Genomic DNA, 230,686 nt, shown 5'->3' with positions numbered 1-230,686 from the left:
GGCTCCTTCATCGGCTACAGCTTCGCGTTCGGCTTGGTACTGCAGAACCAGTTCGGCCGAACGCCGTTGCAGGCGGTCGCGGTGACCTTCCTCGGCCCGCTGCTCGGTTCGCTGTCCCGGCCGCTGGGCGGCTGGCTGTCCGACCGCACCGGTGGTGGCCGGGTCACCTTCGTGACGTTCGGCGCGATGGCGCTGGCCACTGTGGTGCTGGTACTGGCTTCCTCGGCAAACTCGCTGGCATTGTTCACCATTGCCTTCATCGTGTTGTTCGTGTTGACGGGGATCGGCAACGGCTCGACGTACAAGATGATCCCGGCGATTTTCCAGGCGAAGGCGCGGGTGGCCATCGTCGCCGGTGGCGACGAGGCCGCGGAGCTGCGCAACGCACGCAGGCTGTCCGGGGCGCTGATCGGATTCGCGGGTGCGCTCGGTGCGCTGGGCGGACTGTTCATCAACCTCGCCTTCCGGGAGTCGTTCGCCAGCGCGCACAGCGGAGTGCCCGCGTTCATCGGGTTCCTGGTCTTCTACGCGGTATGCGTGGGCGTGACCTGGGTCGTCTACCTGCGTAAACCCGCGGGGAGCAGCCGGGTGGCGCTGGCCGGGGCGGAGCTCTGACATGCCCACTCTCGCGGTTGTCGGGCACGGTATGGTCGCGCACCGGCTGGTGGAAGCAGTCCGTGAGGCGGACCCGCGCAGCGCGTGGCAGATCGTGGTACTGGCCGAGGAAACCCGGCCCGCCTACGACCGGGTGGCGCTCACGTCCTATGTGGAGCATCGAGATCCGGCGGCACTCGCGTTGCCCGGCTCCGGCTACGACGGGGACGAGGCCGTGGAGTTGCGGCTCGGCGACACGGCCGTCGCGGTGGACCGGGACGCGAAGACCGTGACCACCGCGTCCGGGCATGTGCAGCCTTACGACAAGCTGGTACTGGCGACCGGATCACGTCCGTTCGTGCCGCCGGTTCCCGGGCACGACCTTCCGGGCGTGTTCGTCTACCGGACGATCGAAGACCTCGACGCCATCCGGGCGGCAGCTGAGCGACCGGGCCGCGGACGCCGGGCGGCGTTGGTGATCGGTGGTGGCCTCCTCGGGCTCGAAGCAGCCAAGGCATTGCGAGACATGGGGCTGTCACCGCACGTCGTGGAAATGGCGCCGCGGCTGATGCCGTTGCAGATCGACGAAGGCGGCGGTGGCCTGTTACGGCGGCTCGTCACGAGCCTCGACGTCACCGTCCACACCGGAACATCCACCGACGCGATCGTCTCCGATGAGACCCGGCTGCTCGCCCGCCTCGGCAACGGCACCGAGCTGGACGTGGACCTGGTCGTCTTCTCCGCCGGAGTACGTCCGCGCGACGATCTCGCCCGTTCCTCCGGAATGGCAGTCGGCGAGCGGGGCGGGGTGCTGGTGGACGCCGCCTGCCGTACCGCGGATCCGTCGGTCTACGCGATCGGCGAGTGCGCGGCCGTCGAGGGCCGGGTCTACGGCATCGTCGCGCCGGGCTACGCGATGGCCGAGGTCGTGGCCGCACAGCTGACCGGTGGCGCGGCCACGTTCGCCGAGCCGGACACGGCTACGAAGCTGAAGTTGATGGGCGTCGATGTGGCCAGCTTCGGTGACGCGCACGCGGCGACCGAGGGTGCGTTGGAGGTCGCGGTGAACGACGCCGTGGCCGGTACCTACAAGAAGCTCGTGGTCACCGACGACGGGAAGACGCTCCTCGGCGGTGTTCTCGTCGGCGACGCGACGGAGTACAACACGTTGCGCGCCTTGGTCGGCCGCCGGCTGCCTGCGGACGCGGGCGCATTGCTCGCTCCGGCCGGCGGAGGTGCGGCGGTCGGTGTCGATTCGTTGCCGAACGAAGCGCAGGTCTGTTCCTGCAACGGGGTTGCCAAGGGCACGCTCGTACACGCCATCACCGAGGAAGGGTGCGATTCGGTCGGCAAGCTGAAAGCTTGCACGCGCGCCGGTACGTCCTGCGGCTCGTGCGTGCCGATGCTGACCAAGCTCCTCGACTCCTGTGGAGTCGAACAGTCGAAGGCGTTGTGTGAGCACTTCGGACAGTCGCGCGCCGAGCTGTTCGAGATCATCCGCGCCACGCAGATGACCACCTTCAGCGAGGTGATCAGCCGGTACGGCACCGGAACCGGCTGCGCGGTGTGCAAGCCGGCGGTGGCCTCCATCCTGGCGACCCTCGGCAACGGCCACATCCTCGCCGGTGAACAACTGACCCTGCAGGACACGAACGACCGGTTCCTCGCGAACATCCAGCGCAACGGCAGCTATTCGGTGGTGCCGCGGATCCCCGGCGGCGAGATCACCCCGGAGAAGCTGATGGTGATCGCCCAGGTCGCTCAGGACTTCCGGCTGTACACGAAAATCACCGGCGGACAGCGAATCGACCTGCTCGGCGCCACTGTGGACCAGCTGCCGGAGATCTGGCGGCGGCTGGTGGACGCCGGGTTCGAGTCCGGGCACGCGTACGGGAAGGCCCTGCGCACGGTCAAATCGTGTGTTGGTTCCACCTGGTGCCGATACGGCGTGCAGGACAGCGTCGCGCTCGCGATCGATCTGGAGTTGCGTTATCGCGGGCTGCGGTCACCACACAAGATCAAGTCGGGAGTCTCCGGGTGCGCCCGTGAATGCGCGGAAGCCAGGGGCAAGGACTTCGGGGTGATCGCCACCGAGCACGGCTGGAACCTCTACGTCGGCGGAAACGGCGGTGCCAGCCCGAGACACGCCGAACTCCTGCTGTCCGATGTGGATACCGAGACGTTGGTTCGTACCATCGACCGCTTCCTCATGTTCTACGTGCGTACCGCCGACCGGCTGCAGCGCACCGCCGCGTGGATCGAGGAGCTGGACGGCGGGCTGGACCACGTGCGCGCGGTGATCGTGGACGACAGCCTGGGCATTTGCGAGAACCTGGACGCGGCGATGGCGAAACACCTCGACGGCTACACCGACGAATGGCGCGGAGTACTGGAGGATCCGGACAAGCTGGCGCGGTTCAGTTCGTTCGTGAACGCACCGGGGACTCCGGACCCGTCGATCTCGTTCCGTGCGGAGCGGGAACAGAATGTCCCGGTACTGCTGGGCGTTCCGGAGGTGCGACGATGACGCCGCCGACCTGGACCGTGGTGTGCCCGGAGACGCACGTGCCGAATTTCTCCGGAGTCGCGGCGCTGGTCGACGGGCAGCAGGTCGCGGTGTTCCATGCAGGAGGCTGGTACGCGCTGTCCAATGGGGACCCCCGCAGTGGTGCGGCCGTGTTGTCGCGCGGGATCGTCGGCGACGCCGGGGGCGAGCCAGTCGTCGCATCGCCGGTCTACAAGGAACGGTTCTCCCTGAACACGGGGGAGTGCCTGGACGCGGAGGGGGTCTCGGTTCCGGTGTATCCGGTGCGCGTGCGCGACGGGATGGTCGAGGTGGGCCGGCCGTGACCGACGTCCGGCCGCTGGCCGGGTTCACGGTGGGGATCACCGCGGCGCGCCGAGCCGAAGAGCTGGGCGCGCTTCTCGTGCGCCAGGGTGCGACCGTCCGGTATGGACCGGCGATCCGGATCGTGCCACTGGCCGACGACACCGAACTGCACGCGGCCACGATGCGGATGCTGGAGTACCCAGTGGACGCCGTGGTGGCGACCACGGGGATCGGGTTCCGGGGCTGGATCGAGGCCGCGGAGGGATGGGGCCTCGGCGAAAAGGTTCTCGAACACCTTGGCGCGGCGTCGTTGCTGACCCGCGGTCCGAAGGCTGCCGGAGCGGTGCGGGCGGCGGGGCTGGCGGAGGAGTACGCGCCGGCTTCCGAGAGCAGCGCGGAACTGCTGGAACACCTGCTGGCGTCCGGAGTGCACCGAAAGCGCATCGCGGTGCAGCTGCACGGCGAGCCGCTGCCGTACTTCGTGGAGGGCCTCCGTCATTCGGGTGCGGAGGTGATCGAGGTTCCGGTGTACCGCTGGGTCGCTCCGGCAGATCCGGGACCGCTGGACCGGCTGCTGGACGCGGTGCTGGAAGGCACGATCGACGCTTTGCCGTTCACCAGCGCGCCCGCCGCCGCCTCGACGGTCGCCTTCGCCCGCCGGACGGGCCGGCTCGCCGCGCTGGTCGAGGCACTGTCGAGCCGGGTGACCGTGGCTTGTGTGGGCCCGGTCGCCGCAGCCCCGCTTGCCGCGCTGGGCATTCCGACTGTCCAACCACCGCGGTCGCGGATCGGCGCACTGGCCCGGACGGTCGCCGACTCGTTGACCGCGCGGTCGCCCACGATGTACCCCGCCGGTTGCCCACTCGAGGTACGCGGCACCGGTGCATTGGTGGCCGGAGCCTGGCGGGAAATCGCTCCGGCGCCGATGGCGTTGTTGCGTGCGCTCGCCCGGCAGCCTGGGCGTGTCGTGCCACGCCGGGAGTTGTCGGCGGAGTTGCCCTCAGGCGGTGAAGCGCACGCGGTCGAGACCGCGATCGGCCGATTGCGGACCGCGCTGGGCAGGGCGGGGCTGGTGCAGACGGTGGTGAAACGCGGTTACCGGCTGGCGGTGGATCCGGCGGACGGCTCGGAGCCGGTCGGCTAATGTGGACGCCTGTGCGGATGCTCCCCATTCCGCCGGGAGCCGTGACTCTCACCGACCGGCGGACAGAAAGCAGCTGGACTGTCGACGTCCCGGCGTTCGAGCTGGGCGCGACACCGGTCACGCGATCGTTGTATGACGGAGGCGGGGAGCTGCCGGCGGTCGAGGTGTCCTGGTGGGATGCCGTGCGGTTCTGCAACGCGCAGTCCGTGCGGGACGGATTGCCCTCGGCCTACCGCATCGAGCGCGACGATGTGGAGTGGGACCGGTCCGCCACCGGCTATCGCCTGCCGACGGAGGCGGAATGGGAGCATGCCTGCCGGGCAGGTACCGCGGGCCCGCGCTACGGCGACCTGGACGACATCGCCTGGTACCGGGGAAACTCCGATGGCCGGCTGCATCAGCCCGGCGAGAAGCTGCCGAACGCCTGGGGCGTCTTCGACGCGCTTGGCAACACCTGGGATTGGTGCTGGGATCGCTACGATCCCGCGACCTACGGTGAGTACCGGGTGCTGAAAGGGGGCGGCTGGGCGGACGAACACTGGAGCGTGCGGGTGTCCGTGCGGCGCCGCAGCCACCCCGCTTTCCGCGTGGACGACGTCGGTTTCCGCCTGGCCAGGACGGTGCCGGCCGCCTCGGGTCAGCCGACGACGACGCCGTAGACGGAGTAGGGCGGCAACTCCATGGTGGTCGAGACCGTGCCGTCGGTCGCGGTCGCCGTTTCGGTCTTCACCGGTGCGGTGGCGTCGTTGTCGGGTGCGGCGAGGTAATGGGTGAGCTGGACGTCGCCGTTCGCGCCGGTGTTCTCCAGCGTGAGGTCGGCCGTCACCGGGTTTTCGCTGTCGTTGATCGCCCAGGCGACACGCTGACCGGCTGCGTTGACTGCCGAGCAGGAGCTGGTGAGGCCGTCGTCGCCGGTGTTCGTGATCTTGTTCTCTCCGCGGCCGAGGCCGAGGTCCTTCGAGAGCAGCCGGAACGTGGCGGCCTTCGGGGAGAGGGTGCCGTCGCTGTCGACGAAGGCGAACGGGTGGCGCCGGTACGCGTCGAACGAGTCGGGTTCGTCGTTGCTGCCGAAGATCATCGCCCCGGTGACCCCGGCGTCCATCATGCCCGAAAGGCGCCATCCGGCGAAGGAGACCGCCTGCGGGCTGTCCGAGTTGATCGATCCTTCCTGCTCGAAGTCGGGTGAGAAGTTCCATTCGGTGACGAACAGCGGCAGGTCCGAACGGCCGGCCTCGTCGTTGATGTCGTGCCATCGCCCGGCGTTCGCGTTCGCCTTGTCGTCGCCGTAGGAGTGCCAGTCCCCGAACCGGACGTCCGGCCCGATCTCCGGATCGGAGAGCAGCTTCTCGTACCAGTCGCCGTCGTCGCTCGCGATCTGCGGGCCGACCGGTTTGTCCGCGCTCACCTCGTTCATGCCGGCCAGCGCTTCGCGGTAGATGTGCGCGTAGTCGTCGTAGTCCATTTCGAGGTCGGGCTCGTTCGCCACCTCGAAGTAGTCCACGTCGTCCTGGTAGTGCGCGAAGACCTGCTTGAAGGACTCCTTGAGCGCGTCGAAATCGGTGATCGGGAGCGAATCGTCGTCGCCGTCCCATGAGGTCTCGGCACCTTCGGTGCCCATCCACTCGGGGAAGCCGTGAATGATCAGCATGTGCTTGAGGCCGGCATCGTGGTAGGCGGCGAGATCGCTCTCGTTCGTGGTTTCGTTCTCGCCGTCCGGATTCCAGTTCCAGTCCGCTGGCGGACGCTCGAACGTCTCGCGGTCCGGGATGAGGTCGTAGAGGTAGACGTCCGAGCGGAGGATGGTGACGCCGGCGTCGGCCACCGTCGAGGCGTACTCCGGTTTGAGTTTCGGCCAGGAGGACAGCCCGAACATCAGATTGCTCGAGGTCGCGATCTGGTGGTCGAAATCGACGCTGACGCTGCCGGATGCGGCCGGTGCGGCGGAAGCCGCCGGGGTGAGCGCGGCGGCGAGGACCGCGGCGGCGAGAACGGACCAGCGTTTTCTCATCGGAGCACCTGCTTTCTCGAGTGGGAAAGGACTTCCGTCACCGGGTTCCGATGCCGTTGAGCATCCCGGAGATGAACCGTTTCTGCAGGAACACGTAAGCCGCCACGATCGGGAGCGCGACGATGACGCCACCCGCGGACAGCAGTGAGTAGTCGGTCAGGTGGGCGCCCTTGAAGAAGGCCAGCCCGAGCGGTGCGGTGCGATGGTCCTCACTGCTCACGAGCACGAGGGGCAGCAGGAATTCGTTCCACGTCCACATCGCCACGAGCAGGCACATGGTCATGATCGAGGCGAGCGACGGCGGCACGACCACTCGCCAGAGCACGCGCAGATCGCGGGCGCCGTCGATCTTCGCCGCCTCGATGATCTCGGTGGGAAACGCGCGGAACTGGTTGCGCATCCAGAAGATCGCGAATCCCAGCGATTGCGCGGCCTGCGGCAGGATGAGCGCGGCGTAGGTGTCGGTCAGCCCGACGGTGCGAAGGTTGAAGTAGAGCGGGATCACGAACGCCTCGGCCGGAAGCATCAGCCCGGCCAGCACCACGAAGAACAGTACGCCGGAGCCGAAGAACCGGAGCCGCGCGAAGGCGAATCCGGCCAGGATCGCCAGTACCGTGGTGAGGACGACGACGCCCGCGGTGACGAGCAGGCTGGAGAGCAGGTACTGCCCGAACCGGCCCTCGGCCCACGCCGCGCCGAAGTTGCCGAGGTCGATCCGCGAAGGCAGGGCGAATCCACCGTGGTTTTCCACGGGCGGAGTCACCGCCGAGAGGACCACTCCGACGAGCGGGACGAGCGCGGTCAGGCCGAAGATCGTGAGGATGAGGTAGTCGACGACCTTTTCCCGAGTGGACAGTCTCATCCGGACTCCTTCGGCTGGATTCGTTTGATGAGCGCTGTCACGATCATGATGACGGCGGTCAGCACGACCGCGACCGCTGCTCCCGAACCGACCTGCCCGGTGGTGAAGGCCCGGTTGTACGCCTCGAACGCGGGGACGGTGGTCGAAGTACCCGGCCCGCCCGAAGTCGTCACGTAGACCAGGTCGAACGTCTTGAGCGCCGAGACCACCGTGAGCGTCAGTGCGACGGCGATCTGTCCTCGCAGCGAGGGCAGGGTGATCGCGAAGAACTGGCGTCCGGCCCTCGCGCCGTCGAGCTGCGCCGCTTCGAACAGAGACGGCTCGATGGTGCCGACTCCGGACAGGAACAGGACGAGGCACAGCCCGACGTTGACCCAGGTTCCCACGAACCCGATCGCGGGCAGGGCGAGCGAATAGTCGGAAAGCCACACCCGGGTCACCGAGCCGAGCCCGACCATCCGCAGGAACCCGTTGAGCAGCCCGTCCGGCGAGTAGATCGACACCCAGATCGTCGCCACGACCACGGACGAGATCACCTGGGGCAGGAACAGCACCGTGCGAAAGAAACCCATGCCGCGCAAGCGGTTCGCTCGGGAAATGAGAGCGGTCAGGAACAACGCGAGGACAATCGGCACCACCGCGTAGAACAGCATGAGCACCAGCGCGTGGCCGAAGGCGTCGCGCAGCGCGGCGTCGGTGAAGACCGAGAAGTAGTTGCTGAAGCCGGCCCAGGTCGAGGCGGAAAGCCCGTCCCAGTCGTAGAACGAGTACTGCAGCGTTTGCAGCAGCGGGTATCCGAGGAAGAGCCCGAAGACCACGAGCGCGGGCAGGACGTAGAAGAACCCCGCCCGGCTCTTGCGGCGGCTCCTGCGGACCTGCGGCGCTGGGATGCGTTCGGGGCTCTTCTCGCGCAGCATGGTCATCCGCGGGTCTTCTTGAACTCGGTGTAGTCCTGTTCCAGTGCCTGGGTGAACTGCTCCGGCGTCTTCTGCCCCGCGACGAGGTCTTGCAGCGCGGCGGACAGCGTGGTGTAGAAGGTCGGCGTGGTGTAGTCGAGGTAGGGCGCGATCCCGTCCGCTTTCGAGATCGTGGTGTAGGTGTGCCCGATGTCCTCGGCCAGCCCGCCGGTCGCGTGGGTGCGCGGCTCCACAATGGGCAGGTTGCCGGCTTTCGAGAGTTGCTCGGCGGTGGATTTGCCCGCGATGAAGTCGACGTAGGCCGCGGCGGCGTCGGCATGACGGCTTTTCGTGGTGACGGCCCAGGAAACGCCCTCGCCGCCCATGGTGACCGGGTTCGGCGAACCGGGCGGGGTGAGCGCGGTGAACCGGGCGTCCGGGGACTGCGCGTCGGCCTCGAACCAGGTGCCGGCGACCAGGAACGCGGACTTCCCGTTGTGGAAAGAGGAAACGGCGTCGTCGATGCTGATGCCGTTCGCGCCGGTGGTCAGGTACCCGGCGCGCTGCCAGCCCTGCAGGGTGTGCGCGGCCTTGGTCGCCTCCGGACCGGTCCACGAGCCGTCGGCCGATTTGACCAGGTCGTTGACCTTGTCGCGGCCGGCGAGCGCGGACAGCAGGAAACCGTAGAGGTGGATGCCCGGATATTTCTCGAGATCCCCGTAGCTGAGCGGCACCGTGCCGGTCGTCTTGACCTTCGCGAGGTCCGCGGTCAGCTCGTCCACAGTGGCCGGTGGATGGTCGATCCCCGCCTTCGCCAGCACCGAAGGGTTGTAGTACAGCCCGATCAGCTCGCCGGTCTGCGAGATGCCGTAGAGCTGGTCGCCCTGCCAGTTTTTGCCGTCACGGGAGAAGGAATTGAGTTTCAGCAGGCTCGCCGGGTAGTACCGGTCCCACCCGTACAGTTTGGCGTAATCGTCGAGCGAACGCAGGAGCCCGGCCTTCACGAAGGCACCCATGTCCGGGTAACCCTGGTTCGCTTGCACGACGTCAGGCGGCTGCTCGCCGGAGAGCGCGAGTTTCAGCGTGGCCTTGTAATCGTTGAAGGCACGGGAAACGCGATCGATGGTGACGTTCGGGTACTTCTGCTCGAAGGCCTTGTTGAGCTCCCGTTGCGCACGGTCGATGCCCTGGTCGGTGTTCTGGTCCCAGACCGTGAGGGTGATCTTCTCGGTGCCGACGTTCTTGGACACCGGACCCAGGTCGGCGGCGGCGGGCGCGGAGCCGCCGGGCGCGCACGACGTCAGCGAGACGACGAGCGCGGCGGCGGCCAGCAGGGGAACCGTGGTGCGGCGGTTCATCATCGATCCTCTCCTCGGGTGGTCGCGAGACCGGCGAAGGACCAGTCGCCGTCCGGGCGGTGTTCGTGCAGGAAGGCGGCGAGCTCGCCGGGACGCGGCGCGCTGACGGCTCCGCCGTGCCCGGTGACGGAGATCGCGGCGTTGAGAGCCGCGAAGCGCAACCGCTCGGTCAGCGTCCAGTCGTAACGGGCGGCGGCCATGAACGTCGCCACGAACACGTCTCCCGCCCCGGTCGAGTCGACCACGTCGACCGGGATCGAGGGAACCTCGGTCATCGCGCCGGTCGCGGAGTCGACGGCGACCGCGCCGTCCCGTCCGCGGGTGACGATGGCGAGCGGAACCCGTTCGGCGAGCACCTTCGCGGCCGACACCGCGTCGTCGGTGCGGGTGTACCGCATCGCCTCCACGTCGTTCGGCACGAAGACGTCCACCTCGGCGAGCCGGTCCAGCACTTCGGCCGCCCACTGTCCAGTGTGGTCCCAGCCGACGCCGCCGACGATCGTGGTTCCCGCGTCACGCAGGCGCGCGACCCAGGCCGGGAGCTTCTGCTCGACCCCGACATGCACCGCGCCGATCGGGCCGTGGTCGTCCGGGAGTTCGCGCGAGCCGAGCGGCTCCCGATAGGTGACGAAGCTGCGGTCGCGGCTGCCGGTGAGCGAGACGCTGACCGGGGTCTGCCCCGCGACCTGGTCGATCAGGTCGGTGCCGAGGTCGGGTTCGGCGGCGAGGACGGCGAGCACGTGCGCGCCGAGCGGATCGTCGCCGAGCCGGCCGAGGATTTTCGTCGTGGCACCGGCCCGCGCCGCCGCGAACGCGCGGGTCGCCACGCCGCCCGGCGTGATCGCGAAACCCTGCGCGTAGACCTCGGCGCCGATCTCGGGCACCTCGACGCCGGCGAACACCAGGTCACAGAACACGTCGCCGGTGAAGAGCAGGTCAGTACCCGCGGTGGGGCCTGCTGCGGCCACGAAACCCTCCTCGTCGTTGCGGAGTTTCCGGGCGATACTGGGCGGGTTTGCGCGAACTTCAGCATCCGATGCCCGGCATGACGCTCGACTGTGCGCAGGACGGTACCCGTTTGACCGAGTTTTGTTAAGTCTGCGCGACTCGGTCGGTCGGGCCTGCTCGAAGTTGCTCAAACTCGCGCAGAACGCGCTAGAGTGGCGGCATGATCCTGCGGGAACGGCAAGACCACATCATGCGCGCGCTGCGCAGCTCTGGCGCGGCCTCCGTGCGGGAGCTGGCGGAAGTGCTGTCGGTCAGCGAATCGACCGTCCGGCGCGACCTGGAAATCCTCGACCGCAACGGTGAGCTGACCCGCACCTACGGCGGCGCGGTGCTCAAACCGCGCGCCACCGTGCAGGACAGCGGGCCGGGGGAGGTCGAGGAACCGTTCGACGAGACCACCGACGTCGATCTCAAGACCCGGCTGGCCGACGCGGCGGCCGCGATGGTGCCGGACGGAAGTGTGGTGCTGCTCGACATCGGCACCACCACGCCGATCCTTGCCCGCCGCTTACGCGGCCGGGACATCACGGTGATCACCTCGAACCTGGCCGTGTTCGACGAACTGCGCGATGACGGGACGGTCCGCGTGGTGCTGCTCGGCGGCGTGGTCCGCCGCAACTACCGCACGCTGGTCGGCTCGCTGACCGAGTTCGCGCTGCGCCAGGTGACCGCCGACCTCGTGTTCCTTTCCTGCACCGGCGTGCGGCCCGGCGGCGCGGTGGTCGACAACATGGCGGTGGAGGCTCCGATCAAGCAGTCCATGATCGCCGCCGCGGACAAGGTCGTGCTGCTCGCCTCGGAAACCAAGTTCCCCGGCACCGGCGCGCTGCGGTTGTGCTCACTCGAGGACATCGACGTGCTCGTCACCACCACGAGCGCCCCGGCGGCCACGCTCGACCTGTGCCGCACCGCGGGCGGAGAGGTCGTCGTCGCATGAAACTGTGCGTGCTCGGCGGTGGCGGATTCCGCACGCCGAACGTCTACCAGGCGTTGCTGCGCGATCAGGGTTCCCCGCGGGTCGACGAGGTCGCGCTGTACGACGTCGACGAGCAGCGACTCGCCACGATGGTCGCGATCCTCACCGAAATGGCCACGGGCTTCCCGGATCCGCCGGTGCTGAAGCCGACCACGAATCTGCGGGCCGCGGTGGACGGCAGCGACTTCGTCTTCGCCGCGTTGCGCGTCGGCGGCCTCGAGGGCAGGCGCTGCGACGAACACGTCGCGCTGGAGCTGGAGGTGCTGGGCCAGGAGACGACGGGTGCCGGCGGCCTGGCGTACGCGCTGCGCACGGTGCCGGTGATGGTCGAAGCGGCCGAAGTGATCAAGGAACTCGCGCCGCACGCCTACGTCATGAACTTCACCAACCCCGCCGGCATCATCACCGAGGCGATGCAGGCGGTGCTCGGCGACCGCGTGCTCGGCATCTGCGACACACCGTCCGGGCTCGGCCGCCGGGTCGCGGACCTGCTGCGGCTCGACCCCGCGCGGATCCAGCTGGACTACGTCGGGCTGAACCACCTCGGCTGGATGCGCCGGATCCTCTGCGACGGCCGCGACGTGCTGCCCGCTCTGCTGGCCGACGACGACCTGCTCGGCTCGCTGGAGGAGGGGAAGGTCTTCGGCCGCGAGTGGATCCGTTCGCTCGGCGTGCTGCCGAACGAGTACCTGTTCTACTACTACTTCACCCGCGACGCGGTGCGCAACATCCTCGAATCCGGCACCACCCGCGGCGATTTTCTCCAAGCGTCCCAAGAGGATTTCTACCGTGCTGCCCGCGGGCACGGTGTCGGGGTCGCCGATCTGTGGCGATCGACCGTGGCGCGGCGCTCCGCCACGTACATGCCCGAGGCGCGTCGCGGCGACGGCCGCGAGGACGTCGGCGACGAGGGAGACCAGGGCTACGCGGGAGTCGCGCTCGGCGTCATGGCCGCGATCAGCCGCAACGAACGGCAGACGATGATCCTCAACGTCCGCAACAACGGCACGATCGGAGGCCTGCCCTCCGATGCGGTGGTCGAGGTGCCGGCGATGGTCGACGCGAACGGTGTCCACCCGTTGACCACCGCCCGGCCCGACCTCCACCAGCTGGGCTTGATGTCGCAGGTGAAGGACGTCGAGCGGCACATCATCGGCGCCGCGCTCAGCGGTTCGAAAGTCGCTGCGCGCAAAGCGTTCGCGCTGCACCCGCTGGTGGACAGCGTGGCCGTGGCCGACGCGCTGGTGACCGGCTACATGAACCGGATTCCGGAGGTCGGAGCGGTGCTGACCCGGTAGCCGGCCTTGCATCTGGTACGCGGGGAGTCGCCACCGCTCACGAGACCCGGGTCTGCTCCCACCAGTCGAGGACCCGGCTTCCGTGCAGGGTCAGCCACTTCGACGGTTCGCCCGCCGGTGCGTCGGTCTCGAACCACACGTCGCCGGGTAACGGTCCATTTTGGAGCCATCGGCCGTCGGGTTGCCGGGCCGCGCGGATGCGTTCGATCGCTTCCGTCATCCGCGGATCCGGTGGCGCGCCCGTGAGGAGGCTCGCTTCGCGGAGGTACGAAGCGGCGTTGAGCAGGCTGTAGAGCCAGCGGAACGGGTACCCGAAGCGCTCCACCCACGGGCCCACCTGCTCGCCGGTGGACCGCCGCCGGATGAGCGCGCGCTCCAGCAGGTACTCCTCCCCGGCGCGTTGCGCGGCCAGGGTGGCGCCCGTTCCGCCGGTCGCTTGGTGACAGGCGAGGAGGCCTTTCAGCGAATTGAGGGTGGAATGGAAGGAGGAGCGGGTGGAGCCCTCGACCCATTCGCAGTTCCAGCCGCCGTCGGGCAGCTGGTGCTCGACGAACCACTCGACGAGCCCGCTGACGTCGACGCCGAGCCAGAGGCCGTTCGCCAGCGTCCAGGCGTTGACGCAGCAGTCGACCTCGCCACCCCAGTACGGCAGGTCCTCGTATTCCCAGCGGCTGTTCTCGGCCAGCAGCTCGGCCGTGCCGCGCAGCGCCGAGGCGTCCACGCCCCATTCCCGCAGGGAGCACAGTGACCACGTGGTCGCCGTCCACGGCTGGCCGGTTTTCTGTGCGCGGGAAGCGAAATCGGCGGGGAAGTACGCACCGCCTGCCCATTGACCGTCGGACCCCTGAAGCGCCAGCAGCCGCGCGCCGAACCCCTCTGTCGCCACGCGTGCCCGGGTCGCTTCCCACACCTCCGGTGCGGCGCCGGCCAGGTCCCGTTCGACCTGCCAGCGCAATGCCGGATCGGAATCGAGCAGCCAGGTGAGTACCGTCATGCGCCGACTCTAAGTCCAGGCCACGACAAAATCCGGAAAACCACGAGCAGTAGCCACCCGTGCGGCCTCCGCTTCCGCTTCCGCGCGAACGGCACCGTGCAGCGGATCGAACGCGGTGATGGTGAACGTCAGCCGCTTGCCGCTCGCCTTCGTCCGCCAGACGCCCGGGATCTCGCCGTTCACCAGCAGCGCACCGGGGCTGCCGAGGATCTTCCAGACCTCCTTGGCGCGGCCCTTGTTCGGTACGAGCAGCGCCTTGTCGCGCCCCTGCGTGAACGGGTCGAGAGGCGGCAGCAGGCGCACCCCTTCGGGGGTCGGCGGGTTTTCCAGCGCGGACAGCCGATCCGTGGGCACGAAGGCGCGCCGCCCGGCCATGTGGACCTCGGTGAGCCGGTCCGCGGGCCAGATCCCGGTCACGCTCGCGCGCGCGGAGCCGGTGAACCCGGCCGCGTCCCCGGGCGTCGCCGGTCCGTTGAATCGCAGGTACCGCTCCAGAACCCGGGCAGTGGCCGCCGGGGACGGGCGGGTCGCCGGCCGGCCGCGGTCCTCCAGCGGGGCGAGCGTCGCCGGGCGCCGGTCCGCTTCCAGCCGCACTCCAGCGTGGATGGTCGCCAGCCGCATGAGCTGCTCGTGCACATGGGTGGCGCCGCAGACACGGCACCACCGGGCGAACGACGGTGGCAGCAGTTTCGTGATCGCCGTACTCACCGCGCCTTTGGTAATCGGCCCCTTCACCACCGTGCGGATCGCCCGCGCGGTGGTGAAGAGAACGTCCACTGCGGACAGTTCGGTCTGCTGGAGTTCCTTGCGTTGCCACAACATCCTGGACAGCGCATCAGCATCGTCGAGCGGAACCAGCGACGCCGCCAGCTCCGGAAGGTCGGTCCGGCGGTGGAAATGCGGCGCGCCGCGGTGCGACCACACGAGGGCGAGCCGCGGGTCGGTGGTGAGCGCTCCCGGCGTGACCGGCCCGGGAACCCGTGCGGCGAGCGAAAGCAGCGCGGTGTCCCGCAGGCTGTCCTGCAGGCCGAGGTCCAGCAACGGCAGCGCGTTCACGTCCTCGACGGGCCGGTGCAGGCCGTGCTCGGCGATCCGGTAGGCCAGCGCCTGTTCCCGCGACACTTCCACCATGGTGGGTTTCTCCTCCGATCGAGCTAGGCCAGGCGCGGGAACACCCGCACCGGTCCGTGGGCGATGGTGCCCTGTGCCACCTGAATCCGCAGCCGCTCGGCTCCATCCGGGAGGAACGGCGCGAGTTCGACGGCAAGCGCCCGGCAGGTGCCGGCCACGGTGCCGAGGACCCGATCCGTCCGGGAAGTTCGGTGACGCTCGCCAGTGGCGGAGCCCCGGCGATCCGGCCGTCCCGGCGCCGATGGGCGCGAGTCAGCACGCGGTGCACCAGATTGCCCAGGCCGTTGGCCAGCTCCTGATCGGCCCGGGCGATCAGCCGCGCCTCGGTGAAGTCCGTGTCCCCGAGTGCGTGCGCGCACTCCTGGCGCCACGCACGGTGAGACAGTCTTGCACGAAATGGTGTCTGGCAACCGATCGGCGTAGCGGGACAGGCGGAAGAACCAGTTCCGCTCGGTCACCGGTTCCGGTGGGACACCGTGCTCGGGACAACGCCCGGCGACCAGTTCGGCCTCGGCGTAGAACTGCTCGCAGCCCGCGCAGTACCGGCCCTCGTAGTCGCGCAGGGCGGCGCCCCGGTCCACGAACTCCCGTACCGGCACACCGGCCGCCTTGGCCGCGGTCACGTTCTTCAGCGCGTTGTCGTCGGTGCCGGTCTGGAAGCGGACGGGACGCCCCCGCGAACGTCGGTGCCGGGCGAGCACGTCGGCCTGGACCAGCTCCAGTGCGTGCCCCAGGTGCGGTTCGGCATTGACGTACGGAACAGCGGTGGTGACGAAGGAAGTCATCGCGGTCCTCTCCGCCCGGCCGTCGGCGGAGAAGGCGACCCCGGCGACCGCCGGGGCTGGCTCTGGTGTCAGCGCACGCCGACGGGCCCCGGGTCGGGGCTCGCCATGACGATCGTGCGCATACCCGCATGGTGACAGGACCATGGCCGGCCGCTCACCTGGTTTTCCGCGCACCACCCGCACCACCACCGCCGGCCGCTCAGCCGATCCGGTGGTCGAAGGTGTAGGTGGTGGTGCCGTCGGCGAGCGTTCCGTGGACGGTGCCGGTTCCGGTGAGGCCGGTCAGATCGCCGGTTCCGGAGCCGGGCACCACGGTGAACGCCGAGCGGACCGTTTTCGGGTCGAAGCTCCAGTCGTGCCGGACCACGAAGGTGCCGCGGCGGCCGTCGAGGGTGCCGTCGAAGCGTTCGAAACCGGGGGACGTGGTGGTGCCGCCGTCGTAGCCCTCGCCCGGGTAGTACAGCAGGTAGTCGCCGATCGACTCGCCCTCGAACTCGCCGTCGTAGGCCATCGCCGCGTGCACGGCGGCCACCCGGGGACCGCCTTCCACGCCGCTGGCCAGGTGCTCGTCCCACTTCGTCACGGTGAAGGTGTTCATGCCGGTCACTCCACCAGTCATTCCTGCCACCTTGTGTCAGGTATTTCAGCCATACTTGCCACCATGCGTGCCGGCCGTCTTCTCACCGCGCTTCTGCTGTTGCAGAACCGCGGCCGGATGACGGCCGAGGAGCTGGCCGCTGAGCTGGAGGTCTCGGTGCGCACGGTGTACCGCGACATCGAAGCGTTGTCGGCGTCCGGCGTGCCGGTGTACGCCGACCGCGGGCGGAACGGCGGCTACCAGCTCGTGGCCGGATACCGGACCCGGCTGACCGGCCTGACCGAGGAGGAGGCGCAGTCGCTGTCGCTGGCCGGGTTGCCGTCCGCGGCCGCCGAGCTGGGGCTGGGCACGGTTCTGGCGGCTGCCCAGCTGAAGCTGTCCGCGGCGTTGCCGCCGGAGCTGCGCGGCCGGGCCGGGCGGATCGCCGAGCGGTTCCACCTCGACGTGCCGGGCTGGCACCGCGGTATCGAAAGCCTGCCGGTGCTGTCCGCGGTCGCCGACGCGGTGTGGTCCGCGCGCCGGATCCGGGTCCGTTACGAGCGGTGGGGGCCGAGTGAAGTCGAACGCACTCTCGAACCGCTCGGCCTGGTCCTCAAGGCGGGCAACTGGTACCTCGCGGCACGCTGCGCCGGCGCCGACCGCACGTACCGGATCTCCCGCATCCGCGAGCTGACCGAGCTGGGCGGGCACTTCGAGCGACCGGCGGATTTCGACCTCGCTCGTTACTGGCAGGAGTGGTCCGAGCGGTTCGAACGCCGGATGTACCCGCGGACGGCGACGGTGCGGCTGTCCCCGCGCGCGCAGGCTCTCGTACCGTTCTACGCGGGCAGCGTGGGTGCCCGGGCACTGCGCGAGGCGCTTGACGCCGGTGCCGAGCCGGACGCCGAGGGCTGGCTCACCATCGGGCTGCCGGTGGAGCCGGGCGAGCCGGCGATCGGCGAGCTGCTGCGTTTCGGCCCGCACCTGGAGGTGCTCGCCCCCGCGCAGCTGCGGGCGGAAGTGGCCGGCGCGATCGAGGAGATGGGCAGGATCCATGGGTGAACTGGACGGCGTGCGGATCGGCGTCACGGCCGAGCGTCGCGCGGACGACCTGATCGGCGCCCTGGTCCGCTACGGCGCGCAGGTGCGGCACGCGCCGACCATCACCATCGTGGCGCTCGACGGCGATCCGCAGCTGCGTCGCGGCACCGAGGACGTCCTGGCGGAACGGGTCGGCTTCACGGCGGTCACCACTGGCGCGGGGTTCCGCGGCTGGCTGGACGCCGCGGAAGGCTGGGGCCGCAAGGACGAGTTGCTGCACGCGCTGTCCGCGTCGCGCATCTTCGCGCGTGGCCCGAAGGCCGTGGGCGCGTTGCGCGGTGCCGGACTGCGCGAAGAGTACTCGGCGCCCGGGGAAAGCAACGAGGAGTTGTTCGGCGCCCTCACGACGGCAGGCGTGGCCGGCGCCCGCGTCGCAGTGCAGCTGCACGGCACGACGCTGCCGGAATTCCTCGACCCGCTGGCCGCGGCGGGTGCGTCGGTGGTCTCGGTGCAGCCCTACCGCTGGCACTCGCCGCCGAACACCGCGCCAGTGTTTTCCCTGATCGACGACGTGCTTTCGGGTGAGCTGGAGGCGCTGGTCTTCACGAGCGCCCCGGCAGCGACCAACTTCCTGACGCTCGCGGCCGAGTCCGGCCGTGGCGCCGAGCTGCGCGCGGCGCTGCGTGATGGGGCAACCGTTTGCGCCTGCGTCGGCCCGGTGACGGCGGCGCCGCTGGAGGCTGCGGGGATTCGGACGGTTCAGCCTGAGCGGCAGCGGCTTGGTGCGTTGGTGAAGTTGCTGGTGTCCGACTTGGGTGGTGGGTGAAGGACGTCTTGAAGGAACTTCATGCTGTCAAGGAGGCCTTCACGGGCTAGACGGCTGATTCCGTGAAGTTAGTGTTAGTGGTCGTAGGCGATGAGTGATCGTTTGCTGGTCAGGCCGGTGTTCCAGTTGTGCCAGATGCCGGCGGCCATGGCCAGCAGGCGTTGGGCGACGCGGGTGAACACTCCGGCGGGGGTGCGTCCGCCGTGGGCTTCGAGGTCGAGCTGGCCCTTGAGGGTCTGGTTGACCGACTCGATCCGTTGACGGACACCGCCGAGGTTGCCGTTGCGGTAGGTCTCGTCCTTGCGGTCCGGGCGCAGCAACTCCAGCCCCATCGCCGCGGTCAGCTTCTTGAATTCCTTGCCGGCGAAACCCTTGTCCGCCAACAGGGTCTGGCCGTCACGAACGAGGTGGTGGTTGTGCTCGAGCAGGGCGGCCAAGACCTCGCGTTCGCCGAGTTTCGGGTTGGCCAGGCACCACATGATCGGCATGCCGTCGCCGGCGCAGACGAGGTAAAGCTTGAGCCCCCAATACCACCGAGAGTGTGACGCACAGTAGCCGTAACTGGCGTGGCCGGCCAGGTCGGAGCGCTTCACGGTTTCCCGGGACATCCCGCACGGCACCGGGGTGGCATCGGTGATCCACATGTCGTCAAACCAGGACGGACAGCACAGGGAAAGGGCCAGGATGGTCTTGCGCAGCAACGGTTCTGATGCCTTTAACCGCTTGTGGTAGCCGGACTGCCCAGGAAGATGAGCAAACCATTCACGCCACCGGGAGTCGGCATGAAGATGGCGAATCCATCGGCGCTCGGAGTCATACCGCAGCAACACTTGGGCAGTGGCCAGCGTGATCAACTCACTGTCCGTGAGTAGTGGGCGCCGTCCCCGGCCGGTCCGGGGCAGCACCACATGGTCATCGACGAGCACGTACAGTGCCGTCAGGAGGGTGTTCAGGTCGTTCTTCACAAAATGATCATGAGCACCCTCCACTCATGCCCACACTCGGGGCCACTTCACACGACCTTCACGGAATCACTCATCTAGCGGTGCGGCCGGAACTAGCGATGCGACCGGGCCAGTGATCCGACCGCACCGGCGATGCGGCCGGACCGGCGATGCGGCCGGACCGGCGATGCGACCGGGCCGTCAGGTTCACGAAGCGGTGGAGGCGACCCGCTCCCGGCCGACGGCGTCTTCGCTCATGCCCTGGCGCCAGTAGCCGGTGAAGCAGATCGAGGTTTTGTCGAAGCCCCTTTCGCGCACCAGGTGTCGGCGCACCAGCTTGACGACGCCTGCTTCGCCGGACACCCATGCGTACGGGGCGCCGCCGGGTAGGTCGGCAGCGTGGAGTGCGTCCAGTAGGGCTTCGCCGTGCCGGTGTGCTCCGCGGACCACCCAGTGCAGCTCCACCGCAGCCTTCGTCTCGAAGGTCTGTCGTTCGGCACCGTCCGGAACTTCCACGTACACAGTGGCGCGCGCCGAGCTGGGCAGGGCTTCGAGGATCGCGCCGATCGCGGGCAGCGCCGTCTCGTCGCCGACCAGCAGTTGCCAGCCGGTGCCGTCCGGAACCTCGTACAGACCGTGCGGGCCGACGAAGGCGACCTGCGAACCCACCTCCGCCTGCTCGGCCCACGTCGACGCCGGGCCTCCGCTCTCCGAGTGCAGCACGAAGTCCACGTCTACCTCACCGCTTCCCGGGCGCGCGGCGCGGACGGTGTAGGTACGCATGTGCGGCCGGATCTCGTCCGGCATCGCCAGATAAGTGCGGTACCACGACTGCACCCCGGCTCCGTCCGCCGCCGGCGGGGGCAGCTGCGGGCGCACCTGACCGGCGAGCGGGAAGAAGATCTTCATGTACGCGTCCGGCGCGGCCGGGCCTGCGGCCGCGAGGCTCGGGCAGTCGAAGGTGATGCGAGCCATGTTCGGCGTCACCCGGCGCACCGCGGTGACCCGGCCGTGGTGGTAGTTCAGCGTACCCATTAGGTCAGGCTAACCTAAAACAGTGCCGCGGGGCCATCCCGGACATCGCCCGGCGTCGTCTGCCAACGATACTTCCGCAGATTCACCCGTTGCCCGTCGGCCAGCACGCCTTCCGCCCGCAGTCGTTCGAGCTGCTCGTGCGCCAGGTGCGGCGCGGGGGTCCCGTTCGCCCGGAGGATCCGGTGCCACGGCAGATCGTGCCCGTCCTCGGAAAGCACGCGTCCCACCAGTCGCGGGGACGGGGCGCCGCTGAGTGCCGCGATGTCGCCGTACGTCGCGACAGTCCCCACGGGTACGCCCGTAATCACCGTGCGTATCCGCTCGTGCAGTTCGTCGTCCATGCCAGCAGCGTAGGGCGCGTGAGTGTCGAGGCCGTTCTCGCCGGCGTTGCCACTCACGAGGGGTGTGCCGGTGCGCCACCTGGGGGAGTGGACGTGGTTCCATCGCTGATGTGCACGCGCGGAGGGCAGGGAACGGGCAGGCGCGGCTGGTGCGCCCGCCGGTGGCCGCTGCGCCCACATTCACCTGGGACGACGGCGCGCGCCGGGTGCTCTCCGGCGCCGCCGGCTTCTGCCGGGTCCTCGGCGGACCGGGAACCGGCAAGACGGCGCTGCTCGCCTCCGCCGCAGCCCGCCGGATCGCCGAGGGCGCGGACCCGGAGAGCGTGCTGGTGCTCACCACGTCGCGCAAGGCCGCCGACGCGCTCCGTGCCGACATCACCCGGCGCCTCACCTCGGACGCCGGATCGCGGTCGACCCTGCCGCGCACGGTGAGCGAACCACTCGTGCGCACAGTGCATTCGTACGCCTTTTCGTTGCTACGGCTCGAAGCTCGGGCCGAGGAGCTGCCCCCGCCGCGGCTGCTCGCCGGCGCCGAACAGGACGTCGTCGTGCGTGAGCTGCTCGAGGGCGATCTGGAGGTCGGCGCACCCGGCTGGCCCGAGCAGCTTCGCCCGGCGCTCACCGTGCCCGGGTTCGCCGAGGAGCTGCGTGACCTGCTGATGCGTGCGGCCGAGCGTGGGCTCGGACCCGAGGACCTGGCCGAGCTGGGACGTCGGCACGACCGTGAGGAGTGGATCGCGGCCGGGCAGTTCTGGGCGCAGTACGAGGAGGTCACCCAGCTGCAGGGCGCGGCGCTGGGACAGCGGGGCGCGCCGGCGCTCGACGCCGCCGAGCTGGTGACCTCGGCGTTGCTCGCGCTGGAGGACGACGAGGAGCTGCGGGACCGTGAACGCGGCCGGGTGCGGCACCTTTTCGTGGACGACGCGCACCACCTCGATCCGTTGCAGATCCAGCTGATCCGCACGATCGGGCACACCGCGGCCGAGTTCGTCGTGGCGGGCGACCCGGACCAGTCGGTGTTTTCGTTTCGCGGGGCCGATCCCCGGCTGTTCGCCGATGCGGACAGCGACGGCGACCGCACCGTGGTGCTGACCACCTCGCATCGGCTCGCACCGGCCCTGCGGACGGCGGTGACGAGGCTCGGCGCCACCCTGCCCGGCGCCTCCGCGCATCGCAAACTCGTGACTCCGCAAGAAAAACGCGGAGGGAAGGTGCGGGTCCGGTTGATGCCGACCCCGGCCGCGGAGGCGAGCTGGATCGCCGACCAGCTGCGTCGCGCGCACCTGGTCGACGGGGTCGCGTGGTCGGAGATGGCGGTGCTGGTCCGTTCTCCGGCACGGACTTTCCTGGTCCTGCAGCGGGCGTTGCGGGCCGCCGGGGTGCCGATCGGCTCGGCGACGGAAGAGCTCCCGCTGGCCAAGCACTCCGCGGTACGGCCGTTGCTCGCGGTGCTGCGGGTGGCCGCCGAACCGGAGCTGCTCGACGTCGACCTCGCGGAAATGCTGCTCTCCTCGGCGCTCGGCGGGGCCGATCCGCTCGCGCTGCGCCGGTTGCGCCGCGGTCTGCGCCGGCTGGAGCTGGCCGGTGGCGGCCAGCGATCCAGCGACGAGCTGGTGATCGAAGCCTTGCGTGGCGGCGACATCCTGGCCGGGCTCGCGGACGTCGAAGCCACCCCGGTCCGCCGCGTCGGCAAGCTGCTGAGTGTTACGAACCAGGCGGTGCGCCGCGGCGAAGGCGTCGAGCAAGTGCTGTGGGAGCTGTGGCAGGCCAGCGGACTGCAGGACCGGCTGCTGCGGCTCATCGAACGTGGCGGCTCACTCGGAACGCAGGCGGACCGCGATCTCGACGCTGTGGTGGCCTTGTTCGACGCGGCCGGTCGTTATGCGGACCGGCTGCCCAAGGCGAGCGTCGCGGCGTTCGCGGATTACCTGTCGTCGCAGAACATCGCTGGCGACACACTCGCGCCCGCAGCTGCCCCCGGTGTGGGCGTTTCGCTGCTCACCGCACATGCAGCCGCGGGTCGCGAATGGACAGTGGTGGCCGTTGCCGGAGTCCAGGAAGGAGCGTGGCCGGATCTGCGGCTGCGTGGTTCGCTGCTGGGCGTGGAGCGGCTGGTCGACCTGCTGTCCGGAGTGGACGAACACGACAAGGTGTCGGCCATCGCGCCGATCCTCGCCGAGGAACGGCGGCTGTTCTACCTCGCCGCGAGCAGGGCGAGCCGCACGCTGCTGGTCACCGCGGTGGCCGGGGAGGATGAGCAGCCGTCGCGGTTCCTGGACGATCTCGAGGAGAACGGCGCCGACGACGGTGCGCTCGATTCGCGGATGAAACCGCCCGGTCGTTCCCTGGTGCTGGCCGAACTGGTCGGTGAACTGCGCGAGGTCGTGTGCGACGACCGGACCGAACCGCAGCGGCGCGCCCGTGCGGCCCGCCAGCTCGCCCGGCTGGCCGCCGCCGGCGTACCCGGGGCTCATCCCGACACCTGGTACGGACTGCTCGGTCCGTCCACTGAGGACCCTGTGCACGGTCCGGGTGACCTCATGCGGATCTCACCGTCCACTGTGGAAATCCTGGTCAAGTGCCCGCTGCGCTGGCTGATCGAGCGGCACGGCGGCAGTGATCCGGCGCAGCTCGCCGCGATCACCGGCACGCTGGTGCACGGGCTGGCCCAAGCGGTGGCCGGAGGCAGCACCGAGGAGCAGATCCAGGCGGCGCTCGACGAAGCCTGGGCGCGGGTGGACGCTGGTGCGCCGTGGTTTTCGCGGCGCGAGCGGTCCCGTGTGGAGCAGATGCTGCGCAACTTCGTGACCTGGCTGGAGACTTCCCGGCGTGAACTGATCGAAGCCGGCGTCGAGCAGGACATCGAGGTCGAGCTGCCGATGGGCGATGGACAGGTGCGGGTGCTGCTGCGTGGCCGGGTCGACCGGGTCGAACTGGACAAGGACGGCCGCCCGGTGATCGTGGACATCAAAACCGGCAAAGTCCCGGTGTCCGGGGCGGATGCGGAAAAACATCCGCAGCTGGCGGCGTACCAGCTGGCGGTGCTGCTGGGCGCGGTCGAGGGCAAACAGACCCCTGGTGGCGCGCGGCTGGTGTACGTCGCGAAGCAGAACAACAAAACCGGTGCAACTCAACGGGATCAGCCGCCCCTGGACGAGGACGGCGGCCGGGAGTGGCTGGAGCTGGTGCGCTCGGCCGCGGCGGCCGCGGTCGGGCCGGACTACCAGGCACACGAAAACGCCGACTGTGACCGGTGCCCGGCGCGCGGTTGCTGCCCGTTGCGCCCGGAGGGCAGGCAGGTGACCGGTCCGTGAGCGGGCTGCTCGTGACCAGCCCGGTCGAACCCGCGGAAATCGCCGACGCACTGGGGTTGCACCGGCCGACCCCGGAACAGGCGACGGTGATCGCATCGCCGGTCGAACCGTCGCTGGTGGTTGCCGGCGCGGGGGCGGGCAAGACCGAGACCATGGCCGCCCGGGTGGTGTGGTTGGTCGCCAACGGCGTGGTCAGCCCGGAACGCGTGCTGGGCCTGACCTTCACCCGCAAGGCCGCGCGGCAGCTCGGTGAGCGCGTGCGTGCCCGGCTGCGGCGGCTGGCCGGTTCGGGCCTGCTCGACCGGATCGACCCGACCGGTGGCCTGCGGGCGATCGTGGTGGCGGGCGAGCCGACAGTGCTGACCTATCACGCGTACGCCGGGCGTCTGCTTTCCGAACACGGGTTGCGCCTGCCGGTGCAACCCGGGGTCCGCCTGCTGTCCGAGACGTCGTCGTGGCAGCTGGCCCACCGCGTGGTGTCCACTTGGGACAACGACCTGGACACCGACCGAGTTCCCCCCACGGTGACCGCGCAGCTGCTCGCGCTGGCCGGAGAGCTGGGGGAGCACCTGGTGTCCACGGACAAGCTCGCGGAGTACACCGAGTGGCTGTGTGAAGTGATCGAGAACGCGCCCCGATCCAAGGGCCAGCGCGCACCGTTGCCGATCAAGCTGCAGGAAGTGCTTTCCGCCCAACGGTTCCGGCTCGCGCTGTTGCCGCTGGTCGAGGACTACCACCGGCGTAAGCGGGCGGAGGGCGCGCTGGACTTCGCCGACCAGATGTCGCTGGCCGCGCAGCTGGCCGACGGCTACCCCGCGGTCGTGACGGGGGAGCGTGAACGCTACGGCGCGGTGCTGCTCGACGAATACCAGGACACCGGTCACGCGCAACGGGTGTTGCTGCGGTCGTTGTTCGGCGGCGTCGAGCGTCCGGCGATGCCGGTGACCGCGGTGGGCGACCCGGCGCAGGCCATCTACGGCTGGCGTGGCGCGAGCGCGGCGAACCTGCCGCGGTTCACCACGGACTTCCCGCGCCGTGGCGGAGAAGGGCTCGCTCCCGCGCACGAGTTCGGTCTGCTCACCAGCTTCCGCAATCCGCCGGAGATCCTGGAGCTGGCCAACGCGATCTCCGAACCGTTGCGCGCTCGCGGACTCGGCGTGGAACGCCTGCGGGCCCGCGAGGGCGCGGGGCCGGCGGATATCGAGGTGGCGCTGCTGCCGGACGTCCGGGTGGAGCGGGAATGGGTGGCCGACGCACTGGCCCGGCGCTGGCACGCGGAGAACGAGGAGACCGGCACACCGCCCTCGGCCGCGGTGCTCGTGCGCCGCCGCGCCGACATGGCCCCGATCGCCGCCGAACTGCGGATGCGCGGCCTGCCGGTGGAAGTCGTCGGCCTCGGCGGCCTGCTCGACGAACCGGAGGTCGCCGACCTGGTCGCCACGTTGCGCGTGCTGGCCGATCCGCTGGCAGGCAGCGCCGCCGCACGGCTGCTCACCGGCTCCCGCTGGCGGATCGCGGCCGCGGACGTGGCGGCGTTGTGGCGGCGGGCCAACGAACTCTCGTCCCCGGTACCGCAGACCGAAGGCGGGGACGAACCGGTGCTCGTGACCGAACGTGCCGAACAGGCCGGGCTGATCGACGCCGTGGACGAACCCGGTGCCCCGGAACGGTACTCCGCCGACGGCTACCGGCGGATCAGGCGCGTCGGCGCTGAGCTGACCGCGCTGCGCCGCAGGCTGGACCAGTCGCTGCCCGAGCTGGTGGCCGACGTGGAACGCACCATGCTGCTCGACGTCGAGTCACTGGCCCGCCCCGGTTCGGCCGGACGAGTACACCTGGACGCCTTCGCCGAGGTCGTCACCGACTACGCGGAAACCGCGCCCACCGCGACCCTGCTGTCGTTTGTGGACTACCTGAACACCGCGGCACACGCGGAAGACGGCCTCACGCCGGGCGAGGTGCAGGTCGTGCCCGACCGGGTGCAGGTGCTGACCGTGCACTCGGCGAAGGGACTGGAGTGGGAGGTGGTGGCGGTACCGCACCTGGTCGCCGAGGTGTTCCCGGGCAAACGGCGGTCCTCGTCCTGGCTGCGCACCTCCACCTCGCTGCCGGCACACCTGCGCGGCGACGCCGCGGACCTGCCGAAGCTCCAGGTGTCCGAAGGCTTCGACCGCAAGGAAGTGCAGGAAGCGCTGGAGCTGCACGAGGAGGGCTTCGCCGCGCGTGAGGCCGACGAGGAACGCCGGCTGTGTTACGTCGCGCTGACGCGTTCGGAGCGCGCGCTGATCGTTTCCGGACATTGGTGGAACGAAAGCAGCGCCCGTGCGAAGGGGCCGTCGGTGTTCCTCACCGAGATCGCGGACGTGCTGCGCGAAGCCGACCCACCGCTGGGTGTGCTGGCCGAATGGGTGGACGAACCGGCGGAGGACGAGGAAAACCCGCTCGTGGCCGACTCGCGCACGGCGAGCTGGCCCGTCGACCCGCTTGGCGACCGGCGATCCGGCGTGACCACCGGAGTTTCACTGGTACTCGCGGATTTGGCGGCGCTGGCGGAGGAACCCGAGGAGCCGGAAGCGGCCGGGGCCGGGGTACCCCCGGGCGTCGTCGCGGTCCCGGAAGCAGAGCCTGGCCCGGGCGGCGAAAACCGAGTCGAGTCCGGACCGGGTGGCGAAACCGGAGTCGAGCAGGGTGGCGAAACCAGCGCCGAGCCGATTCCGGCGGCGGACGGCGACGACATCCCGTTGCCTCCCGAGCCGGAGCCGGACGACTTCGCCGACGACGGGTACTTCGAAGAGGACGAGGATCCCGTCGACCCGGAGGACCCCGACGGCTGGGTCGCGGACACCGACGTGCTGCTCGCCGAACGCGCGCGTGCGCAGTCCACTGTGGACCGGGTGGAGTTGCCGGCTCAGCTGAGCGTGAGCCAGCTGGTCGACCTCGCCGCCGACCCGGCCACCCTCGCACGCCGGATCCGGCGGCCGCTTCCGTTGCCGCCCAATACCTTCGCCCGCCGTGGCACGGCGTTTCACAGCTGGCTGGAACAGCGGTTCACCGGGGACGGGCTGCTGGAGATCGACGACCTGCCCGGTGCCGCCGACGACGGCGCGGCCCCGGACAGCGAGTTTGAGGACCTGCAGGAAGCTTTCGAACGCAGCGCTTGGGCCGACCGCGTGCCAGTGGCCGTGGAAGTGCCGTTTTCCGCCGAGGTGGAAGGCATCACCGTGCGCGGGCGGATGGACGCGGTGTACCTCGATCCGGACGGCGGCTGGACGGTGGTGGACTGGAAGACCGGCGCGGTGCCGTCGGCCGAACGGCTGCCCGCGCTGGCCGTGCAGCTCGGCGCGTACCGGCTGGCGTGGGCGGCGTTGCGGAAAGTCCCGGTGGACCGGGTGCGCGCGGCCTTCCACTACGTCCGCCACGACCACACCCTCCGTCCGGCCGACCTGCTGGACGCCGAAGGCCTGCGCGCACTGCTGCGGGACGTGCCGCGAGAGTGAGTTACCGGGTCACTGGGCCCGGTCGCGGATCCGCAGCGCCCATTCGACCAGCGGCCACTGCATGGGCAGCCGCAGCCAGGCCACCCAGCGTTCGCGAGCCGGACGGCCGCGGCGCTGGGAGTCGAGCGCCATTTTCACGTTGCCCGGGAACACGCCGACGAACAGCAGCGCGGCGGCCAGCCCGCCGAGCCTGCGGGTGCGGGGCAGCGCGATGCTCGTGGCGACGCCCAGCTCGGCCGCGCCCGAAGCGTAGGTCCACGTGCGACGGCTGCCCGGCAGCTCGCGCGGGATCAGGGAATCGAACGGCTTCGGGCGCACGAAGTGCAGCACGCCCGCGGTGGCGAGCACCCCGGCGAGCAGGTACGCGGGACGCTGCGACGAGCTGGAATCGGCCATGCGGACACCCTGCCACAGCGCGATCACCGCGACGGGTGTGCGGGTGCTGACCGTGGGATATCCTCCCGCTGTGCGTGACGCCGAACACCCTCGGGGCGACGGAGCAGAAGAAGCGGTGACATGAAGGCACTCGGGCGGCTGCCCCTCAACGTCCGGCTGAACGACCGGCCCGATCACGAGCTCGTCGGCGTGATCAAGATGCCGGAGATCACCGTCAGCCCGATGCGCTCGATCGTCAAGCGGATCATCGGCGCGCTGCTCGCGCTGCTGGCCACCGTGCTGATCGTGTACGCCGACCGCGGTGGCTACCGGGACACCAACGGCGACGGGGTCACCTTCCTCGACGCGATCTACTACTCCACCGTCTCGCTCTCCACCACCGGCTACGGCGACATCGCCCCGGCCAGTGCGTCCGCGCGGCTGGTGAACATCGTCATCATCACCCCGCTGCGGGTGCTCTTCCTGATCGTCCTCGTCGGCACCACGCTGGAGGTGCTCACCGAGCGCTCCCGGCAGGCATTCAAGATCCAGAAGTGGAGGACGAAGGTGCGGGACCACACCGTCGTCGTCGGATTCGGCACGAAGGGCCGTTCGGCGGTCAACGCCCTGCTCGGCGACGAGGAGATCCAGCCGAACCGGATCGTCGTGGTCGACACCGACCAGGGGGCGCTGGAGGCGGCGACCGCACTCGGCCTGGTGACCGTGCACGGTTCGGCCACCCGCGCCGACGTGCTCCGGGTGGCCGGTGCCCAGCACGCGCGGGCCGTGGTGGTCGCGCCGAGCCGGGACGACACCGCGGTGCTGGTCACGCTGACCGCACGCGAGTTGGCGCCCAAGGCGCACATCGTCGCCTCGGTGCGCGAGGCGGAGAACGTCCACCTGCTCAAGCAGTCCGGCGCGAACCAGGTGGTGGTCTCGAGCGAGACGGCGGGCAGGCTGCTCGGCATGGCGACCGCCAGCCCGCTCGTGGTCGACATGGTCGAGGACCTGCTGACGCCGGAATCCGGGCTGGCCATCGCCGAACGCGCGGTGGAGGCGGCCGAGGAGGGCGGTTCCCCGCGGCATCTGCCGGACATCGTGCTCGGGGTGGTCCGCGGTGGCGTGCTCTACCGCGTGGACGCGCCGCAGGCCGACGCCATCGAACCGGGCGACCGGCTGCTGTACGTCCGGAAGGTCACCCAGGTGGACCAGGTCGAACGGTGAGCGTGGTGTGACATAGCCGACGCTGCCCGTCCGCCGCGAGCTTTCCGCCGTGGTGCGGCCGGGTCCAGGCCGTCCCCCGGCGGGTGGCCGCCGCTGGGTTTTGCCGGGGCGATCTGGAAGCATGGTGGCGTGCAGGTTCCCGACCCCGCGAGCAAGAGCGCCCTCCAGCGGTGGCTTCAGGTGGGCATCCCGGCCGCGGTCGGGGTGCTCGTCGTGGTGCTGGCGTGGCTGGCCGGCCCGGGCCTGTTCGGGATCGGCCCGGACGTCGTGGGCGCCCCGGTCCAGGCGCAGGTCACCAAGCCTGCCGACTGCTCGTCCGGCGCCGCGGCGGAGACCGTGCGGTTCCAGCTCGGCGGCAAGGAGCGCGAGGGCACCCTGAACGGCTGCGGCCACGGCAAGGACGAGCACCTCCAGGTGATCGTGCCGGACGACGCCGCGGCCGAGGGCACGGTGGCGGTCACCGCGTCCGAGTCCACCACTGGTTCGCACGACGCCCGGGCCCCGATCGCGCTGGCGTTGCTGGTGTTCGCCTGCTTCTGCGGCGGGATGTACGCGTACCTGGTGGTCCGCGGTCCCGGCCGGCTGGCCCTGCTGAGCTGATCAGCTCACGTCGGACGACGACGCCGCGAAGGTGTTGCAGTCGGCGATCCGGTTGTCCTTCGCTCCCGCGCGCCACCACTGCGCGTAGTGCGCGTTCGTGCCGTGATCGTGGCTGTGCGACGTGTTGTCGCCGCGGGTTTCCTGGTCGCTCCAGGCCTTGTTGTACATTTCCCGGCTGACCGTGCCGCCCTGGTCGACGTGCGCGCCGAGGAACATCCCGGAGAAGCACTGCGCCTGCAGCTCCTTGCGACGCGACATCTCCAGGCCCGCGGCGCTGTCCTGGCCCGCCGCGTAGATCTTCTGCCAGGCCGCGTCCATGATGCCCGCGACCTCCTGCACGTGATGGCCGTACTCGTGCGCGAACAACGCCAGGTAGACACCCGGGTTGTTGCCGTACTGGTCGGTCTGCAGCCCCTTGAACGGCACGTACAGGTTGTTCTCGCAGTAGTAGGCCGCGGTCGCGATGCCGACCTGGATGGTGCCGCATTCGGTGTCGAAGCTGGGACCGGTCGGAAAGTGCAGCGCGGGCGGGGTGAACGGCAGGTCGTAGGACTCCAGGAACGGTCCCCACGCGGCGTCGAGGCATTTGCTCGCCGCGGTGAAGAACGCTTCCGCGCCGGCCTGGGTGCTCTGCCACGCCGGCAGGTCGCACACCTGGTTCTGCAGCCCGGCGTCCGGGTCCTGCAGGATCGGGTGGTCGGCCAGCTCGAGGACCTTGTGCGGCTCGGATCCGGTGGAGGACGTCGGGCTCTGCTCGGTACTGGTGGGCTGGTCCGAGGAGCTGGTCGACGAGCCGTTGTTCGGCGGCAGCTCGTAGGCCGAGGTCGGCGCGGGCGCCGGAGCGTTCCGGTAGCCGGCGTTCGAGGTCTCCTGGCCGGAGCTGTTCAACGAGACGATCGCGACCACGCCGAGCACGAGCACGACGACCGCGCCCAGGCTGAGCCCGATGATCAGGCCGGCCGGCTTGCGCCGCGGTGGCACCGGGCCCGGCTGCTGCGGCCACCCTGGCGGCGGGCCCATCGGCGGCGAACCCTGGTGACTCTGCTGACCCTGCGGTGCGCCCATCCGCGCGGTCGGCGGGCCGCCCATGGGCTGCGGCCCCGGCTGTCCCATCGGACGGCCGGGCGGCGGGCCACCCATCGGCTGGGCGGCGGGCGGTCCCATCGGCCGGGCCGGTGGTGGACCCGCCGGGCCTCCCGGCGGAACGGCCCCGTGCGGCGGCACTGGGCCGTAGGGCGGTTGCGTCATCTGGGCAGTCCCGGTGGGTCTCGGCGCGCGCCGGGCGGCCCCCGGCTCGGCGTTCAGCATATCGGGGGATGGCCACGCTTTCGCAGCACTTCGGCCGACATCGCGGCCGTCCGGACGTCACCCCAGGTCTGGCCCGGTCCGGTGGCCTCTGGAAGAGTGACGGCAGCAAGTGCAGGGCCGTGCAGACGAGGGGTTTCGATGACAGACGCACCCGATTCGCCCGGTTCCGGCGACGACACGCCGACACCGAGCCAGGGCATCCCGGTGCCCGGGTCGTCCGAGAACCAGTCACCGGAGAACCCGTCGCCCGGAAACCAGGCCGAGAACCAGTCCGGAAACCAGTCGCCCGGAAACCTGGGTACCCAGGGGACACCGCCGGCAGCTTCCGGCACGGATCCAGCGGCCGGCGACTCGACTCCTCCGCGCGGCACGGCACAGCCGGGTGCGACTTCGAGCCAGCCGGAGGCCACTTCGCAACCCGGTCAGCCTGGAGCCGCGTCCCAGCAACCCCGGCAACCTGCGGTCGCGCCCGAGCCGGGCGCGACTCCGCAGCAGCCGGGCACCCTCGGACAGCCTGGCGTCCCACCGGCCGGACAGCCAGCCCCGCAGGGCTGGACGCCGCCCCCGGGCGCTCAGCCACCCACCCAGCCACCCGGTCACCAACCCGGTCACCCGGGCGGACAGTGGCAGGCCCCGGGGCACCAGCCCCCGCCGCCGTATCCGGGTGGGTACGGCCCGCCGCGTGGCTGGAATCCGCACGGGCTCGGCAAACCGGGCGTGATCGCGTTGCGGCCGCTCAACGTCAGCGACCTGCTCGACGGTTCGATCACCGCGATCCGCCGGTATCCGCTGCTGATCCTGGGCGTGTCGGCGATCGTCGCGGTGATCACGGCGGGGCTGAACCTCGTCGCGTCGCTGCTGCTCGTGCCGGACTTCGACCGGGTCAGCAGGCTCGGGCCGGCCGCCACCCAGGCCGAACAGCTCGACGCGCTCTACAGCCTGCTGGACTCGACGCTGCTCAGCCTGATCCCGTCGCTGGTGATCGGCCTGCTCGGCCAGACCTTCCTGACCGGGTTCCTCACCGTGGTGATGGGCAAGGCGGTGCTCGGCCGTCCGGTGGACTTCCGTTCCGCGATGAGCGAGGCGGCACCCCGGTTGCTGCGGCTGCTCGCGCTGACCGTGCTGTACGGGCTCGCGGTGCTCGTCGCCTGCGCGGTGGGGGCCGGGGTGGCCGTGCTGGTCGGGCTCGCGCTCGGCCCGGTGGCGGTCCTGTTCGGCGTGCTCGCGGTGGTCCTGCCGGTCATTCCGTACGTGTACTGGTCGCTCGCGGGCTCGTCGCTGGTGCTGGAGCGCGGCACGATCGGACAGGCCTTCTCCCGTTCGCGCGCGCTGGTGGCCGGGGCGTTCTGGCGGGTGTTCGGCATTCTGCTGCTCGCCGCGATCATCGGCTGGCTGATCAGCGCGATCATCGGCATCCCGTTCAACCTCGGCTCGGGCGCCTTCAGCGGCCTGTTCGACCCGCAGAGCGGCGGCGTACCGCAGGTGAGCACCGCGAGCCTGGTGTTGCAGTCGGTGGGCTCGGTGATCGCGTCGACGATTGTCACGCCGTTCACCGCGCTGGTCACCGTGCTGCTCTACATCGACCAGCGGATGCGGCGTGAGGGGATGGACATCGAGCTGGCCAGGGCGGCGGGGCTGAACCCGCCGCGGCAGGCGTGGTGACCTTCCTGCTCACCGACGTCCCGGTCGACATCGACCGGGACCCCGCCCGCCTGCGGGCAATCGAGGAGCTGCGCGATCCGGCGTACGCGGACGCGAAGCCGGGTTTCGTGCAGCAGGTCCTGCAGTGGCTGGGACAGCGGCTGGCCGACCTGCTCGACGCGCTGAACGGAGTGCCCGGCGGTCCGCTGGGGCTCGTGCTGGTGCTGGCGTTGCTGATCGTGCTGGCCGTGGTGGTGCGGCTGCGGGTCGGCAGGGTCGGGCGGAGCGCGCAGTCGGCAGGGGAGGTGTTCGCCGGCCGCCGCCGGAGCGCCGAAGACTACCGCCGGGCCGCCGAGGAAGCCGCTGCCGGCGGCCGTTTCGCCGACGCGGTGCGGGAACGCTTCCGCGCGCTCGTGCGTGGGATGGAGGAACGCACCGTGCTCGACACCCGTTCCGGCCGTACCGCGGACGAGGCTGCCGCGGAAGCCGGTGCGCTGCTGCCGGACCTGGCCGGTGACCTCACCGCGGCGGCTCGGCTGTTCGACGACGTGCATTACGGCGGCCGTCCGGGGACCGAGGCCGGCTACCGGGCGCTGACCGAGCTCGACGAACGGGTCCGCAGGGCCCGGCCCGTACTGGTGGGCGTGTGACTACCTCCGTTTCCCCCGATCTGCGGCGGATCTGGCGTGGCGTACGGGTTCCGCTCGCGGTGCTGCTGCTGATCGTGCTGACCGGACTGGTCCTCGTACTCAGCCGCGGCGAGCAGGTCAGCGGCGACCTCGAACCCGGCTCCTACGAACCGGGCGGCAGTCACGCGCTGGCGCGGCTGCTGGAGCAGGAGGGCGTCGACGTGCACCCGGTCCACACGATCGCCGAAGCACGTGCCGCCGCCGACGGTGGCACGCTGCTCGTCACCTCCCCGGATACCGTTCCGGGCAACGGATTGACCGAGCTGCGCCGGCGCGTCGCGCACCTCGTGCTCGTCGCCCCCGGCCCGGGTGCGCTCGCGCAGACCGTTCCCGCGGTGAAGGCGAACGGCAGCGGCGACGTCCGTGAGCTGGAGCCGGATTGCACGGTCGGCTCGGCGGTGGGCGCGGGCACCGCCACGCTCGGCGGTCGGCACTACCGGACCGGCGACCAGACCGCGCGTTCGTGTTATCCGGATCAGGGCAAGCCGAGTTTCGTGCAGGTGGCCGATCGTTCCGGCACGGTCACCGTGGTGGGCACCGGAACCCCGCTGACCAACGACCGGATCGCCGATCAGGGCAACGCAGCGTTCGGCATGCGGCTGCTCGGTGATCACCAGCGGCTGGTCTGGTACCTGCCGTCGCCGTCGGATCCCGCGTTGGAAGGCCAGAAGAAGCCGTTCTTCGAGCTGATCCCGCCGGGCTGGCGTTACGGCGCGTTGACCGCGGGGATCGCCGTGGTGCTGTTCGCGTTGTGGCGGGCGCGGCGGCTGGGGCCGGTGGTGACCGAACCGCTGCCGATCGTGGTGCGGGCCGCGGAGACGGCCGAGGGCCGCGCGCGGCTGTACCGCCGGGGCGCCGCGGCCGGACACGCCGGGGAAACGCTGCGGGAGGCCTCCCGCGGGCGGCTTCGGACGAGACTGGGGTTGCCGCGCGAGGCCGAGCCGGCTGCCGTCGTGGAGACCGTGAGTGCGCGGACCGGCCGTACGACGGCGGAGATCGGCGAGGTGCTCTACGGCCCGCCGCCCGCGGGCGAGCCCGCACTCGTACGGCTGGCGGACGAACTGGACAGGGTGGAACGAGAGGTGGAGCGTTCGTGAGTACCGAACAGACGCAGGCGCCGGGCGACGCGCGGGCGGCGCTGATCGCGTTGCGCGCCGAGGTCGGCAAGGCCGTGGTGGGCAACGACGCGGCCGTCACCGGGCTCATCCTCGCGCTGCTCTGCCGGGGGCATGTGCTGCTGGAAGGTGTGCCCGGCGTGGCGAAGACGCTGCTGGTGCGGGCGCTCGCCGCTTCGCTGGAGCTGAAGACCACGCGGGTGCAGTTCACCCCGGACCTGATGCCCGGCGACGTGACCGGGTCCATTGTGTACGACGCGCACAGCGGCGAGTTCTCCTTCCGCGAGGGGCCGGTCTTCACCAACCTGATGCTGGCCGACGAGATCAACCGCACGCCCCCGAAGACGCAGTCGTCGCTGCTGGAGGCGATGGAGGAGCGGCAGGTCTCGATCGAGGGCAGGCCGCGGCCGTTGCCCGATCCGTTCGTGGTCGTCGCCACGCAGAACCCGGTGGAGTACGAGGGCACCTACCCGTTGCCGGAAGCCCAGCTGGACCGGTTCCTGCTCAAGCTGACCATGCCGGCGCCGTCGAGGGAGGACGAAGTCGGCATTCTGTGGCGGCACGCGCAGGGTTTCAATCCGCGCGACCTGGCCGCGGCCGGGGTGCGCCCGGTGGCCGGCGCCGCGGAACTGGTCGCTGCCCGCCAGGCGGTCGCGCGGGTGACGGTGGGGCCCGAAGTGATCGGTTACGTCGTGGACCTGTGCCGCGCCACGCGTGAGCTGCCCGCTGTCCGGCTGGGCGTTTCCCCGCGTGGCGCAACGGCTTTGCTCGCGGTGACGCGGGCGTGGGCGTGGCTTGCCGGCCGTGACTACGCGACGCCCGACGACGTCAAGGCGCTGGCCCGCCCGGCCCTGCGGCACCGGCTGGACGTGCGGCCCGAGGCGGAGCTGGAGGGCGTGACCTCCGACGGTGTCCTCGACCGGGTGCTGGCCTCCGTGCCGGTGCCGCGCTGACGCGATGGCGCTGACCGGGCGGCTCGGACTGCTGGCGTTGCTGGGGGCGCTGGTGGTGGGGCTGCTGTTCCCGTCCGGTACCGGCGTGCTCGCCGTGGTGGTGGTGCTGCTGGTGCTGGTGGCGGTGGATCTCGCGTTGGCCGGAAGCGTGCGGACGCTACGGTTTTCGCGCACCGGAACGAGTTCCGTACGGCTCGGCGAATCCGCCTCGGTCACGTTGCTGGTGGCCAATCCGGGGCGTCGCCCGGTCCGCGGGGTGCTGCGGGACGCGTGGCCGCCGAGTGCCCGTGCGGACGACCGGCACCGCGTGTCCGTGCCGCCGGGGGAGCGGCGGGCGTTCACCACGCAGCTGAGCCCGACCCGGCGTGGGGACCGGATCGCGGTACGCGTGACCGTACGTGCGCTGGGGCCGCTGGGATTGGCCGCCCGGCAGGGTTCGCACGCGGTGCCGTGGACGGTGCGGGTGCTGCCGCCGTTCCACAGCCGCAAGCATCTGCCGTCGCGGCTGGCTCGGCTGCAGCAGCTGGACGGCCGCAACGCCGTGCTCATCCGCGGCCAGGGCACCGAATTCGATTCGTTGCGGGAGTACGTCATCGGCGATGACGTGCGCTCGATCGACTGGCGGGCGACCGCGCGCGCCGCGGACGTGATGGTGCGGACCTGGCGCCCGGAGCGCGACCGGCAGGTGGTCCTGGTGCTCGACACCGGCCGCGTTTCGGCCGGGCGGGTGGGCGACGCGCCCCGGCTGGACGCGGCGATGGACGCCGCGTTGCTGCTGGCCGCGCTGGCCTCACGTGCCGGTGATCGAGTCGACCTGGTGGCCTACGACCGGCAGGTGCGCGCGTCGGTGCCGAACTCGAAGACTTTGCTGCCGTCCCTGGTGAACGCACTGGCCACGGTCGAACCGTCGCTGGTGGAAACCGATGCCAGGGGGATGGTCGCCGAGGTGCTGCGCCGCACCCGCCGTCGCGCGCTGGTGGTGCTGCTGACCGGTGTGGAACCGGCCGCGCTCGAGGAGGGCCTGTTCCCGGTACTGGGCTCACTGACCGCCCGGCACGAGGTCCTGCTCGCGTCGGTGGCCGATCCCCGGGTAGCCGAGATGGCTCGTGCCAGGGGCGACGCCGAAGCGGTGTACGACGCGGCCGCGGCGGAACGCACTCTGGCCGACCGTGAATCCGCAGTCGCCCGCCTGACCCGCCGGGGAGTCGGCGTGGTGGACGCGGTACCGGAGGATCTGCCACCCGCGCTGGCGGACCGGTACCTGGCGCTCAAGGCGGCCGGACGGCTGTAGCTGTCACTCCATTGTGGACGGGCGGGTTCAGTGTGGTGCTCGGGCGCCACCCAGGAAGAAGCCTGCGGCGGCGGCGCTGGCTTCCTCCAGCCCGAGGTCGTGCCGCTGGTTGAGCTTGATGGCCCGGAGAACGGCGCCGGTCAGGAACTCGTAGAGCACCGGGACGGTCAGATCCGCCCGCAGCACACCGGTTTCGACCCCGCGTGACAGCACGTCCTGGATCGGTTTGCTGAACCTTTCGTCGACCGTCTTGAGTACGGTGTGGTCGCCGGCGAGCACGGCGTAGCGGTCGCCGACCGCCACGAATGCGCGCACTGTTCGCTCGATCGCGTCTTCGACGGTGGCGCGTTCGAGCGCCGCGTCCGCGATGCGCTGGGCCGCGACGTCCAGCGCGGCGACGGCGAGGGCGTTGAGCAGGGCTTCGCGGTTGGCGTAGTAGCGGTACAGCGTGGCCCGGCTGATGCCGGCCACTGCCGCGACGGACGCGAGATTCGCGCCGGTGCCCTCTTCGGCGAAGACGTGGGCCGCAGCGTCGAGGATTGCGGTCGAGGTGCCGTCGAAGCGTGGCGAATTCCTTGCATTGCGCGGTTGCTCGAGGCGGGTTACCGCGTGCGCACGACGGTGCGTACGCCAGCGCGTGCAGAGCACGTCCGCCAGTCGCTGCGCGTGGCTGGCGCGGAGCCGGATGACGCACTCGGCTTTGCTGTCGCGGACCTTACTTCCGACGAAGGATGGGCGGACGCGGTGCGGGGCTGCGACTACGTGCTGCACGTCGCGTCGCCGTTTCCTTCGGCCGTACCGCGGCATGAGGACGAGCTGATCGTCCCCGCGCGGGACGGTTCGCTGCGGGTTCTGCGCGCCGCGCGCGACGCGGGCGTACGGCGGGTTGTGCTCACCTCGTCGTTCGCCGCGGTGAGCTACGGCCATCCCGGTTCGGAGCGGACGTTCACCGAACAGGACTGGACCGACCTCGACGGTCCCGGGATGAGTGCCTACGCCGCCTCCAAGACGCTCGCCGAACGTGCGGCATGGGATTTCGTGGACCGTGCGGCCGATGCTCCCGAACTCGCGGTGGTCAACCCGGTCGGGGTGATCGGGCCGGTGCTCGGCCGCGCGTTGTCGACTTCCAGCACGCTCGTTCAGCGACTGCTGAACCGTGACCTGCCGGTACTGCCGCGGCTGTCCTTCGCTCTGGTCGACGTGCGGGACGTCGCCGACCTCCACCTGCGTGCGATGACCGACCCGGCGGCGCGGGGCGAGCGCTTTCTCGCGGCCGCCGGTCCGGCGTTGTGGGTCTCCGGCATCGCGCAGGTGCTCCGCGAACGGCTCGGCGTGCGCGTCCCCCGTCGCGAGGCTCCCGATGTGCTGGTACGCCTGGCTTCCCGCGTGGACCCGTCGCTGCGCGTGGTGGTGCACCGGTCCGTCGAGGAGTCGATCGTGGACAGTGCGCGGAGCATGATCGAACTCGGATTGGTGAAGATCTCTGGTCAGCCGGGAGCCGGCGTGGATAGCCTCGCCTGATGAAGATCTACGCGCTGGAAGAGCACTTCGCCACTGCCGAGGTGATGGAGGCCTGGAAGCGGCGGGATCCGCAGCTCGCCGAGCCGATGATGAAACTGGCGTTCGCGTCCGAGGTCGCTGAGGCGCTGGTCGAGCTCGGGGACGAGCGCGTCGCCGCGATGGACGACGCGGGGATCGACACCTCGGTGCTTTCGCTGACGACACCGGGCCTGCAGAACATGGACGCCGCTGAGGCCGCCGCGCTGCAGGGCCCGGTGAACGATCTGGTCGCGGACGCCGTGCGCCGGCATCCCGGGCGGCTGCAGGGTTTCGCCGCGCTCGCCACCCCCGCGCCGCGGGCCGCCGCCGACGAGCTGCGGCGCGCGGTCACCGAGCTCGGGTTCAACGGCGCGCTGGTGAACTCGAACTCCGGCGGCCGCTCCCTGGACCAGCCGGAGTTCTGGGACATCTACGAGGCCGCCGCGGACCTGCGCGCCCCGGTCTACCTGCACCCGCGTGGCCCGGTCCCGGCCGTCCGGGAGGCCTACTACGGCGGTTTCGGCGATCCGGTGGACAACCTCCTGGCGAGCGGGGCGCTCGGCTGGCACTACGACGCGGGGCTGACCGCCCTGCGGATGATCGTCGCCGGGGTTTTCGACCGGTTCCCCGACCTGCAGATCGTGCTGGGGCACTGGGGCGAGGTCGTGCTGTTCTACCTCGACCGGATCGGGATTGTGGACGGGTTCGCCGGCCTGCGGCGCCCGGTCGAGGAGTACTTCCGCACGAACGTCTTCATCACTCCGGGCGGAATCTCCAGCCACAAGTACCTGCGGTGGAGCCTGGAGACGGTGGGTGCCGAGCGGATCATGTACGCCTCGGACTTCCCGTTCAACCGGGAGCGGGACGGGGCCGCGCGGCGGTTCCTGGAGACCGCGCCGATCAGCGACGAGGACCGCGAGCACATCGCCTTCCGGAACTGGGAGAAACTCGTGGCCGGGATCCGCCGATGACCCGTCAACCGGCTTCCGGCAGGGCATCGCCGGCCAGGCGCCGGTCCACGTCGCCCACCTCGCCCTCGCGGGCGGCCCTGCGGCCGAGGGTGAACACGTAGGTGAGGAACAGCAGCTCCACCACCGCGCCGATGCCGATGCGCAGCCAGATCGGCCAGCCGGACGGCGTCACGAACGCCTCGATCACCCCGGACACCAGCAGCACGCACGCCAGCCCCAGCGCCATCACGACCACCGAACGACCCTGCTCGGCCAGCGCGGCACTGCGGGACCGGCGGCCGGGGTCGATCACCGTCCAGCCGAGTTTCAGCCCGGTCCCCGCGGCGACGAACACCGCGGTCAGCTCCAGCAGGCCGTGCGGGAGGAGCAGCCCCAACAGCACGTCGCCGCGGCCGGCCGAGGACATCAGCCCGATCGCGACCCCCGCGTTGAGTGCGTTCATCCACAGCGCGGAGATCACCGGCAGGCCGAGCGCGACGCCGAGGAACAGGCAGGTCGCGGCGACCCAGGCGTTGTTCGTCCACACCTTCGCGGCGAACGAGGCGGCGGGGCCGGTCGAGTAGTACGTCTCGTACTGGCCGCCGGGAGCCGTCATCGCCTTCAGCTCGTCCGCGGAGATCAGGGACCCGCGCACCTGCGGATCGTTCGCGATCCACACGCCGAGCACCGCCATCACGGCCACCGACACCAGCGCGGCCGGAATCCACCAGCGGCGGCTGAGGTACACCGCGGCCGGGAACCGTCGCGTGAAGAACAACGCCACCTCGCGCCAGGCCGGGCTGTGCGAGCCGGCGACCGCCGAACGGCCGCGCGCCACCAGCGCGGACAGCCTCGCCAGCAGCGCCGGATCGGGCGCCGTCGAACGGACCATCGACAGGTGCGTGGCGGCACGCTGGTAGAGCGTGACCAGCTCGTCGGTCTCGGCGCCACTGAGCCGGGAACGCCGTACCAGCTCACCCAGCCGGGCCCATTCGCCGCCGTGGGTCGCGACGAACACGTCCAAATCCACCACGTCACCTCCGCGGTCCCACCATAGAGCTCGTGAGTGGTGAAGCCGGTTCTCGCCGGCTTTGTCACTCGCGAGCTCTAGGCTGGGGCTGTGCAGGAAGAGTCCGATCTCGTCACCGGTGAGGCCGTCGTCCTCGATCTGCGGGTGGCGAAGCTCGCCAGCCGCGGCGTCGCGATGCTGATCGACGTCCTCGTGCAGGGGGCTTTGCTGCTGGTCGCGCTCGTGGTGCTGCTGCTGACCGCGGGGTCGTTCGACTCCTCGCTCACGGTGGCCCTGTTGCTCGCCGTGTTCGTCCTCGTCGTGATCGGTTACCCGGTGTTGTTCGAAACGCTCAGCCGCGGCCGTTCGCTCGGCAAGCTCGCGCTGGGGTTGCGGGTGGTCCGCCTCGACGGCGGCCCGATCCGCTTCCGGCACGCCCTCACCCGCGGTCTCGCCGGATTCTTCGTGGACTTCTGGGCACTCGGCTTCCTCGGCGCGGTGGCCCTGATCGTGTCGTTGACCTCGTCGAACGGCCGCCGCGTCGGCGACTACCTCGCGGGCACGCTGGTGATCCGCGAACGAGTGCCGGACGCGACGCAGACCGTGCCCGCGATGCCGCCGGGCCTGGCGCCGTGGGCCGCGCAGTTCGACCTCAGCCAGGTGACGGACGATCTCGCCCTCGCCGCCCGGCAGTACCTCGGCCGCTACCACCAGCTCCGCCCGGAGGCCGCCCACTCGCTCGGCTACGGACTCGCCCAGCAGATGGCCGCCGCACTGGGCATCCCGATGCCGGAGGGGATGCCGCCCTGGATCCTCCTCACCACGGTGCTCGCCGAACGCCGCAACCGCGCACAGGCCCGCTTCACGCCGAACTACCCCGGGCCGGGGTATCCGGTGCCGGGGCAGCCGGTGTCGGGCTATCCGGTGCCCGACTATCCGCAGGCGAGTTACCAGCCCGGTCAGCCGACGTCAGGGCAGCCGCCGCCCGGCTATCCGCTGCCGAACCAGCCGGTGCCGGGGCAGCCGCCGCCCAGTTATCCGCAGGCGAATCAGCCGCCGGGGCCGTCCGGGTCGCCGCCGGGCTCGGGTGGGCAGGCGCCGGCCGACAATCCGTTCACTCCGCCGAGCTGAGGCGCGGTGTTCGCTGAGCTGGCGGTCGCCGCCGTTCTGGCGCAGGCCGGCGGGGGCACCGACGACATCACCGTCAGCGCCGCGCCCGACGGACGGTTCGTCGTGACCGAGCGTGTCTCCACGCGCGCGACCCACCGGCTTCCGTCACGAGTGCCGGTCACCGACGAACGGGACCGGCTCTATTCGGTCTCTGACGTCCGGGTCAGCGGCGCCGCGCACGCCGACGACGACACGGTCACCTTCACCGGCCCGGCCATCCTCACCTACACAGTGGACGGTGCGGTCGCCGAAGACGGTCAAGTGCGCCTGCAGCTCACCGGCGGATGGGACCAGGATCTCGACCGCGTCACGGTGAACTTCACCGCGTCCGGAGTGTCCACAGCGGACTGTTTCGCCGGTGCCGTGGGTTCGGCCCGGCAGTGCACCTTCTCCGAGATCGGTGACCGTGGGGTGGTGCACGCCGAACAGGACGGGCTGACTCACGGCGATCGCATGGACCTCGCCGTGCAGCTTCCGGCCGGCGCGCTGCCTGCGAACGCCCGCTTCGTCTCGTCTTCCCCGCTGATCGAGGCCTTTGCCTTCGGACCCGCGGCTGCGGTCGCGTTCGGCACGGTGCTGCTGCTCGTGCTGGCCGGCGCGGCGGTTACCGCGTGGCTTCGTCGTCGTGACCGGAGTGCCGGGCCACCCGCAGCCGCACCCGCTTACGTCGCTTATGTCGCGCGCGGTGAACTGGACCTCGCTGGCACCGTGCTCGACCTCGTCGACCGCGGCCACCTCCGGTTCACCGAGGAGTGGCAGATCACGCACGGTGACGGCGAAGCGCTGGATCCGTTCGAACAAGCCGTCAAAGCGACGTTCCGGCCTGGCCCGTTGGCCGTGGTCGACCCCGACCTGCCGCGCCTGCGAGCCCTTCTCGACGGGGAAGCCCACCGCCGGGGCTGGCTCTCCCGCAGGCCGGAGCGACTGCGCCGTGCCGGGTTCGGGCTGGCGGGTCTCGGCGTCCTGGCCACGGTGGTGCTCGCGCTCACGATCGGCAACGCGCTGGTCGGCTTTGCCGTTCTCGTCGCCGGCCTGGCCCTTACGCTCGTGCGGATTCCCGCTCGCACAGCGCGTGGCCGAGCGCTGGGCACTCCGCGTGAACCCGCAGAGACCGCGCTGGCAGTCGTGCTGGACGGGGTTCTCGCCACGTCCCGACGCCGGCACGCGGTCGCGTCCGTCTAGCATCCGCCCGTGAAGCTCGCGGCCCTGCTGGCGATCCCGGTCCTGCTCTGGGCCACGGCGACCCCTGCCGGTGCGCAGGATCTGCCGGCGTTGCCGCGGAGCGCCGAGGTGGCGCTCAAAGTCCAGCGCGACGGCAGCCTTTCGGTGACCGAGGCGGTTTCCGTGCCGCCCGGTACCACGATGACCCGCACGATCCCGCTGCGCGCCGAGGCCGGGAACGACCGCGACCGCGTGCTGTCGGTGCGGGACGTGCGGATCGAGGGCCAGGCCACCGCGGAGACCGCCGACGACCAGGTGACGTTCTATTTCCGTGGCGGAACGTCGGTGATCCGGTACACGGTGGACGGTGCGGTCGGCCGCAGCCTGGGCGTCGAAAACGTGACTTGGGACGTCGCGGGTGGCTGGGACACCCGGCTCGAACTGGTGCGCGCGACGTTCGCCGCCCCGGCGGTGCCCGACGCGCTCACCTGTCTCTCTGGTGCGCCCGGCTCCGCTTCGCGCTGCAGTGCAGCGCAGATCGACCACAGTGGCGTCACGCGGGTGTCCGTCGCCAAGCTGCCGGCCGGCTCGCGTGTACAGCTCACTGCGGAACTACCTGGCGGCACAGTGCCTGCGACTGAACGACTGTTGCCTTCAGACACCGTTGCGGGCGCCTTCGCGGCGACGCCTCCGGTCTGGTGGGCGTGGCTCGTGCTTGGCGAGCTGGTTTGCCTCGGTGCGGCGACAGTGCTGGTGCTGCGCCGCCGGGACGCGCGGCCCGGTCGGCCCGTTGCGGTGGCATTGATGGCCGACGGTCAGTTCTCGTCGCCCGACGGCGTGCTACCCGGCCACATCGGCACGCTGTTGACCGGCCGTACCGACTCTGTCGACGTCGCAGCCACGGTGCTGGACCTATGCGTGCGTAACTACGTGTGGGTCGCCGAAGACGGTCCGCGGGAGTGGGCGTTGATGCGCCGTAACCCGCCGGACGCGCAGCTGGGTACGTTCGAGCGCGCGGTGTACGAAGCGGTGTTGCCGGGCGAGTCCGTGACGCTGTCCGCGCTTCGCGAAGCAGGCGTGAGAATGCCCAGCGCACTGCGGGCGGACATCGTGCGCCGGAGGTGGTTCTCGCGGCGTACAGAGCGACTGCCTCGCATCGGTGCCCGCCTGTGTGCGTACGGGGTGCTTTTGACCGTACTGCTCACTTTCACCGTTGGTTACGCACAGCTTGGCTTGGTGCTGACTGCTGCCGGAGTAGCGCTGACAGTCGGCGCAAGGTGGTTTCCCGCGCGCACGTCGACCGGTCTCGCGCTGCGAGACAGGCTGCTCGGCCTCCGTACCGAGCTGTTGGCCACGAGACCGGCGAAGGTGCCAACGCAGGACAGCGAGGTGCTTTTCTCCCGCGCGCTGCCGTACGCGTTCGCTCTTGGCGAGGCTGACGCATGGGTGGAGAAGTTCGCCCGAAGTGGTCGTTCGCTCACGGCTTACTGGTACGGGACATCCGCCGAAGGAGCCGAAGCACTGGCCCGGACCAGCGCTTTCGCCGCGACTCTCGTAGCCGCGTTCGCGAGTGCTCACCGTGGCGCGGTCCGGGTCCGCCCGGACGAGCCGAAGGCCGCCGCGCCTGCGTAGGGTGGGGGCATGGCCGATCCCGAGCTCGTCCGCTTCACTCTCGACAACGGTCTGCGCGTGGTGCTCGCACCGGACCCGACCGCGCCGGTGGTCGGCGTCAGCGTGCACTACGACGTGGGCTTCCGCTCCGAACCGGAGGGGCTCACGGGGTTCGCGCACCTCTTCGAGCACCTGATGTTCCAGGGCAGCGAGAGCCTCGAGAAGCTCGCGCACTTCCGGCACGTGCAGTCCAGCGGCGGCACCTTCAACGGATCCACGCACCCGGACTACACCGACTACTTCGAGGTGCTGCCGAGCGCCGCGCTCGAGCGGGCCCTGTTCCTCGAGGCCGACCGGATGCGCGCGCCGAAGCTGACCGCGGAGAACCTGGCGAACCAGATCGAGGTCGTCAAGGAGGAGATCCGGCTCAACGTGCGCAACCGGCCCTACGGCGGGTTCCCGTGGATCCTGCTGCCGCCGGTGCTCTACTCCAGCTTCGCCAACGCGCACGACGGCTACGGCGCGTTCGAGGACCTGGAGGGCGCGACGCTGGACGACTGCGCCGCGTTCTTCGACACCTTCTACTCGCCGGCCAACGCCGTGCTCACCGTCGCCGGTGACCTCGAGGTGGCCGGCGCGAAGGAGCTCATCCAGAAGCACTTCGGCGACGTGCCGCACCGTCCGGCGCCGCCGCGCCGTTCGTTCGCCGAACCGCCGCCGGAGCGCGAGCTGGTCGGCGAGCACGACGATCCGCACGCGCCACTGCCGGCGCTGGCCGTGGGCTACCGGATGCCGGACCCGATCAACGACGTCGACGGCTACCTCGCGCACCTGGTCCTCGCCGGCGTGCTCACCGACGGTGACGGCTCGCGGCTGCAGCAGCGCCTGGTGCACGTCGAACCGCTGGTGGTCGACATCGGCGCGGGCGCCGGGCTGTTCGGCCCGTTCGAGGCCCGCGACCCGGACACCTTCACGATCACCGCGATCCACCCGCCGGACGTGCCGCGCGAACGCGTGCTGGCGGCGCTCGACGAGGAGCTGGAGAAGCTCGCGGCCACCCCGCCGGACGCGCAGGAGCTGAAGAAGGTCACCGCCCGCTGGGCGGCCGGCCTGCACTCCGAGCACGACCGCCTGGTCTCGCGCACGCTCGCGCTCGGCGCTTTCGAACTGCTCTACGGCGACGCGTCGCTGGTGTACCAGCTCGCCGACCGGATGGCCGCGGTCACCGGCGAAGCCGTGTCGGCCGCGGCGAAGGCGCTGCGGCCGGACGCGCGCGCGGTCCTCGTCGTGAACCCCGCCACCACCGAAGGGACGGACGAACAGTGAGTTCCCCCACGCAGGCCCACCGCAGCGCGGAGGAAATCGGCCGCACCGCCACCGGGCCCCGTCCGCTGCCCGCCCTCGGCGCCGCGCGCGGCGCCGCCGAGCTGTCGCATGTGGACACCACGCTGGCCAACGGGCTGCGCGTGCTGGCCGTGCGCAAGGCCACCGTGCCGCTGGTCGAGCTGCGGCTGTGGATTCCGTTCGCCGGCGAGGACCGGCTGCACCCGGCCACCGCCGAGGTGCTCGCCGAGACGCTGCTCACCGGCACCGCGCGCCGCGACCGCGTGGAGATCGACGCCGAGCTGGCGCTGATCGGCGGGGACCTCGGCGCCGGCGTCGACCCGGAACGGCTCTACCTCAACGCTTCCGCGCTCGCCGACGGGCTGCCCACGCTGCTCGACGTACTCGGCGACGTGCTCACCGGCGCCACCTACGCCGACGGCGAGGTCGAGCGGGAGCGTGACCGGCTGATCGAGCGCATCGCCGTCTCGCGGACGCAGCCGCGCACGATCGCCCGTGAGGCGCTGCAGAAGCACCGCTACGGCGACCACCCGGCCACGCGCGAGGTGCCCGAGGCCGACGATGTCGCGGCCGTGACGCCGGAGCAGGTGCGGGCGCTGCACGCGGCTTCGGTGCTGCCGCGCGGATCCGTACTGGTGCTGGTCGGCGACATCGACCCGCAGGCGGTCCCGGCGGAGCTGGAGCGTGCGCTCGGAGGATGGGCGTCGGAGCGTTCCGCGGTGCAGTTGCCCCCGCTGCCGGAGCTGGCCGGCGGCGACGTGCTGCTGGTGCCGCGCGCCGGTGCGGTGCAGTCGCAGATCCGGCTGTCCGCGCAGACCGTGCCGCGCACCGATCCGCGTTATCCGGCCCTGCAGCTGGCGAACCTGGCCTACGGTGGTTACTTCTCGTCCCGGCTGGTGGAGAACATCCGGGAGGACAAGGGCTACACCTACGGCGCGCACTCGGGATTCGAGTTCACCGGCGACCAGGCGGTGGTGAACGTCGACGCCGACACCGCCAACGAGGTGACCGCCGCCGCGCTGCTGGAGACCCGCTACGAACTGGCCAGGCTCGGGCTCGTGCCGCCGACCGACGAGGAGGTCGAGTCGGTGCGGCAGTACGCGATCGGCTCGCTGGTCACCGCCACGTCGTCGCAGGCGGGGCTGGCCGCGCAGCTGATGGCGCTGGCCACGACCGGGCTGGGCGTGGAGTGGCTGCAGGAGCACCCGAAGCGGGTCGCCGCGGTCACCGGTGCGCAGGTGGCCGAGGCGGCGCTGGAGTTCTTCGCCCCCGGCCGGTTCACCGGTGTGGTGGTCGGCGACGCGGACATGCTGGCACCCAAGCTGAGTGCGCTCGGCGGCGTCACGGTGCGGGACTGATGACCGCACCGTTCGCCCTCGGCGCACTGCCGACGCTGTCTCGCTCCACCGTGGACCGGCAGGAAACCTTGCGCACCAACCCGGAGCGGCTGGCAGTGAAGTGGCCGGAGGCACGCGTGGTGCTGCTCGACGACACCGGCCGCACACCGGTGACCGAGGGCGGTTCCGCGCTGGCCACCCGCAAGGCGGTCGACTTCGGCGCGGAACCACCACTCGACGCGGTGTTCCTCGGCGAATGGGAGGACGTCGACTACTGGTCGATGCCCGGCCGCATCGAGGGCGACGCGGACACCGTGCGGATGGCGGGCAGCTGGGGCGTGGTCGAGGAGGTGCCCCGCGTCGACGGCGAGATCTGGGTCGACCTGAGGGGCTACGGCGACCAGCTGGACGACACGTCGGCCGGGCTGTTCACCACCGCGCAGGCGCTGCGGCACTGGCGGAGGCAGTCCCGGTTCTGCACCCGTGACGGTTCACCGACGCAGCTGGCCCACTTCGGCTGGGCGAGCCGCTGCACCGCCAAGGGCCACGAGGAGTACCCGCGCACCGACCCCGCGGTGATCTGCCTGGTGCACGACACCGACGGCGTCAACGGTTCGCACGTGCTGCTGGCCCGCCAGCCGGTGTGGCCGGAAGGCCGCTACTCGGTGCTGGCCGGGTTCGTCGAAGCCGGTGAATCGCTGGAGGGCTGCGTCTCGCGGGAAATCCGCGAGGAGGTCGGCGCCGAGGTCTCCGACGTGCGCTACCTCGGCAGCCAGCCGTGGCCGTTCCCGCGTTCGATCATGCTGGGCTTCACCGCACGGGCCGACCGTTCGGCCCCGCTGGTGCCGGCCGACGGCGAGATCGAGGAGGCGCTGTGGGTGTCGCGGGCCGACCTGCGCGCGGCCTTCCGCAACAGTGGAACCCCGACCACGGAGCCGATCCCGACCCCGATCGCGAACGGCTCAGCCACTCTGCTGCTGCCCGGCAACTCCTCCATCGCCCGCGTGATGCTGCAAGCATGGGCGGACGCGGAGGAGTGAGACTTCCGGCTGGATGACCGGAAGGACGGCGGTGATCCGGCCTGTGGTCGTCCGCGGCGGACAGTCGCCCGCCGCGGACGACCGCGACCTGATGCAGGGGACCCGCTCCGCGCTGCCGGACATCGAAGTCGTCAAGGTGACGGGAAACGAAGGCGTCCGGTAGCACGAAACGGGCACCTGCCGCCGCTACAACAGTGCTCCCAGCGGCAGGATCAGCGCGATCGCGATCACCGAGATCACCGTCTCCATCACCGACCAGCTCTTGAGCGTCTGGCCCACCGACATCCCGAAGTACTCCTTCACCAGCCAGAATCCGGCGTCGTTCAGGTGGGAGAAGAACAGCGAGCCGGCGCCGATGGCCAGGACCAGCAGGGCGTTGTGCGTCGGGTCGAGAGTGGCTGCCAGCGGTGCCACGATGCCCGCGGCGGACACGGTCGCCACCGTGGCCGAGCCGGTCGCCAGGCGGATCGCGACGGCGACCAGCCAGCCGAGCAGCAGCGGCGAAAGGTGCGCGCCGGTGGAGAGGTTCGTGATCACGTCGCCGACCCCGGCGTCCACCAGGGTCTGCTTGAACCCGCCGCCCGCGGCCACGATCAGCACGATGCCGGCGATCGGGGCCAGTGAATCGCCGACGATCGAGGACAGCCGCTCGCGGTTCAGCAGCGCCGGGCGGCCCAGCACGACCATGCCGACCAGCACCGCCAGCAGCAGCGCGACCAGCGGGTCGCCGACGAAGTCGAGCACCTTGCGGACGGTGTTCTCCTTGCCCGCCAAGATGTCGGCCAGCGCCTTCGCGAGCATCAGCACCACCGGCAGGAGCACAGTGGACAGCGTCGCGGCGAAGCTCGGCCGGTGTTTCGGGTCGCTGCTTTCGGATTCCGGCACGAGCCGCTGTGGCGGCTCGACGTTCGGCACCAGCTTCGCGGCGACGCGGCCGAACAGCGGCCCGGCGATGACCACCGTCGGCAGTCCGACGAGCAGGCCGAGGGCCAGGGTGATGCCGACGTTCGCGTTCAGTGCCCCCGCGGCGGCCAGCGGTCCCGGGTGCGGCGGCACCAGCCCGTGCAGCACGGAAAGCCCGGCCAGCGCCGGAACGCCCACCAGCAGCACGGGTTTTCCGCTGCGCTTGGCGACCAGCAGCACGACCGGGATCAGCATCACGAGCCCGATCTCGAAGAACATCGGCAGCCCGATCAACGCGGCCACCAGCGCCATCGCCCACGGCAGCCCACGGCCGCGGACCCTGCCGAGCACGGTGTCCACGATCCGGTCCGCGCCACCGGAATCGGCGAGCAGCTTGCCGAGTATCGCGCCGAACGCGATCAGCACGCCGACCGACGCGACGGTGTCGCCGACCCCCTTCGTGAAGCTCTTCAACAGCTTGTCCACCGGCATCCCGGCGATCAGCCCGAGCGCGATCGAGCCGAGCGTCAGCGCGAGCAGCGGATGCAGTTTGACCTTGCTGATCAGGACGACGATCACCGCGATGGCGAGCAGCGTCGCGATGATCAGGCGGGTGTCGTGGCCGGTCCAGCCGGCGGCGAGGATCGTCATGCGTGCTCCCGGAAAGCGCTCAGCGCCGCGTCGACCAGTTCGGCGGGGGATTGCGCGAGATCGAAGGTACGGCCCGGTTCGTCCGGCTGCAGGGGTTCGAGGTCGGCGAGCTGTGAGTCGAGCAGCGAGACCGGCATGAAGTGGCCGCTTCGCGTCTTCATCCGCTCGGCGAGCAGCTCACGGGCGCCGTGCAGATGCAGGAACCACACCGCGCCACCGCCGCGCAGCACGTCCCGGTAGGACCGCTTGAGTGCCGAAGAGCTGACCACACCGCCACTGTCCTGGTGCGCGGCGATCCACTTCGCGATCTCGGCGAGCCAGGGCGCGCGGTCGGCGTCGGTGAGCGGATGCCCGGCGGTCATCTTCGCGATGTTGGCCGGCGGGTGGAAGGTGTCGGCCTCGGCGTAGTCGACGCCGAGCCGCTGCGCCACGGCGGTGCCGACCGTCGTCTTGCCCGAGCCCGACACGCCCATCACCACGATGACTGTCATCCGCACCTCCCACGCCTTCGTGTCCCGGAGAGTCAAACTCAAAAGTACTACTTAATCAAGAAGAAGTAGTACTTAATCGAATCAGACGGTTAGATTGGCCCGGTGGGCAGTGATCGGCACGAGCAGATGCTCGACGAACTCGGCGCGGCCATCGCGAACGGCGAGCTGGTGCCGGGGGCCGTGCTGCGTTCGGACGAGCTGCAGGAACACTACGGTGCCTCGCGCACAGTGGCGCGCGAGGTCGTTCGCGTACTGGAGACGATGGGGCTGACCAGCAGCCGCCGGCGGGTCGGCGTCACGGTGCGGGAACCGGCCGAGTGGAACCACTACGACCCGCGGCTGATCCGCTGGCAGCTCGACGGCGCGAACCGCACGCCGGCGCTGCGCACCCTGACGGAGCTGCGCTCGGCGGCCGAGCCCTGCGCGGCCCGGTTCGCCGCGCTGCGGGCGACGCCGGAGGAACGCGGCCGGATCCGCGCGCTGGCCACCCACCTCGCGGACACGGCGCAGGAGCGGGATCTGGACGCCTTCCTCGGGCACGACGTCGCGTTCCACAGTCTGCTGCTGTCCGCGTCCCGGAATCCGATGTTCGCGCAGCTGTCCTCTGTGGTCGCCGAAGTGCTGGCCGGGCGCACCGAACACGGCCTGATGCCCGAGCAGCCACAGCCGGAAGCGGTGGCTTGGCACGTCGAGGTGGCCGAGGCAGTCGGCCTGGCCGACGCCGCTCGTGCCGAGCGGGCGATGCGCGACATCGTGGAGCAGGCACGCGACGAAATCGCCGTCGCGGTGTCGAGTAACCTCAGCGCCTGAACTCTTCCACGTTTCCGGGGGGCGACTGGTGAGCGCGGCGCGCGCGATCGGCTTGATGCTCGGACTGGCTGCCGACGGGGCACTCGGTGACCCGCGAAAGCGGCCGCCGGTCACCGCGTTCCGCCGGGTCGCCCCGGGGCGGACCGGCCTCGTGCTGGCCGGTGCGGCGGTCGCCGCGGGTGCGCTGGCGGAACGGAGCGGCCGCGGACGTCCGGTGGTGCAGGCGGCCGCGACGGCGGTCACGACCTGGGCGGTGGTCGGCGCGACCGGTCTCGTCGCACAGGGCACCGAGCTGGCCCGCGATCTCGAAGAGGGCAGGCTGGCGCCCGCCCGCACCACACTGTCCGAACTGGACCCACGTGTGTCCGACGGGCTCGCCACGGTGGGACTTTCCCGTGCCTCGGTGGAAACCCTCGCGGAGAACACGTCCGAAGTGGTCGTCGCGCCGCTGTTGTGGGGTGCGGTCGCCGGCGTGCCGGGGCTGCTCGCGTCGCGCACGCTCGGCGTGCTGCGCCGCGCGGCGCCGGGCAACTGGGTCATCGCACGGCTCGACGAACTGGTCCATCTCCTGCCGACCCGTGCCGCGGCCGCGCTGACCGTCGTGGCGGCGCCGGTGGTCGGTGGCTCGGCCGGCGGGGCGTGGCGGGCCTGGCGGCGGGACACGATCGCCCACCCGAGCCCGAACGCGGGCCGGGTGGAGGCGGCGTTCGCCGGGGCGCTGGAGATCCGCGTCGGTGGCCGGACGGTGTACCCGGAGGGTGTCGTGGAGCTGCCGGTGCTGGGGGTCGGGCGCAATCCGGACGCCGGGCACGTCACGCGTGCGGTGGAGCTGTCGCGCGTGGTCGGCTGGCTGGCCGCCGGGACTTCGGTGCTCCTGGCCGCCGCGGCCGGCCTGCGGCGCCGCACACCGCACTGACGCTGGGGCTTACGAGGCGCTCGGGGTGTACTCGTCCTCGTCTTCGGCGAGCATTTCCGCCACGGACTTGCGCCGGCCGCGCTCCGGGCGCTCGGTGGCCAGCGCACCACCCGGACGCAGCTCGCGGATGGTGAAGTACAGCCAGCCCAGCAACGCCATGGTGCCGAACGCCAGCCACTGCAGTGCGTAGGAGAAGAACGGCCCGGACTCCAGCTGCGGCAACGGCAGCGCGCCGAGCACGCCCGGCTGCTGCTGGTCGAGCTGGAAGTAGCCGGACCGGATGGTCAGGCCGGAGGACTGCGCCACCACCTGTGAGTCGACGGTGTAGCTCTGCAGCTTGCCGTTCGTCGACGCGTCCGAGAACGCCTCTCGGTGCTTCGGGTCCTTCTCGTCGCTGCGTACGCGGGCCACGACGGTGACCTGCCCACCTGGCGCGGCCGCGTACGGCAGGACGCCGGACTTGTCGTTGAGGCGTACGTAACCGCGGTCGATGAGGTAGACGGTGCCGTCTGTCGCGCGAAGCGGCGTGAGGACTTCGTACGCACCTTCGCCCTGCACGGTGCGCAATCGCGCGACCACCTCGGCCGAAGGAAGGTACGTGCCGGTGATCGACACGAGGTGCCATTCCGTGCGCTGGCCCGGCGCCGCGTTCTCCGGCAGCAGCTGCGCGACCGGCTTCGGCTTCGCCGTGAACGACGCGGTCAGGGCACTGTTCTGCGCTTCCTGCTCGGCGTCGCGCCGGAACTGCCACGGTGCCAGCAGGGTGTAACAGCAGACGGCGAAGGTGAACACCACCACCGTCAACGCCAGCCACCCGGGCCGGAGCAGAAACCGCAACCGCACCCCACTACGGTAGGCCGTCTCCTTCCGGGGCCGCTCGCCGACCTCGTCCGCAGCGCTGCCGGTCCGGACACCACGGGATCAACCGTGCGCGCGGACCCAGTCGAGCAGTCCCGGCATCGCGCGCTCGACCATGGCGAGCACGTCCTCGAAGCCGTCCTCGCCGCCGTAATACGGGTCCGGCACCTCCGCGCCTTCGGGAGCCGACGGGTCGAACTCACGCAGCAGCCGCACCCGCGAAGGATCGTCGACGCGGCCACGCAGGAAGTCGACGTGCCCCTCGTCGGCGGCGAGCAGCAGGTCGGCCCGCAGATCGTCGTCGTCCACCTCGGCCGCGACGTGGTCGGCCGGGTACCCGTGCGCCCGCAGCGTGGCGCGCGCTCGCCGATCAGCCGGCTCGCCGGCGTGCCACGGCCCGATCCCGGCGCTGCCGACGGTCACCGAGCCGGAAAGCCCCGCCTCGGCCAGCTTCGCCCGGAACACGAGCGCGGCCATCGGAGAGCGGCAGATGTTCCCGGAGCACACGAAGACGACATGGGTCACGGCAACGAGTGTTGCAAAGCCTCGTGCGAAGATCCCGTGGTGGCCGCCTTAGCCGAGATCATCGCTGTACTCGAACGCAGTTACCCGACCGGGCTCGCGGAGAGCTGGGACGCCGTCGGGCTCGTCTGCGGGGATCCCGTCGACGACGTCCGGCGGGTGCTGTTCTGTGTGGATCCGGTGGAGGAGACGCTCGCCGAAGCCGAAGAGCGCGGCGCGCAGCTGATCGTGGCGCACCACCCGCTGCTGCTGCGTGGGGTGCACGGCGTGCCTGCGGACACCGCCAAAGGGTCGCTCGTGCACCGCATGATCCGCGGTGGAGTCGCGCTCTACTGCGCGCACACCAACGCCGACTCGGCCGCGCCCGGCGTCTCCGATGCGCTCGCCTCGGCCCTCGGGCTGGCCGTGGACCGGCCGCTGGACCCGCACGAGCCCGGTGGGCGCACGGGCCTCGGCCGGATCGGGCACCTGCCGGTGGCCGAGCCGTTCGAGACGTTCGTACGCCGCGTCGCCGCCGCGTTGCCGGCCACCGTTCCCGGAGTGCTCGGCGCGGGCGATCCGCAGCGGCCGATCCGCACGGTCGCGGTGTCCGGCGGGGCCGGCGACTCGTACCTGGCGAAGGCGACCGCCGAGGGCGTCGACGCCTACGTGACCGCGGACCTGCGCCACCATCCGGCCGGTGAGCACCTCGCGGGTACCGGGACGGTCCCCGCGCTGGTCGGGCTCACCCACTGGGCCAGCGAATGGCCCTGGTGCGGACAGGCCTCGGCCCTTGTCGACGCGGCCTTTGCGGGTACCGTCGACACCCACGTCTCCACGCGGTGCACCGATCCGTGGACCGTGCGCGCAACCCGCCCAGCTGCAGTGAACCAGGGAGCACAGTGAAGGCCGACCCCGCCGTCCAGCGTCAGCTGCTCGAACTCGCGAAGGTGGACGCCGAGCTTTCGCGCGTCGCGCACCGCCGCCGTACCCTGCCCGAGCTCGCCGAGATCGAGGCGGGGGAGAAGACCGTCCGCGAGAAGCGCGACGCGCTCGTGTCCGTGGAGACCGCGGCCTCCGACCTCGACCGGGAGATCGCCCGGCAGGAACGGGAGATCGAGTCGGTGCGGGCCCGGGTGGACCGTGACCGCAAGCTGATGGAGTCCGGTTCGGTCAACGCCAAGCAGATGACCGACATCGAACACGAGCTGCAGACCCTCGCGCGCCGGCAGAGCGCACTCGAGGACGACCTGCTCGAGCTGATGGAACAGCGCGAGGCGCTGGGGCTCGACGCGCAGCGCACCGGCGCCGAGGTGGACAAGGCCACCCAGGACGTGGCAGCCGCCACCGGCCGTCGCGACGAGGCGTTCAAGGACCTCGACACCACGCAGGCCCGCCGCGAGGAGGACCGCGCGAAGCTGCTGCCGCGGTTCCCCGAACCGCTGCTCAAGCTCTACACCCGCACGTTCGAGCACAAGGGCATCGGCGCCGCCCTGCTGCGTGCCCGCCGCTGCGGGGCCTGCCAGCTGGAGCTGGACCGCAACACGATCGCCGAGATCAAGGCGCAGCCCGAGGACGAGGTCGTGCAGTGCGAGAACTGCGGGGCGGTCCTCGTCCGCACGCTGGAGTCGGGCCTGTGACCGACCGGGTGGTCGTGGAGGCCGACGGCGGTTCGCGGGGCAACCCGGGCCCGGCCGGCTACGGCGCCGTGGTGAAGGACGCGGAAACCGGTGAGGTGCTCGCCGAACGGCACGAGTACCTGGGTGTGGTGACCAACAACGTCGCGGAGTACTCCGGTCTGGTCGCCGGGCTGGCCGCCGCGGCCGATCTTGGTGCGTCCACTGTGGACGTCCGGATGGACTCGAAGCTCGTGGTCGAGCAGATGTCCGGACGGTGGAAGATCAAGCACGCGGCCCTGCAGTCGCTGGCCGCCGACGCCGGGGAGATCGCCGCGCGCTTCGAGCGGGTCCGCTACACGTGGATCCCGCGCGCCCAGAACTCCCACGCCGACCGGCTCGCCAACGTGGCCATGGACGGCGGCACCGGACGGGCGGCCACCGGCTCGGCCGCGGCTGCCAAGACCGGCGAAACCACCGTAACCACGGCTGCTTCGGGGACTGCTGCCGCCGGGACCACCGCTGTCGCCGGGACCGCGGCTGGCTCCGGTGGAGCCACCGTGGCCGGGGCCGCCGCCGCGTCACCGGTCACCGCGGTCGACCGGGTGTCCCCGGCGCGCTGGACCGGGGCCCGTGGGACGCCGACCAAGCTGTTCCTGCTGCGGCACGGGCAGACCGAGATGTCGGTGGACCGGCGGTACTCCGGCCGTGGCGACGTGCCGCTCACCGAACACGGGCAGGCGCAGGCGGCCGCCGCGGCGAAGCGGCTCGCGGGCCTGCCGGGGCTGGTCGGCGAGGACGGTGCGGCGCCGCCGATCGTCGCGTCGCCGCTGACCCGCACGATGCAGACCGCACACGCGGTCGCCGACGCGGTCGGCGGGCGCGTCGAGACGCACCCCGGCCTGATCGAGACGGACTTCGGCGAATGGGAGGGCCTGACGTTCGCCGAGGCCGCCGAACGCGATCCCGCGGCACACGGCGGCTGGCTGAGCGATTCGTCGTCCGCGCCGCCCGGCGGGGAGAGCTTCGACGCGGTGTACGAGCGGGTCGCCACGGTGCTGCACGATCTGGTCGAGCAGTACGCCGGCCGCACCGTGGTCGTGGTCAGCCACGTGACGCCGATCAAGACGCTGCTGCGGATGGGGCTGGACGCCGGCCCGGCCCTGCTGTTCCGACTGCACCTGGATCTGGCCTCGCTGTCGATCGTCGAGTTCTACCCGGACGGCAACGCTTCGGTGCGGCTGGTGAACGACATTTCGCATCTGTCCTGACCGGCGTGGGTGTGGGGCGGATCACGCTCGGGGATGACGCCCGGACGGGGTCCGGTGAGGTATTGGCTAGAGTGCGGTGTCGACCGCGGTGCCGCGGCGCGGGTCCCGGCGGGACCTTCTTCAGGGGGGCGCAGGCTCGTGCGTTTCCCGGCAAGCTCCGCGAGTGAAAACAGTGACGAGGACATGACGGCTAGCGCACCCACCGCAGTAACCGAACCGGACCTGCCCGGCGAGGCGTCCCCCGAGACGCCCCGTCCGCTGCGGTACGGCTGGCTCGCCGCGACGCTGGCGGTGCTCGCCGGAGTCGCCGCGGTCGCCTGGCACGCCACCCGCTACGGCCACTGGATCGTGGACGACGCGGCCATCACGTTCTCCTACGCGCGCAGTGTCGCCGAAGGGCTCGGCCCGGTGCTGCAGCCCGGCGCGCCGCCGGTCGAGGGTTTCTCCGACCCGACCTGGATGATCCTGCTCGCACTGGGCAAGGTGCTCGGCCTGTTCGACCAAGGCATGCTCTTCGGCATCCCGGACTACGTGCTCTTCCCCAAGGTGCTGGGCCTGCTGTTCACCGCGGGCATCCTGGTACTGGTGCACGTGGTGGCGCGCCAGGTGTTCCGCAGGCACGCCTGGGCGATCACCCTCGTCACCGGGCTCACGCTGGCGGCGATCCCGTCGTTCGTGCTCTGGGTGGTCTCCGGCCTGGAGAACTCGCTGCTGGCGTTCCTCGTGGCCGGACTGGCGACGCTGCTGTTCACCGCGGTGCACCGGGAGCGCACGCTCACGGCCAAGGTGGCGATCGGCGCGGGCGTGCTCGTCGCGCTCGCCGCGCTGACCCGGCCCGAGGGCCTGATCTACGTGGGCGCCTATCCGATCGTGCTGCTCTTCGGGGTGCGCAGGGAGGGTTTCTGGCGCAGTTTCCGGTTCGCGCTGCTGTCCGTCGTGTCCTTCGGGGTGCTGTTCGGCGGCTACGTCCTCTGGCGCTACAGCGAATTCCACCGGCTGCTGGCCAATCCGTCGGTGGCGAAGAAGCAGGGCCTGCCGGACCTGCTCTCGGTCATCCGGCCGGGCGAGCTGGTGCTCTACTTCGGCGTCGCGGCCATCGTGGTTTTTGCCGCGGTGGTGATCTGGGCGCTGGTCAAGGCACCGTGGCGGCGTGCGCTGGTCGCGCTGGTCACGCCGTTCGCGCTGGGCGTGATCGCCTACGGCGTGCTGATCCCGGACTGGATGGCCCAGCACCGCTTCGCGACGCCGGTGTGGGTGCTCGGCGCGCTGGCCGGCACGCTGGCCTTCGCGGAGCTGCTGCGCACGGTCCGGATGCGCTGGCGTGCGGTGGCGACGGTCGTGGTGGTGGCCGCGGCGATCCCGTCGCTGGTCGGGTTCACCCAGCACGACGAGGAGTTCGTGCAGAGCCCGACCGTGCCTGCCTGCCTGATCGCCGATCGCTTCGGCCGCGGTTTCAACACCTACGCGGACATGCTGGGGCTGCAGCAGGCTTCGCTGCTGCTGCCCGATCTCGGCGGTTCGTCGATGACCAGCCGGCTGGAGCTGGTCGACATGGCCGGGCTGGTCAACGCCCCGATCGCGGACCTGACCCACGACGAAAACATCGCCGGCCTGCGCGACTACGTGTTCGACACGGCGAAGCCGACGTTCATCCACTCCTGGGGCCCGTGGGCCGGCGGCAACGGCATCTCGCTCGACCCGCGGATCGACCGCGACTACTACCCGATCCTGATCTACCCGGACGGCCCGCGCCAAGGTGACTTCGTGCGCAAGGACGCGGTGTCCGATCCGGCGAAGCTCAAGGCGGTCCAGCAGTACGCGCAGACCACGATGATGGACGTCGAGGCCCAGCGCTTCGGCGACGGCCTGGCCGACTGCGGTGCGACGCTGTCCCGCGGCAGCACCATCCCGCCGCGCGGCTAGAGCACCAGCCACAGGGCGCAGGTCGCCGCCGCGAGAGACAGTGGTGTGGTCAGCGCGCCGAGCCGGAGGAACTCGCCGGCCGACGGCCGCTGGTCGTGGCGAGCGAGCACCCGCCGCCACAGCAGCGTGGCCAGGGAGCCGAGGTAGGTCGCGTTCGGGCCGATGTTCACGCCCAGCAGCACCGCCAGCAGCACGCCCGGCTCGGGATGCGTGCCCAGCGCGGACAGCAGGATTAACGTCGCGGGCAGGTTGTTCACCAGGTTCGCCAGCACGGCCGCGACCGCCGCGGTGAGCAGCAGCTGCGGCAGCCCCGCGGAGTCCGGCAGCACAGTACGCAGGAGCCCGCCCAGCACGTGCTCGTCCACCGCTTCCACCACTACCGCCAGCGCCAGCACGAAGAGGATCAGCAGCGGGGACGCCTCGGTGAGCACCTGCCACGGCCGGATCTTGCGTTCGGCGAGCGCCCGCGTGGCCAGGACGAGCGCGGCCAGCGCCGCCACCCACACCGGTTCGACGTGCACGAGCTGCCCGGCGGCGAACCCTGCCAGCATCACCGTGAGCACCACCAGCGTGAACTTCGGCGCCGGCTGGTGCTCGGCGGCCGTCCGGGTGGCCGGCTGCCGCAGGTCCGCGCGGAAGAACCAGGCGAACGCGCCGAGTTCGATCGCGATCGTGACCAGCCACGGCAACGCCATCAAGGCGGTGAACCCGGCGAACGTCAACCCGGACGCGGCGAAGGCGAGCAGGTTGGTCAGATTGGACACCGGCAGCAGGGTCGACGCCGAATTCGCGAGGTGCGCGCACGCGTAGACGTGCGGACGGGCGGCCAGCCGCAGCCGCTCGGACGTGGCCAGGACGACCGGGGTCAGCAGGACCACCGTGGCGTCGAGGCTGAGCACGGCGGTGACCGCGGCCGCCGCTCCGAAGGTGAACACGAGCAGCCGGCGTGGGCGGCCGCGGCAGATCTCGGCCAGCTCGCCGCCGAGCCAGCGGAACACGCCGTCCACGGCCGCGAGGTGGCCGACCAGCAGAATCGCCGCGAGAAACCCCATCGTCGGCAGAATCTCGGCCACCCGCCGCCCGGCCTCGACGGGCGAAGCCAGCCCGAACGCGAGCACCAACCCAGCGGCCGGCACCGCGACCACGGCCTCCGGCAACCCACGCGGACGCACCATGGCGAACCACAGCGTCACACCGAGCAGAAGCACGCCGCACACCGCCGCGAAGGGACCGTTCACCCCCGAACGCTAGCCGACCGACCGGGCGCACTCCGTACGCCTCGGCCCGGCTCGGTCCGCGCGCCTGCCTGGCTGCCTGGCCATCCGGCTGTCGGTGAAGGCCACCTTGACGGACCTAGATTCCCTGAAGGAGGCCTTCACGGACGGACTCCCGGACAGGCGCACCTCAGGCGAAAGTGGGCTCCGGGACTCCGGCGCCGCGGGCCAGGTCGGCCTCCTTTGCCCGGATCACCGGCAGGATGTGCTCGCCGAAGTGGGCCACGTCCTCCAGGTAGTGGAGGAAACCAAGCAGGAGCAGGTTCGCGCCGCGCTTCTTGTACTCGATCACCCGGTCCGCGATCTGCTCCGGGGTGCCGATCAGGCCGGTGCGGAAGCCGTCGTTGTACTGCACCAAATCGGCGAACTCGGAGTCCGCCCACATGCCCTTGCCGTCCGATGTGGACTTTCCGGCCTGTTTCACCGCGGAGCGGAAACCCTCGACCGCGTCCACGTTCGCCTTCTCGACGATCTCCCGCAGCACCGCGCGGGCTTCCGACTCGGTTTCGCGCGCGATGACGAAACCGTTGAGGCCGAAGCGGACCGCGTGCCCGTTCTCCGCGGCGTACCCGCGCACGTCGGAGACCTGCTCGCTGAACCCGTCGAAATCCTTGCCGTTGCTGAAGTACCAGTCGGAGACGCGGCCGGCGAGCTTGCGGGCCGCGGTGGAGTTGCCACCCTGGAAGACCTCCGGATGCGGCCGTCCCGGTCCGGGCACCGGCTTGGGCTTGATGTCGAAATCGTGGATCCGGTAGAAGTCGCCGCCGAACTCGGCGTGGTCGTCGGTCCAGAGTTCCCGCAGTACCCGGATGAACTCCTCGGCCCGGCGGTAGCGCTCGTCGTGTTCCAGCCACGGTTCGCCGAGGCCGGTGAACTCGCCGGCGAACCAGCCGCTGACCACGTTCACCGCGGCCCGTCCACCGGAGATCACGTCGGCGCTGGCGATGAACTTCGCCAGCACACCCGGATGCCACAGCCCCGGATGCACGGCCGCGATGACCTTCAGCCGCTGCGTCGCCAGCAGCAGCGCGAGGCTGAAACCGGTCGACTCGTGCTGGTAGGCGGCGCCGTAGCTGGAGGTGTAGCGGACCTGGGTGAGGGCGTACTCGAACCCGTTGTTCTCGGCGAGCACGGCGAGGTCGCGGTTGTACTCGTAGCTCCAGTCGGTGCGCTGCTCGATGTCGCTGGTGACCAGGCCACCGCTCACATTCGGCACCCAGTAGGCGAATTTCAGGGGCTCGGAGAGGTCTGCTGCGGACATGCGGCGAGTGAAACAGCGGTCCGTGAACAGGGTCAACGCGTGTCCACGCGATGGGAACACTCCACTGAGGACGGTGCAGGGCGGGTGGCCGGGCCGGGCCCGTGCGCCGCTGGCGTACCATCCTCGGAGCGGACGAGCTGGCAGGACGGTCGCGGCCCGGGTCTCCCGGTCCGAGGAAAGTCCGGACTCCACGGGGCAGGGTGGTTGCTAACGGCAACCCGGGGCGACCCGCGGGACAGTGCCACAGAAAACAGACCGCCCCCGTCTCCGGACGGGGGTAAGGGTGAAACGGTGGTGTAAGAGACCACCAGCATCCCGGGCGACCGGGGTGGCTCGGTAAACCCCACCCGGAGCAAGGCCAAGAGGGAGCGTTCCGGCGCTCCTGCGCAGGCGATCGAGGGCGGCCCGCCCGAGCCTGCGGGTAGGCCGCTGGAGCCTGCCGGCAACGGCAGGCCGAGATGGATGACCGTCGCCCGGTCGGCCGCGAGGCCACCCGGGAACAGGATCCGGCTTACATGCCAGCTCGTCCGCTTCACCCCGATTTCACTTTCGGCCCCGTTTTCACGCTCCGTCACTGTTTTCGGAGGGCAACCGGTCCGAAGGTGAGGTTTTTCGCACTGTCGCGTGATCGATTCCGCGCGACCCGTACAGCCGTGCGCTCACTCACCGGACTCGCGGGTGGCGGCCGAACGGGGCATGCCACACTTGTTCCGGCCCGACACGTCGGCAGGCGGAGCACCGAGAGTGAACACCGCGCGCCCGATGCGGTGACTTCGCGCGAACACTGCGAAATCCGGGTGGCCGGGGTTAATCCTCAGCACCCTTGCCACGATGATGGAGGGTGCGGAATTCTCACCAGACGAGCCGGATCCAGAAGTGCCGAACCTCCCTGTCCACAAGTCGACTTCCTACCGAGCGCGCTTTGACCATTACCCCTTGTGACGCCATGATGGTGTTCGAAGCTTCGCCGAAGCCAGAATCGCGCGGCCCCGGCCGCGTACCAGGAGTATCGCGATGACGAGCATGACCGCCCTCGAGACGCTGGCCGCCGGCGAGCTCGGCACCGGCAACGTCCGCAACTGGTTGATCGACAACATCATCCCCCTGGTGTTGCTCGCCGTCGCGCTGCTGCTGCTCTGGCTGGGCGGCGGCAAGGGCGACAACGCCGGGGTCATGCGCAGGCTCGCCGGTGTGGTCATCGCGCTCGCGATCATCGGGCTCGCCGTGAGCGGCGCCGGGGTGAACGTGGGTCAGTGGATCGCCGGCCTGTTCACCGGCTGAGGCGGGGCAGGCGTGCGTATCAGGACGGATGACGAGGTCTATCGGGTCGACGCCGTCTGGCTCGGTCCGCCGAAGGCGACTTTTCCCTGGAGAGCCCGCTACGTCGCGTGGCTCGTCGGTATCCCGGTCTTCCTGGTCGTGCTCACCGTCGAACGGTGGGCAGGCTGGAGTTTCGGGTTCTTCTCCACGGCGTGGGCGTTCGTGATCACGATCGTGCTCACCCGGCTGATCACCGCCAAGATCAGCCACGAACGCCCGCTGGGCGCGGTGCTGGCGATGGCGGGGCGTGAGCTGCGCGCGCCCCGCGAGCGCACCACCGGCGCCGGCGGCGCGGTGAGCGCCAGCCGGATCCGGGTACGGACGCAGCGCCCGTTGCCCAAGCACAAGAGAAGGCGGCAGTACCAGCACCGCGGTCCCGGACAGAGCGCCGGGACCGGAAGGCAGGGAACACCACGAGCGAGCCGGAGCCGCCCCGCGGCTCGGGCCGGGAGGTAGTCGTTGTTCGGTCGCGGCGGAAGCCGGGGAAAGCGGGAGCAGGACGTGCCTGCGGGTGCCTGGCAGGCATCCGGCCAGGTCCGGTCCCCGTCGGCCAGTGGCAGGAACGGTGCCGCGGGCGGCAAGGGCCGCCGGCTGCCCGGTGAGCAGGCGATCCCGGCGTACACGCCGTCGATCGCGGCCCGCAGCATCGACGGGCACCTGCTGCGCACCGGCTACGAGGTGTACGCCTGGTACCGGCTCGCCCCGCAACGCTGGTCGTTCCGCTCCGACTCGCAGCGCCGGGACCTGATCGCGGCGATCGCCGGGCAGTACGCCGAGCTGCAGGGCCGCTGGCTGCACCTGCGGGTGACCAACCGGCCGTACCCGATCCGGATGTGGGCCGAGGCGCACGTGCACAACGCGGTCGGCAGGCCGAACGACGTGCCGGGCGCGCTGTCCTTCGACGACTACCTGATCGGCGAGCAGCAGCAGCTGATGGGCCGTTCGATGGCCGAGAAGGAGGTCTACCTCGGCGTCCAGGTGCAGACCCGGCGGATGGTGGACCGCGCCGTGGAGCGGGCCGCGCCGATGCTGCGCCGGATCCTGCCGGAGGCGGTGGACGCCGAGCTGGCCGCGCTGGATTCCGAGGTCGAGCACCTCGACCAGGTGATCGGCAGTGCCGGTCTGGAAGGCCGTCCGGTGCACGCCGAGGAGATGTCCTGGCTGATGCACCGCTCGTGCTCGCTCGGGCTGCCCGCGCCGCGGAACATGCCGGCCGTACCGGGTGCGGCCTGGGAGCCGGAGGACCTGGCCAGCTTCACCGACGCCGCGGACTTCCACGCCGACCCGTACGCACCCACGGTCACTGTCCGCGGCCGCACCGGCTCCAACGCCGGCGTGTCGCGGCATCTCGCGGTGCTCACCGTCGGTCAGATGCACGGGCTGCAGATCCCCGAGGTCGACGATCCGTGGGTGCAGCACGCGGACCGGCTGCCCGCCGCGGTGGAGGTGTCCGCGCGGATCTACGTGCGCCGCCCGGAGGAGGTTTCCGGCGAGCTGCAGAGGCAGATGAACAAGGTTCGCTCGCAGGTCAAGCACTACACCGACGAGCACGAGCTGGAGCCGCCGCAGTCGCTGTCCCGGCAGGCAGGCCGCGTGCTGGAGATCGACGACGAGATGACGTCGGGGTTCACCGCGCTGGCCACCCGGGTCCGCTCGTGGTGGCGGCTGGCGGTGTCCGGCCCGACCGAGCGTGACGCGCTGCGCCTGGCCCAGCAGCTGCTCGACCTGTACAAGCCGAAGATCGCCATCGAGCATCCGGAAGCGCAGTACGCGATGGCGCGCGAGTTCATCCCGGGGGAGCCGCTGGCCTCGGCGGCCTACATGCGCCGCGGTTCGGTGGTGTGGACGGCGTCCTCGGTGCCGACCGCGACCGCGGAGGTCGGCGACCGGCGCGGCATCCTGCTCGGCGAGACGGTCACCGCGACGCGGCGGCCGGTGGCCTGGGACCCGTGGATGGCACAGGAGATCCGCGACGGCTCCGGACTCACCGCGATGGTGGCCGGCCTGGGCGGCGGAAAGTCGTTCCTCGGCGGCGGCATCGTCTACAAGACGCTGCGGGCCGGCGCGCACTGGACGATCCTCGACCCGTCCGGCCCGCTGTCGCGGCTGTGCGACCTGCCCGAGATCCGCCCGTACGCGCGGCCGATCAACCTGCTCAACGCGCAGCCGGGCATCCTCAATCCGTACCGGGTGGTCGGCGAGCCGCAGCTCGAGCACTTCATGGACGAGGACGATCCGGAGCGCGCGTGGCGGCGGGAGAAGGCGCTGGCCGGCGCGACCCGGCGGCGGCTGGTACTCGACGTGCTCACCGGCGTGCTGCCGTACGAGGTGTCGCGGATGGCGCAGACCCGGATCGTGCTGCTGCGTGCGGTGCGAGCGGTCGGCGGCCGGTTCGACGCCGACCCTGGCCAGGTGATCGACGCGCTGCGGCGGGACTCGAGCGAGCACCACGAGCACGCGGTCGTGGTCGCCGACTTCCTCGACGAGATGCGTGAGCGGATGGCGCTGCTGATCCCGGAGGACGACGCCGACCCGTACGCCGAGACCCGGGACGACCGGATGACCGTGCTGACCATGGCCGGGCTGACGCTGCCGAAGGACGGCGTGCCGCGCGAGTACTGGACGGACGCGGAATCACTCGGCGTCGAGATGCTGAACCTGGCGGCCTGGCTGACCCAGCGGTCGGTCTACGAGAAGCCGAAGGAGCTGCGCAAGGGCGTCTGGATCGACGAGGCGTTCTTCCTGTCCGAGGTGCCGACCGGGCGGGTGCTGATGAACCGGTTCGCCCGTGACTCGCGGAAGTGGAACGTCCGGGTGCTGCTGTCCTCGCAGATCCCGGCCGACTTCCTGAAGATCCAGGGTTTCGTGGCACTGCTCGACTCGGTGTTCGTCGGCCGGCTCGACGACGACGATGCCCAGGCCGACGCGCTGCGTCTGCTGAAGGTGCCGGTCGGCGTCGGCTACGAGCAGGTCGTCGCGGCCCTCGGTCGCCGCCCGGGTGCGCAGCGCGGGCTGGAACGCGACATGGAGCCGCGGCAGTTCATCTTCGGCGACGGCGCCGGCGGGGTGGAGCGCATCCGCGTCGACTTCTCCGGCCCGCACCTCGACCAGCTGCGCGCGGTCATGGACACCACGCCGGGCTCGCCCGACGCGCGCAGGAAACCGGGCAGCGACCTCGTGGTCTCCCACGAGGACGAAACCACGCCGTACGTCCCGACCCCACCGGAGGACGACGAGTTGCAGCACGACCTGGAGCTCCAGGCGGAGCTCGAGGTCGGTCTCGCCGACGAGCAGCTGCTGGGCTCGCCGGATCCGCTCGCGTCCGAAACCGGCGAGGTGGAGGGTGCGGTGCACGGCGGCAACGGCAGTGCCAACGGGACGGCGAACGGGACGGCCAACGGGAACGGGACGGCGAACGGCGGACCCGCGCAGGACCGGCACGCCCGGGCCGGCGGCAAGGGCGGTACCGGCAGGGATGCCGCGTGAACACCCTGGTGACGTTGGCGTTCGTCCTCGCGTTCGCCGCCGGCTGGCACGCGCTGCGCAAGCGGCTCAAGGAGGGCGGCCGATCCGGCCGCCGGCCGAGCCGCCGCGGGGCGATGTTCGCCGTGGTCGCGGTCATCGGGATGCAGACGGTGCTGTTCGCGCCGTCGGCGAACGCCGCGGCCTGCGGGGAGGCGCCGAACCCGGAGCGGCCGGGTGCGGGCATGGTCGGGGCGCTCGACCCCGCCGAGGGACACGGTGAAGCCGGCAGCGCCTACATCGACTACAGCTACGCCGGGTTCGTGTGGAACACGTTCCAGACCGACTGCTCACCGCTGTCCGCGATCGCCTCGCCCAGCTCGACCATCGACACCTGGGCGGGCAACCAGCTGTTCAACATCGGCAAGAACATCGTGGGCGCCACCAACTCGCTGCACTACACCGTGCTCGAGGGCGGGCTGCTGAACCCGATCTACAACGCGGTGAAGTCGGGCGCGGAGAAGGTCTACAACAACATCTACGCGCAGCTGTTCGGGCTGGTCGCGCTGATCCTGTCGATCATGCTGTTCCGCAACATCTGGCGCGGTGACCTGGCCGGGGTCAGCAAACGGGCGCTGTACGCGCTGGCCGGGGTGTGGCTCGCGGCCTCGTCACTGGCGATGCTGCGGTACTTCGACCCGATCGACAGAGCGATCGTGCAGACGACCACGAATATCCAAGCGGGATTCGTCGACGAGTCGGAGAACCGGGTCGTCCGGCACATCCTGCCGACCGAACTGCACAACGAGATCGTCTACAAGAACTGGCTCCGCGGCGAGTTCGGCGCCCCGGACGCACCGCAGGCCGACCAGTACGGCCGCCCCCTGCTGGACGCACAGGCCTTCACCTGGGACCAGCTGCGCAACGGGGACGACGGCAAGCAGAACGTCGTCGACGGCAAGAAGGCCGCCTTCAAGGACATCTCCACGAAGCTCGGCCCCGCCACCGGGTACTTCACCGGGGAGTCCGGCGGCCGCACCGGCTCGGGCTTCCTCGCCTTCGGCCAGAGCCTGGTTTACTCGCTGTTCCAGCTGCTCGCGAAGGCCTCGGTGCTGCTCGCGCAGGTGCTGATCCGGCTGTTCGCGCTGACCGCGCCGCTGGTCGGGCTCGTCGCGCTGCTGCATCCGGACATCCTGCGGCGGGTGCTCAAGGTGGCCGGCGGCATCGCGTTCAACCTTGTCGTGCTGTCCGTGCTCGCCGGCGTGCACGCGTTGCTGCTGCAGGCGATCTTCGGTGCGGGCAGTTCCCTCAACCTGCTCACCCAGATGGTGCTGGCCGGGCTCATCACGGTGCTGCTGTTCCTGGTCGGACGGCCGGTGCGGCGGTTGTGGCAGATGGTGGAGATGTCGGTCGGCATGGTCGGGTCCGGAGTGCCCTCGCCGCGAGGACTGTTCTCCCGCTTCCGCAAGAAGAGCGGCCCGACCCCGCAGGACGAGTTCTGGCAGAACGTCCGCGACACCGACGACGTCGTGGACGGCGAGCAGCGCGGTCCGATCGGCGCGACCGTCGGCGGGGGGCGTCACCGGCCCGAGGCGGCCGTGTTCGCGAGCGCGCAGCGGCTGGACAACGGTTCCCGGGCAGCCCGGCCCGCCGCGGCGTGGTCGGGTGCGCCCTGGCCCGGCGCGGTCGGTCCGGCCGCGTCCGCGGCCGCGCTGCCCTCCGGTCGCGGCGGTGCCCCGGTGTTCGGCCAGTACCACCCGGTGACCGGCGAACCCGGCGATTACGTCGTGACCGGTGCGCACGCGCCGGTGCGCGAGAGCCGTCGCGTGGACACCTCGCCGGTGGCCGACCGGCGCTGGAGCGAGGAGCCCGAACCGGTCGTGGTGCCCTCGCAGCTCAGCGCGACCGACCGCGGTTACTCGACGCCGGCGCCGGACCAGCCCGGTTTTGTCCCGCCCGGCGTGCGCGCCCAGCCTCGGCGGGTGGATCCCGAAGTGGTGGCGGGCAAGCCGGTGTTCGTGCTGTACCGGCCGTCGCGCGGCATCGAGGTACGCGACACCGACCAAGTCTTGGGGCGGTGAGCCGTGCCGATCCGTACCAACCGCGGCCGGGCCGCGGTCTACCGCCGGCTGTGGGGTTTCCCGCTGCGCTCGCCCCGGCACCTCGTCGGAACCCTGGTGTTCCTGGCGATCGTGGTCATCGTGCTCGGCATCGTGCTGCCGCGCGTCACGGGCAAGGAGAGCAACGCTGCGGCGCCGCCCCCGGAGCCGGCCACCTCGTCCCGGCCGGGTGTCGCCGCCCCGGTGCCGTCCACCGCCACGCTGCCCACCCGGCTGTCCAGTCCGCTGGCCACACCCACCTCCGCGGCACCCAGCCCGGAGGCGTTGAACGTCGCCAAGCAGTGGGCGGAGGCCTGGGTACGCCATCCGGCGGGCGTCACCAACGCCGACTGGCTGAACGGCATGCGGGCACTCACCACGGAGGAGTACCTCCCCGTGATGTCCACTGTGGACCCCGCGAACATCCCGGCGACCCGCGTCACCGGTGACCCCGCGGTCACCTCGTCCTACGGCAGTTCCGTGCAGGTCGTCATCCCCACCGACGGTCCGAAGCTCAGCATCACCGTGGTCAGGACCGACGCGGGGTGGCGGGTCGCGGACTACGACCAGGCGAGCTGACCGTGCGGCTCGCGATCCTCGTCGGGGTGCTCGTCGCCGCGGTGTTCGCCGCGGTGCTGACCACCACGGCGGTGACCAAGGTGGTCACCGACCAGCAGCAGGCCGCGGCAGGCGGAATCGCCAACACCTCGTGCGACGCGGCCATCGGCCCGAGCCAGCCGGGACAGCCGGAGCAAGGCGGCGCCCAGGCCTCGCAGCTGGACGAGGAGCAGCGCGGCACGGTCGCGCTGATCATCTCGGTGGGCAAGCAGCGCAGTCTCGCGCCGCGGGCCTGGCAGGTGGCGATCCAGGCCGGGATGACCGAATCGGGCCTGCACAACCTGACCTACGGCGACCGTGACTCGCTGGGCATCTTCCAGATGCGCCCGTCGATGAACTGGGGCAGCGTCGCACAGGTCACCGACCCGAACTACGCGGTCAACAAGTTCTTCGACGTGCTGCTCGGGGTGCCGGACTGGCAGAACCTGCGTCCGGGTGACGCGGCGCAGGCCGTGGAGCGCTCCGGTTTCCCGGACCGCTACCACCGGTGGGAGGCGATGGCCGCCACGCTGGTGGAGAACCTGGGCCAGGTCACCGACGTGGTCGGCTGCGGGCAGGGCACGGGCGCCGCGCTGCCGCCGAGCCAGGCCGCGGCGCAGGCCATCGAGTTCGCGCTGGGCGAGCAGGGCAAGCCGTACGTGTGGGGCGCGACCGGTCCGGACACCTACGACTGTTCGGGCCTGATGCTGCGTGCCTACGAGTCGGCCGGGGTGATCCTGCCGCGGGTCTCGCGGGACCAGTACAAGGCTGGCGCGATGCTGCCGGTGAACGAGGCGCAGCCCGGTGACCTGGTGTTCCTCGCGACCGACCCGGCCGATCCGGCGACCATCCACCACGTCGCGATGTACCTCGGCGACGGCAAGATCGTCGAGGCCCAGCAGACCGGCGTACCGGTGCACGTGCGGCCGTTCGCCTTCGACGAGGCGGAAGTGGTCCCGCAGGCAGTGCGTCCCGGCGTCTAGCATGGAACGCGGGAGGCACCGGCTCCCGGCCTCGCGGCAACCGGACGGCGAGGGCGGATTCACCCGAAGTCGCGGCCTGTCCACGAGCAGGTGGCCGCGCGCTGGCAGAGGATGACACACGTGGCACGGAAATTCGGCAAACGAGGCAAGCCCGGCCAGGGCGAGTCCCAGGACCCGGCGGCGTTGTTCGGCGCACCGCAGCCGCCGCGCCAGTCCGCGCACCCGGCGTCCAGCACCCCGTTGGGCGACCTGCTCGACCACGGCTGGCCCGGCGTGGACGCCGGATACGTGGTGCTGCCGCGGTCGCTGGCCGAGGGCATGTCGTTGCCATGGCAGCAGCAGATGGCCGCGCTGCTGGCCCAGTTCCACGCGGAGAACGCGAGCCTGGCGTGGCCGGTCTACCGGGTCGTCCCGTCCCGCTACGAGCGGCTGGACGATCTGGACGAGGAGCAGCTGGCCGAGGCCGGCTACCTGGTCGAAATGGACGCCGACGGCGACATGGTCTACCGCGAACGCAGCGGCCGCAAAGTCCAGGACCCGCACCACACGTCGGTCCTGGTGTCCTGCCTCGACCCGATCCCGCGCCCGGACGCCCACCCACCCGCCCCGAACCCACCCCCGGGCCCGCTGGCCGCCCCGGCCCCGATGAACATCGGCCCGGCCCCGGTATGGCGCTCGAACGCCCACGGCTTTCACGAGCCGTCCGGTGGTGGGGCTGTGTCAGGTGGGCCTGTGTCGGGTGGTGGACCTGGGACCGGTGGGCCTGGGGCCGGTGGGGGGCCTGGGGCAGGTGACCGTCCGGGATTCGCGGGTGGAGCCGGGTCCGGCGGCTCGCCGGAGCAGGGAGCGGAGCCTGTTCGCGGAGCCGATCCCGGCCCCGGACGCGTCTCGGGCAGCGGCCAAGGCCGTCCGGCTGGTCCCGGCAGTGGCCAGACGGCGAACCCTGGCGGCGGCCGTGCGACGAATCCCGATCCCGGAGCGGCCCCTGCATCCGGTCTCGGTGCGGACTCCGGTGTCGCGGCAACGCCCGACCAGCAAACCGGACCGGAACCACGCACTGGCTCGACACTCGAACCTCGTAACGCTCCTGAACCCGGTATGCCGAACGGCGCCAGGGCTGAATCCACCCCCGGCCCTACCGGAGCACCCGAGAGTACTGCCGCCTCTGGCGAGATGCCCGCGACTGCCGCGGGGACAGCTGCGGCTTCTGCTGGTGCCGCCGGGACGGCTGCGCCTGCTGCTGGTTCTGTGGAGGGGCCGCCGGGTGCTGTCAGCGGGCCTGCTGCTGGTTCTGTGGAGGGGCCGTCGAGTGTTGCCAGCGGGCCCGTCGCTGGTTCTGCGGCCGGGGCACCGAGTGCTGCCGGATCGCAGGTTGCTGGTCCCGGTGAAACGGTCTCGCGGGCGGCGGAACCCGGCGGCGTACCGTCGACGCACGGCGTGGTCACCCCAGGTAGCGGCCTCGCCGACCCGGCCGGCGGCGATCCTGGTGCGGACAGCGCTCGTCCGCCGGTGGGACCCGCGGCCGGCGGTGCGCCCGAGTTGCCGGCGCCTGGGCACAACGACCCGCTCGCCGGCGAGGTTCCGGCCAGCCCACACGCCGACGCGCCGAGCCATCCCACGGTCGGTGCCGCCTCGGAAAACGTGGTGTCGGAGCCTGCCTTTCCCGCGGCATCTTCGCAGCCGCCCCCCGCCGTGCCGGTTTCGCCGGAGGCGAACGAGCAGCTTCGTGCGCGGCAGTCGTGGCAGCCGAAGCCGTACGTACATGAGCCCCGCCAGACGCAGAGTCCCGGTTACGCAGGACTGCCGTCGTGGGGCTCCGGAGGTAACGCAGCGCAGGACCAACAGGCGGCCTCACTCCCGGCAGAGCCTGCCCAGCCGAAGACCGACTTCCCGCGCCCCCCCGAGCCGACGGTCGAGGCCCCCGGCACCACTCGGCCGCGAACGGATGCAGCCCCGCCGCAGCCATCTCCGACCGAACCGCCAACCCCAGTCAACGAGCCGTCCCAGGCGAATGTCCCACAACCGCCGGCAGCGTCGACACAGCCGCACGGCCAGCCGTCGTCGTCGCCGCAGTCGTCGGCACAACCGCCTTCGCCGCCACAGCCACAACCGCAGTCGCCGTCATCGCCGCAGCCACTGACACGGCCGCAATCGCCGTCATCGCCGCAGTCGCAGCCACTGGTACAACCGTCGCAGTCGGCGCCGCAGCAGCCGTCGGCTTCATCGCAGCCTTCGCAGCCGCAGTCGGTGCCGCAGGTGTCGCCGCAGGCGCGACCGTCGCCGCCGCAGCCTTCGACGCAACCGTCGCAGTCGCCGTCGCAACCACCGTCGAATGAGGTGCCGCCAGCGCCGCCGTCGCAACCGCCTTCGCAGCAGCCATCGGCGCCGCCGCAGCCGCAGCCTTCGATGCAGCCTCCGTCGTCGCAGTCGCCGTCGCATGAGGTGCCACTAGCGCCGCAGTCGCAACCGCAGGAGCAGTCGCAACCGCCGGGCCCAGTGCAGCCGTACTCTCCTGGTCAATCCGGGGAGCCTCCGCAGTCGCCGGTGGTTGCGGCGGGGGAAGTGGGCAGCGGGGTCTCGGAGCCGGGTGTTGTGCCACCTTCGGGAGCACCTTCACCCACACAGGCGTATCCGGACAGTTCGTCGGGATTCTCGTTGCCGCAACCCGGGGGTGGGCGGCGAGTGGATCAGGGGGCGTCTGCGTCGGGCGGGCGGCCGTTGCCGGTGTTCCCCGGGCAGGAGACGGGGCCGGTCGCGCCGCCTCCGCCGGCGCGGGGTCACCGGGTCGAGCCGCCGGTGTTTCCCGGGCGGGAGCCGATCGTGCCGCCGGTGCCGGGAGCGGGTACCGGCGTCCCGCCGGTGCAGGGTGGGCAGCACGCCGCGCCGGGGACGGGGTCCGCTGTCCCGCCGGTGTCCGGACAGCAGCCTCCGGTGCCGGCAGCGGGGACTGCTGTGCCGCCGGTGCCGGGGGCGGGAACTGCGGTGCCGGGGGCGGGGCCCGCCGGGTCGCCGGAGACGGGAACTCCTGTGCCGGCGGTGCCCGGATCTGCTGGCCCGCCGGTGCCTGGGTCAGCTGCGTCGCCGGGAGCGGAGCCGCAGCGCCCGTCGCCGGAGGGGGATGACACCGACACGCCGCCGCGGGGGACGCCGCTGCCGTCGCGGGGGTGGTTCGACGAGCATCCCGATCACCAGGACAGCGAGGGATTCGGGCCGACCGGCGATCCGACCGAAATCCCGTTCCGCTGGCGCAGATGACCCGCCGGATGCGACGCTGAAGCCATGTCGGACGATCCGAACCCGGACGAGGGCTGGTACTACAACACCCGCACCCACGAGGTCGAGCACCGCGACCGCGGCCGCGGCATCGACCTGCTCGGGCCCTACCCGGACGAGGCCACGGCCCGTCGCGCCCTCGACATCGCCCGGGAACGCAACCGGCAGGCCGACGCCGCCGACCGCGCCTGGGACGGCGACTGACCCCAGGCCACGGACCGCGGCCAACCGGCCGACGGCACAAAACTCCGTGAGCGACAGCCGACCAGCCGGTGAGAACGCCAGCCGGTACCGAGCGCCCTGAACGGCGCCCGGGTCGGCTCGTGCGTCCCCGAAGTCCACCAGCGGGTGTCGGGAGCAGGGAAACACCCGATCGGTCGCCGGGGCGCAGCCAAGGCCATCGACCAGCCAGCGAGCGCTGAGTCTCTGCTGCCGGGAGCTGCAATCAGTAGCGCGAAACTGCTGCGCCGACAGCCCTGGCCTCTCGCCGTCGGAAGCCCCGAGCGCAACAGCCCGGCCCTGATGCCGGAAAGCCCCGAGGTCCATGAACTCAACCTCCGAGCCCGGACCCCGACTCCGCAACCCACCCGAACCCCCCCGAAGCTGCCCAGCCCAGCCGTGTGTCAGGAGGTGGTGACCACCGAGGGATCCAGCACGAAGTCCGGGTCCACCTGGTCCTCCAGGTCCGAGCCGGTGCGGCCGTTGCCCCAGGCGCGGGCGTTGCGTAGGTGGAATTCCACGCCCTGACGCTGGTAGCGAGTCCAGTCGCGGGTTTCGGCGTCCACTGTGGACAGCATGGTCGCCAGGGTGTGCAGGTTCGGCTGCTCGAGCTCGCCGATCGGGCGGGTGCTGCCGCGTTCGGCGGCGCGGACGTGGCCGGACGCGGTCATCCAGCCGAGCAGTGCGTCGCCGAGCTGGCCGGTCAGGAACTCGACGTCGTCCGCGTCGGTCACCTTGTTCCCGACCGCCACCAGCCGCACGCCGAAGTCCCGGGCGTGGTCGGCGTACTGCCGGTACACGCCGACACTGCGCAGGGTCGGCTCGCACACCAGGAACGTCACGTCGAAGCGGGTGAACAGGCCGGACGCGAACGCGTCGGCACCCGCGGTCATGTCCATCACCACGTACTCGCCCGGCTCGTCGACCAGGTGGTTGAGCAGCAGCTCCGCGGCGCCGACCTTCGAGTGGTAGCAGGCCACGCCCAGATCGTCCTCGTCGAACCGGCCGGTAACGCCGAGCCGAACTCCGCCGAGCGCGCGGAAGCAGGCGTCGAACACCGGGTTGTCCTCGAACGGGCGCACCAGCCGGGACCCGGACCCTGGCGGGGTCGTCTTGATCATCGCCGCGGCGGACGGGATGCGCGGATTGTCCCCGCGCAGGTAGTCCTTGATCAACGTCATGTTCTCGCCCAGCGTCGGCCAGGCCAACGCCTGCTCCTCGGTGGCCCCGAGCGCCACCGCGAGGTGCTGGTTGATGTCGGCGTCGATGGCCAGCACCGGTTTGCCGGCGTCGGCCAGGTAGGACACGAACAGCGACGAGAGCGTGGTCTTCCCGCTGCCGCCCTTGCCGACGAACGCGATCTTCACGGCGCACCCTTTCCGAAAATGAAGACGGTTTTCATTGCGGCACGCTACACCCGTCCGGCCGCGCCCGAACGGGCGATCACGGCCGCCTCGGCGGGATACTGTGGGGTGGTGCCCCCACTCGTGATCCGGACCCACGCGTCGGGAGGGGACTTCGGTCGTCTCCGGGCGGAGTTCGCGCTGCCGGAGTCCTTCGGCCCGGACGTGCTGGCCGAGGCCGAGGCGGCGGTGCTCGACCCGCTCGCCTCCGCGGGCGGGCGTGAGGACGCCACCGCGCTGCCGTTCGTCACGATCGACCCGCCCGGTTCGAAGGACCTGGACCAGGCGATGCTGCTCGAACGCACCGCCGGCGGCTTCCGGGTGCACTACGCGATCGCCGACCTGGCCGCGTTCGTACCGCCTGGCGGGGCACTGGATCACGAGGCGCGCCGCCGCGGGCAGACGCTCTACCTGCCGGACGGCAACGTCCCGCTCCATCCGCCGGTGCTTTCCGAGGGCGCCGCGAGCCTGTTGCCCGGCGAGGTCCGCCCGGCCGTGCTGTGGACGATCGACGTCGGCGAGGACGGTGAGCTCGCCGCCACGCGGGTCCGCCGTGCGCTGGTCCGGTCCGTCGAACAGCTCGACTACGAGGGGGTGCAGGCCGCGCTCGACGCGGGGCGCCCGCATCCCTCGGTGGCCGTGCTGCCGGAGCTGGGCAGGCTGCGCCGCGAGCTGGCGGTGCGCCGGGGCGCGCTCGAGCTGCAGTTGCCGGAGCAGGAGATCACCGGTGACGCGGACGGCGGCTGGGTGCTCGACCGCAGGCCGCGCACGGTGGTCGACGCGTGGAACGCCGAAATCTCCCTGCTCACCGGCATGGCCGCGGCGCAGATCATGCTGGAGGCCGGGGTGGGCGTGCTGCGCACGCTGCCGCCGGCCGACGCGGGTTCGGTGGAGTGGCTGCGCCGCTCCGCGGCCGCGGCGGGACTGGGCTGGCCGGCCGAACAGAGCGTCTCCGAGTTCCTGTCCGCTTTGGACCCCGGACAGCCGGTCTCGATGGCCATGTACGCGGACACCACGCGGCTCCTGCGGGGCGCGGGGTACACCGCCTTCGACGGTGCGTTGCCGGAAGTCGCCACGCACGCCGGGATCGGCGGTCCGTACGCGCACGTCACCGCGCCGATCCGGCGGCTCGTCGACCGCTTCGCCGCGGAGGTGTGCCTGGCGGTGACGGCAGGACGCGAGGTGCCGCAATGGGTTCGCGAAGCGCTCGCCGAGGTGCCCGGGCACATGTCCGTTTCGGACGGTCTGGCCGCCCGCGTGGAGCGGGCCTGTATCGACCAGGTCGAGGCCTGGGTGCTGGCCGAGCACGTCGGGCAGGAGTTCACCGCGGTGGTCCTGCGTGCCGAGGAGACGAGGGCGGAGATCCTGCTGGAGAACCCGCCGGTGATGGCCAAGTGCGCGGGGGAGCGGTTTCCGGAAGGGGAGCGCATCGCGGTGCGGCTCACCGAAGTGGACGTCGAGCATCGGAAGGTGTCGTTCGAACGGGTATGAGGAACGCGGAACTGATCGACGACCTGGGCGAGCCGGTACCGGTCGCCGAGGAACCCCGGCGGGTGGTGTCCCTGGTGCCGTCGCTGACCGAGGCGGTGGAGGTGAGTGCGCCCGGCCGGATCGTGGCCGCCACCGACTACTGCACTCATCCCTCCACTCTGGACGTGCCGAGGGTGGGCGGGTCGAAGTACCCGAAGCTGGACCGGATACTGGCCGCGGAGCCCGACCTCGTGCTCGCGAACTCCGAGGAGAACCGGCCCGAGGACGTGGAGGCGTTGCGGGCCAACGGGATCCCGGTGTTCGTGATGGCGGCCGCGGAATCCGTCCCGGCCGCGCTCGGCTCGTTGCGACGCATCCTCACCCAGGTCTTCGCGGTCGCGGAACCGGAATGGCTGGTGACGGCGGAAGACCTGTGGCGCGAGGTCGAACCGGTCCGCCACCGCGCCGTGATCCCGGTGTGGCGCAAGCCCTGGGTGGTGCTCGGCCGGGACACCTTCGCCGGGGACGTGCTGCGCCGGGTCGGGATCGAGAACGTCTACTCGCGGCATTCCGAGCGATATCCCCGCCCGCCGCTGGCGGAGCTGACCGAAACCGGGGCCGACCTGGTCGTACTGCCCGATGAGCCGTACGAGTTCACCCAGGACGACGGCCCCGGATTCTTCCCGCGGATGCGTCCGGTGCTGGTGTCCGGCCGGTACCTCAGCTGGTACGGACCGTCCCTTGTGGACGCCTATGTCGCGCTCAGAGAGTCAGTCCGGTGAGGACGGTCACGCGGTCCTCGGTGAAGTCCGCCATCGCCGCGGCCGGGCCCTCCCGGCCGCGGCCGGAGTCCTTGACCCCGCCGTAGGGCATCTGGTCGGCGCGGAAGCTCGGCACGTCGCCCACCAGTACGCCGCCCACCTTGAGCCGCGCGGAGACGTCGAACGCTGTGGGCAGGTCCCGGGTGAAAACACCAGCCTGAAGGCCGAAACGTGAAGCGTTGATTCGTGCCACGCCGTCGTCCACTGAGGACACGCGTACGAGCGAGACGACGGGTCCGAAGACCTCGTCCGCCATCACGGAAGCGTCTTCCGGTACGTCGGCGAGCACAGTCGGCTCCACCGTTGCCCCGGACCGCCTGCCGCCGGCGAGTACTGTCGCACCGGCGGCAGTCGCTTCGGAGACCCAAGATTCCACTCGTGTGGCAGCTGTCTCGTTGATCAGCGGCCCGACGTCCACGCCGTCCTCACGCGGATTTCCGGTGCGCAGCGCGGCGACCTCGGCCAGCACCTTCTCCTGCAGCGTGTCGTAGATGTCGGTGTGCGCGTAGACCCGTTGCACCGAAATGCACGACTGTCCGGCCTGGTACATTGCGAACGTCGCGATCCGTCGCGCGGCGAAGTCGAGATCGGTCCAATCCGGACAGACGAGTACCGCGCCGTTGCCGCCGAGTTCCAGTGCCACGTGCTTGCGTGGTACGGAATCGCGGATCGCCCAGCCCACCGGGACCGATCCGGTGAACGACACCACCGGCAGCCGCGGGTCCCTGACCAGTTCGGCGGTCTCGTCGTTGCCCAGCGGCAGGATCGACCAGCTGCCGGCGGGCAGCGCGGTCTCGGCGAGGATTTCCCCCAGCAGCAGCGCGGTCAGCGGAGTGGCCGGCGCCGGCTTGAGCACGATCGGCGCTCCGACGGCGATCGCCGGTGCCACCTTGTGCGCCACCAGGTTCAGCGGGAAGTTGAACGGCGTGATGCCCAGCACCGGACCCTTGGGTACGCGCCGGACGAGGGCCAGCCGTCCGGTGCCGCCGGGATCGGTGTCGAGTCGTTGCAGTTCCCCGGAAAACCGGCGGGCCTCCTCGGCCGCCCAGTGGAAGGTGGACACCGCCCGGCCCACCTCGCCGCGGGACCACTTCAGCGGTTTCCCCGATTCCGCCGTGATCAGGTCGGCAATCTCCTCCGCCCGCTCCGAAAGCCTGCGGGAAATGTGGTCGAGCGCCCCCGCGCGGACGTGGGCAGGCAGGGTCGCGAAGTCGTCGGCGACGTCGGCAGCCGACTGGACCGCAGCCTCCACATCGGACGGACCAGGCAGGTGGTGCGAGCCGGCCGTCGAACCGTCGAACGGATGCCGGACGGCGGTGGTACCAGTGCCGGTAGCCGGTTTTCCGGCAACCCAGAACGGAACAGTCATGCGCGGGACTCCGTACGGACAGCGTGCTCGAGAACGGCGAGACCTTCGTCGAGCAGTGCATCGGACAGGGAAAGCGGTGGCAGCAGTCGGATCACGTTGCCGTAGGTGCCACAGGTCAGCACGACGACGCCCTGCGAATGGCACGAGGCGGCGATGCGCTTGGTCAGGTCGGCATCCGGCTCCTGTGTGCCCGGCTTGACGAACTCGGCGGCCAGCATCGCGCCGCGCCCGCGGACGTCGCCGATCACGCCGGTTTCCGTGGCCAGCGCACGCAAGCGCGGCAGCACCAGTGATTCGATCCGTTTCGCGGAGCCGGCCAGATCGTCGGTGCGCATGGTCTCGATCGCGCCGAGTGCCGCGGCGCACGCGACCGGGTTGCCACCGTAGGTTCCGCCGAGTCCACCCGGGCCGACGGCGTCGATCAGTTCGGCGCGCCCGGTCACCGCGGACAGCGGCAGCCCGGCCGCGATGCCCTTGGCGGTCGCGACCAGGTCGGCGACCACCTTCTCGTGCGTGGAGGCGAACCACGACCCGGTGCGGCAAAAGCCGGTCTGCACCTCGTCGGCGACGAACACCACCCCGTTGTCCCTGCACCACGCCGAAAGCGCGGGCAGGAAGCCGGGTGCGGGCTCGATGAAGCCGCCCTCGCCCTGGATCGGCTCGAGCACCACGGCCGCCACCTGGTCGCCGCCGATCTGTTTCTCGATCCGGTCGATCGCGATCCGCGCGGCATCGGGCCCGGACAGGCCGTCGCGGTAGGGGTAGGAGCCCGGCACCCGGTACACCTCGGGCGCGAACGGACCGAAGCCGTGCTTGTACGGCACGGACTTCGCGGTCAGCGCCATGGTCAGGTTCGTCCGGCCGTGGTAGGCGTGGTCGAACACCACGACGGCTTGGCGTCCGGTGGCCGTACGGGCGATCTTCACGGCGTTCTCCACGGCTTCGGCACCGGAGTTGAACAGCACCGACTTCTTCGCGTGGTCGCCCGGCGTGAGCTCGGCGAGTGCCTCGCACACCGCCACGTAACCCTCGTACGGCGTGATCATGAAGCAGGTGTGGGTGAACCGGCCGGCCTGGTCGCGCACGCGGTCCACGACCGCCGGCGCCGAGTGCCCCACGTTCGTCACCGCGATGCCGGAACCCAGGTCGATCAGCACGTTGCCGTCGGCGTCGGTGAGCAGGCCCCCGGTGGCCGAGGTGACGTAGACGGGCAGCGTGGACGAGACACCGGCGGCGACCGCGTTGCTCCTGCGTTCCTGCAGCTCACGGGAGACAGGCCCGGGAATCTCGGTCCGCAGCCTACGTTGCCGCGCCACTGGCGCCGCGTCCTCGATGCTCGTGGTCATGTCACTCCTCGTGGGTCTGGTGCCCTCAGAATGCGTGGGTGGGGGTGGATTGTCAGGTGGACGAGATGGATAGATCGGCGCGTAGAATTGGCCGTTATGGCATTGACGCTCGGCGAGCTGGCAGGGGAGCGCGCGCTCGGTCTGCGTGTGGTGGCCGGGAAACTCGCGCTGGACCGGCCGATCGGCTGGGTGCACCCGACGGAGCTGACCGATCCGCAGGCCTTCCTCGAAGGTGGCGAACTGCTGCTCACCACGGGGCTGGCCCTCGACGACGCGAACGCGGCCGGATACGTCCGGCGTCTGGTCCGCGCGGACGTCGCCGGCCTCGGTTTCGGCGTCGGCTTGAGTCACCGCCGGGTGCCCTCGGCGTTGATCGAGGCCGCGGACGAGGTCGGCTTGCCGGTGCTGGAGGTGCCGCGGCGCACGCCGTTCATCGCGATCACGCGGGCGGTGTCCCGTTCGGTCGCGGCTGACGAGTACGCCGCCACAGTGCGCCTCGGTCGTGCGCAGCAGGATCTGACCCGCACCGCGGTCGGCCGGTCCGGCGTGGCCGGCGTGGTACGCCGGCTCGCGCGGCTGATCGACGGCTGGGTCGTGCTCTACGACGCCGGCCGCGTCAGCGAAGCCGCGCCTGCAGCTGCCCGGGCGATCGGCGCGCGGCTGGACGTCACCGGCCTCCGTGCCGGGGCCCGCGTCGTCACCGACGGCGATGACGAGGTCATGCTTCAGACCCTGCACACGAGGGGAGCCCTCGCCGTCGGTACCGCGAAACCGCTCGATGTCACGGGAAGGCACATCGTGAACACCGCGGTGTCCCTGCTTTCCCTTGCCCTGGAACAGGACCGGGCCCAGCGTGCGGCGCATTCCCAGCTGCGGAGCGGAGTGCTCGAGCTGCTGGCCGGCGGACAGGAGGAGCTGGCCCGGCGGTCAGTGCCGGATCTGCCGCCGAAGCCGTGGACCGTGCTGGCGGTCGCCGGGAGCCGGGCCGCGCGCGACACCCTGTACGAGCGGCTGGAAACAGCTGCCGGACAAGTCTTCTTCGCGCACCGCGGGCAGCGGCTGATCATCGTGACCGACGATCCGGCCCAGGTGCGCGGGGACGAAGGCTGCCATGTCGGCGTCTCCGATGCCGCCGACTTCCCCGCCGCGCTGCGGCAGGCCGAGGAAGCCGCCGACGTGGCAGGCGAACGGCGCGTGCCCAGGCTGGACTACGCCGACCACGCCGGCGCCGGACTGCTCACCCTCCTGGACACCCAAGCGGCACAAGCGTTTTCCGAACACCTGCTGGCCCCGTTGCGTTCCTTCGACCGGACCGGCCGCGGTGACCTGGTCACGTCCCTGCGCTGCTGGCTGGAACACCACGGCCACTGGGATCTCGCCGCCACGAAACTCGGCGTGCACCGGCACACCCTGCGCAACCGGGTGACCAAAGCCGCCGACCTGCTCGGCCGCGACCTCGACGCGCCGGGAGTGCGAGCCGAACTCTGGCTCGCACTGCGCGTCACTTCGTGACGAGCAACGCGATCGGCGAATCCCCGCAGCGGCGCAGCGTCGCGCCCGCCGACGAGGTGTAGGGCTCGGCGCCGGAAGTCCACCACGCCGGCACGTCGACGTCCCGCACCAGCGAACCGGTCGCCTGCCGCACGCTGTTGGACACGATCACCCGCCCCTGCGCGTTGAGCAGCGCGGCATGCCGGCCCAGCGAACGCAGCCGCCGGCTCACCGTGCGCTCGAACTCGCGCACGTACACGTCCGCACCCACGACTCCGCCGAACCCGCCTTCGCAGGCCACGGGCACGGTGAAGGTCAGCGTGTACTCGTCGGTGCAGAGGTAGTCCACGTACGGGCCGTTGATGTGCCGGCGCCGGCTGTCGCGCGGGACCGTGAACCAGGATTGCCGTGTGTAGTCGAGGAAGTTGGGACTTTCCGGGTCCAGGCTGATGAACAGCTGCTCGGGCTCGGCGTCCACAGAATCGGCAGTACCCCCGGAGCCCGCCGAGTTTCCCGAGATACCCGGGCAGGTCCACCACTCGAACCCGAACTCCTGGTCGGTGAGCACGTGCGGCGCGCTCACGAAGCCGGCGCCGATCACCAGCCCGCCGAGCGCCTCGATGACCTGGGGACGGATGCCGTGCAACGCTTCCGCGGTGCGTCCGCCCGGCTCGGCGAGCACGGTCTCGGCGGCGGCCAGCACCGGCTTCAGCCGGGCGAAGATCTCCTCGACGAGGGCGGACACCTGGGTCACGACCTCGTCGCCGGGTGGCGTGCGGGTGTCGGTCACGATGCTCACCTCGTGCGGCAGGGTCATCGAAGCTTACGGCGTTTCGAGGGACAGGTGCAGATCCGCGAGCCGATCGAGCGCGCCCAGGACGTGGTCCTCGGTCAGCTTGCGCGCCAGATCGCCGTCGGCCGAGGCGATCGCCGCGACGATGGCCTGGTGCTCAGCGTAAGCCTCCCGGCCCAGCTCGCCCCCGCCCAGGGGTACCCAGAGCAACCCGCCGTGTTCGCCTTGCAGCTGAACCTCCTGGTTGGTCAGGCGCGGGGACTGCGCGGCCGCGGCCACCTCCAGGTGGAAGTGCCGCTCGGCCCGGATCGCCTCCGGCCCGGTCGCCTCGAGCAGGTCCTCGGCGTTGAGCCGCAGCCGCTCGACGTCCTCGGTCGTACTGCGTTCGGCGGCGAGTTTGGCAGCCGAACCGGCCACTGCCAGGTAGTGGTCGCCGAAGTCGCGCAAATCCGCCATCGACAGCAGCCGCAGCCGCTTCGCCCAGGAACTGGGCGGCGGCCACGCCGGGGTGCGCACGAAGCTGCCGCCGCCGCGGCCACGGCGGGTTTCCACCAGCCCTTGTTGGCGGAGGACGGCGAGCGCTTCACGCACGGTGACAGTGGAGACCTTGAACTGCGCGGCCAGCTCCACCTCGCTCGGTAGCTGCTCGGCGTCGTCGAGCAGACCGAGGGTGATGGCGTCGAGCAGCCGCGCCGCGACCGCCTCGGCGCGGCCGAGCTGGTCCAGCGGAGCGAACATCGCCAGCCGCGCGCTGTTCGACATCTCCTTGCGCATCGTGGTCCACCCGTCTCGGCGTGCAATGGGGTCAATCCTGCCCCAGGACCTTGTCATGTGAAATATGGAGTTATATGTTTCAGCCTGCCACGGAGAGTCAGGAGGCGCACGCGTGCAGGAACTGAGGCATTTTGTCGGCGGCAAGTACGTCGACTCGCGGTCCGGGAAGGTCGCCGAAATCGTCGACCCGGTCACCGGACGCGCGTACTGCACCGCACCGGTGGCCGGTGCCGAGGACGTCGACCGCGCGCTGAAGATCGCCGCTGAAGCGTTCGAGACGTGGCGCGAGACCACGCCGGCCCAGCGTCAGCTCGCGCTGCTGAAGCTCGCCGACGCCGTGGAGGCGCGCGCCGAGGAGATCATCGGCGTGGAGTCGCGCGACACCGGCAAGCCGATCTCCCTGACGATGTCGGAAGAGGTGCCGATGGTCCTCGACCAGCTGCGTTTCTTCGCCGGCGCGGCCCGCGTGCTGGAAGGCCGTTCGGCCGGGGAGTACATGGAGGGCCACACGTCGTTCGTCCGACGGGAGCCGGTCGGCGTCTGTGCCCAGGTGACGCCGTGGAACTACCCGCTGATGATGGCGATCTGGAAGATCGCGCCCGCGCTCGCGGCCGGAAACACCATCGTGCTCAAGCCCTCGGACACCACGCCCGCCTCGACCCTGCTGCTCGCGGAGATCGCTTCGGAGTTCCTGCCCGCAGGCGTGTTCAACGTGGTGTGCGGCGACCGCGACACCGGACGTGCGCTGGTGGAGCACGAGATCCCGGCGATGGTCTCGATCACCGGCTCGGTGCGCGCCGGGATCGAGGTGGCCGAGGCCGCGGCCCGAGACGTCAAGCGGGTGCACCTGGAACTGGGTGGCAAGGCGCCGGTGATCGTGTTCGCGGACGCGGATGTCGAGGCCGCGGCCGAGACCATCGCGATGGCCGGCTACTTCAACGCGGGCCAGGACTGCACCGCAGCCACCCGGGTGCTGGTCGCCGACGACGTGCACGACACCTTCGTCGCCGCGCTCACGCGGCAGGCGGTGGCCGCGAAGACCGGCCTGCCGGACGACGAGACGGTCGCCTACGGCCCGCTCAACAACGCCGACCAGCTGGCCAAGGTCGCCGGGTTCGTCGACCGGCTGCCCGGGCACGCGACCGTCCACTGTGGAGGGCAGCGGGCCGGCGACGAGGGCTACTTCTACGAGGCCACCGTGGTGTCCGGAGTCCGCCAGGACGACGAGATCACCCAGGGCGAGGTGTTCGGCCCGGTGATCACCGTGCAGCGGTTCACCGACGAGGCGGACGCGGTGCGGGCGGCCAACGGCGTGCCCTACGGTCTGGCTTCCTCGGTCTGGACGAAGGACCACCAGCGGGCCATGCGGGTCTCGGCGAAGCTCGACTTCGGCTGCGTCTGGATCAACACGCACATCCCGCTCGTCGCCGAAATGCCGCACGGCGGGTTCAAGAAGTCCGGCTACGGCAAGGATCTCTCGCTGTACGGCCTCGAGGACTACACCCGCGTCAAGCACGTGATGAGCGCACTGTAGCCGCATCGGTGACCAGATCCACGGGAAGGCCCGTCATGCCCCACCAAGCCCCCGCCGAGACCCGGAGCCCCGATCGCCGCCCGCCGGGCGGCCGTCCGGCCATCCGGCTCACCGGCCTGCAGAAGCACTTCGACAAGGTGCGCGCGGTCGACGGCGTCGACCTCGACATCCCACCCGGCGAGTTCTTCTCCATGCTCGGCCCGTCCGGTTCCGGCAAGACCACCGTGCTGCGGATGATCGCCGGCTTCGAGATGCCCACCGCGGGCACGATCGAACTGGCCGGTCAGGACGTCAGCAGGCTGGCGCCGTTCGAACGCGACGTGAACACCGTCTTCCAGGATTACGCGCTCTTCCCGCACATGTCCGTGCGGCAGAACGTCGAGTACGGGCTGAAGGTGCGCCGCGTCGGGAAGGCCGAACGGCGCAAACGTGCCCAGGAAGCACTGAGCACCGTGCGGCTCGACGAGTACGGCGACCGCAAGCCGGGACAGCTCTCCGGTGGCCAGCGTCAGCGCGTGGCGCTGGCCCGCGCACTGGTGAACCGGCCCAAGGTGCTGCTGCTGGACGAACCCCTCGGCGCGCTGGACCTCAAGCTGCGGCAGGCGATGCAGATCGAGCTCAAGCAGATCCAGCGCGAGGTCGGCATCACCTTCGTCTTCGTCACGCACGACCAGGACGAGGCGCTGACCATGAGCGACCGGATCGCGGTCTTCAACGCCGGCCGGATCGAGCAGGTCGGCACCCCGGTCGAGGTGTACGAGCGCCCCGGCAGCGCGTTCGTCGCCGGGTTCGTCGGCACCTCGAACCTGCTCAGCGGGCGGGGTGCGGAGGCGGTGATCGGCCGGCCGGGCGTGTTCAGCATCCGGCCGGAGAAGATCCGCATCGACGGTGATCTCGCCTCCCCGGCCGGGCCGGGCGAGACCTCGGCGACCGGTTCGGTCACCAATGTCGTCTACGCGGGGTCCACGGTGCGCTACGCTGTCGCGCTCGATGCCGGGGGCCAGTTGTCCGTGATCCGCCAGAACACCAGCGAACCGGCCAGATTCGCCGATGGCCGGGTCCGCCTGAGATGGCGGCGTGAACACAGTTTCCAGGTACCCGAAGCCGGCTAGTTCTCACGGGAAGGTTCACTAGGAGATGAAGAACAGGAAGACGCTGCTCGCGGGTCTGTGCGGCGTGAGCCTCCTGCTCGCGGCCTGCGGCACGTCGGGTTCCGACTCCGCGGGGTCGGCGCCGGGCGCTCAGGGCTTCACCCCGCCCAAGCTCGCCGCGATGACCCAGCTGGGTCAGCCGGAGGGCCAGCTGAACGTGCTCGCGTGGCCGGGCTACGCCGAGAACGGCTCGAACGACCCGAAGGTCAACTGGGTCACGCCGTTCGAGCAGCAGACCGGGTGCAAGGTCAACGTCAAGCCGTTCGGCACGTCCGACGAGGCCGTGACACTCATGAAGACCGGCCAGTACGACGTGGTCTCCGCCTCCGGGGACGCCTCGCTGCGGCTGGTCGCCTCCGGCGACGTGGAGCCGGTGAACACCGCGCTCGTGCCGAACTACAACGACGTCTACCCGTTCCTCAAGAACAAGTCGTGGAACAGCGTCAACAACGTCTCCTACGGCATCCCGCACGGCTGGGGCGCCAACGTGCTGACCTGGCGCACCGACAAGGTGAGCCCGGAGCCGACTTCGTGGTCGCCGATGTTCGACCAGAACTCGCCCTACAAGGGCAAGATCATCGCCTACGACTCCCCGATCTACATCGCCGACGCCGCGGTGTACCTGATGGCCCACCAGCCGGACCTGGGCATCAAGAACCCGTACGCGCTGGACGACAAGCAGTTCAACGCCGCGGTCGACCTGCTGAAGAAGCAGCGCCCGCAGGTCGAGGAGTACTGGTCGGACTACCTCAAGGAAACCCAGTCGCTCAAGAGTGGCGACGGCACGATCGGCACCGCCTGGCAGGTGACGGTCAACCTGGCCAAGAGCGAGGGCGCGCCGCTGCAGTCCACGGTGCCGAGCGAAGGCGCGACGGGCTGGTCGGACACCTGGATGGTGTCGGCGAAGTCGCAGCACAAGACCTGTGCCTACAAGTGGATGGACTACATCGTCAGCCCGAAGGTGAACGCGCAGGTCGCCGAATACTTCGGTGAGGCGCCGGCGAACTCCAAGGCGTGCGCGGAGTTCGAGGACAAGTCGCTGTGCGACACCTACCACGCCAACGACGCCGCGTACGCGGCCAAGATCCAGTACTGGACCACGCCGATCCCGCAGTGCCTCGACGGCCGCACGGACGTCAAGTGCAAGGACTACGGCGACTGGACCCGGGCCTGGACCGAGATCAAGGGCTGACGCCCCCGGGGTGACCGGTGCCGCGCACCGGTCACCCCCGCACAGACCCGGGGGTGGCGGGCGTACTCCCCCCTCCGTCCGCTGCCCCCGGCCCCCGCTCCCCGTTTCCGAAAGCGCAGGCACATGACCGCCGTGAGCCCGCCGAGCCGCCGCGTTTCGGCCTTCTTCCACCGCAAGCCCCGGCTGCGCCTCGGGATGCTGCTCAGCGCACCGATGCTCTGGCTCGGGCTGGCCTACCTCGGCGCGCTCGCCGCACTGTTCATCACCGCCTTCTGGTCCACCGACGTGTTCACCGGCAAGGTGGTCACCGACTGGTCGCTGGACAACTTCGTCACGCTGTTCAGCGATTCGGTGTACCGCACCATCACGCTGCGCACGGTCGGGATCGCCCTGCTGGTCACGGTGATCGACGCGGTGATCGCGTTCCCGATGGCCTTCGCCATGGCCAAGCTCGCTTCCCCGCGTGCGCAACGGCTGCTGGTGATCGCGGTGATGACACCGCTGTGGGCGAGCTACCTGGTGAAGGCCTACGCGTGGCGAACCCTGTTGTCCGGCAACGGAGTGCTGAACTGGCTGCTGAAGCCGTTCGGCGGCACCGGGCCGGGTTACGGCGTGACCGCCACGGTGATCACGTTGTGCTACCTCTGGCTGCCCTACATGATCCTGCCGATCTACGCCGGCCTCGAGCGGCTGCCGGACTCACTGGTGGACGCCTCCGGCGACCTGGGCGCACGCACGTTCCGCACGTTTCGGTCGGTGATCCTCCCGCTGACCTTCCCGGCCATCGTGGCCGGCTCGATCTTCACGTTCTCCCTGTCGCTGGGCGACTACATCGCGGTGAAGATCGTCGGCGGCACGTCGCAGATGCTCGGCAACGTCGTCTACGACAACATCGGCGCGGCCAACAACCTGCCGTTCGCGGCGACGGTGGCGCTGGTCCCGGTCGTGATCATGCTCGTCTACCTGGCCGCGGTGCGCCGCACCGGCGCGCTGGACAACCTCTAGGAGACCGCCGTGCGGATGTCGAAGACCGCCCGGGTGCTGCTGTGGACCGCACTCGGGATCGGGTTCGCGGTGATCTACTTCCCGCTGCTGGTGGTCCTGCTGAACTCGGTCAACGCGGACACCACGTTCGGCTGGCCGCCGAAGCACTTCACCCTCGAATGGTGGGGCCGCGCGGTCGGGAACGAGGGCGCGCTGCACGCGTTGTGGACCAGCGTGCTGGTCGGCCTCGTGGCCACCGCGATCGCGCTCACGCTGGGCACGATGGCCGCGTTCGCCCTGCAGAAGTACCGGTTCTTCGGGCGGAACTCGCTGTCGTTGCTGGTGGTGCTGCCGATCGCGCTGCCCGGCATCGTCACCGGGATCGCGCTGAACAACGCGTTCCGCACCATCCTCGGCATCGACCTCGGCCTGATCACGGTGATCGTCGCGCACGCCACGTTCTGCATCGTGGTGGTGTTCAACAACGTCGTGGCCCGGTTGCGCCGGATGGGCGGGAACCTGGAAGAGGCGTCGATGGACCTCGGCGCGGACGGCATCACGACGTTCCGGCTGGTCACTTTCCCGATGCTGCGCTCGGCCCTGCTGGCCGGCGGGCTGCTCGCGTTCGCGCTGTCCTTCGACGAGATCATCGTGACGACGTTCACCCTCGGCACCGGCATGGAAACGCTGCCGATCTGGATCTACAACAACCTGTTCCGGCCCAACCAGGCCCCGGTGGTGAACGTGGTGGCGGCGGTGCTGATCATCGTCTCGACGGTGCCGGTGTACCTGGCACAGCGCCTTTCCGGCGGCGACAGCTCCAGCGGCGGCCGGATCTGACCGCCCCGAAAGCGCCCGGGGTCAGCGGAATCCGTCGGTCGCCTCGCGTAACGCGGCCAGGATGCCCGGGTCGCTGACCGCGTGGCCGGCGCCCTCGGTCAGGCGCAGGGTCGAGCCGGGCCACGCGCGGTGCAGCTGGTAGGCGGTGATCGGCGGGCAGACCGCGTCGTAGCGGCCCTGCACCAGTACCCCCGGAATGCCGGCCAGCCGGCCCGCGTCGCGGATCAGCTGGCCTTCCTCCAGCCACGCGCCGTTGCGGAAGTAGTGCACCGCCAGCCGGGCGAAGGTCAGCGCGAACGACGGATTCGCGTACTGGTCGACGAAAGCGGGCTGCGGTAGCAACGCCACCGTCGCGCCTTCCCAGGTACTCCAGGCGATCGCGGCACGTTCGGCGGTTTCGCGGTCAGCGGAGCCGAGCAGTTCCGCGTAGCCCTCGATCGGGTCTTCGCGCTGCCGCTCGTCCAGTGGAGCCAGGAAGGCGTCCCATTCGGCCGGGAACAGGGTGGCCGCACCACCGCGGTAGAGCCAGTCCAGTTCACGCCGGCGCACAGTGAACACGCCACGCAGCACGAGTTCCGAAACTCGGGCCGGGTAGGCCTGCGCGTACGCGAGCGCGAGCGTGGAACCCCATGAGCCGCCGAAACACTGCCAGCGCTCGATGTGCAGCCGTTCGCGGAGCAACTCGAGATCGGATACCAAGTGCCACAACGTGTTCGCGGCCAGATCCACGTCCGGGTCGCCGGCGCTCGGGGTGCTGCGCCCGGCGCCACGCTGATCGAACAGGATGATCCGGTAGGCGTCCGGGTCGAAATGCCGCCGGGCCATCGGCGCGAGCCCGCTGCCCGGTCCGCCGTGCAGCACCACGACCGGCTTGCCGTCCGGGTTTCCCGCCTCCTGGCAGTAGATCGCGTGCCCGTCGCCGACCTCCAGCATCCCGGCGGCGCGCACCGGCGTCGCGGGGTAGAGCTCCTCCATGGCGGATATCTTCACCGGCTCCGCCGCGTCCGGCGAACGCGGGGTGGGGACCCGCCCCCGCCGCCAAGCCGAGCGGGTCCCCGTCCGTGATCGCGCCGGCGGCCCTGGTCGCGGGTCACGGTCGCGAAACCTCGAAGGTCTCGGCGGCGCGGCGTGCACCTTCACGCTAGGGCAGCCGGAGAATGCCCGTCAAGAACATGAGCGCCGTTCATACATGTGAACGACTGCGAAAGCAATCGCCCGATGCCGCTTGCCTCGTGTTTACCTGTCACTGGGTAGCTTTTCGGCAATTCCCGAATCGGAAGCGAGAAAGGCCGCCGCATGTCCACGGTCAGTTACGTCGAGTCCATTGTCGTCGGCGCCCTGCAGGGTGTGTCGGAATTGTTTCCGGTGTCCAGTCTCGGGCACAGTGTGCTCCTGCCCGCGCTCGTCGGCGGAAACTGGGCGCGGGACCTGAGCATCGGTAAGGATTCGCCCTACCTCGCGGTGCTCGTGGCCATGCACGTGGCCACTGCACTCGCTCTCGTACTGTTCTTCCGCCGTGACTGGGTACGCATCATCGGTGGCCTGTGGACGTCGGTGCGCAATCGCGAGGTGCGTACCGCGGACCAGCGGCTGGCCTGGCTGCTCGTCCTGGCCACGATTCCGGTCGGGATCGCCGGCCTGCTGCTGGAAGGCCTGCTGCGCGACGTGCTCGGCAAACCGGTCCCCGCGGCGATCTTCCTCGCGCTCAACGGCGGGGTCCTCTATGCCGCGGAACGGTTCTCCCGTCCGGGAAAGCCCGCGCGTGCCGAGGACACAGTGGACTTCAGCGCCGAGGACACGCTGGTGCTGCGCGCGGTCACGGTGGAGGAGGCCACCGACGCGCGGTTGTCGAAGCTGAGTGTGAAAGACGCGGTGCTCATCGGATCGGCGCAGGTGGTGGCTCTGCTGCCCGGAATCAGCCGCTCGGGCGTCACCATGGTGGCCGGGCTGCGGCGAGGCCTGGCGCACGAGGACGCGGCCCGGTTCGCGTGGCTGCTGGCGACGCCGGTGATCCTCGCGGCCGGTGTGCTGAAAATGCCTTCGCTGTTCAGCCCGGAAAACAGTCCGTCACTCGGCTCGGCCCTCGTCGGCAGCGTGGTCGCCTTCATTGCGTCCTACGTTTCTGTCCGCTTTCTGACGAAATACTTCGAAACGCGCACCTTGACGCCCTTCGCCGTCTACTGCCTGGTCGCCGGAATCGGCAGCCTGCTCGTCTTCACTGTGTGAGGCCGGATGCGTTGCGTGCGTGTGGCAGGTGCACACTGACCACAGAGAAATCGTGCCGACGCCCCCGTGGTTCCGGCGACCGGCCGGTGGCGAGCGAACGACCCGGAGCCGGCCGCGCGGCTCCGCCGGTGGGCTCCGGGCCGTCCGGGGGAGTGCTCAGTGGAACGCGTGCTCGGGCGCGGGGAATTCGCCCCGCCGGACGTCCTCGGCGAACGCCGTCGCGGCGCCCTGCAGCGCGCCGGCGAGATCGGCGTAGCGCTTGACGAACCGCGGCGCCTTGCCGCGCCGCAGGCCGGCCATGTCCTGCCAGACCAGCACCTGTGCGTCGCAGTCCGGGCCGGCGCCGATGCCGACGGTGGGAATCTTCAGCTCGTGCGTCACGCGTTTCGCGGCTTCGGCGGGCACCATCTCCAGCACCACCGCGAACGCACCGGCCTCCTGCAGCGCCAGCGCGTCGGCGAGCAGCACGTCGGCCGCGTCACCTCGGCCCTGGACCCGGTAGCCGCCGAGGTTGTGTTCACTCTGCGGAGTGAATCCGATGTGCCCCATCACCGGGACCCCCGCGGAAGTGAGGGCTTCGACGTGGGCCGCGAACCGGCGGCCGCCCTCCAGCTTCACCGCGTGTGCGCGGCCTTCCTTCATGAACCGCACCGAGGTGGCCAGCGCCTGCTCCGGAGAGAGCTGGTAGGAGCCGAACGGCAGGTCGGCCACGACGAGCGCGCGGGTGACCGAGCGGGTGACCGCGCGGACCAGCGGCAGCAGCTCGTCCACGGTGACCGGCAGCGAGGTGTCGTAGCCGAAGACGTTGTTGGCCGCGGAATCCCCGACCAGCAGCACCGGGATGCCCGCCTCGTCGAAAAGCGCGGCGGTGTACATGTCGTAGGCGGTGAGCATGGGCCACGGCTCGCCGCGTTCCTTGAGCTCGGCCAGGTGGTGGATGCGAACCTTCCGGCCGGACGCGGCGGGCACGGCGGGCGCCGTGGCCGGGCCGGTGCCGTACGGGGCGGCGACTTCGCCGGAAGCTCCGGCAGCATGGGCAGCAGACATCGTCGTCGACCGTCCTTCCCTCGAGGCCTCCGCGAGGTCCCCGGGTCGTGGAATCAGTACGCGTCCAAGCCTGACACGCGCCCGCGAGGCGCCCAAGGTCGTGCGACCAGCTTCACACGCCCGGGACACGGCGACCCGGCCCGTGCCCGGCGGCGAGAAAGGTACCCATGAGAACCACTGTGCGCCCGCGTTCGCGCGTTCCGGCCTGGAAAGCCAAGGCCGGTGGCATCACGGCCACCGTCGTGCAGCTGGCGGCGGTCTTCTCGGTGGTGCTGCTGCTCGCCGGCGGCAGCCACGGGCACCTGCTCGCCGCGATCGACGCGGTGTTCTCCGTGCTGAGCGTGCCGACCAGCGCGAGCCTGGTGATCGTGTTGCTGCTGGTGGTCCTCGGTGCCGCGCTGCGCCGGCGCAAACGGGCCGCGCTGCACACCCTGCTGCTGTTCCAGGTCGCCGGTCTGCTGCTGACGCTGGGCGTTCAGGCACTGCTGCTCTGGGCACCGGACCTGCTCACTCTCACCGCCGGGCAGATGCGGCACATCCCGCTCCGGCTCGGCGTGCTGGCGGTCGCCGACGTGGTGTCGCTGCTGCTGATGTGGTTCCTGGTCGCGCTGCGTCCGGCGTTCCCCGCGCGGCTGGCGCCCGGAGCGTGGCGTGACGGGCTTTCGGTGCTCTTCGGCGGACTGCTCGCGGTGGCGCTGCTGGGCTGGGGGCTCGTCGAGGTGTTCCCGCACACGCTCGGCGACAGCTGGGCGCGGCTGGCCTGGGCGGTCAACCACGCCACCGGAGAAAACCTGCCGCTGCGCCGGATCGGTGTCGGCGAAGGTCCCGGCTGGGTGGACGCGGTCGTGGACCTCTGCTCGGCTTTTGTCGCCACCGCCGCGTTGTACACGCTGTTCCGCGGGGTGCGCAGCCGTCGTCTCCGTACGGACGACGAGGAGTTGCGTCTGCGCCGGTTGCTGGCGGAGTACGGCGAGGACGACTCGCTGGGCTACTTCGCGACGCGCCGGGACAAGAGCGTGGTCTTCGCACCGAACGGCCGTGCCGCGGTGACCTATCGCGTGCTCGGCGGTACGAGCGTGGCCAGCGCGGACCCGGTCGGCGATCCCGGCGCGTGGGCGGACGCCGTGCAGGCGTGGCTCGCCGAGGCGTACCTGTACGGCTGGACGCCGGGAGTGCTCGGGGCGAGCGAGCGGGGTGCGAAGGTCTACACCGCGGCCGGTCTGCGCGCCCTGGAGATCGGCGACGAGGCGGTGCTCGACGTCCGCGAGTTCTCTCTCGCCGGCCCCGGGCGGAAGTCCGTGCGTCAAGCGGTGAAACGGATCGAGCGGTCCGGCTACACCGCGCAGGTCCGCCGGCACAGCGAAATCCCCGAAGACGAGATGCTGCAGTTGCTCGCCCGCGCACAGCAGTGGCGTGGTGAAGAGGCCGAACGCGGCTTCTCGATGGCGCTCGGCCGGCTCGGCGACCCCAGCGACGGCCGCGGCGTGATGGTCGAGGCCTACGACGCGGGAGGCCGCCTCCGCGGGCTGCTTTCCTTCGTGCCGTGGGGAAGGCGCGGGCTTTCGCTGGACCTGATGCGACGCGACCGAGACGCCGGGAACGGCCTCAACGAGTATCTGGTCGCGCAGGTCGTCGCGGCCGCGCCACGGCTCGGAGCGCAGCGGATCTCGCTGAACTTCGCGATGTTCCGCGCGGTGTTCTCGGATGGGGAGCGGATCGGCGCGGGACCGGTGCTGCGTACGTGGCGCGGGATTCTCGGGCTGTTCTCCCGGTTTTTCCAGCTGGAGTCGCTGTACCGGTCCAACGCCAAGTACGGCCCGGACTGGCAACCGCGGTTCCTCTGCTACTCCTCGGCCCGGCGGCTGCCGCGGGTCGGCCTCGTCGCGGGCGCGCTGGAGGGCTTCGTGCCCACCGGGCGGAGCCGCGCGTTGCGGCTGGAAAACGTGGGAGCGGAGTTCGTCGCCGAGGTCCGGGACATCGAGGACGAAGCGCTGCGCGTCGTCCCGCCGACGAGGCGGCGTCCGGAACAGGTGCGGGTGCGCGTCGCGAAACTCGCCACCCTGCGGGAACTCGGGATCGATCCGTACCCGGCCGGGTTCCGGCGGGAGGACTCACTCGGCGACCTGGTGTCGGAGTTCTCCGCCCTGGCACCGGATTCCCGTACCGGACGACGGGCCCGGGTGGCCGGCCGGGTGCTCGCCCTGCGCACCCTCGGCGGGTTGTGTTTCGCCCGGATCAAGGACTTCTCCGGTGAACTGCAGCTGATGCTGGACGCGGAGGTGCTCGATCTTTCGAGCTGGCGCAAGGGCGTGGACCTCGGCGACCACGTGGGGGTCAGCGGGGTGGTGGTCACGTCGCGCCGTGGTGAGCTGTCCGTGCTCGTGGACGAGTGGACGGTCACCGCGAAGTGCCTGCACCCGTTGCCGGACAAGCGAAAAGGGCTGACCGACCCGGAGACGCGGGTGCGGCAGCGTTACCTCGACCTGGCAGTGAATCCGGAGTCCGAGCAGATGCTGCGGCTGCGGTCCACGGTGGTCCGCGCGGTGCGGGAGTACCTGCACCAGGACGGGTATCTCGAAGTCGAGACGCCGATGCTGCAGACCGTGCACGGCGGGGCGAACGCGCGGCCGTTCGTCACCCACATCAACGCCTACGACATGCGGATGTACTTGCGCATCGCGCCGGAGCTGTACCTGAAGCGGCTGTGCGTCGCCGGCGTGGAGCGGGTCTTCGAACTGAACCGGAACTTCCGCAACGAGGGCGTGGACGCGACGCACAACCCCGAGTTCACGATGCTCGAGGCGTATCAGGCGTACGCGGACTACCACGCCATGCGCGAGCTCACCCGGGAGCTGGTGCAGCACGCCGCCGAGGCGGCGTTCGGCGCGCAGATCGTGCGGCACCGCGACGCGGACGGGCGGCTGACCGAGCACGACATCTCCGGCGACTGGCCGGTGATCCCGGTGCACGAGGCCGTCTCACTGGCGCTGGGGGAGGAGGTCGGCTCCGCGACCCCGGTGCGGGTGCTGCGGAAGCTGTGCGCCGCCGCGGGTGTCCCGGTACCGGAGCAGGCCGGGCACGGTGACCTCGTGCTCAAGGCGCACGAGCACCTCGTGGAGGGCTCGACCGTGCAGCCGACGTTCTACACCGACTACCCGACCGACGTTTCTCCGCTGACCCGGCAGCACCGGGCCGACCCGCGGCTGGCCGAGCGCTGGGACCTGATCGCGTTCGGCGCGGAGGTCGGCACCGCCTACACCGAGCTGACCGACCCGATCGAACAGCGGCGCCGCCTGGCGGCCCAGTCGCTGCTCGCGGCGAGCGGCGACGTCGAGGCGATGGAACTGGACGAGGACTTCCTGCTGGCACTCGAACACGGCATGCCGCCGACCGGTGGGCTCGGGCTCGGCGTCGACCGCCTGCTGATGCTGCTGAGCGGTGCGTCGATCCGGCAGACGGTGCTGTTCCCGTTCGTCCGCCCGCACTTTCGGTGAGCAGGCGATCGCGGTGCGTACGAGAACGAGGGGCTAAGTCACGGGTGTGACACCATCATGCGCAACGTCGCAGTCCTTCCCTTAGGGTAGCCGGGTGCGTGCTGCGCGACTGGCTGCGATCGTCCTCATCGGACTGGGAATGCTGGCGTATTCCGCGTGGTTGCTGGAATTCGTGATGCCGACCGGGGTGTCTCCGGTGACCGAGCCGGTCGAGGACCTGCTGCTGGGTGATGCGCTGTTCCGGGTCACGACCGGCGTCGCCGGCCTCGCCTTCCTGGCGGCCGGACCACCGCTGATGCGGCTCGTCCCGGTGCACTGGACCGGACGGCTGACCGCCGTCACCGTGGCCGCGTACGGAATTCTGCTGCTCGTGGACGCCGGCGCACCCGGTTCGACGCTCCTGCGGCTGCTGCTGAACGTCGCGTTCCTGGTGGGCACGGTGAGCCTGGTGCTGTGGTGGCCCCCGGTCTGGCGGACCTGGGCGATCGGCGGGCTGGCGCTGATCCTGGCCACCTGGGCGCTGGTACTGCTGGGCCCGCAGCCCTGGCACGGGGTGTTCACCCGGGTGCAGCTCGCGGCCCGAGCGGCGGAAATCCTCGTCGGGGGCGCCTACGTCGTGCGCATGCCCCTGTCGAAGGCCCGGAAACCACCCGCCCCGGACGGAATCCTGCAGTGCGGCGGGCCACCACACCCGAACTGAACCCCACCGCGCCGGCGAACGTCGGTCCTGCTTCGAATGGCCCGTACGGTCCCAGCGATCTGGTGGTCTGGCGACCTCGTGATCTGGCGTCCTGGGCGGTCCGGCCATCCGGGCGATCCGGGTGGTTCGGCCATCAGCGCGCCCCGAGCGATCCGAGGCCATGCCCTGCCTTGCACCCGACATCCGGTCGCGCGGGCTCTATCCCGAATCCACCTCCCGGCCGGAACTGCCGCCGTCCGGCTGCCCGTCCGGGATAGCGTGGCCCGCGGCCGGTGCGGACGGAGACTTCCGCTGTCGCACGAGGGCCACCACGTTCAGGGCCGCGATCACTGCCAATCCCGCCGTCGTCGCCCACAGGCCGGAGCGGAGGTGCACCGCGTCGCCGACGTGGGCGAGTACGTCGGCGAAGTCGGTGCCCGGTCGCGGCGGCACCAGTGCGCCCACCAGGTTCCGCACCGCCGTCTCCAGCGCGGACTTCGCCAGCACTTCCGTGACCACCACCAGTACGATCCCGGTAGCGGCGAGGACGGCTGAAGTCACCACGCGTCCCCGGGTCGAGCGGAGAAGGGCGGTGGCCATCCCCGCGGCCAGCACCACCAGCGTGCCCACCGCGAGGCCCCGCACGAGCGGGTCCATCACCTTCGACCGCGAGCTGTACGCGTCCTCCCACTGCTGCGTCCTCGCCCAGGCTCCGGATGTCTCCACCTGCGGCCGGTCGCCGATGACGGCGGCCCCGGAGTAGGTGACGTGCACACCGGCCGGTGCGTGGGTGCCGGCCGCGATGGGGACGTCACAGGACACCGCGACCGAGGGCAGGAACAGCAGCAGCATTCCTGCCAGCAGGAACAACGCGGGACTCAGTATCCGCGCAGCACGCGTAGCCATGGTGCGGGACATTAGCGGCACACTGTGGGACCCCTCCCTCGCAACCGTCAGAACAGTGTCGGTTCCTCCGGCAACGCCCCCTCGATCACGAGCATCCGCCGCTTCGTCTCGACGCCGCCGGGGGCGGAGAACCCGCCGGGTTTGTTGCCCGCCGCCAGAACCCGGTGGCACGGCACGACGATCGGGACCGGGTTGTGGCCCATCGCCTGCCCGACCGCCTGCGCGGACCCCGGCATTCCCAGCTCGTGCGCGATGTCCCCGTAGGTCAGCGTCCTGCCCGGCGGGATGGCACGCGCCACGTCGTACGCCCGGCGATGGAAATCCGGCACGTCCCGCAGGTCCAGCGGGACCGCGCGCAGATCGACCCGGGCACCGGACAGCAGCGCGACGATCCCGTCCACCGTCTCCCGCAGCTCGTCCGGAACCGGAGCCTCGGCCGCACCGGGAAAGCGCGCGACGAGGTTCGCTCGCGTGCGTGCGGGCGAACTCGCCGGCAGGGCGGTGCCGACCACGGCGCCGTCCCGCCACGCGAGCCCGCACGCCCCGATCGGTGTGTCGAACACCGTGTACTCGACCGTCATACCGAAAGCCTACGATCCACCACCGACAGAAACCGGCGGAAAACCGACGTCACCCCGCGACGTCCGGGCGCGGCTCACCGGCGCACGTCAGCCCGGCCGTCGGCAGCACCCCGTCGAGCGCGTCGTCCAGTCCGAACGCAGCGTGGCACCGCTCGCGAACCGAAGACCGGGTCAGGCTTTCCGTTCCCGCCATCCGTTGGTCATCGGCAGCCGGCGGTCGCGTCCGAAGGCCTTGAACGTGATCTTCGTGCCCGGCGGGTACTGCCGCCGCTTGAACTCGGCCCGGTCGACCATCCGCACCACCCGGTCGATGGTCTCCGGATCGAATCCAGCGCCCAGCAGGTCGTGGTAGCCGCGGTCGCCCTCGACGTAGTCGTCCAGGATGTCGTCGAGCAGCGCGTAGTCCGGCAGGGAATCGCTGTCCTTCTGGTCCGGCCGCAGCTCCGCGGACGGCGGTTTGCTGATCGAGTTCTCCGGGATCGGCGGCGTCTCCCCGCGTTTGGCCGCCTCCGCGTTGCGCCAGCTCGCCAGCTGCCAGACGTGCGTCTTGAACAGGTCCTTGATCGGCGCGAACGCACCGACCGCGTCGCCGTAGATGGTGGAGTAGCCCACCGCCAGCTCGGTCTTGTTGCCGGTCGCCAGCACGAGGTGACCGTCCAGGTTGGACAGTGCCATGAGGAGCATCCCGCGCACCCGCGCCTGGATGTTCTCCTCCGCCAACCCGCTCAGCTGCAGTTGGTCCACGTAGACCCGGACCATGTCCGCGATCGGCTCGACGCGGTAGTGCGCGCCGGTCCGCCGGGCGAGGTCCGAGGCGTCGTCCTTCGAATGTCCCGAGGAGTACTGCGACGGCATCGAAACGCCGTACACGTTCTCGCCGCCCAGCGCGTCGGCCGCCAGCGCCGCACACACCGCGGAGTCGATACCGCCGGAGAAGCCGAACGTGACTGAGGAGAAGCCGTTCTTGTGCACGTAGTCGCGTAGCCCGACCACGAGCGCCGACCACACCTCGGCCTCGTCCGAGAGCGGCTCACTGATCACCGGGTCGTTCAGCGCCTCGTACGCGGGCAACGGCGCGTCACTCAGCGTCCGGCGGTGCACGCGAAGGCCGTCGAACTCTCCTTCGGACCCCGAAGCGCCCGAGAGGTCCATGTCCAGCACCAGCAGGTGCTCCACGAACTGCGGTGCCCGCGCGAGCAGCTCTCCGTCCGCGCCGACCACGAGGGAGTCACCGTCGAACACGAGGTCGTCCTGGCCACCGACCTGGTTCGTGTACACCAGCGACGCGCCCGCTTCGCCAGCACGGCGTGCGACGAGCGGCAGCCGTTGCTCGTCCTTCGACCGCTCGTACGGCGAAGCGTTCGGCGAGACGACCAGACCCACGCCGGCCTTGCCGAGCGCCGAGATCGGACCGCCGTCCTGCCAGATGTCCTCGCAGATGACCATGCCGATGTCGACGCCGTGCAGCCGCAGCACTTCCAGCTCGGTGCCCGGCTTGAAGTAGCGGTGCTCGTCGAACACGCCGTAGTTGGGCAGGTGGTGCTTGAACTGCCGCGCCACGACCTCGCCGCGGTACAGCGCGGCCGCCGCGTCCCGCGGGCCGGTCTCGTCGTGATCGAGGTAGCCGACGTAGGCCAGCACCTCACCGCAGCCGGCCTCGTCGAGCCGGCGGGCCAGCTCGGTCACCGACCGCACCGACGCCTCGGAGAAGGTCCGGCGCAGCGTGAGGTCCTCCACGGGGTACCCCGTCTGGGACATTTCGGGAAAGACGACGACGTGGGCACCGGCTTCGGCGGCCTTGCGCGTCCACTCGACAGCGAGCGCGGTGTTCCCGTCGAGGTCGCCGACGGTGGTGTTGACCTGGGCCAGTGCGATGCGCAGTTGCGGCATGCCCGCCATTCTGTCCCACCACGCCGGTCACGGCTAAGCGGATGTGAGCCAGCAGCCGGGAAGGCCCCTCCGGACTCCCCGGAGAGGGCCTTCCGGCCGCGGTGGAGCCGGCGGGGTCAGGACTTCTTCATCTTCATCATGCTGCGCACCCGCTTGACGGTCTGCTCGAAGTCGGAGTCGAACGGGTTGTCGTGCACCAGGTAGGTCCACGTCGTGTTCGCGCGCCGCACCCCGGCATCGGCAAGGTCGAGGCCGTCGTCGGTGATCTCCGCTTCCTCGAACGTCTTCGCCGCGCGCGACGCCGCCTCCGCGATGATCTTGTGGAACTCCGGGATCGCCGCACGGTGGAACTCGTCGAGCGGGGTCTCCCTGGCCAGCGCCCGCAGGTGGATGCTCTCGCGCACGTCGGTGAGGTAGGCGAGGTGATCCGACCACAGCTGGTCGAGATGGAACAACAGCACCTCGCGGCACACCTGCTCGAGCCGCCCGGAGTCGTCCAGCTTCTCCTTCAGCTCACCGAACTTCTCCTCATGCGCCTTCTCCAGCCCTTCGGCCGCCAGCCCGGTGTGCAGCACCTTGTCGCGGTGCTCCAGCAGCTCGGCGCGCTGCCGTTCGATCAGCCGGGTGTAGCGCCAGGTGTTGCGGTGGATCTCCAGGTCGACGCCCTCGGCCACGCGCTGGGCGTGGTTGAGCTGCCGGTGCGCGGCCGGATCGGTGATCTCCCCGCTCTCGCTGTCGGAGGCGATGCCCTCGGGGATGTCCGGTGCGTTGGACAGCACCAGGTCGTCGTTGAGGCTGGCGAAGAAGATCGCGCTGCCCGGGTCGCCCTGCCGTCCGGAACGGCCGCGCAGCTGCCCGTCGAGCCGGCTCGACGGATAGCGCGCGGTGCCGATCACGTGCAGGCCGCCCAGCTCGGCGACCTCCTCGCGGCTCGCGCCCTCGGTGCCGCCGAGACGGATGTCGGTACCGCGGCCGGCCATCTGCGTGGAGACGGTGACCGCCCCCTTCTTGCCCGCCTCGGCGATGATCGACGCTTCCTCCGCGTCGTTGCGCGCGTTGAGAACCACGCACGGCAGGTCGACCTTCGCGAGCTTGTCGGCCAGCTCCTCGGACTCGGCCACGTCCTGGGTGCCGACCAGGATCGGCTGCCCGGTCTCGTGCACCTTCGCGATCTCCTCCTGGATCGCCCGCAGCTTCTGCGACGGCGAGGCGAAGATCCGGTCCGGCCGCTCCTCCCGCACGTTCGGGGTGTTCGGCGGGATCACCGCCACCTCGAGCCGGTAGAACTCACGCAACTGCTCGGCCACCGCGACCGCGGTCCCGGTCATGCCCGCCACCTCGGGGTAGCGCGCGAGCAGCGCCTGCACCGTGATCGAGTCCAGGATCTCGCCGCGGTCGGTCGCGGTGACCTGCTCCTTCGCCTCGACGGCCGCCTGCAGGCCGTCCGGCCAGCGCTGCAGCTCGGCGACGCGGCCGCGCGCGGCGTTGATGAGCTGGACTTTGCCGTCGCGGACCAGGTAGTCGACGTCGCGGGTGAGCAGCGCGTGCGCGTGCAGCGCGACGTTCACCGCGGCCAGCCGGTCCGAACCGGACTCGCCGTAGAGGTCGATGCCGCCGAGCGACTTCTCCACGACCGAAGCACCCGCGCTGGTCAGCCAGGCGTTGCGGCCGTCGGTGTCGGTCTCGTAGTGCAGGCCGAGCCGCAGCCGCCGCACGACCGTGGCGACCTCCTCGTCGGCGTCGTTGTGGTCGATCGAACCGGCCATCACCAGCGGCACGCGGGCCTCGTCGACCAGCACCGAGTCGGCCTCGTCGACGATCGCCACCTCCGGGGCAGGCTGGACGAGGTCGTCGACCGTGGTGACCAGGCGGTCGCGCAGCACGTCGAAGCCGATCTCGGCGACCGCGCCGTAGGTGACCTGCCGGTGGTAGGCGTCTTTGCGCTCCTCTTTCGCCAGCGCCGGGTCGATCGAGCCCACGGTGACGCCGAGCAGCGCGTACACCGGGCTCATCCACTCCGCGTCACGGCGGGCGAGGTAGTCGTTGACCGTGACCACGTGCACGCGGCGGCCGCGCATCGCGTGCCCCGCGGCCGCGAGCGCACCGGCGAGCGTCTTGCCCTCACCGGTGTCCATCTGCACGACGTGCCCGGTGAGCAGGCCCATGGTGCCGAGCAGCTGTACGTCGAACGCGCGCTCGCCGAGCGCCCGCCGAGCCGCCTCGCGGCCGAGCGCGCACACCTCGACCAGCTGGTCGTCGGTGTAGGCCGAGGCGCCATCGAGGGTGCCGGCCAGCTTCTCCGCGCGTTCGGTCAGCTCGGCGTCGGCCAGCTTCTCCAGCTCGGGTTCGAGCTTCTCGACCGCGGGCAGCAGGCTCTCGTAGCGGGTCAGCTCGACGCTGCCCGGCCGCTGGATGATCCGGCGTAGCCGCTTGCCCACCCGGCTGATCAATGCCACCCCTGGTCTCCTCATCTCCGTGTTGCGCGGCTGTGTCCGCTCACCGTCCGCTCGCTCCGCCCTGCCCAACGCGCCGGTGGTGTGCCGGAGTTCCGCGGACGGATGGCACGATCCAACCGTGCTCCGTCATCCTCGCGCCAGCTCTCGCACCCACCGGATCGTCGCGCTCGCGGTGTCCGGCCTGCTCGCCGGCACGCTCGCGGCGTGCTCGTCGAACTCCGGCCAGGCCACGCCCTCGCCGTCCGTCGAATCGCACGCGCCCGCCGGGCCGGTGCCCACCGGGCTGGAGCGCTTCTACGGCCAGGGCCTGACCTGGGCTGCCTGTGCACCCTACGCGACCTCGGACGACGCGCAGTCCGCCTTTCGGGCGGGCGGCATCGAATGTGCCCGCCTCACCGTGCCACTGGATTACGGCAAACCGGACGGACCGACCATCACGATCGGCGTGCTGCGGCACAAGGCGAGCGATCCGGACGACAAGATCGGCTCGCTGGTGCTGAACCCGGGCGGCCCGGGTGCCTCCGGCATGGTCGCCGCGGCCGGGATGGTCGAGCAGGTCTCGAAGAACGACCTCGGCGCACGCTTCGACCTGGTCGGGTTCGATCCGCGGGGGATCGGCGCGAGCGAGCCGCAGATCCGCTGCCTCACCGACCCGGAGCGCGACTCCGACCGTGCCGACGACAGCGAGACCGACGGTTCGCCCGCGGGAGTCGCGAAGCAGGAGAAGCAGGAGAAGGACTTCGCCACGAAGTGCGCGCAGCGGACGAAGTACGGCGACGACATGCTCGCGCACGTCGGCACGCGTGACGTCGTGAAGGACATGGACGTGCTTCGCAGCGTCCTCGGCGACGAGAAGCTGACGTACCTCGGCTACTCCTATGGCACGCGTCTCGGGTCCACGTACGCGGAGACGTTCCCGAAGAACGTGCGCGCGCTCGTCCTCGACGGCGCGGTCGACCCGGACCAGGACCCGGAGGAATCCCTCGTCGCGCAGGGGCAGGGCTTCGGCACTGCGTTCGGCGAGTTCGCGAAGTGGTGCGCGGCCCGGCAGGACTGCGCGCTCGGCCGTGACCCGGCCGCGGCGACGAAGGCGTTCCAGGACCTCACCCGGCGGCTGATCGACTTCCCGGTGCCGGTGGGCGACGGCCGCAAGCTGTCCTACGAGGACGCGACCACGGGCGCGATCCAGGCGCTGTACCAGCAGAGCCTGTGGGAGTACCTGAACACCGGGTTGAACGAGCTGAAGCAGCAGCAGGGCAGCACGCTGGAGAAGCTGGCGGACATCTACAACGAGCGTGGCGCCGACGGCCGCTACGGCACCACGCAGGACGCCTTCACCGCGATCCGCTGTGTCGACGACCCGCGCGTGACCGATCCGAAGCAGATCCTCGAAGCGCAGGAGAAGTACGTGCAGGTCGCGCCGTTCCTCGACGACGGAAGGCAGGCCAGCTCGGCGCGTGACTCGTGCGCTTTCTGGCCCGTGCCGAACACCTCGCAGCCACACGAGCCGAACGTGCCCGGCCTGCCGAAGACGCTCACCGTCTCGACCACGAACGACCCGGCCACGCCCTACCAGGCGGGCGTCAACCTGGCGAAGGCGCTGGGCGGTTCACTGCTGACCTTCGAAGGCACCCAGCACACAGTGTTCCTGCAGGGCAACGACTGTGTGGACAAGGTGGGGGTGGCGTACCTGATCGACGGCACCACGCCGGCTGACGGCACTCGCTGCCAAGGCAGCTGACTCCGGCTGGTCACTCCCCGAACGGCCGGAAGAAGCCTTGCACGTACGGGTCGGCGTGCGCGCGCATGTCGGCTCGGCTTCCCGAAGCGACGACGCGGCCCTCGCGCAGGAACACCAGGTCCTCGGCAACGCGGGTCTCGACCAGCAGCGGAGCGTCGTGGGTGATGACGAGGACGGCGGCACCGGCGTCGGCGTAGGCGCGCAACGTGACCCACACGTCGTAGCCGGTGTCCATGTCGAGGGACGCCGTGGGCTCGTCGGCGATCAGTACCTCGGGGGCGGGCAGCAGTGCGGCAGCCAGCGCGGCACGCTGGATCTGACCGGCAGAGTGCTGCTTCGGGTACAGCTCGAAGTTCTCGATGGGGTAGCGGGCCGCCGCGCAGGCGTCTTCGACGCTCCAGGCCTTATAGGTCCGCTGTAGGTCGGCCAGCTGCGCGCCGACGCTCGCGTCCGCGGCGAACGCCGTCACACCGTCCTGCGGCAGCAGACCCACTGTGCCGCCGCGCAGCTGTCGCCACTGCCGACGGTCCTGAACAGCGGTGCCATTGATACGGACTTGCCCGGTGCTCGTCGCGGAAGCGGGCAGCGAGCCGGTCAACGCGGCGGCGACCATCGACTTGCCGCACCCGGACTCGCCGAGAAGCGCCGTGATCCGCCCTCCGGGCACCGCCAGGCTCACGCCCTCGGCCACGGTTTCACTCCACCGGCCCGTGTCGACGTGGATGGTCAGGTCGTCCAGTTCCGCGCTGGGCACAGGATGAACTCCTCGCCGTATCAGGGGACTTGCTGCGTGAGCAGCACTTCGAACACCACGGGGCTGTCGCGGACCGTCTCGGGCGGTACCTGCAGCCACAGTCGCGCGAAACGGCGTGGCTGGGCGACCGTGACCCAGATCTTTGCGTTTACGTCGGCATGGATCTGCGGCGCCAGCCGCGCTGCGGCAGCCTGCGGCACTGTCCCGCTCACGCGGTAGCCGTCGACACCTTGGATCGTCTCGCGGATCTCCGTCGTCGGATTCCGAAGCGCGGTGAGCAGGTTGACGAAGCCGCCGTCGGGACCGAGGAACTGCTGCACGGTGAACGCCGCACGGTCGGTCTGTACGTGGCCCTTCGAGTCCTTCGTCGACGCTGTGCTGCCCTCGACCGTGAAGGAGAACCCGCGCTTGCCTGTGCTGTCGGCCAGCTCCGCTGTACCCGCTGCGTGTCCACTGCGGTCGAGGTTCGCCTCGCCGTCGAGCTTGCTCAGCGGCAACCCGGGTAGCACCCCAGTCACTGCCACGGAGAAGTGCAGGCTCCGGACCGAGGAGAAGCTCGTCTTCGCGGCATCCAGCAACTCGCGGCCGGCGGGTAACGGGGATGACGCTGTGCAACCGCCGACGAGCCCGGCAAGCAGCAGCGCCGGCAGGGCGCGTCGGCTGAGCATGTGCGCGAGCGTATCGGCTGGCCCGATCCTTTCGCATAGTGTCCGTCAGGCCACTTCCAACGCTGTCGGCCACCCAGCAGACTCACCAGCCGTGACCATCGAGACCCGCCCAGCACCTCGGATCCACCGCGCGTGGTTCGTCGCCGCCGCCGCGTTCGTCGCGCTGCTCGCCGCCGCCGGGTTCCGGGCCGCGCCCAGCGTCCTGATCGACCCCCTGCACGAGGAGTTCGGTTGGTCCCGCGCGACCATCGGAGCCGCCGTTTCGGTCAACCTCGTGCTGTACGGCGTCTTCGCGCCCTTCGCGGCCGCGCTCATGGAACGGTTCGGCATTCGGCGGGTGTCCGCCACCGCGCTCTTCGTCGTCGCTCTCGGCGCCGGCGGCACGGTCTTCATGAGCACGAGCTGGCAGTTGATCCTTTGCTGGGGCGTGCTCGTCGGTGTCGGCACCGGCTCGATGGCAATGAGCTTCGCGGCCACAGTGACCACGAGGTGGTTCGTACGCCACCGCGGTGCGGTGACCGGGGTCCTCACTGCCGCAGGCTCCACCGGCCAGCTGATTTTCCTTCCCGCAGTGGCCGCGCTCTCCGTACACGACGGCTGGCGTACGGCGTCGCTCGTCATCGCCATCGCCGCGCTCGCTGTGGTACCGGTCGTGCTCTTGGCGGTGCGTGACCACCCGGCTGACGTCGGCACGGTCGCGTACGGCGCCCCTGAGGACACCGAGGTCGCACGCCCGGCTCCGAAAGTGGGCTCCGCCCGGCGCGCCCTGACGGTGCTCTTCGAAGCCGCGCGTACCCGGTCCTTCTGGCTGCTGGCCGTCGGCTTCGCGATCTGTGGCGCGACCACGAACGGTCTCGTCAGCACCCACTTCGTCCCAGCCGCGCACGACCACGGCATGCCGCAGACCACGGCCGCGAACCTGCTCGCACTCGTCGGGATCTTCGACGTGGTGGGGACCGTCGCGTCGGGTTGGCTCACCGACCGTGTCGACCCCCGCGTTCTGCTCGGCGTCTACTACGCGTTGCGCGGACTCTCGCTCGCCCTGTTGCCGCAGCTGTTCACGAACTCCGTCCAGCCGAGCATGTGGGCGTTCATCCTGTTCTACGGTCTCGACTGGGTGGCCACCGTCCCGCCGACCGTCGCACTGTGCATCCGCAGCTTCGGCGAAGCCGGTCCGATCGTGTTCGGCTGGGTCTTCGCCTGTCACCAAGTGGGCGCGGCGTTCGCCGCGTCGGCTGCCGGGGTGGTGCGCGATCAACTGGGCGACTACTCACTGGCTTGGTACGTCGCGGCGGGCCTCGCGGTGGTCGCCGCGATCGCCTCGATCTCGATCACCCGATCCGGGAAAAGTGTGTCGCTCGCGGTGCCGTGACGCGGTCGGAAACGCCTCGGCGACCCGCGAAACATCCCGTTAACACGTGCTCGTTAGGGTGCGGCCATGGATCGCCAGCAGGAATTCGTGCTCCGCACACTGGAAGAGCGCGACATCCGTTTCGTCCGCCTGTGGTTCACCGATGTGCTGGGGTTCCTCAAGTCGGTGGCGGTCGCGCCCGCGGAGCTCGAGGGCGCCTTCAGCGAGGGCATCGGCTTCGACGGTTCGGCCATCGAGGGCTTCGCGCGGGTCTACGAGTCGGACATGGTCGCGAAGCCGGACCCGTCCACGTTCCAGGTGCTCCCGTGGGAGACGCCGGACGGCGGTCCGTACTCCGCGCGCATGTTCTGCGACATCGCGATGCCGGACGGTTCGCCGTCGTGGGCCGACCCGCGCCACGTGCTGCGCCGCCAGCTGTCGAAGGCCGGCGAAGCGGGCTTCACCTGCTATGTGCACCCCGAGATCGAGTTCTTCCTGCTCGCCACGCTGCCCGACGACGGCACCGAGCCCGAACCCGCCGACAACGGCGGCTACTTCGACCAGGCCAGCCACGCCACCGCGACGCACTTCCGTCGGCACGCCATCGAAACCCTCGAGGCAATGGGCATCTCGGTCGAGTTCAGCCACCACGAAGGCGCGCCGGGGCAGCAGGAGATCGACCTCCGCTACGCGGACGCCCTCACCATGGCCGACAACGTGATGACGTTCCGCTACGTCGTCAAGGAGGTCGCGCTGACCCAGGGCGTGCGCGCGACGTTCATGCCGAAGCCGTTCACCGGTCAGCCCGGTTCGGGCATGCACACCCACGTGAGCCTCTTCGAAGGCGACCGCAACGCCTTCTACGACGCGGCGGACCCGCACGAGCTGTCCGAAACGGGCAAGGCGTTCGTCGCCGGGGTCCTGCACCACGCGAAGGAGATCTCCGCGGTCACCAACCAGTGGGTGAACTCGTACAAGCGCCTGATCAGCGGCAGCGAGGCGCCGACCACGGTGTCCTGGGGCCGGGCGAACCGCTCGGCGCTGGTCCGCGTGCCGATGTACTCACCCGGTAAGGCGTCCTCCCGGCGAGTGGAGATCCGCACGCTCGATTCGGCCTGCAACCCGTACCTCGCGTACTCGGTCATCCTCGCGGCCGGGCTGAAGGGCATCGAAAAGGGCTACGAACTGCCGCCGCCCGCCGAGGACAACATCTGGCAGCTGTCGGACTCCGAACGCCGCGCCGCGGGCTACTCGCAGCTCCCGCAGAACCTCGGCGAGGCGCTGTCGGAAATGGAGCGGTCGGAACTGCTTCCGGAAGCCCTCGGCGAACACGTCTACGACTTCTTCTTGCGCAACAAGCGCGTCGAGTGGGACAACTACCGGAGCGCGGTCACGCCGTACGAACTCCGCACGCTGCTGCCCGTGCTGTGATCCCCACCGGGAAGGCGCGTCGATGCCCAGTCTCCGCACGGTCCTGACCACTGCGTTCGCCGCAACTCTGGCCGTGGGGATGCTGCCCGCGGTAGCCATCGCCGCCCCCGGCGCGGGCTCGGGTTCCGGCGCCGCGCCGTCCGACGCGCTCGACCTCGACGCCGCCGACATCCCGGCACTGCAGGCGCGGATGGCTTCCGGCCGGCTCACGGCCGTCGGCCTCACCACGGCGTACCTGTCCCGGATCCACACGCTCGACTCCCGGATCAACGCCGTCCTCGCGCTCAACCCGAGCGCGCTGGCCCAGGCCGCGGCCAGCGACGTGCGGCGCCGCGCCGGCAGTGCACGTGGTCCGCTCGACGGCATACCGGTGCTCGTGAAGGACAACGTCGACACGCGCGACCAGCAGACCACCGCCGGTTCGCGTGCTTTCCGCAGCCGCCCCGCACGGGACGCCACGCTGATCACCCGGTTGCGGGACGCCGGTGCGGTGATCCTCGGCAAGGCGAACTTGTCGGAGTGGGCGAACTTCCGCGCGGCGAAGCCGACGTCCGGCTGGTCCGGCGTCGGCGGCCAGACCCACAACCCGTACGTGCTGGACCACAACCCGTGCGGGTCGTCGGCCGGTTCCGCGGCCGGCGTCGCCGCGTCCCTCGCGCAGGTCGCGATCGGCAGCGAAACCGACGGGTCCATCGTGTGCCCGGCCGGGATGACCGGGACTGTCGGGCACAAGCCGAGCCTCGGGCTGGTCAGCCGCACCGGGGTGGTGCCGATCTCTGCGGAACAGGACACCGCGGGTCCTATCGCGCGCAACGTCGTCGACGTCGCGCTCACTCTGTCGGTCCTGCAGGGCCGCGACCCGTCGGACCCGGCGACCGCGCGGTACCCCGCCGGCCAGCCCACCGACTACGCCGCGCTCCTGCACCCCGGCGCGCTCCGCGGCGCCCGCATCGGACTGTGGCGGCTGCCCGTACTGGGCCCGGACACCGACGCCGTGGTCACCCACACGAAAGAAGCGCTGGAACGCGCCGGGGCGACCGTCGTCGAGGTCACGCCGCCGTACCAGGACCGCCTGGCCGAGCTGGAGTTCCCGGCCCTGCTGACGGAGTTCCACCGCGACATCGATGCCTACCTGGCCACCCGTCCGGACGGCCCGCGGAACCTGGCGGACCTGATCGCCTACAACCGCGCCGACCCGCTGGAACGCACCTGCTTCTCCGGCCAGGAGCTGTTCGAACAGGCACTCGCCGCACCCGGCCCCGACGATCCCGGCTACCGCGCCAGGCGAGCGGAACTGTCCGACCTCGCGCGCCGTTCCCTGGACGAAACCCTCGCGGAGCACGACCTGGACGCCATCGCCTCCCCGACGAACCCACCCGCCTGGAAAACCGACTGCACTACCGGCGACGACGACGTGATCCCGTCCTCCACCCCGGCCGCGGTGGCGGGCTACCCGGACGTGACAGTGCCCGCCGGCGCCGTCGGCCCCCTCCCGGTGGGCATCGCGTTCATGGGAAGCCAGTGGTCCGACGCCCGCATGCTCGCCCTGGCCGCCGACTACACGCGTAACGCCCCGGCCCGCGTTGCGCCGCGGTTCCTGCCGACCCTGGCTGCCTCGCCGGTCTCGCCGGTCTCGCCGGTCTCGCCGGTCGGATAGTTCAGCAGCGCCAGCGTCGCCAGCACCGCCAGCGTCGCCAGCCCCGCCGGCCCGCCAGCCCGCCAGCCCGGCTAGCCCCGCCAACCCTGCCAACCCCGCCAGCCCCGCCAGTCTTGCCAGCATCGTCGGGCCCACCAGCCCCGCCGGCCGGCTAGTCAGACTCGCGGGCGCCCTCAGCCCGCCGCCGAGAGCCTCCTGACCAGCGCCGATCCCGTTAAGTGACCCCCCGGTTTTCGGGCAGTTCCAGGCCATGTAATCTTCTCTTCGTCGCCAGGAACACCGGGCCGGCGGGGCCGCAAGCCTCCCGGACCAGGGCGCCAGGGCCGAGCGGTTGACACCGCGAAACGGACCAGGTAACGTTCAGCGTCGGCCCACGAGCGGCCGCCGACTCCCTACGACTAACCTCGCAGGTAGCGGCATGCTCGACCAATAGCTTGAAACAGCGCCGATGGTTGGCTCGTGTGATGCGGGTTGGTTGCGGGTGTGTTGCTTGAGAACTCAACAGTGTGCTAGTGAACTAAGCCAGTAGAGCTTTTTGTATGGACCCCTCCTCGTGGGGTTTTCTTTGAGATTACATTTGTAGTCTGGATGGAACTGTTCATTGTTGGAGAGTTTGATCCTGGCTCAGGACGAACGCTGGCGGCGTGCTTAACACATGCAAGTCGAACGCTGAAGCCATTTCGGTGGTGGATGAGTGGCGAACGGGTGAGTAACACGTGGGTAATCTGCCTTGTACTCTGGGATAAGCCTGGGAAACTGGGTCTAATACCGGATATGACCTGTCACCGCATGGTGGTGGGTGGAAAGTTTCGGCGGTATGGGATGAACCCGCGGCCTATCAGCTTGTTGGTGGGGTGATGGCCTACCAAGGCGACGACGGGTAGCCGGCCTGAGAGGGTGACCGGCCACACTGGGACTGAGACACGGCCCAGACTCCTACGGGAGGCAGCAGTGGGGAATATTGCACAATGGGCGGAAGCCTGATGCAGCGACGCCGCGTGAGGGATGACGGCCTTCGGGTTGTAAACCTCTTTCGCCAGGGACGAAGGGTGACTGACGGTACCTGGATAAGAAGCACCGGCTAACTACGTGCCAGCAGCCGCGGTAATACGTAGGGTGCGAGCGTTGTCCGGAATTATTGGGCGTAAAGAGCTCGTAGGCGGTTTGTCGCGTCGGCCGTGAAATCTGGAGGCTTAACCTTCAGCGTGCGGTCGATACGGGCAGACTTGAGTTCGGTAGGGGAGACTGGAATTCCTGGTGTAGCGGTGAAATGCGCAGATATCAGGAGGAACACCGGTGGCGAAGGCGGGTCTCTGGGCCGATACTGACGCTGAGGAGCGAAAGCGTGGGGAGCGAACAGGATTAGATACCCTGGTAGTCCACGCTGTAAACGTTGGGCGCTAGGTGTGGGCGACATCCACGTTGTCCGTGCCGTAGCTAACGCATTAAGCGCCCCGCCTGGGGAGTACGGCCGCAAGGCTAAAACTCAAAGGAATTGACGGGGGCCCGCACAAGCGGCGGAGCATGTGGATTAATTCGATGCAACGCGAAGAACCTTACCTGGGCTTGACATGCGCCAGACAGCTGCAGAGATGTGGTTTCCCTTGTGGTTGGTGTACAGGTGGTGCATGGCTGTCGTCAGCTCGTGTCGTGAGATGTTGGGTTAAGTCCCGCAACGAGCGCAACCCTTATCCTATGTTGCCAGCGCGTGATGGCGGGGACTCGTGGGAGACTGCCGGGGTCAACTCGGAGGAAGGTGGGGATGACGTCAAGTCATCATGCCCCTTATGTCCAGGGCTTCACACATGCTACAATGGCTGGTACAGAGGGTTGCGATATCGTGAGGTGGAGCGAATCCCTTAAAGCCGGTCTCAGTTCGGATCGCAGTCTGCAACTCGACTGCGTGAAGTCGGAGTCGCTAGTAATCGCAGATCAGCAACGCTGCGGTGAATACGTTCCCGGGCCTTGTACACACCGCCCGTCACGTCATGAAAGTCGGTAACACCCGAAGCCCATGGCCCAACCCGTCAGGGGGGGAGTGGTCGAAGGTGGGACTGGCGATTGGGACGAAGTCGTAACAAGGTAGCCGTACCGGAAGGTGCGGCTGGATCACCTCCTTTCTAAGGAGCACAACACATCCACGTTCCCCGGGATACCCGGATCACGGGCGTGGGGTGGCTCAGGCTGAGGGACCGATTGTGTTTCTGTCTGGGTTGCTCAAGGAATTGTGGAGCTACTGGTTTATGTGGACTCGTGGTGGCGTTGCCGCCGGTTAGTACTGATCTTTCGGGGTCGTGGAACGCCGGGTGTGCGGGGTCGGGCGAGAGTCATGTTCCTGGCATGCTGTTGGGTTCTGAGGCAACACATTGTTGTTTCTGGTGTGGTGTTTGAGAACTGTAGAGTGGATGCGAGCATCTTTGTGGTCAAGTTGTTAAGGGCACATGGTGGATGTCTTGGCTTCAGGAGCCGATGAAGGACGTGGGAGGCTGCGATATGCCTCGGGGAGCTGTCAACCGAGCTGTGATCCGAGGATTTCCGAATGGGGAAACCCGGCACCAGTGATGTGGTGTCACCCGCATCTGAATATATAGGGTGTGTGGAGGGAACGCGGGGAAGTGAAACATCTCAGTACCCGTAGGAAGAGAAAACAAGAGTGATTCCGTGAGTAGTGGCGAGCGAAAGCGGATGAGGCTAAACCGTTTGCATGTGATACCTGTCAGGGGTTGTGTGGGCGGTGTTGTGGGATCCACCTTGGAGAGACTGACATTTCTCCGGATGTACGCGATGGTTAGTGGAACGCTTTGGGATGGGCGGCCGGAGTGGGTGAGAGCCCCGTACGCGAAAGCTGTCGTTGTAGGTCTTGGTGGTGTTCCCGAGTAGCAGCGAGCTCGTGGAATTTGCTGTGAATCTGCCGGGACCACCCGGTAAGCCTAAATACTTCCTGGAGACCGATAGCGGACGAGTACCGTGAGGGAAAGATGAAAAGTACCCCGGGAGGGGAGTGAAAGAGTACCTGAAACCGTGTGCCTACAAGCCGTCAGAGCCTGAGTTCCCCTTTGGGGATGGGGTGATGGCGTGCCTTTTGAAGAATGAGCCTGCGAGTTAGTGCTGCGTGGCGAGGTTAACCCGGGTGGGGTAGCCGTAGCGAAAGCGAGTCCGAAGAGGGCGTGTGAGTCGCGTGGTCTAGACCCGAAGCGGAGTGATCTACCCATGGCCAGGCTGAAGCGCGGGTAAGACCGTGTGGAGGGCCGAACCCACTTAGGTTGAAAACTGAGGGGATGAGCTGTGGGTAGGGGTGAAAGGCCAATCAAACTCCGTGATAGCTGGTTCTCCCCGAAATGCATTTAGGTGCAGCGTCGCATGTTTCACTACGGGGGTAGAGCTACTGGATGGTCTAGGGGCCTTACCGGGTTACCGAAATCAACCAAACTCCGAATACCGTGGTGTGAGAGTGTGGCAGTGAGACGGCGGGGGATAAGCTTCGTCGTCGAGAGGGAAACAGCCCAGAACACCAGCTAAGGCCCCTAAGTGTGTGCTCAGTGGGAAAGGATGTGGGATTGCCCAGACAACCAGGAGGTTGGCTTAGAAGCAGCCATCCTTGAAAGAGTGCGTAATAGCTCACTGGTCAAGTGGTCCTGCGCCGACAATGTAGCGGGGCTTAAGCACACCGCCGAAGCTGTGTCACTCACACAATACATCGGCTCAGCCTTTCGGGGTTGTGTCTAGTGGTGTGGGTGGGTAGGGGAGCGTCCTGCATCCGGTGAAGCTGCCGCGGAAGCGAGTGGTGGAGGGTGTGGGAGTGAGAATGCAGGCATGAGTAGCGAATGCAGAGTGAGAAACTCTGCCGCCGGATGACCAAGGGTTCCTGGGCCAGGCTAATCCGCCCAGGGTAAGTCGGGACCTAAGGCGAGGCCGACAGGCGTAGTCGATGGACAACGGGTTGATATTCCCGTACCCGAGCATGTGCGCCCATGGCGAGGCGGTTGATACTAACCACCCGAAGCGCATCTTCGTCGTCTTCGGACGGGGTGGGTGTTGTGGAGCGTGGGATCTGATTCCGTAGTAGTCAAGCGATGGGGTGACGCAGGAAGGTAGCTCCGCCAGTGAGTGGTTGTACTGGTGTAAGCGTGTAGGCCGAGTGGTAGGCAAATCCGCCGCTGAACAGGCTGAGACGTGATGCGTAGCCGTTTGAGGTGAAGTGGGTGATCCTATGCTGTCGAGAAAAGCCTCTAGTGAGTGCATGCACGGCCCGTACCCCAAACCAACACAGGTGGTCAGGTAGAGAATACTGAGGCGATCGGGTGAACTGTGGTTAAGGAACTCGGCAAAATGCCCCCGTAACTTCGGGAGAAGGGGGGCCACACGCCTTGATACCCCTTGCGGGTTCAGGGGTGGGTGGCCGCAGAGACCAGCGGAAAGCGACTGTTTACTAAAAACACAGGTCCATGCGAAGTCGCAAGACGATGTATATGGACTGACGCCTGCCCGGTGCTGGAACGTTAAGAGGACCGGTTAACCTCCTTCGGGGGGTGAAGCTGAGAATTTAAGCGCCAGTAAACGGCGGTGGTAACTATAACCATCCTAAGGTAGCGAAATTCCTTGTCGGGTAAGTTCCGACCTGCACGAATGGCGTAACGACTTTCCGGCTGTCTCGACCACAGGCCCGGCGAAATTGCATTACGAGTAAAGATGCTCGTTACGCGCGGCAGGACGGAAAGACCCCGGGACCTTTACTATAGTTTGGTATTGGTTTTCGGTTCGGCTTGTGTAGGATAGGTGGGAGACTGTGAAGCCGTCACGCTAGTGGTGGTGGAGTCGTTGTTGAAATACCACTCTGGTCGGATTGGGAATCTGAACCTACGCCCATGATCTGGGTGAGGGACAGTGCCTGATGGGTAGTTTAACTGGGGCGGTTGCCTCCTAAAGGGTAACGGAGGCGCCCAAAGGTTCCCTCAGCCTGGTTGGCAATCAGGTGTTGAGTGCAAGTGCACAAGGGGGCTTGACTGTGAGACTGACAGGTCGAGCAGGGACGAAAGTCGGGACTAGTGATCCGGCACCTCCTGGTGGAAGGGGTGTCGCTCAACGGATAAAAGGTACCCCGGGGATAACAGGCTGATCTTGCCCAAGAGTCCATATCGACGGCATGGTTTGGCACCTCGATGTCGGCTCGTCGCATCCTGGGGCCGGAGTAGGTCCCAAGGGTTGGGCTGTTCGCCCATTAAAGCGGCACGCGAGCTGGGTTTAGAACGTCGTGAGACAGTTCGGTCCCTATCCGCCGCGCGCGTAGGATACTTGAGGAAGGCTGTCCCTAGTACGAGAGGACCGGGACGGACGGACCTCTGGTGTGCCAGTTGTCACGCCAGTGGCATGGCTGGTTGGCTATGTTCGGAAGGGATAACCGCTGAAGGCATCTAAGCGGGAAGCCTGTTCCAAGATGAGGTATCCCACCCTTTGTGGGTTAAGGCCCCCAAGAGACGATTGGGTTGATAGGCCAGATATGGAAGCACAGTAATGTGTTGTCGAGTTGACTGGTACTAATAGGCCGAGGACTTGCCCACGAAGAGGCTACGCATCCACTCTACGGTTCTGAAACACCACACCACCACCCACGCTCCCCGGGGCGTGGTGGGTGTGTGTTGTTTCGGAGTGTTTCGGTGGTTACAGCGTCAGGGAAACGCCCGGTCCCATTCCGAACCCGGAAGCTAAGCCTGACAGCGCCGATGGTACTGCAACCGAAGGGTTGTGGGAGAGTAGGACACCGCCGAACCCAACATGAAGTAGCAGGGGCCCCGGTCCGAGAACCCAACACAACGGGTTCTCCCGGGGCCCCTCCTGCTATCCACCCCCAAGTGGCCCCCTTCCACGAGACGCGCTCCTTCCACGACACGCTCCTCCTGCGGGACGGCCCGCTCCCACGGCGCGTCCCTCCCTCGAGACGCGCTCCTTCCGCAGCGCGCGCCCCCTTCGCACACAGCAAACCTGCCCCCCGAGACGGACCCTCCGCCGAGACGCTTCTCCCGCGAGAGGCCCCTCCGCCGGCGGCCCCGCTCCCTCGGGCGGCCTTCCCGCAAAACGACCGTCGACGCTGGGACCGTCCAGGAGTCGTCGCGGTCGTCTGGCGGTGGCGCACCGCTGCCGGAGTGGGAGGCCACGGGACACCAAAGATCGGCCGTGAGCCACCCAAGAACGGCCACGAGCCGATCAAGAGCCGAGGTAGCGCAACACTGCGAGTACTCGGCGGCTGTATCCGGCTGCCTGGGGTAGGTCGAGTTTGTCGAAAATGGCGTTCACGTGCTTCTCGACCGCGCTTTGCGAGATGTACAACAGCTCCGCGATGCCGGCGTTCGTGTGTCCCTGTGCCATTTTCTCGAGTACGCCGCGTTCACGCGGGCTGAGTTTGCCCAGCGCATCCTCGTGGGACGTGCGGGCGACCAGGCGCCGCACGACCTCGGGGTCGAAGGCGGCGCCACCTTCGGCGACCCGTTCCAGCGCGTCGAGGAATTCGCCGACCTGCGCCACGCGGTCCTTGAGCAGGTAGCCGACGCGGCCGCCGTCTCCGCCGATGAGCTTGGCGGCGTACCGCTTCTCCACGTACTGCGAGAGGACGAGCACCCCGATTTCCGGCCAGTTCTCCCGAATACGGACAGCGGCGCGCACACCTTCGTCGGTGTGGGTCGGCGGCATCCGGACGTCGGTGACGACGACATCGGGCCGGTGGACCTCGGCCGCTGCCAGGAGCGCTTCGCCGTCACCGACGGCTGCGACGACGTCGTGGCCTTCCTCGGCCAGCAGCCGCAACAGGCCTTCGCGCAGCAGCGTCGAGTCCTCCGCAAGAATCAGTCGCACGGCAGCACCGCACGCACGACCGTCGGACCGCCGTCCGGACTGTTCACCGTGAACTCCCCATCCGCTGCCGCCACCCGGCGGACCAGGCCGGCGAACCCGCCTGTGCCGCCGATCCGCGCCCCGCCGTGACCGTCGTCGGCGATCTCCACCACGACGTTCCGGCCATTGTCGGCCCGACGAACCTCGATGGTGACCCTCGTCGCGCCAGCGTGCTTGGTGGCATTGGTGACCGATTCGGACGCCACGAAGTAGACCACGGTCGCCAGCGCGGGTGGGAGCGGCTCGGCCGGCTCGTACCGTAGCTCAACCGGCAGCGCGGCACGTTCGGCGAGCGACTCGAGCGCAGCGTCGAGTCCGCTCTCGTCGAGTGCGATCGGATACACGCGCCAGGCGACGTCACGCAGTTCGCGCAGCGCCTCCTGCGACTGCTCGTGCGCCTGCCGGACCAGGTCGGGGTCGTCCGTGCGCCGGGCTCGGCCGAGCAGCAAGCCCAACGCGACGAGTCGCTGCTGGACACCGTCGTGCAGATCGCGTTCGATGCGGCGCCGCTCCTCGTTCACCGCTTCGACGACTTGCGCGCGGCTGGTGGCGAGGTGGGACACGCGGCGCACCAGCAGGTCCCGATGACTCGGGCCGAGGAACCGCCGGGCCAGCCGCCGATCCAGCGTGGCGACGCCGGCGATCCCTTGTGCGCACAGGTAAGCCGCGATTGCCGCCAGCAAGGTGATCAACAGCCACCCGGCGACGGTGCCGGCGCCCTGCCCGCCGGGCGCGCGCCCGGTGACCAGCTGCCGGGCGTAGAACACGGCGACGAGCACTCCCGCGCCGACGCACGCCCACACGCCCAGCGCGAGCAGGCCGACGAGAGCACGCAGGGCGAGGTACTGCAACGCCCGGCGACCGTCGTAGTCGTCCCCGTTGGGAGCGTCCAGGAACCGCTGCAGCCGGGCCCGTTCGACCTCCGCGAGTACCCGGGCGCCGCGCAAGACAGCTCGGCGCGGCGTGGGGACGGCGAGCAGCGGGGTACCGAGGAGGACATACGGCAGCTCAGCGAGCGTGGTCAACGCACCGAGCCCGACCCCCGCGGCCGTACGCGCAGCGTAGGTGATCACCGATCGAGATTAGCCAAACCGGACAACTCCGCCTATTGCGGTTTTCCGCATTTTTCCCGGTGGCGTTCAGCAATGTTTCGCCGGCCGCGGATTCCTACGTTCGACGGCATGACCTTCCTGCTGACCAGCACACCCGCAGAACCGATGTCCGGACTGGCAGGCTGGGCCGTCGGGCTCATCGACCAGCTCGGCGGCCTCGGCGCCGCGATCATCGTCGGGCTCGACAACCTGTTTCCGCCGATCCCCAGCGAACTCGTGCTGCCACTCGCCGGATTCTCCGCAAGCCGCGGCGCGTTCACCCTGCTCGGAGCCTTGCTCTGGACGACGCTCGGCTCACTGGCCGGCGCGGTGATCGTCTACTGGCTCGGTGCGCTGCTCGGCCGCCATCGCACTCGGGCGCTGGTGAGCCGCATCCCGCTGATGGCCTCAGCGGACTTCGACCGGACGGAAGCGTGGTTCACCCGCCACGGTGGCAAGGCGGTGTTCCTCGGGCGGATGGTGCCGATCTTCCGCAGCCTGATCTCTCTGCCCGCCGGGGTCGAGCGCATGCCCTTCGGCCGGTTCCTGCTGCTGACGACGGCGGGCAGCCTGCTGTGGAACACGGCGTTCGTCCTCGCCGGGTATCTGCTCGGCGAGAGCTGGTCGGTGGTCGACCGGTACGCGTCGGTGTTCCAGTACCTCGTGCTGGCAGCGGTCGCGGTGGCGCTCGGGCTGTTCGTCGTGGTCCGGCTGCGCGCCCGGGCACGCGCCGGATCGTGACCTCGCCCACCGGCCCCACCGGCCCCACCGGCCCCACCGGCCCGAACCGGTCCCGACCCGCACTCGACCGGCACTCAACCGAACCGCACGGCCGGCACTCAACCGGCTCTGAACCGGACCGCACGGCCGACCGGCCCGGTGGAGCACACCCGGCACCCGGACCGCCCCGGCCGGCGTCCGTACCCTGGACGGCGTGACCCGCCTGCTGATCATCCAACCCGATGCCACCGACCCGATCGGTCCGCTCGGTGACTGGCTCGCCGAGGCCGGTGCCGAGCTGGACGTCCGGCTTCCGCCGGAGCAGGACGTTCCGGCGAGCCTCGACGGGTACGCGGGTGTCGTCTGCCTCGGCGGCGGGATGAACGCGCTCGACGACGGCAGGCATCCCTGGCTCGCCGACGTCCGGAAGGTGCTCGCGTCGGCGGCGGGCAAGCGGGCGCCCACGCTCGGGGTCTGCCTCGGGGCCCAGCTGCTCGCCGCCGCCACCGGCGGGCAGGTCGCGGTCGGCGAGGACGGGCCCGAGGTCGGGCCGTCGCTCGTGTCGAAGAAGGACGCGGCCTGGACCGATCCGCTGTTCGCCGAGCTGCCGCTGGTGCCCGACGTCCTCCAGTTCCACAGCGACGTCGTCAGGCGGCTTCCGCCCGGGGCCGAGCTACTCGCCTCGTCGCCGCGCTACCACAACCAGGCCTTCCGGCTGAACGGCTGCGCCTACGGCATCCAGTTCCACATCGAGACCACGCCGGACGTGGTCCGTGCCTGGGCGGAATCCGCACCACAGATGGCGGAACTCACCCGTCCGGGTGGGTTGGCGGCGGAGTCGCTGAGCACGCTGCACGCGGATCTGGCCGAAACCTGGCGTCCGTTCGCCCACCGGTTCGTCCGGTTGGCGGCCGGGGAGCTGACGATGGCGCCGGACGGTCAACACCGGTTGCCGCTGGTCTGACGCGAGATGGCCATCTCACGTACGGCTCCTTAACGATTCACCCGATTGGTCAGGTACCTTGCGAGTGGTGTATCCGTAGGGTTCGGAGGTCGGGGTGGACCCCTCGCTGCTCGTCGCGGTCGTGATCATCACGGCCCTCGTTTTCGATTTCACCAACGGCTTCCACGACACGGCGAACGCGATGGCCACGTCCATCGCGACGGGTGCGCTGAAACCCAAGATCGCGGTCGCGATCTCGGCGGTGCTCAACCTGGCCGGCGCCTTCCTGTCCGTCGAGGTCGCCAAGACGATCTCCAGCGGTCTGGTCGACGAGACGAGAATCGGCCCTTCCATCGTGTTCGGTGGTCTGATCGGCGCGATCGTGTGGAACCTCTTCACCTGGTACGTCGGGCTGCCCTCCAGCTCCTCGCACGCCCTGTTCGGCGGGCTCATCGGCGCCACCTGGGTGTCGGCGGGGGCGGATTCGGTGCATTTCACCAAAATCGTGGACAAAGTCCTGCTGCCGGCCGCGGCCTCGCCGGTGATCGCCGGTGTCGTGGCCGCCGCGGTGACCTACCTCGTGTACCGGTTCCTCGTCCGCCGCCGCGGTGGACGAGGGTTCCGGGTCGGCCAGATCGTCTCCGCCTCCCTGGTCTCCCTCGCCCACGGCACGAACGACGCGCAGAAGACCATGGGTGTCATCACATTGACGCTGGTCGCCGCGGGCAGTCTTCCCGCCGGTTCCGCGCCCCCGGTGTGGGTGATCGTCAGCGCTGCCGCCGCGCTGGCGCTCGGCACCTACCTCGGTGGCTGGCGGATCACGCACACGCTGGGCCGTGGGCTCACCGACATCGAAGGGCCGCAGGGCTTTTCCGCGCAGACCAGCAGCGCCGTCGTCATCCTGCTGAGTTCGCACCTGGGTTTCCCGCTCTCGACCACGCACGTCTGCTCCGGCGGCATCATCGGCTCCGGCGTCGGACGGCGCGAGGCGCCGGTGCGCTGGCGGATGGCCGGCCGGATGGTGATCGCCTGGCTGTTCACGCTTCCGGCCGCGGCACTGGTCGGAGCCGCCGCGGGCAAGCTCACCTCGCTCGGCACGGCAGGCACCGTGACCGTCGGCGTGCTGGGGATCGTCTTCGCCGCCGGCATCTACCTGCTGTCCCGGCGCAAGCCGATCACCGCGCACAGCTTCCACGTTCCCGAGCCGTCCGCGGCCGACACCGAACCGGATCGGCTCGCGGCCTGAACCGGGATGCAGTCTGCTGAAGCAGCTCGTCTCCGGCTACGGTGAGAGCGATGGCAGAGCGCGCACGTACGGCCTCTTCGGCGGCCAGGTACGGCTTCACCGACACTCGGGCGGACAGTCTGTTGCGCGCGGCGGGTTGGTGGGACGCCGCGGGCCCGGTCGACGACGCCTTCGACGTACTCACGGCCTTGTCGCGCGCCGCCGACCCGGACCTCGCGCTGCTCAGCTTCGACCGGATGCGCGAAGCCGACGAAGACGGCTGGGCCGAGCTGGAACGCACGCTTCGGCAGAACCGCACCTTCCGCGGCCGCCTCGTGAGTGTGCTCGGCATGTCGACCGCGCTGGCCGACTTCCTCGTGGCCAACCCCGGCGAGTGGCGCTGTCTGGTGGACAACCGCTGTACGGTGCCGGAAAACTTCACCGAACGGCTGCTCGAGCGGCTTCGGCAGGACGACGGGGCGTACGCGACCGGTCTCGCCGCCGAACAGGCGTTGCGCGCTGCTTATCGCGGGCTGCTCCTCGGTATCGCCGCGGGGGATCTCGGTCACCTCGTGGAGCCCGGGCTGGAGCAGCCGCCGTTCCGGGAAATCGCGAGTCAGCTCACGGTTCTGGCCGAAGCGGCGCTGACCGCCGGGCTCGCCGTGGCGGAGCAGGAGGTCGGCGCCCAGGCCGCCGGATCGCTCGCGGTGATCGCGATGGGCAAGACCGGTGGCCGCGAGCTGAACTACGTGAGCGACGTCGACGTCATCTTCGTGGGCGCCGGCGACCTCAGCGTGTCGACCCGGCTGGCCAGCACGATGATGCGGGTGGTCGGCAAGGCGTGTTTCGAGGTCGACGCGGCGCTGCGGCCCGAAGGCAAGAGCGGTGCCCTCGTGCGCACCCTCGAAGGACACACCGCCTACTACCAGAAGTGGGCGAACACCTGGGAATTCCAGGCGTTGCTGAAGGCCCGCCCGGTGGCAGGCGACGCGGAACTCGGGCGGCAGTACGCGGAAATGGTCGCGCCGATGGTGTGGTCGGCGGCCGACCGGGACAACTTCGTCACCGAGGTGCAGCAGATGCGCCGCCGGGTGGAGAACCACGTGGCCGCCGAACTCCTCGAGCGGGAACTGAAGCTCGGTCGGGGCGGGCTCCGCGACGTCGAGTTCGCCGTGCAGCTGCTGCAGCTCGTGCACGGGCGGGTCGACCCGGACCTGCACTCACCGTCCACTTTGGATGCGTTGGAGGCGCTGGGTTCCGGCGGCTACGTCGGCCGGGCCGACGCCGCCGAGATGAGCGCGTCGTACGAATTCCTGCGCACGGTGGAACATCGGCTGCAGTTGCGCCGGATGCGGCGGACGCACCTGTTCCCCGAGGCGACGGATACGGCGGAACTGCGGGTGCTGGCGCGCGGGTGTGGCATCAGCCGGTCCCGTGGCCGCACCCAGGGGGAGGCGCTGCTGGCCGAATTCCGCCGGCACGCGCAGGGCATCCGCCGTCTGCATGAGAAGGTGTTCTACCGGCCGCTCCTGCAATCGGTGGCGAACGTGCCGACGGAAGCGTTGCGGCTCACCACGAAACAGGCGGCCAGCCGGCTCGCCGCGCTGGGATACGCCGCGCCCGAAGGCGCGCTCCAGCACATCAAGGCGCTCACCTCGGGGGTGTCGCGGCGGGCGGCCATCCAGCAGGCGCTGCTTCCGGTCCTGCTCGACTGTCTCGCCGATACGCCCGATCCCGACGGCGGCCTGCTTTCCTACCGCAAGGTTTCCGAAGCGCTCCAGGAAACGCCGTGGTACCTGCGGGTGCTGCGGGACGAGGGTACCGTCGTCGAACGACTGGCGTTCCTGCTCGGCACGTCGAACCTGGTGCCCGACCTGCTCGTCCGCGCGCCGGAAGTACTGCAGCTGCTGGGAGATCCGGCCCGGTTGACCGGGCGTGCCCCGGCGGAGGTGGCGACGTCGTTGCGCGCCGCCGTGCGCCGTCAGCCGGGTCCGAGCGCCGCGGTGGCCGCGGCACGATCCTTGCGGCGGCACGAAATGCTGCGGATAGCGTGCGCGGACCTGTTGGGGTTGATGGAAGTTCCCGAGGTGTGCGCTGCGCTGTCGAGCGTGTGGGTGGCGGTGCTGCAGGGCGCGCTGTCGGCCGCGTACCGGCAGCGGCAGGCCGAGCTGGGCCGTACGCCGGCGACGGTGGCGGTGATCGGCATGGGCCGGCTCGGCGGCCTCGAACTGGGTTACGGATCCGATGCCGACGTCATGTTCGTCTGCGCTCCCGCGGAAGGCGTTTCCGACGCCGATGCGGTGCGGTTCGCGTCGTCGGTCGCGGAGACCGTGCGGAAGATGCTCGGTACCCCGAGCGCGGATCCGTCGCTGGTCGTGGACGCGGATCTGCGTCCGGAGGGACGCAGCGGGCCCCTGGTGCGCACGCTCGACTCGTACCGCGCGTATTACCAGCGCTGGGGTGAGGCCTGGGAGGCGCAGGCGCTGCTGCGTGCCCGTTTCGTCGCCGGCGACGAGGAGCTGGGCCGGCGTTTCCTCGAGACGATCGACCCGATTCGCTACCCGGACGGCGGACTGGACCCCGCGGGGGCCCGGGAGATCCGGCGCATCAAGGCGCGGGTGGAGACCGAGCGGATGCCGCGCGGCGCCGACCCGACCCGGAACCCGAAACTCGGCCGCGGCGGGCTGGCGGACGTCGAGTGGACCGTCCAGCTGCTGCAGCTGCAGCACGCGCACGAGGTGCCGGCCCTGCGCACCACGTCGACCCTGGACGCGCTCACCGCGCTCGCCGAGGCGGGGCTCGTGCCGGCCGAATCGGCGGAGTCGCTGCGCGAGGCCTGGCTGCTCGCCACGCGCGTGCGGGGCGCCGGGATGCTCGTACGGGGCAAGGCGGTCGACGAGGTACCCAGTTCGGGCCGCGACCTCGCCGCGGTGGCGCGGGTGTTCGGGTACTCGGTCGACGAGGATCCGGGCGAATTCCTCGACACCTATCGCCGGGTGACGCGCCGCGCCCACGCCGTGGTCGAAGAGCTCTTCTACGACAACTAGCCTGTGCCGGTGACCGATCGCGAACCGTTCAGCATCCGGATCAAGGTGCGCCAGTACGAACTCGACTCGCTGGGGCACCTCAACCACGCCGTGTACCACTCCTACGGCGAGGTCGCCCGCCTGGAGGTCTTCGCCGCCGCGGGCGACGAACGGCTGCGGGAATCGGGCCTCGCCGCGGTACTGCTGGAATCGCACATCGTCTACCGCCGGGAACTGCGTTCCGGCGACGAGGTCGACGTGACCTGCGATGCCTCCTTCGGCGAGGGCAAGGTCTTCTGGATGACCTCCCGCATCGTCAAGCTCGACGGCACCCTCTCCGCCGAGATCACGTGCACGGTCGGGCTGATGGATCTGGAACGTCGCAAGCTCGTCGCGGACCCGCGCGGGCATTTCGAACGGGCAGGCGTGGACCTGAAGGTGCTTTCGACTCAGGAGTGACCGGGCGGCCCGCTCACTCCCCGCAGCGCGGGCACCGCACCCGCATTCCCCGCCACACCAGGTCCACCGTGGCTTCCGCCTCGGCTTTCCAGTTCTCCTCGGTCAGGTACAGCAGGCCACCGAGGCCGCGCATCAGAGTTTCGGCCGTCAGGTCCGCGCGGATGGTGCCCGCGTCCACGTTGGCCTGGCGCAGGGATTCGAGAGCGTCGAGCATCGACACGTACTTCGGCAGAGCGCCGGGGATGGCCTGCAGCGCGGTGGACAGGCCGCGTTTGGTCATCATGTAGTGCGCGAGGTGATCGACCACCCAGGCCCGGAACGCGTCCTCCGGAGAATGCCGCTCCAGCAGCGCGGGCACGACCTCGACCAGGTGACGTACTTCGCGGTCGTACACGGCCAGGATCAGGTCTTCCGGGGTGGGGAAGTGCCGGTAGACCGTTCCGACGCCGATTTCGGCGCGCTTCGCGATGGCGTTGTAGGACAGCGCCCCGGTTCGCTTCAGCGATTCGGCCGCGGCGACCAGGATGCGTTCGTGGTTGCGCCGGGTGTCCGCCCGCCGCGGGCTGACCGGCATGCTTCCCTCCTGGGTATCGTGGGGTTCCCGGGCGCACCGTAGTACACCTGGAGTGCACCTGGAGCAGCTCCAGTTCGTTGCGGAGCGGATTGTAATCCGCTAGCCTCGGTCAGGCGAGCCGAAGCGGATTATTATCCGGATCGGCGTATACCCGAAACGGCCGCCACCACCACGACTATGCCGCCGGACGTCCGTGGACGCTCCGCGGGAAAGAGATCCCAGTGGACATCTCCCTTGAAATCAACGGCAGCACCGAGGAGCTGAGCGTCGAACCCGGCGTCACGCTGCTCGACGCGCTGCGGGAACGGCTCGGCATCACCGGGCCGAAGAAGGGCTGCGACCGCGGCCAGTGCGGTGCCTGCACCGTGCACGTCGACGGCAAGCCGGTGCTGTCCTGCCTGACCCTCGCCGCCACCGTGCGCGAACCCGTGACCACCGTGGAAGGACTGTCCACCGAGGACGAGCTGCATCCGGTGCAGCAGGCGTTCGTGGAGCAGGACGCGCTGCAGTGCGGGTTCTGCACCTCCGGGCAGGTCATGTCCGCGGTCGCCGCGGTGCGCCAGGACGTGCCCGACGTGCGCGAGTTCATGTCCGGCAACATCTGCCGCTGCTCGGCGTACCCGAACATCGTCAAGGCGATCGAACAGGCGAGGCAGGCCGATGCGACCGTTTGAGCTGACCGCACCCACCACGGTCGAGGACGCGCTCGGCTCCGCCGGCACCTTCCTGGCCGGTGGCACCACCCTCGTGGACCTGATGAAGCTCGACGTCCTCACCCCGCAGCAGGTGCTGGACATCAACGAACTCCCGCTCCGCGGCATCGACACCGCCGACGGCCTGCGGTTCGGCACGCTGGAGCGGATGGCCGACGTCGCCGCGCATCCCGGCGTGTACCCGGCGATCTCGAAGGCGCTGCTGCTGAGCGCTTCGCAGCAGCTGCGGAACATGGCGAGCATCGGCGGCAACCTGATGCAGCGCACACGGTGCTCGTACTTCCGCGACGTGACCATGCCGTGCAACCGGCGGGATCCCGGCAGCGGATGTCCGGCGATCAACGGTGCGAACCGGATGCACGCGGTACTGGGCACCAGCGACGCGTGTGTGGCCACGCACGCCAGCGACGTCGCGGTCGCGCTGGTCGCGCTCGACGCGGAGGTCGAGCTGACCAGCGCCGACGGCGTCCGCACGGTGGCGCTGGACGACTTCTACCGCGTCCCGGGCGCCACTCCGGAGGTGGAGAACGACCTGCGCCCCGGCGAACTGATCACCGAGGTCCGGGTGCCCCGGCTCGACTGGGCCGCGAATTCCACCTACGTGAAGGTGCGGGACCGGCAGTCGTACGAGTTCGCGTTGTGCTCGGCGGCGGTCGCGCTCGACGTGCGGGACGGGCGGATCGCCGACGCACGCGTCGCGGCCGGGGGAGTGGCGACGGTGCCGTGGCGGCTGAAGGCCGTCGAGGCGGCGCTGCGCGGTCAGCCCGCCACCGAAGAGTCCTTCACCCACGCCGCGTCGGTCGCGGCGGAGGGGGCGCGTCCGTTGTCCGCCAACGGGTTCAAGCCCTCCCTGCTGAAGCGGACCATCATCCGCGCGCTGCTGGAACTGACCGAAGGGAACGGCCGATGACCGCCAGGCTGGACGCCACGCCGAAAGTCACCGGGCGGGCCAAGTACGCGGTGGACCACAACCTCCCCGGCATGGCGTACGGCTACGTCGTGCTCAGCACGATCGCGAGCGGCCGGATCGAGGCCATGGACGTGACCGCGGCGAAGGGCGCCCCCGGGGTGCTCGCCGTGTTCACGCCGTTCGACGTGCTGAACCTGTCCACCGCGTCGTCGCCGATGATGGGTGAGACGTGGGTTCCGCTGCGCAGCACCGACGTCGCCTACCGTGGCCAGCCGATCGGCATCGTCGTGGCGGAGACGTTCGAGCAGGCGCGGGACGCCGCCGCGCTCGTCGAGGTGTCGTACCAGGAAACGCCGGCGCGGACGTCGTTCGAGGACGGTCTCGCCACCGCCGAGGACGCTCCCGGCGGCGTCCAGGGCAACGAAGCGGCGATCTCGGTGCTGGCCTCCGGCATCGAGTCCATTGAGGACGCTCTCGCGGCCAGCCCGGTCGTCGTCGAGGGAACCTACCGCACGGCAGCGCAGAACCACGCGGCGATGGAGCCGCATTCCGCCGTCGCGGCCTGGGAGAACGGCGAACTGACCGTCTACAGTGGAAACCAGGGCGCCAACCTGCAGGCGACGGAGCTGGCCGGGGCGCTGAACGTGCCGGAATCCGCGGTGCACGCGGTGAACCCGTACGTCGGCGGCGCGTTCGGCGGCAAGGGCCGCACGTCGGTGCCGGCGTTCCTGGCGGCGGCCGCGGCCAGGGAGTTGGGGCGTCCGGTGAAGTGCTCGTTCACCCGGGAGCAGGTTTTCACCGGGACCGCGAACCGGCCGGAGACCCTGCAGAAGGTCGCGCTCGGCGCGGACGAGAACGGCACGCTGCTGGCGGTGCGGCACGACTCCTGGTCGAGCACGCCGATGGACCGTTCGTTCGTGGAGCCGACCTCGCACGGCACGTCGCGCGAGTGGTACGCCACGCAGAACATGGCCATCAGCCAGAAGGCAGTGCCGCTGAACATCCCGCTGACCACGTTCATGCGGGCGCCCGGCGAGGCGCCCGGCTCGTTCGCGCTGGAGAGCGCGATGGACGAGCTGGCCATCGCGCTCGGGATGGACCCGATCGAACTGCGGCGGCGCAACAGCTCGATCGCCCCGCCGGGCAACGATCTGCAGTGGTCGAGCAAGCACCTCGACGAGTGCTACTCGATCGGCGCGCAGCGGTTCGGCTGGGCGGAGCGGACCCCGAACGGGCGTGTGGACGGCGATTGGCTGGTCGGCATGGGCACCGCGACCGCGATGTTCCCCGCGCTGCTGTTCCCGGCCACGGTCGGGATCACCCTCAACGCGGACGAGACCGCGGTGGTCTCGACCAGTGGTGCGGACCCGGGCACCGGCCTGCTGACGATGCTGTCCGCGATCGGCGCGGAGTCGCTGGATCTCCCGCCGGAGCGGATCACGCCGCAGCTGGGCGACTCCCGGTACCCACCGGGCGGGATGTCCGGCGGCTCGACCGCGACGGCGAGCACCGGCACGGCCATCGTGGTCGCCGCGGCGGAGGCCATCGACGCGCTGGTCGCCTTGGCCGCAGCCCCGGGGTCGCCGTTCGAGGGCCAGGAGGTCACCTACGCCGACGGCCGGGTGCACGGCTCCAGCGGCACCCTGAGCTTCGGCGAACTGCTCCGGGCGCTGCGGCGTGAATCCCTGTCGGTCAAGGGCTCGGCCGGTCCGGGTGAGGAACGCACGAAGCATTCGTTCGGCTCGTTCGGTGCGCAGTTCTGCGAGGTCCGGGTGCACCGGCTGACCGGAGAGGCACGCGTGTCGCGGATGCTCGGCGTGTTCGACGCCGGCCGGATCATCAGCGACAAGCTGGCCCGCAGCCAGCTGTCCGGCGGCATGATCTGGGGTGTTTCCGCGGCTCTGCACGAGGGTCTGGAACTCGAGCCCGACGGCAGGCTGGCGAATGCCGACCTGGCGAGCTACCTGGTTCCGGTGAACGCGGACATCCCGGAGATCGACGTCGAGTTCGTGTCGTACCCGGACACGTTCTACAGCCCGGTGGGCGCCCGCGGGGTCGGCGAAGTCGGCATCGTCGGCGTGGCCGCCGCGATCGCGAACGCGATCTGCAACGCGACCGGCATCCGCGTCCGGCACATCCCGATCACGATCGAGGACCTGCTGGTCGACTGACCGGAGTGGTCCCGGGACGAGCGGATCGTCCCGGGACCACCACGGTTCACGACCGCTGGTCGGGGCTGGCCTGCGGGAGCGCCGCGCTGTCGCTGCCGTAGGTCCGGGAGTCGGCCTTCACGGTGTAGACCTCCCACGGTTCCCGGCCGGGGCCGTGCACCCACACTTTGTCCTGAACGGCGTAGCAGCAGGTCGCGTTGTCCTCGGTCAGGGTTTCGAGACCTTCGCCGGTGAGGCGCTTGCTCGCCTCGTCGACCTGCTCGGTCGATGCGACCTCCACGCCGAGATGGTCCAGCGCCGTGTCCTGGCCTGGTTCTCCTTCCAGGAGCACGAGTTTGAGTGCGGGTTCGGTGATGGCGAAGTTGGCGTAGCCGGGCCGGAGTTTGGCGGGCTCGGTGTCGAACAGCTTCGAGTAGAAGTCGATCGAGCCTGGCAGGTCACCGACGCGCAGTGCGAGCTGAACCCGGGACATGGACGCTCCTTGGATAGACGTTCATCGAATTAAGCTGCGGTCCAGATTGCCGCTTGGTTAGAAGTCTGTCAATATAGGCAGATGTCGAAGCAACTGCCGATCGACGCGATGGACGCGTGCTGCTCCCCGCTGGCGCGCGAGCCGCTGACCGACAATCAGGCGGTGGAGCTGTCGAAGCTGTTCAAGGCGATGGCCGACCCGGTGCGGCTGCGGTTGCTGTCGTTGGTCGCCTCGCACGTCGGTGGCGAGGCGTGCGTGTGCGACTTGACCGATGCGTTCGACCTGACCGGCCCGACGATCTCGCACCACCTCAAGGTGTTGCGCGAATGCGGTCTGATCACCGGGGAGCGGCGCGGCACCTGGGTGTACTACCGCGTCCACCCCGAGGTGCTGGCCCGGCTGTCGGCCGTGCTGGTGCCCGGTGACGCGCCGGCGTTGGCATGACCGTGAAGCAGGACGTTTCCGTGGCCGGAAAGCTGTCCACACTGGACCGTCTGCTGCCGGTGTGGATCGCCGCCGCGATGGTGACCGGACTGCTGGCCGGCCGGTGGATTCCCGGGCTGGGCGGCGTGCTGAACGCGGTGTCGGTGGACGGGATCTCGCTGCCGATCGCGGTCGGGCTGCTGGTGATGATGTACCCGGTGCTGGCGAAGGTCCGCTACGACCGGCTGTCCACGGTGACTGCCGACCGCCGGCTGTTGTGGCCGTCGCTGGTGCTGAACTGGCTGGTCGGTCCGGCGCTGATGTTCGCGCTGGCGTGGCTGCTGCTGCCCGAGCTGCCCGAGTACCGGACCGGGCTGATCATCGTCGGGCTCGCCCGCTGCATCGCCATGGTGATCATCTGGAACGACCTGGCCTGCGGTGACCGCGAGGCCGCGGCCGTGCTCGTCGCGCTGAACTCGGTGTTCCAGGTCGTCATGTTCGGCGTGCTCGGCTGGTTCTATCTGTCGGTGCTGCCCGGCTGGCTCGGCCTCGCGCGGACCGGGCTGAGCGTGTCCGGCTGGCAGATCGCCAAGAGTGTGCTCATCTTCCTGGGCATTCCGCTGGTCGCCGGATACCTGACGCGACGCTTCGGCGAGCGGGTGAAGGGGCGCCGCTGGTACGAGTCCCGGTTCCTGTCGAAGATCGGGCCGGTCGCGCTGTACGGGCTGCTGTTCACCATCGTGGTCCTGTTCGCGTTGCAGGGCGCGCAGATCACCAGCCGTCCACTCGACGTGGCCCGGATCGCACTGCCCCTGCTCGTCTACTTCGGACTCATGTGGGCCGGGTCGTACGCGCTGGGCAGGGCCGTCGGCCTGTCGTACGAACGAACCACGACGCTCGCGTTCACCGCCGCGGGCAACAACTTCGAGCTCGCCATCGCCGTCGCGATCGCCACGTTCGGCGCGACCAGCGGACAAGCGCTGGCCGGAGTCGTCGGCCCGCTCATCGAGGTCCCCGTCCTCGTCGCCCTGGTCTACGTGTCACTCGCGTTCCGGCGCCGGTTCGCCGCCGCCACACCCGCGTGATTCCCCCGGCCCGCACAGAAACGGGACGGCGACCGGGGTGTTCCCCGCGGCCGCCGCCCCGTGTCCGAGGAGCCGTCCCTTCAGGACGGCCGGAGTGGATCACACGTCGTAGTACAGCGAGAACTCGTACGGGTGCGGACGCAGCCGCAGCGGGTCGATCTCGTTCTCGCGCTTGTAGGAGATCCACGTGTCGATCACGTCGGGCGTGAAGACGCCACCCTCGAGCAGGAAGTCGTGGTCGGCTTCCAGGGTGTCGAGGACCGTGCCGAGGTCGCCGGGGACCAGCTTGACGTTCTTTGCCTCCTCGGGCGGCAGCTCGTAGAGGTCCTTGTCGATCGGCTCCGCGGGCTCGATCTTGTTCTTGATGCCGTCGAGGCCGGCCATCATCATGGCGGAGAAGGCCAGGTACGGGTTGCCGGAGGAGTCCGGGCAGCGGAACTCGGCGCGCTTGGCCTTCGGGTTGTTGCCGGTGATCGGAATGCGCACGCACGCCGAGCGGTTGCGCTGCGAGTACACCAGGCTGACCGGCGCCTCGAAGCCCGGCACCAGGCGGTGGTAGGAGTTCACCGTCGGGTTGGTGAAGGCCAGCAGGCTCGGTGCGTGCTTGAGCAGACCGCCGATGTAGTGCCGCGCGGTGTCGGACAGGCCCGCGTAACCGGACTCGTCGTGGAACAGCGGCTGGCCGTCCTTCCACAGCGACTGGTGGCAGTGCATGCCCGAGCCGTTGTCGCCGGCCAGCGGCTTCGGCATGAACGTCGCGGTCTTGCCCGCGGCGAACACGGTGTTCTTCACGATGTACTTGAACAGCTGCAGGTCGTCCGCGGCGTGCAGCAGCGTGTTGAACTTGTAGTTGATCTCGGTCTGACCGGCGGTGCCCACCTCGTGGTGCGCGCGCTCGATCTCGAAGCCCTGGCTCTGCAGCTGGCGGACGATGTCGTCACGCAGGTCGGCGAAGTGGTCGACCGGCGGCACCGGGAAGTAGCCGCCCTTGAACTTCGTCTTGTAGCCCTGGTTGCCGCCTTCGGTGTCGGCGCCAGTGTTCCACCAGCCCTCGACCGAGTCGATCTCGTGGAACGACAGGTGTTCGGCGTCCTCGAAGCGGACCGAGTCGAAGATGTAGAACTCGGCCTCGGGACCGAAGAACACGTTGTCCGCGACCCCGTACTCGGCGATGTACTGCTCGGCCTTGCGCGCGATGTTGCGCGGGTCGCGGCTGTAGGCCTCGCGCGTGAACGGGTCGTGCACGAAGAAGTTGAGCGACAGCGTCTTCATCTTGCGGAACGGGTCGATCCGGGCCGTCTCGGGGTCCGGCAGCAGCAGCATGTCGGACTCGTGGATCGACTGGAAGCCGCGCACCGAGGATCCGTCGAAGGCCAGGCCCTCTTCGTAGGCCTCCAGGTCGAACGCCTTGGCGGGCACCGTGAAGTGCTGCATGACGCCCGGCAGGTCGCAGAACCTGACGTCGATGGACTCCACCTTCTCGTCGGCGATGAGGCGCTGGATGTCGTCTGGAGTAGTGGGCACCCTCGGTGACTCCTTCTCGTTCGTTACCGGCGGCTTTACTCTCTTCGGCTCACGCTATGAGCGCGGTGTTGCCCGACCGTCACCCGTATGTTTCGCCGGTGTTAACGGGTGGCCGGATACAGGCAGTCGACCAGGCAGAATGTGGTGCGCGCCACCGGCATACCCTGGACGGGTGGCGAGATGGACGGGTGAATGGCTGCCGGGCACCGGCGATCCCACGACGCGGGAGGATCCGCCGAAGTGGCCGGGGGCCAGGTTCGGGTTGCCCGAATCCGGCGTCGGCGCGGTCGCCGGCGGCGGGCAGCGGCTGCTCGCCCTGATCGTGGACCTGGTGTTCGCCTCGCTCGTGACCGCGCTGTTCCAGCCCTACGACCTGCAGAACGTGGCGGCGATGCAGACGTTCAACCTCTGGGCGGGGGCGGTGTGGGCGGTGCTCACCGTGATCGCGGTGACCTTCTTCGGCTTCACGCCGGGCATGGGGGTGCTCGGCATCCGCGTTGCGCGACTCGACGGCGTCGCCATGGTCGGCCCGTGGCGGGCGCTGGTGCGGATGGTGCTGACCGTGCTGATCGTGCCGCTGCTGGTGCGGAACGCGGACAGCCGCACCTGGCTTGACCGCGCCACCGGCACCGTGGTCATCCGGATGCGCTGACCTTTCCCGCGTCGCGGGGAAGGTCTCCTTCAGAGCGGCCTTCTCCGCGACCAGAGTGACCTTTTCCGCGACGCCGGGCAGACCTCCCCCAGAGCGGCCTTCCCGGCGCCGCGGGCCGGTGGTTGCCGGGCAGGTCAGCGGCGGCGGATGGTGCGCTGCACGTTGCGCATCTTCGCGCCGGCCGGCATCGGCCCCTTCGGCATGGCCGCGCCGCGCGAACCGAGCGCGGCGAGCTTCGCCTCCAGCGCGTCGACCTGGGCGGGCTTGAGGTTGCGCGGCAGCTTCGTGAGGTGGCTCTGCAGCTTCTTGAGCGGCACCTGCTTCTCTTCGTGCCCGATGGTGAAGTCGTAGATCGGGGTCTCGCCGATCAGCCGCGAGACGCGCTTCTTCTCCTGCGCGAGCAAGTTCTTCACCCGGTGCGGCGCGCCCTCGGCGACGAGCACCACGCCGGGGTGCCCGAGCACGCGGTGCACGGCGTCGAGCTGCGTGGTGGCGGCCACCGTCGGCGTCACCTTCCACTTGCCGCGCAGGTTCTCCAGCGCCCACGCGGCCGCGCCCGGCTGGCCGTCCGCCTTCGCGAAGACCGTGCGCTGCACCCGGCGGCCGAAGATGATCACGGCGAGCAGGACACCGAGCACGACGCCCAGCGGCAGCAGCGTCCACTGGATGTCGAAGAGGAACCCGATGCCGAAAAGCACCCCGGCCACGACCACGATCGAACCGACCATCCAGGGGATGAGCATCGGATCTTCGCGGCGTTGCATCTTGAACGCCTCGAACAGCTGCCCGCGCCGCGCCTTGCCGGCCGCGCGCTTCTCCCGCTTGGCCTCCTTGGCCGCTTCCTTGTCCTGCTTACCCGCCATCTGACCAGGATACGGCCGCGTGCCCGGCCACGAATCCGTCGGCCCCCTCTGCGAGGATCGCGGGGTGGCCACCGCATCGTCTTCGCAGAGCAGTCCACGCCGTCTCAGCTTGCTCGACGGGCTCGATCCCGAGCAGCGCGCCGCCGCGGCCGCGCCCCGCGGCCCGGTGTGCGTCCTGGCGGGGGCAGGCACGGGGAAGACGCGCACGATCACGCACCGTATCGCGCACCTGGTCCGTTCCGGGCACGTCGCACCTGGTCAGGTGCTTGCGGTCACCTTCACCACGCGTGCGGCAGGCGAGATGCGCACCCGGCTGCGCGGGCTCGGCGTCGAGGCGGCACAGGCGCTCACCTTCCACGCGGCTGCCCGCCGTCAGCTCCGCTACTTCTGGCCGCGGGTCGTGGGGGACCGGCCGTGGGACCTGGTCGACAACAAGTTCCGGCTGGTCGTGCAGGCCGCTCAGCGGCTGCGGCTGAGCACCGAAGCCGAGGTGGTGCGCGACCTCGCGAGCGAGATCGAGTGGAGCAAGGCTTCGCTGGTGTCGCCGGAGGAGTACGCGGCTGTCGCGGCACGTACGCAGCGGGCCACGCCGGCGCCGGTCGCGCAGGTCGCGGAGGTGTACCGGCAGTACGAAGAGCTGAAGACGGCCGCGCAGGTGCTCGACTTCGACGATCTCCTGTTGCACACCACCGCGGTGCTCGAGAAGCACGAAGCGGTCGCTGTCGAGTTCCGTGACCGCTACCGCTGCTTCGTCGTTGACGAGTACCAGGACGTCACGCCGTTGCAGCAGCGTCTGCTCGACGCGTGGCTCGGCGGCCGCGACGACCTCACTGTGGTCGGTGACGCCAACCAGACCATCTACTCGTTCGGCGGTGCCTCACCGCGGTCGTTGCTGGAGTTCACGAGGCGGTTCCCCGAGGCGACGGTGGTGCGGCTCGAGCGCGACTACCGGTCGACGCCGCAGGTGGTGTCGCTCGCGAACCGCGTGATCGGGGCGGCCCGCGGTCGTCCGGCCGGTTCGCGGCTGAAGCTCGTGGGCCAGCGCCCGGAGGGACCCGAACCGCGGTTCGCCGAGCACGAGGACGAAGCCGTCGAGGCCGCCGCCGTCGCGCGGCGGGTCCGCGAGCTGCTCGACGGCGGCGTCGCGGCGAGCGAGATCGCCGTGCTGTTCCGCGTGAACGCGCAGTCGGAGGCATACGAGCAGGCGCTCACCGAGGCCGGGATCCCGTATCTGATCCGCGGCGGCGAACGGTTCTTCCAGCGCGCCGAGGTGCGGCAGGCGATGTCGGCACTGCGCGCGGCGTCCGTCGAACCGTCTTCGGCGGAGCTCGTGACCGCAGTGCGTTCCGTTCTCGCGCGCGTCGGTCTCACCGAGCAGCCGCCGGCGGGTGGCGCCGCGAAGGAGCGGTGGGACGCGCTGCTCGCGCTCGTCGAGCTGGCCGAGGAGCTGGCGGCAGCAGTCGACGACGTGGACCTACCGCGGTTTGTGGCGGACCTTGAGCAGCGCGCGGCAGCCCAGCACCCGCCGACGGTCGAGGGCGTCACGCTGGCGTCGCTTCACGCCGCGAAGGGGCTCGAGTGGGACGCGGTGTTCCTCGTCGGGCTGTCGGAGGGCACGATGCCGATCCTTCACGCGGACGGTGACGACGCCGCCATCGAGGAGGAACGCCGGCTGTTCTACGTCGGCGTCACGCGGGCGCGTGAGCACCTGTCGTTGTCCTGGTCGCTCGCGCGCGGCCCGGGCAGCCGGCGCAACCGTCGGCGCAGCCGCTTCCTGTACGGGCTGATTCCGGAGGACCATCCGGCGGCGCGCATCGCGCGTGCCCAGCAGGCACCGAAGGCCGCCACGAAGGTGAACCGCTGCCGCATGTGCGGCGGTCCGCTGGTGCAGACCATGGAGGTCAAACTCGGCCGGTGCGCTCGGTGCCCGTCCACAGTGGATGAAGAACTGCTGGAGAAGCTGAAAGCCTGGCGGGGAGAGCGGTCCCGGGAGCTGAAGGTGCCCGCGTTCGTGGTGTTCACCGACGCCACGCTGATGGCGATAGCCGAACAACGACCGACCGACGACGGCGCACTCGTGTCGATCTCCGGCATCGGAGCCACGAAGCTGGCCCGCTTCGGCGCCGAGGTACTCGACGTGGTGCGCGACTCGGTACGGGGTTGATGCGGCACTGCGGTCGTGACCGCGGCGCTGCTAGGTGCCTGCGGTGGTGCCGGGTGACTGCGGCGGTGCGATGCGACGGTGCAGGGTGGCTGCGGTGGTGCGGTGTGGCTGCGGCGGTGCAGGGCTGGCCGCCGCGGGCAGGGTGGACCGCGGCGGGCGAATGACTGCAGCGGTGCGGGGTGACCGCGTCGATGCGTGATTGACCGCGTCGACGCGGTGATCGGTGCGGCGAACCCACTGCTCACGGACGATCTTCGTCGCTTCGGCAGAGATTTGGGAAAATCGGTTGCCCCCGTCTCGTGGGGGCAATAACCTGCTGGTACACCCGGGTGGAAGAGCCCGGTCTGGGGAAGCATGTGACGAGAGCCGCCCGGTGCGGTGAGCGTCCGGACAGCGAAAGGTGGTGTCAGTGAAGTGAACGGCAATTACACGTTGCTCATGAGCCCTGGCACCGGTCTGTCCGTTGGTGTCGACCCAGCCCAGCGCCAGGGAACCGGTGTGTCCGCTGCCTGCTTCGGAGCAGCACTCCGTCGTATCGAGCGCACGTGGACCCCGGCCGGCACCACTCGTGTGTCCGCGGTCGTCGCCGTGGACCCGCAGGTCGATGTCGATCTGCCGACCATCAAGCAGTTCCGTGTTCCGTTGTCGTTACGGGAGCGAAGTCCCTGACCTAGTCAGGACATCAGGCTCACGAAGGCCGCGGAACCGGTAACCGGATCCGCGGCCTTCGTGTTTTTTTGGCTGCCCAACCCCTGAGGAACAAGGTGTCCAGTCCGAACACCGTCCCGACCACCACCACACTGAAAAGGAGCACGGACATGTCATCCGCCATCGCACTCGCCGAGAGTGCCGTGACCGACGGGTTCGACGTCGGCATCGGTGACCTGCTCGACGGCGTGACCGACCCCGAGGTGCCCTGCCGCTCGCGCGACGCCGACCTGTGGTTCGCCGAATCACCGGCCGAGCTGGAGCGGGCGAAGGCGTTCTGCGCCGGCTGCCCGGTGCGCGACGCCTGCCTTGCCGGCGCCCTCGCCCGGCGCGAGCCGTGGGGAGTCTGGGGCGGCGAGATCTTCGAACGCGGCGTGGTGATCGCACGCAAGCGGCCCCGCGGCCGCCCGCGCAAGAACGCCACCCTCGAGACCGCCGTCACCACCACCGCCCGGAGCGCCGCCGCATGACCGTCGAACTGCTGACCACCCGCGATTACGAGGCCCGCACCGGAGAAACCGCCCGCGTGCAGCCGAAACCGAAGCAGAACAAGACTCAGGAGACCACGAAGATGTTGCTGCACGAAGAACTGTCCCGTGCCCGAATACGGGAAATCCACACCGCGGCCGAGACATGGCGCCCCTGGCGTCACGCCCGAGCCGCCCGCCGCTGGTCCCGCCTGGCCCGCTGGGCCGAAACCCACGCGGAACGCCACCGCATCCAGCACTGACCACGACCCGATTCCGGGCAGCCGCCTCTGTCACGGGGCGGCTGCCCGGAAGCGGGGTGGTTGCCTGGTGTCGGGTGGTCGCGCGGTGTCGGGTGGTTGCCTGGGCTCGGGTGGTCGGCTGGTGTCCGGTGGTTGCCTCGACTGGGGGGGGTAGCTGTCATCTCGGTCGCGCGGGTGGCCGCCCGAAATCGGGTGGTTGCGGCCGTGCTCCGGGTAGCTGCTGCTCCGGTTCCGAGAGCTGTTGCCGTGCTTCGTCACCGAAATCCGCACCTGGACCAGAAACCGGGTGGTGTGGAACCAGACCGCCTGTCGCTCTCCCGTTTGCCTGGTCGGCAGGTTCCGGCGGGGCAGGGAGTAAGCGCGGGGCAGGTGGGTGCCGTCGGGGGATCCGCCTGCCCGCGGTCGTTCGCGGGTGTTCAATGAGGCAATGTCCGCGCATAGTCACGATCACATCGACTGGGCTGATCGGCTCGCGTTGCTCCGTGCCGCCGACAGTCTCGACTCCGACGCGCAGGCGGCTGCTGCCGCCCGGCTTGTCGCGCGGCTTCCCGGCACGCCGACGGTGGTCGACCTCGGCTGTGGCGCGGGCGGGATGAGCACCCACTTCGCCCGGGAACTCGCTGCTCGCGACGGCGGCACGATCATCCTGGCGGACGCGACGCCCGAGCTTCTGGACGAGGCCGAGCGCGCTGTCCGCGCTGTGGCCGGCTCGGTCGTGGACGTGCGCGCCGTGCATGCCGACGCCGCCGACACCGACCTGCCGGAGACGTTGCCGGCCGCCGACCTGGTGTGGGCATCCCGGGTCGTGCACCACCTGCCGGACCAGCAGGCCGCGGTCGGCACGCTCGCCGCGGTGGTACGGCCGGGCGGGATCGTCGCGTTGTCCGAAGGTGGGTTGAGCTTTTCCTGCCTCCCTTGGGATCTCGGAATGGGCCGGCCCGGGCTCGAGGAGCGACTGCACGCCGCGCAGGCCGAGTGGTTCGTCGGGATGCGTGAAGGCATCGACGGCTCCGTGCCGATGCCCTACGGCTGGCCGATCGCACTCGAACGCGCCGGGCTCGCCGAGGTCGGTTCGTTCAGCATGCTGGTCGACCACCCCGCACCGGGGCCGGACGCGCTGCCTGGCTACGTGCACCACCACCTCTCCCGGATCGCCGAGCACGCTGCCGAACTCCTGACCGCGGAAGACCGCGCCGACCTCGCCGCCTTACTCGACCCGGAGAGTCCGCACCACCTCGCCAACCGACGCGACCTGTACCTCCTGGGCGCCCGGAGCGTGCACCACGGACGTGTGTCATGACCGCACCGGACGTGTCCTGCGCACGCTGCGGCCGCTCCCGCGCGGCGGAGACTGACACGCTCGCCGCCCTCGCCTGGGCCTGCACCAAGGAAAATGGCACCGAACGCTGGCTCTGCCCGGGCTGCGCCCGCAACCACGCACGTGACATCGAGGGAAAGCTGCCCGACGAATACTGGTGAGCTGCCCGGCCCGGCTCGGCACCAGCGAGACGTTCCACCACCCCGGCAAACACTCCGCGTGTTCCCACTGCGTCACGACCTCCCAGAGCTGCGCAGCGAATCGGCAGCCGAATCAACCGGTCTCAGCGTCTCGGGGCCCCATCCGCACCTTGCCAAGGCGTGCGTCGCTACAGCATTCATTGCCGCGGGAGGTGATGGGTGCTTGGTTCGCTACCGAAGAACGGCCGTGCGTCCGGCCCCGGTGACCGTCCAAGGCATTGGTGCGAGTGAAAGACCGTGGATCAGGCAGCGTTCCCTGTTCGGCAGATCGCCCGGACCTTGGGCCGTGGTGTGCGCGCTGCCTGCGTGTAGGCCCGGATCAGCTCGCGACTCATTTCCTCGGGGGAGTCCATGAGCTGCTGCGGCGTGCAGCGGAACAGCACGGTGCCGGTTGCCGCGAGGGCGAGATGGCTGAAGTCGGTAGGGCCTGCTGCCGTGCGGTAACGCCAGGCCAGCCCGATCTCGTCCCACCAGGCGTCTGCGGTGCCGATCCGCCGGCCGCGGCGATCGCACACCGCCACGTTCCACTGCGGTGTGGGCAGCGCCGTCTGCCGGAGCACGTCGAGGGCTCGGCCGTGGGCGAACGTCTCCCGATCGTTCATCCCGCGAAGAACGGAGCGCACCGCCGCCGAACCGCGCTGGTTGCCCGCGTCGAGCTCGGCGAACAGTTCGGCGCGATCGCAGAGCCCCCAGTACAGCGGCAGCGACACCAGCTGGGCGACCGTATCGGGTTCGTTCTCCCGACGGGCCAGGTCGAGTGCGGCACGCGCGGGCGTGGCGTAGGGCAGGCCGTCGATCATCACCGGCTCCGGCATCCGCGCGGTGCGGTTGGCGAGGATCCCCGGCTCGGCGGCGAGCCGCCGGTAATGCGGCACGAGCAGGTGGATCTGCTCGGTAAGCGGGTGGTTCACGCCGTGGGCGCGCAGCGCGTCCGTGCCGGTGATCACGGCGTCCGGCCGGCAGCGGGCGATCGCCGCGTGCAGAAGCTGTTCCCGGCTCGGCGGTTTGTCGTGCACGAGGAAGACCCCGGAGTAGACCCTTTGCCACGGCCCGCCCGGTCCGGAGAGCTTCGCGATTCTTCGTTCCGAAAGTCCGGCTTCACGGAGGTGTCGCCGAACCAGCACACCGTGAGCCACCAAATCACCGAAAGCAGTCGGGTCGGTACTTGCTGTAATCGTCATGTATCGAGAATGGCGGCTCGGCCATCCGAGTGGAACCGCCTTCGGCAATCTGTGGACAACTTCGTCCGATCCAGCCGGAATCGCCTCTTCCTGTGGATAACTCAGGTGGCAAAACCGGGTTGCCATCGCTCCACGATGCCGCGTGCCGGGATCTCCGCGTCGAGCTGGCAGAGGATGCCGGTGGAACCGGCCGTGACCCGGTGGATCATCAGATATTCGGGCGGCAGGTTCAGTGACCGTCCGACGTGGAAATCGGTGCCGCGGGTGTCTCCGACCCGGCCGGCCTGACGCTGCATCCAGCGACGCGTGAAGTGGAACGTCGGCGTGGCCAACGGCTCGGTGAACGGTGCGAGGTACCGCAGCACCTCGTCCGACGACAGCTCGGAACCCTCGCGCACGAAGCCGTTTCCCCGCAGCAGTTGCATCAGCTCGCCGGAGTGGCCGTCGAGTGCCAGCCGGGTCATTTCGCCCAGATGCCGTGGGATGCCGTGTGGAAGCTTGGCGACTCCACCGAAGTCGATCACGCACAGGCGTCCGTCTTCGGTGAGCATGAAGTTTCCGGGATGCGGATCGGAGTGCAACAGGTGCACCCGGGCCGGCGAGGAGTAATGGAACTCGGCCAGCAATCGGCCCGCGAGATTGCGGGTCTCCTGATCGCCGTCGGAGATGATGCGGGCCAACGGGGTGCCGGTGACCCACTCCGTGACCACGACCTTCGGCGCGCTGGCCACGACGCGCGGGATCAGGAACGCGGGGTCGCCCTCGAAGGCCTTGGCGAACGCGCGCTGGTTGTCGGCCTCGGAGAGGTAGTCGAGTTCCTCGTCCATCCGCTCGGCCAGCTCGGAAAGCAGGGGCTTCACGTCGGTGCCGGGCACGAACGCCTGGAACAGCCTGCTGAACCGCTGCAGTTGGCGCAGGTCGCTGCGCAACGCCGCGTCGGCACCAGGGTACTGGACTTTGACCGCGACTTCGCGGCCGTCGTGCCACGTCGCGCGGTGGACCTGGCCGATGCTCGCCGACGCCGCCGGCTCGTCGTCGAAGTGCGCGAACCGGCCTGACCAGGACCGGCCCAGCTGCTCGGCGAGTACCCGATGGGTCTGCCGGGCCGGCATCGGCGGGGCCGCCGACTGCAGCTTCGTGAGCGCTTCGCGGTACGGCTTGGCCATGTCGTCGGGTACGGCGGCCTCGAACACACTCAACGCCTGGCCGAACTTCATCGCGCCGCCCTTGAGTGTGCCGAGGACCTCGAAGAGCTGCTCCGCGGCTTTGGCCGACAGCGTCGCACTCACCTGGTCAGCGCTCTGCCCGGTGAGCCGCTTACCCCAGCCGCCGACGGCCCGGCCCGCGATGCCGAGCGGAAGACTGGCCAGCTTCGCGGTACGTGCTGCGCCCCGCCGGGGCAGGGCGGGTTCGCGGTCTCCGGTGCGGTCGCGAAAGTCGGTCACCTGTGCGATTCTGCCTTGGCAGGCGTGGCCCCCGCAGCCCACCGAGGCCCGCGATGTGGGCTACATCTCCTGCAGTACCTCCTCTGGCTCATCCTCGTCCACCGCAACCGGTGCCCCGCAGCCGCAGTCCGGGTGCGGCTCCCAGTCCTCGTGGTGGACCCGGCCCTCGAAGTTGTCGATCTCCAGCGTGGTGTTCCACGTGGGCGGCGGCTCGTCACTGGGGGACAGCAGGCGCATGGCCTGCGCGACGGCGAGCGCCGCGCACGCCTGCACCGCGCCGAGGTCGGGCCGTTGCGACTTCCCGACGAGCTGGCTCGCCACCCGTGGCCAGGAGGAATCCATGTCGGTCCGATGCAGGTCGCAGCACCGCAGACAGGCACTGCGACCGGGCACGACGAGCGGGCCGACGATGCCGGTCCCCTCGCGGACCCGGACGGGAAGGTGCGGAATGCCCTCCTCGACCAGCTCCGCGACTTCCTCCGGCGGCGGGACGAGGGTGTCGGTGAGCAAGACGAGGTCGGGGCTGCGGCGGTGGTTTCGGGCGGTGGACACCTCGGGTGCCATGCGGGCCAGCACGGTCAGGATCGCGCGCCGGCGGAGCTGACCCAGCTCGAGGGTGGTCAGCCCGGAACCGAGATCGGCCTCGGTGACTGTGCCGGCCGCGCGGATGTCGAGGTGCCCGACACCGGCGTTCGCCAGCAGCACGGCCACGGCGACGGCCAGCCGTCCGCTGCCGTGCACGGCGACCAGGCTTTGCCTCCGGCGATCGGTGAGAGCGGTCTGATGGTGGCGGGCACGTAGCGACCACAGACCGGTCTCGATGCGCTTGGCCGCCTGCCGCGGGGCTTCGGTGACCAGCCCCAGTGCGGTGAGCTGCTTGAGCAGCAGGTGCAGCTGATCGCGGTGTTCGCCCACCGCGATCATGAGGTCGTCGAGCCCGCGCCTGCCGTCGAGCCGGCGGACGATCTCGACCACCTGGGGGACGAGCCCGCCTGCCACGACGCCATGTCGCGGATCGAGGCCGAACTGGACCTCGTCATCGTCGCGTTCGAGCACGTGGATGCCCGGGAGCAAGGTCGGGTGGTCCGGAAGCAGTACGTCCGGCGGCGGGACGGTGGACAACGTCATGCCAGTCAGCTTGGCACGGAGGAGGTGCCACGAAAGGGCGAAATGGTCAGTTGTCCACAGGCGTAGCCGATTGTGGACAACTCGGGCCTGTGACCTTTCGGCACTCCAAGTTGTCGGTGCCGGGCCTTACCGTTGTGTGGTGGTCGAAGCACGGATGCCCGCGTTGCGGGGCAGGGGCGAGAGCGCCCCGTCGGACACTCCTCAACACAAGGTCGAGGTGCGGCGCAGCGCGCGCCGGCACCGGACGGTCACCGCGTACTGGAACGACGACACCCTGGTGGTGCTCATTCCGGCCCGGATGACCCGCGCGGAAGAGAAACACTGGGTCGCGGAGATGGAGCGGAAGCTGCAACGCTCCGGACCCCGCAAGGCGAATCCGCCGAGGGCGTCGGACGAGGCGCTGCTCGCCCGCTGCGCAGTCCTCGCCGGAAAGTACTTCGGCGGGAAGGCGCTGCCGGCGAGCGTGCGGTGGGTGCCACCCATGCGCACCCGGTGGGCGTCGTGCACGCCGGTCGACGCCACGATCCGGGTGAGCGAACGGCTCCAACGGGTCCCGTCGTGGGTCTTGGACTACGTGCTGGTGCACGAGCTGGCACACCTGCGCGAACCAGGCCACGACGCGGCGTTCTGGGCGTTGGTGAACCGCTATCCGAAGACGGAACGGGCCATCGGATATCTCGAAGGTCTCTCGGCCGCGGCGGGGTGGGGCATATCGGCAGAGGATTGAGGATCGGGTGGTCGGCGTGGGGGTGTGGTGAGGCCGGTGTCGTAGGGCCTTTGTGGTGAGTGAGGGCCGGTGCGGTGGGGCCGCAGGGCAGAGCAGTCGCGGACCCGATCTTGACCGCGCAGGGCCACAGGCGAGGAAGGGGCAGAAACAGAGCAACCGTGAATAGCCGGACCAGGAGAAGGCAGGCCGGTACTACTTCTGGTCAGGTAAAGGCTGACCGGTGTCAGTGGGGTCAGTTGGGTCAGGTCGAGACACGCCAGGACTATTCGGAATGAGCCCGGCCGAGCTTGGACTAGCCGGCCCCGCCAGGCAACGGCTCATCGGCCCCGCCGTCGGCCAGGTAACGACGAGTCGGGCCGGGTCCGGGACGAGCCGGGACCTCAACCACACCCCGCCCGGTGCGGGTGGAGTGGTCGGGTCGGGTCGGGGTTCGAGGTGAGCCCGGCCCAAGCTGGACCTCACACCGGCCCGGCGCGGGTGGATCGGTCAGGTCGGGTTGGGATTCGAGGTGAGCTCGACCCATGCCGGACCTCACACCCCGCCCGGCGCGGGTGGATCGGTCAGGACGGGTCGGTGTCTCCCGTGTCCGTGTTCTTGTTCTCCGGGGCGGATCCGGGGTTTTCCTGCTTGGCCTCGCGTTCGGCGCGTTCCGTGCGTTCCAGTTCGGCGATCGGGTCCAGGTCGTCCGGGAGGGTGGACGGCTCGGACAGGCGGTCGGAGAAGTCCAACGGTTCGTCCAGGTCCTCGGCGGTCGGCATGAGGTCCGGGTGGGACCACAGGCCGTCGCGCTTGTCCAGGCCGTGGCGGTCTCCGACGAGTTTCCACAGGGACGAGGCGGCACGCATCCGACGGGGGCGCAGCTCCAGGCCCACCAGGGTGGCGAAGGTCTGCTCCGCGGGCCCGCCGGTCGCGCGGCGGCGGCGCAGCGTTTCGCGCAGGGCGTCGGCACCGGGAAGACGGTCGCCGATCGCCTCCGCGACCACCACGTCCACCCAGCCCTCGACCAGCGCCAGCAGCGTTTCCAGCCGCTTCAGCGCGGCCTGCTGCTCCGGCGTCGTCTGCGGCTCCAGCAGGCCCGAGGACATGGCCTCCTCGATGCTCGCCGGGTTGGCCGGGTCGATCTGGCCGGCCAGCGACTCCAGCGCCGAGGTGTCCACGGTGATCCCGCGGGCGAACTCCTCGACCGTGGCCAGCAGCCGCTGCCGCAGCCACGGAACGTGCGTGAACAGCCGCTGGTGCGCTGCCTCGCGCGCGGCGAGGAACACCAGCACCTCACTGCTCGGCAGCTCCAGGCCCTCGGTGAACTTCTCGATGTTCGCGGGCAGCAGCGCGGACGTCGCGGACGGGCCCAGCGGCAGGCCGACCTCGGTGGAGGTGAGCACCTCCTGGGCCAGCTGCGCCATCGCGTTGCCCAGCTGCGAGCCGAACGCCATCCCGCCCATCTGGCCCATCATCGACAGCAGCGGGCCCGCGGCCTGCTTGGCCTCCTCGGGCAGCGCCTGCATCCACGCGCCGGACATCTGCTGCGCCACCGGATCGCACAGCCGCTGCCAGGTCGGCAGCGTCTTCTCCACCCAGGCGCGCGCCGACCACGACACGGTGCTGGTCGCGCCCGCGGGCAGGATCGTCGCCGCGTCCAGCCACAGCTCCGCCAGCCGGGCGGCGTCGCGCACAGCGGTGGACGAGTCGCCGGACTCTGACGACGAGAAACCGAGCTTCGCGTCATCACGCCCGCTCAGGTTCTGCAGGGCGATCTGCTTCGCGAGGTCGTAGTTCACCGGCCCGCTCGACGTGCCGGCCTGGCTGAGCATCTGGCCCAGCTGGCTCAGCATCTGCCCGAGCTGGTTGAACGTCTCGGCGCCGGACTGCTCCGAGGGGTCACCGTCGCCACGCTTGTCGGGATCGGACGGTCCGAAACCGAACGGGGGTTTGCTCATGGGTTCCACCGTACGCGGGTACGAGCCCACTCAGCGCGTCAACCATGGCCTTCACCGGGAAGCGAACACCGTCACCGTACGCTGTCGCACGTGACCAAACCCGACGAGGAGACCGCTACCCCGCGTCAACGGCCAGCCACCCCCCGCGAACCGGCCCGCACGGACCGGCGGATGACGCGACGTGGCTGGACGCTGGTGGTCAGCGGCGCGCTGTTCCTGGTGTTCGTCGTGGCCGGCTTCCTGGTCCAGGTGCCCTACGTCGCGATCAGCCCCGGGCCGACCTACGACACGCTCGGTCGCGACGCCGCGGGTACTCCGGTGATCAAGGTCAACGGGCAGGAGACCTACCGCACCACCGGCGAGCTGCGGATGACCACCGTGTCGCTCAACGACGGGATCAACCTCTTCACCGCGCTCGGCCTGTGGGCCAGCGGCCGGTACGCGCTCGCCCCGCGCGAGGAGTACTACCGGCCCGGCGAGACCAACGAGCAGGTCAAGCAGGAGAACATCCAGCAGCTGCAGGATTCGCAGACCGCCGCGCAGGTCGCCGCGCTGCGCCACCTCGGCTATCCGGTGCGCGTGGTCGCCAAGGAGATCGTCTCGGGCAGTCCGGCCGACCACGTGCTGGCCCCCGGCGACCGGCTGGTCACGGTGAACGGCAAGCAGGTCAAGGAGGCCACCGACGTCGCCGGCGCGCTCACCGGCACGAAACCCGGCCAGAGCGTGCAGGTCACCTTCGAGTCCTCCGGCGGCGCCCAGCGGACCGTGCCGATCACGCTCGCGCAGCGCGACGACCGCCCGCAGGGCTTCCTCGGGCTCACCGCGGCGGACCGGGTGAACGCGCCGTTCAACGTCGCCATCTCGCTGCAGGACGTCGGCGGCCCGTCCGCCGGCCTGATGTTCACCCTGGCGATCATCGACCGGCTCACCCCGCCCGGAAAGACGGAGGCGGACCTCGCCGCGGGGCGGCACATCGCGGGCACCGGCGAGATCAGCGAAACCGGGCAGGTCGGACCGATCGGCGGCATCTCGTTCAAGGTCGTCGGCGCCCGCGAGGCCGGGGCCACCGACTTCCTCGTGCCCGCGCACAACTGTGCGGAGGCCGCCTCTGCCGCACCGGACGGGCTCAACCTGATCAAGGTGTCCACTCTGGACGACGCGCTGACCCAGCTGGAGAACCTGAAGGCGGGCCGCCCGACCGCGCACTGCTGACGGGCGGCCCGGCCGCTCAGGGCTGGAAGGTCGCGGTCAGCGCCTCGAGCAGGTTCGGCGCCAGATCGGGGCTTTCCACGATTTCGTCCACGGGCTCCTCGGCGCCGCTGCTGTCACCGTCGCCGGACGGAATCCCGCGCAGCCGCATCACGCAGGCCCGCTCGCCGTCCCGCAGCACGGCCGCGACCAGCCGTGCCTCGGTGCGTCGCGGATGGTCCGCGGCGGCCCGGCGCAGCCGTTCGCCGTCCGCCTCGGCGACACCCTCGAGCTCCTCCTCGACGTCCGGCGGCAGCACGATGATCTCCTGCGCCAGCGCGCAGCCCACCACGATCTCCGGCCACGCGATCCGGCCGAGCGACTCGGCGAGGTCGCCCTCGGGCAGCGCGTCCTGCGCCACCGGGGTCAGCGGGTTCGCCCGGTCCAGCTGGCCTGCCAGCTCGGGCTGCTCGTCCAGCAGCGCCGCGGTCGGCACCAGCGCGAACAGCTGCGGCGGCTGGTCCCAGCCCGCGGCGGCGACGAACTCTTCGACTTCCCGCGCCAGACCGGCGACGGGATGGGCTGCGGAGGGCTCACTCGGTGACATGGCGACATCGTCGCAGGCCGCTGTCGCCGGCGCCGTCAGACGTGGTCGATCGGGTCGTCCCGGGAACTCCGGAGCCCATCCGTAGAGTTAGAGCACCAGGGGACTCCTCGGCCAGCCCGTGCGGGACCCCGCGCACATGTTCACGAAGACAGGAGCGTTGCCGTGGCGACTCGGCCCCCGGTGAGCCTGAAGCTGTCCCGTCGCAGCCGGATCCTCCTCATCATCGCCGCGGTGGTCGTGCTGGCGCTGCTGCTGGGCGTCCGGCTGCTCGACACCTATGTGGACTGGCTCTGGTTCGGCGAGGTCCAGGCCCGCTCGGTGTTCACGACCGAACTGCTCACCCGGATCGTGCTCTTCGTGGCCGTCGGGCTGCTGGTCGGCGGAGCGCTGGCGGTCAGCCTGATCATCGCCTACCGCACCCGCCCGGTGTTCGTGCCGGTGTCCGGCCGGGACGATCCGCTGTCGCGTTACCGCTCGGTGGTCGTCGCGCGGATCCGGCTCTTCGGCATCGGCATCCCGGTGCTCACCGGCCTCATCGCGGGCGCGTCGGCGATGGGTGACTGGCAGACCATCCAGCTCTTCCTCAACGGTACGTCCTTCGGTCAGAAGGACCCCGAGTTCGGCATCGACCTCGGCTTCTACGCCTTCTCGCTGCCGTTCGTGAACTGGCTGCTCGGCTGGCTGTTCATCACCGTGGTGATCTCGTTCTTCGGCGCGCTGATCGCGCACTACCTCTTCGGTGGCATCCGGCTGGCCGGCCGTGGCGGGCAGCTCGCCGGCCCGACCCGCGCGCAGCTGGCCATCACCGTCGGCATCTTCGTGCTGCTGAAGGCGGTCGAGTACTTCTTCGACCGGTACAACCTCCTGCTGTCCGACCGGGGCATGCCGTTGTTCAACGGCGCCACCTACACCGACCTCAACGCGGTCCTGCCGGCCAAGCTGATCCTGCTGTGCATCTCGGTGATCTGCGCGGTCGCCTTCTTCGCCGGTGCGTTCCTGCGCAACCTGCAGCTGCCGGCGATCGCGCTGGTACTGCTGATCCTGTCCGGCGTACTGGTCGGCGTCGCGTGGCCCGCCATCCTCGACCAGTTCTCCGTCAAGCCCAACGCGAACGAGAAGGAAGCCACGTCGATCCAGCGCAACATGGACGCGACCCGGTCGGCGTTCGGGCTCACCAAGATCGAGTACGAGCAGTACAAGGGCAAGACCGAGGCCACGCCGGAGGAGGTGAAGGCCGACACCGGCACGGTGTCGAACATCCGGCTGCTCGACCCGAACGTCCTCAGTGACACCTTCACCCAGCGCGTCGGCCGGGAGAACTTCTACGGCTTCCCGGCGAAGCTGGACATCGACCGTTACGCCGTCGGCGGAACCACGCAGGACTACATCGTGGCCGCCAAGGAGATCAAGACCGACGGACTCACCGGCAACCAGACCAACTGGATCAACAAGCACCTGGTCTACACACACGGCAACGGGTTCGTCGCCGCGCCGGCCAACACCATCGACCGCGCGGTCAAGGACTCCAACTCCGACGGCGGCTACCCGATCGCCACCACGAGCGACACGACCAACCCGACCGGCGCCGGGTCCGTCAACGGACAGCCCGGGATCATGGTCAAACAACCGCGCATCTACTACGGCGAGCTGACCAACGAGAACGACTACGCCATCGTCGGCGGCACCCCCGGGCAGGCGCCCGGCGAATACGACACCGACACCCAGCGCGGCTACCTCTACCAGGGCAAGGGCGGCGTTCCGCTGGACAACTGGTTCAACCGGCTCGTGTTCGCCGCCGAACACGGCGAACGCAACATCCTCTTCTCCGACGCCATCGGCGACGGCTCGAAGATCATGTACAACCGGGATCCGCGGGAACGCGTCAGCAAGGTCGCCCCGTGGCTCACCCTCGACGGCGACCCGTACCCGGCAGTCGTCGACGGCAAGATCCAGTGGATCGTCGACGGCTACACGACGCTCAACAACTACCCGTACGCCCAGCAGACCCAGCTCGGCGAGGCCACCAACGACTCGCTCAACGGAGTCGCCAAACAGGCCAACAGCTCGATCAACTACATCCGCAACTCGGTGAAGGCCACCGTCGACGCCTACGACGGCACGGTCAACCTCTACTCGATCGACGACAAAGAACCCGTGCTGAAGGCGTGGGAGAACGTGTTCCCGGGACTGGTCAAACCCAGCTCCGAGATCTCCCCTGACCTGCGCTCGCACTTCCGCTACCCGGAGGACCTGTTCAAGATCCAGCGTGAGCTGATCGCCCGGTACCACGTGAACAGTCCGCAGGAGTTCTACGCGCAGCAGGCGTTCTGGAGCGTGCCGCAGGACCCGACCGAAGACGGCACCTCCACCACCACCGCCGCCAACGTGACCAACCAGCCCGGCTACTACGTGCTCGCGGACGCGGCAGGCGAAGGACGGCCCACGTTCCAGCTGACCAGCGCGCTCACCGGTCTGCAACGGCAGTACATGTCCGCCTGGATGTCGGTCTCCTCCGATCCACAGGACTACGGCACCATCCGCGTACTGCGATTACCGGCGGCCAGCGGGGCCAACCAGACCGACGGGCCGGTACAGGCGCAGAACCGGTTCCAGAGCGACAGCCGGGTCGCCCAGGACCGCACCCTGCTCAACAACCCCAACGTCATCCCCATCTACGGCAACCTCATCACGTTGCCGGTGGCCGACGGGTTCCTCTACGTCGAACCGGTCTACATCCGCCAGCGCAACCAGCTGAGCTATCCCCAGCTGGCGCGGGTCCTCGTGTCCTACGGCGCCAAAGTCGGCTTCGCACCGACCCTCAACGAGGCGCTGGACCAGGTGTTCGGCAACGGCACCGGAGCCGCGGCGACCACCCCACCCGCCGACGAAACCCCCGGCACCCCGCCGTCCAAGCCGGAGACATCGACCAACCCGCCGCCGAACTCCGGCGGCAGCAACCCGGCACTCGACAAGGCCGTCACCGACATCCAGTCGGCGCTGACCAAACTCAAAGCCGCCCAACAGTCCGGGAACTTCACCGACCAGGGAGCGGCACTCGCCGCGCTCGACGCCGCCGCCAAGGAATACGACGCGGCCAAGTCCAGTACGTCACCCAGCAACGGCGCACCCACCAGCGGGGCGCCCCAGCAGCCCGGCGGGTGACGTCCGTTACGGAAAAGGCACCTGCTTTGCGCCCGCCCGAAACCCGGGCGTAAAGTAGGTGCCACGACGCGGGGTGGAGCAGTTCGGTAGCTCGCTGGGCTCATAACCCAGAGGTCGCAGGTTCAAATCCTGTCCCCGCTACAGAAGCGGTATGCCCGTCCTTGCTGAATGCGCAAGGGCGGGCTTCTTTCGTTGTGTCTTCTGGGGGTCGGACCCCCAGACCCCCGCCAGGCGGGGCTTCGCCCCCCTGGACCCCCCAACGGTGGTTCAGTTGGGAGTTGAGTGCGGTTTCGGAGGTGAGGGGGAACGAGAGGGAAGTGTGGAGTCCTGGGGCGGCGGTGAGGTGAAGCGCGGAGTCCGGGGGAGCGGTGAGAGGAAGTGTGGAGTCCCGCGGCAGCGGTGAGGGGAAGCGCGGAGCCCAGGGGAGTGGTGAGTGAGAGTGCGGGTGCGGAGCGGCGGTGAGCGGAGTGCGGGGGTGCGTGAGGGGCGGGGGAGTGAGCGTGAGGAGTTGAGGGGGGCGGTGTGAGAGGCGTGTGGGGGTGTGTGTAGGGTTGTGTTCACAACGACGCGGGGTGGAGCAGTTCGGTAGCTCGCTGGGCTCATAACCCAGAGGTCGCAGGTTCAAATCCTGTCCCCGCTACAGAAGGTGGTAGGCGTCCGGTTTGCGAGGATTCGCGAGCCGGGCGTCTTTTTGCGTCCTTGCGCATGGATCGCTGTGCCCGGATCGCTCGGGTGGTGGTTGCGCGGGGGCGGGCGATCGCGGAGAGTGGCCGGGTCTACAAAGGACATGCGTTCGGGTTGGGCTGAACGAGCGGTTCGGACTAGCCATTGTGGACGGATCGGTGGCCACTGTGGACATAAGGGCGCGGAAGTGGGACCGTGGAGGGCGTGTCCGAATTGAATGCTACGGCTGCCGCACTGCTCGGTCTGCTCCACGACGGTCCTGCCACTGGCGGGCAGTTGGTCGCGGGCGCGGACGAACGGTTCGGAGCCTTTTTCAGTGTCACCCGTAGTCAGGTGTACCGCGAGCTGCCGGCACTGTCCAAGGAAGGACTCGTCCGGCTGGGCAAGCAGGGACCACGCTCCAGCCAGCAGTACGTGCTGACAGCGGCCGGGAAAAAGGCGTTCAAGACGTGGCTCGCGTCCGAGGCCGGTCCCGACCACCTGCGCAGCCCGCTCATCCTGCGGCTCGTGCACGCCGGATCGCTGACGGCGAAACAGCGCACCTCCCTGCTGGAGGCAGCGCGCACCAGCTACCAGGGCCGGCTCGACGAGGCCAAGACGGCCACCAAGTCGGCGGACGGGCCCTACGCCAAGGCCGTCGCCGAGTTCGCTCAGGCACAGGCCAAGGCCGCCCTGAAGCTGCTCGACGCGATCCCGCAGTCCTGACGATTCGCCCGGCCCCACGACCGGTTCGCGACCGGTCGTGGGTTTTGCCGTAGCCTTGACAGCCGTGAGTGATGAGTTCGATGCCTCGTTGCGGGACCTGACCGGCAAGCTGACGCAGATCGAGTCGGTGATGGACCTCGAGGCGCTGCGGGCCCAGGTCGCCGAGCTCGAGGAACAGGCCTCCAGCCCCACCCTCTGGGACAACCCCGAGGAAGCGCAGAAGGTCACCAGCCAGCTGTCCCACCGCCAAGGCGAGCTGCGCCGCGTCTCCGACCTGCGCCAGCGCCTCGACGACCTCGGTGTGCTGTATGAGCTGGCCGCCGCCGAAGGCGACTCCGCCAGCATGAACGAGGCGGAAACCGACCTCACCGACCTGGTCACCGACATCGACGGCCTCGAAGTCCGCACCCTGCTCTCCGGCGAATACGACGACCGCAACGCCGTGGTCAACATCCGCTCCGAAGCCGGCGGCGTCGACGCGGCCGACTGGGCCGAGATGCTGCTGCGGATGTACCTGCGCTGGGCCGAACGCCACGGCTACCCCACGGACGTCTACGACATCTCCTACGCCGAGGAAGCGGGCATCAAGTCCGCCACCTTCAAGGTGTCCGCGCCCTACGTGTACGGCACGCTCTCGGTCGAACAGGGCACCCACCGGCTGGTGCGCATTTCGCCGTTCGACAACCAGAGCCGCCGCCAGACGTCGTTCGCGCACGTCGAGGTCCTGCCGGAAGTCGCGGAGGTCGACCACGTCGACATCCCGGAAAAGGACATCCGCGTCGACGTGTACCGCTCGTCCGGCCCCGGTGGACAGAGCGTCAACACCACCGACTCCGCGGTCCGCATCACTCACCTGCCGACCGGCATCGTCGTCTCCTGCCAGAACGAGAAGTCGCAGCTGCAGAACCGGGCGGCCGCGATGAAGGTCCTCCAGGCGCGGCTGCTGCAGCGCAAGAAGGAAGAAGAACGGGCCGAAATGGAGGCGCTCAAGGACAGCGGCTCCAGCTGGGGAAACCAGATGCGCTCGTACGTGCTGCACCCGTACCAGATGGTGAAGGACCTGCGCACCGAACACGAGGTCGGCAACCCCAGCTCGGTGCTCGACGGCGACATCGACGGTTTCCTGGAAGCGGGCATCCGCTGGCGCCGCCAGGCCGGCGTCGCCTGATCCGTTCCAGAGCACCGGGGACCTCCTCGAGGAGGTCCCCGGCTCGCTGTGCGGGCACCGGCAACCCGGCCTTTACAACACCCATGGGTAGGATGCCGAACCGTGATCCGGCTCGAAGAGGTTTCCAAGGTCTACAAGACCTCGACCCGGCCTGCCCTGGAACGGGTGTCGGTCGAGGTCGACAAAGGTGAGTTCGTCTTCCTCATCGGCCCGTCCGGCTCCGGGAAGTCGACGTTCCTGCGGTTGCTGCTGCGCGAAGAGGTACCCACCAAGGGGCGGGTCATGGTGTCGAACTTCGACGTCGCCAAGCTCGCCCGGCGCAGGGTCCCCCGCCTGCGCCAGACCATCGGCTGCGTGTTCCAGGACTTCCGCCTGCTGGCCAACAAGACGGTGGCGGAGAACGTGGCCTTCGCACTCGAGGTGATCGGCAAGCCCCGGCCGACCATCCGCAAGGTCGTGCCCGAGGTGCTCGAACTCGTCGGCCTCGACGGCAAGGCAGACCGGCTGCCCAACGAGCTCTCCGGCGGTGAGCAACAGCGGGTGGCCATCGCGCGAGCGTTCGTGAACCGGCCGCTCGTGCTGCTGGCCGACGAGCCCACCGGGAACCTGGACCCGGACACCAGCCAGGACATCATGCTGCTGCTGGAGCGCATCAACCGCACGGGCACCACCGTGCTGATGGCCACGCACGACCATTCGATCGTGGACTCGATGCGGCGCCGGGTCGTCGAGCTGCAGCTCGGTCGCGTGATCCGCGACGACTCCCGCGGCGTCTACGGCATCGGCCGCTGACGCCACCCCCGCCCGACTCCAGCCCCGAACCAAGGACAGACACCAGCGATGCGTGCCAGTTTCGTCTTCAGCGAGGTCGTCACCGGGTTACGCCGGAACGTCACGATGACCATCGCGATGATCCTCACCACGGCGGTTTCGCTCGCCATGCTCGGCGGCGGCCTGCTCGCCGTGCGCACGATCGACAAGATGAAGGCGAACTTCCTCGCCGAGGTCGAGATCTCGATCAGCCTGGTCGACCAGGTGAGCGCGAACGACAAGAACTGCAGCCAGCAACTGTGCGGCTCACTGCGCCAGTCGCTGCAGAACAACCCCGGCGTGGAATCCGTGGTGTACGAGAACCGCGACCAGGCCTACGAGCGGTTCAAGAAGATCTTCGCGAGCCAGCCGGAGCTACTGGAGCTCACCGGACCGGAGGCGCTGCCCTCGTCCCTGCAGGTGAAGCTCAAGGACCCGGACCGCTCGGACGCGATCATCAAGCAGTACACCGGCCAGCCCGGCGTGCGGAAGGTCGACGACCAGAAGAAGTTCCTCGACCGGGTGTTCAACGTCTTCAACGGCGTCCGCAACATCGCGTTCGTGATGGCGCTGATCATGGCCGTCGCCGCGCTGCTGCTGATCGCGAACACGATTCAGGTCTCGGCCTTCACCCGGCGTACGGAGGTCGGCATCATGCGCCTGGTCGGCGCCACCCGGTGGTATACCCAGCTGCCCTTCCTGCTGGAGGCGGTGGTCGCCGGCGTGGTCGGTGCCGTGCTCGGCACGGTCTTCCTGCTGCTGACGAAGCTGTCCTTCCTCGACTCGGTGTTCACCGGTGAGGTCTTCCCGCAGATCACCACGCTGGAAGTGCTGTTCCCGGTCGCGCCGATCCTGCTCGCGGTGTCCGTCGTGATCTCCGCGATCACCGGCTACGTGACGCTGCGGCTCTACGTGCGCCACTAGGCTCCACTGTGGACAGTGAAGATCTCTGACCAGGCCCGTCCGGCCGGAAACCGGAGTGCCGGACGGGCCGTGGGCCACGTAGAATGGCCGGTATGCCCAAGGAACGTGGACAGCACGTCATCGCGTCGAACCGCAGGGCGCGGCACGACTACTCCATCCTGGACACCTACGAGGCAGGCATGGTGCTCCAGGGCACGGAGGTGAAGAGCCTGCGGGCAGGCAAGGCCTCGCTCGCCGACGCGTTCGCGACCGTCGACGACGGTGAGGTCTGGCTGCGCAACGTGCACATCCCGGAGTACACCCAGGGCACCTGGACCAACCACATGCCGCGGCGCACCCGCAAACTGCTGCTGCACCGGCGGGAGATCGAGCGGCTGATCGGCAAGACCAAGGAGAGCGGGCTGTCGCTGGTCCCGCTGTCGATGTACTTCAAGGACGGCAAGGTCAAGGTCGAGATCGCGCTGGCGAAGGGCAAGAAGGCCTACGACAAGCGGCAGACGCTGGCCAAGCGCGACGCCGACCGGGACATCAGCCGCGCGCTGGGCCGGGCGCTGAAGGGCCGGTTCACCGAGTGAACGCCGGACCCGCCTCGGACGCCGACGTCGCCCGGTGGACCGCCTCGCTCGGGCTCGACGGGCTCGTCGACCTGCACGTCCACTTCCTGCCGAAGTCCGTCATGGACAAGGTGTGGGCCTACTTCGACCGTGCCGAGGAGCACTACGGCACGGCGTGGCCGGTGCACTACCGCACGCCGGAGCCGGAGCGGGTGGAGACGCTGCGCGCGCTCGGCGTGCGGCACTTCGCGCCGCTGGTGTACCCGCACAAACCCGGGATGGCGGAATGGCTCACGTCCTGGGCGCTGGAGTTCGCCGAGCAGGTTCCGGAGGCGGTCCCGACCGGCACGTTCTACCCGGAGCCGGTCGCGGCTTCCTCGGTGGAAGCGGCGTTGCGGGCGGGCGCGCGGTGCTTCAAGGCGCACGTCCAGGTGGGCGCTTACGACCCGCGTGACGAGCTGTTGGCCCCGGTGTGGGGCGCGCTCGCCGAAGCGGGGGTGCCGGTGGTCGTCCACTGTGGACACGGACCGCTGCGGGGCGAGTACACCGGCCTGTCGGTGTTCGCCGAGGTGCTGCAACGGCATCCGCGGCTCACCGCGGTGCTGGCGCACGCCGCGATGCCCGAGTTCGATATGGCGTTCGAGCTGATGGCGCGCTATCCGCGGGTGCACCTGGACACCACCATGGTGGGCGTGCCGTTCTCGGAGAAGATCGCGCCGCTGCCCGCGGACTGGACGGCGCGCATCGCCGAGGTGGCCGACCGCGTGGTGTTCGGCACGGACTTCCCGAACATCCCGTACTCCTACGCCACGCAGCTGCAGGCGATCGCCGGCTGGGCGGCCGACGATCGCCTGGGCGAGCCGTTCCTGCGTGCGGTCCTGCACGACACCCCGGCGAAGCTGCTCAGCGTGTGAGCGCAACCGCGGCGGGCAGCCGGACCTGACGTCCGGCCAGCGCGAAGCCGGCCGCGGTGAGCACGACCCACGGCAGCGGCCCGTGCGTAAGTCCTTCGCTCAGCGGCCGGAAGCCGTTCGCCGCGAGGCCGAGCAGTCCGCCGGACGCGAGCAGCCCGGCGACCACGAGCTGGGCCGTGCCCGCAGTGACCACCATGCTGTCGCGCTGGGTTTCGAAGCGTTCGAACAGCCGGAGCAGACCCAGCAGCACCGCGCCGCACAGGGCCACCCAGCCGGGCAGCATCAGCCACCACATCGTCGAGCCGGGGTGCGGCGTGGCGTAACCCAAGCCGTACACGGTGATTCCGGAGACCACGATCAGGGCCGGCATGTGCCACAGGTACACCGACATGAAGCGGGCGCCGAGCCAGCCGAGCGCGGTGCCTGCCGGCAGCCGCGCCAGCCGCTGCCGAAACGCCAGCAGCAGGCCGATCTGCCCGATCGCGAGGAAGAACAGCAGTACGGTCGGCGGGCTCATGTTCGACACCGGTGCGCCGGGCATGCCGATCATGCTGGCCGGATACGGCCCGCACGCGACCATGAGCGCGGTGGTCGCGAACCCGGCGGCGGACAGGCCGAGCGCGGCGCGGCGGCCCAGTGTGCCGAGCCGGCCTTCGACGTAGTGGAATCCGAGCTGGTGCACGGCCAGCCAGACGACCACGGCGTTCGCGTATCCGAGGAGGCCGACGTCGGAGAACCGGGCGACGTCGATGACCACACCGGCGACCGCCAGCACGACCGGGACAGCGAGCCCCCAACGCCGGTGCGCCGCGACCATCAACGGGGTGAGCAGCACAGTGAGCAGGTAGACCGAAAGGAACCACAGCAACTGCGCGGCGATGGAACCGGCCACCCGCACCGGCTGCTGGGGAATTCCCATGCCCCTTAACAGATCGGGTACGACCAGCCACACCGCCATCAGCGGCAGTACCGGAACGAGCAGCCGGCGCACCCGCCCGGCGAACCAGGCACGGCTGGACTCGGCACGGCGCAGCGAAATCAGGTTCGCCGCACCGCCGGCGAAGAACACCAGCGGCATCACCTGCGAAAGCCACGTGAGCGACCACCAGCCGGGAGTGCTCAGCGCGTTGCCGGTGGCGAGCGTGCCGCCGGAGTAGGAGAGCACCGGCATGATCCAGTGCTGAGCCACCACGGCGAGGATCGCCCCGGCCCGCACCACGTCGAGGAAAGCGTCCCGGCGCCTCGGTTCCGCCGTACTGGTGCCGACCCGCGGCAGGCTCATCGTCATACCGAACAGCCTGTCGGCCGCGGGGGCTCCGCACAGCGGGGCAGACCGCCGGATCCGGCCTCCGGCCAGCCGTGCCGGCGCACCGGGGGCTGGCCCTACCCCGGCCCGGAATCAGCGTCCGTGAAGGGCGCCGTGAAGGGCCATCGCGGCTTACCGCAGCCCGTCCCGCTCCGGTTCGGTCTCGTGCGCGCGCAACCGGTACTCCCAGCCATGCTCGGTGAGGCCGAGTTCGTACAGAGTCTCGATTTTCGGTCCGCCGTGCAGGTGGATGTGGCGGACCACGGTGCCGGGTACCGGCTCCGCCTCGGTGAGCTCCTGGACCCGGCCGTCGAGTGGTCCGCCGAAGAAGCGGACGCTGCGGTCGGGCGTCGGGGACTGCTCACTCGGCATCGGTCCATGGTAGGTGAGGCCACGACCGCCGTGCTGCCCTCGAATCGGGTGAGACCGGTCAGCGGCCCAGGTAGGTGAGCACCGCCCGCACCCGCCGGTGTTCCTCCGCGCTGGCTTCGAGCCCGAGCTTCGCGAAGATGTTGCCGATGTGTTTTTCCACCGCACCGTGCGAGACCACCAGCGAGTTCGCGACCGCGGTGTTCGAGAGGCCCTGCGCCATCAGACCCAGCACCTCCGACTCACGCGCGGTGAGGGAATCGAGCGGATTGCGCCTGCCGCGGGCCATCAGCTGCGCGATCACGTCCGGATCGATGGCCGTGCCACCGCCCGCCACCCGCCGGACCGCGTCGAGGAACTCCGCCACATCGGCCACGCGCTCCTTGAGCAGGTAGCCGACCCCGCCGGCACCCGCGGACAGCAGCTCGACCGCGTAACTCTCCTCGACGTACTGCGACAGCACCAGGACCGGCAGGCCAGGGATCTTCTTCCGGGCGGCGAGGGCGGCACGCAGGCCCTCGTCGGTGAACGTCGGCGGCATCCGCACATCGACGATCGCCAGGTCAGGACGGTGCTCGGACACCGCACCGAGCAGATCGTCCCCGTTGTCGACGGCGGCGACCGTCTCGATGCCCTCGTCGGCGAGCAGCCGGGTGACCCCGGCTCGCAGCAGTACGGCGTCCTCGGCGATCACAACCCGCATCAGGCTCCCAGCTCGTGAGTGGACAAGCTCCGGAGCTATTCACTCACGAACGGCTTACCACTGGCACGGCAGGTCCGCCCGGATCACCGTCGGCCCGCCGACCGGGCTCACCACGGTGATCACGCCGTCGATCGTCGCGGCCCGGTCCGCCAGACCGGCGAGCCCGCCGCCAGGGCGGACTTCGGCACCGCCACGGCCGTTGTCGGTGATCTCCGCGATGACGTGCGTGTCGGTGCGCCACAACTTCACCGTCGCCTCGGTCGCGCCGGAGTGCTTGGCGACGTTGGTGAGGGTTTCGCCGACGATGAAGTACGCCGTGGTCTCCACCGCGGCCGGTGGACGGGGCTCCACGTCCACCTCCACGTCCACCGGGATCGGCGTCCGCGCCGCCTGCGCGGACAGCGCCGCGTCGAGCCCGCGATCGCCCAGCACGGCCGGGTAGATCCCGCGGGCCAGGTCCCGCAGCTCCGACACGGCGAGCTTGGCATCCGAGTGCGCCTCGTCGAGCAGGCCGCGCACGGCGTCCGGATCCTGGTCGAACTTCGACTTCGCCCGGCCGAGGCTCATCGCCACGGCCACGAGCCGCTGCTGCGCCCCGTCGTGCAGGTCGCGCTCGATCCGGCGGCGTTCCGCCTCCGCGGCGTCCACCCCGCGGGCCCGCGAGGCCTGCAGGTGCTCGGCCTTCCGCTCCAGCTTCTTCGTGCGGTTCGGACCCAACATCGACAGCGCGAGGTTGCCGTGCAGCCAGCCCAGCCACGGCGTCACCCAGATCGCCATCGGCAGCAGCACGATCGACGCGATCGCGATCGGCAGCTCCACGATCGACAGCGGGAACGCCACCATCAGATAGCTCAGATCGCGCCAGGTCGTCGGATCGGTGAGCCGGGTCAGCCAGCGGCGGGTCATCGACTGGCCGGTCAGCGGCAGCCGCTCCACCGGGCCGAGCGGCGTGTTGAGCATCCGCCGCGCCCACCGCCGTTCGACATCGCCCGACCAGCGGACGAACCCGGTCGTCGCGAGCAGGATCGGGAAGCCGACCCAGACCACGACCGTGCCGACGCCGACGACCGCCCCCACCACGATCAGGATGAACTGGACCAGCCGGAACACGAAGCTGAGCAGCATGTACGCGACCGTCCGGGCCGGATGCGGCCGGGGATGCTCCGGGGGAGGTTGCTGCGCAGTCATCCGGTCACCGTGCTCATTTCCTCGATCGCTTGCCACGAGCGCTCCATACGCCTGCGCTGGGTCACCGTCGGCCGGAGCATCCGCACCGCGAACCCGCAGTGCAGCGAGGCCAACGACCTGGTCAACGCCGCGGCCAGCGCGATCAGCAGCACCCCCAGCGCCGCCCACGGCAGCGCGGCCACCGTCGAGTCGACGGTGATCCATCGCACATCGTAGCCCGGGAAGAACCACGCGCCGTCGGGAAGGAACCGGTAGTAGACCGGCAGCGCGGCCAGCCCCAGCCCGGCCGCCCAGAACGTCACGACCAGCACGAACTCCACCAGACCGAGCGGGAACAGCAGGAAGAAGTACGCCAGGTCCCGCCAGGTGGCGCCGTCCCGGACCCGGGTCGTCCACCGCCGGCGCAGCCCCTCCGGCGGCAACGGCAGATAAGGCCGGTCGATGTAGGTGTCGAGCAGGGCGAACACCCGCGCCCGCTCCATCCGGGCGGCACCGCGGACCAGCAGCACCAACGCCCCCAGCAACGGGATGCCGAGCCACACGATCGCCGTGCCGAGCCCGGCCGCGGTCAGCGCGGTGATCAGGCTGAACGAAAGAATCCCCAGCGGCAGGTTGAGCAACAGGAACGCCACCGACCCACCCAGCGGCGGGGTGCGGTGGCCGGACTTTCCGGCGGAGACGTCAGTGCGCATCGGCGGGGCTCCTCACAGCGGGACGGACCAGCTCAGCATCGCCGCACGAAGGGGCCCGTCACCAGGGGGCCGGCGGGCATCTGCGAGGTGGGGGCAGCCCTACCCCGCAGGCCCGGTCCGGAACAACCGGGTTGCCGGGGGCGTTATGATGAACAGGTTGGAAACACCGACAAGGGGGTGAACGGTTTCGACTCTGGACGTTGAGTCAGGGGAAGCGTGCCGGTGCAGGCGAGAGACCACCGTAAGCGTCATCGCACACCAATAAGCGCCAAGGCCAATAGCCAGCGCGACTTCGCTCTTGCTGCCTGAGTAGCGAGCGAGTCTGTCGGCCCGGGTTCGCCTCCGACCCGGTCGCCGGCATCAGCCAGGAGGCTTACCGCCAGTCCCGGCCACGGGGCCTGGTAGGGAAGCACACAGTGGCTGGGCCCGTCACTTCAGCTTGTTCACGTGACTGAAGGGGCCAAGCAGAGACACAGTGGACTGCGCACGGAGAAGTCCTGGTGAGGCGCTAGAGGACCCGGGTTCAATTCCCGGCACCTCCACCCGCCGAAGGCGCATCCTGCTCGTCGCAGGGTGCGCCTTCGGCGTGTTTCGGCATCGTCATTGCTTCTGGGGGTGCGACCCCCAGACCCCGTCCGGGGAGGGCCCCGGACCCCCATCGTGGTGGTTGCGTGAGGTGGGAAGGGTTGCGTCAGGTCGGACGGGGTGGCTGGGTTGCGTGGGGTCGGACGGGGCGTGGGGTGCCGGCTTGTGGGTTCCGGAGGGTTGGTTGGGGTGGTAGACCGTTCGGGACTGGGTCGGGCCGGATGGGAGTGCCATGCGTCGGCGTCGGGGTTTTGTGGTGGTCGTGGCGGTGGGGGTGGTCGCGGGGTTTGCGACGCCCGCGTCGGCTGAGCCGGCTGGGGTCGGCAAACAGCCCGTCGCCGAGGGGTACGGCGGGGCGGTGGTGTCCGACACCGTCCAATCCAGTCAGGCCGGAATCGACGTCCTGCGGCGTGGCGGGACCGCGGCGGACGCTGCGGTCGCGGTCGCGGCGACGCTGGGAGTGACCGATCCGTACGTCGCCGGACCCGGCGGTGGCGGGTACTTCGTGTACTACGACGCGCGGACCAAACGCGTTTCCACGATCGACGGGCGGGAGACCACGCCTGCCGCCGACAAGTCCGACATGTTCGTCGACCCGGCAACGGGACAGGCCTACGACTTCGAGACCGCGGTCGAGAGCGGGCGGTCGGTCGGCGTACCCGGCATGCTCGCCACCTGGCAGCGTGCGCTGCAGCGATGGGGCCGGTTCAGCCTCGCGGACGACCTGCGGCCCGCGGTGCGCGTGGCGGACCGCGGATTCGTGGTGAACCAAGAGTTCGCCGACCAGACCGAGTCGGTCAAGGACAAGCTGTCGCACTTCTCGCCGACCGCGGAGCTGTTCCTGCCGGGCGGTGAAGCACCGAAGGTCGGCTCGGTGTTCCGCAACCCGGACCTCGCCGACACCTACCGGCAGATCAGCAGGCAGGGCACCAAGGCCTTCTACGGTGGTTCCATCGGACGCGACGTGGTGAATACCGTGCAGAACCCGCCGCTCGCTTCGGATGCGCCGATCAAGTCGCTCTCCGGTCCGATGGAACTGTCGGACCTGCGTGCCTACCGTGCGCTGGACGGATCGCCGACGCACGTGGGCTACCGCGGCTACGACGTGTACGGGATGGCGCCGTCGTCCAGTGGCGGCATCACCGTCGGGGAATCGCTCAACATCCTGGGCAACTTCGATCTGTCCAAGATGGACCGGGTGCAGGCACTGCACCACTATCTGGAAGCGAGCAGGCTCGCCTTCGCCGACCGGAACCGCTACGTCGGCGACTCCCGGTTCGTGAAGGTGCCCCAGCGGCAGCTGCTGTCCCGGCAGTTCGCGGCCACGCGGGCCTGCCGGATCGACCCGGAGAAGGCCGGCCAGAGCCCGGTCGCGCCCGGCGACCCGTACTCCACGGGTGGCGGGTGCGCGACCACCACGGCCGCGTCGTCGGGCAACAACGAGCAGCACACCAACCACTTCGTCGTGAGCGACCGGCACGGCAACGTCGTGTCCTACACCAACACGATCGAGCAGCTCGCCGGCAGCGGCATCACCGTGCCCGGCCGGGGATTCCTCCTCAACAACGAGCTGACGGACTTCAACTTCACGCCCACCCAGGGCGACGCGCCGGACCCCAACCTGCCCGAGGGCGGCAAGCGGCCGCGCTCGAGCATGTCCCCGACGATCGTGCTGAAGGACGGGAAACCGGCGCTCGCGGTCGGCTCGCCGGGCGGCGCCACGATCATCACGACCGTGCTGCAGGTACTGGTCAACCGGCTCGACCTGGGGATGAGCCTGCCGGACGCGATCGCCGCGCCGCGTGCTTCGCAGCGCAACGCCAAGACCTCCGACGCGGAGGCCGCTTTCCTCGCCCAGCCCACCACGGCAGGGCTGGAGGCACTGGGACAGAGCTTCACCGAGGGTCCGTCGATCGGCGTGGCGGCCGGACTGGAGTTCAAGCCGGGCGGCAAGATCCTCGCGGCCGGTGAGCCCGTACGCCGGGGCGGAACGTCGGCGATGGTGCTCTCTTCGCGCCACTGAGCGATTGTGGGCTTCTCCTGCTAGGGCCCGGCGCCGCCGATCCGGCCGGTGAGTTCAGCGGCGGTCTCGGCGACCGCGGCGGCGAACTCCGGGAACCTCTCGTCGCAAGGGCCGTCGTCCGGGCACACATGGCGCAGTGTCACGGAGATCGACGCCATCGGGCGCGTACCGTGGTCGAAGACCGCGGCCGCGACCGAGGCGAACCCGTCGGTGACGTGGCCGTCCTCGACCGACCAGCCGAGCCGCTGCTCCGCGGCCAGCGTCCGGCGCAGGGCCGCGAGCGAGTCCGGGCCGCGGCCGGTGCGCCGTACGAACGACCCCGCGGCGGGAAACAACGCACGGACGTGCGCGGCCGGCAGGTGGCGAAGGATCGCCCGGCCGGAGGCGGTGAGCTGGCCGGGCAGGCGGACCCCGACGTCGGTCACCAGGGTTTCCGGGCGGGCCGGACGTTCCTTGATCAGGTACAGGGACTCGTTGCCGTGCAGGACACCCAGGTGCGCGGTGTGGCCCACGCGGTCCACGAGCTTGCGCAGGAGCGGCCCGGCCAGGCGTTCGAGCGGATCGTGACGCAGGTAGGCCGAACCCAGTTCGAACGCGGCGATGCCGAGCCCGTACCGGCGTTCGGTGGGCAGGTGCACGACGAAACCGGCCGCGGTGAGCTCGTTGAGCAGGTGATACGTCGTCGAACGCGGCAGCTGCAGATCGCGGGCGACGGTGGCCGCGGAGACCGGGCCGGCGTGTGCCGCGAGCAGCTGGAGGACGGCCAGGCCACTGCGGAGCGCCGGGACGTCCGAACTGCTCATGATCACTCCTTCGGGGGTGCCGCGAGCGGTGCCAACGGCCCGTTCGCGACGGTGCCTGACGCTCCCGCCACGTTCTGTCTTGGGTACCAGACACTACCCCCAAGTCCGCACTGTTGCCGCCGGGCCTGTGCGGGGTGCAATGGCTGACATGCCGGAACCAGTGCTCCTGGGCTCGAGAGCGATGACCCAGGCGGAGGTCGTCGAGGTCGTGCGTGGTCACACGCACGTCGAGCTCACCGAGGCGGTCGAGAAGAATCTCGCCGCCACCCGCCAGCACATCGAAAAGCTCGCCGACGCCACGTCACCCACGTACGGCGTTTCCACGGGCTTCGGTGCGCTCGCCACCCGTCACATCCCGGTGGAGAGCCGCACCGCGCTGCAACGCAGCTTGATCCGCTCGCATGCGGCGGGCGCCGGGCCCGCGGTCGAGCCGGAGGTGGTGCGCGCGTTGATGCTGCTGCGCCTGCGGACGTTGGCCAGCGGCTACACCGGCGTGCGTCCGGAAACCGCGCAAACGCTTGCCGCCCTGCTCAACGCGGGGATCACGCCGATCGTGCACGAGTACGGATCGCTCGGCTGCTCGGGGGATCTGGCCCCGCTGGCGGCGGTCGCGCTCGCGTTGATGGGTGAGGGCGAGGTCGTGCACGATGGCGAGCGCAAGCCCGCCGCCGACGCGCTGGGTGCTGCCGGCATCACGCCGGTCGTGCTGGCCGAGAAGGAAGGACTCGCGCTCACCAACGGCACGGACGGAATGCTCGGCATGCTCCTGCTGGCGGCCGCCGATCTGCACCGGCTCCTGGACGTCGCGGACCTCACCGCGGCGATGAGCGTCGAGGCGCTGCTGGGTACCGACCGGGCGTTCGCCGCCGATCTGCAGGCGTTGCGCCCGCATCCCGGCCAGGCGACCAGCGCGGCGCGGATGTTCGCGGCACTGCAGGACTCGAAGATCGTGGAGAGCCACCGTGGCCCGGACTGCAACCGGGTTCAGGACGCGTACTCGCTGCGCTGCGCCCCGCAGGTGCACGGTGCGGCGCGGGACACGCTGGCGCACGCCGAGCTGGTCGCCGGCCGCGAGCTGCAGTCCGCTGTGGACAATCCGGTGGTGCTGGCCGACGGCCGGGTCGAGTCCAACGGGAACTTCCACGGGGCACCGATCGCCTACGTGCTGGACTTCCTCGCGGTGCCGGTGGCCGATGTCGCGAGCATCGCCGAGCGGCGTACCGACCGGATGCTCGACCAGGCACGTTCGCACGGGTTGCCGCCGTTCCTCGCGCACGATCCGGGCGTGGACTCCGGGCACATGATCGCGCAGTACACCCAGGCCGCCGTGGTCAGCGAACTCAAGCGGCTCGCCGTGCCGGCGTCGGTCGACTCGATCCCGAGCAGCGCGATGCAGGAGGACCACGTGTCGATGGGCTGGTCGGCCGCACGCAAGCTGCGCAAGGCGGTCGACGGCCTGACCACGGTGCTCGCTGTCGAGCTGCTCACCGCCGCTCGGGCGCTCGACCTGCGGGCCCCGCTCACCCCGTCGCCGGTCACCGGGCGGGTCCGGGACCTGCTGCGGACCCGCGTCGAGGCCCCGGGGCCCGACCGTCATCTGGCGCCGGAGATCGCGGCTGCCGAAGAACTCGTGCGGTCGGGCGCTGTCCTGACCGCGGCTGGACTGGAGGTCCGACAATGACATCGAGCACCCCACGCACCGTCCGCGCCGCTCGCGGCACCACGCTCACCGCGAAGAGCTGGCAGACCGAGGCCGCCCTGCGGATGTTCCACAACAACCTGGACCCCGAGGTCGCCGAGCGGCCCGAGGACCTGGTCGTCTACGGCGGCACCGGCCGGGCCGCGCGCAACTGGGCGAGCTTCGACGCGATCACCCGCGAACTGACCACTTTGGACTCCGACGAGACCCTGCTGGTGCAGTCCGGCAAACCGGTCGGGGTGTTCCGCACGCACGAATGGGCACCGCGGGTGCTGATCGCGAACTCGAACCTGGTGGGTGACTGGGCCACCTGGCCGGAGTTCCGCAGGCTGGAGCAGCAGGGCCTGACCATGTACGGCCAGATGACCGCAGGCTCGTGGATCTACATCGGTACGCAGGGCATCCTGCAGGGCACCTACGAGACGTTCGCCGCGGTCGCGAAGAAGCGGTTCGGAGGCACGCTGCGCGGCACGCTCACGGTCACCGCCGGGCTCGGCGGCATGGGGGGCGCGCAGCCGCTGGCCGTCACGATGAACGACGGTGTGGCGCTGGTGATCGAGTGCGATCCGCACCGTGCGCACCGCCGGGTGGAGACGCGCTACCTCGACGAGGTGGCCGACGACCTCGACGACGCGATCAAGCGGGTCACCGCGGCGAAGAAGGAGCGGCGCGCGTTGTCCGTCGCGGTGGTGGGCAACGCCGCCGAGGTGCTGCCGGAGCTGCTGCGCCGCGGGGTCGAGGTGGACATCGTGACCGACCAGACCTCGGCGCACGATCCGCTGTCCTACCTGCCCAAGGGCGTCAGCGTGGAAGACTGGGCGGACTACGCCGCCAAGAAGCCCGACGAGTTCACCGACCGGTCGCGGGAATCGATGGCCGACCACGTCAACGCGATGCTCGGGTTCCTCGATGCCGGCGCCGAGGTGTTCGACTACGGCAACTCCCTGCGTGGCGAGGCGAAGCTCGGCGGGTGCGAGCGCGCGTTCGACTTCCCCGGTTTCGTGCCCGCCTACATCCGGCCGCTGTTCTGCGAGGGCAACGGGCCGTTTCGATGGGCCGCGCTGTCGGGCGATCCGGAGGACATCGCCGCCACTGACCGCGCGATGCTGGAGCTGTTCCCGGAGAACGAATCGCTCGCGCGCTGGATCCGGATGGCCGAAGAGCGGGTGGCGTTCCAGGGGCTGCCCGCGCGGATCTGCTGGCTCGGCTACGGCGAACGGCAGCTGGCCGGTCTGCGCTTCAACGAGATGGTGGCGAGCGGCGAACTGAAGGCGCCGGTCGTCATCGGCCGGGACCACCTCGACTCGGGCAGTGTCGCCTCGCCCTACCGGGAGACCGAGGGCATGGCCGACGGATCCGACGCGATCGCCGACTGGCCGCTGCTCAACGCGCTGGTCAACACCTCGTCCGGCGCGAGCTGGGTGTCCATCCACCACGGTGGCGGTGTCGGGATGGGCCGGTCGATCCACGCGGGCCAGGTGTCGGTGGCCGACGGCACGCCGCTGGCCGCGCAGAAGCTGGAGCGGGTGCTCACCAACGACCCGGGCATGGGCGTGATCCGGCACGTGGACGCCGGGTACGAGCGGGCCGAGGAGGTCGCCGGCGAGCGGGGTGTCCGGGTGCCGATGGGGGAGCAGGCGTGAGCGCAGGCGAGCTGCTCGGACAAATCGCCGACGTCGGGCGCGATACCCGGCGTGGCGGCTACTCGCGGCACGCGTTCGACGCGCCGGAGCGAGAGCTGCGCACGTGGTTCGTGGAGCGTGCGCAGCGGCTGGGCCTCGACGTGGAAACCGACCGCAACGGAAACCTGTGGGCCTGGTGGGGTGCGCCCGGCCCGGATGCGGTGGTCACCGGCAGCCATCTGGATTCGGTTCCCGGTGGCGGTGCCTTCGACGGCCCGCTGGGGGTGTCCAGTGCGCTGGACGCGGTGGAATCCTTGCAAGACAAGGGTTTTCGACCGGCCAAGCCGGTCGCGGTCGTGGTGTTCGCGGAGGAGGAGGGCGGCCGGTTCGGCGTGCCGTGCCTCGGGTCCCGGCTGCTGACCGGGTCCATCGACGCGGACCGGGCGCTGGCGCTGCGCGATCCGGACGGGGTGACGTTCGCCGAGGCTGCGGCCGCTACCGGGCTGGACGCCGGCCGGGTCGGCGCCGACCCGGAGCGGCTGGGGCTGATCGGCCGGTTCGTGGAACTGCACGTCGAGCAGGGCCGTGGGTTGATCGACCTCGGCTCGCCGGTGGCGGTGGGCAGCAGTGTGATCGCCCATGGCCGATGGCGGTTTTCCTTCACCGGGCAGGGAAACCACGCGGGTGCGACGCGGATCGCCGACCGGGCTGACCCGATGCTCCCGGCGGCCGGGACGGTGCTGGCCGTGCGAAGGCTGGCGCGTGGTAGGGAAGACGCTCGTGCGACAGTCGGCCGTCTGGTGCCCACCCCGGGTGGCACGAACGTCATCGCGTCCACTGTGGACCTGTGGCTGGACGCGCGGGTTCCCGGTGCCGAGACTCCTGAACTCGTCGAGGAGATCACCGTGGCCGCGCGGGAAGCGGCGGGTTCGGAGGGGTGCGAGCTGGCTGTGACGCGGGAGTCGTACTCCGGTGACGTGGTGTTCGACGAGCCGTTGCGGCGGGCGTTGGGGGAGTGGCTCGGTGGCCCGCCGGAGTTGCCCACCGGCGCCGGGCACGACGCGGCGATCCTGGCCGGGTTCGTGCCGTCCGGAATGCTGTACGTGCGCAATCCGACCGGGATCAGTCACGCGCCGGACGAGTTCGCCGAGGACGCCGACGTCGCGGCCGGGGCCCGTGCGCTCACCGAAGTACTGGAGCGGCTCGCGAAATGACCACGTACTGGTGTGAGCGAGCCTGGCTGCCCGAGGGCATCGCCGACGCGGTGCGGATCGAGGTGGCCGGCGACCGGATCGTGTCGGTGACCACGGACGCGCCGCGGTCCGGGACTGTCCGGAATGGACTCACGCTGCCCGGGTTCGCGAACGGGCATTCGCACGCGTTCCACCGTGCGTTGCGTGGCCGGACGCACCACGAGCGCGGCACGTTCTGGTCCTGGCGGGAACGGATGTACTCGCTCGCCGTCCGGCTCGACCCCGACGCCTACCACCGCCTCGCCCGAGGGGTGTACGCGGAAATGGTGCTGGCCGGCTACACGAGTGTGGCCGAATTCCACTACCTGCACCACGCTCCGGGCGGCAAGCCGTACGCGTCACCGAACGCGATGGGGGATGCGCTGCGGCAAGCCGCCCGGGACGCGGGCATCCGGCTCACTCTGCTCGACACCTGCTATCTGGCCGGTGGGATCGGCGTGCCGCCGGACGAGGTGCAGCGGCGGTTTTCCGACGGTACGGCCGAGCGGTGGGCGGAGCGGGTCGCGGCGCTGCGGGAAGATGACCTGTTCCGGGTCGGCGGAGCGATCCATTCGGTGCGTGCGGTTCCCGAGCACGACCTGCCGGCCGTCGACCGGGCAGTGCCGAAAAGTCGTCCGCTGCACATCCACCTGTCCGAACAGCGGGCGGAAAACGACCAGTGCGAGGCCGCCTACGGCTGGACGCCGGCCGGTCTGCTGTGGGACTACGGCGTGCTCGACGAGCGGCTGACCGCGGTGCACGCGACCCACCTCACCGAACAGGACGTGAAGTGGCTCGGCGAGGCCCGAGCCGGGGCCAGCTTCTGCCCGACCACCGAACGGGACCTCGGCGACGGCATCGGGCCGGCCCGTGCGCTGCTCGACGCGGGAGTGCGGCTCGGCGTCGGGAGTGACAGCAATGCCGTGGTCGACGCGTTCGAGGAGACCCGGGCGCTCGAGCTCGACGAGCGGCTGGCGAGCGAACAGCGCGGCCGGTTCACCGCAGGCGAGTTGCTGGCCGCGGGCACCGACCACGTGGCGACCGGCTGGCCGGAAGCGGGCGCGATTGCCGTGGGTGCCGGGGCGGATCTGGTCACGGTCGCGCTGGACACCGTGCGGACCGCCGGGATCGAGGCGTCCGGGGTGGTCTTCGCGGCGTCGGCGGCGGACGTCCGGGCGGTCGTGGTGGCCGGCCGGGAAGTGGTGCGCGACGGGGCGCACCTGCTCATCGAACGACCGGAAACCGTGTTGGCCGGGGAAATCGAGGCGCTGTGGCAGTTCTGATCACCGGGATCGGCGAGCTCACCACCAACGATCCGGAAGCGGGCAAGCTCCACGACGGCGCGCTGGTGCTCGACGGCGGCACCGTCGCGTGGGTCGGCCCGGCCGGGCAGGCGCCGGACGCCGACGAGCGCGTGGACGTCGGCGGGCGGGCGGTGCTGCCCGGCTGGGTGGACAGCCACACGCACCTCGTGTTCGCCGGCGACCGCACGGCGGAGTTCGAGGCGCGGATGGCCGGCGGGTCCTACGCGGCGGGCGGGATCGCGGTCACCGTCGAGGCCACCCGTGCCGCTCCGGACGAACGGCTGGCCGCGAACCTGCGCCGACACGTCGAGGAGGCCGCCCGGCAGGGCACCACGTGCCTGGAGACGAAGACCGGATACGGGCTCACCGTGGCCGACGAGGAGCGGTCGGCGCGGATTGCCGGTGCGGTGGCCGACGAGGTCACCTACCTGGGCGCGCATCTCGTGCCGCCGGGCGCCGACGCGGAGTCCTATGTGGACCTCGTATGCGGGGAGATGCTCGATGCGGTCGCGCCGCACGTGCGGTGGGCGGACGTGTTCTGCGAAACCGGCGCGTTCGACGAGGCGCAGTCGGCACGCGTGCTCACTGCCGCCGCGAAACGCGGGCTGGGGCTCCGGGTGCACGGCAACCAGTTGGGGGAGGGGCCAGGAGTGCGGCTCGCCGCGGAGCACGGGGCCGCGAGCGTCGACCACTGCACGTACCTGAGTGACGGGGATGTGGCCGCGCTGGCGTCGTCGGGCACGGTCGCGACGCTGTTGCCCGCGTGCGATTTGTCGACACGGCAGCCGCTGGCCCCCGCGCGGCGGCTGCTCGACGCGGGCGCGACGGTCGCGTTGGCGAGCAACGCCAATCCCGGCAGCTCGTACACCACGTCGATGGCCTTCTGCGTAGCCACAGCCGTACTGCAGATGCGGATGACAGTGGAGGAAGCAGTGTGGGCCGCCACCGCCGGCGGCGCCCGTGCACTGCGCCGCGACGACGTCGGCTTCCTCCGCCCCGGTGCCCGAGCGGATGTCCACGTGCTCGACGCCCCCTCCACGACGCACCTCGCGTACCGGCCCGGAGTCCCGCTGACCTACGCCGTGTGGCGGAAGGGAGACCGAATGCGCTGACGAGCGTGCTCCGAGCGCACCTGGCTTCTCCCGGTGGTCGACGCGGCGGTGGGTGCTCGCGCTGAGTCGCCGAAACCCGGCGAGGCCACTTCGCCACTGCGGGCGGGCCAGGTCACCGCGGCGGGTCGTGTGCTGGGTGCCCGCTGAGACGAGGTTGTCGTGGGTCGCCGTGGTGGGTCGTGTCCTGGGTGCCCGCTGAGACGAGGTTGTCGTCGGTCGCCGCGGCGGGACGTGCCCAGGTGCCCGCCGAGACGGGATCGCCTTCGGTCGCCGCGGCGGGGTTGCCGTTGGTCGCCGGAACGGCATTGCCGCCGGTCGCCGCGACGAGCCGCGGCGTAACCCTGATCGCGTTCCTCCAGTGAGGATGGGCTGTCGGCGCCCGGTGATGCCCAGCAGGCCGACCTCGGACTCGCGCTGACCGAGTGTTCACGATCGTGGTCACGGCCAGCCGATCCCGGAACAGGAGGGACGGTCGGCGCAGCCCCACTGGGGGACGGGCTTGGTGACGCCCGAGCGGAGCCGTTCGGCCGTGTCTCGTGAGGTCGGTGCCTCTCGCCACCGCCCCGTGTGTGCGTGCCGGCGCCCGTGTTGGCTGGGCCGACCGTCGCTGTCCCCTTGGGGCTGCGTGCCGGTGCCGGTGCCGGTGTGTGGGCCTCGTTTGTGCTGTGGCGTGGGCGACATGTGTTCACCGAGAGTTCAAGAACTGGACACCATTACGGGGATCTGGTGTCGCCCGATCGGTGGGTAGCGTCAGCGGCGCACGACCACCGAGCTGGAGAGCACGCGCATGGACTTCTCTTTGATCGTCCTGGTGGTGATCGTCGCGGCGCTGGCGTTCGACTTCACCAACGGGTTTCACGATACGGCGAACGCGATGGCCACCTCCATCGCCACCGGTGCGTTGAAGCCCAGAGTCGCGGTCGCCATCTCCGCCGTGCTGAACCTGGTCGGCGCGTTCCTGTCCATCGAGGTCGCGAAGACGATCTCCGGGGGCATCGTGGACGACGCGAAGGTCACCCCGGTGGTGATCTTCGCGGGGTTGATCGGCGCGATCGTCTGGAACCTCGTCACGTGGCTGGTGGGGCTGCCGTCCAGCTCGTCGCACGCGTTGTTCGGCGGCCTGATCGGCGCCACCTGGATCGCGTCCGGCGGCGACGCCGTGCACTTCGGCAAGGTCGTCGAGAAGGTGCTGATCCCCGCGGTCGCGTCGCCGGTCGTGGCGGGGATCGTGGCGCTCGTCGGCACCTACCTCACCTACCGGATCATCGCGAAGGCGCGCCAGGACGTGGTGGGCAAGGGCTTCAAGACCGGTCAGGTCCTCTCGGCCAGCCTGGTCTCGCTCGCGCACGGCACCAATGACGCGCAGAAGACCATGGGCGTCATCACGCTGGCACTGATCGCCGGTGGCTCGCTCGCCCCCGGGTCGAACCCGCCGGTGTGGGTCATCCTGTGCTCCGGCCTCGCGATCGCGCTCGGCACCTACCTCGGTGGCTGGCGGATCATCCAGACCATGGGCAAGAAGCTCACCGAAATCCAGACGCCACAGGGTTTCGCGGCCGAGACCAGCTCCGCCGCAGTCATCCTCGCCTCGTCCCACCTTGGCTTCGCGCTGTCCACCACGCACGTCACGTCCGGCGGGATCATCGGCTCCGGCCTCGGCCGCAAGCTCGCGGAGGTGCGCTGGGGCGTCGCGGGCAAGATGGTCGTCGCGTGGGTGCTCACGCTGCCCGCGGCGGCGATCGTCGGCGCCATCGCCGCCGCGGTGTCCACGCGCGGGAGCTGGGGCACGGTCGCGGTCGGTGCGGTCGGCGTGCTGCTCGCGGCCGGTATCTGGCTGGCTTCGCGGCGGAACCCGGTGAACGCCGGCAACATCACCGAGCCGGAGGCCGTCGAGGCCGCCCCGGCCGTGGCCTGAGGGAGCGGACGTGGACATCAACTGGGGTGCCCTCGGCACCGTGTTCGTCGTCGCGCTGGCCGCCGCGGTGGTCCTCACCGTGCTGTTCGCCTACGGCATCCGCGGGCTGTCCGAACGCGAGACCGCGCGCGCCCAAGGCGGCAGCGGCGTCGCGCAGTTCACCGGTTCGATCGTGTGCTTCGCGGTCTGCGCGGCCGTCGTGCTCTACGGGATCTACCTGATCGTGGCCTGAACACGGGCACGCAGCTCTTCCGGAAGCTCGCCGAGCAGCGGACGTACCGCGGCCCGGCGAGCTTCGTCCAGGTGGCCCAACAGGTCCAGCGCCGGTTCCCACAGCGACTCGTCGGCCGCCGCCGCCCGGACCAACTGGGCCAGCCTGCCCTCGGGCAACAGGCTGAGCACGTGGTCGACACGGGCCTTGTCGTCCAGCACGTACGCGGTGCGCAGCAGGCCCGCGTCGTCGAGCAGGCCGACGCTGCGCCGCACGGTCTCGTCCGGCAGATGCCCGACGAAGCGGCCCAGCGTGATCCAGTCCTCGCGGCCGGCCAGCTCCCGCGCCACCGCGAGCACGGTCGGCAGCGGGATCCGGACGATGATCGCGGTGGCACGCCGTGGGTCCAGCTCCGCCGCCACCGAGGCGAGGAACTGCGGCGACAGCCGTTTCGCCACGTCGATGCCGCGCGATACGTCGACCAGCCCGGCGATCCGCGCGCACAGCAGCGGTCCGAACACCTTCTCCGCGATCTTCGCGACCACTGGCGCCGGCAGGAGGCGGCTCGCCAGCGCCATGCGTTCCAGCACCACGACGTTGGCGTCGAACAACGTGGTGGTCACCTGTTCGCGTAACCGGCGTACGTCGGCTTCGTCCACCTCGGCGAGGTAGCCGAGCCGCGCGGCGTCGACGTCGAGCGCGCGGGCGAGCTTGAGGATTTCCGGGTTCACAGGCCGACCGCCTTGCGCACTGCACCGCGAAGCAGCGCCGGCACGTACTTCAGGGCTTCCTCACCCGCGTGCGCGAGGGCCTTCGCCTGTCGGTGCCGCGCGTCGCGCAGCGCCGCGGCCAGGTCCTGCCGATGCTCCTCGGACAGGGCTTCGATGCCTTCGGGCAGGGGGCCGCCGAGCTGATCGGCGAGGGTGCGCTCAGCCATGGTGACCCATCATGCCGTACCGGGCGGACCTTGACTTTCGGCAGTGGTGGACGGGTGTGCGGCACTTGTAGCGTCGGCAGGATGAAGGAGGCGGCCCGGCGCAGGTGGCGCGTGACGTTCGCGGTCGCGCTGTGGGTGGTGCTCTGCCTGCTCGTGGTCGTCGACACGACCAGCGGCCCGGACCATCGGACGCTGGAGCTGGTCTACGGGCTCGCCTCGGTGACCGTGGCGGTGGCGACCGCGCGCCGGTGGCCGGCGGTGTCCTTCGCGGTGACCGTGGCGACGTCGCCGGTCGTCTCGCTGGGCTGGACCGCGAAGGTGGCCGTCTGGGAGTTCTTCCTGATGGTCGTCCTCGGCTATTTGGCCGGGTTGCGGATGCCCCGGGTGCGTGCGGCGGCGGTGATCTGTTCCGTGACCGCGCTGGCCGGGATACCGCCGGCGGTGTTCCTGCCCGAGGGGTTCGACGCCTGGGGCACGATGCTCGGCGTGCTCGCGTTCGCCGGCGTGGCGCCGTTCCTGCTCGGACGGTACGTCCGGCTGCGGAAGGAGCTGGCCCAGGCGGGCTGGCGGCGGGCCGAGGAGATGGAGAGCCGCTACCGCCTCGTGGCCCGCGAGACGCGGTTGCGGGAACGGGCCCGGATCGCCAGCGACATGCACGATTCGCTGGGCCACGAGTTGAGCCTGATCGCGGTGCGAGCCGCCGCGCTGGAGGTGGCGGCCGGGCTCGGCGACGAGCAGCGCGGCGCCGCCGGGCAGCTGCGGTCCGGTGCGGCACAGGCGACCGAGCGGCTGCGCGAGATCATCGGGGTGCTGCGCGAGGACGCGGCACCGGTCGAGCCCGTGCAGGGCGACGTGGCCGAGCTGGTCGACCGGGCGCGTGCCTCGGGAATCGGGATCGAGGCGCGGCTGGAGACCCTCGCCGATGCCCCGCCGATGGTCGCTCGCGCGGTCTACCGCGTGGCGCAGGAGGGACTGACGAACGCGGCGAAGCACGCACCGGGCGCGGCGGTCACGGTGACTGTGACGAGTTCCGCGGAGACCACCGAAGTGCTCGTGTGCAACGCCGCGCCGCCGGCCGGGCCGTTGCCCGGCCGGTCGGGTCGCCAGGGACTCATCGGCCTGCGGGAGCGAGTGCGGCTGGTCGGTGGCACGCTGCGGGCCGCGCCGGCGGACGGCGGCTTCGAGGTCGTGGCGCGGCTGCCGCACGCCGCGGCGCCGGCTCCGGAACCGGGCGACGACGAGGTGGTCGGTCAGGCCGCGCGGGAACGCGCGCTCGCCCGCCGGGACGTGCGACGGAGCCTGGTGCAGGCGATCGTGGTTCCGCTGGTGCTGTTCGGCGTGATCCTGGGCGCGACCGGCGTGGGTTTCCTCGTGCAGTGGTCCGAGTCCGAGCTGCCTGATTCGGCGTACGCGCGGATCGAGCCCGGCCAGCCGCGCGAGGCGTTCGCTGCGTTGCTGCCGTCGCGGCAACGCAGTTCGCTCCCGCTGATCAACGAGCCGCCGCGCCCGCGCGGGACCACCTGCGAGTACTACGGCACCGAGCGGAGCTGGCTCAACCTGAACAAGGCGGCCCACCGGCTGTGTTTCGCCGGCGACCGCCTGGTGACCAAGGATTCCTACAGTGAGGACGAACCGTGATCCGGGTACTGCTGGCCGACGACGAGGCGATGATCCGGGCCGGAGTCGCGGCCATCCTCGCCGCCGACCAGGAGATCGAGGTGGTCGCCGAAGCCGGTGACGGCCGTGCGGCGGTGGAACTGACCCGGGCGAACCGGCCGGATGTCGTGCTGCTGGACATCCGCATGCCCGACCTGGACGGGCTCGCCGCGGCCGAGGAGATCCGGCGGATCCTGCCGGACACCGGTGTGCTCATGCTGACCACCTTCGGTGAGGACGCCTACATCGAACGCGCCCTCGGGCTGGGCGCGAGCGGATTCCTGCTCAAGGCGGGCGATCCGCGCGAACTGCTCGCCGGAGTGCACGCGGTGGCCGACGGCGCGGCGTTCTTGTCGCCGAAGGTGGCGCACCGCGTCATCACGCAGTTGTCCGGCGACCGACTGGGACGTGCGGCGGCCGCCAGGGACCGGGTCGCGGTGCTGACGCCCCGGGAACGCGAAGTCCTCACCCTGCTCGCCGACGGACTGTCCAATGCGGACATAGCCGGTCGCATCCACGTGGTGGAAGGCACGGTGAAAGCCCACGTGAGCACGATTCTGACCCGGCTGGCCGTCCGCAACCGCGTCCAGGCGGCGATCACCGCGTACGAGGCCGGCCTGGTGTGACGAGCCGGACGCCACGCCGCACGGAACGGATGGGCGTGCCTGGCGTGGCGGGGTCGGTGGCTTGGCCCTGGCGCACGTGACTTGGCCCGGCTCTGGCCCTGTCCTCGCGCCAGGGTAGTGATCTCCCGGCCGTGGTACTCTGATTGAAGTACTCGACTCGGAGGTCGCCATGGCAGCCCGGAACCGCGGCAATCCGCTGGCGCTCGCGGCGCTGATCTGTCTCTACGAGCGGCCCATGCATCCCTACGAGGTGGCCACCACGTTGCGGCAGCGCAACAAGCACGAGAGCGTCCGGCTCAACTACGGGTCGCTCTACGCGGTGTTCGGTTCGCTGGAGAAGCGGGGGCTGATCTCCGAAGCGGAGGTCACCAGGGAAGGGCGGCTGCCGGAGCGCACCGTCTACGAGCTGACCGGGGCCGGGCTGGCCGAGATCCACGACTGGATGGCCGAGCTGGTCGGCGTCCCGCGGAAGGAGTATCCGGATTTCGAGGCCGCGCTGGCATTGCTGGTCGCGTTGCCGCCGGATCAGGTGCTTGCCCTGCTTCGCGAACGCGCGGACCGGCTGGAGGTCGGCATCAGCCAGTCGCACGCTGCCGGCGAGGTGCTCCGGAAGCAGCAGGTGCCGAGGCTGCTCCGGGTCGAGACCGAGTTCCACACCGCGCTGCTCGACGCCGAGCTGGCGTTCGTGCGCCGCCTCGCCGACGAGCTCGAGTCCGGCTCCCTGGAGGGGCTCGACTGGTGGCGGACGGTGCACGGCGACGGCCCGGTCGCCCCGCCGGTGCCGCGATCATCCACGGAGGAACGAACATGACCACGCAGATTCAGCAGGACACCGTCGAGGCCTTCCTTTCCCGGATCGCGGACGCCTGGAACGCGGCCGACGCGACCGCGTACGCGCGGGAGTTCACCGAGGACGCCACCTACGTGATCTTCCTGGGCGACGCGCTCCGCGGGCGCGCCGAGATCGAAAGCACCCACGTCGACGTGCTGAGCAAATGGCAGCGCGGCACAAAGATGCTCGTGAAGCCGGTCTCGGTCAGCATGGTCGACGAAAACACCGCCTCGGTGCTCACGATCGGCGGCATCGGCGCCGGCGAACCCGTCGAGTACGACAAGTTCCAGACGTTCACCCTCGTGCGGCGGGACGGACGGTGGCAGTGTGCCGCCTTCCAGAACACCGAGATGAGCGACCGGTCCCGGCGTCAGCTCTGATCGGTGGCCAACGCGGGCGCCCGCCAGGTGTTGATCGAGGAGCCCGTCCTCGCGGTGAGTGTGGCCGGCGCGAGCCGGAGGGCAGCCGAGCGCGCCGCGCAGGCGATCGGGTTGCGCAGCAACGGACCGGCGGCTCCCGCGCGGAGTGAGGCGCGGGCGACGCGCTGGCTGCGTGGGCGCCGTTCGGTGTCGTAGCGTCGCAGTGCCTCGTCCACTGCGGACGAACCAGCGCAGGCGGCCGCGAGGACGACGGCGTCTTCCAGCGCCTGGCAGCCACCCTGGCCGAGAAACGGCGGCATGGCGTGCGCGGCGTCGCCGAGCAACGCGATCCGGCCGTGCACGTAGCTCGGCAGCGGGGTCGCCAGATGGTGGGTGTCGTGGAGCAGGATTTCCGGCGTGGCGGCGATGAGTTCCGGAACCGGGGCGTGCCAGCCGGCGAACTTCGCGGCCAGGTAGGCCCGGTTGTCCTCGTGCCGGACCCCGGACGGACGCGCTTCGGAAATCCACCAGTAGGTCTGGCTGTGCGACAGGGGAAGCACTCCGATTTCCGTGCCCGGCGCCCAGGTGGTGCTCAGCCGGGCGGGCAGTTCCGCGACCCCGCGGAACGCCGCGCCGCCGCTGTATTCGACCCGGGCGTGCGGATGAAGTGCCTGCCGGATGCGGCTGGTGATGCCGTCCGCGGCCACGACCAGGTCGGCTCGCGTGGCATCCGCGCCGTGGTGGACAACACCGTCCGGGGCCACGGCGGTGACCTCGACGCCGGTCTGCAGGCTTTCCGGGGGCAACGCCGAGCGCAACGTCTCGATGAGGTCCGCACGGTGGATCGCGCCGAGCGGTAAACCCTGGTGACGCACGAACGCTTCGGCGTCCCAGTGCGCGAGGCGTCGGCCTCGCCGGTCGAGGAACCGGCCGCCCGCCTGCCGGGCGAGCGCCGGGGTGACGCCCAGCTCGGCGAGCGCGCGCTGCGCGTTCGGCCACAAGGAGATCCCCGCACCGATGGCGGTGAACGCTGCGGCCCGTTCGAACACCGTGACCCGCCAGCCGATGCGGTGCAGCCCGACTGCCGCGGCAAGTCCGCCGATACCCCCGCCGACCACGACGGCGTGCTGTGCTTTCATGACTCCTCCTCTACAGATGTAGAGCACTCTACACCTGTAGAGTGGTCGGGTGGACCGGAAAGCGAGCATCGGCGACGCGGCCATCGAGGTGATCGCGGCCGAGGGCATGCGGGGACTCACGCACCGCGCGGTGGACCGGGCGGCCGGGCTGCCCGCGGGCTCCACGTCGTACTACGCCCGGACCCGCACCGCGCTGCTCGAGCTGGCGGTGCGGCGCATGGTGGAGCTGGACGAGGTCGAGGCCGAGCCGCCACCTCATGGCGGCCTCGCGGACTTCCTCGGTTCGGTCGTGTACTCCGCGATCACCGAGGGACGCACGAGAATGCTGGCGCGGTACCAGTTCGCGCTGGAAGCCACCCGCAGCCCCGAACTGCGCGCGAGTTACGACTCCGGCGGCCACCTGGTGCGCCGCCGCTGTGCGGAAGTGCTGGCGGCCGCCGGTTCGCCCGCGCCGGAAGCACACACCCGGGTGCTCATCGGCTGGCTCGACGGATCGATCTTCGACGCGCTGGCCGGCACGGGTTCCCGTCGTCCGCCGTCGCGGGACGAGCTGGTCGAGGGGGCCCGTGCCGTGCTCGCCGGGCTCGGCCTTTCCGGAGCCTGAGGGCCGCGTCAGGCGTCCCGCCGATTCAACAGCGCCGTGCCACCCAGCAGGCCGGCGCCGGCCCAGAGGAGGCAGATCAGCGCTCCGATCCACGGTCCGTACGGAGGTGTTCCGCCGAGCACCAGATCGGCGCTCCCGGGCGGCACCATCGCGTTGCTGCCCGCGAACAACGGGAAGTAGTCCAGCGCGCCGGACGCGACGTACGACGAAACCAGCAACGGCAACGGCAGGAGCAGCACGATCAGCACCACCAGCGTGCCCGCCGCACTGCGCAGAATGAACGCGATTCCCGTGGACAGCACGCCGAGGAACGCGAAGTAGGCGCCCATGCCCAGCGCGGTCACCGCGGCGTCGCCGAATGTCGTCGGGAGGCCGTTGCCGAGCATCGCGAGTTTCGCGACTCCCATCCCGAACGCGGCGACCAGCACCCCGAAGACGAACAACACCGGCAGCACCACCGCGGCTTTCGCGGTCGTCAGCCGCGGCCGCACCGGTACCCATTGCAGTGTCGTGCGGATGGCCCCACTGGTGTACTCACTCGTCACGAACAACGTCGCCACCGCGAGCACGCAGAATTCGACGAGATACACCGCGCCGGTGGCGGCGATGCCGTGTGCCGCCTGTGGCTGGTCACCACCGAATCGTTGTGACAGGCCGGAAACGACCGCGTAGAACGCCATCAGCAGCGTTCCCCCTGCCAGGCACCACCTCGTGGCACGCACCGACCAGAACTTCGTCCACTCCGCGGCGACAGCCGGCTTCATCATGCCCGTACCCCGTATTCCACCGACGACGCGGTCAGTTCCAGATAGGCCTGTTCCAGTGACGCGGTCCGCGCGCCGAGACCGTGCAGCCGTACGCCGAGTTCGTGCGCGAGATCCCCGACCTTGTCCACCGCGACGCCTTCCGCCAGCACCTCGTCGTCCTCGCCCCGGCGCACGGGCACCCCCAGCGCCCGCAGCCGTTCGGTCAGGGCGGCAAGTTCCGCGGGCACCGGTACCCGCACGGAGACGCAGCTGCGTGAGTTCCCGGCGATGAACTCGTCCATCGGTGCGTCGGCGAGCAGCCGTCCCTTGCCGATCACCACGAGGTGGTCCGCGGTCAGCTGCATTTCGCTCATCAGGTGACTGGACACGAGCACCGTGCGTCCTTCTCCGGCGAGGAGACGCATCAGCTGGCGTACCCAGCGCACCCCGTCCGGATCGAGCCCGTTCACCGGTTCGTCGAACATCAGCACTGCGGGGTCGCCGAGCAGCGCGCCCGCGATGCCGAGCCGCTGGCTCATCCCGAGCGAGAACGTGCCGGTGCGCTTCCCCGCGACGTCGCTCAGGCCTACCGTCGCCAGCACTTCCTCGACGCGGCGCGGCGGAATGCCGCTGCCGCGCGCCATCGCGAGCAGGTGCTTGCCCGCGCTTCGGCCGGGGTGCACGGCTTTCGCTTCCAGCAGCGCGCCGACTTCTCGCAACGGATACCGCAACTGGCGGTAGGGCTTGCCCTGGATCAGCACATCGCCGGAATCCGGGTGATCCAACGCGACCGTCATCCGCATGGTGGTCGACTTTCCGGCGCCGTTGGGGCCCAGGAACCCGGTCACCAGACCGGGAGCGACCACCGACGTGAGACCGTCCACCACCGTCTTGTCCCCATAGCGCTTCGTCAATCCGCGAAACGTGATCATGCACCGAGTCTGCGCGGTCGGTCACGCTCCGGACATCGGCTGACCGACTGGTGCCGACCCTGACTTTCGACAGGGGTTCAGCGAGACCTGCGGCTGGTGTGCCGGGTGGGGGTGGCGGTAGCCGGGTCCTCCGGCCACGGGTGCTTCGGGTAGCGGCCGCGGAGGTCGGCGCGGACCGCGGCGTAACCGTTGCGCCAGAAGGACTCGAGATCGGCAGTCACCGCGGCGGGCCGGCCGGCGGGGGAGAGCAGGTGCAGCAGCACCGGCACCCGGCCGTCGGCCAGCGCCGGGGTGCGGGTCCAGCCGAAGGTCTCCTGCAGCTTCACCGCGAGCACCGGCTGTTCTCCCCGGTAGTCCACGCGGTGGCGCGAGCCCGAGGGCACCGCGAGCCGATCCGGGGCGAGGTCGTCCAGCCGGGCCGCCTCCGGCCAGGGCAGCAGGCCGCGCAACGAGGCGCCGGCGTCGAGATTCGCCAGATCACTGCGCCGGCGTACCCGGGACAGATCCAGCCAGGAGTCCACTTCGGACAGCAGGGTGTCGTCGTCCACCGCTGGCCACGGCGGACCGAGTACCCGGTGCAGGAACGCCATTCGCTCCCGGAGCCGGGTCGTGTCCTGACTCCAGCGCACCAGCCCCAGCCCCTCGGCGCGCAACCCGGCGACCACGGCGTCATGCACCAGCGCCGGGTCCGGATTCCGCAGCGGACGCTCGGAAAGCACGATCGCGCCCAGCCGGCGGACGTGACGTGCCACCACGTCGCCGTCCCATCGCACTTCGTCCACTTCGGACAGCAAGGCAGGCGCGGCACGGACGGCGAGGGCTTCGTCCGCCGACGCGGCAAGGCGGATCGTGCCCTGCGCCCGGCCGGGATCACGCGTCGCCTCGGCTATGGCCAGCCACTCGGCGTCGTCCAACCCGCTTCCGTCGGGCAGCTCAGCTGCGGTGCCACCGGCCATCAGGTACACCGGTGCCGAGCCGGAACGCTTGTGCGCCAGCCGTTCCGGGTAGGCGAGAGCGACCACCAACGCGGCATCGACGGCTTCGGCCCCGCCCGGCGTCTTGACCAGCCCGGCCAGCCGCCGGGCGTCTCGTTGCCAGCGGTGGGCAGCATCGTCATGGGCGGAGCGCAGCCGGCGCAGCTCGGCTTCGACATCGGTGAGCTTCGCTCCGGCGTCGAGAAGAGCGACGACTTCGGCGGCCGCTCGCGCGCCGACCGCTGCCGCGCCGTCCAGCAACGCGCGGGCCAGCCGGGGATGCAGCCCGAGGTCGGCCATTCGTCGCCCGCGTGGCGTGACAGCGCCGTCGGACATGGTCGCGCCCAAGGTGACGAGCAGGCTGCGCGCCGCGGCCAGAGCTCCTTCGCCGGGCGGATCCCACCAGGCCAGCCCGCTGCCGTCCGGAGTGGACCAGCACGCCAGCTCCAACGCGAAGCGGGCGAGTTCCGCGGTGCGGATCTCCGGCTCGGGATAGGCCGGCAAGGTCGCCTGCTCGTGTTCCGGCCAGCACCGGTACGCCCGCCCCGGCGCCTCGCGTCCGGCCCGGCCTGCCCGCTGCTCGGCGACCGCCGCCGAGACGCGCACGGTGGCCAGCCCGGCGAGACCCCGGCGATGATCGACGCGCGGCACGCGGGCCAGTCCACAATCGACGACCGCACGCACGCCGGGCACGGTGAGGCTCGACTCCGCCACCGCCGTGGCCAGTACCACCCGCCGGCGTGAGCGCGGACGAAGAGCTTCGTCCTGCCGGGCGGTGGAAAGCCGGCCGTGCAGTGGCAGTACGTCGGCGTCGAGCGAATCCAGCAACGCCGCCGTACGGGAAATCTCCCCGGCGCCCGGCAGGAAGGCGAGAACGTCACCGTCTCCTTCGGACAGTGCGAGCCGGACGGTGGCAGCCACTGCGGCCTCGATCCGCTGTCCCCGGGCCGGGGCTCGGTAGCTGAGCGAGACGGGATACGTGCGGGCCTGCGCAGTGACCACCGGCGCGTCGCCGAGCAACTCGGCGAGGCGCCCGGCCGCGACGGTCGCCGACGTGGCGAGCAGCCGGAGGTCCTCCCGCAACCCGGCGCGGACGTCGAGGAGCAGAGCGAGCAGCAGATCCGCGTCGAGATGGCGTTCGTGGCATTCGTCGAGGAGCACAGCGGACACCCCGGGTAACTCCGGATCGTGCTGCACACGGCGGACGAGCAGACCGGAGGTGACGACCTCGATCCGCGTCCGCGCCGACACCTTCCGGTCCCCGCGGACCGCGTACCCCACCGTTTCGCCCACCGGTTCCCCCAGCAGCGCGGCCATCCGCGAGGCCGCGGCACGAGCCGCGAGCCGGCGTGGCTCGGCGACGACCACCCGGCCCTCGCCGCGGTCCAGCGCGAGCGGCACGAGCGTGGTCTTGCCGGTCCCCGGCGGTGCCACGAGCACCGCGGTGCCGTGGCCCTCCAGCGCGGCCAGCACGTCCGGCAGCACGGCGCGGACGGGCAGGTCCGGAAGCCGGTCGAGGTCGGTCACTTCTCGGTGATCTCCGGTGGCGGCGGCAGCGGGTAGTTCGACGGGCCGAGGTTGGCCTGCAGGGAACGCAGCCAGCCGCCGGTCGAGATCATCTTCGCGATGGCGTCGTCCACCGCGTGCTGCCCGTCGAGGTCGCCCTTGCGCAGGCCGATCCCGTAGCGCTCGGTGGAGAACGTGCGCCCGACCACCCGCAGCAGCTCGGGGTTCTGCGCGGCGTAGCCGGCCAGAATCGCCGCGTCCGTGGTCACCGCGTCGATCTGGCCGGCGAGCAGCGCGGTGACACAGTCCGGGTAGCGCGGGTACTCGACCAGCTTCACCGCCTGGGCGAACTTGTCGCGGACCGCCTCCGCCGGGGTCGACCCGGTGACCGAGCACAGCTTGCGGGTGTTCAGGCTCTCCGGCCCGGTGATGTCCGAGGAGGTGAGCCGCACCAGCAGGTCCTGCCCGGTGACGAAGTACGGGCCCGCGAAGGTCACCTGCTGCTTGCGCTTGCCGGTGATCGAGTAGGTGGCCACGACCAGGTCCACCGCCCCCGAGGCGAGGTCCGATTCGCGGCTGGCCGGGGTCGTCTCACGCCAGGTGATGTGGTCCGGCGCGACCCCCAGCTCGCCGGCGACGAACGTGGCCACGTCCACGTCGAAACCGACGAACCTGCCGTCGATCGTGCGCTGCGAAAGCCCGGGGGCGTCGAACCGGATGCCGATCGTGAGGTGGTCGCCGTCACGCGCCCGGGTGGGCAGCGGATCGCCGGGCGTGGCCTCGCCCGCCCCGCAGGAGACGCAGCCGACCAGCAGGAACAGAACGGCGAGCAGGGCACGAGCCCGCATATCCGCCTCCCCTCGGCCGGTCGAGTGCTCACAGAGTTCTCAGGTCCGGCGGCTAGCCTATGCTCGTGCGACGACTGCCCCAACCCGTACTCGACACCATCGGCACGCTCGCCCGGCTCGGGCTGGCGGCCGTGTGGTTCGTCTCCGGCGGTGTCAAGATCGCCGATCCGGGGCAGACCTACCTCGCCGTGCAGGCCTACGACGTGCTGCCGCACGCGCTGGTGCGCCCGGTCGCGACCGCTCTGCCGCTGCTCGAGCTGGTGCTCGGGCTGCTGCTGCTGGTCGGGCTGGCCACGCGCTGGGTCGCGGGGGTGGCGCTGGTGCTGCTGGCGGTGCTCGTCGCGGGCATCGCGCAGTCGTGGGCCCGCGGACTGAGTATCGACTGCGGCTGCTTCGGCGGCGGCGGACAGGTGGCCGAGGGGCAGACCGCGTACCCGCAGGAAATCCTGCGGGACGCCGGATTCGCCCTGCTCGCGGTGTGGCTGCTGGTGCGGCCGCGCACCTGGATCTCACTCGACGGCTGGCTCGGCTGGGGCCGCGGCAACCACGGCGAGGACGGCGGGAACTCCGCCGGCACCCCGGACGACTACTCCACGAACATCGCGGAAGGGAACTAGGAACAGTGGGTGGAGCGGCGCGCAACGCGCGGAAGAGCCGGCAGCGAACGGCGGCGGCGAGGTCGGTCGCCCAGGCCCGCGGCACGTCGGGCGGCGACCGGAACAAGGTCATCGCCGTCGTGGTCGCGGTCGTGGTGGTCGCCGCGCTCGTGATCGGCGGCGTGCTGTGGATCAACTCGAGCAAGAACGCGACCGAGGACACCGCGATCCCGGCGGGTACGAGCGCCACGCTCGGCGCCGGCGTGGTCGAGAAGCGCGACGGGGTGGTGGTGTCGGTCGGCAAACCGGGCGCACCGAAGTCTGTCGACCTGTACGCGGACTTCCTCTGCCCGGTCTGCGGCCAGTTCCAGCAGACCTACGGCCAGCAGATGGAGCAGGCGATCAACAGTGGCAAGCTGACCGTGCGCTACCACATGGTCACGCTGCTGAACACCCGCTCGGATCCGCCGGGCTACTCGCTGGAATCGGCGAACGCCGCGCTGGCCGCGGCCGACTCGCAGAAGTTCACCGCCTTCCACGACGCGCTGTTCAAGAACCAACCGCAGGAAGGCGGGCGCGGCTACGACAAGGCGCAGCTGACCAAACTCGGCCAGGACCTCGGCATCACCGATCCGAAGTTCGCCAAGACGATCGACACCGGCACCTACGACCAGCAGATCCAGGCGGCCTACCAGCAGATCCAGAACGATCCGAACCTCGCGCAGGACTACCAGGGCCAGCGCGGCTTCGGCACGCCGACCCTCGCGGTGAACGGCAAGGCGTTCCCGACCACTCCGGACTGGCTCGACAAGGTCCTGAACGGGACCGCGGGCTGACGCTCGATCCGGTCATTTCGCCTGTCCCGGCACATCCGGTCCGCTAACCTGGTCTTACGGCTCAGGGGAGGGGCAGGGTGTGTCGGGTTTTCACGTCGATGAGGGTGCGTACGAGAGATATGCGCGCCAGGTCGATCCACTCGGTGACGAGGTGCGCCAGGCCGCGGAAAGCCACCTCGGCCCGCATCTGACGCTGGCAGGCGACGGGTTCTCCGCGATGGGGGACGAATCCGGGTTCGCCGGTGCGTACGGGGCGCGAATGCGGTCGCTGCACCAGCGGTTGCACGCGCTCGGCGGCGGCTGGCACGGGATCGGCGAGGCCGCGCGGGCGACGCAGGGCAACTTCGCCGCCGTCGAGGACGAGCACGACGAAGTCCTGCGCAGGCTCCCGTGAGCACGCCGGTCGACCACCTCGTTCGCGGTGGTCTGGACACGACCAACCAGCTCGCGGCCAAGGTGCGGCACGATCCTTCGGCCATCACCGGCGCGCGGGACGGGCACGTCGCGTTGCGAACCTCCGTGGGCCAGGCCAACGACCAGGCCGCCGGACAACGGGTGAACCTGGCGAACGCCAGTTCCGGCGGCACTTCCGAGCGCGCGGTGGCCACGTCGCAGGACATGGAGAACCACGTCCGGGACCTGCTCGACGAGAGCGCCGAGATCGAAGGCGCGGTCGCCGAGGCGGCGGAGGTGCTGCACGTCGGGCAGATCCGCAACGACCAGGTCCGGGACCAGATCGTGCGGGAGATCGCCGCGTCGATGAAGGCCTTGCAGGCGACCGGCGGCATCCAGCCGCCGGAGAGCCGCGCGGCCGCGGCCCGGCAGGTCCTGCTGCGGCTGCAGACGAAGATCGGGCAGCTCACCGGGCAGGCCGCCACGTTCAGCGAGGAAACGCTCGGCAGGCTGACCGACCTCGGTGGCAGGCTCGGCGGATCGGACGCGACCACCACCAGCAGCGCTACTGCCGCGCCGTCCGCACCGCAGGCGTTCAACAGCAACGGTGCGCACGCCAGTGGCGGCGGCGGGGGAGACGGCGGCGGCGGATTCGCCGGGAAACCCCGGCTGCCGGTGGCGATCCCACCGCAGCCGGGCAGCGGCGTGGCGATCAACCTGCCGGGCGGCAAGACCGTGATGGCGCCCAACGAAACCGCGGCCAAGGCGGTGCGGGCCGCGTTGTCACAGCTCGGGGTGCCCTACGTCTGGGGTGGTACGGCGCGGGGGCAGGGCCTGGACTGCAGCGGGCTGACGATGACGTCGTACCAGGACGCCGGGCTCCAGCTGCCGCGCACGGCCCGGCAGCAGACGGTGGGTGCGGAGGTGCCCTCGATCGACCAGCTGCTGCCCGGCGACCTCGTGGTGTGGTCGGGGCACGTGGCGATGGTGATCGGCGACGGGCAGATGGTCGAGGCCGGGGACCCGGTGCAGGTCAGTGCCATCCGGACCACGAACTCGGGGCAGCAGTTCATCGGGTTCTACCGGCCGACGGGATGAGGAATGGCTGAGTTCGACGTGGACCTCGCCGCGGCGCGGGTCGCGGAGCAGGCCGAGCGCACCGGGCAGGAGGCCGCCGCCCGGTTCGCGCGTTCCGGTCCGGTGGTGGGCAAGGCCGAAGCGGCGGGGGTGACCGTGGAGGTCGCGCCCGGCGGGCTGCTGACCGGGCTCACCCTGACCCGGGCGGCGCTGCGGTCCGGATCCGAGGCGCTGGCGGGAAACATCGTGGAGCTGTCCCGCCGGGCCACCCGGCGGGCCGGTGACCGGATGCACCAGGTGCTGGCGCCGGTTCTGGAGCCGGAACAGCTCGCCGAGCTCGGGTACGAGCCACTGCGCCCGGACGATCCGGACTACGACGACCCGGACGACTACTACGGCCACGGGGAGCTGCCGTGATCAGCACTCGCGCGCTCATCGACCAGGCCCGTGCCCGGGAAGAAGCGCTCGCCCAGGTGGCCGGGTTGATGGCCGAAGCCCGTGGTTCGGCACACGCGCTGGACGGCACGGTGGAGGTGACCGTCGACGCCTTCGGAGCGCTGCACCGCCTCTGGCTGGCCCCGTCGGTGACCACCGCCGACCCGGCCCGGCTGGCCGCGCTGATCCTGGAGGTCACGCGGATCGCGATGGCCGAGGCCACCCAGGACAGCTACAACAAGGTGGCGCTACACCTGGGCGAGGACCTGACCATGCTGGTGGAGCAGCTGTCCGGCTCCCCGGCCCCGGCCCGCGCCCCGGACGACGATCCGGGAATGACGGTGGAGGAGTTCCAACGCCACCGCGCCGAACGACTCGGCGAGCGGCGCTCCCAGCCCCGCCGCTGAAGCCGGTGGCCGGGCCGTCGCCGAGGGTGGTCGCTGCGGTGGCGGTCGAGGTCTTGGGGCTGTGATTGCTGGGGGTACCGGTCTTGGCGCGGCTTTCAGTCCCGGAGTGCCGCCGTCAGCGCCTCGAAGTCTCGTGCCAGTGCCCGGCGGCTGACCGCACGCAGAATCGGTTTCAGGAGGGGATTACGCAGCCGTAGGTCGATGGTGTGGGTGATGCGCGTACCCGGCGTCATCGGCTCGAGCTGGAAGCGGAGCTCGGCATACCGGAACATCGACGATTCGAGCAACACGAAGGCGAACCCGGTCGGCGGCCGATAGTGGCTGATGCGGAATCGTTGACGTTTGCCGTCGGGCGAGACCGTGGTGGCCTCCCAGCCGACCCCCGGTGCGCCGGTCGAGTGCGGGATCACCTCCGCGATGCTTCGATCCCACCGGGGCGCGGTGGCGGGATCCGAGAGAAAACTCCAGACCTGGTCGATACCTTGGTCGACGACGCCGGACACCTCGAGCCGCACGCTGATCCCCTCCCTGGCGAAGTTCGCAGCACAATGCCGGGCGCAGCCTGTGCCCACCGCCTCACTCGTCGCGACGTGCGAAGAGAAACGCTTGCAGGGCTTGGCCATCCAGGTCGAACAGCAGCCGGCCTTCGACGGTGAACCCGGCTTCGCGCAGCCAGATGGTCACCTCGCCCGCCTGCCGGTGATGTACGCGGACCCGCATCGGATGGTTTCCGTAGCCCTCGGTCTTCAGCCGCGAACCGGTGCCGAGGTGGAAGAACAACTGCACCGGACCACCCGGTCGCACGACGCGACGGAACTGTTCGAACACGGCAGGCACCGCCTCGTCCGGGACGTGGATCAGGGATTGCCACGCGAGCAGGCCGTTCACCGATGCGTCCGGTAGTGGCAGGTCCGTCATCGAGCCCACCTCGAATCGTAGGCCTGGGTACCGGCGACGAGCCACCTCGATCATTCCGGGAGAAAGGTCGATGCCGAACGCGTCGACCTCGAGCGAACGCAGGTGCGCGGTGACCTCACCGGGCCCGCAGCCGACATCCACCACCGGACCGCCGCCGGCGGAGCGCACGTGCTCGGCGAACAGCGTCAGGGCCGTGCGGAGGTAGGGCTGCCCGGTGATAGCGCCGCGCACCTGCTCGGCGTAGCTCGTCGCGACCGTGTCGTAGGACGTTCGCGTTTCGGTCAGCCAGTCGGTGTCCACCCGCGAGATGCTAGGGCCCAGACGGCGAGAGAGGCGGCAGCGTCACGGGTTGTTGCGATTGGTCCTGCCGGGTGAGGCTGGTCGCTGGTTCCGGTCAGTGGTACCCGAGATTCCGCGGAGGTCTGGACCACCGTGGCGTGGTGTGCATTAATTCACGCACTGAAAAAAAGGCCGTTCCGTGTCGGAGAGGTTGTGCGATGTCCGGAAAACGACGTCTGCTCGGGAAAGCGTTTGCCTTCTTCGCTGCGTGTCTCGGACTTGCGCTCGGTGCACCGGCGGTCGGTTCGCCTGCGGAGGCCGCGTCGCCGTTCAGTGTGCTGGCGTTCTACAGCGGTACCTACGACGCGGCGCACATCAGCTTCGAGAAGGAAGCGAACGTCTGGTTCCCACAGCAGGCCGAGGCGAACGGGTACGACTACACCGCCACGAACGACTGGAACCGGCTCGTTTCGCTCACTCCGGACCAGGCGGACGTGGTGCTCTTCCTCGACGACCAGCCGCAGTCGCAAGCGCAGTTCGACGGCTTCCGGCGCTACCTGGACGACGGTGGCGCGTTCTTCGGGTTCCACGTGACCGCCTACAACGACGACAGCACACCCTCGTACGCGAACTGGTTCCACGACGACTTCCTCGGCACCGCCAGGTTCGCGACCAACTCGTGGGGCCCGACCGCGGAGACGCTGAAGATCGATGACCACGGCAATCCGGCGACCGCGAACCTGGCGGACACCGTCCCGTCGTCGGTCAGCGAGTGGTATTCGTGGGAGCGGGATCTGCGGCAGAACCCGGACATCGACGTGCTGGCCTCGCTGGACCCGTCGACGTTTCCGGTCGGCACTGACCCGGACCAGACCTGGCACAGCGGCGACTACCCGATCGTCTGGACGAACAAGAACTACCGGATGCTGTACGCGAACTTCGGGCACAACGCGATGGACTACGACACCGACACCCCGCTGTCGTCCACCTTCGACAGCGCCGAGCAGAACCGGCTGGTCCTGGACGGCCTTCGCTGGCTGGGCGGGGCCGTCTGAACGGTACTCAGGCCCGGCGTCCGCGTGCCGCCACGGTCATCCACGCGTAGTCCACAAAGGACGGAGAATCGTACGTCGCGTACGCCTCGTCGAGTACTTCGCGGGTGATCAGGCCGGTGGTGAGAGCGTGCTGCTCGACGAGTTTCGTGGTGTGCTTCAGCCAGCTCGCCAGTGGCTGCCCGCCCCGGGCCGGCTGGATCACGCCCTCCGCGGTGCAGTCGGTCAGGCCGGCTTCCTCCAGCGGGACCGGGAAGGTCCGGGCCCACTCCGGCGCGGTGCCGACCCGTTCGGTCATGACCCGCGCCAGCACCGCCATGGCCTGGCGGGTCGCCGGCCGCGAGGACAGCTCGGGCAGGGTGGTGCCGATCTCGGCCAGCAGCCAGCCGCCGGGCTTCAGCCAGGACGCCATCCGCTTGATCGTGTCCTGGCGCGCGGGCAGGTGCTCGAGGACGAACCGGGTGTGGATCACGTCGAACTCGCCGGGTGCGTCGTCGGCGGTGACGTCGTGGTGCAACACCCGCACGCCCAGCTCGGCCAGCGGACCCAGGAAAGCGTGGCTGAGGTCGGTCGCCACCACGTTCTCCGGGCCGGCGAGCTCGGCCATCCGCGCGGCCACCGACCCCGCACCGGCCCCGACCTCCAGGCACTGCCAGCCCGGCCGCACCCCGAGCTCATCCAGCTGCCGGAAGCTGAACGGGTCGAAGCTGCGCTCCAGCAGCCGCAGCCGATCGTGCTCGGCCCGCGCCTGGGTGTCGACGAAGTTGTTCCAGCCGATCGTCTGCGACATCAAGGATTCCTCTACGTTCGAAGCGGGCGCAGCGCATCGTAGGCCGCGCCGGAACCGGCCGGACAGGGCCTGCCCGGCCCGCGCGCCCATTCGGGAACCCGAACTGCCCGGACCGGCGGCGAAACGAGGTCGCCCAGGCGGCGGGCCAGGCGAAACGGGTAGCGGAACCCGCCTCGCGCGGGAACGGCCTTGCCTGCGCGCGATCGGCTCCGCCCGGAACCGGCTCGGCGTGCGAGTAACGACTTTGCTCGCGCGGGACCGCCTCGCCCGTGCGAAACCTGCCTCGCCCGTGCGGAACCGGCTCCGCGTGCGAGCAGCCGGCTCCGCCCAACCGGAACCAGCCCCGCCCAACCGGAACCAGCCCCGCCCAACCGGAACCAGCCCCGCCCAACCGGAACCGGCTCCGCCCGCGAGCGCCCGGCTCCGTCGCCAGAAGGAGCCTCCCTAGTCTCGTTCGATGATGTGGCCGACCACGTCCGGGCCCGGGTGTGCGTGTCCCGATCCGTCGCGGCGCAGGTCGACTTCCGGGAGTTCCACCGGGTCGCCGTTCTTCGCCGCGCCGGCCGGCCGGGGGCCGATCCAGGCGACCAGGACCTCGTTCTCCCCCTTGAGGAAACGGTGTGCCCGGACCCCGCCGGTGGCGCGGCCCTTTGCCGGGTACTCGCTGAACGGGGTGACCTTGACGCTCTGCCCGGTGGCGGTCACGACCATCGGTTCGCCGTGGTCCTCGTCGTCGGTGCGGATCGCGCCGAAGAAGACCGCCGAGGCGCCCGCGGTCAGGTTGATCCCGGCCATCCCGCCGCTCTTGATGCCCTGCGCCCGGACCAGCGACGCCGCGAAGCGCAGCAGGGACGAGTCCGACGCCAGGAACGCGAGGCTTTCGCCGCCGTCGGTGAGCCACGTCGCGCCCACCACCTCGTCGCCGTCCTTGAGGCTGATCACCTCGAACTCGTCCGAGCGGACCGGCCAGTCCGGCGAACACACCTTCACCACCCCGGCCCGGGTGCCGATCGCCAGCCCCGGCGATCCGGCCGCCTGCTCGCCCAGCGGGGCGATGCCGACGACCCGTTCACCCTTCTGCAGCGGGACGAGTTCCTTCGCGGCCATCCCGCCACGCAGGGACACCGTGCCGGCCTGGTCCGGCAGCACCGGCAACGGCAGCACCTCGGTCTTGAACGCCCGGCCGCGGCTGGTCACCAGCAGTACCTGCCCGCGGGCAGTGGTATGGACCACGGCGACGACGGTGTCGTGCTTGACCCTGCCGTTGCGCCTGCGGACCTCCGAGGACTCCTCCGACTCCGCGGCGGTCCGCGCGACCAGCCCGGTGGCGGACAGGATCACCTGGCACGGATCGTCGGTGATCTCCAGCGGGCCGGACGGTTTCGAGGCCGCCAGCACCTCCTTGAGGTCGCCGTCGATCAGCCGGGTGCGCCGCTCGGTGGGGAAGTCCTTGGCGATCTTCGCCAGCTCGGTCGAGACGAGCTTCTTCAGCACCGACTCGTCCTCGAGGATCGTGGTCAGCTCGGCGATCTCCTCGCGCAGCCGGTCCTGCTCGCCCTCCAGCTCCAGCCGGTCGTACTTGGTGAGCCGGCGCAGCGGCGTGTCCAGGATGTAGGTGGCCTGAATCTCGGAGAGCTTGAACCGTGTCATCAGGCCGTCCTTGGCCGCGGCCGCGTTCTCGCTTTCCCGGATCAGCTTGATGACCTTGTCGATGTTCAGCAGCGCGACCAGCAGGCCCTCGACGAGGTGCAGCCGCTCCTCACGCTTGCGGCGGCGGTACCGCGTGCGCCGGGTGACCACGTCGTAACGGTGCTGGAGGAAGACCTCCAGCAGCGCCTTGAGGCCCAGCGTCTGCGGCTGGCCGTTGACGAGCACCAGGTTGTTGATGCCGAAGGACTGCTCGAGCGGCGTGAGCCGGTACAGGTCGGCCAGCAGCGCCTGCGGGTTGACACCCACCTTGCACTCGATGACGAGCCGGGTGCCGTTCTCCCGGTCGGTGAGGTCCTTGACGTCGGCGATCCCGGTGAGCCGCTTGGACTTGTTGACCTCGTCGGTGATCTTCTCGATCACCTTCTCCGGCCCCACCCCGTAGGGCAGTTCGGTGACCGTGATCGCCTGCCGCCCGCGACTGCCCTCCAGCGGACCGGTCTCGACGTTCGCGCGCATGCGCACGACCCCACGGCCGGTCTCGTAGGCCTTGCGCACCTCGTCGAGGCCCAGCAGGCTGCCCCCGGTCGGCAGGTCGGGACCGGGCACGTACTCCATCAGCTTGTCCAGCGTCGCGCCCGGATGGGTGATCAGCCACCGCGCGGCGCCGATCACCTCCCCGAGGTTGTGCGGGATCATGTTCGTGGCCATCCCGACCGCGATCCCGGACGTGCCGTTGACCAGCAGGTTCGGGTACGCAGCGGGCAGCACGGAAGGCTCTTCCAGCGAGCCGTCGTAATTGGGCCGGAAGTCGACGGTGTCCTCGCCCAGTTCGCCGACGAGCAGCATCGCCTCGGGGGACATCCGGGCTTCGGTGTTGTGGTTGACGAACCCACCGGCGAGGAAGGAATGGTCCTCGGTCCGCACCCGCACCGAGTAGACCTCGGCCGGGTCCGCCGGGCCGGCGTCGACGACCTCCTCGAACCGGTAACCGGAGTCCATGATCGGCAAAATTGTCGCCAGGACCTCGGCGTCCTTGATCCGGTCGATGATCCGCAGCCGCTCGGTCTCCCAGCGTTCCATCCGGTCGAAGTTGTGCTGAGTGAGCCATTTCCGGCCACTGCCACGGCGATCGAAGTCGAGCGCGCCACGCACGTAATCGGCCACGAACGGTACCCGGTCACTGCTCAGCCGATGTGTCCGCAGGACCGACCGCTGGAGGAGGGTCTGGAGTTTCGTCTGCTTGGTTCGGAGGAAGCCGACGCGCTCAGCGAAGGCCCGCACGTTGCGCAGCCCGGACACCACGAGACGGTGCTCGACAGCGCCGTTAGGCCGCGTGTACCGCCGGTGCACGGCGATGACCCCGAACTCGGCGAGCATTTCCGCCAGCTGGGTGGCGAGCTGTTCGCTGTAGCTGGAGTATTGGATGGTGAACCCGCCAAGCGCGACGCGGCAGCCGCCGTCGCCTTCGAAAGCCGCCATCAGAAAGGCCCGTTTCACCCCAGGGCCGGCCGCCCAGACGAATTCCGGGACGACTTTGTCCCGGGCCTGATGACCGATGAACTCGGCCATGGGACTGGCCCGGAATGCATCCATCCCGCCTGCGTGGCGCTGGACGTCGAGTTCGCGGATGAGCTTGCGGTCCAGCCGTGTGTGGCGCTCCGAGACATACCGCTTGCCCCCGACTACCCGGTCGTAGGCGTGCAGGACCTCGCCGAAGAAATGTTCGTCGGTGTTGTTGAAGCCTGCCCGGTCGGCGCTCGCGAAACCCTCGGAGATCCAAGCACCGGCGAGCACGCCCAGGTCGTACTCGCGCGAAGTCGGCACTACTTGTGTCCACGCGTTGCGGGCGAGACACACCACGGTGCCCGGCCTGACCTCGTCGAGCTGCCGCCACTGGAACATCGGCACGCCCATGGGCGCTTCCAGACACAGCACCGGGTGGTTTTCACTACCGCGGAGCGAGAAACCGGACTTGGTGGTGATTCGGACGGTCGGATGTACACCCGAGTTGAAGACCTTGTCGACCTGGACTGCCTTGCCGTCCTTGTCCAGGACCTCGAAATCGGCCTCGGCCTCGGAGTCAGCGGGCAGGTTCACCACGTCGGCGATGCGCGGGCTGGAGCCGTCGGCCAGCCGGAGCCGCGTGTCGCCTACCAGGCAGTACCGCGAAGCCGCTGGTCCATCATCCGGGCTGCCGAAGTTCCCGTGCCCGTCGATCAGCGGGGCGTTCAGGGAGAAGTCCTGCGCCAGCCGGACCATTGCGTCGTAAATCGCGGTGTCGCCGTGCGGGTGGTACTTGCCCATGCAGTTGTGGACGACGAGACCTTCGGTCACGAATTCGTGTTCTTCGGTGCCGACCTGGATATCGTAGGTGACGTCCGGTTCGACTCGTTCGACCGCGACCACTTCGAGGAACGAGAAACCGTCGAGTGCGTCGAGCCGTTCGGCGAGTGGTGAGCCGATCCGGCGCAGCTTCTCGATCCAGCCGTCTTGCCGTGCCCGGGAAAGCGGAAACGAGCGGTCGGCCAATGCGGTGCCGTGCCGGTCCTTGCCGTAACGGACTTTCGTTCCGCTCGCTGCCGACAGCGAGGCTCGGAACGCGGTGCCGTTCGTGTCGCGGAACCAGCCGCCGCCGAGGTGCGCGGCCGAGAACTCGGCCATGACCGGACGGTGCGGAAGCCGGTCGTTTCCTTGTTTGCCACCGTACTCGTAGACGATTTCGGTGAGCTTTTCGATACTGCTCTTCTTGTAGCCGACAGTGATCCACGGGCGGACAAGCCGGGCCAGTGTCGCGGCGTCGGATCCGCTGACGGACAGGCCCAGGAGGGTCTTGTGGCCGTCCGATTTGGGATTGCGCCAGTGATGACCGTGAATGCCGCAGTCCGCGAGCATCGCGTGAACCTGCCGGATGAGTTCAGTGCTCGTGCTGACGTACACGATCTCCCGGTTGTTCTTCCGGATGTAGCCGTCCCCGTCGAAGAGGCCCGCGAGGTAAGGAGCCCAGCTCGATCGGTCCGCGAGGACCTCCGCCGGAACTTGTTTCGCAGCACTGAGCGGGTTGCCCGCGGCGAGCAATCCTTCGTGCCGAGCGAAGGTGAGGGTGTGCTGGTCGCGCCATTCCGGCTTGGCCGCGGCGCGCTTTGCCCGTGACACGCGCATACCGTTGGCCATTGCCCATTCGTACACCGCGTCGAGCGGCTCGATGTCGCACATGTGGATCCGGATCCGCTGGTCCGCGGGACGATTCCGGTCGACGGCGAATCCTTCGGCGGTGATCAGTCCGAGGAGGTATGCGTAACGATCGCCGCCGTCCGGCAGCGCGGCGCGGCGGCCGTTCCCGTAGCCGACCGTCAGCCGGCCGGGCAGGTCGCGCGCGGCCGTCCAGGTCAGGGACGAATCATCGGCCACTGTCCGGAACCGCTGCCCGGGGGTGACGACCATCGTGCGGCCGTTCGACCACGTGACGCGAACGAGTTCGGCCGGTGGGTTCCGGTACACCTCGGTGACCGGCACCGCGGTGCCGTGGCTGTCCAGTACCCGGTCGCCGATTTCGACGCTCTCGATCGGCCGCAGACCTTCCGGAGTCGACACCAGCGTGCCACGGACGAAACAGTCCCCGACCACGCGGGATGACTTCACGTACGCGTGGTTCGGCCGGTAGCCGTTCTCGTTCATCGAGAACAGGATGCGGCGGTGCACGGGTTTGAGGCCGTCACGCGCGTCGGGCAGGGCGCGGGAGTGGATGACCGAGTAGGCGTACTCCAGGTACGAATCCTCGATCTCGGTCTTCAGCGGGTTGTCGAAGACCTGGGCGCCCGGCTGGTCGAATGCGGTCGCGTCCACCCGGGTGACCGGGCTCTTGCTGCGGCGAGCCATGGCTCACAATCTCCTTGGGAACGAAGGAAAACTCAGACGTCGATGGCTTCGCGGTCGACGCGGTCGGACGATTCGACGAGCCAGTTGCGGCGTGGCTCCACCTTCTCGCCCATCAACAGCTCCAGCGCGAGTTCGGCGGCCTCCGCGTCGTCCATGGTGATCCGCCGGACCGAGCGGGTGGACGGGTTCATCGTGGTCTCCCACAGTTCGTCCGGGTCCATCTCGCCGAGGCCCTTGAACCGCGGCACCGGCGTGACGACCTGCTTGCCCGCGGCCTCCAGCTCGGCGACCTTGGTCTCCATCTCCCGCTGGGTGAAGGTGAAGACGGTCTCCGAACCGCGGCCCTTGGTGGTGATCTTGTGCAGCGGCGGCATGGCCGCGTACAGCCTGCCGTCCTCGACCACCGGGCGCATGTACTTGGCGAACAACGTGATCAGCAGGGTCCGGATGTGCGAACCGTCGACGTCCGCGTCGGCCATCAGGATCACCCGGCCGTAGCGCATCGTGGACAGGTCGAAGGTGCGCCCGGTGCCCGCGCCGAGCACCTGCACGATGGACGCGATCTCGGCGTTCTTCAGGGTGTCGCCGAGCGAGGCCTTCTGCACGTTCAGGATCTTGCCGCGCAACGGAAGCAGCGCCTGGTACTCCGACACCCGCGCCATCCGCGCGCTGTTGTGCACGAACACCCCGGCGTCGAGAGCGAAGTTGTGATAACCGTCGACGGTCAGGTCGTAGACGTCGGCAGTTTCGGTGAGCGCCTCGACGGAAACGACACTGTGGTTGACGTTCGCGGCTGCCTCGCGCAGCCGGGCGTAATCGCCGTCGAAGTGGGCGAGCAGCCGGGCGAAGCGCAGGCCGGTCCTGGCCGTCGCGAGGCGGTGCGCTTCGTAGGCCGCGCCGAGGTCTTCGTCGGGGCAGGCGAGCATTGCGGACAGCCGTTTCAAAGCAGCAGCGCGGCGGCCCTCGTTCTGCTGGGCGACGCGCTCCGTGCGTGGTACCGAGGCGACGTAGTGGGCGCGACCGGCCTGGATCCTCGCGAGGTGCCCGGTTTCCGGATCGCTCATCCGGGTCTTCATCCGAACCGAGTGCCGCTCGCCGAATTCCGAATGGTCCTCGTGCCAGGTACGCACCGCGATGTGCTGCCGTTCACGCGCGGCAGGATCGGAGAACTGCTCGATTGTCTTGCGCGAGCGCCAGTCGAGCAGCTCTTGGTCCTGCCATTGCTCTTTGGCGCGCAGGCGCCACTCTTCGCGGCGTCCCGGCTGCGCGAAGAAGGCCCGGACCCGGTCGGCGGCCGCGGCGCGATGCTCCGGATTCGCCCAGTAATCGGCTTGCACTCGGCGAAGCCGCTCGGCGTACTCCGCTTTTTCGCCTTCACTCAAGGCCGCATACGAGGTCTGGAAACCCTCTTCCAACCGCTTCCGGAACTCGGGGTCGCTGTTGCGCGCGGCCAGCCGGGCGAGGCACGCGGCGCGGAAGCCGGGGTCCTTCCACTGTTCGGACAGCATGGCCGACTTGAATTCCAGGCCGCCGGCCGACAGCCAGGCCCGGTAGCCCTCGTGGACGTGCGCACCCATCATCGAGGCGTGCAGGGCGGAGTGGTCTTCCCAGGTCATCCGGCGGATATTGCGCGGATCGTTGTTCCGCTTGTCGACGTCAACGTGGTGCCGGACGGTGCCGTTCGTGGCTTCGTCGTGGCCGTACCGGAGATTGTGCGCATCCGCGAGGTAGTGCGTGTACACCCATTCCTCGCGGTCGTTCATCCAGACGCGTTCGTAGCCGTTGAGCTTGTCACCCGCGGCGAACGAGGACACGGACCGGTACAGCGGCATCAGCGAGTCACCCGGGGCCAGCGCGTCGGCTCGCCGGTAGGAGCCGTCGCGGAGGCGGAAGAGGTGGTCCGGGGTGCAGCGGACCGGCTCGCCGCTGTCGAGCGTGACCCGGACCAGCGGCGCGCCGCGTTTGGTGATCCGTGGCTCCACCAGCGGGGCGAGGACGACCCGTCCGGCCTTGTTCGTGGTGTAGCCGAAGTGCGTGATGCCCTTTTCCCAATCGGCAGCCAGATCCGCGAACGAACGGCTCTTGCCCGATGCCAATGCCACCCGCGTATCGCCGGTGAAGCAACCCAATGCGCTGTCGCCCTCCACGAGGAACAGCTCGCTGCGGGAGACCCCGGTGGTGCGGCAGTCCACCAGCTTCGGCGGCATCGCCGCGCCCTCGAGCGCGGTCTTGCGGCGGGCGGCGTCCTTCTGCTGCTTCTGGGTCAGCCGCACGCGGGCCGCGTCGACCACCTTCTGCAGCACGACCTTCGCCTCGGACTTGGTCTTGCGGTCCTCGGTCCAGGCTTTCAGGTGCTTGTCCACGATGCCCTGGAGCACGCGGGTGATCCCGGCGGTGGACAGCTCGTCCTTGGTCTGCGAGGTGAACTGCGGTTCCGGCAGCCGGACGTGGATCACCGCGGTCATCCCCTCGAGCACGTCCTCCAGGGTCGGCGGGTCCTCCTTGGCTTTGAGCAGCCCGCGCGTCTTGCCGATCGCGTCCGCCAGTGCGCGGGTGACGGCGCGGTCGAACCCGCGCCGGTGCGTGCCGCCGTGCACGTTGCGGATCGTGTTCGTGAAGCATTCGACGGTGCGCTCGTAGCCGGTGCCCCAGCGCAGCGCGACCTCGACCTCGGCGTGGCGTTCCACATTGGACTGCATGACCCCGTTGGCGTCGGCCGCGTTCTCCTTGTACGTGCCCTCGCCGGTGATGAACAGCGTGCCGCACACCGGTTTCTCGCCGGACGGGGTCAGGAAGTCGACCATGTCCGACAGTCCGTGCGGGAAGTGGAAGGTCTCCTCCTCGATGGTGTCATCGAGGGCGGTGCGCAGTATGTAGGTGACCCCCGGGACGAGGAACGCGGTGTTGCGCAGCTTCGCGCGCACGGCGTCGGTGTCCAGCGCCGCACCGGTTTCGAAGTACCGCGAGTCGTACCAGTACCGGATGGAGGTGCCGCTGCGCTCTCCGCGCTTCATCTTGCCGGCCTGGGTCAGCCCGGAGCGGCGGGTGAACTTGGCCTTGGGCCCGGGACCGTCGAACGTGCCGGGTACGCCGTGCGCGAACGACATCTGGTGCACCTTGCCGTTCTGCTTCACGGTGACGTCGAAGCGGTGCGACAGCGCGTTGACCGCCGAAGCGCCCACGCCGTGCAGGCCGCCGGAGGTCTTGTAGCCGGAGCCGCCGAACTTGCCGCCCGCGTGCAGCCGGGTGAGCACCAGTTCGACGCCGGAGAGCCCGGACTTGGCGTGCACGCCGGTGGGGATGCCGCGGCCGTCGTCGTCGACCTGCACGCTGCCGTCCGCGTGCAGGGTGACCACGATGCGCCCGGCGTGGCCGGCCACGCCCTCGTCGGTCGAGTTGTCGACGACCTCGGAGAAGAGGTGGTTGATGCCACGGCTGTCGGTGGAGCCGATGTACATCCCGGGGCGCTTGCGGACCGCTTCAAGGCCCTCCAGGTGCGTCAGGTCGTCGGCCCCGTACAGAGTCTCAGCAGTCACGAGGTCGTTCTCCCGGATCGAGGCGAGGTACAGGGTGAGCACGGCGCCGGAGCGAGGCCCCGGGCCGACACCGTACTGCAGGATATCCGCACCCTCCGACAGCTTCCGCCGACGCTGCTCCGGATGTGGTGCTCTGGCGTGTCCCAGGTCACCGCGGAGTGGGCCCGGAATACATCTTGCGCGCGAGTAGTTGAGCGAGCAAGTAAGGTTGGGACAACGACCGACGCGGCTGAGGAGCGCATCATGCAGTTCGGAATCTTCACGGTGGGCGACGTCACCACGGACCCCACCACGGGTGTCACGCCGTCGGAGCACGAGCGCATCAAGGCGATGGTCACGATCGCGCGCAAGGCCGAGGAAGTGGGCCTCGACGTCTTCGCCACCGGGGAACACCACAACCCGCCGTTCGCCGCGCCGGGCAATCCGCCGGTGCTGCTTTCGCACATCGCGGCGCGGACCGAGAAGATCGTGCTGTCCACGTCGACCACGCTGATCACCACGAACGACCCGGTGCGTCTCGCCGAGGACTACGCGATGCTGCAGCACCTGGCCGACGGCCGGGTGGACCTGATGATGGGCCGCGGCAACACCGGTCCGGTGTACCCGTGGTTCGGCCAGGACATCCGCCAGGGCATCCCGCTGGCGATCGAGAACTACGCGTTGCTGCGCCGGCTCTGGCGCGAGGACGTGGTCGACTGGGAGGGCAAGTTCCGCACCCCGCTGCAGGGCTTCACCTCGACCCCGCGCCCGCTCGACGGTGTGCCGCCGTTCGTGTGGCACGGGTCGATCCGCAGCCCGGAGATCGCCGAACAGGCGGCGTACTACGGGGACGGCTTCTTCGCCAACCACATCTTCTGGCCCACTTCGCACTTCCAGCAGCTGATCGCGTTCTACCGCCAGCGTTACGAGCACTACGGGCACGGCAAGGCCGACCAGGCCATCGTCGGTCTCGGCGGGCAGGCGTTCATCCGGCCGAAGTCGCAGGACGCGTGGCGCGAGTTCCGGCCGTACTTCGACAACGCGCCGGTGTACGGACACGGGCCCTCGCTGGAGGACTTCACCGAGCAGACGCCGCTCACCGTCGGCAGCCCGCAGGAGGTCATCGACCGCACGCTGACCTTCCGCGAGCACTTCGGCGACTACCAGCGCCAGCTCTTCCTGATGGACCACGCGGGCCTGCCGCTGAAGACCGTGCTGGAACAGCTCGACCTGCTCGGCGAGGAGGTCGTTCCGGTGCTGCGCAAGGAACTCGAGGCGAAACGCCCGGCGCACGTTCCGGACGCACCCACGCACGCCTCGCTCAAGGCCGGGTCCGAGCCGGCCGAATCCCTCGCCTGAGCCCGGACCTCGAGGAAGAAGGACGGACATGACCGCACGCACCATCGCCGTGGTCACCGCCGGGCTGAGCCAGCCGTCGTCCACCCGGCTGCTGGCCGACCGGCTCACCGAGGCCACCCGCGCCGCGCTCGCCTCGGACGAGGTCACCGCCGAGGTGATCGAACTGCGGGACATCGCGGTGGATATCACGAACGGCATGATCACCGGGGTCCAGAGCCCACGGCTGCGGGAAGTACTCGACACGGTGACCCGCGCGGACGGCCTCATCGCCGTCACGCCGGTGTTCACCGCTTCCTACAGCGGCCTGTTCAAATCGTTCTTCGACGTGCTGGACAAGGAAGCGCTGGAAGGGAAACCGGTGCTGCTCGCGGCGGAACGGCATTCCCTGGCGCTCGATTTCGCGCTACGGCCGCTCTTCGCCTACCTTCGCGCGATGCCGGTCGCGACGGGCGTGTACGCCGCGTCGTCGGACTGGGGTGGTGCGTTGCAGGAGCGCGTGGAGCGAGCGGCGAAGGAGCTGGCCGCGCTGGTCGCGGCGGCTCCGGAGGCGAAGCCGGACGACGAGTTCACTTCGGTTCCGTTCGAGCAGCTCCTCGCGGGGGAGTGACGGGTCTTCGGCGGGCGCGCACCGGCGCGGCCGGGCACACTGGGCCGAAACGGACAGGTGTGAGGAGGACCGGTGGGTGTCAGCAGGCCGGTGAAGCAGGCGATCGCCGCCGTGGTGGGTGGCCTGCTGGTGGTCGTCGGGGTGGTGCTGCTGGTGCTGCCCGGGCCGGGGCTGCTGCTGGTGCTCGCCGGGCTGGTCGTGCTGGCCTCGCAGTTCCCGGCGCTGGAACGGTTCGTGGAGCCGGTCCGCACGCGGGCGATGAAGGCGGCCGAGGAGAGCGTGGCCTCGCCGCTGCGCATCGCCGGTTCGGTGCTGGCCGGGCTGGCCCTGATCGCCGCCGGGATCGTCTGGGGAACCGTGCGCAGCCTGCCGTTCAGCAGCTGGAGCACCGGAACGAGCCTGATCCTGTCCGGACTGATCATCTTCGCGCTGCTGATCTGGAGCTACCGGCGGGTGCAGTCCCGCCGCGCCGGCTCGTGAGTGGCCAGGCCGGTTCTGAACCGGCCTGGCCACTCACGAGGGGTCACGCGCCGGAGGTGTAGAGCTGAGTCACCTCGTCGGGGGTGAGGGCACGGTCGTACACGTGCACCTGGTCGACCGCTCCGTTGAGGAAGTCGACCGGGTTGCCGTCGTACTGGCCGCGGCCGATCACGGTGTTGCCGCCGGCCGCCTCGTCGAGGAGGCAGGCGTTGCGGGTCGCGGCCTGCTGGCCGTCCACGTAGAGCGCCAGCTTCCCGGTCGCGGCGTCGCGCACCCCGACCAGGTGGTACCAGTGGTTTGCCTCCGGCGTCATCGGCGCCAGCGCCCGCGTGCCGACGAAGCTGAACGCCAGCTTGTGGTCGGCACCCGAGTACTGCAGGAAGAAGCCGCTGTGGTCGCTGCCGTCCTGGCTCACCACGGTCTGGAAACCGTCACCGACCTCGTTGAACTTCACCCAGGCCGCCACGCTGTAGCTGCCGTCGGTCTTGACCAGCGACGCGCCGGTGTCGGCGTACTGGCCCGAGCCGTTCACCGCGAGCGCCGAACCCTGGTGCCCTTCGGTCCACGAGGCCCCGCCGGCCAGCGTCGCGTCGTGCTCGCCGACCGAGTCCGCCGCTGTGGTGCCGGTGTTCTCGTCGAACGGGTACGCGGCGATGCCGTCGATACCCGGCGTGCCCGGCGTGATCACCGGCCCTTGCTGCGGTGCGCCGTCCACGCCGTTGATCACCGCGAGGTTCGCCTCCCGCACCTTGGCGAAGTCCATCTTCTTCACCTGACGGTCGTAGGTGAAGAAGCCGTTGACCTCCTGCTCGACGTCGGTGGTCTGGGTGTACACCCCGGCCGAGACGCCGCACTGCTGTCCTGCGAGCAACAGCTGCTGCTGCAGTTCGGCGTACCGGCTGGTGAGGGTGGCGCTGTCCGGTTCCATTTCGTAGGCGAAGCTGCCCGCCGGGTCGAACTCGTGCCCCTCGACCTTCAGGCCGAGCCCGCCGTACTCACCGTCCACCGCGGCGCGGGTGGCGTCCGGTGCCGGCGTGCCCGGTCCGGTGTAGGTGTGGTCGTCGTAGATGTCGCCCTTGCCGCTGTCGGGTTCGGACCGGCAGCAGTTGACCCCGGATTCGGCGTTCACCAGCCGGGTCGGGTCCCATTCCTTGACCTGGTCGGCGATCCGGCCCACCTCGTAGTCGCCCCAGCCCTCGTTGAACGGCACCCAGGTGACGATCGACGGGAAGCTGCGGTGCTGGTCGATCATCCGGTGCATCTCGGACTCGTAGTTGACCTGCGCGTCCGGCGGCGCGTCGGTGTCGTCCTTCATCGCCGGCATGTCCTGCCACACCAGCAGGCCCAGCTTGTCCGCGTAGTAGTACCAGCGGTCGGGTTCCACCTTGATGTGCTTGCGCACCATGTTGAAGCCGAGCGCCTTTTCCTGCTCCAGGTCGAACTTCAGTGCCTCGTCGGTCGGCGCGGTGTAGATGCCGTCCGGCCAGAAACCCTGGTCCAGCGGGCCGAGCTGCATCACGAACTTGCCGTTGAGCAGCATCCGCTGCTTGCCGTCCGCGGTCTTGCCCACCGAGATCGAGCGCATGCCGAAGTAGCCGCGCACGCTGTCCCCGGAGGACAGGTTCACCTGCAGGTCATAGAGGAACGGATCGTCGGGCGTCCACAGATGCGGCTTGTCCAGCTTGAGCTGCAACGGTTTGTTCGCCTCGCCGGTCACCGTGCCGACCGCCGTGCCGTGGTCGTAGGCGGTCGCCTCGACGGTCTGGGTGCCGTCGCCGTCGCTGACCGCCGCGTTCACCGTGACCGAACCGTCCGCCACGTCCGCGGTGGTGTCCACCTTGTCGATGTGCGCGGGTTTCACCGGCTCCAGCCACACGGTCTGCCAGATGCCCGAGCTCGGGGTGTAAAAGATCCCGTCGCCCGCGGTGCGCTGTTTGCCGAGCGGCTGGGTGCCCGCGTCGTTCGGATCGTTGACGCCGACCACGATTTCCTGGTCCGGCGCATCGGTCAGCGCGTCGGTGACGTCCGCGGAGAACGAGTCGTAGCCGCCGGTGTGGTGGGTGACCTCCTGGCCGTTGACCCACACCGTGGTGTCGTAGTCCACCGCCTGGAAGTGCAGCACGAGCCGTTCACCCGCGCCGACCTGCCAGTCCGGCGGCACCTGGAAAGTGCGCCGGTACCACATCGAGGTCTCGTGCCGCATGATCCCGGAAAGCGCCGACTCCACCGGGTACGGCACGAGGATGCGCTCGTCGAGCCCTTGTCCGATCGGCGGGGCGTCCCCCGGGTTGGCCGCGGAGAACTCCCAGGTGCCGTTGAGGTTCTGCCATTTGTCACGGGTGAGCTGCGGCCGCGGGTAGTCCGGCAGCGCGTTGTCCGGGGAGACCTGGTCCGTCCACGGCGTGGACAGCGGGGGCTCCAGCCGTTGCCACTGCGGTGGATCGGCCGCCGAGGCGGCGGGCGCGTTCGAGAGCCCGGCGGCGACCACGGCGAACGCGGCGGCCACCGTGGCCCATCGTCGGGACCTGCGGACAGCAGGAAACATCGTCGTACCTCCTGGTGCGGGGATGAGCCGGTCAGGACTTGCGAGAACGAGCCAAAAGCCGCTGGATCACGACGACGACCAGCAGGAACGCTCCGCTGACCACCGTCTGGTAGTTGGAATCGAGAGTGCCGACCTGGTTGATCACGTTCTGGATCAGCGTTTTCAGCAGCACGCCGACGAGCGTGCCGATGATGGTGCCGGCGCCACCGGTGAGCAGCGTGCCGCCGATCACCACCACGGAGATCGCGTCGAGTTCGGTGCCGACGCCCAGCACCGTGACGCCGGACTGCAGGTACGCCGCGGTGAGCACGCCGGCCAGTCCGGCCAGCGCCCCGCTGAGCGTGTACAGCGTGACCTTGGTGCGGGCCACCGGAAGTCCCATCAGCAGCGCGGACTGCTCCGACCCGCCGATGGCGAACACCGACTGTCCGAACCTGGTGCGGCGCAACAGCACTCCGCCGAGTCCGAAAAGGATCAGCGCGAGGTACACCGGCACGCCGACGCCGAAGATGGTGCCCTGCCCGAGCCAGAGGAACGCCGAACCGGGTGGCACTTTGTACGTCGTGGCGCCTTCGTCGGTGAGCGCGAGCAGCAGACCGCGGGCGAACAGCAGCGAGGCGAGCGTGACGATGAACGGCGCCATCCGGGTTCTCGCGATGAGCAGGCCGTTGACCAGCCCGATCAGCCCGCACACCACGAGTGGCAGCAGAATCGCCACGATCAGGCCGTACCGCGAGCCGTACGCGGCCAGCACCCCGCCGAGCGCGTACACCGAGCCGACGGACAGGTCGATCCCGCCGGAGATGATCACGAACGTCATGCCGAGCGCGATCACCGCGAGGAACGAGCCCTGCAGCACCAGGCTCCGCAGGTTGTCCGGGGAACCGAAGTGCGGAAAGGCGAACCAGGAGACGACGAGGCCGAGGACGAGCACGACCGCGGCACCCTGACGCTGCAGGACGGCGGCCACGCTCGCCCCGCGTTCCGACGGTGCGGCGGTGGTCGCGGTCATCGCGTGCTCCGTTCCCGGGCGACGTACACCGCGACGACGATGATGGCGGCCTGCACCATCTGCGCCGCGGAATCGGGCAGGTTGTGCTTGATCAGCGTGGCGTGCACCAGCTGCATCAACAGGGCACCGAACACCGTGCCGAGCACGCGCACCCGGCCACCGGTGAGCGGAGTCCCGCCGACGACCACCGCGGTGATCGCCGACAGCTCCATCAGCAGCCCCAGTTCGTTGGGATCGCTGGCACTGAGCCGTGCGGTGGAGAGCACCCCGGCTATCGCGGCCAGCGCACCGGAGATCACGTAGACCCCGATCAGCACGCGCTTGACCGGCAGCCCGGCGAGCGTGGCGGCCGGCCGGTTGCCGCCGACCGCGACCAGATGCCTGCCGAACGTGGTGCGCCGCACCAGCAGCCCGGCCAGTACCGCGAGCACCGCCGCGACCAGCACCATGACCGGGATGCCGAGCACGTCGCCGGTGCCCAGCGCCAGGAAGTCGGCGTTGTGCAGCTGCTCGAGCCGGCCGTGCGCGATCACCAGCGCGAGTCCGCGTCCGCCGACGAGTAACGCCAGTGTCGCGATGATCGGCTGGATGCCCAGCTGTGCCACCAGGAACCCGCTGAACAACCCGGAAACGACCCCGGCGATCAGCGCGACGACGATCGCCGTGACGGGTCCTGCGCCGAGGTAGAGCGGGATCAGCGCGGCGGCCACCGACATCACCGAGCCCACCGACAGGTCGATGCCCTCGGTGCCGATCACCAGCGCCATGCCGAGCGCGACGATGCACACCGGTGCCGCCTGCACGAGCTGGGTGCGGAAGTTGGCGACGGACAGGAAGTTCTCCGTGAAGATCACGTTGAACAGCAGCAGCACCACGACAGCCAGGTACACGCCGTAGTTCTGCAGCCAGCCGGCGACACCTGCTCGTGAGTGCTGACGCCGGTCAGCACCGGCCTGGACACTCACGAGTCCTCCTCGGCGGCGATGGCGGCCAGGACGTTGTCCTCGGTCACGGCGGCGCCGGCCAGTTCGCCGGCGACCGCGCCGTCACGCAGCACGACCACGCGGTCCGCGCCGTCGAGCAGTTCCTCCAGCTCGGAGGAGATCAGCAGCACGCCGAGGCCCTCCTTCGCCAGCTCGTCGATCAGCGCCTGCACCTCGGCCTTGGCGCCGACGTCGATGCCCCGGGTGGGTTCGTCGAGCAGCAGCACCTTCGGCCCGGTGGCGAGCCAGCGCGCGAGCAGCACCTTCTGCTGGTTGCCGCCGGAGAGCTCGGAGACCTTCTGCTCCGGGCTCGCCGCCTTGATCCGCAGCCGCTCCATGAACGTCCGCACCACCCGGTCCTGCTTGGCCCGGTTGACGAACCCGAAGGTGGACAGGCTGGGCAGCGCGGCCAGCACGATGTTCTCCCGCACGGACAGGTTCGGGATGATCCCGTCGGCCTTGCGGTCCTCCGCCAGCAGCGCGACCCCGGAGCGCACCGCGGCCGCGATCCGCCCGCGTTTCAGTGGTTTCCCCGCCAGCAGCACCGAACCGCTCTCCAGCGGGAACGCCCCGACCACCGCGCGGGCGGTTTCACTGCGACCGGACCCGAGCAGCCCGGCCAGCCCGACCACCTCGCCGGGCCGGACGCTGAGCGAAACGTCGCGCAGTTTCCGGCCGCCGGTGAGGTTTTCCGCCCGGAGCAACGGTTCCTTCCCGGCGTGGTGCTCTTCGCCGAACGCGGTCACACCCTCGGCCCGGATCTCGCGGATCTCCCGGCCGAGCATCATGGACACCAGCTCGATCCGCGGCAGCGGCTTCAACGCTCCGCTGTGGACGACACGACCGTCACGCAGCACCGTGACGCTGTCGCACACCCGGTACAGCTCGTCCATCCGGTGGCTCACGTAGATGACCGCGATGTCCTCCGAACGCAGCCGGGTGAGCACCTCGAACAAGGTGTCCACCTCACGCGGTTCCAGCGACGACGTCGGTTCGTCCATCACCACCACGCCGGCCTTCGTGGACACCGCGCGGGCGAGCGCGACCATCTGCTGCGCGCCCACCGCGAGCGTGTGCAGCGGTCGTCGCACGTCGGTGTCGATGCCGTAGCCGGCCAGCAGTTCGCGGGCCTGTGCGTTCATCGCCGGCCAGTCCACGAGCCCGGCGCGGGTGCGGGGTTCCCGGCCGAGGAAGACGTTGCTCGCCACGCTCATCAGCGGGACGAGGTTGACCTCCTGGTAGATGGTGGAGATCCCGGCCCGCTGCGCGTCGACCGGCCGCCGGAACTCCACCGGCTCGCCGAGGTGACGCACCTGGCCCTCGTCCGGCCGGTAGACCCCGGTGAGCACCTTGATCAAGGTGGACTTGCCGGCGCCGTTCTCCCCGACCAGCGCGTGCACCTCGCCGCGGCGCAGCGTGAACGAGACGTCGTCCAGTGCCACGGTGCCGGGGAACCGCTTGGTCACCCCGGTCACCTCCAGCACCGGTGCGCGCACGCCGGCTTCCTCGCCGGTACCCGTCAGTGCCGGCTGGTCAGAACGCATTCCCGACCTTCTGCGCCGCGTTCGACTCGTCGTAGGCGTCGTCGGTGATCACGATGCTCGGCGCGATCGGCTTGCCGTCCTCGAACTGCTGCAGCGTCTGGAACGCGAGCTGGCCGAACCGCGGATTGGACTCGATCACCGCGTTGTAGCTGCCGTCGGCGATCAGCTGCACAGCGTTGCGGGTGCCGTCCACCGAGACGACCTTGACGTCCTTGCCCGGATTCTTGCCCGCGGTCTTGAGCGCATTGACCGCGCCGATGCCCATCTCGTCGTTCTCCGCGTACACCGCGGTGAGGTCGGGGTGGCTCTGGATCAGCTGCTCGGTGACCTGCTGGCCCTTGGACCGGTCGAAGTCCCCGGTCTGCTCGGCGACCACGCTCAGGCCCGGCGTCTTCTTCAGCTCGTCCTTGAAACCCTGGGTACGGTCGGTGGTCACGTTGTTGCCCGACGAGCCGAGCAGGATCGCGACCTTCCCGTTGCCACCGGTGGACTTCGCCAGCGCGGCGGCCGCGCGGTGGCCCTGTTCCACGAAGTTCGAGCCGATGAAGGTCAGGTAGTCGGTGCACGGCTGGGCGGTCACCTTGCGGTCGATCGTGACCACCGGGACCTTCTTCGCCTTCGCCGCGTCGAACGCCGGCTGCAGGCCGTCGGAGTTCAGCGGGGCCACGATGAGCAGCTTCGCTCCGCGGTCGAGCAGTGACTTGATGTCGCTGACCTGCTTGTTGAGGTCACTCTGCGCGTTCGTGGTGAGCAGGTGGTTCGCCGGGATGCCGAGCTTGGCGGCCTCGTCCTTGATGGACTGCGTCTCCGCGATGCGGAACGGGTTGGCCTCCTTCTCCGACTGCGAGAAGCCGATGACCGCGTTCTTCAGGTCCACCTTGGGGTAGCCGGTCTTGGCCAGTGTGCAGCCGTCGGCGGTCGGCGCCTCGGACGCCGCCGACGCGGCCGGACCGGCGCCGGTGCTGGGGCCCGAGGACGCTTCCTCACGGCTGGTGCAGCCGGCCAGCACGAGGGCCGCGGCGGCGCCGGTGACGAGAACCAGTCGGGCGGGGACGGTCGGGGACACTGCGGACTCCTCACGGCGATGGCTAAGGTGAGCCGCTCACCGACGTGATCGCAGTCACCCTGATGAGCTTGCGCCATTTTTACATCGTTGGAACAACGTTGTAAACAGGCAAAACGTCGCTACACTTCGTGTCCGCCGGGCTCGTCGTGGGCAGCCGGCCGGAGCGGAGGGAGTCGGCGTGGCCGTGACACTCAAGGACGTCGCGACGCTGGCGGGCGTTTCGGTGAAGACCGTGTCGAACGTGGTGAACGGGTACGCGTTCGTGAAGCCGGAGAACCGCAGGCGGGTCGAGGAGGCGCTGGCCGCGACCGGCTACCGGCCGAACGTCGGCGCGCGCAACCTGCGTCGTGGCCGCACCGGCTTTCTCGCGCTCATGGTGCCGGAGTTGAGCATTCCGTACTTCGGCGAACTGGCCGGGCTGGTGATCACCGCGGCGCAGCGGCGGGGCTGGAGCGTGCTGATCGAGCAGACGCAGGGCACCCGCACCCGGGAACGGGCCACTGTGGACTCTCTCGGCCCACATCTGGTGGACGGTGCGCTGGTGCACCCGGAAGCCCTCGAGTCGGGTGATTTCCCGGATCCGGAAAAGGGAATTCCGATGGTGCTGCTGGGGGAGCACGCGGTGGACGTGGAGCTCGACCGGGTGGCCATCGACAACGTGCGGGCCGCCCACGCCGCGGTTTCGCACTTGGTTTCCTTGGGCCGCAAGCGGATTGCTGCCATCGGGGTGAACCCGCGACGCGGCACCGCTTCGCTGCGCGTCGCCGGTTACCGCGCGGCGCTGTCCGACGCCGGTCTGTCCGTTGTGGACTCGCTGATGGAGCCCGCGGACAAGTACCACCGCGCCAACGGTGCGGCTGCGATGAAGCGGCTGCTGTCGTTACCGGAGCCGCCGGACGCGGTGTTCTGCTTCAACGACCTGCTCGCGGTCGGCGCACTGCGTTCGGTCGCCGAACGCGGGCTGCGGGTGCCGCAGGACATCGCGATCGTCGGCTTCGACAACACCGACGAGAGTGCGTTCAGCCTGCCCTCGATCACCACCATCGCACCGGACAAGGCGGCCATCGCCGACGCCGCAGTCGACCTCGTGCACGCCCGGATCGCCGGTACCGAGCAGACGCCGCCGCACGAGGTGCAGCCGCCGTTCTCCCTGGAAATCCGGGAAAGCACCGCCGGGGTCGGTACGGCAGCGGGTGGCACGCCGGCAGCGTGAGCACGCTGGACGGGGCGGTGGGCACTGTCGCTTGTCGACCGCGGCGGCGAACTCGGCCGGAATCGCGTTCGGAGAACAGGTCGTGGGAAAGCGTCATCGAGGCTCAGCCCCTACGCCCGGCCGAGGCGGGGCGCGCTAAAGCGGTCGCGTGGAAACAGGTTCCGCCCAGAAGGCGGTGAGCATCCGGGCGCCGCGGGCCGGATCCTGTGCCATCCACCAGTGGCCCAGTCCCTCGAGCACGGCCACTCGCGCGCCGGCTTGGGTCGCGGCTTCGCGGCGCCGGTCCGGTGGGCCGCCGAACTGATCCTCGGTGGCGAGCATGGCCAGTCCCGGGCGGGCCGCCGCGGCGGGCAGATTCCGGCCCAGTTCGGCCATCACCGGCTGCACCATGGAGCGGTACAGGGTCAGGATCGCCTGTCCCATCTCCGGACCCTGCGCGGCGGCGAGCCGCTCGGCGACCGGCTCGGGAATGCCGCGCGAGACCATCCGCGCGGTCCGCTGTTCGAGCGAACCACCCAGCAGCCCGGCGACGGACTCCTCACCGGCTCCCGGCGTCTGCCACAGCCGGGCGAGATCGTGCCACACGTAGTCCGGGTGGAACACGCCCAGTGAGTCGCTCACCCAGGTGCGCAGCAGATCGGGCCGTGTCATGGCGACCGAAAGCGCTGTGCTGCCGCCGATGTCGTGGCCGACGAGGTCGACCGGCTCGCCCAGCGCGGTCAGCTCCTCGACGAGCCAGTCGCGGTAATCGGTCACTGTGCCGCCGAAGCCGTCCGGCACGGGTGCGCCGAAGCCGGGTGGCGACAGCCGCAGTACGTCGGCGCGGTCCAGTTCGGCACACAGGGGATCCCAGACGGCAGCACTTTCGGGATTGCCGTTCACGAACACAGCAGGCATGCCGCAAACGCTACATACTTGTCATCCAGCACGCAAGTTTGTAGTCTGTCCGCCATGCCTGCCGCACCCGAGCGCCGGACCCAGGAACAGCGCCGCACCACGACGACGGCCGCTGTGCTCTCGGCGGCAGCGGAGCTGGTCGTGGAATCCGGTGTGCCGGCGGTGACTCTGGCCAGGGTCGGCGAACGGGCCGGATACAGCAGGGGGATCGTCACCCACCACTTCGGCTCGAAGCAGGCGCTGCTCGAAGCGCTGGCGAAGGCGAGTCAGGGCGGGTTCGTCCCGGGCGTCGCCGAGTGCGCTCCCGGGCTCGACCGGCTGGTGCGCCTGATCAAGGGCTACCTGACTGAACTCGGCCGCGACGGAGTGCGTGGCCGGGCTTTCCTGGTGCTGTGGGCCGAGGCGGCCACCGCGGCCGGGCTCGCCGGGACGTTCCGCGAACGGGACGAGAGCTTCCGCGCGGAGTTGCGCGCGGACGTCGAGGCGGGAGTGCGGGACGGCACGATCCGTGCGGACGTCGTGCCGCGAGAGGTGGCGGTGGCGGTGCTGGGGCAGCTGAGGGGCATCGGGTTGCAGCGCCTGCTGGATCCGGCCGCGGTCGAGACCCGGGGGCTCGGTCCCGCCGTGGCGGACCAATGGCGCCGGGCGTTGTCCGCCGGCTGAAGCATGGATGTCCGGAAGCCGTGGCCGGGAAACCTGCACGGTGGGTCCTCCGGGCGGGCAGGGAAACCTGCCCGCCCGGAGGATTCCCGGTAGCGCGGGGAAACCTCCCGGCACGGTGAATTCCCGGTCACGGCAGGGCAACCCCGGTTGCCCGGGCACGCGCCGTGCCCGGGCAACCGGTGCGGGTCAGTGGATCCCGGCGGGGATCTCCTCGTAGATCCGCTGCTGCGGTCCGGCGGCGCGGAATCCGTTGGCCCACAGCTGCTCCACCTGTGCGGACTCCTGCGAGTCCGGGTTCGCGTTCGTGCAGGACGGGCCGGGGCCACCCCCGGACATCAGTTCCGAGCACGGGCCCTCGTAGTGGTCCGGCAGGCCGAGCACGTGACCGGTCTCGTGCGCGGTGATCCGGATCGTGTAGTACTCCTGAGCCTGCGTGTAGTCGATGAAGACGGTGCCGTTGCCGTGCCCGTCGCTCTGGGCGTAGGAACCGCGGGGATCGTTGCCCTCGACATACGTCAACGAGGCGCCGGACGAGCGCTCGACCAGCTTCACGTTGCTCACTGCGTTGTTCCAGTTGGCGGCGCCCGCGTTGATCTCGTCACGGAACGACGGCGCACCGGAAGTGGAGTAGTACACCGTGGTCACCGCGGCGGTCTGATCGGCGTGCGCCGGTGCGGCGGTGGCCGGAGCGGCGATCAGCGGGGCAGCGGCCACGGCGAGCGCGGCGGCACCGGACAGCACGAACTTCCTCGACATCGGAAAGCTCCTGGGGGTGAGGGGAGTTTTGCCTGATTCGCGCGCGCTCGACCAATCTAGGCGGAAAATTCCCCTACCGGAGCCCACTTTCGTACTGTCCGGTGATTTTCCGACACCATCTACGGGTTGACAACGTCCGGCACGGGCTCCGCGAGCGGAGCGTCGATGCCATGGCGCCAGGTTTCGACCCGGTGCAGATCACCGCGGTGCAGCGGGGCACCGCAGTGATCGCACACCGCACCGGGCCGGGTGTCGTTGCCGCACGGCAGGTGCACCAGCCGCAACGGCTCGGCGGGCGAGGGGGAGGACGTGTGCGCGCCGGCCCAGTGCGCCACCGCGTGCACCACCGGCAGCGTGTCCGCCCCGGCGCGGGTGAGCCGGTACTCGTACCGGGTGCGCCCGCCGTCGCGGTAGGGCACCCGGGCCAGCAGCCCGGTCTCGACCATCCGGCCCAGCCGCGCGGACAGCACGTTGTCCGCGATGCCGAGCTTCGCGCGGAACTCGTCGAACCGGCTCAGCCCCGCGTGCGCGTCCCGCAGGAGCACGATCGTCCACGGATCGCACAGCACGTCGGCACCCCGCGCCACCGGGCAGGACACCCCGGTCCAGCTACCCCGTCGTCCCATCCGCCGCCTCCTGACTTGCGATGAACAAGCCTAGGTCGCGTCACCGGCGGTCGCCACCAGTGCGGTGTGCCCGCGCAGCACCGCCGGCAGCGGATCCCGGTGCAGCACACCGAGCCGTTGCGTGGCGCGGGTGAGCGCGACGTAGAGTTCGGCCGCTCCGCGAGGCCCGTCGGCGAGGATGCGAGCCGGATCCACGACCAGGACGGCGTCGAACTCCAGCCCCTTCGTCTCCGCAGGCGAAACCGCACCCGGCACCCCCGCCGGCCCGATCACCACACTGGTGCCCTCGCGGCGGGCCTCCTCACGAGTGAACTCCTCGACGGCCGCGGCCAGCTCGTCGCCGGTGACCTGCCGGGACCACGGCCGGATCCCGCACGCACGCACCGAATCCGGCGGCTTCACCGCGGGGGAGAACTCGGCGAGCACCGCAGCGGCGACGGCCATGATCTCCGCAGGGGTCCGGTAGTTCACCGTCAGCGAGCGGTAGACCCAGCGATCCGGGACGTAGCGGTCGAGCATCTCGCCCCACGACCGTGCCCCCGCCTCGTTGCGGCGCTGGGCCAGGTCGCCGACCACCGTGAAGGACCGGCCAGGACAGTGCCGCATCACCACCCGCCAGTCCATTTCGGACAGTTCCTGTGCCTCGTCGACGACGACGTGCCGGTAGGTCCAGTCGCGGTCCGCGGCCGCGCGTTCGGCCAGGTCCCGGGTGTCGCGGTCGGTGAAGCGGTCCGCCAGATCCTCGGCGTACAGCAGGTTTTCGGCCGCCAGCATGACGTCCTCGTCCATTTCCTCCCGGTCCAGCTTCATGACGTCCATGACGCCGGCCGCGTACTCGGCCTCGGTGCTGCGCTCCCGTTCGGCGGCATGGGCGGCGGCCTTGTCCGCCGCCTCGTCGCGGCCCAGCAGATCGACCAGCTCGTCGAGCAGTGGAACGTCGGACACCGTCCAGGCTTCGCCGTCGGCGCGCAGCAGGCCCGGGTCGGCGCCGGCCGCACGCAGCCGTTCCGCCGAGGTGTACAGCGTGGCCAGCACGGATTCGGGGGTCAGGAACGGCCACAGCTCGTCCATCGCCGCGGCGAACGCATCGTCCCGGTGCAGCTGGCCGAGCAGGTTCCGGCGCATGTCCTCCCAGCCCTCGCGGTCATCGCGGGTCAGCCAGCCGCGGCCGATGCGGGCGGTGGCCCGTTCGGTGAGCACGTACGTGACGATGTCGAGGAACACCGCGCGGGCCTCGTTGTGCGGCAGCCCGCTCGCGCGGGCTTCGTCCCGGGCCCATGCAGCGGTCTCCGCGTCGATCCGCACGGTGACGTCACCCAGCCCGATCGGCACCGGCTGTTCCGGCAGCCGCTGCCGGTCGGCGATCGCCGCGGCGAGCACGTCCAGCATCGTCAACGATCCCTTGGCCCGCGCGACCGCGGGCTCGTCCTCGGCGGTGATGTGCCGGCCGGGAACGAGGTCGCCCGGCGTCAGGAACACGACGTCGGTCTCCCCGAGCGACGGCAGCACCCGCCCGATGTGGTCGAGGAACGCCGGATTCGGCCCGACGACGAGCACGCCGTGCCGTTCCATTCGCTCCCGCTGGGTGTAGAGCAGATAAGCGACGCGGTGCAGCGCCACCACGGTCTTGCCGGTGCCCGGACCGCCCTCGATCACCAGCACCCCCGGATGGTCGAGCCGGATGATCTCGTCCTGCTCGGCCTGGATCGTCGCGACGATGTCCCGCATGCCCTCCCCGCGTGGGGCGTTGACCGCCGCGAGCAACGCCGCGTCACCACGCTCGCCGGCCGCGGGCCGGCCGAACACCTCGTCGGTGAAATCGCGCACCTCGCGCCCACGCGTGAGGAACTGCCGCCGCCGGCGCAGGTTTTCCGGCGTCGCCCCGGTGGCGGTGTAGAACGGCCGCGCGGCCGGCGCCCGCCAATCCAGCAGAATGGGTTCGTAGTCGTTTTCCTGATCGAACAGTCCGATCCTCCCGACGTAGGAATGCTCCCCGGAAACGGCGTCCAGCCGCCCGAAACACAATCCGTTGTCGGCGACGTCCAGCCGGGTGCGTTCCCGCCCGAGCGAACGCACCCGAACGTCCCGCTCGAGCGGCGCGCTCCCGTTGTCCCCCAACGCGGCCTCGAACTCCCGCCGGGCCCGCGCCCGCTCACCGTCGAGCCGCGCGTAAAGCCCCGCGACGTGCTCCCGCTCGGACCGCAATTCGTCCTCGTACCCCTGAGTTGACACGTTCCCCTCACAGCGCTAAACTGATAGTTAGTTCGGCGGGTAATCCATTGATCGATGGAAGACACGCCGATTTTTTATTGTCCCCCCGGTGTCAAGTGGCTGGGGTGCGGACGCGTTCCGGGTGGGATTTCCGCAGGCCGGGTTGAGCGGGCGACGGCTGGTTCTGGCATGCCGAAAGCGGATGAGGGCCGAGCGCTGGGGCGAGAGACGTGGGGCTGGAGACGCGGGGCGAGTGGGCCGGTCGAGGAGGCAAGAGGCGAGGGGGCGAGGGGGCGAGGGGGCGAGGGGGCGTGTGCTGGGCTGAGTGCCGGGTGCCGGGTGCCGGGTGGCGAGGGCCGGGCGGCGAGGCCAGTGAGCGCGGCAAGAGGCGAGGGCCGGGAGGCGTGGGGCGGGGCGCGAGACGGGGCGAGGGCCGAGGGCCGAGAGGCGTGGGGCGGGGCGCGAGATGCGGGGCAATGGCCGAGCGGCAAGAGGCGAGAGGTGAGAAGCGAGTGGCCGGGGCATGTGCTGTGCCGCGGGGTCGGGACGCGGGTTGGGTGGGGAAGTAGTAAGAATAGGCGGGTGTCGGAAGAGGTCCAGGTCAGCGCGCCTCGCACGCGGAACCGGTGGGGCGAGGGCGATCGGCTGCGGGGGGAAATCCTCGACGCGGCCAGTCGGCTGCTGTCGGAGCTCGACGGGGAGGACGGGCTGACCATCCGCGGCGTCGCGCGGGCCGTGGGGATCGCGCCGGCGAGTATCTACCAGCACTTCACCGATCGGGCCGCGCTCGTCGCCGGGCTGACCCGGTACGAGTTCGCCCGGCTGTGCGCCGCCATGGAGGCGGCCGAGCAGCAGGTCGACCCGGACGACGCGGTGGGCCGGGTGCGCGCGCTGATCCACGCCTACTGCCGGTTCGCCATCGACAATCCCGGCCACTACCGGCTGATGACGGCCAACGGCACCAGCCGGCGAACGCCCGGGGCCCGGCCGACCGGTCCGCTGGTCGAAGTCCTCGACCTCCTCGCGGCCGGGTTCGAGCGGTGCGCCGAGGCCGGGATCCCACTCCGCGTGTCCGCCGAGCGGGCCGGAGTGATCGCCTTCGTCGGCGCGCACGGCCGCGTCGCGTTGTTCCACACCTCCACCACCGGCGGGAGCAGCGACATCGTGCTGTTCTTCGCCGACGAGCTGCTCAACCTCGTTTTCGCCTGAACCACGGACGTTTTTCCCGATTCGTCCCGGGCTGTGCTGCGCCGTCCCGGTGATCTTGGCCGCAGGCCTGGCGAAGAATTCACCAGCATGCCTAACATGTGTTCGGTAAGTATCCGAACGATCGTTTGGTGACTCTCTGTAGGAGGCATGAATGTCGGAGACCCTGCCCGACGCGCCCGAGTCCGCCGCGCCCCAATCCGACGCATCCGAGTCTGACTCGCCCGTCTATCCGATGGCGCGCGGGCGCTGCCCGTTCGATCCGGCGCCCGAGCTTTCCCGCCGGCTGCGGGAGGAGCCGGTGTCCCGGGTGCAGATCTGGGACGGCAGCGAGCCGTGGCTGTTCACGCGCTACGACGACGTCCGCGCGGTGCTCGCGGACCCGCGGGTGAGTTCCGACTCGCAGAAGGACGGCTATCCACAGCAGTCTCCCGGGATCAAGGCGCGGCGCACCCGGGCCCGGTCGTTCATCTCCATGGACGATCCGGACCACGCCGCCCAGCGCCGGCTGCTCACCGGCGACTTCATGGTGAAGAAGGTGGAGCGGCTGCGGCCGCGGATCCAGAAGATCGTCGACGACCTGATCGACGAGATGCTGGCCGGTCCGAAGCCGGCCGACCTGGTGCAGGCCTTCGCGCTGCCGGTGCCCTCGCTGGTCATCTGCGAACTGCTCGGCGTGCCCTACGCCGACCGCGCGTTCTTCCACCGGGTCAGCAAGGTCCTGGTTGCCAAGGACGCGACGCCGGAGCAGTCCCTGACCGCGCTCGAGGAACTGCTGGGCTACCTCGGCGAGCTGGTCGAGAAGAAGCTGACCGACCCGGGCGACGACGTGCTGAGCCGGCTCGCGGTGGAGCAGGTGGCCACCGGCGGTATGACCGCCGACGAGGTCGCCTCGATGGGCCAGCTGCTGCTGGTGGCCGGGCACGAGACCACGGCCAACATGATCGCGCTCGGCACCACGGCGCTGCTGCAGAACCCGGACCAGCTCGCCGCGGTCCGCGACGGGGACGACAAGCTCGTGGCCAACGCGGTCGAGGAGCTGCTGCGGTATCTCACCATCGTCCACACCGGACGGCGCCGGGTCGCGCTGGAGGACCTCGAGGTCGCCGGTCAGCACATCCGCAAGGGCGAGGGCATGATCGCCGCCGGCGAAGTCGCCAACCGCGACGAGAGCCGGTTTCCCGAACCGGACAAGCTCGACGTGACTCGCAAGGCGCGCCATCACGTCGCCTTCGGCTACGGCGTGCACCAGTGCCTCGGCCAGCCGCTCGCCCGGGTCGAGCTGCAGGTGGCCTACCGCACGCTCTACCGGCGGATCCCCACGCTCCGGCTGGCGGTTCCGCTGGACGAGGTGAAGTTCAAGCACGACATGGTGGTCTACGGGGTGCACGAACTGCCGGTGACCTGGTGAACGGAGGGAACGAGATGAAGGTGGTCGTGGATCAGGCCCGCTGCGTGGGCGCGGGACAGTGCGTACTGGTCGCGCCGGAGGTGTTCGACCAGCGGGAGGAGGACGGCATCGTCGTGCTGCTGGACGAAAATCCGCCCGCCGACCTGCACGAGCAGGTGCGGGAGGCGGCGCAGGTCTGTCCCGCGCTCGCCATCGAACTCGAAGGCTGAAACCCCGCCGGACGTCACTCCACTGTGGACTCCGCTGGTGGGGTGACGTCCACCGCGGCGACCCTTTAGGCTGTACGGAGATGGTCCGGGCAGTCTGCGAGGAGCCGCCAGTGGTCGTGTTCGCCGGGCAGGGTGACGCCCGCCGTTCGCTGGAGTTGTTGTGGCGTGCCGGTACCGAGCCGCGCACCGCGCCGGGACCGAAGCCGGCGTTGAGCGTCGACAGCATCGTCGGCGCTGCCGTGGAAATCGCGGACGCCGAGGGGATGGCGGCGTTGTCGATGCGCGCGGTGGGTGAGCGGCTCGGGCGCACCGCGATGGCGCTCTACACCTACGTCCCGAGCAAAACCGAGCTGATCGACCTGATGTACGACCAGGTGCTCGGCGAACTGCGCGCGGACTACGACCTGGCCGCCGGATGGCGTCCCGCGCTGGACGAGCTGGCGCTGCAGCTGTGGGAGTTCCACCTGCGTCATCCGTGGCTGCTGCAGGTTTCCCCGGCCCGGCCGGTGCTCGGGCCGGGGGAGTTCCGGATGCAGGAGATCGTGCTGCGCGTGCTGTTCACCACCGGCCTGCCGGCCGCGCGGGTACGCCGGATCGTCAGCACGCTGCTCACCGTGGTCCGCGGCGCGGTGCAGATCGCTGCGGAGTCCCGGGAAGCCGCACGGGAAACCGGGCTGTCCGATGCGGACTGGTGGAAGCCGCGCACCGAAGCGCTGAGCGCGCTCCTGCCGGATCTGCCCAGCCGGTACCCGCACGTCGCGCGGCTGGGTGAGGGAGCGACGCCGCCGCCTGCCGGAGTGTCCTATTTGGAGTACGAGGCGCGGCTCAGCCTGGAGGCCGGTGTCGAGCTGCTGGCGGACGGCGTCGAGGCCGCGCTCATCCGCGAGGCTTCCGCGCCTCGATGAGGTAGCGGGTGGTGGTGGCGACGAACGGACCGTCCCGCAACTGCTCGTGCAGCTCGGCGAGCCGAGGCAAGTACGCCTGCACGGTGAATCCTGGCACCATCCAGATCACCTTGCGCAGGAAGTAGATCACCGCGCCGACGTCGAAGAATTCCGTGCGCAGCTCGGCGAACCGCAAGTCGGTCACCTCGAGTCCGGCCCGCTCGGCGCCCTTCCTGGCCTCGTCCGGATGCCGGCGCCTGCGCGCCCGCGGCGGTTGCGGGCCGAGGAAGTACTCCACCAGCTCGAAGACGCTGGCCGGACCGACCTGCTGGGAAAGGTAGCTGCCGTCCGGGCGCAGGACGCGGGCGATCTCGTCCCACCACACGGTGACCGGATGGCGGCTCGAGACGAGGTCGAACACATTGTCCTGAAACGGAAGTGGCGGCTCATCGGAATCCGCGACCACGGTCGCGCCGCGAGGTTCCAGCAGGGCGGCGGCCTTGGCGAGGTTCGGCGGCCACGATTCGGTGGCGACCGTGCGCGGTGGCAGCACCGGCACTCCCGCCAGCACCTCGCCACCGCCGGTCTGGATGTCCACAGCGGACTCGACCCGCGCGAGCCGTTCGCCGAGCAGCCGCTGGTACCCCCATGGCGGCCGTTGCTCGGTGGCCCGGCCCTCGAGCCAGGAGAAGTCCCAGCCGGACACGGACACCGAACCGGCTTCGGCCACCAGATCGTCGAAAGAGCGCGCCATGCGCCCGATCGTCACAGCTGCCGGCGCTCGGCGCGAGCCGATTTCTCCGGGGGCGGGGGCACCGGTTTCGCGGCCACGACCGCGTCGAGCGGAACCACGACCAGCCCGCGCTTGGTCTCCACGGTGCAGGTGTTCGCGTCACGCTCGCGCAGCGGACCGAGCGCGTCGGTGAAACCACCCTCGATGCGGTAGCGCACCACGACTCGCGTGCCCAAGGGCACTTCCGTCAGCGGGCTCACCGGGACAGGTGCGCGGTCAGCTCGTCGTCGCTCGGCTCCACCAGATGCGTGCCGTCGGGAAAGACGATGGTCGGGATGCGGCGCTGACCGTTCTGCAGCTCCCGCACCAGCTTCTCCGCCGAGGCGTCCTCCTCGACGTCCACGTAGTCGTACGCGACGCCGGTTCCCTCCAAGAGCGCGCGGCTGCGTTTCACATCGGGGCACCAGCTCGCGCCGTAGACGACCGGGTTGCTGCTCATGACGCGACCTCCGAAGGGACGGGAGCGGGTTTCGTCTCGGCGGTCCCGGGTTGCGGATGGCCGAGGAAGGTGAGCCAATCGCGGAACACGTGGTGCACGGCCTCCGCGCCCACCGGCTCACCCGGGGCGGGGAACTCCCGTGGATGCAGGATGAACCCGCGCTGCTGTGGGCCGCCGAGTGCGCCGTGCGAGCCGACGTGCCGTTCGAACGGGGAGGACTGGTCGGACTCCGGGTCGTACCGGCTGTTGATCATGATGTCCGCGCAGTGCGGGAAGGAATCCACCCGCCGCACGAGCTCGTCGGCGAACGGACCGTAGTCGGCGAGCGGGTCCGCGCCGATCACGACACCGGTGGCGAGCCGTTTGAGCCCGTCGCGGCCGAGCACCACCGGGCCGAACTCGCTGCTGTGCACGAGCATGAACCCGACCCCGTCGTGGTCGACGAGCGTGGGCAGCAGGTCCGGGTACTCGCGTTCGATCGTTTCCAGGTCGACGCGGCCCTCGTGCTCGGTGAACGAAACCATCGCCAGGTGCCCGGACACCACCGCCACCACCCCGGGCGCCACGCGGGTGACCTGCCCCGGCGAGCCACTGGTGGTGCGGGCCCGGTCGTCGGAGCATTCGGCGTCCTCGACCCGGGCCCGCAGCCGCCGGGCGATCAGCCCGCCGCTGGTCGTCGCCTCCGCGAGCGCGGCGTTGACCTGCCAGCTCTCGGCCTGCCGCCGCCGGCCGGGCTCGGTCACCGGTTCGCCGCCGCACAGCCGCCCGACCAGCGCCTCCATCGTCTCGCCGAACCGGTCCACGAAGGCCTGGCCCTGGGTCTGGCCGTGGTCGGACAGGCCGACGAGGTGGTAGCGCCGGGGTGCGAGGCGGCTCGCCCGCAGGAGCCGCGCGAACTGCTGGTCGATGGACCGCAGTACTTCCAGCGTGTCGAACCGCTCGATCCCGGAGTGGTGCGCGACCTCGTCGTAGCCGAGAAAATCGGCGTACACCACGGGCCGCCCGGCCAGCATGTCGCCGATGATCGCGGACACCACGACGTCCCGCGCGATCACCGTGGTGCCCGGACGGGCGAGCGGGTAGAAGCCGCCACGCGGAATGCGCGGCAGCACGCCCGCGCGGCGCTGCTTGGCCGCCGCGGACAGCTCGCGGAACACGTCGATCAGGGCGACGCCGAAGGTGCGGAGCACGTTCACCGGGTTGGCGAAGTACGCGCGGTACCCGGCGCCGACGCCGTCGTGGTGCTTCCGGCGCAGCTTGCGGGGCACCAGCCCGGGAACCGAGCTCATGGTCAGGCTCACGTGCTCGGCGTCGCCGGAGAACAGGTTGCCGTGGCTGGCGCCGTCTCCGGCGAGCAGCCCGCGGCCGTCGGTGTGCCTGCGTTCGATTTCGGCCGCGTCCGACGGGTGCGCGCACGCCATCACGTGGTCGCGATCCTTTTCATACCAGCGGAAACCGAGGATGTCGTGGTTGGAGCCGTGCAGGATCCCGCACACGCTCGCGCCGGTCTGCGAACTCCAGTCGGTGTGCCAGCGGGTGAGCGTGTGCGTGCCCTCGCCCAGCCAGGCGGCGAACGTCGGCATGTCGCCGTCCCGCACCGCGCGGCGCACCGTGTCGTAGCCGAGGCCGTCGATCTGGAGGAACACGACACCGGGCGGTTCGCCGGCGACGCCGGCGCTGGGGGAGTGCTTGCGACGGCGGCGGGCGGCCCGGCGGAAGAAGATCTCGTCCTCGTCGACGGCCAGCACACTGGAGATGACCGCGCCCACCGCGGACATCGCGACGGTGAGCACGACCGCGGTGGAGAGGCCGTGCAGGTCGACCCCGGGCACTGCCTGCAGGATCGCCAGCGTCGCCGCGCTGAGCAGGAGGTAGGTGCCGACACCGAGGGTGAAGTAGGCGATCGGCCAGGCCACGCGCACCACGAGCGGCCACACCACCGCGGTGAGCAGCCCGAGGATCAGCGCGCACACCGTGGACTGCCACCACGAGTGCATGGCGAACCCGTCGAGCCACGCATCGAGCAGCCGCAGCGCGCCGACCACGGCTCCCCACACCAGCACCACACGCGCCACGACGCGACCGCCGCGCAGCAATCGGCCCTTCGCGGGGGCGGGTCTGGTCACCGGTGTCCTCCAGTTCGTTCCGCCGTGCGCCGGCGCCAGGTGGAAATCGCGGTCATCGAGACGGTCACCAGCAGCACCAGCACGGTGGCCAGCAGCGTGGCGATCAGCGGGGAGTCGAAGATGCCGCCGCTGAGGATGCCCAGCAGCGAGTAGGCCACCGCCCAGAGCACGCAGGCGAGCAGCCCGGCAGGCAGGAACTTGCGCCACGGGTAGCTCAGCGTGCCCGCGGCCAGCAGCACCGGGATCCGGCCCGCGGGCACCAGCCTGCCGATCACCACGAGCTGCCAGCCGCGGCGGGTGAACTGCTCACGGCCCTTGGCGAGCCGGTCGGCCTGCTGACGGCGTTCGACCCAGCGCAGCAGCGCCTCGCTGCCGAGCCGGGGGACGGCGAAGGTGAGCACGTCCCCGGCGAACGCGCCGAGCACGGCCAGCAGGATCACCAGCGGCAACGACAGGTGGTCGGTCGTCGTCGCGACCGCGGCCGCGGCACCGACCACCGCCCCGGTGGGCACGACCGGGATCACCGAGCCCAGTAGTACTCCACCGAACAGCGCCGGATACCCGATCGCCGAGGGGTCGGTCCAGTTCACCCGCGCTCCTCGGGGGCGGGCAGCAGCACGTCCGAACCGGGCCGGGTGTGCAGTACCTCGGTCGCCAGCCCGGCGCAGCGGACGTGGTGGGCGAACGTGCGGGGCGGCTCCACGAGCAGCTGCCGCATCCGTGCGGTGCGGTGGAGACCGGGCAGGGCGAGCGTGCCCCAGTGCATCGGCACCGCGGACCGCGCATCCAGCAGGCCGGCCGCCTCGGCGGCGCGCTCCGGCGTGAGGTGTCCGGGGCCGAGGTTCGGGCCCCAGCCCCACACCGGCAGCAGCGCGACGTCGACCGGACCGAGCTCGGCCATACCGGGGAAGAGGTCGGTGTCGCCGGCGAAGTAGACGCGTTCGGTGCCGGCCTCGAACAGATAGCCGATGGCGCGGCTCTGTGGTCCGTGCGTGAGCCGTGGCCCCCACCGGTGCCCGGAGTGCACGGCCTCGGTGGCGGTGATCCGCAGGCCGCCTTCGGTGACCGTCTCGCCGGGAGAGATCTCCTCGACCCCGGTGAAGCCGTGCTTCGCGAGCCAGCCACCCGCTCCACGCGGGACGACGATCCGCATGCCGCGGCCGAGCAGCTTCAGCGACGGCAGGTGCAGGTGATCACCGTGCAGATGGGAGAGCACCACGATGTCGGCACCGGACCAGGCCGCGACGTCCGGGCGCGGCACGACCCTGGCGAGCGGCCCGACCCACCGCGTCAGCACCGGATCGGTGAGCACGACCCGGCCGCCGAGCTCCACACGCGTGCTCGCGTGCCCGAGGAAGTGCAGGTTCAAACCGCTCACGTACCGAGTATCACCTGATGAGGCGGCAGATGCTCGGCGGAGTGGCCGGTCGCACCCCGCCGAGCGACACGACCGCGTTTCCGAGACGTGGTCGCCGGCGATCAGGGGGCGGGAGCGTGGATCCGCGAAGCGGTGGTGCCGAGACCTGTCGGGCCCAGCGGGACGGCGACGGCCGGTACGGCGACCGGGACGGCGACGGCTGGAGTGGCGGCGGCCGGTGCGGTGGCTGGCGCGGCGTTGGTTGGAGTGTCGGCCGATGGCGCCAGCCGGTCCAGCTCCGCGTCGGTGTAGCGGAGGCATTCGCGGTGCCAGTTCACGATTCCGGCCAGCCAGTTGCGCAGCTCCTCGGCGTAGCCGGTGAGTGTTTCGCGGGCCGCGGAGTCCAGGTCGTGGTCGGCGAACAGGCTGGGCAGGCCGACCTCGGTCGCGTGCCGGAACTCGTCCAGCCGCGCGGAGATCAGGTCCGCCACGACCTCGAACGCCCGCTCCTGCGGCACGTCCAGGAACGAGCGCACCACGAGTACCGCGTTGTGCAGCTCGCCCTCGTACTCGATTTCCTTGCGGTAGGAGAACACGTCGTTGACGAGGCAGGCGTAGTCGATCGCGGAGTGCTCCACCGCCTGCACGACCCGGGTCCGGTAGATCTCCGGCGGTACCGCGCGCCCGTGCCCGAGCCGGCAGAGGCTCATGGTGAGATCGGAACCGAAGGTCCGGCGCCGCATCTCCACGTAGTCGATCGGGTCCGGGATACGGTTCTGCGTCTGGTTGACCAGCTCCCACAGCCAGCTCTCGGTCATGTCCTCGATCGCGGTGCGGAACGCCTGGCGCGCGTCGGTGGTCATCGGCCCCGCGGTGCGCTGCCACAGGTCGTCCAGGCTCGTCTCCAGTGCGTTGTGCGGCGGCGGCACCGGCTCGCCGTGGACCGGCATGAACAGCTTGAACCGCTCGGTCAGCGCCTTGGCTGCGGGCAGGTCCCTGGTCGCGCCGAAGACCACCGGGTAGTAGTCGTCACCGTAGGTACCCCAGGCGAGCCATCCGCTGGTCAGGTCGAGTTCCTCGGCGGAGGCGTCCGGATGGATGCCCGCGCCGCACAGCGGCAGGTCGATCCCGCGCAGCCGGCGTTCGTCCCACACCACGCCGTCGAGGATGCCCATCCGCTCGCACCAGCCGACGAGGTTGTCCCTGGCCGCGTCGAGGTGTGGGCTCAGCCGCAACGGGAACGGCATCGGGATCTCGGGCAGTTCCATCGGTCCGATCCGCTCGAACGGCTGGTGGACGAACGCGCGGGTCCGCTGCGGCGCGGTGGCCAGTACCGAGGAGAAGATCCGCGCGGCCGAGGTGCCGAGCCCGGCCGGTCCGCCGAGCAACTCCGGTCCGCCACGCGAACCGAGCGCGCCCTCGTTCATGTAGCGGCTGGACCTCAGGTGCCATTCGTGCCCGCCGGACTGCCAGTCCTGCAGGCCCTTGACGTAGGCGAAGGTCTCCATCCGCCCCGCCGGGTCCACCGCGTGCTCGTCGAACAGCGCGGGCACCTCGGTGAGCGCGGTGTGCTCGAACTGGTGCAGCCGGGAGGTCAGCAGGTCGTTCACCGCGTCCGCGGCCTCCTGCGTGGTGCAGCCGAGGAACTTCTCGAACACCAGCACCCCGTTGGACAGCTCGCCCTCTTCCTCCACCTCGCGCTGGTAGGAGAACAGGTCGTTGCGCAGGTGCACGGCGTCGGCGAAGCAGTCCCGCAGCACTTCCATCGGGCGCTTCGCGGCGATCTCGTCCGGCACTTCGGCGTGCACCGAATGCTCGACCAGGTTCGCCGACCACGGCGCGCCGCCGACCTTCCGGCGCATCTCGACGTACTCGATCGGGTTGGCGACCCGGCCCTCGTTGATGTTCGCCAGTTCCCACAGGGATTCGTCGAGCAGGTTGCGGGTGCTTTCCCGGAACCGCCGCCGCCAGCCCGCGCTGCGCTGCGGCACGGTGCGGTTCCACAGGTCCTCGAGCCCACGTTCCACCGGGTTCTCCGGGGTTTCGGTGATCTCGCCGGTGGCGGGCATGAACCGGCCCAGCCGGTCGAGGTACTCGCGGGCGTGGTCGATGTCGCCGGTGCGCTTGAACAGTTCGAGGAAGTGGTCGTCGAAGTAGAACACCCACACGTACCAGTCGGTGATCAGGTCGAGCTCCGGTGCGCCGGCGTCCGGATGGGTGTAGGCGCACAGCAGTGCGTAGTCGTGGGAGTCGAAGTCGTGCTCGTCCCAGATCACCGTGCCGTGCTGGGGGACGTCGATCATGTCCATCGTGGACGCCCACTGCTTGCTGTGTGCCCGCGCGCCTTCCAGGTGCGGGTTCAGCCGGGCCGGGTAGGGCATGTAGAACTCGGGCAGAACGAACGGCTGCACGCGGGGTCCCTGGCCTTTCCGTGTGGTGATCGGCGACCCACTGAGGCAAACAGACTCCACGGGCGCGGCGGAAGCCCTGCCACTCCGGCGTTTCCCGGGATCGCCCGTGCGGCCGAGCGGTCGTCACCGCGGGGTCGTCTCCGCGTGCCGCCGCGTCGCTCTTCGGTGAGCTCCGAGCCGACATCCGTGTGTGAGGATGTGGTGATGAGCGAAGAGACCCGCGTGGTCCGCAACGACGAGCGGAACCGCTACGAGCTGTACGCGGGCGGCGAGCTCGCCGGCTTCGCCGAGTTCACCCCGCGCGGACGCGAAACCACTTTCACCCACACCGAGATCGGCGACGAGTTCGGCGGCCGCGGCCTCGCCAAGGTGCTGGCCTCCGAAGCGCTCGACGACGTGGTGGCCCGCGGCGGGACCATCGTGCCGATCTGCCCGTTCATCGCAGGTTTCCTGCGCAAGAACGAGGGCTACGCCGAGCACGTGCGGTGGCCCGGCCGGTGACGCCCGTGCGTTCGGCCCAGTGCCGCTGCGCCGAACAGTTGTGTGTTGTCTGGTTTGTCCGAAACCTTGGTTATTAACCAACCTTCGTCGGTGGTGCGTTGGTTGCCGGGCAACGAAGGTGTGAGACGACCCACCCCGGCGCGGTGGTGGGTCACGCAGGGTCGGTCCCCCCACCTGAGCCCAACTGGAGGAAGATTCGATGACTTCCCGGAAGACGCTCCTCGCCGGTGTCACGGCGTTCTCGGCCGCGGCGCTGACCGCGGGCATGTGCATCAACGCCGCTTCGGCCAGCCCGCTCGCGTTCTCGCAGATGCAGGCCCAGGCCGTCACGCAGGCCAACCAGGTCGCCGACAGCCTCGGTGCTGCCAACGGCGGCATCTACCTCGACCGCGGCAAGGCGGTCGTCAACGTCACCGACGCCGCGGCCCAGCAGAAGGCCGAGGCGGCCGGCTTCGCGACCAAGACCGTCAAGTACAGCTTCGCGGCGCTCACCAACGCGAAGAACACCATGGACTCGGTCAAGAACGTGCCGCAGACCGCGTGGGGCATCGACACCAAGACCAACCAGGTCGTGGTGAAGATCTACGACGCCGCCTCGCAGGCCACCAAGGACAAGGTGACCGCGGCCGCGGCCAAGCTCGGTGACGCCGCCCGCGTCGAGCAGCGCACCGGCAAGCTGTCCACCTACATCGCCGACGGCGACTCGATCACCAACGACCAGGTGATCTGCTCGCTGGGATTCAACGTGACCAAGGGCGGTGAGCCGATGATGCTCACCGCGGGCCACTGCACCAACGAGGGCGGCACCTGGTCCGGCGGCGACGTCTCCGGCGCCGAGATCGTGGAGAGCGACTGCCCCGGTGCCGACTCCGGCCTGCTGACCCGCCCGAACGGCACCGGTGAGGGCGCGATCAACACCGGCCAGGCGATCACCAGCGCGGCCGAGCCGACCGTCGGTGAGCAGATGGAGAAGCAGGGCCAGACCACCGGTGGCGGCAGCGGCGAGATCACCTCGGTCGACGAGTCGGTCAACTTCGACGTGGGTGTGCTGAACCACGAGTTCGGCACCACCGCGAAGACCGACCACGGCGACTCGGGCGGCCCGGCGTTCGACGGTGAGAAGGGCCTGGGCACGCTGTCCGGCGGCGACACCCAGACCAGCTACTTCTACCCGCTGACCCTGGAGCTGGAGTCCTACGGCCTCGAGCTCGCCTGAGCCCGACGCCTCTTCGGTGGCCCGTCGTCCCCTCGCGGGACGGCGGGCCACCGTCGTCTGCCCGGCCTAGAGTCGGCGGCATGGAGACCGATCCGAGCCCGGCACGGCAGCTGTGGACGGCGCTGGAGCCGCTGCACGCCGTGGTCTACTTCGCCCCCGAACCTGCCGAAGCCGCGAAAGCGTTGGGGCTGCGTGGTTTCTGGATGGGGTACTTCGCCGGACGGGCCGCGCCGCTCGGGCCGCTCGGCCCGGAACCGGTCGCGGCGATGTTCTTCGGGTTCGCCCCGCGGATGGTCGCTCGCGCGCTGCCGGACGCGTGGGATTTCGCCGCACCCGACGACGTGCTGTCCACCCGGATCGAGGCCGTCGAAACCACGCTGAACCGGTTGCTCGGCCCGGCTCCGGTGACCGAGCTGGCACAGCTGCTGGAACCGGCCGTCGCCGGCTGCCGGTTCCCGGGCCGCCCGCTCGCCGCCGCGTGGGCCGCGGTGCCGCGCCCGGACCGTCCGCTGGCCCGGCTGTGGCTGGCCGTCTCCACCTTGCGCGAGCATCGCGGGGACGGTCACGTGCTGGCGTCGGTGGCAGCCGGGCTGACCGGTCTCGAAGCGAGCATCACGCACATCGCCACCGGCGCGACCACCCGCGAGCTGGTGCAGCGCGCTCGTGGCTGGAGCGACGAGGAATGGGACGAGGCCACCACACGCCTGGTTTCCCGCGGCCTGCTCGACGACGATGGGCGGCTGACCACCGCGGGCGAGGACGTCCGCCGGACTGTCGAGGAGACCACTGACCGGCTCGCGGCCGACCCGCTCGAAGCGCTCGGCGCGCCGGTCGTGGAGCGGGTGCTGGAGCTGGCGGCGCCGTTGGGCCGCCTGGTCGTCGACGGTGGTGGTCTGCCGGTACCGAATCCGATGGGTGCGGTACGGCCGTGAGAGCCGCGTTCGTCCCGCGACCGGGTCCGGCCGAAACCATCCGGGTCGGCGAGCTGCCCGATCCGGTGCGCGGTGAAGGTGAGGTGCTGGTCGACGTCTCGGTGAGTGCGGTCGATCCGGTGGACACCTTCGTGCGCAGCGGGTTGTTCGAAGTGCCGGGACCGTGGCCGCTGGTGCTGGGGCGGGATTTCGCCGGGCGGGTCGCCGAGGATGGCGGCGGGTTCAGCGCTGGGGAACCGGTGTGGGGCAACAGTCTCGGGCACGGCGGACGGCAGGGCGCGGCTGCGACGCGGGTCGCGGTGGCCGTCGAGCGGCTGTACCGGCTGCCCGACGGCGCGGATCCGGCCGAGTTCGTCGCGGTCGTGCATCCCGCGGCGACGGCGTACCTCGCGCTGTTCACACACGGACGGCTGTGTGCCGGGGAGACCGTGGTCGTGGCCGGCGGAGGCGGCAACGTCGGATCCGCGCTGATCGAGCTCGCCACGAACGCCGGAGCGCGGGTGGTCGCCACCGCTTCGGCTCGCGATCTGGCGCACTGCCGGGCCCTCGGCGCCGTCGAAGCACTCGACTACCGCGACGGCGAACTGCCCGGCGATATCGACCTGTACGTGGACACCTCCGGCACGAACGATCTGGCCGCGGTGGTGCCACAGCTGGCTTGGCGCGGACGGATCGTGCTGCTGGCCGGGCCACGCAGCCGACCGGTGCTGCCTGCCGGCGAGCTGTACATGCACGACCGGTCGGTGCTCGGGTTCGCGATCTCGCACGCCACCGCCGCCGAACTCGCCGACGCCGCGAAGACGGTCAACGAGCGGTTCGCCGCCGGTGGCCTGCGGCCCCGCGCGGTGAAGCGGCTGGCGCTGTCGGACGCGGCCGAAGCACACCGGCGCATCGAAGGCGGCGAAGCGCGCGGAACTCGCCTCGTGCTCGATGTCGATTCCGCGGGACGCCGTTCGACGCAAGGGTGAGAGAGGAATCGACATGCTGCTTGAAGGCAAGAACGCGGTGGTTCACGGCGGTGGCGGCGCGCTCGGCGGGGCGATCGCGCGAGCGTTCGCGGAGGAGGGTGCGCGGGTTTTCCTGACCGGGCGCAACCGCGACAAGCTGGAGCGTGTGGCCTCGGACATTCGCGCGGCAGGCGGCGTCGCGGACGTCGCGGTGCTGGACGCGCTGGACGAATCGGCCGTCGACGGCCATGCGGACGCTGTCGTCGAGGCCGGTGGGAGCCTCGACATCTCGGTCAATGTGATCACCCACGGCGACGTGCAGGGGACGCCGATGATCGAAATGTCCCTCGCCGACTACGAACAGCCGGTGCGCACCGGCGTGCGCACCACGTTCCTCACCATGCGGGCGGCCGGCCGGCACGTGAAGCGCCGGGGTTCCGGCGTTGTCCTGGTCTTCGGCGGCGACGGCGACCCGGTCCGCGGTCATTCGGTCGGCGGCCTGCAGGTGGGCTTCGCCGCGCTGGAGGCCATGCGCCGTCAGCTGGCCGCCGAGCTGGGCCGCTACGGCGTGCGTACGGTGACCCTGCGCACCGGCGGCATCCCCGAAACACTGCCGGCGGACTTCCCGGGCCGCGCGGAACTTGTCGAAGAGCTGGCGGAACCCACCCTGCTCGGCCGCGCCGCGACGCTCGCCGACGTGGGCGCGGCAGCAGCGTTCGCCGCCTCGGACAAGGCCCGCACGATGACGGCAGCCACGGTGAACATCAGCTGCGGCGCGCTGGTGGACTGAGCAGCGGGTTTCAGCGGGTGGCGAGCTCGACGCGGTTGCGGCCGGCCTGTTTCGCCCGGTACAGCGCGGTGTCGCTGGCGACGAGCACATCGTCGATGCTGGAGAGGTGCTCGGCCGGGTAGAGGGCGCAGCCGATGGACACGGTGAGGTCGCTGATCACCGTGTCCCGGTCGGGCAGTGCCACCACGACCTGGGGCACCCGGCAGCGGATCCGGTCGGCGAGCTGGCCGAGGTGCTCCTCGCTGGGCACGTTCGGCAGCACGATAGCGAACTCCTCGCCGCCCCAGCGCCCGCACATGTCCTGCTCGCGCACCTCCGCGCACAGCGCGATGGCGATCTCGCGCAGCACCAGATCGCCGGTCGGATGGCCGTAGGTGTCGTTGATCGCCTTGAAGTGGTCCAGGTCCAGCAGCAGCACACCGACCGTGCCCTGCCCGCTGCGGGCGCGGTCCAGGTACTGCTCGGCGACGGTGCGCCACCAGCGTTTCGTGGCCAAGCCCGTGGTGACGTCGGTGCGGGCGTCGCGCTGGAACTGGGTCAGCAGCAGGCCGCGGTGCAACGCGACCAGCGCCAGCACCACCCCGGCCAGCAGCAGTGGGTTGGCCAGCAGCAGGAGCGCGGCGGTGACCAGGCCGAGCCCGATCGCGCCGGCCTCCAGCAGCTGGTCGCCGAAGCCGGCGAACAGCTCCGAAAGCGACCGCGGCGCGCTCGACAGCGCGATCGCGGCCATCACGAGCGCGGTGTTGATCGCCCAGCGCAGACCGCAGGCGAGCACGATCACGGCGAGGTCGGTCAATCCCGGCAGGAAGCCGGACGCGAGGACGCCGGGGTAGTGATGCATGCCGAGCGCGAGCACGCAGATCGCGGCCTGCGTACCGCACAGCACGGACGCGGCGGAGAAGATCCAGCGGTGCGGCAGCACCGGCCGTTCGCGGGGCCAGATCCGCCACCACGCGACCGCGTAGGTGAACACGACCATCGCCGTGGCCAGCACTGCCGGGAGCGCGATCACCGCGGCGATGCTCCAGACGGCCTTGGTGTCCACATATGCGACGGTGGCGGCCCGGTTGTACTCACGCTGTCGCTCGATGTGGCGCGTCGCCTCGATCGCGGCCGCCGCGCACACGGCGAGCACCCCGAAGCGCAGGAGATCGGTTCTGGTGACCGGGACGAGCCACGCTGTGCTCAGCGACGCGCCGACCGCGACGACGTTCACGAGCAGTACGTAAGTGCGCACGTGCGGGGGCAGCTGCCACAGGCGCCACCCCGTGAACCACCCGGCAGTTCGTCCGCGCACTCTTCACCTCACCCGGTTGGCTTCTACCGTAAACGACGAGGCGCGTCGTGTGCTGCCCGTTGCCCGGACTCTGAGATCAGCCGGAGCATTTTCGCCCGGACAGCCCAACGCCCGGCGGGGAGCAGGGGAGGTGACCACTGTGCGTGACGACAAAACGCCACGAAGCTGTGACCGA

Annotated in this window: 196 protein-coding genes, 2 tRNA genes, 3 rRNA genes, 2 other RNA genes and 3 pseudogenes (1 of these 206 only partly in view); 122 read left to right on the top strand and 84 right to left on the bottom strand. The window is 70.1% G+C overall.

What is annotated here, in order from left to right; genetic code table 11:
• The 5 genes in view from BJY18_RS17380 to BJY18_RS17360 are tightly spaced (at most 11 nt apart) and all read left to right on the top strand, a layout consistent with a single transcriptional unit that may run on beyond the window.
• Positions 1–615, top strand: the end of a protein-coding gene (locus BJY18_RS17380) for an MFS transporter (protein ID WP_246458898.1). 741 nt of this gene lie to the left of the window's left edge; only the last 615 of its 1,356 coding nucleotides appear in the window; the start codon falls outside the window, past its left edge; it ends in the stop codon at positions 613–615.
• Position 616: 1 nt separating this feature from the next.
• Entirely contained in the window at positions 617–3,121 is a 2,505-nt protein-coding gene (gene nirB, locus BJY18_RS17375; protein ID WP_184780973.1) for a nitrite reductase large subunit NirB, read from the top strand.
• Positions 3,118–3,444, top strand: a complete 327-nt coding sequence (gene nirD / locus BJY18_RS17370; protein ID WP_184780972.1) for a nitrite reductase small subunit NirD — start codon at positions 3,118–3,120, stop codon at positions 3,442–3,444. Before nirB ends, nirD begins: the two co-directional genes overlap by 4 nt.
• Positions 3,441–4,568 carry a uroporphyrinogen-III synthase gene (locus BJY18_RS17365; protein WP_184780971.1) on the top strand — a complete coding sequence of 376 codons (1,128 nt, stop codon included), beginning with the start codon at positions 3,441–3,443 and terminating at the stop codon, positions 4,566–4,568. Before nirD ends, BJY18_RS17365 begins: the two co-directional genes overlap by 4 nt.
• 11 nt (positions 4,569–4,579) lie before the next feature.
• Positions 4,580–5,227 (top strand): formylglycine-generating enzyme family protein, encoded by a 648-nt coding sequence (locus BJY18_RS17360; protein WP_312873870.1) that lies wholly within the window; start codon positions 4,580–4,582, stop codon positions 5,225–5,227.
• Here BJY18_RS17360 and BJY18_RS17355 read toward each other — a convergent pair.
• From BJY18_RS17355 to BJY18_RS17335, 5 genes are read right to left on the bottom strand one after another with little or no spacing between them, the layout of a single operon-like run.
• Positions 5,206–6,576, bottom strand: a complete 1,371-nt coding sequence (locus tag BJY18_RS17355) for a cellulase family glycosylhydrolase (protein ID WP_184780970.1) — start codon at positions 6,574–6,576, stop codon at positions 5,206–5,208. The two genes, BJY18_RS17360 and BJY18_RS17355, sit on opposite strands and share 22 nt — an antisense overlap.
• Before the next feature lie 37 nt (positions 6,577–6,613).
• Complete coding sequence (locus BJY18_RS17350; RefSeq protein WP_184780969.1) at positions 6,614–7,438, bottom strand: carbohydrate ABC transporter permease; 825 nt, start codon at positions 7,436–7,438, stop codon at positions 6,614–6,616.
• Positions 7,435–8,361 carry a carbohydrate ABC transporter permease gene (locus BJY18_RS17345; protein ID WP_246458894.1) on the bottom strand — a complete coding sequence of 309 codons (927 nt, stop codon included), beginning with the start codon at positions 8,359–8,361 and terminating at the stop codon, positions 7,435–7,437. Before BJY18_RS17345 ends, BJY18_RS17350 begins: the two co-directional genes overlap by 4 nt.
• Positions 8,358–9,695: an extracellular solute-binding protein gene (locus BJY18_RS17340; protein ID WP_221457795.1), complete on the bottom strand. Its 1,338-nt coding sequence runs from the start codon at positions 9,693–9,695 to the stop codon at positions 8,358–8,360. The genes BJY18_RS17345 and BJY18_RS17340 overlap by 4 nt, the downstream gene beginning before the upstream one ends.
• Positions 9,692–10,660, bottom strand: coding sequence for a carbohydrate kinase family protein (locus BJY18_RS17335; RefSeq protein ID WP_184780968.1), 969 nt, complete (start codon positions 10,658–10,660; stop codon positions 9,692–9,694). The genes BJY18_RS17340 and BJY18_RS17335 overlap by 4 nt, the downstream gene beginning before the upstream one ends.
• A gap of 200 nt (positions 10,661–10,860) precedes the next feature.
• Between BJY18_RS17335 and BJY18_RS17330 the strand changes: the two genes are divergently transcribed.
• A complete protein-coding gene (locus BJY18_RS17330) occupies positions 10,861–11,637 on the top strand; it encodes a DeoR/GlpR family DNA-binding transcription regulator (RefSeq protein ID WP_184780967.1) in 777 nt (258 codons plus the stop codon).
• A complete protein-coding gene (locus tag BJY18_RS17325) occupies positions 11,634–12,974 on the top strand; it encodes a 6-phospho-beta-glucosidase (RefSeq protein ID WP_184780966.1) in 1,341 nt (446 codons plus the stop codon). The genes BJY18_RS17330 and BJY18_RS17325 overlap by 4 nt, the downstream gene beginning before the upstream one ends.
• A gap of 37 nt (positions 12,975–13,011) precedes the next feature.
• On the opposite strand, the gene BJY18_RS17320 is transcribed toward BJY18_RS17325, so the two are convergent.
• The 4 genes from BJY18_RS17320 to BJY18_RS17305 all read right to left on the bottom strand — a co-directional run bounded on the left by BJY18_RS17320 (position 13,012) and on the right by BJY18_RS17305 (position 16,482).
• A complete protein-coding gene (locus tag BJY18_RS17320) occupies positions 13,012–13,968 on the bottom strand; it encodes a prenyltransferase/squalene oxidase repeat-containing protein (protein ID WP_184780965.1) in 957 nt (318 codons plus the stop codon).
• A gap of 9 nt (positions 13,969–13,977) precedes the next feature.
• Entirely contained in the window at positions 13,978–15,099 is a 1,122-nt protein-coding gene (locus BJY18_RS17315) for a DNA glycosylase AlkZ-like family protein (RefSeq protein ID WP_184780964.1), read from the bottom strand.
• Between the two features lie 23 nt (positions 15,100–15,122).
• A complete protein-coding gene (locus tag BJY18_RS17310) occupies positions 15,123–15,884 on the bottom strand; it encodes a class I tRNA ligase family protein (RefSeq protein ID WP_184780963.1) in 762 nt (253 codons plus the stop codon).
• Between the two features lie 199 nt (positions 15,885–16,083).
• Positions 16,084–16,482: a DUF3224 domain-containing protein gene (locus BJY18_RS17305; RefSeq protein ID WP_184784666.1), complete on the bottom strand. Its 399-nt coding sequence runs from the start codon at positions 16,480–16,482 to the stop codon at positions 16,084–16,086.
• A 63-nt stretch (positions 16,483–16,545) separates the two neighbouring features.
• Between BJY18_RS17305 and BJY18_RS17300 the strand changes: the two genes are divergently transcribed.
• Together BJY18_RS17300 and BJY18_RS17295 are read left to right on the top strand one after the other, a co-directional pair.
• Positions 16,546–17,523, top strand: a complete 978-nt coding sequence (locus BJY18_RS17300) for a helix-turn-helix transcriptional regulator (protein WP_184780962.1) — start codon at positions 16,546–16,548, stop codon at positions 17,521–17,523.
• Positions 17,516–18,328, top strand: coding sequence for a uroporphyrinogen-III synthase (locus BJY18_RS17295; protein WP_184780961.1), 813 nt, complete (start codon positions 17,516–17,518; stop codon positions 18,326–18,328). Before BJY18_RS17300 ends, BJY18_RS17295 begins: the two co-directional genes overlap by 8 nt.
• A 74-nt stretch (positions 18,329–18,402) precedes the next feature.
• Here the strand turns inward: BJY18_RS17295 and BJY18_RS17290 are convergent, their stop codons facing one another.
• From BJY18_RS17290 to BJY18_RS17280, 3 genes are all read right to left on the bottom strand, one after another.
• Positions 18,403–19,293, bottom strand: coding sequence for an IS982 family transposase (locus BJY18_RS17290; RefSeq protein WP_184778676.1), 891 nt, complete (start codon positions 19,291–19,293; stop codon positions 18,403–18,405).
• Positions 19,294–19,479: 186 nt separating this feature from the next.
• Complete coding sequence (locus tag BJY18_RS17285) at positions 19,480–20,307, bottom strand: siderophore-interacting protein (RefSeq protein WP_184780960.1); 828 nt, start codon at positions 20,305–20,307, stop codon at positions 19,480–19,482.
• A 14-nt stretch (positions 20,308–20,321) separates the two neighbouring features.
• Positions 20,322–20,648, bottom strand: a complete 327-nt coding sequence (locus BJY18_RS17280) for an MGMT family protein (protein ID WP_184780959.1) — start codon at positions 20,646–20,648, stop codon at positions 20,322–20,324.
• Between the two features lie 149 nt (positions 20,649–20,797).
• Between BJY18_RS17280 and BJY18_RS17275 the strand changes: the two genes are divergently transcribed.
• Together BJY18_RS17275 and BJY18_RS17270 are read left to right on the top strand one after the other, a co-directional pair.
• Positions 20,798–23,962 carry an ATP-dependent helicase gene (locus BJY18_RS17275; RefSeq protein WP_184784665.1) on the top strand — a complete coding sequence of 1,055 codons (3,165 nt, stop codon included), beginning with the start codon at positions 20,798–20,800 and terminating at the stop codon, positions 23,960–23,962.
• Positions 23,959–27,459, top strand: coding sequence for an ATP-dependent helicase (locus BJY18_RS17270; RefSeq protein ID WP_184780958.1), 3,501 nt, complete (start codon positions 23,959–23,961; stop codon positions 27,457–27,459). The genes BJY18_RS17275 and BJY18_RS17270 overlap by 4 nt, the downstream gene beginning before the upstream one ends.
• Before the next feature lie 9 nt (positions 27,460–27,468).
• On the opposite strand, the gene BJY18_RS17265 is transcribed toward BJY18_RS17270, so the two are convergent.
• Positions 27,469–27,855, bottom strand: coding sequence for a DoxX family protein (locus tag BJY18_RS17265; protein WP_184780957.1), 387 nt, complete (start codon positions 27,853–27,855; stop codon positions 27,469–27,471).
• Positions 27,856–27,975: 120 nt separating this feature from the next.
• On the opposite strand from BJY18_RS17265, the gene BJY18_RS17260 reads away from it, so the two are divergent.
• Together BJY18_RS17260 and BJY18_RS17255 are read left to right on the top strand one after the other, a co-directional pair.
• Positions 27,976–29,058: a potassium channel family protein gene (locus tag BJY18_RS17260; protein WP_184780956.1), complete on the top strand. Its 1,083-nt coding sequence runs from the start codon at positions 27,976–27,978 to the stop codon at positions 29,056–29,058.
• A gap of 180 nt (positions 29,059–29,238) precedes the next feature.
• Complete coding sequence (locus tag BJY18_RS17255) at positions 29,239–29,658, top strand: hypothetical protein (RefSeq protein ID WP_184784664.1); 420 nt, start codon at positions 29,239–29,241, stop codon at positions 29,656–29,658.
• Here the strand turns inward: BJY18_RS17255 and BJY18_RS17250 are convergent, their stop codons facing one another.
• Positions 29,659–30,723, bottom strand: coding sequence for a neutral zinc metallopeptidase (locus tag BJY18_RS17250; RefSeq protein WP_446680362.1), 1,065 nt, complete (start codon positions 30,721–30,723; stop codon positions 29,659–29,661).
• 960 nt (positions 30,724–31,683) lie between these two features.
• Here BJY18_RS17250 and BJY18_RS17245 point away from each other — a divergent pair.
• Genes BJY18_RS17245 through BJY18_RS17225 form a run of 5 tightly spaced genes read left to right on the top strand, consistent with a single transcriptional unit; the run spans position 31,684 to position 36,655 of the window.
• Positions 31,684–32,628: a DUF7847 domain-containing protein gene (locus BJY18_RS17245; protein ID WP_184780955.1), complete on the top strand. Its 945-nt coding sequence runs from the start codon at positions 31,684–31,686 to the stop codon at positions 32,626–32,628.
• Complete coding sequence (locus BJY18_RS17240; protein ID WP_184780954.1) at positions 32,622–33,257, top strand: DUF4129 domain-containing protein; 636 nt, start codon at positions 32,622–32,624, stop codon at positions 33,255–33,257. Before BJY18_RS17245 ends, BJY18_RS17240 begins: the two co-directional genes overlap by 7 nt.
• Positions 33,254–34,393, top strand: coding sequence for a DUF4350 domain-containing protein (locus BJY18_RS17235; RefSeq protein ID WP_184780953.1), 1,140 nt, complete (start codon positions 33,254–33,256; stop codon positions 34,391–34,393). The genes BJY18_RS17240 and BJY18_RS17235 overlap by 4 nt, the downstream gene beginning before the upstream one ends.
• On the top strand, positions 34,390–35,364 hold the full coding sequence (locus BJY18_RS17230) for an AAA family ATPase (protein ID WP_184780952.1): 975 nt from the start codon (positions 34,390–34,392) through the stop codon (positions 35,362–35,364). The genes BJY18_RS17235 and BJY18_RS17230 overlap by 4 nt, the downstream gene beginning before the upstream one ends.
• Positions 35,365–35,368: 4 nt before the next feature.
• Complete coding sequence (locus BJY18_RS17225) at positions 35,369–36,655, top strand: DUF58 domain-containing protein (protein ID WP_184780951.1); 1,287 nt, start codon at positions 35,369–35,371, stop codon at positions 36,653–36,655.
• A 27-nt stretch (positions 36,656–36,682) separates the two neighbouring features.
• Here the strand turns inward: BJY18_RS17225 and BJY18_RS17220 are convergent, their stop codons facing one another.
• The gene (locus BJY18_RS17220; protein ID WP_184780950.1) at positions 36,683–37,303 is read right to left on the bottom strand and encodes a TetR/AcrR family transcriptional regulator; all 621 of its coding nucleotides are present in this window, start codon (positions 37,301–37,303) and stop codon (positions 36,683–36,685) included.
• On the opposite strand from BJY18_RS17220, the gene BJY18_RS17215 reads away from it, so the two are divergent.
• Together BJY18_RS17215 and BJY18_RS17210 are read left to right on the top strand one after the other, a co-directional pair.
• Complete coding sequence (locus BJY18_RS17215) at positions 37,226–38,176, top strand: SDR family oxidoreductase (protein WP_184784662.1); 951 nt, start codon at positions 37,226–37,228, stop codon at positions 38,174–38,176. The two genes, BJY18_RS17220 and BJY18_RS17215, sit on opposite strands and share 78 nt — an antisense overlap.
• Complete coding sequence (locus BJY18_RS17210; protein ID WP_184780949.1) at positions 38,176–39,165, top strand: amidohydrolase family protein; 990 nt, start codon at positions 38,176–38,178, stop codon at positions 39,163–39,165. Before BJY18_RS17215 ends, BJY18_RS17210 begins: the two co-directional genes overlap by 1 nt.
• 4 nt (positions 39,166–39,169) lie before the next feature.
• On the opposite strand, the gene BJY18_RS17205 is transcribed toward BJY18_RS17210, so the two are convergent.
• Positions 39,170–40,174: a stage II sporulation protein M gene (locus BJY18_RS17205; protein ID WP_184780948.1), complete on the bottom strand. Its 1,005-nt coding sequence runs from the start codon at positions 40,172–40,174 to the stop codon at positions 39,170–39,172.
• A gap of 90 nt (positions 40,175–40,264) precedes the next feature.
• Between BJY18_RS17205 and BJY18_RS17200 the strand changes: the two genes are divergently transcribed.
• The 7 genes from BJY18_RS17200 to BJY18_RS37480 are packed head-to-tail and all read left to right on the top strand — an operon-like array spanning position 40,265 to position 47,979.
• Positions 40,265–41,284 (top strand): RDD family protein, encoded by a 1,020-nt coding sequence (locus BJY18_RS17200; RefSeq protein ID WP_184780947.1) that lies wholly within the window; start codon positions 40,265–40,267, stop codon positions 41,282–41,284.
• A 6-nt stretch (positions 41,285–41,290) separates the two neighbouring features.
• Positions 41,291–42,505 (top strand): DUF2207 domain-containing protein, encoded by a 1,215-nt coding sequence (locus tag BJY18_RS17195; RefSeq protein ID WP_312873869.1) that lies wholly within the window; start codon positions 41,291–41,293, stop codon positions 42,503–42,505.
• A gap of 9 nt (positions 42,506–42,514) precedes the next feature.
• Positions 42,515–44,116 carry a DUF2207 domain-containing protein gene (locus tag BJY18_RS17190; RefSeq protein ID WP_184780946.1) on the top strand — a complete coding sequence of 534 codons (1,602 nt, stop codon included), beginning with the start codon at positions 42,515–42,517 and terminating at the stop codon, positions 44,114–44,116.
• Positions 44,117–44,125: 9 nt separating this feature from the next.
• The gene (locus tag BJY18_RS17185; RefSeq protein ID WP_184780945.1) at positions 44,126–45,421 is read left to right on the top strand and encodes a M16 family metallopeptidase; all 1,296 of its coding nucleotides are present in this window, start codon (positions 44,126–44,128) and stop codon (positions 45,419–45,421) included.
• A complete protein-coding gene (locus BJY18_RS17180; RefSeq protein ID WP_184780944.1) occupies positions 45,418–46,797 on the top strand; it encodes a M16 family metallopeptidase in 1,380 nt (459 codons plus the stop codon). The genes BJY18_RS17185 and BJY18_RS17180 overlap by 4 nt, the downstream gene beginning before the upstream one ends.
• On the top strand, positions 46,797–47,816 hold the full coding sequence (nudC, locus tag BJY18_RS17175) for an NAD(+) diphosphatase (protein ID WP_184780943.1): 1,020 nt from the start codon (positions 46,797–46,799) through the stop codon (positions 47,814–47,816). Before BJY18_RS17180 ends, nudC begins: the two co-directional genes overlap by 1 nt.
• Positions 47,817–47,847: 31 nt before the next feature.
• Complete coding sequence (locus tag BJY18_RS37480; protein WP_281393676.1) at positions 47,848–47,979, top strand: hypothetical protein; 132 nt, start codon at positions 47,848–47,850, stop codon at positions 47,977–47,979.
• 23 nt (positions 47,980–48,002) lie between these two features.
• Here the strand turns inward: BJY18_RS37480 and BJY18_RS17170 are convergent, their stop codons facing one another.
• On the bottom strand, positions 48,003–49,370 hold the full coding sequence (locus BJY18_RS17170; RefSeq protein WP_184780942.1) for a GntT/GntP/DsdX family permease: 1,368 nt from the start codon (positions 49,368–49,370) through the stop codon (positions 48,003–48,005).
• Positions 49,367–49,861, bottom strand: coding sequence for a gluconokinase (locus BJY18_RS17165; RefSeq protein WP_184780941.1), 495 nt, complete (start codon positions 49,859–49,861; stop codon positions 49,367–49,369). Before BJY18_RS17165 ends, BJY18_RS17170 begins: the two co-directional genes overlap by 4 nt.
• Positions 49,862–49,987: 126 nt before the next feature.
• On the opposite strand from BJY18_RS17165, the gene BJY18_RS17160 reads away from it, so the two are divergent.
• Positions 49,988–50,671: a FadR/GntR family transcriptional regulator gene (locus BJY18_RS17160; protein WP_184784660.1), complete on the top strand. Its 684-nt coding sequence runs from the start codon at positions 49,988–49,990 to the stop codon at positions 50,669–50,671.
• Between the two features lie 28 nt (positions 50,672–50,699).
• Positions 50,700–51,587, top strand: coding sequence for a cobalamin biosynthesis protein CobD/CbiB (locus BJY18_RS17155; protein WP_184780940.1), 888 nt, complete (start codon positions 50,700–50,702; stop codon positions 51,585–51,587).
• A gap of 9 nt (positions 51,588–51,596) precedes the next feature.
• On the opposite strand, the gene BJY18_RS17150 is transcribed toward BJY18_RS17155, so the two are convergent.
• Positions 51,597–52,430, bottom strand: a complete 834-nt coding sequence (locus BJY18_RS17150) for an SURF1 family cytochrome oxidase biogenesis protein (protein ID WP_184780939.1) — start codon at positions 52,428–52,430, stop codon at positions 51,597–51,599.
• Positions 52,431–52,508: 78 nt separating this feature from the next.
• On the bottom strand, positions 52,509–52,970 hold the full coding sequence (locus tag BJY18_RS17145; RefSeq protein ID WP_184780938.1) for a low molecular weight protein-tyrosine-phosphatase: 462 nt from the start codon (positions 52,968–52,970) through the stop codon (positions 52,509–52,511).
• Between the two features lie 39 nt (positions 52,971–53,009).
• Here BJY18_RS17145 and BJY18_RS17140 point away from each other — a divergent pair, with 39 nt between their 5' ends.
• The 4 genes from BJY18_RS17140 to BJY18_RS17125 all read left to right on the top strand — a co-directional run bounded on the left by BJY18_RS17140 (position 53,010) and on the right by BJY18_RS17125 (position 57,756).
• Entirely contained in the window at positions 53,010–53,852 is an 843-nt protein-coding gene (locus BJY18_RS17140) for a Nif3-like dinuclear metal center hexameric protein (RefSeq protein ID WP_184780937.1), read from the top strand.
• On the top strand, positions 53,849–54,586 hold the full coding sequence (locus BJY18_RS17135; protein ID WP_184780936.1) for a zinc ribbon domain-containing protein: 738 nt from the start codon (positions 53,849–53,851) through the stop codon (positions 54,584–54,586). Before BJY18_RS17140 ends, BJY18_RS17135 begins: the two co-directional genes overlap by 4 nt.
• Entirely contained in the window at positions 54,583–55,833 is a 1,251-nt protein-coding gene (locus tag BJY18_RS17130) for a bifunctional RNase H/acid phosphatase (RefSeq protein ID WP_184780935.1), read from the top strand. Before BJY18_RS17135 ends, BJY18_RS17130 begins: the two co-directional genes overlap by 4 nt.
• Positions 55,834–56,016: 183 nt before the next feature.
• Complete coding sequence (locus BJY18_RS17125; protein ID WP_184780934.1) at positions 56,017–57,756, top strand: glycosyltransferase family protein; 1,740 nt, start codon at positions 56,017–56,019, stop codon at positions 57,754–57,756.
• Here the strand turns inward: BJY18_RS17125 and BJY18_RS17120 are convergent.
• Positions 57,753–58,994, bottom strand: a complete 1,242-nt coding sequence (locus BJY18_RS17120; RefSeq protein WP_184780933.1) for an SLC13 family permease — start codon at positions 58,992–58,994, stop codon at positions 57,753–57,755. The two genes, BJY18_RS17125 and BJY18_RS17120, sit on opposite strands and share 4 nt — an antisense overlap.
• A gap of 166 nt (positions 58,995–59,160) precedes the next feature.
• Entirely contained in the window at positions 59,161–60,291 is a 1,131-nt protein-coding gene (gene sfnG / locus BJY18_RS17115) for a dimethylsulfone monooxygenase SfnG (protein ID WP_184780932.1), read from the bottom strand.
• 133 nt (positions 60,292–60,424) lie between these two features.
• Here sfnG and rnpB point away from each other — a divergent pair.
• From rnpB to BJY18_RS17075, 8 genes are all read left to right on the top strand, one after another.
• Positions 60,425–60,821, top strand: an RNA gene (gene rnpB, locus BJY18_RS17110) — RNase P RNA component class A.
• Positions 60,822–61,305: 484 nt separating this feature from the next.
• Positions 61,306–61,572 (top strand): hypothetical protein, encoded by a 267-nt coding sequence (locus BJY18_RS17105; protein ID WP_184780931.1) that lies wholly within the window; start codon positions 61,306–61,308, stop codon positions 61,570–61,572.
• Positions 61,573–61,584: 12 nt separating this feature from the next.
• Entirely contained in the window at positions 61,585–62,067 is a 483-nt protein-coding gene (locus tag BJY18_RS17100) for a hypothetical protein (RefSeq protein WP_184780930.1), read from the top strand.
• A 3-nt stretch (positions 62,068–62,070) separates the two neighbouring features.
• The gene (locus BJY18_RS17095) at positions 62,071–65,097 is read left to right on the top strand and encodes an ATP-binding protein (protein ID WP_184780929.1); all 3,027 of its coding nucleotides are present in this window, start codon (positions 62,071–62,073) and stop codon (positions 65,095–65,097) included.
• Positions 65,094–67,154 (top strand): magnesium transporter, encoded by a 2,061-nt coding sequence (locus BJY18_RS17090; protein WP_184780928.1) that lies wholly within the window; start codon positions 65,094–65,096, stop codon positions 67,152–67,154. The genes BJY18_RS17095 and BJY18_RS17090 overlap by 4 nt, the downstream gene beginning before the upstream one ends.
• A 3-nt stretch (positions 67,155–67,157) precedes the next feature.
• The gene (locus BJY18_RS17085) at positions 67,158–67,751 is read left to right on the top strand and encodes a hypothetical protein (protein WP_184780927.1); all 594 of its coding nucleotides are present in this window, start codon (positions 67,158–67,160) and stop codon (positions 67,749–67,751) included.
• A gap of 2 nt (positions 67,752–67,753) precedes the next feature.
• Positions 67,754–68,752: a C40 family peptidase gene (locus BJY18_RS17080; RefSeq protein WP_184780926.1), complete on the top strand. Its 999-nt coding sequence runs from the start codon at positions 67,754–67,756 to the stop codon at positions 68,750–68,752.
• Positions 68,753–72,031: 3,279 nt separating this feature from the next.
• Positions 72,032–72,229 carry a hypothetical protein gene (locus BJY18_RS17075; RefSeq protein ID WP_184780925.1) on the top strand — a complete coding sequence of 66 codons (198 nt, stop codon included), beginning with the start codon at positions 72,032–72,034 and terminating at the stop codon, positions 72,227–72,229.
• A gap of 419 nt (positions 72,230–72,648) precedes the next feature.
• On the opposite strand, the gene BJY18_RS17070 is transcribed toward BJY18_RS17075, so the two are convergent.
• A complete protein-coding gene (locus tag BJY18_RS17070) occupies positions 72,649–73,611 on the bottom strand; it encodes an ATP-binding protein (RefSeq protein ID WP_184780924.1) in 963 nt (320 codons plus the stop codon).
• A gap of 120 nt (positions 73,612–73,731) precedes the next feature.
• Here BJY18_RS17070 and BJY18_RS17065 point away from each other — a divergent pair, with 120 nt between their 5' ends.
• Both BJY18_RS17065 and BJY18_RS17060 read left to right on the top strand, forming a co-directional pair.
• Positions 73,732–75,138: an RNB domain-containing ribonuclease gene (locus tag BJY18_RS17065; protein ID WP_184784659.1), complete on the top strand. Its 1,407-nt coding sequence runs from the start codon at positions 73,732–73,734 to the stop codon at positions 75,136–75,138.
• The gene (locus BJY18_RS17060) at positions 75,135–75,899 is read left to right on the top strand and encodes a helical backbone metal receptor (protein ID WP_184780923.1); all 765 of its coding nucleotides are present in this window, start codon (positions 75,135–75,137) and stop codon (positions 75,897–75,899) included. The genes BJY18_RS17065 and BJY18_RS17060 overlap by 4 nt, the downstream gene beginning before the upstream one ends.
• Here BJY18_RS17060 and BJY18_RS17055 read toward each other — a convergent pair.
• Both BJY18_RS17055 and gabT read right to left on the bottom strand, forming a co-directional pair.
• The gene (locus BJY18_RS17055; RefSeq protein ID WP_184780922.1) at positions 75,880–77,307 is read right to left on the bottom strand and encodes an aldehyde dehydrogenase family protein; all 1,428 of its coding nucleotides are present in this window, start codon (positions 77,305–77,307) and stop codon (positions 75,880–75,882) included. The two genes, BJY18_RS17060 and BJY18_RS17055, sit on opposite strands and share 20 nt — an antisense overlap.
• The gene (gene gabT, locus BJY18_RS17050; protein ID WP_184780921.1) at positions 77,304–78,653 is read right to left on the bottom strand and encodes a 4-aminobutyrate--2-oxoglutarate transaminase; all 1,350 of its coding nucleotides are present in this window, start codon (positions 78,651–78,653) and stop codon (positions 77,304–77,306) included. The genes BJY18_RS17055 and gabT overlap by 4 nt, the downstream gene beginning before the upstream one ends.
• A gap of 96 nt (positions 78,654–78,749) precedes the next feature.
• On the opposite strand from gabT, the gene BJY18_RS17045 reads away from it, so the two are divergent.
• Complete coding sequence (locus BJY18_RS17045) at positions 78,750–80,165, top strand: PucR family transcriptional regulator (protein WP_184780920.1); 1,416 nt, start codon at positions 78,750–78,752, stop codon at positions 80,163–80,165.
• On the opposite strand, the gene BJY18_RS17040 is transcribed toward BJY18_RS17045, so the two are convergent.
• Both BJY18_RS17040 and BJY18_RS17035 read right to left on the bottom strand, forming a co-directional pair.
• Complete coding sequence (locus tag BJY18_RS17040) at positions 80,155–80,934, bottom strand: cache domain-containing protein (protein WP_184784658.1); 780 nt, start codon at positions 80,932–80,934, stop codon at positions 80,155–80,157. The genes BJY18_RS17045 and BJY18_RS17040 overlap by 11 nt on opposite strands.
• Positions 80,935–80,967: 33 nt before the next feature.
• Entirely contained in the window at positions 80,968–81,711 is a 744-nt protein-coding gene (locus BJY18_RS17035; RefSeq protein WP_184780919.1) for a FadR/GntR family transcriptional regulator, read from the bottom strand.
• 112 nt (positions 81,712–81,823) lie between these two features.
• Here BJY18_RS17035 and BJY18_RS17030 point away from each other — a divergent pair, with 112 nt between their 5' ends.
• The 5 genes from BJY18_RS17030 to BJY18_RS17010 all read left to right on the top strand — a co-directional run bounded on the left by BJY18_RS17030 (position 81,824) and on the right by BJY18_RS17010 (position 87,412).
• Positions 81,824–83,245 (top strand): gamma-aminobutyraldehyde dehydrogenase, encoded by a 1,422-nt coding sequence (locus BJY18_RS17030; protein WP_184780918.1) that lies wholly within the window; start codon positions 81,824–81,826, stop codon positions 83,243–83,245.
• Between the two features lie 35 nt (positions 83,246–83,280).
• Complete coding sequence (locus BJY18_RS17025) at positions 83,281–84,357, top strand: ABC transporter ATP-binding protein (protein WP_184780917.1); 1,077 nt, start codon at positions 83,281–83,283, stop codon at positions 84,355–84,357.
• Positions 84,358–84,382: 25 nt separating this feature from the next.
• Positions 84,383–85,588 carry an ABC transporter substrate-binding protein gene (locus BJY18_RS17020; protein WP_184780916.1) on the top strand — a complete coding sequence of 402 codons (1,206 nt, stop codon included), beginning with the start codon at positions 84,383–84,385 and terminating at the stop codon, positions 85,586–85,588.
• Positions 85,589–85,711: 123 nt separating this feature from the next.
• The gene (locus BJY18_RS17015) at positions 85,712–86,593 is read left to right on the top strand and encodes an ABC transporter permease (RefSeq protein ID WP_184780915.1); all 882 of its coding nucleotides are present in this window, start codon (positions 85,712–85,714) and stop codon (positions 86,591–86,593) included.
• Between the two features lie 15 nt (positions 86,594–86,608).
• Positions 86,609–87,412, top strand: coding sequence for an ABC transporter permease (locus tag BJY18_RS17010; RefSeq protein ID WP_221459424.1), 804 nt, complete (start codon positions 86,609–86,611; stop codon positions 87,410–87,412).
• A 21-nt stretch (positions 87,413–87,433) separates the two neighbouring features.
• Here BJY18_RS17010 and pip read toward each other — a convergent pair whose 3' ends face one another.
• Positions 87,434–88,387, bottom strand: a complete 954-nt coding sequence (gene pip / locus BJY18_RS17005; protein ID WP_184780913.1) for a prolyl aminopeptidase — start codon at positions 88,385–88,387, stop codon at positions 87,434–87,436.
• Between the two features lie 321 nt (positions 88,388–88,708).
• Here pip and BJY18_RS17000 point away from each other — a divergent pair, with 321 nt between their 5' ends.
• Positions 88,709–89,638 (top strand): undecaprenyl-diphosphate phosphatase, encoded by a 930-nt coding sequence (locus tag BJY18_RS17000; protein WP_184780912.1) that lies wholly within the window; start codon positions 88,709–88,711, stop codon positions 89,636–89,638.
• A gap of 156 nt (positions 89,639–89,794) precedes the next feature.
• Here BJY18_RS17000 and panB read toward each other — a convergent pair whose 3' ends face one another.
• Entirely contained in the window at positions 89,795–90,685 is an 891-nt protein-coding gene (gene panB / locus BJY18_RS16995) for a 3-methyl-2-oxobutanoate hydroxymethyltransferase (RefSeq protein WP_184780911.1), read from the bottom strand.
• A 167-nt stretch (positions 90,686–90,852) separates the two neighbouring features.
• On the opposite strand from panB, the gene lysX reads away from it, so the two are divergent.
• Both lysX and BJY18_RS16985 read left to right on the top strand, forming a co-directional pair.
• The gene (gene lysX / locus BJY18_RS16990) at positions 90,853–94,179 is read left to right on the top strand and encodes a bifunctional lysylphosphatidylglycerol synthetase/lysine--tRNA ligase LysX (RefSeq protein WP_184780910.1); all 3,327 of its coding nucleotides are present in this window, start codon (positions 90,853–90,855) and stop codon (positions 94,177–94,179) included.
• A gap of 94 nt (positions 94,180–94,273) precedes the next feature.
• Positions 94,274–94,879: a hypothetical protein gene (locus BJY18_RS16985; RefSeq protein WP_184780909.1), complete on the top strand. Its 606-nt coding sequence runs from the start codon at positions 94,274–94,276 to the stop codon at positions 94,877–94,879.
• A gap of 198 nt (positions 94,880–95,077) precedes the next feature.
• On the opposite strand, the gene BJY18_RS16980 is transcribed toward BJY18_RS16985, so the two are convergent.
• The 5 genes from BJY18_RS16980 to secA2 form a co-directional block, all read right to left on the bottom strand.
• Positions 95,078–95,764, bottom strand: coding sequence for a hypothetical protein (locus BJY18_RS16980; RefSeq protein ID WP_184780908.1), 687 nt, complete (start codon positions 95,762–95,764; stop codon positions 95,078–95,080).
• Between the two features lie 47 nt (positions 95,765–95,811).
• Complete coding sequence (locus tag BJY18_RS16975; RefSeq protein WP_184780907.1) at positions 95,812–96,345, bottom strand: methylated-DNA--[protein]-cysteine S-methyltransferase; 534 nt, start codon at positions 96,343–96,345, stop codon at positions 95,812–95,814.
• A 49-nt stretch (positions 96,346–96,394) separates the two neighbouring features.
• Positions 96,395–96,538, bottom strand: coding sequence for a hypothetical protein (locus tag BJY18_RS16970; protein WP_184780906.1), 144 nt, complete (start codon positions 96,536–96,538; stop codon positions 96,395–96,397).
• Positions 96,517–98,235 (bottom strand): NAD+ synthase, encoded by a 1,719-nt coding sequence (locus BJY18_RS16965; RefSeq protein WP_184780905.1) that lies wholly within the window; start codon positions 98,233–98,235, stop codon positions 96,517–96,519. The genes BJY18_RS16970 and BJY18_RS16965 overlap by 22 nt, the downstream gene beginning before the upstream one ends.
• A gap of 116 nt (positions 98,236–98,351) precedes the next feature.
• The gene (gene secA2 / locus BJY18_RS16960; protein ID WP_184780904.1) at positions 98,352–100,706 is read right to left on the bottom strand and encodes an accessory Sec system translocase SecA2; all 2,355 of its coding nucleotides are present in this window, start codon (positions 100,704–100,706) and stop codon (positions 98,352–98,354) included.
• A 157-nt stretch (positions 100,707–100,863) separates the two neighbouring features.
• On the opposite strand from secA2, the gene BJY18_RS16955 reads away from it, so the two are divergent.
• A complete protein-coding gene (locus BJY18_RS16955) occupies positions 100,864–102,432 on the top strand; it encodes an alpha/beta hydrolase (protein WP_312874108.1) in 1,569 nt (522 codons plus the stop codon).
• Positions 102,433–102,442: 10 nt separating this feature from the next.
• Here BJY18_RS16955 and BJY18_RS16950 read toward each other — a convergent pair whose 3' ends face one another.
• Positions 102,443–103,186 (bottom strand): ATP-binding cassette domain-containing protein, encoded by a 744-nt coding sequence (locus BJY18_RS16950; RefSeq protein ID WP_184780902.1) that lies wholly within the window; start codon positions 103,184–103,186, stop codon positions 102,443–102,445.
• A 20-nt stretch (positions 103,187–103,206) separates the two neighbouring features.
• A complete protein-coding gene (locus BJY18_RS16945; RefSeq protein WP_184780901.1) occupies positions 103,207–103,854 on the bottom strand; it encodes an LppX_LprAFG lipoprotein in 648 nt (215 codons plus the stop codon).
• A gap of 91 nt (positions 103,855–103,945) precedes the next feature.
• Between BJY18_RS16945 and BJY18_RS16940 the strand changes: the two genes are divergently transcribed.
• The 6 genes from BJY18_RS16940 (at position 103,946) to rrf (ending at position 114,060) form a co-directional block, all read left to right on the top strand.
• On the top strand, positions 103,946–105,226 hold the full coding sequence (locus tag BJY18_RS16940; protein WP_312873868.1) for an MFS transporter: 1,281 nt from the start codon (positions 103,946–103,948) through the stop codon (positions 105,224–105,226).
• Positions 105,227–105,292: 66 nt separating this feature from the next.
• Positions 105,293–106,636 carry a type I glutamate--ammonia ligase gene (gene glnA / locus BJY18_RS16935; protein ID WP_184780899.1) on the top strand — a complete coding sequence of 448 codons (1,344 nt, stop codon included), beginning with the start codon at positions 105,293–105,295 and terminating at the stop codon, positions 106,634–106,636.
• Positions 106,637–106,658: 22 nt separating this feature from the next.
• Positions 106,659–108,293, top strand: coding sequence for an amidase (locus tag BJY18_RS16930; RefSeq protein WP_446680344.1), 1,635 nt, complete (start codon positions 106,659–106,661; stop codon positions 108,291–108,293).
• A 601-nt stretch (positions 108,294–108,894) separates the two neighbouring features.
• Positions 108,895–110,413, top strand: a 16S ribosomal RNA gene (locus BJY18_RS16925).
• 301 nt (positions 110,414–110,714) lie between these two features.
• Positions 110,715–113,851 (top strand): 23S ribosomal RNA (locus tag BJY18_RS16920).
• Positions 113,852–113,943: 92 nt separating this feature from the next.
• Positions 113,944–114,060 (top strand): 5S ribosomal RNA (rrf, locus tag BJY18_RS16915).
• The 16S, 23S and 5S rRNA genes sit together here, the layout of an rRNA operon.
• Before the next feature lie 434 nt (positions 114,061–114,494).
• Here rrf and BJY18_RS16910 read toward each other — a convergent pair.
• Together BJY18_RS16910 and BJY18_RS16905 are read right to left on the bottom strand one after the other, a co-directional pair.
• Positions 114,495–115,139, bottom strand: coding sequence for a response regulator (locus tag BJY18_RS16910; RefSeq protein ID WP_184780898.1), 645 nt, complete (start codon positions 115,137–115,139; stop codon positions 114,495–114,497).
• The gene (locus tag BJY18_RS16905; RefSeq protein ID WP_184780897.1) at positions 115,130–116,251 is read right to left on the bottom strand and encodes a sensor histidine kinase; all 1,122 of its coding nucleotides are present in this window, start codon (positions 116,249–116,251) and stop codon (positions 115,130–115,132) included. Before BJY18_RS16905 ends, BJY18_RS16910 begins: the two co-directional genes overlap by 10 nt.
• 108 nt (positions 116,252–116,359) lie before the next feature.
• Here BJY18_RS16905 and BJY18_RS16900 point away from each other — a divergent pair, with 108 nt between their 5' ends.
• The 5 genes from BJY18_RS16900 to BJY18_RS16880 all read left to right on the top strand — a co-directional run bounded on the left by BJY18_RS16900 (position 116,360) and on the right by BJY18_RS16880 (position 122,642).
• Positions 116,360–117,010: a DedA family protein gene (locus BJY18_RS16900; protein ID WP_184780896.1), complete on the top strand. Its 651-nt coding sequence runs from the start codon at positions 116,360–116,362 to the stop codon at positions 117,008–117,010.
• Between the two features lie 193 nt (positions 117,011–117,203).
• Complete coding sequence (locus tag BJY18_RS16895) at positions 117,204–117,953, top strand: type 1 glutamine amidotransferase (protein ID WP_184780895.1); 750 nt, start codon at positions 117,204–117,206, stop codon at positions 117,951–117,953.
• Positions 117,954–118,047: 94 nt separating this feature from the next.
• Positions 118,048–119,178 carry an inorganic phosphate transporter gene (locus BJY18_RS16890; protein ID WP_184780894.1) on the top strand — a complete coding sequence of 377 codons (1,131 nt, stop codon included), beginning with the start codon at positions 118,048–118,050 and terminating at the stop codon, positions 119,176–119,178.
• Positions 119,179–119,228: 50 nt separating this feature from the next.
• Positions 119,229–122,204, top strand: coding sequence for a bifunctional [glutamine synthetase] adenylyltransferase/[glutamine synthetase]-adenylyl-L-tyrosine phosphorylase (locus BJY18_RS16885; RefSeq protein ID WP_184780893.1), 2,976 nt, complete (start codon positions 119,229–119,231; stop codon positions 122,202–122,204).
• Between the two features lie 9 nt (positions 122,205–122,213).
• Positions 122,214–122,642, top strand: coding sequence for an acyl-CoA thioesterase (locus BJY18_RS16880; RefSeq protein ID WP_184780892.1), 429 nt, complete (start codon positions 122,214–122,216; stop codon positions 122,640–122,642).
• Between the two features lie 13 nt (positions 122,643–122,655).
• On the opposite strand, the gene BJY18_RS16875 is transcribed toward BJY18_RS16880, so the two are convergent.
• On the bottom strand, positions 122,656–123,216 hold the full coding sequence (locus BJY18_RS16875) for a TetR/AcrR family transcriptional regulator (protein WP_184780891.1): 561 nt from the start codon (positions 123,214–123,216) through the stop codon (positions 122,656–122,658).
• A gap of 221 nt (positions 123,217–123,437) precedes the next feature.
• Between BJY18_RS16875 and BJY18_RS16870 the strand changes: the two genes are divergently transcribed.
• The 3 genes from BJY18_RS16870 to BJY18_RS16860 are packed head-to-tail and all read left to right on the top strand — an operon-like array spanning position 123,438 to position 127,010.
• Complete coding sequence (locus BJY18_RS16870) at positions 123,438–123,890, top strand: (2Fe-2S)-binding protein (protein ID WP_184780890.1); 453 nt, start codon at positions 123,438–123,440, stop codon at positions 123,888–123,890.
• On the top strand, positions 123,877–124,839 hold the full coding sequence (locus BJY18_RS16865) for an FAD binding domain-containing protein (protein ID WP_184780889.1): 963 nt from the start codon (positions 123,877–123,879) through the stop codon (positions 124,837–124,839). The genes BJY18_RS16870 and BJY18_RS16865 overlap by 14 nt, the downstream gene beginning before the upstream one ends.
• Complete coding sequence (locus BJY18_RS16860; protein WP_184780888.1) at positions 124,836–127,010, top strand: xanthine dehydrogenase family protein molybdopterin-binding subunit; 2,175 nt, start codon at positions 124,836–124,838, stop codon at positions 127,008–127,010. The genes BJY18_RS16865 and BJY18_RS16860 overlap by 4 nt, the downstream gene beginning before the upstream one ends.
• Positions 127,011–127,056: 46 nt before the next feature.
• Here the strand turns inward: BJY18_RS16860 and BJY18_RS16855 are convergent, their stop codons facing one another.
• The gene (locus BJY18_RS16855) at positions 127,057–127,482 is read right to left on the bottom strand and encodes an ArsI/CadI family heavy metal resistance metalloenzyme (protein WP_184780887.1); all 426 of its coding nucleotides are present in this window, start codon (positions 127,480–127,482) and stop codon (positions 127,057–127,059) included.
• Positions 127,483–127,563: 81 nt separating this feature from the next.
• Here BJY18_RS16855 and BJY18_RS16850 point away from each other — a divergent pair, with 81 nt between their 5' ends.
• Complete coding sequence (locus tag BJY18_RS16850) at positions 127,564–127,926, top strand: ArsR/SmtB family transcription factor (RefSeq protein WP_184780886.1); 363 nt, start codon at positions 127,564–127,566, stop codon at positions 127,924–127,926.
• Positions 127,923–128,990, top strand: a complete 1,068-nt coding sequence (gene arsB, locus BJY18_RS16845; RefSeq protein ID WP_184780885.1) for an ACR3 family arsenite efflux transporter — start codon at positions 127,923–127,925, stop codon at positions 128,988–128,990. The genes BJY18_RS16850 and arsB overlap by 4 nt, the downstream gene beginning before the upstream one ends.
• A gap of 99 nt (positions 128,991–129,089) precedes the next feature.
• On the opposite strand, the gene glnA (BJY18_RS16840) is transcribed toward arsB, so the two are convergent.
• Positions 129,090–130,514: a type I glutamate--ammonia ligase gene (gene glnA, locus BJY18_RS16840; RefSeq protein ID WP_184780884.1), complete on the bottom strand. Its 1,425-nt coding sequence runs from the start codon at positions 130,512–130,514 to the stop codon at positions 129,090–129,092.
• A gap of 172 nt (positions 130,515–130,686) precedes the next feature.
• On the opposite strand from glnA (BJY18_RS16840), the gene BJY18_RS16835 reads away from it, so the two are divergent.
• Positions 130,687–131,166, top strand: a complete 480-nt coding sequence (locus tag BJY18_RS16835) for an RDD family protein (RefSeq protein WP_184780883.1) — start codon at positions 130,687–130,689, stop codon at positions 131,164–131,166.
• 134 nt (positions 131,167–131,300) lie between these two features.
• On the opposite strand, the gene BJY18_RS16830 is transcribed toward BJY18_RS16835, so the two are convergent.
• Positions 131,301–132,029 (bottom strand): DUF4191 domain-containing protein, encoded by a 729-nt coding sequence (locus BJY18_RS16830; RefSeq protein ID WP_184780882.1) that lies wholly within the window; start codon positions 132,027–132,029, stop codon positions 131,301–131,303.
• Between the two features lie 64 nt (positions 132,030–132,093).
• Between BJY18_RS16830 and BJY18_RS16825 the strand changes: the two genes are divergently transcribed.
• From BJY18_RS16825 to BJY18_RS16805, 5 genes are all read left to right on the top strand, one after another.
• A complete protein-coding gene (locus BJY18_RS16825) occupies positions 132,094–134,193 on the top strand; it encodes an ATP-dependent DNA helicase UvrD2 (protein ID WP_184780881.1) in 2,100 nt (699 codons plus the stop codon).
• 818 nt (positions 134,194–135,011) lie between these two features.
• Positions 135,012–135,371, top strand: a complete 360-nt coding sequence (locus tag BJY18_RS16820) for a WhiB family transcriptional regulator (RefSeq protein WP_184780880.1) — start codon at positions 135,012–135,014, stop codon at positions 135,369–135,371.
• Positions 135,368–135,631, top strand: a complete 264-nt coding sequence (locus BJY18_RS16815) for a hypothetical protein (RefSeq protein WP_184780879.1) — start codon at positions 135,368–135,370, stop codon at positions 135,629–135,631. Before BJY18_RS16820 ends, BJY18_RS16815 begins: the two co-directional genes overlap by 4 nt.
• 427 nt (positions 135,632–136,058) lie before the next feature.
• Positions 136,059–136,931 (top strand): class I SAM-dependent methyltransferase, encoded by an 873-nt coding sequence (locus BJY18_RS16810; RefSeq protein ID WP_184780878.1) that lies wholly within the window; start codon positions 136,059–136,061, stop codon positions 136,929–136,931.
• The gene (locus tag BJY18_RS16805) at positions 136,928–137,110 is read left to right on the top strand and encodes a hypothetical protein (protein WP_184780877.1); all 183 of its coding nucleotides are present in this window, start codon (positions 136,928–136,930) and stop codon (positions 137,108–137,110) included. The genes BJY18_RS16810 and BJY18_RS16805 overlap by 4 nt, the downstream gene beginning before the upstream one ends.
• A gap of 281 nt (positions 137,111–137,391) precedes the next feature.
• On the opposite strand, the gene BJY18_RS16800 is transcribed toward BJY18_RS16805, so the two are convergent.
• The 3 genes from BJY18_RS16800 to BJY18_RS16790 are packed head-to-tail and all read right to left on the bottom strand — an operon-like array spanning position 137,392 to position 140,903.
• Positions 137,392–138,456 carry a type IV toxin-antitoxin system AbiEi family antitoxin gene (locus BJY18_RS16800; protein ID WP_246458891.1) on the bottom strand — a complete coding sequence of 355 codons (1,065 nt, stop codon included), beginning with the start codon at positions 138,454–138,456 and terminating at the stop codon, positions 137,392–137,394.
• Positions 138,432–139,775, bottom strand: coding sequence for an ABC1 kinase family protein (locus tag BJY18_RS16795; RefSeq protein ID WP_184780876.1), 1,344 nt, complete (start codon positions 139,773–139,775; stop codon positions 138,432–138,434). The genes BJY18_RS16800 and BJY18_RS16795 overlap by 25 nt, the downstream gene beginning before the upstream one ends.
• 60 nt (positions 139,776–139,835) lie before the next feature.
• Positions 139,836–140,903: a TOMM precursor leader peptide-binding protein gene (locus BJY18_RS16790; RefSeq protein WP_184780875.1), complete on the bottom strand. Its 1,068-nt coding sequence runs from the start codon at positions 140,901–140,903 to the stop codon at positions 139,836–139,838.
• 217 nt (positions 140,904–141,120) lie between these two features.
• Here BJY18_RS16790 and BJY18_RS16785 point away from each other — a divergent pair, with 217 nt between their 5' ends.
• Entirely contained in the window at positions 141,121–141,630 is a 510-nt protein-coding gene (locus tag BJY18_RS16785; RefSeq protein ID WP_312874107.1) for a M48 metallopeptidase family protein, read from the top strand.
• 560 nt (positions 141,631–142,190) lie between these two features.
• Here the strand turns inward: BJY18_RS16785 and BJY18_RS16780 are convergent.
• On the bottom strand, positions 142,191–143,567 hold the full coding sequence (locus tag BJY18_RS16780; RefSeq protein WP_184780874.1) for a zinc-dependent metalloprotease: 1,377 nt from the start codon (positions 143,565–143,567) through the stop codon (positions 142,191–142,193).
• A 171-nt stretch (positions 143,568–143,738) separates the two neighbouring features.
• Between BJY18_RS16780 and BJY18_RS16775 the strand changes: the two genes are divergently transcribed.
• Complete coding sequence (locus tag BJY18_RS16775; protein WP_312873867.1) at positions 143,739–144,779, top strand: YlbL family protein; 1,041 nt, start codon at positions 143,739–143,741, stop codon at positions 144,777–144,779.
• Positions 144,780–144,795: 16 nt separating this feature from the next.
• On the opposite strand, the gene BJY18_RS16770 is transcribed toward BJY18_RS16775, so the two are convergent.
• Positions 144,796–145,362, bottom strand: coding sequence for a PPA1309 family protein (locus BJY18_RS16770; RefSeq protein WP_184780873.1), 567 nt, complete (start codon positions 145,360–145,362; stop codon positions 144,796–144,798).
• A 180-nt stretch (positions 145,363–145,542) separates the two neighbouring features.
• Here BJY18_RS16770 and BJY18_RS16765 point away from each other — a divergent pair, with 180 nt between their 5' ends.
• The 9 genes from BJY18_RS16765 (at position 145,543) to BJY18_RS16725 (ending at position 154,283) form a co-directional block, all read left to right on the top strand.
• Positions 145,543–148,524, top strand: coding sequence for a UPF0182 family protein (locus BJY18_RS16765; RefSeq protein WP_184784653.1), 2,982 nt, complete (start codon positions 145,543–145,545; stop codon positions 148,522–148,524).
• 67 nt (positions 148,525–148,591) lie between these two features.
• Positions 148,592–148,665, top strand: a tRNA-Met gene (locus BJY18_RS16760).
• A 425-nt stretch (positions 148,666–149,090) separates the two neighbouring features.
• A tRNA-Met gene (locus BJY18_RS16755) sits at positions 149,091–149,164 on the top strand.
• Between the two features lie 248 nt (positions 149,165–149,412).
• Positions 149,413–149,913 carry a PadR family transcriptional regulator gene (locus BJY18_RS16750; RefSeq protein ID WP_184780872.1) on the top strand — a complete coding sequence of 167 codons (501 nt, stop codon included), beginning with the start codon at positions 149,413–149,415 and terminating at the stop codon, positions 149,911–149,913.
• A gap of 64 nt (positions 149,914–149,977) precedes the next feature.
• Entirely contained in the window at positions 149,978–151,081 is a 1,104-nt protein-coding gene (gene prfB / locus BJY18_RS16745) for a peptide chain release factor 2 (protein ID WP_184780871.1), read from the top strand.
• A 102-nt stretch (positions 151,082–151,183) separates the two neighbouring features.
• A complete protein-coding gene (gene ftsE / locus BJY18_RS16740) occupies positions 151,184–151,873 on the top strand; it encodes a cell division ATP-binding protein FtsE (RefSeq protein ID WP_184780870.1) in 690 nt (229 codons plus the stop codon).
• A gap of 48 nt (positions 151,874–151,921) precedes the next feature.
• Positions 151,922–152,815 carry a permease-like cell division protein FtsX gene (gene ftsX, locus BJY18_RS16735; RefSeq protein WP_184780869.1) on the top strand — a complete coding sequence of 298 codons (894 nt, stop codon included), beginning with the start codon at positions 151,922–151,924 and terminating at the stop codon, positions 152,813–152,815.
• A gap of 92 nt (positions 152,816–152,907) precedes the next feature.
• Positions 152,908–153,390, top strand: coding sequence for an SsrA-binding protein SmpB (smpB, locus tag BJY18_RS16730; protein WP_184780868.1), 483 nt, complete (start codon positions 152,908–152,910; stop codon positions 153,388–153,390).
• On the top strand, positions 153,387–154,283 hold the full coding sequence (locus tag BJY18_RS16725; RefSeq protein ID WP_184780867.1) for an amidohydrolase family protein: 897 nt from the start codon (positions 153,387–153,389) through the stop codon (positions 154,281–154,283). The genes smpB and BJY18_RS16725 overlap by 4 nt, the downstream gene beginning before the upstream one ends.
• On the opposite strand, the gene BJY18_RS16720 is transcribed toward BJY18_RS16725, so the two are convergent.
• The 5 genes from BJY18_RS16720 to BJY18_RS16700 form a co-directional block, all read right to left on the bottom strand.
• A complete protein-coding gene (locus tag BJY18_RS16720; RefSeq protein WP_184780866.1) occupies positions 154,273–155,571 on the bottom strand; it encodes an acyltransferase family protein in 1,299 nt (432 codons plus the stop codon). The genes BJY18_RS16725 and BJY18_RS16720 overlap by 11 nt on opposite strands.
• A gap of 150 nt (positions 155,572–155,721) precedes the next feature.
• Complete coding sequence (locus BJY18_RS16715; RefSeq protein WP_184780865.1) at positions 155,722–155,961, bottom strand: DUF8847 domain-containing protein; 240 nt, start codon at positions 155,959–155,961, stop codon at positions 155,722–155,724.
• A 58-nt stretch (positions 155,962–156,019) separates the two neighbouring features.
• A complete protein-coding gene (locus tag BJY18_RS16710; protein WP_184780864.1) occupies positions 156,020–156,661 on the bottom strand; it encodes a response regulator transcription factor in 642 nt (213 codons plus the stop codon).
• A 54-nt stretch (positions 156,662–156,715) separates the two neighbouring features.
• Complete coding sequence (locus BJY18_RS16705; protein ID WP_184780863.1) at positions 156,716–157,849, bottom strand: sensor histidine kinase; 1,134 nt, start codon at positions 157,847–157,849, stop codon at positions 156,716–156,718.
• Positions 157,846–158,541 carry a sensor domain-containing protein gene (locus BJY18_RS16700; RefSeq protein WP_184780862.1) on the bottom strand — a complete coding sequence of 232 codons (696 nt, stop codon included), beginning with the start codon at positions 158,539–158,541 and terminating at the stop codon, positions 157,846–157,848. The genes BJY18_RS16705 and BJY18_RS16700 overlap by 4 nt, the downstream gene beginning before the upstream one ends.
• Before the next feature lie 173 nt (positions 158,542–158,714).
• Between BJY18_RS16700 and ssrA the strand changes: the two genes are divergently transcribed.
• Both ssrA and ggt read left to right on the top strand, forming a co-directional pair.
• Positions 158,715–159,086, top strand: a transfer-messenger RNA (tmRNA) gene (ssrA, locus tag BJY18_RS16695).
• Positions 159,087–159,358: 272 nt separating this feature from the next.
• Positions 159,359–161,149, top strand: coding sequence for a gamma-glutamyltransferase (ggt, locus tag BJY18_RS16690; protein ID WP_184780861.1), 1,791 nt, complete (start codon positions 159,359–159,361; stop codon positions 161,147–161,149).
• 20 nt (positions 161,150–161,169) lie between these two features.
• Here the strand turns inward: ggt and BJY18_RS16685 are convergent, their stop codons facing one another.
• Positions 161,170–161,955 (bottom strand): IclR family transcriptional regulator, encoded by a 786-nt coding sequence (locus tag BJY18_RS16685; RefSeq protein WP_184784652.1) that lies wholly within the window; start codon positions 161,953–161,955, stop codon positions 161,170–161,172.
• Positions 161,956–162,100: 145 nt separating this feature from the next.
• Here BJY18_RS16685 and hutH point away from each other — a divergent pair, with 145 nt between their 5' ends.
• The 8 genes from hutH (at position 162,101) to BJY18_RS16645 (ending at position 171,068) form a co-directional block, all read left to right on the top strand.
• Entirely contained in the window at positions 162,101–163,633 is a 1,533-nt protein-coding gene (gene hutH, locus BJY18_RS16680) for a histidine ammonia-lyase (protein ID WP_184780860.1), read from the top strand.
• Positions 163,630–165,294, top strand: a complete 1,665-nt coding sequence (gene hutU, locus BJY18_RS16675; protein ID WP_184780859.1) for a urocanate hydratase — start codon at positions 163,630–163,632, stop codon at positions 165,292–165,294. Before hutH ends, hutU begins: the two co-directional genes overlap by 4 nt.
• Positions 165,291–166,487 (top strand): allantoate amidohydrolase, encoded by a 1,197-nt coding sequence (locus tag BJY18_RS16670; RefSeq protein WP_184780858.1) that lies wholly within the window; start codon positions 165,291–165,293, stop codon positions 166,485–166,487. Before hutU ends, BJY18_RS16670 begins: the two co-directional genes overlap by 4 nt.
• Positions 166,484–167,788, top strand: a complete 1,305-nt coding sequence (locus BJY18_RS16665; RefSeq protein ID WP_184780857.1) for a formimidoylglutamate deiminase — start codon at positions 166,484–166,486, stop codon at positions 167,786–167,788. Before BJY18_RS16670 ends, BJY18_RS16665 begins: the two co-directional genes overlap by 4 nt.
• A complete protein-coding gene (gene hutI / locus BJY18_RS16660; RefSeq protein ID WP_184780856.1) occupies positions 167,776–168,921 on the top strand; it encodes an imidazolonepropionase in 1,146 nt (381 codons plus the stop codon). The genes BJY18_RS16665 and hutI overlap by 13 nt, the downstream gene beginning before the upstream one ends.
• Before the next feature lie 179 nt (positions 168,922–169,100).
• Positions 169,101–169,283, top strand: a complete 183-nt coding sequence (locus BJY18_RS16655; RefSeq protein ID WP_184780855.1) for a hypothetical protein — start codon at positions 169,101–169,103, stop codon at positions 169,281–169,283.
• 425 nt (positions 169,284–169,708) lie between these two features.
• The gene (locus BJY18_RS16650; RefSeq protein ID WP_184780854.1) at positions 169,709–170,836 is read left to right on the top strand and encodes an inorganic phosphate transporter; all 1,128 of its coding nucleotides are present in this window, start codon (positions 169,709–169,711) and stop codon (positions 170,834–170,836) included.
• Positions 170,837–170,846: 10 nt separating this feature from the next.
• A complete protein-coding gene (locus BJY18_RS16645) occupies positions 170,847–171,068 on the top strand; it encodes a hypothetical protein (protein WP_184780853.1) in 222 nt (73 codons plus the stop codon).
• Here BJY18_RS16645 and BJY18_RS16640 read toward each other — a convergent pair.
• Positions 171,050–171,778 (bottom strand): hypothetical protein, encoded by a 729-nt coding sequence (locus tag BJY18_RS16640; protein ID WP_184780852.1) that lies wholly within the window; start codon positions 171,776–171,778, stop codon positions 171,050–171,052. The two genes, BJY18_RS16645 and BJY18_RS16640, sit on opposite strands and share 19 nt — an antisense overlap.
• Positions 171,775–171,984 carry a hypothetical protein gene (locus BJY18_RS16635; protein ID WP_184780851.1) on the bottom strand — a complete coding sequence of 70 codons (210 nt, stop codon included), beginning with the start codon at positions 171,982–171,984 and terminating at the stop codon, positions 171,775–171,777. The genes BJY18_RS16640 and BJY18_RS16635 overlap by 4 nt, the downstream gene beginning before the upstream one ends.
• 81 nt (positions 171,985–172,065) lie before the next feature.
• On the opposite strand from BJY18_RS16635, the gene BJY18_RS16630 reads away from it, so the two are divergent.
• The 4 genes from BJY18_RS16630 (at position 172,066) to BJY18_RS16615 (ending at position 175,478) form a co-directional block, all read left to right on the top strand.
• Positions 172,066–173,622, top strand: a complete 1,557-nt coding sequence (locus BJY18_RS16630; protein WP_184780850.1) for a sensor histidine kinase — start codon at positions 172,066–172,068, stop codon at positions 173,620–173,622.
• Positions 173,619–174,266, top strand: a complete 648-nt coding sequence (locus BJY18_RS16625; RefSeq protein WP_184780849.1) for a response regulator — start codon at positions 173,619–173,621, stop codon at positions 174,264–174,266. The genes BJY18_RS16630 and BJY18_RS16625 overlap by 4 nt, the downstream gene beginning before the upstream one ends.
• 169 nt (positions 174,267–174,435) lie before the next feature.
• Positions 174,436–175,077: a PadR family transcriptional regulator gene (locus BJY18_RS16620; protein ID WP_184780848.1), complete on the top strand. Its 642-nt coding sequence runs from the start codon at positions 174,436–174,438 to the stop codon at positions 175,075–175,077.
• Positions 175,074–175,478, top strand: coding sequence for an SgcJ/EcaC family oxidoreductase (locus BJY18_RS16615; RefSeq protein WP_184780847.1), 405 nt, complete (start codon positions 175,074–175,076; stop codon positions 175,476–175,478). Before BJY18_RS16620 ends, BJY18_RS16615 begins: the two co-directional genes overlap by 4 nt.
• On the opposite strand, the gene BJY18_RS16610 is transcribed toward BJY18_RS16615, so the two are convergent.
• On the bottom strand, positions 175,469–176,596 hold the full coding sequence (locus BJY18_RS16610; protein WP_184780846.1) for an FAD-dependent monooxygenase: 1,128 nt from the start codon (positions 176,594–176,596) through the stop codon (positions 175,469–175,471). The two genes, BJY18_RS16615 and BJY18_RS16610, sit on opposite strands and share 10 nt — an antisense overlap.
• Positions 176,597–176,645: 49 nt before the next feature.
• On the opposite strand from BJY18_RS16610, the gene BJY18_RS16605 reads away from it, so the two are divergent.
• Positions 176,646–177,200: a TetR/AcrR family transcriptional regulator gene (locus BJY18_RS16605; RefSeq protein ID WP_184780845.1), complete on the top strand. Its 555-nt coding sequence runs from the start codon at positions 176,646–176,648 to the stop codon at positions 177,198–177,200.
• 8 nt (positions 177,201–177,208) lie between these two features.
• Here the strand turns inward: BJY18_RS16605 and BJY18_RS16600 are convergent, their stop codons facing one another.
• From BJY18_RS16600 to BJY18_RS16585, 4 genes are all read right to left on the bottom strand, one after another.
• Positions 177,209–177,967: an ABC transporter permease gene (locus tag BJY18_RS16600; protein ID WP_184780844.1), complete on the bottom strand. Its 759-nt coding sequence runs from the start codon at positions 177,965–177,967 to the stop codon at positions 177,209–177,211.
• The gene (locus tag BJY18_RS16595) at positions 177,964–178,878 is read right to left on the bottom strand and encodes an ATP-binding cassette domain-containing protein (protein WP_184780843.1); all 915 of its coding nucleotides are present in this window, start codon (positions 178,876–178,878) and stop codon (positions 177,964–177,966) included. Before BJY18_RS16595 ends, BJY18_RS16600 begins: the two co-directional genes overlap by 4 nt.
• Positions 178,879–178,955: 77 nt before the next feature.
• Positions 178,956–181,379, bottom strand: coding sequence for an ATP-dependent helicase HrpB (gene hrpB, locus BJY18_RS16590; RefSeq protein ID WP_184780842.1), 2,424 nt, complete (start codon positions 181,377–181,379; stop codon positions 178,956–178,958).
• A complete protein-coding gene (locus tag BJY18_RS16585) occupies positions 181,376–182,206 on the bottom strand; it encodes a glutamate ABC transporter substrate-binding protein (protein ID WP_184780841.1) in 831 nt (276 codons plus the stop codon). The genes hrpB and BJY18_RS16585 overlap by 4 nt, the downstream gene beginning before the upstream one ends.
• Before the next feature lie 98 nt (positions 182,207–182,304).
• On the opposite strand from BJY18_RS16585, the gene BJY18_RS16580 reads away from it, so the two are divergent.
• The 6 genes from BJY18_RS16580 to BJY18_RS16555 all read left to right on the top strand — a co-directional run bounded on the left by BJY18_RS16580 (position 182,305) and on the right by BJY18_RS16555 (position 185,950).
• Entirely contained in the window at positions 182,305–182,823 is a 519-nt protein-coding gene (locus BJY18_RS16580) for a MauE/DoxX family redox-associated membrane protein (protein WP_312874106.1), read from the top strand.
• 5 nt (positions 182,824–182,828) lie between these two features.
• A complete protein-coding gene (locus BJY18_RS16575; RefSeq protein WP_184780839.1) occupies positions 182,829–183,638 on the top strand; it encodes a DsbA family protein in 810 nt (269 codons plus the stop codon).
• A gap of 79 nt (positions 183,639–183,717) precedes the next feature.
• Positions 183,718–184,032 carry a hypothetical protein gene (locus tag BJY18_RS16570; RefSeq protein ID WP_184780838.1) on the top strand — a complete coding sequence of 105 codons (315 nt, stop codon included), beginning with the start codon at positions 183,718–183,720 and terminating at the stop codon, positions 184,030–184,032.
• Entirely contained in the window at positions 184,029–185,129 is a 1,101-nt protein-coding gene (locus tag BJY18_RS16565; RefSeq protein ID WP_184780837.1) for a C40 family peptidase, read from the top strand. Before BJY18_RS16570 ends, BJY18_RS16565 begins: the two co-directional genes overlap by 4 nt.
• A 3-nt stretch (positions 185,130–185,132) precedes the next feature.
• Positions 185,133–185,525, top strand: a complete 393-nt coding sequence (locus tag BJY18_RS16560; RefSeq protein ID WP_184780836.1) for a YbaB/EbfC family DNA-binding protein — start codon at positions 185,133–185,135, stop codon at positions 185,523–185,525.
• Positions 185,522–185,950, top strand: coding sequence for a YbaB/EbfC family nucleoid-associated protein (locus tag BJY18_RS16555; protein ID WP_184780835.1), 429 nt, complete (start codon positions 185,522–185,524; stop codon positions 185,948–185,950). Before BJY18_RS16560 ends, BJY18_RS16555 begins: the two co-directional genes overlap by 4 nt.
• Positions 185,951–186,045: 95 nt before the next feature.
• Here the strand turns inward: BJY18_RS16555 and BJY18_RS16550 are convergent, their stop codons facing one another.
• Together BJY18_RS16550 and BJY18_RS16545 are read right to left on the bottom strand one after the other, a co-directional pair.
• Positions 186,046–186,453 (bottom strand): SRPBCC family protein, encoded by a 408-nt coding sequence (locus BJY18_RS16550; protein ID WP_184780834.1) that lies wholly within the window; start codon positions 186,451–186,453, stop codon positions 186,046–186,048.
• 73 nt (positions 186,454–186,526) lie between these two features.
• Positions 186,527–187,168 (bottom strand): class I SAM-dependent methyltransferase, encoded by a 642-nt coding sequence (locus BJY18_RS16545; RefSeq protein ID WP_184780833.1) that lies wholly within the window; start codon positions 187,166–187,168, stop codon positions 186,527–186,529.
• A gap of 197 nt (positions 187,169–187,365) precedes the next feature.
• On the opposite strand from BJY18_RS16545, the gene BJY18_RS16540 reads away from it, so the two are divergent.
• Positions 187,366–188,202, top strand: a complete 837-nt coding sequence (locus BJY18_RS16540; RefSeq protein ID WP_184780832.1) for a ThuA domain-containing protein — start codon at positions 187,366–187,368, stop codon at positions 188,200–188,202.
• 7 nt (positions 188,203–188,209) lie between these two features.
• Here the strand turns inward: BJY18_RS16540 and BJY18_RS16535 are convergent, their stop codons facing one another.
• From BJY18_RS16535 to BJY18_RS38275, 5 genes and pseudogenes are all read right to left on the bottom strand, one after another.
• Positions 188,210–188,989 (bottom strand): class I SAM-dependent methyltransferase, encoded by a 780-nt coding sequence (locus tag BJY18_RS16535; RefSeq protein WP_184780831.1) that lies wholly within the window; start codon positions 188,987–188,989, stop codon positions 188,210–188,212.
• Positions 188,990–189,433: 444 nt separating this feature from the next.
• Positions 189,434–191,515, bottom strand: a pseudogene (locus BJY18_RS38060) (DNA gyrase subunit A); the annotation flags it as partial.
• Positions 191,516–191,905: 390 nt separating this feature from the next.
• Positions 191,906–192,787: pseudogene (locus BJY18_RS38055) on the bottom strand (LAGLIDADG family homing endonuclease); the annotation flags it as partial.
• Between the two features lie 12 nt (positions 192,788–192,799).
• Positions 192,800–194,515, bottom strand: a pseudogene (locus BJY18_RS38050) (DNA gyrase subunit A); the annotation flags it as partial.
• Between the two features lie 32 nt (positions 194,516–194,547).
• Positions 194,548–198,051 (bottom strand): ATP-binding protein, encoded by a 3,504-nt coding sequence (locus BJY18_RS38275; protein WP_184784651.1) that lies wholly within the window; start codon positions 198,049–198,051, stop codon positions 194,548–194,550.
• Positions 198,052–198,294: 243 nt separating this feature from the next.
• Between BJY18_RS38275 and BJY18_RS16520 the strand changes: the two genes are divergently transcribed.
• From BJY18_RS16520 to BJY18_RS16510, 3 genes are all read left to right on the top strand, one after another.
• A complete protein-coding gene (locus tag BJY18_RS16520; RefSeq protein WP_184780829.1) occupies positions 198,295–199,389 on the top strand; it encodes an LLM class flavin-dependent oxidoreductase in 1,095 nt (364 codons plus the stop codon).
• Between the two features lie 28 nt (positions 199,390–199,417).
• Entirely contained in the window at positions 199,418–199,996 is a 579-nt protein-coding gene (locus BJY18_RS16515) for a CE1759 family FMN reductase (protein ID WP_184780828.1), read from the top strand.
• A gap of 72 nt (positions 199,997–200,068) precedes the next feature.
• A complete protein-coding gene (locus BJY18_RS16510) occupies positions 200,069–200,476 on the top strand; it encodes a PGPGW domain-containing protein (RefSeq protein WP_184780827.1) in 408 nt (135 codons plus the stop codon).
• 43 nt (positions 200,477–200,519) lie between these two features.
• On the opposite strand, the gene BJY18_RS16505 is transcribed toward BJY18_RS16510, so the two are convergent.
• From BJY18_RS16505 to BJY18_RS16485, 5 genes are read right to left on the bottom strand one after another with little or no spacing between them, the layout of a single operon-like run.
• Positions 200,520–203,021, bottom strand: a complete 2,502-nt coding sequence (locus BJY18_RS16505) for a LamG-like jellyroll fold domain-containing protein (protein ID WP_184780826.1) — start codon at positions 203,019–203,021, stop codon at positions 200,520–200,522.
• A 31-nt stretch (positions 203,022–203,052) separates the two neighbouring features.
• Positions 203,053–204,033, bottom strand: coding sequence for an ABC transporter permease (locus BJY18_RS16500; protein WP_184780825.1), 981 nt, complete (start codon positions 204,031–204,033; stop codon positions 203,053–203,055).
• Positions 204,030–204,998 carry an ABC transporter permease gene (locus BJY18_RS16495; RefSeq protein ID WP_184780824.1) on the bottom strand — a complete coding sequence of 323 codons (969 nt, stop codon included), beginning with the start codon at positions 204,996–204,998 and terminating at the stop codon, positions 204,030–204,032. The genes BJY18_RS16500 and BJY18_RS16495 overlap by 4 nt, the downstream gene beginning before the upstream one ends.
• Positions 204,995–206,560 carry a sugar ABC transporter ATP-binding protein gene (locus BJY18_RS16490; protein ID WP_184780823.1) on the bottom strand — a complete coding sequence of 522 codons (1,566 nt, stop codon included), beginning with the start codon at positions 206,558–206,560 and terminating at the stop codon, positions 204,995–204,997. The genes BJY18_RS16495 and BJY18_RS16490 overlap by 4 nt, the downstream gene beginning before the upstream one ends.
• Positions 206,550–207,626, bottom strand: a complete 1,077-nt coding sequence (locus BJY18_RS16485) for an ABC transporter substrate-binding protein (RefSeq protein WP_184780822.1) — start codon at positions 207,624–207,626, stop codon at positions 206,550–206,552. The genes BJY18_RS16490 and BJY18_RS16485 overlap by 11 nt, the downstream gene beginning before the upstream one ends.
• 178 nt (positions 207,627–207,804) lie before the next feature.
• Between BJY18_RS16485 and BJY18_RS16480 the strand changes: the two genes are divergently transcribed.
• Positions 207,805–208,839: a LacI family DNA-binding transcriptional regulator gene (locus BJY18_RS16480; RefSeq protein WP_184780821.1), complete on the top strand. Its 1,035-nt coding sequence runs from the start codon at positions 207,805–207,807 to the stop codon at positions 208,837–208,839.
• Positions 208,840–208,974: 135 nt separating this feature from the next.
• Here the strand turns inward: BJY18_RS16480 and BJY18_RS16475 are convergent, their stop codons facing one another.
• The gene (locus tag BJY18_RS16475; protein ID WP_184780820.1) at positions 208,975–209,736 is read right to left on the bottom strand and encodes an alpha/beta fold hydrolase; all 762 of its coding nucleotides are present in this window, start codon (positions 209,734–209,736) and stop codon (positions 208,975–208,977) included.
• A gap of 54 nt (positions 209,737–209,790) precedes the next feature.
• On the opposite strand from BJY18_RS16475, the gene BJY18_RS16470 reads away from it, so the two are divergent.
• Positions 209,791–210,399, top strand: coding sequence for a TetR/AcrR family transcriptional regulator (locus tag BJY18_RS16470; RefSeq protein WP_184780819.1), 609 nt, complete (start codon positions 209,791–209,793; stop codon positions 210,397–210,399).
• A gap of 186 nt (positions 210,400–210,585) precedes the next feature.
• On the opposite strand, the gene BJY18_RS16465 is transcribed toward BJY18_RS16470, so the two are convergent.
• The 3 genes from BJY18_RS16465 to helR all read right to left on the bottom strand — a co-directional run bounded on the left by BJY18_RS16465 (position 210,586) and on the right by helR (position 214,013).
• On the bottom strand, positions 210,586–211,155 hold the full coding sequence (locus tag BJY18_RS16465; RefSeq protein WP_184780818.1) for a snapalysin family zinc-dependent metalloprotease: 570 nt from the start codon (positions 211,153–211,155) through the stop codon (positions 210,586–210,588).
• 119 nt (positions 211,156–211,274) lie between these two features.
• Positions 211,275–211,781 carry a winged helix-turn-helix transcriptional regulator gene (locus BJY18_RS16460; RefSeq protein ID WP_184780817.1) on the bottom strand — a complete coding sequence of 169 codons (507 nt, stop codon included), beginning with the start codon at positions 211,779–211,781 and terminating at the stop codon, positions 211,275–211,277.
• A gap of 30 nt (positions 211,782–211,811) precedes the next feature.
• Positions 211,812–214,013 (bottom strand): RNA polymerase recycling motor ATPase HelR, encoded by a 2,202-nt coding sequence (gene helR / locus BJY18_RS16455; RefSeq protein ID WP_184780816.1) that lies wholly within the window; start codon positions 214,011–214,013, stop codon positions 211,812–211,814.
• A gap of 561 nt (positions 214,014–214,574) precedes the next feature.
• Between helR and BJY18_RS36935 the strand changes: the two genes are divergently transcribed.
• The 4 genes from BJY18_RS36935 (at position 214,575) to BJY18_RS16435 (ending at position 217,723) form a co-directional block, all read left to right on the top strand.
• Positions 214,575–215,201: a TetR/AcrR family transcriptional regulator gene (locus BJY18_RS36935; protein ID WP_312873866.1), complete on the top strand. Its 627-nt coding sequence runs from the start codon at positions 214,575–214,577 to the stop codon at positions 215,199–215,201.
• A gap of 232 nt (positions 215,202–215,433) precedes the next feature.
• Positions 215,434–216,609 (top strand): cytochrome P450, encoded by a 1,176-nt coding sequence (locus BJY18_RS16445; RefSeq protein WP_376774761.1) that lies wholly within the window; start codon positions 215,434–215,436, stop codon positions 216,607–216,609.
• A gap of 14 nt (positions 216,610–216,623) precedes the next feature.
• Positions 216,624–216,818 (top strand): ferredoxin, encoded by a 195-nt coding sequence (locus BJY18_RS16440; RefSeq protein WP_184784649.1) that lies wholly within the window; start codon positions 216,624–216,626, stop codon positions 216,816–216,818.
• Positions 216,819–216,928: 110 nt separating this feature from the next.
• Positions 216,929–217,723, top strand: a complete 795-nt coding sequence (locus BJY18_RS16435) for a TetR/AcrR family transcriptional regulator (RefSeq protein ID WP_184784648.1) — start codon at positions 216,929–216,931, stop codon at positions 217,721–217,723.
• Here the strand turns inward: BJY18_RS16435 and BJY18_RS16430 are convergent.
• The 7 genes from BJY18_RS16430 to BJY18_RS16400 form a co-directional block, all read right to left on the bottom strand.
• The gene (locus BJY18_RS16430) at positions 217,695–218,456 is read right to left on the bottom strand and encodes a class I SAM-dependent methyltransferase (RefSeq protein WP_184780814.1); all 762 of its coding nucleotides are present in this window, start codon (positions 218,454–218,456) and stop codon (positions 217,695–217,697) included. The genes BJY18_RS16435 and BJY18_RS16430 overlap by 29 nt on opposite strands.
• Before the next feature lie 11 nt (positions 218,457–218,467).
• Complete coding sequence (locus tag BJY18_RS16425; protein ID WP_184780813.1) at positions 218,468–218,695, bottom strand: putative acetyltransferase; 228 nt, start codon at positions 218,693–218,695, stop codon at positions 218,468–218,470.
• Complete coding sequence (locus BJY18_RS16420; protein ID WP_184780812.1) at positions 218,692–218,934, bottom strand: glutaredoxin family protein; 243 nt, start codon at positions 218,932–218,934, stop codon at positions 218,692–218,694. Before BJY18_RS16420 ends, BJY18_RS16425 begins: the two co-directional genes overlap by 4 nt.
• The gene (locus tag BJY18_RS16415; RefSeq protein ID WP_184780811.1) at positions 218,931–221,060 is read right to left on the bottom strand and encodes a phage holin family protein; all 2,130 of its coding nucleotides are present in this window, start codon (positions 221,058–221,060) and stop codon (positions 218,931–218,933) included. The genes BJY18_RS16420 and BJY18_RS16415 overlap by 4 nt, the downstream gene beginning before the upstream one ends.
• Entirely contained in the window at positions 221,057–221,650 is a 594-nt protein-coding gene (locus BJY18_RS16410) for a DedA family protein (protein ID WP_184780810.1), read from the bottom strand. The genes BJY18_RS16415 and BJY18_RS16410 overlap by 4 nt, the downstream gene beginning before the upstream one ends.
• Complete coding sequence (locus BJY18_RS16405) at positions 221,647–222,438, bottom strand: MBL fold metallo-hydrolase (protein WP_184780809.1); 792 nt, start codon at positions 222,436–222,438, stop codon at positions 221,647–221,649. The genes BJY18_RS16410 and BJY18_RS16405 overlap by 4 nt, the downstream gene beginning before the upstream one ends.
• 101 nt (positions 222,439–222,539) lie before the next feature.
• Complete coding sequence (locus tag BJY18_RS16400) at positions 222,540–224,828, bottom strand: terpene synthase family protein (protein WP_376774675.1); 2,289 nt, start codon at positions 224,826–224,828, stop codon at positions 222,540–222,542.
• A gap of 204 nt (positions 224,829–225,032) precedes the next feature.
• Between BJY18_RS16400 and BJY18_RS16395 the strand changes: the two genes are divergently transcribed.
• From BJY18_RS16395 to BJY18_RS16375, 5 genes are all read left to right on the top strand, one after another.
• The gene (locus BJY18_RS16395; RefSeq protein WP_184780808.1) at positions 225,033–225,329 is read left to right on the top strand and encodes a GNAT family N-acetyltransferase; all 297 of its coding nucleotides are present in this window, start codon (positions 225,033–225,035) and stop codon (positions 225,327–225,329) included.
• Positions 225,330–225,528: 199 nt separating this feature from the next.
• Entirely contained in the window at positions 225,529–226,545 is a 1,017-nt protein-coding gene (locus BJY18_RS16390) for a S1 family peptidase (protein WP_184780807.1), read from the top strand.
• Positions 226,546–226,625: 80 nt separating this feature from the next.
• Positions 226,626–227,477, top strand: a complete 852-nt coding sequence (locus BJY18_RS16385; protein WP_184780806.1) for an SCO6745 family protein — start codon at positions 226,626–226,628, stop codon at positions 227,475–227,477.
• Positions 227,474–228,445, top strand: a complete 972-nt coding sequence (locus tag BJY18_RS16380; protein ID WP_184780805.1) for a zinc-binding dehydrogenase — start codon at positions 227,474–227,476, stop codon at positions 228,443–228,445. The genes BJY18_RS16385 and BJY18_RS16380 overlap by 4 nt, the downstream gene beginning before the upstream one ends.
• Before the next feature lie 13 nt (positions 228,446–228,458).
• Positions 228,459–229,214 (top strand): SDR family NAD(P)-dependent oxidoreductase, encoded by a 756-nt coding sequence (locus tag BJY18_RS16375; protein WP_184780804.1) that lies wholly within the window; start codon positions 228,459–228,461, stop codon positions 229,212–229,214.
• A gap of 10 nt (positions 229,215–229,224) precedes the next feature.
• Here BJY18_RS16375 and BJY18_RS16370 read toward each other — a convergent pair whose 3' ends face one another.
• Positions 229,225–230,451, bottom strand: a complete 1,227-nt coding sequence (locus BJY18_RS16370) for a GGDEF domain-containing protein (RefSeq protein ID WP_312873865.1) — start codon at positions 230,449–230,451, stop codon at positions 229,225–229,227.
• Positions 230,452–230,686 lie beyond the last annotated feature (235 nt).

The sequence above is a fragment of the Amycolatopsis jiangsuensis genome (assembly GCF_014204865.1).
Lineage (GTDB): Bacteria > Actinomycetota > Actinomycetes > Mycobacteriales > Pseudonocardiaceae > Amycolatopsis > Amycolatopsis jiangsuensis.
The sequence above is the reverse complement of the archived record's forward strand: the minus strand, read 5'-3'. Positions and strand labels throughout refer to the sequence as shown.

Coding starts and splice junctions, on each gene's coding strand:
- BJY18_RS17000 (WP_184780912.1), top strand. CDS start 88,709: ATGTCCACGGTCAGTTACGTCGAGTCCATTGTCGTCGGCGCCCTGCAG.
- nirD (WP_184780972.1), top strand. CDS start 3,118: ATGACGCCGCCGACCTGGACCGTGGTGTGCCCGGAGACGCACGTGCCG.
- nirB (WP_184780973.1), top strand. CDS start 617: ATGCCCACTCTCGCGGTTGTCGGGCACGGTATGGTCGCGCACCGGCTG.
- BJY18_RS16815 (WP_184780879.1), top strand. CDS start 135,368: ATGACCGTCGAACTGCTGACCACCCGCGATTACGAGGCCCGCACCGGA.
- BJY18_RS16585 (WP_184780841.1), bottom strand. CDS start 182,206: ATGCGGGCTCGTGCCCTGCTCGCCGTTCTGTTCCTGCTGGTCGGCTGC.
- BJY18_RS17250 (WP_446680362.1), bottom strand. CDS start 30,723: ATGGGCGCACCGCAGGGTCAGCAGAGTCACCAGGGTTCGCCGCCGATG.
- BJY18_RS17105 (WP_184780931.1), top strand. CDS start 61,306: ATGACGAGCATGACCGCCCTCGAGACGCTGGCCGCCGGCGAGCTCGGC.
- gabT (WP_184780921.1), bottom strand. CDS start 78,653: ATGACCACGAGCATCGAGGACGCGGCGCCAGTGGCGCGGCAACGTAGG.
- BJY18_RS17075 (WP_184780925.1), top strand. CDS start 72,032: ATGTCGGACGATCCGAACCCGGACGAGGGCTGGTACTACAACACCCGC.
- BJY18_RS17185 (WP_184780945.1), top strand. CDS start 44,126: ATGGCCGATCCCGAGCTCGTCCGCTTCACTCTCGACAACGGTCTGCGC.
- BJY18_RS16800 (WP_246458891.1), bottom strand. CDS start 138,456: ATGGCAACCCGGTTTTGCCACCTGAGTTATCCACAGGAAGAGGCGATT.
- BJY18_RS16385 (WP_184780806.1), top strand. CDS start 226,626: ATGGAGACCGATCCGAGCCCGGCACGGCAGCTGTGGACGGCGCTGGAG.
- BJY18_RS16945 (WP_184780901.1), bottom strand. CDS start 103,854: ATGCTCAGCCGACGCGCCCTGCCGGCGCTGCTGCTTGCCGGGCTCGTC.
- BJY18_RS16820 (WP_184780880.1), top strand. CDS start 135,012: ATGTCATCCGCCATCGCACTCGCCGAGAGTGCCGTGACCGACGGGTTC.
- BJY18_RS16980 (WP_184780908.1), bottom strand. CDS start 95,764: ATGGCTACGCGTGCTGCGCGGATACTGAGTCCCGCGTTGTTCCTGCTG.
- BJY18_RS16395 (WP_184780808.1), top strand. CDS start 225,033: ATGAGCGAAGAGACCCGCGTGGTCCGCAACGACGAGCGGAACCGCTAC.
- BJY18_RS17170 (WP_184780942.1), bottom strand. CDS start 49,370: ATGACGATCCTCGCCGCCGGCTGGACCGGCCACGACACCCGCCTGATC.
- BJY18_RS16715 (WP_184780865.1), bottom strand. CDS start 155,961: ATGCCGAGTGAGCAGTCCCCGACGCCCGACCGCAGCGTCCGCTTCTTC.
- BJY18_RS17265 (WP_184780957.1), bottom strand. CDS start 27,855: ATGGCCGATTCCAGCTCGTCGCAGCGTCCCGCGTACCTGCTCGCCGGG.
- panB (WP_184780911.1), bottom strand. CDS start 90,685: ATGTCTGCTGCCCATGCTGCCGGAGCTTCCGGCGAAGTCGCCGCCCCG.
- BJY18_RS16700 (WP_184780862.1), bottom strand. CDS start 158,541: ATGCGCACTGACGTCTCCGCCGGAAAGTCCGGCCACCGCACCCCGCCG.
- BJY18_RS17295 (WP_184780961.1), top strand. CDS start 17,516: ATGGGTGAACTGGACGGCGTGCGGATCGGCGTCACGGCCGAGCGTCGC.
- BJY18_RS17355 (WP_184780970.1), bottom strand. CDS start 6,576: ATGAGAAAACGCTGGTCCGTTCTCGCCGCCGCGGTCCTCGCCGCCGCG.
- BJY18_RS16540 (WP_184780832.1), top strand. CDS start 187,366: ATGTCCGGAAAACGACGTCTGCTCGGGAAAGCGTTTGCCTTCTTCGCT.
- BJY18_RS17165 (WP_184780941.1), bottom strand. CDS start 49,861: ATGACAGTCATCGTGGTGATGGGCGTGTCGGGCTCGGGCAAGACGACG.
- BJY18_RS16440 (WP_184784649.1), top strand. CDS start 216,624: ATGAAGGTGGTCGTGGATCAGGCCCGCTGCGTGGGCGCGGGACAGTGC.
- BJY18_RS17010 (WP_221459424.1), top strand. CDS start 86,609: ATGTCGAAGACCGCCCGGGTGCTGCTGTGGACCGCACTCGGGATCGGG.
- BJY18_RS16860 (WP_184780888.1), top strand. CDS start 124,836: ATGACCGCCAGGCTGGACGCCACGCCGAAAGTCACCGGGCGGGCCAAG.
- BJY18_RS16650 (WP_184780854.1), top strand. CDS start 169,709: ATGGACTTCTCTTTGATCGTCCTGGTGGTGATCGTCGCGGCGCTGGCG.
- glnA (WP_184780899.1), top strand. CDS start 105,293: ATGGATCGCCAGCAGGAATTCGTGCTCCGCACACTGGAAGAGCGCGAC.
- smpB (WP_184780868.1), top strand. CDS start 152,908: ATGCCCAAGGAACGTGGACAGCACGTCATCGCGTCGAACCGCAGGGCG.
- BJY18_RS17350 (WP_184780969.1), bottom strand. CDS start 7,438: ATGAGACTGTCCACTCGGGAAAAGGTCGTCGACTACCTCATCCTCACG.
- BJY18_RS16930 (WP_446680344.1), top strand. CDS start 106,659: ATGCCCAGTCTCCGCACGGTCCTGACCACTGCGTTCGCCGCAACTCTG.
- BJY18_RS16620 (WP_184780848.1), top strand. CDS start 174,436: ATGGCAGCCCGGAACCGCGGCAATCCGCTGGCGCTCGCGGCGCTGATC.
- BJY18_RS16970 (WP_184780906.1), bottom strand. CDS start 96,538: ATGGCGGGAACGGAAAGCCTGACCCGGTCTTCGGTTCGCGAGCGGTGC.
- BJY18_RS17330 (WP_184780967.1), top strand. CDS start 10,861: ATGATCCTGCGGGAACGGCAAGACCACATCATGCGCGCGCTGCGCAGC.
- BJY18_RS16875 (WP_184780891.1), bottom strand. CDS start 123,216: ATGCCGGTCAGCCCGCGGCGGGCGGACACCCGGCGCAACCACGAACGC.
- BJY18_RS17210 (WP_184780949.1), top strand. CDS start 38,176: ATGAAGATCTACGCGCTGGAAGAGCACTTCGCCACTGCCGAGGTGATG.
- BJY18_RS16865 (WP_184780889.1), top strand. CDS start 123,877: ATGCGACCGTTTGAGCTGACCGCACCCACCACGGTCGAGGACGCGCTC.
- BJY18_RS16445 (WP_376774761.1), top strand. CDS start 215,434: ATGGCGCGCGGGCGCTGCCCGTTCGATCCGGCGCCCGAGCTTTCCCGC.
- BJY18_RS17300 (WP_184780962.1), top strand. CDS start 16,546: ATGCGTGCCGGCCGTCTTCTCACCGCGCTTCTGCTGTTGCAGAACCGC.
- BJY18_RS16560 (WP_184780836.1), top strand. CDS start 185,133: ATGGCTGAGTTCGACGTGGACCTCGCCGCGGCGCGGGTCGCGGAGCAG.
- BJY18_RS17325 (WP_184780966.1), top strand. CDS start 11,634: ATGAAACTGTGCGTGCTCGGCGGTGGCGGATTCCGCACGCCGAACGTC.
- BJY18_RS16600 (WP_184780844.1), bottom strand. CDS start 177,967: ATGATGAAGCCGGCTGTCGCCGCGGAGTGGACGAAGTTCTGGTCGGTG.
- BJY18_RS17125 (WP_184780934.1), top strand. CDS start 56,017: ATGACGGCTAGCGCACCCACCGCAGTAACCGAACCGGACCTGCCCGGC.
- BJY18_RS17345 (WP_246458894.1), bottom strand. CDS start 8,361: ATGACCATGCTGCGCGAGAAGAGCCCCGAACGCATCCCAGCGCCGCAG.
- BJY18_RS16430 (WP_184780814.1), bottom strand. CDS start 218,456: ATGGCGCGCTCTTTCGACGATCTGGTGGCCGAAGCCGGTTCGGTGTCC.
- BJY18_RS16610 (WP_184780846.1), bottom strand. CDS start 176,596: ATGAAAGCACAGCACGCCGTCGTGGTCGGCGGGGGTATCGGCGGACTT.
- BJY18_RS16535 (WP_184780831.1), bottom strand. CDS start 188,989: ATGTCGCAGACGATCGGCTGGAACAACTTCGTCGACACCCAGGCGCGG.
- BJY18_RS16780 (WP_184780874.1), bottom strand. CDS start 143,567: ATGAGCAAACCCCCGTTCGGTTTCGGACCGTCCGATCCCGACAAGCGT.
- ftsX (WP_184780869.1), top strand. CDS start 151,922: ATGCGTGCCAGTTTCGTCTTCAGCGAGGTCGTCACCGGGTTACGCCGG.
- BJY18_RS16885 (WP_184780893.1), top strand. CDS start 119,229: ATGGCAGAGCGCGCACGTACGGCCTCTTCGGCGGCCAGGTACGGCTTC.
- BJY18_RS16500 (WP_184780825.1), bottom strand. CDS start 204,033: ATGACCGCGACCACCGCCGCACCGTCGGAACGCGGGGCGAGCGTGGCC.
- hutH (WP_184780860.1), top strand. CDS start 162,101: ATGCCGGAACCAGTGCTCCTGGGCTCGAGAGCGATGACCCAGGCGGAG.
- BJY18_RS16465 (WP_184780818.1), bottom strand. CDS start 211,155: ATGTCGAGGAAGTTCGTGCTGTCCGGTGCCGCCGCGCTCGCCGTGGCC.
- BJY18_RS16810 (WP_184780878.1), top strand. CDS start 136,059: ATGTCCGCGCATAGTCACGATCACATCGACTGGGCTGATCGGCTCGCG.
- pip (WP_184780913.1), bottom strand. CDS start 88,387: ATGGAGGAGCTCTACCCCGCGACGCCGGTGCGCGCCGCCGGGATGCTG.
- BJY18_RS16775 (WP_312873867.1), top strand. CDS start 143,739: ATGACGCGACGTGGCTGGACGCTGGTGGTCAGCGGCGCGCTGTTCCTG.
- BJY18_RS16805 (WP_184780877.1), top strand. CDS start 136,928: ATGACCGCACCGGACGTGTCCTGCGCACGCTGCGGCCGCTCCCGCGCG.
- BJY18_RS16710 (WP_184780864.1), bottom strand. CDS start 156,661: ATGCGGGTTGTGATCGCCGAGGACGCCGTACTGCTGCGAGCCGGGGTC.
- BJY18_RS16420 (WP_184780812.1), bottom strand. CDS start 218,934: ATGAGCAGCAACCCGGTCGTCTACGGCGCGAGCTGGTGCCCCGATGTG.
- BJY18_RS16470 (WP_184780819.1), top strand. CDS start 209,791: ATGCCTGCCGCACCCGAGCGCCGGACCCAGGAACAGCGCCGCACCACG.
- BJY18_RS16635 (WP_184780851.1), bottom strand. CDS start 171,984: ATGGCTGAGCGCACCCTCGCCGATCAGCTCGGCGGCCCCCTGCCCGAA.
- nudC (WP_184780943.1), top strand. CDS start 46,797: ATGACCGCACCGTTCGCCCTCGGCGCACTGCCGACGCTGTCTCGCTCC.
- BJY18_RS16790 (WP_184780875.1), bottom strand. CDS start 140,903: ATGACGTTGTCCACCGTCCCGCCGCCGGACGTACTGCTTCCGGACCAC.
- BJY18_RS17160 (WP_184784660.1), top strand. CDS start 49,988: ATGCTCGACGAACTCGGCGCGGCCATCGCGAACGGCGAGCTGGTGCCG.
- BJY18_RS16630 (WP_184780850.1), top strand. CDS start 172,066: ATGAAGGAGGCGGCCCGGCGCAGGTGGCGCGTGACGTTCGCGGTCGCG.
- BJY18_RS16595 (WP_184780843.1), bottom strand. CDS start 178,878: ATGATCACGTTTCGCGGATTGACGAAGCGCTATGGGGACAAGACGGTG.
- BJY18_RS17060 (WP_184780923.1), top strand. CDS start 75,135: ATGAGGAACGCGGAACTGATCGACGACCTGGGCGAGCCGGTACCGGTC.
- BJY18_RS17280 (WP_184780959.1), bottom strand. CDS start 20,648: ATGGACGACGAACTGCACGAGCGGATACGCACGGTGATTACGGGCGTA.
- secA2 (WP_184780904.1), bottom strand. CDS start 100,706: ATGAGGAGACCAGGGGTGGCATTGATCAGCCGGGTGGGCAAGCGGCTA.
- BJY18_RS16460 (WP_184780817.1), bottom strand. CDS start 211,781: ATGGGACGACGGGGTAGCTGGACCGGGGTGTCCTGCCCGGTGGCGCGG.
- BJY18_RS16615 (WP_184780847.1), top strand. CDS start 175,074: ATGACCACGCAGATTCAGCAGGACACCGTCGAGGCCTTCCTTTCCCGG.
- BJY18_RS16900 (WP_184780896.1), top strand. CDS start 116,360: ATGACCTTCCTGCTGACCAGCACACCCGCAGAACCGATGTCCGGACTG.
- BJY18_RS16850 (WP_184780886.1), top strand. CDS start 127,564: ATGTCGAAGCAACTGCCGATCGACGCGATGGACGCGTGCTGCTCCCCG.
- BJY18_RS16665 (WP_184780857.1), top strand. CDS start 166,484: ATGACCACGTACTGGTGTGAGCGAGCCTGGCTGCCCGAGGGCATCGCC.
- BJY18_RS16965 (WP_184780905.1), bottom strand. CDS start 98,235: ATGCCGCAACTGCGCATCGCACTGGCCCAGGTCAACACCACCGTCGGC.
- BJY18_RS17260 (WP_184780956.1), top strand. CDS start 27,976: ATGAAGGCACTCGGGCGGCTGCCCCTCAACGTCCGGCTGAACGACCGG.
- BJY18_RS17045 (WP_184780920.1), top strand. CDS start 78,750: ATGGCATTGACGCTCGGCGAGCTGGCAGGGGAGCGCGCGCTCGGTCTG.
- BJY18_RS16720 (WP_184780866.1), bottom strand. CDS start 155,571: ATGACGATGAGCCTGCCGCGGGTCGGCACCAGTACGGCGGAACCGAGG.
- BJY18_RS17035 (WP_184780919.1), bottom strand. CDS start 81,711: ATGCGCAAGGAGATGTCGAACAGCGCGCGGCTGGCGATGTTCGCTCCG.
- BJY18_RS16475 (WP_184780820.1), bottom strand. CDS start 209,736: ATGCCTGCTGTGTTCGTGAACGGCAATCCCGAAAGTGCTGCCGTCTGG.
- BJY18_RS17055 (WP_184780922.1), bottom strand. CDS start 77,307: ATGACTGTTCCGTTCTGGGTTGCCGGAAAACCGGCTACCGGCACTGGT.
- BJY18_RS17305 (WP_184784666.1), bottom strand. CDS start 16,482: ATGAACACCTTCACCGTGACGAAGTGGGACGAGCACCTGGCCAGCGGC.
- BJY18_RS17315 (WP_184780964.1), bottom strand. CDS start 15,099: ATGGTGGAAGTGTCGCGGGAACAGGCGCTGGCCTACCGGATCGCCGAG.
- hutU (WP_184780859.1), top strand. CDS start 163,630: ATGACATCGAGCACCCCACGCACCGTCCGCGCCGCTCGCGGCACCACG.
- BJY18_RS16505 (WP_184780826.1), bottom strand. CDS start 203,021: ATGTTTCCTGCTGTCCGCAGGTCCCGACGATGGGCCACGGTGGCCGCC.
- BJY18_RS17025 (WP_184780917.1), top strand. CDS start 83,281: ATGCCCCACCAAGCCCCCGCCGAGACCCGGAGCCCCGATCGCCGCCCG.
- BJY18_RS16705 (WP_184780863.1), bottom strand. CDS start 157,849: ATGACTGCGCAGCAACCTCCCCCGGAGCATCCCCGGCCGCATCCGGCC.
- ggt (WP_184780861.1), top strand. CDS start 159,359: ATGCGTCGGCGTCGGGGTTTTGTGGTGGTCGTGGCGGTGGGGGTGGTC.
- BJY18_RS17310 (WP_184780963.1), bottom strand. CDS start 15,884: ATGACTTCCTTCGTCACCACCGCTGTTCCGTACGTCAATGCCGAACCG.
- BJY18_RS16855 (WP_184780887.1), bottom strand. CDS start 127,482: ATGTCCCGGGTTCAGCTCGCACTGCGCGTCGGTGACCTGCCAGGCTCG.
- BJY18_RS17320 (WP_184780965.1), bottom strand. CDS start 13,968: ATGACGGTACTCACCTGGCTGCTCGATTCCGATCCGGCATTGCGCTGG.
- sfnG (WP_184780932.1), bottom strand. CDS start 60,291: ATGTCCGCAGCAGACCTCTCCGAGCCCCTGAAATTCGCCTACTGGGTG.
- BJY18_RS16490 (WP_184780823.1), bottom strand. CDS start 206,560: ATGCGTTCTGACCAGCCGGCACTGACGGGTACCGGCGAGGAAGCCGGC.
- arsB (WP_184780885.1), top strand. CDS start 127,923: ATGACCGTGAAGCAGGACGTTTCCGTGGCCGGAAAGCTGTCCACACTG.
- BJY18_RS16770 (WP_184780873.1), bottom strand. CDS start 145,362: ATGTCACCGAGTGAGCCCTCCGCAGCCCATCCCGTCGCCGGTCTGGCG.
- BJY18_RS17020 (WP_184780916.1), top strand. CDS start 84,383: ATGAAGAACAGGAAGACGCTGCTCGCGGGTCTGTGCGGCGTGAGCCTC.
- BJY18_RS17340 (WP_221457795.1), bottom strand. CDS start 9,695: ATGATGAACCGCCGCACCACGGTTCCCCTGCTGGCCGCCGCCGCGCTC.
- BJY18_RS17285 (WP_184780960.1), bottom strand. CDS start 20,307: ATGGGTACGCTGAACTACCACCACGGCCGGGTCACCGCGGTGCGCCGG.
- lysX (WP_184780910.1), top strand. CDS start 90,853: ATGAGAACCACTGTGCGCCCGCGTTCGCGCGTTCCGGCCTGGAAAGCC.
- BJY18_RS16830 (WP_184780882.1), bottom strand. CDS start 132,029: ATGGCGGGTAAGCAGGACAAGGAAGCGGCCAAGGAGGCCAAGCGGGAG.
- BJY18_RS16520 (WP_184780829.1), top strand. CDS start 198,295: ATGCAGTTCGGAATCTTCACGGTGGGCGACGTCACCACGGACCCCACC.
- BJY18_RS16390 (WP_184780807.1), top strand. CDS start 225,529: ATGACTTCCCGGAAGACGCTCCTCGCCGGTGTCACGGCGTTCTCGGCC.
- BJY18_RS16515 (WP_184780828.1), top strand. CDS start 199,418: ATGACCGCACGCACCATCGCCGTGGTCACCGCCGGGCTGAGCCAGCCG.
- BJY18_RS16975 (WP_184780907.1), bottom strand. CDS start 96,345: ATGACGGTCGAGTACACGGTGTTCGACACACCGATCGGGGCGTGCGGG.
- BJY18_RS17015 (WP_184780915.1), top strand. CDS start 85,712: ATGACCGCCGTGAGCCCGCCGAGCCGCCGCGTTTCGGCCTTCTTCCAC.
- BJY18_RS17225 (WP_184780951.1), top strand. CDS start 35,369: ATGGCGCTGACCGGGCGGCTCGGACTGCTGGCGTTGCTGGGGGCGCTG.
- BJY18_RS16375 (WP_184780804.1), top strand. CDS start 228,459: ATGCTGCTTGAAGGCAAGAACGCGGTGGTTCACGGCGGTGGCGGCGCG.